Raw genomic sequence first — 225,792 nt, 5'->3', positions numbered from 1 at the left:
CGGCGGCAATGTCGACTTCCGAGAGCTGCTTGCCGAACGCCGCCATGGCGGTGCCGGGCTTGCCGTGGAAGACAATGCTCAGGTGGCCTTCCTTCGGCCCGGTGGCGATCTTCGAGCCCTTGAGCGCCGGGAACATCGGCGGCAGGCCTTGGCCTTCGGCCTGGTGACAGGCCACGCAGGTGGTGTGGTAGACCTTGTCTCCACGTTCCACCAGCTCTTCCAGGGTCCACTCCTTGCTGGTCAGTTCCTTGAGCTTGGCGGCTTCAGCCTTGCGCTCGCCCAGCCAGGTGTCGTAGTCGGCCTTGGACTTGACCTCCACCACCACCGGCATGAAGCCGTGGTCCTTGCCGCACAGCTCGGTGCACTGGCCGCGGTAGATGCCGGGCTTTTCGATACGGGTCCAGGCTTCGTTGACAAAGCCGGGGATGGCGTCGCGCTTGACCGCGAAGGCCGGCACCCACCAGGAGTGGATGACGTCGGCGGCAGTCACCAGGAAGCGCACCTTGGCGCCCACCGGCAGCACCAGCGGCTGGTCGACTTCGAGCAGGTAATGCTCGTCCTTGGGGGCCTTGTTGTGAATCTGATCGGTGGGGGTGGCCAGGTTGCTGAAGAACTCCACATCCTGGCCCAGGTATTTGTAGTGCCACTTCCACTGGTAGCCAGTGACCTGGATGTCGATGTCCGACTCGCTGGCGTCGTAGATGTCGATCAGGGTCTTGGTGGCCGGGATGGCCATCACCACCAGAATCAGGAAGGGCACCACGGTCCACATGATTTCCACCCAGGTATGCTCGTGGAAATGCGCGGCCTGCTGGCCAGTGGAGCGGCGGTGGACGACCATGGACCAGAACATCGCGCCGAATACAACTACGCCGATGATCACGCAGATCCAGAAGATGGTCATGTGCAGGTCGAAGACGGCGTTGGAAACCTCCGTCGCCCCCGGGTGCATGTTCACGGTCCAGGCGGCGTTGGCCTGACCAAAAACCGACCACAACAGGAGGCCCATCCAGACATGTGGATGTCGCATCATTGCGGGTTCCCCTTCTAATTCTTGTTGTCCCGGAGGCGTGGCCTGCGGCAAGAGGGAACGGCGGTCAAGACTGCCTGGCTTCGACGACCGAGCCCCTGCAAAAGCAGTCGGGCCTCATCAACGAATCACGTTCAACGGGAGTATAGACAGCGACCAATGGCACGCAATGAAGCCTGTGAAATGAACTTCACGAAATGACTGAATGGTCTGAAAACCGCGCGCTTGATAGGGTGTGGCGCAATAATGGCACTCCCATATGCCTGAGAGCGCACACGTTTGCGCCGCTTATAACAAATGCGTCTTAGGTATTCTGTATACCGAGCTAATTTAGTGTCTTCCGTTTGAAACGTAATGTCCCTGGAGTTGTCATGAACATCGCTGCTGTACGCGAGCAGGTAAGCCAAGCCCATCAACATGAAGGCCAGACCGGCCAATTGAAACAGCGTCTCGAGCTGCAACTGCCCCATCTGCACCCCTCGATCCAACTGCCTGAGCAGGACGCCCAGGGTACTTTGGCGCGCTTCGTCAGCGCCTACATCGATCAGGTTCCGGAACTGCTGGAGGCCGCCCACGCGGTCGCCCGCGAAGCCGGGATCGAATCGCAGATCAAACCTGTACTGAAAATTGCCGAGGCCTACTTCCTGCAGCCGCCCAGCGTGATGCAAGGGCATGTAGGCCTGGACTGCCTACTGGATGAGGCCTACCTGGCGCACCGCCTGGTGGAAGAGGTGAATGACCTGTACATCCGCCACTTCCAGCAGCCGCTGATCCCGGTCGACACCACGGTCGCCAACCTGATTGCCCACCAGCTGATTGGCGAAAGCTTTGCCAACCAGCTGGATGAAGTGGTGCACCACTCGGTTGACGAAATGCTCAATGACGAAAGCTTTGCGGTGGAATCGGTGGAGGCTTACCGCGAAAAGCTGAGCAGCCCGGCAACCGGCGAGGCATGGAAGCGCTGGCCTTGCCTGTCGCGACAGCTGGGTGTGGAGCTGGGTCAGCCAGCCTGATATTCCTGTACCGGCCTCTTCGCGGGCTCGCCCGCGAAGAGGCCGGATCAGGCAACAGAGACTCCGGCGCTATGCACCAACCCCCGCCGTAGTCCGCAACCGCCCCTCGATCCGCCGCTTCAGGCGCCGCTGCTCGATCAACAACCGCGACCCATTGGCCGCATTACTGCGGTTCCAGTCCTCCAGCAGCTCAAGGCACGAGTGGTCGATGTAGTTCAAGTTGCCCAACGGCACATGCAACGTGGTGCCCGCCGGTACGGTATCCAGCACTTGGGTCAGCGCCGGCACCTTCAGGAACGTCGCCGCACCACTTAACCGCAGCTCCATGTGCCCGGCCTTCTCCAGGCTCACCAGGTTGATCTTCAGCCGCGCTGCCTTGAACGCCAGCTTCAGCAGGGTCAGGGCAAAGCCCAGCAGCACACCGGTCAGCAGCTCGGTGAAGATGATGGCCAGCGCCGTCGCCGCATAGGTGAACATCGGCATGCGACCATAACGGCCCAGGCCACGAAATGCCTTGAAGTCGACCAGCTTGACCCCGGTAAACACCAGCACACCCGCCAGGCTCGCCACCGGAATCTGCTGCAGCACGCTGCTCAACACCACCACGAAGGCCAACAGCCACAAGCCGTGGAAGATTGCCGATGCCCGCGTCTGCGCCCCCGCCTGCACATTGGCCGAGCTGCGCACGATCACGCCCGTCATCGGCAGCGCGCCCAGCACGCCACAGAGCATGTTGCCGATACCTTGGGCCGACAGTTCACGGTCAAAGTCCGAACGCTGGCCGCTGTGCATGCGGTCTACCGCCGCGGCCGAGAGCAAGGTTTCGGCGCTGGCGATGAAGGCCAGGGCAAAGGCGGCGACCAGCAAGGTAGGGTCGGCAAGTTGCATCAGGTCAGCCGGGCGGAGCCAGTCGATGGCCTCGGACAGGTCTGCCGGCACCTGCACGCGGTTTACCGGCAAGGCCAGCCACATACTGATGGCAGTCATGGCGGCAACACCCAGCAGGGCGCCAGGGACGAAGCGCAGCCGCTGCGGCCGCAGGCGTTCCCAGCCCCACATGATGGCGATGGTGCCCAGGCCCAGCGCACCGGCCATCCAGCCTGAACCTGCGTTTTCCTGTGGCAGGGCTGCGGCAACGGTGGACGGGAATTCCAGCAGGTTCTGCAACCCGGAAGGCTGCGGCGCCGTGTCGAACATCACATGCACCTGCGACAACACGATCAGCACGCCAATCCCCGCCAACATGCCGTACACCACCGCTGGCGCAGTGACACGAAACCAGCAACCCAGGCGCAGGCGCCCGGCCAGCAACTGCAGCAGCCCGGCCAGCAACAGGATCGGCCCAAGCATGGCCATGCCATGCTGGCGCACCAGCTCGAACACCAGTACCGCCAGGCCGGCGGCTGGGCCGCTGACCTGCAACGGCGAACCGGCGAGGAAACCCACCACAATGCCGCCGATAATGCCGGTAATCAGGCCCTTGGCCGGCGGCATGCCCGAGGCAATCGCGATACCCATGCACAACGGCAGGGCCACTAGAAAGACCACCACCGACGCCAGCAACTCACGCGGCAGGGCCGCTTTCAACTGTGTAATGTTCACCGTGTTTCTCCTTTCTCTGTCGCACGGCCATTCCTCTGGCCGTGGGCACGTTTGCCCCTGACGAGCGCGCAAGCGCGGGCCGCCAGCGGGCTTGCCGGCAAGGCAGTCAGGGAATTCAAGGCAGCCGAAGGCCGCGCCACACCCCATAGGGTGCAGCCGGCTATCAAGGTTCTAGCGGTGGATGGGTCGCTTAGTAGCGGCCTCTCGGAGTGGCGCAGGGGACCGGCTCGCCAGCAGCCAGGGGCAGGAAGCTGTCGCTGATGGCGTCATAAGCTTCGATCTTGCTGGTTTCGATGTCGTAAACCCAGCCATGAATGAACAGCTCACCGGCTGCAAGGCGCGAGGCAACCGAAGGGTGGGTGCGCAGGTGATGCAACTGGGCGATCACGTTTTCCTTGGTCAGCACCTGCATGGTTTCGTGTTCGGTACCGCACGAGCAGTTGTTCTCGACCACGGTACGCGCCACTTCGGCATGGCGCAGCCAGGCGGAAACAGTCGGCATCTTGGTCAGCGATTGCGGGTTGAGTACCGCACGCATGGCGCCACAGTCGGAGTGGCCACAGACGATGATGTGGTGCACTTTCAGCGCAAGCACGGCGTATTCGATGGCGCTGGAAACGCCGCCGTTCATCTGACCGTAGGGCGGTACCACGTTACCCACGTTACGGGTTACGAACAGGTCGCCAGGCGAGCTCTGTGTGATCAGCTCGGGGACGATGCGCGAGTCGGCGCAGGTGATGAACATGGCACGCGGCGTTTGCGCAGTGGCGAGCTTCTTGAACAGCTCTTGCTGTTCGGGGAAGACGTCATGGTGAAAGCGCAGGAAGCCGTCGACGATGTGCTTCAGGGCGGCATCGGCGCCCTCAGCGGGTACCTCCGGAACGACCTTGGATGGGTCCTTGACGGGCATGATTCATCCTCTTGACGGTGTGTTGGTAAATCCATTTTACCGGTGAAAGATTCTGGCTATGCAGGGTTTTAGATGACACGCACGGGCCATAGATCACAGTCGGTGTGGACTGATTTCCTACGCTAACGGGGAAAACTTAACTGAAACTTAATTCGAAGGCTCTAGAACGGGCGTTCCAGATATAAAAGGCGGGTTCTGGATAATAGCAAAAAAACATCAACTGCCAATATGTATTAGCGCAATTATTAACTCGGATTAGTTGCATTGAGGGCTGGCAATGGGCCCAGTAGGAGCAGCCTTGTGCTGCGAAAGGGCCATTGCAGCCGAAGAGGATCTTTGGCCCTACCGGCCTCTTCGCAGCACAAGGCTGCTCCTACAGGGCCTGTGCTTGTGTTGGAATCGACGCCGGTGATGCTCCCTTGAGCATTAGAATAGGGGCATCTGCCCACCGGGTGGACAGAAGGCAGAGCAATCCAGCGTCTGCGCCTCGCGCCCTTCAAAATCCAGCCGCTTCATGGCTTTGGCAAACCGTTGCGCCAACAACTCGGCAAATACCCCTTCACCGCGCATGCGCGCACCAAACCGGCTGTCATACAGCTCGCCGCCCCGGCTCTGGCGGATCAGGCTCAACACATGGGCCGCCCGTTGCGGGTAATGGTCCTGCAGCCACTGCTCGAACAGCGGCGCCACCTCCAGTGGCAGGCGCAGCATCATGTAGGCCGCGCTCTGTGCGCCCGCTTCCCTGGCAGCCTCCAGCAAGCGCTCCAGCTCACTGTCGTTGATCATCGGAATCATCGGCGAACACAACACACCCACCGGCACACCCGCCTCGCGCAACACGCGGATGGCCCTCAACCGGGCACTGGGTGACGCCGCCCGCGGCTCCAAAACCCGCTTGAGGTCGTCGTCCAGCGTGGTCAGGCTGATCATTACCCGCGCCAGACGCTGCCGGGCCATTTCGGCCAGCAGGTCGAGGTCGCGCAACACCAGCGAGCCTTTGGTCACGATGGTCACCGGGTGACGAAAGCGCAGCAACACTTCCAGCAGACGGCGGGTCAGCAACTGCTCCCGCTCGATCGGCTGGTACGGGTCGGTATTGGAGCCCAGGTTGATCGGCGCGCACACGTAACCCGGCTTGCTCAGCTGTTGCGCGAGCACTTCAGCGGCATTGGTCTTGGCGATCAGCTTGGTTTCAAAATCCAGCCCGGGGGAGAGGTCCCAATAGGCATGGGAAGGGCGGGCATAGCAGTAGATGCAGCCATGCTCGCAGCCGCGATAAGGGTTGATGGAGCGGTCGAAGGGCAGGTCGGGCGAGGTATTGCGGGAGATGACCGATTTCGCCGTCTCGCTGCGCACTTCGGTGCCCTGGGTCTGCGGCACTTCCTGATGCCAGCCGTCGTCCTCGACCACCGAATGGTTGGGGGCAAAACGGTTGTGCGGATTGTGCGCCGTGCCACGGCCCTTTAATGGTGCTGGAGGATTCATGGCTAACCCCTATACTGTATTTACATACAGTATCGCAGCTGCCATGAATCCACCAGCGCCTCTGATCCGACAGCCAGTGCTTACTCTGTCGGTTTCTTCAGCTTCGGATTAGGGAAGAACTGCACCGTCTGCACCTTGGCCGGCGCTGCCTTGGGTGCCAGGTGGTTGACCCGGGTGCCGAGCTCCTTGGGCACCGACAAGCCCTGCTCGTTGAGGGTGTCGGTGAACCCGCAGGCGACGCACTCGCGGTGCGGTACGTCGTCTTCGCTCCACATCATCAGCTTGTCAGGCTCGCTGCACGCGGGGCACACCGCCCCGGCAATGAAGCGCTTCTTGGTCTTGTTCACAGCTACCTCGCTCACGCTGCAGCGCCTTCGGTAAGGCCACTGTGCCGCAGCAGCGCATCAATGGAAGGCTCACGGCCACGGAAATCGACAAACAGCACCATCGGCTCGCGCGAACCGCCACGGGCCAGGATAGCCTCGCGGAAGGCGCGGCCGGTCTCGGCATTCAGCACGCCTTCTTCCTCGAAGCGCGAGAACGCGTCAGCCGACAGCACTTCAGCCCACTTGTAGCTGTAGTAGCCCGCCGCGTAACCGCCAGCAAAGATGTGCACAAAGCTGTTAGGGAAGCGGTTGTACGCCGGTGGGCGCATGACCGACACCTCGTCACGCACGTCTTCGAGCACCTGCAGTACGCTGCGACCGTCGCCATGGCTGGCGTGCAGCTCGAAGTCGAACAGCGAGAACTCCAGCTGGCGCACCATCATCATGCCCGACTGGAAGTTCTTCGCCGCCAGCATCTTGTCCAGCAGGTCCTGGGGCAGGGCCGCGCCGGTTTCGTAGTGGCCGGAGATCAGCGCCAGGCCTTCTGGCTCCCAGCACCAGTTTTCCATGAACTGGCTTGGCAACTCGACCGCGTCCCAGGCCACGCCGTTGATACCGGAAACACCGGCATGCTCGATGCGGGTCAGCAGGTGGTGCAGGCCGTGGCCGAATTCGTGGAACAGGGTGGTGACTTCATCGTGGGTGAGCAGTGCAGGCTTGCCGGGTGCGGCTGGGGTGAAGTTGCACACCAGGTTGGCCACCGGGCTCTGCAGCTCGCCACCGGCAGTGCGACGACGGTCGCGGGCGCCGTCCATCCACGCACCGCCGCGCTTGTTGGCGCGGGCGTAAAGGTCGAAGAAGAAGCGGCCGACATGCTGGCCGTTTTCCTTGATCTCGAACAGGCGCACGTCCGGGTGCCAGCTGTCGAAGCCCTCGAGCTCGGCGATTTCGATGCCGTACAGGCGCTGCACGATGCTGAACAGGCCACCCAGCACCTTGTCGATCGGGAAGTAGGCGCGCAGGGCTTCCTGCGACACGCTGTAGCGCTGCTCGCGCAGCTTCTCGCCAAAGTAGCCGGCGTCCCAGCTGGCCAGCTCAGGGCAGCCTTGCTCAGCGGCGTAGGCCTTCAGCTGCTGCAGGTCCTGGGCGGCAAAAGGCTTGGAACGCTTGGCCAGGTCACGCAAGAAGCTCAACACCTGGTCGCTGGACTCAGCCATCTTGGTGGCCAGGCTCAGCTCGGCGTAGTTCTTGTAGCCCAGCAGTTCGGCCAGCTCCTGGCGCAGGTCAAGGATTTGCTGCATGACCGGGCCGTTGTCGAACTGGCCGGCATTCGGGCCCTGGTCCGAGGCGCGGGTGCAGTAGGCGGCGTACACCTCTTCGCGCAGGCCGCGGTCGCTGGCGTAGGTCATCACGGCGTAGTAGCTGGGGAATTCCAGGGTAATCAGCCAGCCGTCGAGGCCTTTGGCCTGGGCAGCGGCAGCCATCTGCGCCTTGGCCGAATCGGTCAGGCCAGCCAGTGCTGCTTCGTCGGTAACGTGCTTGGTCCAGGCCTGGGTGGCGTCGAGCAGCTGGTTGGAAAAGCGGCTGCCTAGTTCGCTGAGCTTGCTTTGCACTTCGGCATAGCGCTGCTGCTTGTCTGCCGGCAGGTCGATACCCGACAGGCGGAAGTCACGCAGGGCATGCTCGAGGATAGTCTTTTGCGCCACGTCGAAACCGGCGGCTTCAGGGCTGTTGATCAAAGCCTGGTAGGCATCGAACAGCGCACGATTCTGGCCCAGTTCGGTAGAGTAGGCGCTCAGCGCCGGCAGGCACGACTCGTAAGCCTCGCGCAGTTCTGCGCTGTTGCACACCGCGTTCAGGTGGCTGACCGGGCTCCAGGCAGCGCCCAGGCGGTCGTTCAGTTCGTCCATGGCCAGCACCAGGCCAGCCCAGGTAGGGGCCTTGCCCTGCTTTTCGAGGATCTCGGCAATGGCTTTACGGTTGTCGGCCAGGATCGCTTCGATCGCCGGCAACACGTGTTCGGCACGGATTTGCGAGAAGGGCGGCAGATCGTGGGATTGCAGAAGCGGGTTGTTCGCAGTCACGGTTTGGATACCTTGGCAGAAGAAACACTGCCCCATCTTAATTACAATCGACGCCGACCGCAGCAGGCAGCCTGCCTATCGGCACAGATGAGAGACGCTATCATGGCCATCCGAAGCTTCCAGCAACACACTCCGAAAGTTGGACCACGTGCCTTCGTCGACCGCTCGGCAGTGGTGCTGGGCGACGTGGAGATCGGTGAAGACAGCTCGGTCTGGCCGCTGGCCGTGGTACGCGGCGACATGCACCGCATCCGCATCGGTGCACGTACCAGCGTGCAGGATGCCAGCGTGCTGCACATCACCCACGCCGGCCCGTTCAACCCGGACGGCTTCCCGCTGATCATCGGTGACGAAGTGACCATCGGCCACAAGGTGATGCTGCATGGCTGCACCCTGGGCAACCGAATCCTGGTCGGCATGGGCAGCACAATCATGGATGGCGCCATCATCGAGGACGAAGTGATCATCGGTGCCGGCAGCCTGGTACCGCCGGGCAAACGCCTGGTCAGTGGTTACCTGTACATGGGCAGCCCGGTGAAACAGGCCAGGTTGCTGAACGACAAAGAGCGCGCGTTCTTCTCCTACAGCGCCGGCAATTACGTGAAGCTCAAGGACCAGCACCTGGCCGAAGGCTACGACCAACCGGAATAAACCCGACTAACGAGACGAACATGCAACAGCAAAACATCCTCTTCGACCTGGACGGCACCCTGACCGACCCACGCCTGGGCATCACCCGCTCGATCCAGTATGCCCTGGCCAAGCTGGGCATCGACGAGCCGGACCTGGCCCGCCTCGAACACTTCATCGGCCCGCCTTTGCTGCAGGCCTTCATGCAGTTCTACAGCTTCGACGAAGCCAAGGCCTGGGAGGCGGTGAACTTCTACAGGGAGCGTTTCCGCGTCACCGGTCTGTACGAAAACCTGGTATTCCAGGGCGTGCCGGAGTTACTCGAAGCCCTGAACGGGCAGGGCCGCACGCTGTACATCGCCACTTCCAAACCGTGGGAATTCGCCCGCGAAATCGCCCGGCACTTCGCCTTCGACCAACACTTCAAGGTGATCTACGGCAGCGAACTGGACGGCACCCGCACCAACAAGGTCGAGCTGATTCGCCACCTGCTGGATGAAGAAGGGCTGGACCCGGCGCAAACCCTGATGATAGGGGACCGCAAGCATGACCTGATCGGCGCGCGCAGCAATGGCTTGCAGGCAGTGGCGGTGGGGTATGGGTTTGGTAGCCAGGAAGAACTGATGGCAGAAGAGCCGGCCTACCACTTTGCAACCTTGGCCGAGATGCACCAGGCATTCATCAAGGCTTGAGTGCCCTAGGGGGCTGCTTTGCAGCCCATCGCCGGCAAGCCAGCGCCTACAGGTGCTGCATCAAATTCCAACCTTGCGGGGTCCCTGTGGGAGTTGGCTTGCCTACGATGGGTCGCGCAGCGGCCCCAAAATGTCACAGGCTAACCACCAGACGCTGCAGCGCCGCTTTCCTTTCTTCAATCGGCAACCGCCCCAGCTGCTCGACCCGCTGGTAAAACCGAAGCCAATCCCCACCCACCTCACGAAACACCGCCGCAAACGCCGGCACCCACTGGTCATACAGCCCGAACGGCAACAACTTGGCATTACTCATCGGCCCATACATCCACGCGTCATAACGCTTGTCACCGCCCCACTGGCCATCACGCACCTGCCGGTACTCACGCCTCAAACGCTCAAACTCGGCCTGCTTGGCCAGCCGCTTGTGCGCATCGTCCAGCGGCCCGCCATAAATCGTCTGCAACCGCTCACGGCTGGCCAGCACCAGCCTGATGAACTGGTCACGCTGCTGCCCCTGCTCCTCGCCAACAGCGGCAAGCCCACGCGCTACACGCCATTGCCGGGAGCCTTCCTGCTCGACAAAGGAGGCAAACGATTCGTTGAACTCGGTATCGTCCTGCACATAGAAGCGCTGGTGAGCCAGTTCATGGAAGATGAGCGTGGCCAGGCGCTCGTCGCCCCAACCGACCATTGACGACAGGATCGGGTCGTCGAACCAGCCAAGGGTCGAATACGCCTCCACGCCCCCCAGATACACATCCAGGCCGTCCTGGCGCATCAACGCCGCCGCCCCGCGTGCCGCACCTTGCTGGTAGTAGCCGCGATACGCCACGCACCCCGCAATCGGGAAACAGTGCGTCACCGGCTGCAACGACAGTTCGGGCGTGGCAAACACATTCCACACCACATAAGGCCGGCCAATGTCGGCATAAACCCGGTAGCTGCGGTTATCCGGCAGCTTCAACTGCTGGCTGGCGAACACCCGCGCCTGTTCAGCGTGCGCCAGGCGCGAGCGTAACTGCGGTGACGTGGCCGGGTCGGCAAGCACCTGCGCGACTGGCTGTCGCGCACGCAGCAGCTGCAATTGGCCCTCGGCCAGCTGCCCATAGTAGGCCACGCTGCTGCAACCGTTCAGCAGGAGCGCCCCCACCAGGGGAACCAAACGGGTGAAAACGCGGTCGAGTGCCCCAAGGCCTGAGCGCTGCATAAAAAAAAGTCGAAGCATCCGGGCTGTATGACTCGCTCAAGGCCAAATTCGCTCCAAGACTATCTCGCCAAGGGGGAGTTTCGCCATGCGTGCATTGTTGGTCGCCGGTTCACTGTTGCTGATATCCGCCTGTTCCACGTTGCCAGCCCCGGACCCGAACCAGGCCTGGATCGACCTTACCCCCTACGACAACACCTCGCTGGACGCCGTGCAGGTCGATGAACGTGACTGGGCCGACAGCCGCTATTTCGAAGTACAGCCCGGCAGCCACGAGCTGACCGTGCGCTACCAGTTCCCGGTCACACCCAGCAATATCGGCCCGGTCGACGAGCCCTTGTGGCGCGACTGCCAGGTCAAACTGAGCTTCAAGGACTTTGCCGCCGGGCAGCGCTATCAGCTGCACGCTGGCAGTATCGGCTTCCGCCCCTGGATCAAGCTCTACGACGACCAGCAGAAAATGGTCGGCCAAGGCTTGCCTGCAGGCTGCCAACGCACCTGAACCGCACAAACGGCGCTATGCTTGTTACTTGTAAATCGCAAGTGGGAGTTTTGCCATGCGCCAGCCCATGATGCTGATCGCCCTCAGTGCACTGGGGGCTTGCGCCAGCCCCTTGCCCCCCGTCGACCCCAAGCAGGCCTGGGTTGATCTGTACACCATGACCCCCGGCCGCGTGATCATGGCCGACCGCCTCGATGGCAAGCGCCTGGAGGACGGCCGTTACTTTCAGGTAACGCCCGGCAAGCACGAACTGGTGGTGCGCTTCGATTATGAAATCTACTCGGGCGGCATCATGTCCGAACCCAGGGACCGAACCTGCTACCTGACAGTGCGCTTTGACGACTTCAAGGCCGGCGAGCGTTATCGCCTGGAAGCGCGGGCGCCGGTGATGGAGCCGCAGGTGCTGCTGTACGACGCCAGCCGCAAGGTGCTGGTGAACGAGCCTAGTAATGTGTTCTGCATTCCGTGAGCTGGGGCTGCTTTGCAGCCCATTCGCAGCACAAGGCTGCTCCTACAGGGATCGCGTACCTTTGTAGGAGCAGCCTTGTGCTGCGATGGGCCGCAAAGCGGCCCCGAATCTACCGATCATTCTTCTGGTAAATGATCTTCTTCGTCCCGCCATCGCATGTGCCGACGACCATATTCTGGTCCTTGACCTCACTGTTGGGCACGATCTCCAGGGTGTAGGACGGCACACCCTGAGCCTGGATCTTGGCCTCGATCTCGGCTTTCAGTTCCTCGCACGGCTTGACCGCCGCCAACGTGGACGTGGCGACCAGGGAAGCCAACACGGCGATTGCTACGCGAATCATGGAACGGCTCCTGAAAAGGCAGCGTGCTGCCGACGCTGTTTAGACTACAGCAAACCGCCTCCGTTGCGCCGCTTCAGCCCACCAGCGCGGCATCCAGGCTGATTTTTGCGTTCAGCACCTTGGACACCGGGCACCCTTCCTTGGCCTTGTTGGCAATCTCCAGGAACTGCGCCTCGCTCGCGCCCGGTACCTTGGCCCGGAGCACAAGATGCACGGCCGTAATGGCAAAACCATCCGGCAGCTTGTCTAGCGTCACCTCGGCAGCGGTGTCGATCCGGTCCGCAGTCAGCCCTGCTTCACCGAGCATCATCGACAACGCCATCGAGAAACAGCCGGCATGCGCGGCGCCAATCAGCTCCTCCGGGTTGGTTCCAGGCGTGCCCTCAAAACGGGTGTTGAAGCCATACGGGTTCTGCTTGAGCGCGCCGCTTTCGGTAGAAAGCAGGCCCTTGCCATCCTTCAAGCCACCTTGCCAGATCGCCGATGCTGTCTTTTTCATACTGCCTCCTGGTCATTCGGTTACGTGGTTATGGATTCAGAGGCCAGCCGCTTACGGCAAGTTCAGACCAATCGCACAGCAACCATTGAATCCCCCGAATATGCCCATACAGAGTTACAAAGGCCTCTGGCCAACCACCTTTGCGGAGGCTCCCATGACGCAGCTGCGTGACCTGAAAATATCCACCCTCGACCTTGTGCCTGTACGCGCCGATGCAGGCCCGGGGCAATCGTTGCGCAACTCGCTGGACCTGGCGCAACACGTCGAGCGTTTTGGCTACAACCGCTTCTGGGTGGCGGAGCACCACAACATGGACGGCATCGCCAGTTCGGCAACGTCGGTGCTGATCGGCTATCTGGCCGGGGGTACCTCGACCATTCGCGTGGGCTCTGGCGGGGTGATGCTGCCCAACCACGCGCCACTGGTGATCGCCGAGCAGTTCGGCACCCTGGCCAGCCTGTACCCGGGGCGTATCGACCTGGGCCTGGGCCGTGCGCCGGGCTCGGACCAGATGACCGCCTACGCCCTGCGCCGCGACCGTGCCGGCGGCCCGGACGACTTCCCGGACGATGTCGAGGAACTGTCGCGCTACCTCGGCCCGCGTACCGATGATCAAAAAGTGATCGCCGTGCCGGGGCACGACACTGACGTGCCGATGTGGCTGCTCGGTTCCAGCCTGTTCAGCGCCCAGCTGGCAGGCATGCGCGGCATGCCCTATGCCTTTGCCTCACACTTTGCGCCGCGCTACATGCACGAGGCGATCCGCGTTTACCGCAATCATTTCAAGCCCTCGACCACGCTGGACAAGCCGTATGTAATGCTGGGCATCCCCATGGTGGTGGCAGAAACCGACGAAAGGGCCGAATACCTGGCCACCTCGGTGTACCAGCGCATCCTGGCGCTGATTCGCGGCCAGAGCCTGATGCAGAAGCCGCCGGTAGAAAGCATGGATGGGCTGTGGTTGCCCCATGAGCGGGATACGGTAGGCAGTTTCCTCGGCCTGGCGATGATCGGCAGCCCGCAGAAGGTAAGGGCCAAGGTGGAGGTGCTGCTGGAGCAGACCGGGGCGGACGAGCTGATCTTTACCTGTGACCTGTATGAGCATGCGGACCGGATACGGTCCTATGAGCTGTTGGCGCAGGCTCTCAAGACCGCCTGACCTTCTTCGCGGGCTCGCCCGCTCCCACAGGACTGCACGGGTGCTTGACCCTGTGTATTACCTGTGGGAGCGGGCGAGCCCGCGAAAAAGCCAACGCATCAACCGCGGCGGTAGACAATTTCCTTGGTACCCGACTCACAGCTACCAACCACCTTGCCGGCCGGATCGCCCTTGTTGACGACCTCCAGCTTGTAGCCAGTAACCCCTTTGGCATCGAGCTTGGCGGCAATTTCCGCCTTCAGCTCCTCGCACGGCTTGCCCGCCGCCAGCGCACCACCGGCCAGTGTCATCAGGCCCAGCGCCAGAATCAGTTTGTTCATCGATCGCTTTCCTTGTGCAGATGAAATCAGAAAGGGCGCCCGCCAAGGCGCCCCCTCTCCTGAATACTCTATTAAGCCGGGATCATCCAGCCCGGCAGTGGTTCAGCTATTGGCGATACGAAAGCCCACCTTCAGCGTGACCTGAAAATGCGCGGCCTTGTTGCCTTCAATATGCCCGCGGGTATCGACCACTTCAAACCATTCCAGGTGCTTGATGCTCTTGCCGGCTTCGGCCAGGGCATTGTTGATCGCGTCTTCGATACTGGTCGGCGAGGACCCCACCAGCTCGATCTTCTTGTACGTGTGATGGTCAGTCATGTTCACGCTCCTTGGATAACGGTGAAATTCAGCCTAGCAGGGTAGGCCTGGTTTACCTGCGAGCCATCCGCCAAGGTGAAAGTTCGATCGCACTTTCGCGCGGGCCAAGGGTCGCAACCTTACAGCCCATACTGCAAAGGAGAGTCAACATGCACCGCAACTCGCTGCGTAAAACATCCCTGGAAAGCATGGAAGCGGAGATCGAAAGCCTTCTGAAAAGCCTGGAAAACCTCAAGCATGACGCGTCGGAAGAGTCCCAGAAGTCGGTGAAGGCAATCCGCAGCAACGCCGAAAGTGCGCTGAAACACTCGCGTAGCCTGCTCAGCGATGCTTACGAGGAAGTGAAAACCCGCACCCGCCAGACCGGCATCGCCACCCGTGATTATGCACAGGAGCACCCGGTGACAACGGCTGGCGTGGCGCTTGGCGCCCTCGGCCTGCTGGCGGCCTATCTGCTGACCCGTCGCAACTAACCCGCCTGGCGTTCCAATTCGCGGCGCAGCCACTGCGCCAACTGCTCGGCGCGCCCATCTGCGGCGCGCCGCGGCACCCACAAGGCCAGCGCTGCCCGGGTAGGTGAAAAGCCCCACGGCGCGCTGAGGCGCCCGGCCCTCAAGTCATCAGCCACCAGTGGCTGTGGCGCGATGGCCACCCCAAGGCCTGCAACCGCAGCCTCCAGCAAATAGTACAAATGCTCGAACGCCTGGCCGTACTGCAACCCGGCCGGGTCCAATCCCTGTTGCCCAGCCCATGTCGGCCATGCTTGTGGCCGTGAGGTGGTATGCAAGAGGGCCTCGTCCAGCAGGGCATTGGCGGGCGCGTCGCGCAAGCGATCGAAGCCGGCAAAATGCGGGCTAAGTACCGGCCCGATACGCTCCTCAGCCAGCACATACACCTGCATGTCCGCCGGCCATGGGGGTTCAGCGTATACCAGCAATGCATCGAGCCCTGGACGACGTGGGTCGAGGTCACCTTCACCTGCGGACAAGTGCAGGCGCAACTCAGGCAAATCCGCCTTCAGGCGACCAAGCCTGGGGATAAACCAACGCGCTAGCAGGCTCCCCGAGCAGCCCAGCACAAACGGCGCCTCGCTGACATCGCGGCTGAGTTCTGTACACACGCTGCGCAACCGGTCGAAGGCCTCACCGCTGGCATCGCGCAGACGCACACCGGCATCTGTGAGTTTGATGCCACGCCCGTCCTTGACGAAAAGCGCCACCCCCAGGTGCTCCTCAAGCACCTTGATCTGCCGGCTGACAGCGCCATGAGTAACATGCAGCGCTTCAGCCGCCTGGCTAACGCTGTTGAGCCTGGCGGTGGCCTCGAAGGCGCGCAGGGCATTCAGGGGAGGGAGATCGTGGGCCATTTTACCTGTGAGTTTTTCTGACAAGTTTGCGCAATCTTATCGGTTTTCAGCCGGGCTTGCCGTGGTTAGAGTAAAGCCCATCACTCATTCATTACGCCCTGGAGCGCCCCATGACCCAGTCCCAATACCGCCCCGGCCCCGACGCCAATGGCCTGTTCGGCTCGTTCGGCGGCCGCTACGTGGCCGAAACCCTCATGCCACTGGTGCTGGACCTGGCCCGCGAATACGAAGCGGCCAAGGCAGACCCCAAGTTCCTCGAAGAGCTGGCCTACTTCCAGCGCGACTACATCGGCCGCCCCAACCCGCTGTACTTCGCCGAGCGCCTGACCGAGCACTGTGGCGGTGCGAAGATCTTCTTCAAGCGTGAAGAGCTCAACCACACTGGCGCGCACAAGGTGAACAACTGCATCGGCCAGGTGCTGCTGGCCAAGCGCATGGGCAAAAAGCGCCTGATCGCCGAAACCGGCGCCGGCATGCACGGCGTGGCCACCGCCACCGTCGCTGCCCGCTTCGGCCTGCCGTGCGTGATCTACATGGGCGCCACCGACATCGAGCGCCAACAGGCCAACGTGTTCCGCATGAAGCTGCTGGGCGCCGAAATCGTCCCGGTTACCGCCGGTACCGGCACCCTGAAAGACGCCATGAACGAAGCCCTGCGCGACTGGGTCACCAACGTCGAAGACACCTTCTACCTGATCGGCACTGTCGCTGGCCCACACCCGTACCCGGCCATGGTCCGCGACTTCCAGTCGATCATCGGCAAGGAAACCCGCGCTCAGCTGCAAGAGAAGGAAGGCCGCCTGCCAGACAGCCTGGTTGCCTGCGTCGGTGGTGGTTCCAACGCCATGGGCCTGTTCCATGAGTTTCTCGAAGAGCCAAGCGTACAGATCATCGGCGTCGAAGCCGGTGGCCACGGCGTGCACACCGAAAAGCACGCTGCCAGCCTGAACGGCGGCGTACCCGGCGTACTGCACGGCAACCGCACCTACCTGCTGCAAGATGCAGACGGCCAGATCACCGACGCCCACTCGATTTCCGCAGGCCTCGACTACCCGGGCATCGGCCCGGAGCACGCCTACCTGCACGAAGTGAAGCGCGTCGAGTACGTCAGCATTACCGATGACGAAGCGCTGGATGCGTTTCACGCCAGCTGCCGTCTGGAAGGCATCATCCCGGCGCTGGAAAGCTCCCACGCCCTGGCCGAAGCGATCAAGCGCGCACCGAAGCTGCCAAAGGATCACCTGATGGTCGTGTGCCTGTCGGGCCGCGGCGACAAAGACATGCAAACCGTCATGAACCACATGGCCGCCCAGGAGAAACAGGCATGAGCCGTCTTGAAAAACGCTTCGACGAACTGAAGGCCGAAGGCCGATCGGCACTGGTCACCTTCGTCACCGCAGGCGACCCGGGCTACGACGCCTCGCTGCAGATCCTCAAAGGGCTGCCGGCAGCCGGTGCCGACGTGATCGAACTGGGCATGCCGTTCACCGACCCGATGGCCGATGGCGTGGCCATCCAGCTGGCCACCCTGCGCGCCCTGGAAGCTGGCCAGACCTTGGCCAAAACCCTGCAGATGGTTCGCGAGTTCCGTGTGGATAACCACACTACGCCAATCGTGCTGATGGGCTACTACAACCCGATCCACCGCTTTGGCGTCGACGCGTTCGTGGCTGAAGCAAAAGCAGCGGGCGTCGATGGCCTGATCATCGTCGACCTGCCGCCAGAGCACGACGCCGAACTGGCCACCCCGGCCCAGGCTGCAGGCATCGACTTCATCCGCCTGACCACCCCGACCACCGACGATGCGCGCCTGCCGCGCGTGCTGGAGCGCAGCTCCGGCTTTGTGTACTACGTGTCGGTGGCCGGTGTGACCGGTGCCGGCTCGGCGACCACCGAGCACGTGACCGAAGCCATTGCCCGCCTGCGCCGGCATACCAAACTGCCGATCAGCGTCGGTTTCGGCATTCGTACCCCGGAGCAGGCTGCGAACATTGCCCGCTTGGCGGATGGTGTGGTGGTGGGCTCCGCGCTGGTCGACAAGATTGCCCAGGCTAAAAGTGCCGATCAGGCAGTAAATGATGTACTCAGCCTGTGCTCGGCACTGGCAGAAGGGGTGCGCTCAGCTCGCAATTGATTGCGAGGGCTCCGCCCTCGTTCGCGGCACAAGGCCGCTCCTACAGGGTATTGCGATCTCCTTGTAGGAGCGGCCTTGTGCCGCGAAGAGGCCGGCATAGGCAATACAAATCTACCCACCAAAAATCGACAGCTTCAATGGCCGCACGGCCCCCATCCAGATCGCATGATCCCGGTGGTCCGCCAGTTCATCCCCGGTTTCCGGGTGCATGAATACCACCAGGCCCTTGCGGTACAGCGCCAACCAAGGCAAAACCACCCCTACCACTTCAGGCCCGAACGCCAGCTGGCAACTCCAGTCCGGGTGTGGCCCAACCGGCTTCTGATGCATGCGCCCCATGGTCACGGGAAACAGCCGCGCCGCCTCCTCGCACAGCTCCCGGGCCTGCTCCATGGTCGCTGCGTCGTAATAAACGTGGGCGTGGTAACCCTTGATCCTCTGCACGATAACTCCTGATTGCGGTCCAACCATCACCACCTGCAAAGGGAGTGATGCAGTGAAAAACGCCGAAACCCCAGTGTACAAACTGGTCTTGTTCGGGCCTGAAAGCAGCCTGGGCAATGCCCTGATGGCCGAGCTGCTGTCGCGCCAGCACGAAGTCACCGCCGTGGTCGATGACCTGAACCGCCACACCGCACGCCCGGGCCTGCACTTCAAGATAGGCGGGCTGGACGATGCCGACCAGGCAGAGCAAAGCGCGGCAGGGGGCTCGGCGGTGATTGCCCTGTTGTCGGCGCTGGCCCCAGGCGACCTGCCGGGGCAAGCACGGCTGAGCGAGGCGCTGGTGGCGGGGCTTGAGCGTACGACTATACGCCGGCTGTTGCTGGTGGGCGATTTCGCTGTGCTGGATGAGCCGGCCAAGTACAGCGAGGCAGAGCGCGAATGTGTGGACCAAGTGGTTGATGTGTTGCAGCGCAGTGCTTTGCACTGGACCTTGATCAATACGCCGCAGGCTTTGCCCGATGAGGGGTGGGCACGTGTGGCGGCGGGGATGGCGGATATGCTGGAACTGGACCTGCACCGGGGCGAGCATCTGAACTTCGTGGTCTAGATCGCCGGGGCTTGCCGGCGATGGGCCGCAAAGCGGCCCCAAAATCTCAAAGGCTGCGCTCATCCTCTAGCCAACCCACAAACCGCTCGATCAGCGCCCCACGCCGCTTGCGCGGCGGCAGCACCGCGTAGTACCCGCGCTGCGAGCGCAAACTCCCCTCCAGCGGCCGGCACAGCAACCCTTGCTCCACCAACCCATCCACCAGGTGCCCCCAGCCAATCGCCACCCCTTGCCCTGCAATCGCTGCCTGAATCAGCAACGTATAGTTGTCGAACCGCAATTGCCCCGCAGGCGGTGCGCTGGCCACGCCAAACCCGCGGAAAACCCCCGCCCAGTCAAACCAGCGGCTGGCCTGCTCGCCCTTCAAATGCAGCAAGGGCAAACGTTGCAAAGCCACGGCTGACAAGGGTTTGCCATCCGTCAGGCGGGGGCTGCACACCGGGAAAACTTCTTCATCGAACAGCCAGCGGCTTTCACCCTGGTGAAAGCGCCCATCGCCAAACAGCACCGCCACATCGATGTCCGGGCGCAACATCCCCTGGCTGCGTTCACCGGTCACCAGGCTCACATCCACCTGTGGATAAGCCTCGTGAAAGCGTTGCAGCCTTGGCATCAGCCAGAAGGCCGCAAAGGCAAAGTCGGTGGCCACCTGCAGCACTTCTCGCTGGCCACGCCCGCTGGCCTGGGAAATGCCGTCATCCATGGCTTGCAGGCCCTGGTGTACCTGTTCAAACAACAGCTGGCCGGCCTCGGTGAGCTCGATGCCCCGATAAATACGGTCAAACAGGCGCGTGCCCAGCTGGGCTTCCAGGCGTTTCACTTGTTGGCTCACTGCCGGCTGTGTCGTGCCCAGCTCCAGCGCCGCCGCAGTAAACCCCCGCAGGCGTGCCGCAGCTTCGAACACGCGCAAGGTATCCAGCGACAGCTCGGCAAGGTGCTCAAACATAAGCTCAGCTAATCCCAGTCATTGCCCGCCATGGGCTTTACCCATGTTATCCGCAGTCGCATCTTGGAAGGCAAGTGAATCGCATAACCCTCAACGATGGAAGCCACCATGACGCGCCCGAATATCCTGTTCATCATGGCCGACCAGATGGCCGCACCCTTGCTGCCGATCTACGCCCCTTCGCCTATCCAGATGCCGCACCTGAGCCGCCTGGCCGAGCAGGCGGTGGTGTTCGACTCGGCCTACTGCAACAGCCCGCTGTGCGCGCCGTCACGCTTCACCCTGGTCAGCGGCCAACTGCCCAGCCGCATCGGCGCCTACGACAATGCCGCCGATTTCCCCGCCGATGTGCCGACCTATGCCCACTACCTGCGCCGCCTGGGCTACCGCACGGCGCTGTCTGGCAAGATGCACTTCTGCGGCCCGGACCAGCTGCACGGTTACGAAGAGCGCCTGACCAGCGACATCTACCCGGCCGACTACGGCTGGGCGGTGAACTGGGACGAACCGGATGTGCGCCCGAGCTGGTATCACAACATGTCTTCGGTACTGCAGGCCGGCCCGTGCGTGCGTACCAACCAGCTGGATTTCGACGAGGAGGTGGTGTTCAAGGCGCGCCAGTACCTGTACGACCATGTGCGCGAAAACGATGGCCGGCCATTCTGCCTGACCGTTTCGATGACGCACCCGCACGACCCGTACACCATCCCCAAGCGCTATTGGGACCGCTACGAGGGTGTGGATATCCCCATGCCACGCGCCGAGTTCAACCAGGCAGAACTCGACCCCCACTCGCAACGCCTGCTCAAGGTTTACGACCTGTGGAACAAGCCGCTGCCTGTGGACAAGATCCGCGACGCCCGCCGCGCCTACTTCGGCGCCTGCAGCTACATCGACGACAACATCGGCCAGCTGCTGCAAACCCTGGAGGAGTGCAACCTGGCCGACGACACCCTGATCGTGTTCTCCGGCGACCACGGCGACATGCTTGGCGAGCGTGGCCTCTGGTACAAGATGCACTGGTTCGAGATGTCGGCGCGGGTACCGCTGCTGATCCATGCGCCCAAGCACTTTGCGGCGGCTCGGGTCAGTGCCTCGGTATCGACCTGTGACCTGCTGCCAACCTTGGTAGAACTGGCCGGCGGCGCTGTGGATAAAAACCTGCACCTGGACGGCCGCTCGCTGCTTGGCCACCTGCAAGGGCAGGGCGGCCACGATGAAGTGATCGGCGAATACATGGCCGAAGGCACGGTCGGCCCGCTGATGATGATCCGCCGTGGGCCTTACAAGTTCGTGTACAGCGAAGACGACCCATGGCTACTCTATGACCTGAGCCGCGACCCGCACGAGCGGGAGAACCTCGCCGGCAGCCCGGACCACCAGGCGCTGCTGCAGGCATTTGCCGATGAAGCACGACAGCGTTGGGATATCCCCAGCCTGCGCCAGCAGGTACTCGCCAGCCAGCGGCGCCGCCGCCTGGTGGCGCAGGCGCTGGCCATCGGCACGCTGAAAAGCTGGGACCACCAACCGCTGGTGGACGCCAGCCAACAGTACATGCGCAACCACATCGATCTCGACGACCTCGAGCGCAAGGCACGTTATCCACAGCCCGCACCCCTGGATTGAAAAGAGAGGCCGCCATGCACAAGTTCTCCGCCGCCGTGTTCGCCCTGGCCCTGGGCACCGCCACGGCCCACGCCGCCGACAGCGACGCGCAATGCAGTACCGTAAAAATGGCCGACCCCGGCTGGAGCGATATCGCCTCGACCAATGCCGTGGCCCGTCTGTTACTGGAAAGCCTGGGCTATAAGGTGAAGATCGACAGCCTGGCCGTGCCGATCATCTACGGCGGCTTGAAGGACCGCCGTGTCGACGCCTTTCTGGGCAACTGGATGCCGGCGCATCAAGGCTTCCATGACAAGTTCATCGCCAACGGCGATGTGCAGCAACTGTCACGTAACCTGGAAGGAACCGAGTTCACCCTGGCGGTGCCCGACTACGTGTGGAATGCCGGGGTGAAGGACTTTGCCGACCTGCAGAAGCATGCCGACCAGTTCGACAAGAAGCTGTACGGTATCGGCTCTGGTGCACCGGCCAACCTGTCGCTGAAGGCAATCATCGACAAGAATGAATTCAACCTCGGTCAGTGGAAACTGGTGGAGTCCAGCGAGCAGGCGATGCTGGCCCAGGTCGACCGGGCGGTGAAGAAACAGCAGTTCATCACCTTCCTTGGCTGGACCCCGCACCCGATGAACGTGAAGCTGAAAATGCATTACCTGACTGGCGGGGAAAAGTGGTTCGGCAGCAAGGGCGAGGTGTACACGCTGACCCGAAAGGGTTATCCACAAGCCTGCCCGAATGCGGCGAAGCTGTTGGGTAACCTGAAATTTACCTTGGACATGGAAAACGCCATCATGGCCGAGGTTGTGGATAAGAAGATCAGCTTCGATGACGCTGCCAGGGCTTGGGTGAAAACGTATCCCGAGGTGCTGGAAGGGTGGTTGGCTGGGGTGACTACCAAGGCCGATGGCAATGCCCTGGAGGCCGTCAAAGCCAAACTGTAGTTTCAGACACGACGCGCCCCTGTGGGAGCGGGTTCACCCGCGAATGCTGCATTGCATGTACCGACGCATTCGCGGGTAAACCCGCTCCCACAGGGGACAGTGGACCTTTGGAAATGTGAATATCTCATGCATCGCATCATTCACCTGCTGCCCTTCCTCACCTGGCTCCCGCGCCAATCGGGCCGCAGCCTGCGCCAGGACCTGCTGGTCGGCCTGAGCGGTGCCATCCTCGCCCTGCCACAATCCATCGCCTACGCGCTGATCGCCGGCTTGCCCGCCGAATACGGCCTGTACGCCGCCATCGTGCCGGTGCTGATCGCCTGCCTGTGGGGCTCGTCCTGGCACCTGATCTGCGGCCCCACCGCTGCCATTTCCATCGTGCTCTACGCCAGCATCAGCCCGCTGGCCGTGGCCGGCAGCGCCGATTACATCACCCTGGTGCTGCTGCTGACCTTCCTCGGCGGCATCTTCCAGCTGCTGCTCGGGCTCTTGCGCTTTGGCGCGCTGGTCAACTTCGTCTCGCATTCCGTGGTGCTCGGTTTCACGCTGGGGGCTGCGATCGTCATTGCCCTGGGCCAATTGCCCAACCTGCTGGGCATGAACCTGCCCAGCCAGGCTACGGCACTGAAAACCGTACAGGACCTGGCCAGCCATGCAGTGGAGGTCGACCTGCCTTCCTTGCTGTTGGGCCTGGCCACCGTAGTGATCGGCGTGGCCTTCAAGCTGTGGCGCCCACGCTGGCCGAGCCTGTTGATAAGCCTGGTGCTGGTCAGCCTGCTGGCCTGGCTGTTGCCGGGCTACTTTGGCCATGTGCCGCGCGTTGCGGCATTCACCGGGCAACTCCCGCCCTTCAGCCCGCTGCCTTTGCTAGACGTGGAGCTCATGTTGCGTCTGCTGCCCAGCGCCGTTGCGGTAGGCATGCTGGGGTTGGTTACCAGCCTGTCGATTGCCCGCTCGTTATCGGCACGTTCAGAACAACTGATCGACCCAGACCAGGAAATACGCGCACAGGGCCTGTCGAACATTGCCGGTGCATTTTTCTCTGGTTACTTGTCTGCCGGTTCCTTCACCCGTTCCGGGCTGAGTTATGAGGCAGGTGCCCGCTCGCCCATGGCCGGAGTATTTTCGGCGCTGTGGGTGGCGTTGTTTGCCGTTACCGGCGCCGGCCTGATCGCACACCTGCCGATACCGGCCATGGCCGGCAGCATTCTGCTGATCTGCTGGGGGCTGGTGGACCATCGGGGGATTCGCGCGCTGTTTCGGGTCAGTCGCTCGGAGTTTCTGGTGATGGCGCTGACGGCGGCGGCCACCTTGCTGCTGGAGCTGCAGACGGCGATCTATGCCGGTGTGCTGGCTTCGCTGTTCTTTTACCTCAAGCGCACGTCACGGCCACGGGTACAGCAAAGCCGTGAAGGGGACGCGGATGTGTTGCGGGTGGGCGGGTCGATTTTCTTTGGTGCGGCGCATTACCTGCAGGTGCGCTTGCAGCGCTGCCAGGGGCCGCATGTGGTGATCGACGCGCGGCAGGTGAATTTTATCGATTACTCGGGTGTGGATATGTTGCACCGCGAGGCGCGGCGGTTGCGGCGATTGGGCGGGAGTTTGACCCTGCACCGGGCCAGGCCGCAGGTGATCGAGGAATTGCAGAAGCTGGAAGGGGTGGAGTTGTGCCCGATCCGGTTTGAGGAGTGAGGCTGAGATTCTGGGGCTGCCGCGAATGGGCCGCAAAGCGGCCCCAAAATTCTCAGCCCCGAGCCAGTTGCCGGCGCAGCTCCGCCAACACTGGCGCGGTATCAGGCCGCACCCCACGCCAGATAAAGAAGGCTTCAGCCGCCTGCTCAGCCAGCATCCCCAACCCATCGAGCACCTTGGCCGCACCCAGCCGGGTAGCCCACGCGCAAAAAGGCGTCGGCGCCTTGCCATACATCATGTCGTAGCAAACCGTGCGCCCCGCCTCGACCAGGCTGTCGGCAATCGGCGGCATTTCCCCGGCCAGGCTCGCCGAGGTGGCGTTGATGATCACATCCACCGGCTCCTGCAACCAGGCAAACCCGCTGGCCACCACAGGCCCCAGCTCATCGAACTCACGCGCCAGCTGCTCGGCTTTTTCCACAGTGCGGTTGGCAACCACAAGCGACTGCGGCTTGTGCGCCAGAATAGGCTCCAGCACGCCCCGCACGGCGCCACCGGCACCGAGGATGAGAATGCGTTTGCCCGCCAGCTCGACCCCGGCATTCACCGTCAGGTCGCGCACCAGGCCAGCGCCATCGGTGTTGTCGCCCTGCAAGGTGCCATCAGCCAGCTTGCTCAGCGTGTTCACTGCACCAGCGCGCTGGGCACGCGGGGTGAGGCTGTCGCACAGGCGGTAGGCCTCTTCCTTGAACGGCACGGTGACGTTGCCGCCGCTGCCTTGCTTGAAGAAGCCGCGCGCGCAATCGCTGAACTCGTCCAGCGGCGCCAGCAGGGTGGCGTATTCCAGGTCCTGGCCGGTCTGCTCGGCAAACAGGCGGTGGATCAGCGGCGACTTGCTGTGGCCGATGGGGTTACCAAAAACGACGTACTGGTCCATGACGGCTCCTTGTTTATCCACAAGCTTACTGGCCAAGCCAGTCGCGGTCCTGCAGGAAGTACTCGGTCAGGCGCGCTTCTTCGCTACCGGGTGCGGCCTTCCAGTCGTAGCCCCAACGCACCTGAGGCGGCAGCGACATGAGGATGGACTCGGTGCGGCCACCGGACTGCAGGCCGAACAGGGTGCCACGGTCGTAAACCAGGTTGAACTCCACGTAGCGGCCGCGGCGGTATTCCTGGAACTCGCGCTGCTGCGGGGTGTAGGGCGTGTCCTTGCGGCGCTGGACGATCGGCAGGTAGGCGTTGACGAACGCATCGCCGATGGCGCGGATGAAAGCGAAGCAGGTGTCGAAGTCCCACTCGTTGAGGTCGTCGAAGAACAGGCCGCCGATGCCGCGTGGCTCGCCACGGTGCTTGAGGTGGAAGTAGCGGTCGCACCAGGCTTTGTAGCGTGGGTACACGTCGGCGCCGAACGGTGCGCAGGCCTGTTCAGCCACGCGGTGCCAGTGGATGCAGTCTTCTTCGTTGCCATAGTACGGCGTCAGGTCGAAGCCGCCGCCGAACCACCATACGGCCTCTTCACCTTCCTTCTCGGCGATGAAGAACCGCACATTGGCGTGGGAAGTGGGCACATGCGGGTTGTGCGGGTGGATCACCAGCGACACACCCAGGGCCTCGAAGCCACGGCCCGCCAGTTCGGGGCGGTGGGCGCTGGCCGAGGGTGGCAGGCCTGCACCAAACACATGGGAGAAGTTGACCCCGCCTTTCTCGATTACCTTGCCGTCGCCGATCACCCGCGTGCGGCCCCCGCCACCGGCTTCGCGCACCCAGGCATCCTCGACGAAGCGGGCACCGCCGTCTTCTGTTTCGAGGGCATAGCAGATGCGGTCTTGCAGGTCGAGCAGGTAGGCTTTCACGGCCTCGGTGCGGCTAGTCATCGGGTCACCAGGAACGGGCAGGGAAGAATTCGCGCGTAGCATACCACCGCCAGCGCACGCGCCGCAGTTGACGGCGATCAAGCAAAGGCGTCCGATAGAAGGCCTTTTCCCGATCCCGACTACAGGAGTGCGAGATGGCCAAGCGTATCCAGTTCAGCCAGCATGGCGGCCCGGAAGTGCTGCAGTTTGTGGAATTCGAACCCACCCCGCCCGGGCCGCAGCAGGTGCGCGTGCGTAACCACGCCATCGGCCTGAACTTCATCGACACGTACTTTCGCAGCGGGCTGTATGCCCCGCCGTCCCTGCCTTCTGGCCTGGGTACCGAGGCGGCCGGGGTGGTCGAGGCCGTGGGCGAGGGAGTGACCCGCCTGAAGGTGGGTGACCGCGTGGCCCATGCCGGTGGCCCGCTGGGTGCGTACAGCGAGGTGCATACGCTGCCGGAGGCCAACCTGGTCAAGCTGCCCGACAACATCAGCTTCGAGCAGGCCGCAGCGGTGATGCTCAAGGGTTTGACCGTTCAGTACCTGTTGAAGCAGACCTATGAAGTGAAGGCGGGCGATGTGATCCTGTTCCACGCGGCAGCGGGTGGCGTCGGTTCGCTGGCCTGCCAGTGGGCCAAGGCCCTGGGCGCCAAACTGATCGGTACCGTGAGTTCTGCCGAGAAGGCCGAGCGGGCCAAGGCGCTGGGGGCATGGGAAACCATCGACTACAGCCACGAAGATGTGGCCAAGCGGGTACTGGAACTGACCGACGGCAAGAAATGCCCGGTGGTGTATGACGGCGTAGGCGCCGATACCTGGCTCACCTCGCTGGACTGCCTGCAGCCACGCGGGTTGATGGTGAGCTTTGGCAATGCCTCGGGCGCGGTGAGCGGGGTGAACCTGGGGATCCTGGCGCAGAAGGGCTCGTTGTACGTCACCCGGCCGACGTTGGCGACCTATGCCAATAATGCCGAGAACACCCAGGCCATGGCCGATGACCTGTTTGCGATGATTGCGAGTGGCAAGCTGGTTGTGGATATCCAGCAGCGGTATCCATTGAGCGAGGCGGCCAAGGCACAGGCGGAGCTGTCGGCGCGGCGGACTGTGGGGTCGACTGTTTTGTTGCCTTGATTGGTAGGAGACCGCGTTAGGGCGGACAGGTGCTTGCCTTGGTTTTTGTGGTGTTGCGCAGATCGAGCGCCGCCCGCGCGGCGCTTCGCAGCACAAGGCTGCTCCTACATTTGTTTCGGTCCAGTAACGCCTGTGCCTATGCGCGCGAACGCCTTGTTTGTCCGAAATGATTTCGATGTGAACACCAGGGGCCGCGCGCCTTGCCTCAGGAATAATTGGCCCGAAACAGATGTAGGAGCAGCCTTGTGCTGCGAAGCGCCGCGCGGGCGGCGCTCGATTTCACAGGCGCTGAAACCCTCAAGGCAGGCACCTGTCAGCCCTCACACCTTCTTCTGCGGCTGCGGTGTCGACTCGATGCCATCGAGTATCGCCTCAATCACACCCTCCGCCATTTCAATCGCATGCAGGTTCGACCAGAACATGCCACGGCCCTCTTCGCGCATGTAGTCCAGGGCTTTGTAGCCGGTTTCGTAGGCGCTGCGCAGGTACAGGGCTACGTGGACCAGAGCATCCTCGGCAGAAATGTTTGGGTTGACGGTGAAGAGTGGATCGTGGCCGGCATCGCAGCGGCCGAAGGGACGGGTGGAGGTGCATGGGAGGGGTGGATCGGGGACTATTTTCTTCATCATTGGAAAATGCTCCTCAAGGCCGCCAACCCTCACTACCACGTGAATGGGTGGCGACTGTACGCGAGGTGGTAGACCCGGGCATTTTCCAATCCAGGCAGGCTCGAAAGCCTCCCACGCACAGCCGCCATAGACTGTCATGGAAAAAATGCATCCGGGCTACCACACCCGATCGCCAAGTTATTCGGCGACGGATAGAGCCTAAAGACACTGGTTCCTACTGAACAGGTGATGGCAGGGGACGCGGGTCGTAGGATATTTCCCAATCCTCAAACCGGACAACCATTCGAGACAAAATCAGAAAAATCTGCAGGGGTTGGCGGCCAAATCGCCGGCAAGCCATGTCCAGTACTTGTGGGAGCTGGCTTGCCTGCGATCGAGGGCGAAGCCCTCGCCAGCGGTATCAGCCCGGGCGCACAACCTCGCCGGTTGCCAGGTTGCGAATCACACTCGGGTTCTTCCGCCCCCCCAGCGCGCCGCCAAGCACCAGGTCCAGCTGGCCGTGGAAGTACTGCTCCACCCGCAACCGGGTCTTCGCCGCCGGGCGCCCGCCGGGGTTGCACGAGGTGGAAATCAGCGGCCCCACCAGCGCGCACAGTTCACGCACCACCGGGTGGTCACTGACGCGCAGCGCCACAGTGTCATGCTGCCCCGTCACCCACTCGGGCAGCAGGTCCTGGTGCGGCACCAGCCAGGTATTCGGCCCCGGCCACGTGCTGCCCATGCGGTCGATCCAGTCTTCGGGGAAGTCCTCGAACAGAAAGTCGAACTGGCGGATGTTGTCAGCGATCAGAATCAGCCCTTTATCCACAGGCCGCGACTTCAGCGCCAGCAGGCGATACACCGCGTCCTCGTTCCATGGGTCGCAGCCCAGGCCCCAGACCGCTTCCGTCGGGTAGGCGATTACTGCGCCCGCCCGGATCTCACGTGCGGCTTGTTGCACACGAAAACTGCTCACCATTGCTGTTACTCCGCCTGAATACCTTGCTTGTGCGCAGTGTACTTAGCCCGCGCGGGCAAACCAACGCCCGGCTTCATTGCTGACCCGGCCTTCCAGCTCCAGCTCGGTCAGCTGCGCCAACACTTCGGCCAGCGGCAGCTCGCTGCAGTGTGCGAGGCTTTCGCTGGTTTGAGGCGCTGCATGCAGCAGGGCAAGCAGGGGATGGTCGAACCTGTCCACAACTGCAGGCGGCAGGTTCTGCCAACCCTTCAGGCTTTCCAGGATCTGCTCCACACTTTCCACCAGCAGCGCCCCATCACGGATCAGCTGGTGGCAGCCCTTGGCCCCCGGGTGGTGAATGGAACCCGGAATGGCATACACCTCGCGGCCTTGCTCGGCCGCCAGGCGCGCAGTGATGAGCGAGCCACTGGCCAAGCTGGCCTCGACCACCAGCACGCCCAGCGACAAGCCGCTGATGATGCGGTTGCGCCGTGGGAAGTTGCCGGGCAGTGGCCCGGCGTCCAGCGGATACTCGGAAACCAGCGCACTGCCGTTGTCGATCATCGCCTGCGCAAGCTCTTGATGGCGCTGTGGATAAAGTTTTTGCAGCCCCGTACCGAGCACGGCAATCGTGCACCCACCGGCCTGCAACGCGGCCCGATGAGCGGCACCGTCGACACCCACCGCAAGCCCGCTGGTAATGGTGAAACCAGCCTGCGCAAGGTAGCGGGAAAATGCCCGGGCGGTGTCGAGCGCCGGGGGTGTGGCACGTCTGCTGCCCACAATCGCCAGCTGAGGGCGGTCGAGCAAGGCCCGGTCGCCGGCAACGAAAAGCAGCGGCGGGGCATCGTCGATTTCTGCCAGCAAGGCAGGGTAGCCAGGGCCGTCCCACATCAGCAAATGCTGGCCGGGGCGCTCTAACCAGGCCATTGCGGCGAGCGCGCCCTCGCGTACCTCGGCACTGCGCCGGGCATCGATGGTGGCTTGGGGGATGCCCAACGCTCGCCAAGCCGAACCGGGAGCGCTAAGCGCACTAGAGGCGCTGCCGAACGCATCCAGCAAGGTGCGAAAACGTCGCAATCCTGTCTCGGGCAAGCGATGCAGGCGTAATCGAGCCTCCAGTTCGGCAGGCGGGCAGAGCGACGAATGGTAACTGGGCATGGGGATCGTCCTTGATCGAAACAGGGCCATCTACGTGGCACAACCTGTGGATAACTCTGTGAGTAACACTTTGAAAACCTGTCCATTGGCTGGGGGCTATAAAGCCCATAGACACCCTAGACGAGCTTGCCAGGTGCCGAAATCCCCGTTTCCCTTTATTATGTGTGCTCAGTTTTCAACCGAACGCACAGTGACTGCCTGACCTTATGGCCATCTTGAACATTCTCGAATTCCCGGACCCGCGCCTGCGCACTATCGCCAAACCGGTGACGGAGTTCGACGACGCCCTGCGTCAGCTGATCGACGACATGTTTGAAACCATGTACGAAGCCCCTGGTATCGGCTTGGCCGCCACCCAGGTCAACGTGCACCTGCAGGTCGTGGTCATGGACCTCAGCGAAGACCGCAGCGAGCCGCGCGTCTTCATCAACCCTACGGTCGAAGAACTGACCCACGACATGGGCCAGTACCAGGAAGGCTGCCTGTCGGTGCCCGGCTTCTACGAGAACGTCGACCGCCCGCTGCGTGTACGGGTCAAAGCCCAGGACCGCGACGGCAAGCCTTACGAGCTGGAATGCGAAGGCCTGCTGGCGGTGTGCGTGCAGCACGAATTCGATCACCTCAACGGCAAGCTGTTCGTTGACTACCTGTCGCAGCTCAAGCGCGACCGGATCAAGAAGAAGCTGGAAAAGCAGCACCGCCAGCAAGCCTGATCCCCACCTTCCTGAAGGCTTGCTCCGGCAAGCCTTTTTCTATTTTGAAGCGAGAACTCCATGCGCATCGTCTTTGCAGGCACTCCAGAGTTTGCCGCCGAACACCTCAAGGCCCTGCTCGACAGCCCTTACGAGATCGTGGCCGTCTACACCCAGCCCGACCGCCCGGCCGGCCGTGGCCAGAAGCTGATGCCAAGTGCGGTCAAGGCACTGGCCGTCGCCCATGACATCCCGGTGTTCCAGCCGCAGACTCTGCGCAACGCCGATGCACAGGCCGAACTGGCCGCGCTGAAGCCGGACCTGATGGTGGTGGTCGCTTACGGCCTGATCCTGCCGCAGGCAGTGCTGGATATCCCGCGCCTGGGCTGCATCAACAGCCACGCCTCCCTGCTGCCACGCTGGCGCGGTGCGGCGCCGATCCAGCGCGCCGTGGAAGCCGGCGACGCCGAGAGCGGCGTAACCGTGATGCGCATGGAAGCTGGCCTGGACACCGGCCCAATGCTGCTAAAGGTGGTCACCCCGATCAGCGCCGATGACACCGGCGGCACCTTGCACGACCGCCTGGCCGAAATGGGCCCGCCCGCCGTGGTACAGGCCATCGCCGGCCTGGCCGACGGGTCGCTGCACGGTGAAGTGCAGGACGATGCCCTGGCCACCTACGCACACAAGCTGAACAAGGACGAGGCGCGCATCGACTGGAGCCGCCCGGCCGTTGAGCTGGAGCGCCTGATCCGCGCCTTCAACCCGTGGCCGGTGTGCCACAGCACCCTCGATTGCGAAAGCGTGAAGGTGCTGGGCGCCAACTTGTCCACAGGCAAGGGCGCCCCGGGCGAAATCCTGTCCGCCAGCAAGGACGGCCTGGTCGTTGCCTGCGGTGACCAGGCGCTGAGCCTGACCCGCCTGCAATTGCCCGGCGGCAAGGCGCTTAACTTCAGCGACCTGTTCAACAGCCGCCGCGAGAAGTTCGCCGTCGGCAAGGTGCTGGGCCAATGAACCCACGTCTCGCCGCCGCCCGTGCCCTTGCCGCTGTGCTCAGTGGCAAGGCCTCGCTGAACAGCTCTCTGCCGGCACAACTGGACAAGGTTGATGAACGCGACCGTGGCCTGACCCAGGACCTGGCTTTCGGCACCGCACGCTGGCAGCCGCGCCTCGACCTGCTGGCCGCGCAACTGCTGCAAAAGCCTTTCAAGGCCGCCGACGCCGATGTGCAGGCGCTGCTGCTGGTCGGCCTGTACCAGTTGTTCTACACCCGCATTCCGGCCCACGCCGCCATCGGCGAAACCGTGGGCTGTGCCGACAAGCTGAAAAAGCCGTGGGCCAAGGGCCTGCTCAATGCCGTGCTGCGCCGCGCCCAGCGCGAAGGCGAAGAACTGCTCGCCGGCATGGAGCGCGACCCAGTGGTACGCACCGCCCACCCGCGCTGGCTGCAGAAGGCGCTGAAAGCCTTCTGGCCGGAGCAGTGGGAAGCCATTTGCGCCGCCAACAACGCCCACCCGCCGATGATTCTGCGGGTCAACCGCCGTCACCACAGCCGCGATGCCTACCTGGCACTGCTGGCCGAAGCGGGCATTGGCGCCAGCGCCTGCCAGTACAGCCGCGACGGCATCGTGCTGGCCGAGGCCTGCGACGTGCGCGGCCTGCCAGGCTTCGCCGAGGGCTGGGTGAGCGTGCAGGACGAAGCCGCGCAGCTGTCCGCCGACCTGCTCGAACTGGCCCCTGGCCAGCGCGTGCTGGACGCCTGTTGCGCCCCGGGTGGCAAAACCTGCCACCTGCTGGAGGCCGAAGCCGGCCTGGCGCAGATGGTGGCCATCGACCTCGAAGCCAAGCGCCTGACCCGCGTGCGCGAGAACCTCGACCGCCTGCAACTGGACGCCGAGCTGATCGCCTGCGATGCCCGCGACACCGCCAGCTGGTGGGACGGCAAGCCGTTCCAGCGAATCCTGCTCGACGCGCCGTGTTCGGCCACCGGCGTGATCCGCCGCCACCCGGACATCAAGCTGACCCGCCAGGCCGACGACATCCCGGCACTGGCAGCGCTGCAAGGCGAGCTGCTTGACGCACTGTGGCCGACCCTGGAAGTAGGCGGCATGCTGCTGTACGCCACCTGCTCCAGCCTGCCGACCGAGAACACCGAAGTGGTAGACGCCTTCCTTGCCCGCACCCCGGGCGCCCGTGAGCTGGACCTGGCCACCGAGGCCGGCCTGCGCCAGCCCCACGGCCGCCAGTTGCTGGCCCAGGAAGGCGGCCACGACGGCTTCTACTATGCCAAGCTGATCAAGATCGCCGCCTCTCGCGGATAAGTACAAACGGTAGGGAGTAGCGGATGAAGATCATCATCCTCGGCGCAGGGCAGGTAGGCGGTACGCTGGCAGAGCATTTGGCCAGCGAAGCGAACGACATCACCGTGGTCGACACCGATGGCGAGCGCCTGCGCGACCTCGGTGACCGCCTGGACATCCGCACCGTGCAGGGCCGTGGCTCGCTGCCGACGGTGCTGCGTCAGGCCGGTGCCGATGACGCCGACATGCTGGTGGCAGTGACCAACAGCGACGAAACCAACATGGTCGCCTGCCAGGTGGCCTATTCGCTGTTCCACACCCCGACCAAGATCGCCCGGGTGCGCGAGTCGGCTTACCTCACCCGGGAAGAGCTGTTTCACAACGACCATATCCCGGTGGATGTGCTGATCAGCCCAGAGCAGGTGGTGACCAACTACATCAAGCGCCTGATCGAGCACCCAGGCTCGCTGCAGGTGATCGACTTCGCCGAAGGCAAGGCCCAGCTGGTAGCGGTGAAGGCCTACTACGGCGGCCCGCTGGTCGGCCAGCAACTGCGCCAGATCCGCGCGCACATGCCCAACGTCGACACCCGCGTGGCGGCCATTTTCCGCCGCGACCGGCCGATCACCCCGCGTGGCGACACCGTGATCGAGGCTGACGACGAAGTGTTCTTCATCGCTGCCAAGAAGGACATCCGCGCCGTGATGGGCGAGCTGCGCCGCATCGACGAGACCAACAAGCGTATCGTCATCGCCGGCGGTGGGCAGATCGGCGAGCGCCTGGCCGAAGCCATCGAGAGCCGCTACCAGGTGAAGATCATCGAGATGAACCCGGCCCGCTGCCGGCACCTCTCCGATACCCTGGAAAGCACTGTGGTGCTGCAGGGCAGCGCCTCGGACAAGGACCTGATGCTCGAAGAGAACATCGCCGACGCCGACATTTTCCTGGCCCTGACCAACGATGACGAAGCCAACATCATGTCGTCGCTGCTGGCCAAGCGCCTGGGCGCGGGCAAGGTAATGACCATCATCAACAACCCGGCCTATGTCGACCTGGTGCAGGGCGGTGATATCGACATCGCCATCAGCCCGCAGCTGGCCACCATCGGCACCCTGCTTGCGCACGTGCGCCGGGGCGACATTGTCAGCGTGCACTCGCTGCGCCGTGGTGCGGCCGAGGCCATCGAGGCGGTGGCGCACGGGGATTCGAAGTCGAGCAAGGTTGTGGGCAAGGCCATCGAAGACATCGCCCTGCCACCGGGTACCACCATCGGCGCCATCATCCGCGACGAAGAAGTGATGATCGCCCACGACGCCACCGTGATCGAATCGGGGGACCATGTGATCCTGTTCGTTGTGGATAAAAAACAAATCCGGGATGTGGAGAAGCTGTTCCACGTCGGCTTGAGTTTCTTCTAGGAGAAGAAGGCATGCGCGAATCGCTGGAGAAGATGCTGGCCAAGGGTGTGGATAACCCGCTGCTGAGGTTTGGCTTGGGCAAGGCCTGGCTGGATGAAGGCAACGGCGCTGAAGCGGCGGTGCACCTGGCACGGTGTGTGGAGCAGGATCCCAAGTATTCCGCGGCGTGGAAGCTGCTGGGCAAGGCGCATCAATTGCAGGGTGACCTGGCAGCGGCGCGCAAGGCCTGGGAAGACGGGATCGTGGCGGCACAGGCCCATGGGGACAAGCAGGCCGAGAAAGAGATGACTGTGTTCCTGAAGAAACTCAATAAAACAGCAGGTTGACGCGGTCCCTGTGGGAGCGGGTTCACCGCGAATGCGTCGGTGAAGCCAACATTGCATTCGCGGGTAAACCCGCTCCCACAGGGTCCCTGCTACAGCAGGCAGGATTGCATTCAGCCTGCTGTAAGCGCAGTCGATAACTCAGTACCAGCGCGGCTCGCCAGCCGGGCGCTTCTTGAAGCGTTTCATGCTCCACATGTACTGGCTCGGGTACTCGCGCACATAGCGCTCGACCACCTTGCTCATCGCCGCCGCCGACTCGGTCACATCGGTGCTGTACATCGCTTCGGGCGCTGCTTCCAGAATCACCCGGAAGCCCGAACCATCCGGCAGCCGCAGCGCATGCAGGAATACCCCCACCGCCTTGCCACCCGCCAACATGTTCGGCACGAACTTGCTGGTCAGCGCCTGGGTGCCCAGGAACGGCACAAACACCCCTGCCGATTCGGCCGGCTCCGGGTCGGCAGGAATACCCACCTGGCCACCGCGACGCACTTCCTTGATCACGCTGAGAATGCCTTCCTTGGTCGAAGGCGCCACGCGGTTGCCCATCTGCACGCGCTGCTCGCGCAACAGGTCATCCACCGCTTTGAGCTTAGGCGGGCGGTAGAAGATGATCGGTTTGCACTGGTTGCAGTAGAAGTGGTTCAGCACTTCCCAGTTACCCAGGTGGCTGGTGATACCCACCACGCCCTTGCCCGAGGCCAGGGCCTGCTCCAGCACTTCCAGGCCGTGCACTTCCTTGACCAGCTCCAGCGAACGCTGCGGCGGCCAGATCCAGGCACAGGCACTTTCGACAAAGGATTTGCCGATATCCCGCAGCGCCTGGCCAACCAGCTGCTCACGGGCAACCGGGTCCATCTCCGGGAAACACTTGGCCAGGTTGATTCGTACCACATTGCGCGAACCGTTGGGGACCTTCCACATCAGCCAGCCAATACCCGCGCCGACGCGCTGCACAGCGCCCCAGGGCAGCTTGGCAAACAGGCGCAGCACCCCGACCATCAGGGCGCCCTTGAACTTTTCCACAGGCGAATTCCTTATTTCAGCAAGGCGCGCATTGTAACCCCTCAGCGCAACAAGGCGGCGTAGCGATCGCAATCGGTGGTGTGGTCCATGACCATGCCGGTGGCCTGCATGAAGGCGTAGCAGATGGTCGGGCCGACAAAGGTGAACCCGGCTTTCTGCAGGGCCTTGCTCATGGCCTTGGCTTCATCCGTAACCGCCGGCACATCGCTGCGGCTTGTGAAATGGTTGACCTTCGGCGCACCGCCGACGAACGACCACAACCATTCGGCCGGGTTATCCACAGCCAGCCACGCCTGGGCATTGCGCCGGGCAGCCTTGAGCTTGAGGCGGTTGCGGATGATGCCGGCATCCTGCATCAGTTCTTCGATGCGTTCGTCGCTCATGGCCGCCAGTTTCACCGGGTCGAAGCCGTACATCACCTGGCGATAACGCTCGCGTTTGCGCAAAACGGTTATCCACGACAGCCCGGCCTGGAACCCTTCGAGCAAAAGCATCTCGAAGAGCAACGCCGGGTCACGCTGTGGCGTTCCCCATTCCTGGTCGTGGTAGGCCTGGTACAACGGATCGTCGGTACACCAAAAGCAGCGTGGCATAAGGCTCCAATGAGTAGAGGGCGAGGCGAATCAGGTTATACTCCCGCTCTTTACATCCGCATCCCCAGATACAGGTGAATTTCGTGAGCCAGCCTACGCCAGCCGTGCGTACCTTCCAAGACCTGATCCTCGCCCTGCAGAACTACTGGGCAGCTCAAGGTTGTGTGGTGCTTCAGCCCTACGATATGGAAGTAGGCGCCGGCACTTTCCATACCGCCACGTTCCTGCGCGCCGTCGGCCCAGAAACCTGGAACGCCGCCTACGTGCAGCCTAGCCGTCGCCCTGCCGACGGGCGGTATGGCGAAAACCCAAACCGCCTGCAGCACTACTACCAGTTCCAGGTAGTGCTCAAGCCCAACCCGGCCAACTTCCAGGAGCTGTACCTCGGCTCGCTGAAAGCCATCGGCCTGGACCCGCTGGTGCACGACATCCGCTTCGTCGAAGACAACTGGGAATCGCCGACCCTCGGCGCCTGGGGCCTGGGCTGGGAAATCTGGCTGAACGGCATGGAAGTCACCCAGTTCACCTACTTCCAGCAGGTAGGCGGTATCGAGTGCTACCCGGTCACCGGTGAAATCACCTACGGCCTGGAGCGCCTGGCCATGTACATCCAGGGCGTCGATTCGGTGTACGACCTGGTGTGGGCCGACGGCCCGTTCGGCAAGGTCACCTACGGCGACGTGTTCCACCAGAACGAAGTGGAACAGTCGACCTACAACTTCGAACACGCCAACGTCGACAAGCTGTTCGAACTGTTCGACTTCTACGAAAGCGAAGCCAACCGCCTGATCAAGCTCGATCTGCCGTTGCCGACCTACGAAATGGTCCTGAAGGCCTCGCACACCTTCAACCTGCTGGACGCGCGCCGCGCCATCTCGGTAACCGAGCGCCAGCGTTACATCCTGCGTGTACGAACCCTGGCCCGGGACGTGGCGCAAAGCTATCTGCAAGCCCGCGCACGCATGGGCTTCCCGATGGCCACCCCTGAACTGCGTGACGAAGTGTTGGCTAAGCTGGAGGCTGCACAATGAGTGCTCAAGATTTCCTGGTAGAACTGGGCACCGAAGAGCTGCCACCCAAAGCCCTGGCCACCCTCGGCGACGCCTTACTGGCCGGCATCGAGAAAGGCCTGCAGGCCGCTGGCCTGAACTACACCGGCAAGCAGGTGTACGCCGCGCCGCGCCGCCTGGCCGTGCTGATCCGCCAGCTGGACGTGCAGCAGCCTGACCGCAGTATCAATATCGACGGCCCGCCCCTGCAGGCTGCTTTCAAGGACGGCGAGCCGACCCAGGCTGCTCTTGGCTTTGCCAAGAAATGCGGTGTAGATCTGTCGGAAATCGACCAGAGCGGCGCCAAGCTGCGCTTCTCCCAGCATATCCCGGGCAAGTCCACCGTCGGCCTGCTGCCAACCATCGTCGAAGATTCGCTCAACGACCTGCCGATTCCCAAGCGCATGCGCTGGGCGGCCAGCCGTGAAGAGTTCGTGCGCCCGACGCAATGGCTGGTGATGCTGCTGGGCGACCAGGTGGTCGACTGCACCATCCTGTCGCAGAAAGCCGGCCGTGAATCCCGTGGCCACCGCTTCCACCACCCGGAAAACGTCGTCATCACCACCCCGGCCAACTACGTCGAAGACCTGCGCAAAGCCTACGTGCTCGCCGACTTCGCCGAGCGCCGCGAGCTGATCAGCAAGCGTACTGCCGAGCTGGCCATGCAGCAGGAAGGCACCGCCATCGTGCCGCCTGCGCTGCTGGACGAAGTGACTGCCCTGGTCGAGTGGCCAGTGCCGCTGGTGTGCTCGTTCGAGGAGCGTTTCCTTGAAGTGCCACAGGAAGCCCTGATCACCACCATGCAGGACAACCAGAAGTACTTCTGCCTGCTGGACAGCGAAGGCAAGCTGCTGCCGCGCTTCATCACCGTGGCCAACGTCGAAAGCCGCGACCCGAAGCAGATCGTGCAAGGCAACGAGAAGGTCGTGCGCCCACGCCTGACCGACGCCGAGTTCTTCTTCAAGCAGGACAAGAAGCAGCCGCTGGAAACCTTCAACGAGCGCCTGAAAAACGTGGTGTTCCAGGCTCAGCTGGGCACTGTGTACGACAAGGCCGAGCGTGTTTCCAGACTGGCTGCGTTCATTGCCCCGCTGATCGGCGGCGACGCACAGCGCGCCGGCCGTGCCGGCCTGCTGTCCAAGTGCGACCTTGCCACCGAGATGGTCGGCGAGTTCCCTGAAATGCAGGGTGTTGCCGGTTACTACTACGCGCTCAACGACGGTGAGCCGCAGGACGTCGCCCTGGCCCTGAACGAGCAGTACATGCCGCGCGGTGCTGGCGCCGAGCTGCCGCAGACCCTCACCGGTGCTGCTGTGGCCATCGCCGACAAACTCGACACCCTGGTTGGCATCTTCGGCATCGGCATGCTGCCCACCGGTAGCAAGGACCCGTACGCCCTGCGCCGTGCTGCCTTGGGCGTGCTGCGCATTCTGATCGAGAAGCAGCTGGACCTGAACCTGACCGGTGCGGTCGAGTTCGCAGTCAAGCAGTTCGGCGCCAAGGTCAAGGCCGCCGGCCTGGCCGATCAGGTACTGGAATTCATCTTCGACCGCCTGCGTGCGCGTTACGAAGACGAAGGCATCGACGTGGCCACCTACCTGTCGGTGCGTGCCCTGCAGCCAGGCTCCGCCCTTGACTTCGACCAGCGCGTACAGGCCGTGCAGGCTTTCCGCAAGCTGCCAGAAGCCGAAGCGTTGGCCGCGGTGAACAAGCGTGTATCGAACCTGCTGAGCAAGGCCGAAGGCGCCATCGCCGAACAGGTCGAGCCAAAGTACTTCGACAACGCCAACGAGTTCTCGCTGTATTCGGCCATCCAGCAGGCCGACCAGGCCGTGCAACCGATGGCTGCTGCACGCCAGTACAGTGAATCGCTGGCCCGCCTGGCGGCCCTGCGTGACCCGGTCGACGCCTTCTTCGAGGCGGTGATGGTCAACGCTGAAGACGCCAAGGTACGCGCCAACCGTTATGCCCTGCTCAGCCGCCTGCGCGGCCTGTTCCTGGGCGTGGCCGACATTTCGCTGCTGGGGTAAGCCTTGAAACTGCTGATTCTCGACCGTGACGGGGTCATCAACCATGACTCCGACGCCTACATCAAGACGCTGGAAGAATGGGTGCCGATCCCTGGCTCGGTCGAGGCCATCGCGCAGTTGAGCAAAGCGGGCTGGACGGTGGCCGTGGCCACCAACCAGTCCGGCATTGCCCGTGGCTATTACACACTGGCAACCCTGGAAGCCATGCACGCACGCCTGCGCGAGCTGGTGGCGGAGCAGGGGGGCGAGGTGGGCCATATCGTGTATTGCCCGCACGGGCCAGATGAAGGCTGCGATTGCCGCAAGCCAAAGCCTGGCATGCTGGTGGCGATTGCCGAGCATTACCGGGTCGCCCTGCAAGGCGTCTGGTTCGTCGGCGACAGCAAAGGTGACCTGGAGGCCGCCCTGGCCGTCGGTGCACAACCCGTGTTGGTGAAAACCGGCAAGGGCGAGCGGACCCTGGAAAAAGGTGTCCCTGAAACTACACTGATTTTCGACGATCTGGCAGCTATCGCCAGAGAACTAATTTAAACGGTGCGCCTTCGGGCGCATTTTTCTCAGGCGGGCATGCCCCGCAACGGTACAAGCCACTATGTCGATCCTGCAGGCGATCAGAATCTTTCTTTTTTACCTGCTGCTGGGCACCAGTTCGCTGCTGTGGTGCTCGCTGAGCTTCTTCATCGCGCCGTTCCTGTCGTTCCCCAAGCGCTACAGGTTCATCAACGTGTACTGGTGTCGCTGCGCGCTGTTCCTGGTGCGCACCATTCTCGGCATCGACTACAAGGTCACCGGCGCCGAGAACGTGCCGAATGAGCCCTGCGTGATCCTGTCCAACCACCAGAGCACCTGGGAAACGTTCTTCCTTTCCCAGTACTTTTCGCCGCTGAGCCAGGTGCTCAAGCGTGAACTGCTGTACGTGCCGTTCTTCGGTTGGGCCATGGCCATGCTGCGGCCGATCGCGATCAACCGCGACAACCCAAAGGAAGCATTGCGCCAGGTGGCAAGCAAAGGCGACGAGCTGCTCAAGCAGAAGACTTGGGTACTGATCTTTCCGGAAGGCACCCGCGTGCCGTACGGCACCGTGGGCAAGTTCTCCCGCGGCGGTACCGCGTTGGCCGTGAATGCCGGGCTGCCGGTGCTGCCGATAGCCCACAATGCCGGCAAGTTCTGGCCGAAGACCGGGTGGGGCAAGCGTGCCGGTACCATCGAGGTGGTGATTGGCGAGCCGATGTACGCCAATGGCACCGGGCCACGTGCCATCGCCGAGCTCAACGACCGCGCAGCGGCGTGGAACGAAGCCACCCAACGGGCCTTGGGTTCGCTGCCGCCAGCCGATGAAAAAACCCAACAGCAGACCGCTTGATGATCTGTGGATAACTTGTGAGCAGTTTTTCTATCAAATGCTTGAAGTGAACGATAAGTCGTTGAATTAGCTGTTTATTTCTACGTGTGACATTTTTCTTAAAATCGTGCATAAGTTTTTTTGGGGCATAAAAAAACCGGCTTTTACAGCCGGTTTTTTTGTGCCCTGTGAACAGCCTCAGACCTTGTCGAGATCCACGTCTTTGGTCTCTTTAAGGCAGAAAATCCCCACGACCAAACTGATCCCGGTCACCAGCACCGGGTACCACAGCCCGTAGAAGATATCCCCGGTATACACCACCAGCGCGAACGACACGGTTGGCAGGAAGCCGCCAAACCAGCCATTGCCAATATGGTAGGGCAGGGACATTGAGGTGTAGCGGATGCGGGTCGGGAACAGTTCGACCATCACGGCTGCCAGCGGGCCATAGGTCATGGTAGCGATCAGGATCATCGCCACGATCAGCACCACCACCATGACCTGGTTGACCTGCCCTGGGTCGGCCTTGGCCGGGTAGCCAGCCTGCTCCACTGCGCTGCGCATGGCCGCTTCGTCGTAGCCATTGATGGTCTTTTCACCAATATTGACCACCACATCGCTGCCGGCCACGCTTACCGAGCTGTACGGCAGGCCCTGCTTGACCAGGAACGTCTTGACCTTGTCGCACGGGCTGTCGAAACGCGCTTTGCCCACCGGGTCGAACTGGAAGGTACAGCTTTGCGGGTCGGCGGTGACCACGATCGGCGCCTGCCGGCTGGCGGCGTCGATCTGAGGGTTTGCGTAGTGGCTCAGCGCCTTGAATAGCGGGAAGTACAGCACCGTGGCCAGCAGCAGGCCGAGCATCAGGATCGGCTTGCGGCCAATGCGGTCCGACAACCAGCCGAAGAACACGAAGAACGGCGCACCAATCACCACACTGATGATCAGCAGGGTGTTGGCCTGGGCCGGGTCCATCTTCAGCATCTGGGTCATGAAGAACAACACGTAGAACTGCGCTGTGTAGAAGGTTACGGCTTGCCCGGCATTGATGCTGAACAGCGCGGTAAGCACCACTTTCAGGTTCGGCCAGGAGGTGAACGACTCACGGATCGGCGACTTGCTGACCTTTCCCTGGGCCTTCATTTTCACGAAGGCCGGCGACTCGTGCATGCTCATGCGGATCCAGGTGGAAATGCCCAGCAGCACGATCGACAGCAGGAACGGCAAGCGCCAGCCCCAGTTTTCGAACTGGTCGCCACTGATGTAGCGGCTGCCCAGCACCACCAGCAGCGACAGCAACAGGCCAAGGGTGGCGGTGGACTGGATGAAACCGGTGTAGAAGCCCCGTTTGCCCTGAGGCGCATGCTCGGCCACATAGGTGGCAGCACCCCCGTACTCACCACCCAGCGCCAGCCCCTGCAGCATGCGCAGGATCACCAGGATGATCGGTGCGGCAATGCCGATGCTGGCATAGGTGGGCAACAGCCCCACGGCGAATGTGGACAGGCCCATCAGCACGATGGTGACCAGGAAGGTGTACTTGCGCCCGATCATGTCGCCCAGGCGGCCAAACACCAATGCACCGAACGGCCGCACCAGGAAGCCGGCGGCAAAGGCCATGAGGGCGAAGATGAAGGCGGTGGTGTCGTTCACGCCAGCAAAGAACTGCTTGCTGATGACCGCTGCCAGCGCTCCATAGAGAAAAAAGTCATACCACTCGAAAACCGTCCCGAGGGATGACGCGAAAATGATCTTGCGTTCTTCACGGCGGCTGGGGCTGCTGGCCACCGCATCCTGTTCCTGGATGTAATCCGACATCGTTGCTGTCCTCGGCCCGCAGGCCACAGTGATTATTCTTTTTGTTCCACTGTCGGCGGCTTCTGACCGCGAGCCGCCGGTGTTGCACGCACCCGGGTCAGGGGGTCGGTATCGCGTCTTCGTTCAAGTAGGTCTGGGTAGCAGCTCCTTTGAGGATCAATTGCGCCGCCTTCTCGGCGATCATCAGGGTCGGTGAACAGGTATTACCGGAGGTGATCTGCGGCATGATCGAGGCATCGGCCACGCGCAAACCGGGGATGCCGTGTACCCGCAGCTGGTTATCCACAACGTCCAGGGCGCCGCTGCCCATGCGGCAGGTACCCACCGGGTGGAAGATGGTGGTGCCAATCTTGCCGGCTGCCTCAAACAGCTCTGGCTCGGTTTGCAGTGCTGGGCCTGGCAGGTATTCCTTGGGGTCGAACGCTGCAAGGGCAGGGGCCTGCACGATGCGCCGGGTGAGGCGGATGGCATCGGCGGCCACGCGCAGGTCCTGTGGGTCGCTGAGGTAGTTGGGGTCGATCAGCGGCGTGCTGTTCATGTCGGTGCTGCTGATATCGATACGCCCGCGGCTTACCGGGCGCAGGTTGCACACCGATGCGGTAAAGGCCGGGAACGGGTGCAGCGGCTCACCGAAACGCTCCAGTGACAGCGGCTGTACGTGATACTGCAGGTTGGCTGTGGCCTGTTCCGGGCCCGAGCGCACGAACGCGCCCAGCTGGCTCGGCGCCATGGCCAGCGGGCCGCTGCGGTCATAGAGATAGCGCAGGCCCATGCCCATCTTGCCCCAGAGGCTATTGGCCATCTGGTTCAAGGTGCGGGTATTGCGGATCTGGTAGATCAGGCGCAGTTGCAGGTGGTCCTGAAGGTTGCCACCCACGCCCGGCATATCGTGGCGTACACCAATGCCCAGGCTTTCCAGCAGCTGGCGCGGGCCGATGCCGGAGCGTTGCAGAATACCGGGTGAACCAACAGCGCCGGCGCAGAGGATGATTTCGCGACGCGACGCAAACTCGTGCCAGGCGCCTTGCCAAAATGCTTTCACGGCCCGCGCCCGGGTGTTGTTGAGCAGTACCTGGTCAACCTGAACGCCGGTCAGCACAGTGAGGTTGGCGCGGTCCTTTATCGGCCTCAGGAAAGCTTTGGAGGCGTTCCAGCGTACGCCGCTGCGCTGGTTGACCTGAAAGTATCCACAGCCCTGGTTGTCGCCGGTGTTGAAGTCGTCGACCTTGCCGATGCCGCTTTGCTCGGCGGCATCACGGAAAGCATCGAGGATCGGCCAACTGTAGCGCTGGCGCTCGACCCGCCATTCGCCGTCACCGCCGTGGTGCTCACTGGCGCCGGCGAAGTGGTTTTCGCTGGCCTTGAACAGCGGCAGCACGTCCTTCCAGGCCCAGCCGTCATTGCCTTGCTCGGCCCAGCGGTCATAGTCCGCCGCCTGGCCACGCATGTAGATCATGCCGTTGATTGAAGAACAGCCACCGAGCACCTTGCCGCGTGGGTAGCCCAGTGCGCGCCCCCCCAGGCCTGGCTGCGCCTCGGTCTTGAAGCACCAGTCAGTGCGCGGGTTGCCGATGCAATAGAGATAGCCGACGGGGATGTGAATCCAGGGATAGTTGTCGCGGCCACCTGCTTCCAGCAGCAAAACGCGGCAGGATGGGTCGGCGGACAAACGGTTGGCCAGCAGGCAACCGGCGGGACCGGCCCCTACGACCACGTAGTCGAAGACAGAATCGGCTGATGGCATGTGCAACCTCGCGCCCGTTTTTTATTCTTGTCCCGATCCATCTTAGTGCGTAATTTCGTGGGTGAAACACGAGATTTCGCGCAGCCGTTGTGCGTTTTAGCACAGGGGTAAGCCTGGACCGACCTCTTCGCGGGCTCGCCCGCTCCCACAGGGATCTCGTTACCTTCAGGATGTTCTCTGTACCTGTGGGAGCGGGCATGCCCGCGAAGAGGCCGGAACGAACTGCCAAAAAGGATCAGCATGTTCGACTGGAACGATCTGCGGTTTTTCCTCGAGTTGCAGCGCAGCGGCCGCCTGCTTACCGCCGCAAAGCGCCTCAACACTACCCACAGCACCGTGGCCCGGCACATCGAGAGCATCGAGCAAAGCCTGGGCACAGCACTGTTTGTGCAGCATGCCCAGGGCTACGAGCTGACCCCCTCCGGCCAAGCCCTGCTCAAGCATGCAGAAGCCATGGAAAACGTCGCGCTGTTGGCGCAGGAAGAAATCACCCAGGCCATCACCCCGTTGGGCAAGATTCGCCTGGGGGTAACCGAAGGCATCGGCATCATGTTCTTCACCCCACGCATGAATGCGTTGTTCGAGCGCTACCCGGGCCTGGAGGTGGAGCTGGTGGCGGTGCCGCGCTTTGTCAGCATCCTCAATCGCGAAGCGGAGATAAGCATTCACCTGGAACGCCCCAACGCCGACCTGTTGATAACCCGCAAGCTCACCGACTACCGCCTGGCGCTCTACGCCAGCCAGGGCTACCTGGACCAAGCACCGCCGTTGCGCAACCGCGAAGACCTGGCCCGGCACAACTGGATCGGCTACGTCGACGACCTGCTGTTCAGCCAGGAGCTGCTGTTTCTCAACAGTTTCTGCCGGGCACCGACCGTGGTGTTTCGCAGCACCAGCGTCATTGCCCAACAGGCTGCTGCCCGCGCGGGGCTGGGCATCGCCGTACTGCCCAACTACATGGCTCACGACGACCCGACGCTGGTGCGCGTACTGCCTGGCGAGACCATCCAGCGCAGCTACTGGATCTGCACCCGCCGCGAGCTGCACAAGTCAGTGCGCCTGCGGGTGGTGTGGGACTACCTGCTGGCGCTGTGCGCGGCAGAACAGGACGCGCTGCTAGCCCAATAGCGCCTTGCCAGCCAGCAGCAATGCCGCGGTCCAACCGGCCACCGCAAACATCTGCTGCAAACGCGGCCCGACCAGCCTGGCCGCCAATGGCCGCGCCAGCAGCAGGCCGAGCACCGCGCCTGATGCGAACGGGGCTCCGACCTGCCAATGCATGACACCCGCCAAGCTGGCGCTGACCACACTGCCGGTGGACACCAGTGCGATCACCGCCAGCGAGGTGGACACGATGCTGGCCATGCGCAGGTTGGTATAGCGGTTCAGGGCCGGGATGATGACAAAACCACCGCCAACCCCGAGCAAACCCGACAGCAGCCCGGACAAGGCACCGGTGAATGCCAAGGCGCGTGCGCAGGGCAGGGTCCAGCGCAAGCGGCCTTGCAACGGGTTCAGCACACAGGGTTCGATATAGCGATGGGCGTCATTGGCCTCACCGCGCAGTTCCCTGGCCGCCTTACGCCAGATACGCAGGCAGGCGTACACCAGCACTCCGGCAAACACCAACTGTAAAGGTGTATTCGGCAAGCGGTGCGCCAGCATCAGCCCGAACGGCGCCGCTGCTACGCCGATCAGCGCGATAAAAAGCGCCGCCCGATAACGCACCAACCCCTGACGCAGCCCCAGCACTGCGCCAACCGCCGCCGCCATGCCTACGGCCAACAGTCCGACCGGTGCAGCCTCGACCATCGACAGCCCCAGGCCGAACACCAGCAAGGGCACAGCAAGAATGCCACCGCCGGCGCCGGTCAACGCCAGCACCGCACCGATGATCGCGCCCAGGCCCGCCCCCAACAATTGATGTTCGATCACTGCCCACCCTCGGCTACCAGCTGCGGGCGCGCCAGCCACTCGCGGCCCTTGAGCATGCCTTGCCAGTACAGCGGCGGCAGCGCCTGCGCCTTGAGCAACCAGGCCAGGCGCGTCGGCTTGCGGCCATCCAGCAACCAACTGGGAAAGCTCGGTGCCAGTTTGCCGCCATAGGTGAACTCGGCCAGGACGATCTTGCCGCGCTCTACCGTCAGCGGGCACGAACCATAGCCATCGTACTGGGCGAGAGTGGGCAGCCGGCCCAGTGCCACCAGCACATTGTTGGCCACTACCGGCGCCTGCTTGCGGGCCGCTGCGGCGGTCTTGGCATTGCTGGTATTGGCCACGTCACCCAGGGCATGGATGTTGGTGTACTTGCGATGGCGCAGGGTATGCGGGTCGACATCGACCCAGCCGCCATTATCGGCCAACGGGCTTTCGCGAATAAACGCCGGCGCCACTTGTGGCGGTACCACGTGGAGCATGTCAAAAGCCTCGATGCGCGTTTCGCTGCTGCCATCGGGCAGGGTGCGCACGAAGGTGGCGCGCTTGTTCGGGCCATCCACGGCGACCAGTCGGTGGGAGAAATTGAGGTCTACCGCGTATTTTTCGATGTACTTCATCAGCGCGGGCACATAGTCCGCCACACCGAACAAGACTGCACCGGCATTGAAGAAGCTGGCTTTCACCGCACCAAGATGGCCGTTGCGCAACCAGTGGTCGCAAGACAGGTACAGCGCCTTTTGCGGCGCGCCCGCACATTTGATCGGCATGGGCGGCTGGCTGAACACGGCGCGGCCTTGCTTGAGTTTCTGTACCAGCTCCCAGGTGTAGGGCGCGAGGTCATAGCGGTAGTTGGAGGTGACACCGTTGCGGCCCAGGGTTTCGCTGAGCCCATCGATGCCCGCCCAGTCCAGCGTGAGCCCGGGGCAGACCACCAGCTGTTCATAGCTGATGGCGCGGCCGTCCTCAAGGATGACCAGCTGGCCCAGAGGGTCGAAACCCTGCACCCGCGCCTTGACCCAGCGCACACCGCGCGGGATGGTCGAGGCCATGGTGCGGGCGGTACTCGGTGCCGTGAACACACCGGCACCGACCATGGTCCAGCCGGGTTGGTAGTAATGCACGTCGGCAGGGTCGATCAAGGCAACGTCCAGCGACGGGTCACGGCTGACCAGGCTGGAAGCGGTGGCGATACCCGAGGCACCGGCACCGACGATGACGACTTTGTGGTGGTCGGTATTGGCAGGGGACAACAAGGCAGGCATGGCGGTAAATCCTGGAAATCTGATTATGGGGCAGGGCGGTTACAGCTTGTTCAGCGGGATTTTCAGATAGCTCACGCCGTTCTCTTCCGGCGCGGGGAGCTGGCCGCTGCGCATGTTCACCTGCACCGAAGGCAGGATCAGCACCGGCATGTCGAGGGTCTTGTCACGGGCTTCGCGCATGGCGACGAAACTGTCCTCATCGATGCCCTGGTGAATATGAATGTTGCTGGCGCGCTGCTCGGCCACCGTGGTGACGTACTGCATGTCGCGGCCACCTGGCAGGTAGTCGTGGCACATGAACAGCCGGGTCTGGTCGGGGAAAGCCAGCAGACGACGGATAGAGCGATACAGGGTACGGGCATCGGCCCCGGGGAAGTCGCACCGGGCAGTGCCATAGTCGGGCATGAACAGGGTGTCACCCACAAACACCGCGATCTCGCCGGCGTCTTCGATCATGAAGCTCATGCATGCGGGCGTATGCCCGGGCGTGTGCAGTGCCCGGGCGTGCAGGTTGCCGATACGGAACCCTTCCTCGTCTTCGAGCAGCACATCGAACTGGCTGCCATCACGGGCGAAGCCAGGTTCTGCATTGAACAAGGCCCCGAATACTTTCTGCACCTGGGTGATGTGCGCGCCGATAGCGGTATGGCCGCCCAGCTTTTCCTTCAGGTAGGCGGCTGCTGAAAGATGGTCGGCGTGTACATGGGTTTCCAGTACCCACCGCACGCTGGCATTCAGTTCGGTCACGCGTTCGATCAGGCGGTCGGCCGAAGCGCTGCAGGTGCGCCCGGACTTGGGGTCGTAATCCAGCACGCTGTCGATCAACGCGCATTGCCGGGTTTCACGGTCCATGACCAGGTAGCTGATGGTCGAGGTCGCCTCATCGTAAAAGGCGTCCACGTGCAGGTTGTTGCCGATGATCATCACGTTCTCCAATTTATCCGCCCCGCCTTGCAAGGCGTAGGCAGTGACAGGAGGTTTATCAAGATGCATGCCAGCCTTTTCAGCGCGCTTGGGCCAAGGAAACCGGCCCGTTGCAGACAACTGGCAGCAGCAGTGGCAGAGCAGGTGGCAGTCGACTGTCAGCCAATGGCAGTGTTTGGCAGTCCTTGTTACGCTGCTCAGTCATCCAAACGGTGCCGTCATGCCTGAAGCCCATCCCCTCATCCTAGCTCTGGTTTCCTACCTTGAGCACGATGCCCTGCCGGCCATCGTGCTGGACACCGACTACAACATCTTGGCCGCCAACGCCGCCTATCGCCGCCAGTTCGGCCACCATGACCAAGCCCCGCTGGGGGAGAAGTGCCACAAGGTGTCGCACCATTACGCCGTACCGTGCGACCAGGCCGGCGAGCATTGCCCCATGCGCAAGGCCTGGGACAGCAAGGTGCCCGAGCGAGTGCTGCATGTTCATCACACACCACGCGGCCCCGAGCATGTCGATGTCGAGCTGCGCCCGATTCTGGATGAACAGGGCAGGGTGGTGGCCTTTGTCGAACGCCTGACCACCATCACCCTCGCATCAGCGCAACCTCAGGAGCAAGGCCTGGTCGGCCGGGCCCCAGCTTTCAAGGCTGCCTTGGCCAGCCTGCAACGTGCGGCGCCAGCGCAGATCCCGGTGCTGCTGCAAGGCGAGTCGGGTAGTGGTAAAGAACTGTTCGCCCGTGCGGTGCACATGGGCAGCCCCAGAGCAAACGGCCCGCTGGTGGTGGTCGACTGCACTGGCCTGACGGAGTCGTTGTTCGAAAGCGAGTTGTTCGGCTATGAGAAAGGCGCGTTCACCGGTGCCAACCAACGCAAGATCGGCTTGGCTGAGGCGGCCCATGGCGGCACCCTGTTCCTCGACGAAATTGGCGAAGTACCGCTGGCGATGCAGGTGAAGCTGCTGCGTCTGATCGAGTCTGGCAGCTTCCGCCCGGTGGGCAGCCTGCGCACGGTGCATTCGGATTTTCGCCTGGTATCGGCCACCCACAAGCCGCTCAAACAGATGGTTGCGGATGGCACCTTCCGTGAAGACCTGTATTACCGTATCAGCGGTTTCCCGATCCGCTTGCCTGCATTGCGAGAGCGGGTGGAAGATCTGGCGCTGCTTGCGCAGAGCCTGCTCCAGCGCATGCCTGGCAAGCCGACGCCCAGGCTGAGTGACGATGCCTTGCAGCAACTTGGGTTGCATGCGTTTCCGGGCAATATCCGCGAGCTGCGCAACATCCTGGAAAGGGCGCGTCTGTTTGCCGATGACGGGCTGATTCGACCCGAGCACTTACCGGAAGATATCGGGCCGGTGGGGGCGCTGAAAGGAAGCGGCCGTCGTAATGACTTGGGTGAGCTGGCGCAGGCGCTGCAACAGTTCAAGGGCTCGCGTAGCGAACTTGCCAGCCATCTTGGCATGAGTGAACGCACGCTCTATCGCCGCTTGAAGGCCCTAGGGTTGAATTAACGACTATCGGCAAACGCTCCCACGGTGATCGCCCCACCTGCACCTTTACCCGACCTTTACCTCTGCCCTTACATTAAACGGCTAGAACCGTGGTCTGATTGGTTAACCACACCCGGTACCCATACAGTGACAACCGGGCGTTAACAGGCAGAGGACCGCAACAAATGAAGAAAACCCTAACCGTGATCTGCGCCGCGCTCATGTTCAGCGCACCGTTGGCCAGCTTCGCGCAGCCGGGCCCACCAGACCGACATGATGGCGGCCCATCGCACCAAGGCAACTCGCCTCATGGTCAGCCCCAGCAACAGGGCCGACATGACAATGGCCGCGGTCCTGCTTACCGTGATCCGAACTTCCGTCCACAACAAGGCATGCCGGTACCTCATCAGCAATGGCAGCGTGGTCATGCCGTTGACCCGCATTACCGTGGTGACCGTTACTGGGTAACCGACTGGAAAGCGCGCCACCTGTATGCACCACCACGCGATCACCGTTGGTTGTATGTGAACGGCGACTATGTATTGATGTCGATCGCCAGTGGCAGGATCGTGAACATTCTTACCGGCTACTGATTTTTGCAGACACTAAAAAGCCCGCATCAGCGGGCTTTTTAGTGTCTGTCGTTTTACACCTGATCAGAAGTCCAGGTTGGACACCGACAACGCGTTGCTTTCGATGAACTCACGACGCGGCTCGACTGCATCACCCATCAGGGTGTTGAAGATCTGGTCAGCAGCGATCGCATCCTCGATGGTGACCTTGAGCATACGGCGAACGGTCGGGTCCATGGTGGTTTCCCACAGCTGGTCCGGGTTCATCTCACCCAGCCCTTTGTATCGCTGAATGGTGTGGCGCTTGGTGGTCTCGTTCATCAGCCAGTCCAGGCCTTCCTTGAACTCGACAATTGCCTTACGGCGTTCACCACGTTGTACGTAAGCACCTTCACCCAACAGGCTGGAAAGCTTGGCACCGATGTTGACGACGGTCCGGTAGTCATTGCTGCCAAAGAAGTCACGGTTGAACGTGATGTAGCTGGCCAGGCCGTGGGAGGTGATTTCCACTTCCGGCAGCCATACGTTGCGTTCTTTGTCTTCACGCAGGCTGGCGTTGTAAGCCAGGCCAGACTTCTGGCTGGAGTTCAGACGCTCCTGCAGCTTGGCCAGCCAGGCTTGCATCACCGCGTGGTCACCCAACTGCTCCAGGGTCACCTCAGGCAGGTAGACGAAGTGCTCGGTCAGCTCTTCCGGGTACAAACGCGACAGGCGCTTGAGGGTCTTCATGACACTACGGAATTCGTTCACCAGGCTTTCCAGCTGCACGCCAGAAACCGCTGGGGCCGACTCGTCCAGGTGCAGGCTAGCGTCTTCAAGGGCCGACTGGGTCATGTATTCCTCCATGGCCTCGTCGTCCTTGATGTACTGCTCCTGCTTACCTTTTTTCACCTTGTACAGTGGCGGCTGGGCAATGTAGATGTAGCCACGCTCGACCAGTTCCGGCAACTGACGGAAGAAGAAGGTCAGCAGCAGGGTACGGATGTGCGAACCGTCAACGTCAGCATCGGTCATGATGATGATGTTGTGATAACGCAACTTGTCGATGTTGTACTCTTCGCGGCCGATACCACAGCCAAGCGCAGTGATCAGCGTGCCCACTTCCTGGGACGAGATCATCTTGTCGAAGCGTGCTTTCTCGACGTTGAGGATCTTACCCTTCAGCGGCAAGATCGCCTGGGTACGACGGTTACGACCTTGCTTGGCCGAGCCACCTGCGGAGTCACCCTCCACCAGGTACAGTTCGGAAAGGGCAGGGTCCTTCTCCTGGCAGTCCGCCAACTTGCCTGGCAGGCCGGCGATATCCAGCGCACCTTTGCGGCGAGTCATCTCGCGGGCTTTACGTGCCGCTTCACGCGCACGAGCAGCGTCGATCATCTTGCCAACGACGGCCTTGGCCTCGTTCGGGTTTTCCAGCAGGAAGTCAGAGAAGTACTTGTTCATCTCCTGTTCCACGGCGGTTTTCACCTCCGAGGAAACCAGCTTGTCTTTGGTCTGCGAGCTGAACTTGGGGTCCGGTACCTTCACCGAGATGATCGCGGTCAGGCCTTCACGGGCGTCGTCACCCGTGGTCGCCACCTTGTTCTTCTTGGCCAGGCCTTCCTGTTCGATGTAGCTGTTCAGGCTACGGGTCAGCGAAGAACGGAAGCCCACCAAGTGGGTGCCACCGTCGCGCTGTGGAATGTTGTTGGTGAAGCACAGCAGGTTTTCGTTGAAGCTGTCGTTCCACTGCAGAGCAACTTCCACGCCCACGCCGTCTTCACGCTGAACGCTGAAGTGGAACACCTGGGAGTTGACTGGCGTCTTGTTGGTGTTCAGGTACTCGACGAACGCACGCAGGCCGCCTTCGTACTTGAAGAACTCTTCCTTACCGCTGCGCTCGTCCTTCAGCAGAATGCCAACGCCCGAGTTGAGGAACGACAACTCGCGAATACGCTTGGCCAGGATGTCCCAGCTGAAGTGAATATTCTTGAAGGTCTCAGCCGACGGCTTGAAGTGGATGTGCGTACCGGTGGTTTCGCTTTCACCGACAACAGCCATCGGCGCTTGTGGTACGCCGTGAACGTAGGTCTGCTCCCAGATCTTGCCGCTCCGGCGAACGGTCAGCACGAGCTTCTCGGACAGGGCGTTCACAACAGAAACACCTACACCGTGCAAGCCGCCAGATACTTTGTAGGAGTTATCATCGAACTTACCGCCGGCGTGCAGTACGGTCATGATGACCTCGGCTGCGGAAACGCCTTCTTCTTTATGCACGTCGACCGGAATGCCGCGACCGTTGTCGCGCACACTGATGGATTCGTCCGTGTGGATGATGACGGTGATGTCATCGCAGTGACCGGCGAGGGCTTCGTCGATCGAGTTGTCGACCACCTCGAAGACCATGTGGTGCAGGCCGCTACCATCATCGGTGTCGCCAATGTACATGCCGGGACGCTTGCGTACGGCATCCAAACCTTTCAGCACCTTGATGCTAGAGGAGTCGTACGTTTGATTTTCGCTCATGCCTTCACTCCCGATGGTCGTGGGTCTGGGTGATACGGCCTTGTTCCACGTGGAACAAAGCAACTGGCGTTTCCGTCTGCCAGCCTTCCCTCAGTAATTCGTGATCTACACAGGTGATGAAAACCTGGCAGCGTAATTCTTCAAGCAAGCGGCACAGCGCGCGGCGATGCTTGTCGTCCAGTTCGGACGGCAAGTCATCCACGAGATAAATACAGTTACCGCGACGAGCCTGGCTGACGAGGTGGCCTTGGGCAATGCGCAATGCGCACACCACCAGCTTTTGCTGACCACGCGACAGGATGTCGGCCGCGTTATTGGCAGCCAGACGAAGACGCAGATCAGCACGCTGCGGACCGGCTTGGGTATGGCCCATCTGCTGATCGCGAAGGAGAGAGGATGCGAGTACTTCTTGCAGTTCCCGGTCCTTGTCCCAGCCTCGGTAGTAGCTCAGGGTCAACCCGTCCAGCTCGACCAGTTCGCTCAGGGTTCGCTCGAAGACAGGCTTCAAGGCCTTGATGTAGTTGCGACGGTATTCATCTATTTCCGCGCTGGCCAGGCACAATTCCCGGTCCCAGGCGGCTTGCGAAGCTGCGTCAAGTGTACCATGACGCAACCATGAGTTCCGCTGCCGCAGCGCCTTCTGCAGCCGTTGCCAGGCTGGCAAAAAACGAGGTTCCACGTGGAACACACCCCAATCCAGGAACTGGCGGCGTATTTTCGGGGCACCTTCCAACAGCCGGAAACTGTCTGGGTTGATGAGCTGCAGCGGTAACAGTTCCGCCAGCTGGGCGGCGCTACGTGCATTCTGCCCATCGATGCGTATGGTGAATTCTCCCTGCCGCTCTCGAGAGACACCCAGGTTACTGGTGCCACCTTCAGCCAACTGCACTTCACCAAATACGGTACAGGCAGACTGCTCATACTGGATAACCGGGTTCAGGCGGGTGCTGCGAAATGACCGCGCAAGCCCGAGCAAGTGCACAGCTTCAAGCACACTGGTCTTGCCACTGCCATTGGCGCCGAAAAGGATATTGATGCGGGGGGAGGGCGAGAGGGTCACCGGGTGCAAGTTGCGCACCGCGGTGACCATGATCCGTCGAAGGGACATTGCGCCTGCTACAGGTTACAGGCGCATCGGCATGACAACGTAGGAAGAATCGTCATTGCCAGCTTCCTGCAGCAGCGCACTGCTGTTGGAGTCGGACAGGATCAGACGAACTTGCTCGGTAGTCATCACGCCCAGCACGTCCAGCAGGTAGCTGACGTTAAAGCCGATTTCCAGCGAGCTACCTTCGTAGTCCACGCTGATCTCTTCTTCAGCTTCTTCCTGCTCAGGGTTGTTGGCCTGGATCTTCAGTTGGCCAGCAGCCAGTTGCAAGCGAATACCGCGGTACTTTTCGTTGGAAAGAATCGCAGTTCGGCTGAAGGCTTCACGCAGCGCCTGGCGGTCACCAACCACCACCTTGTCGCCGCCCTTGGGCAGTACACGCTCGTAGTCCGGGAACTTGCCATCCACCAGCTTGGAAGTGAAGGTGAATTCACCGGTTGTGGCGCGAATGTGGTGCTGGCCCAGGACGATGCTGACCATGCCTTCCGGGTCGGTCAGCAGGCGGGCCAGTTCCAGGATACCTTTGCGTGGCACGATGACCTGGTGGCGATCTTCCTGCTCGATCGGCGCGGTCATGGAACACAGCGCCAGGCGGTGGCCGTCAGTGGAAACTGCGCGCAGGGTGTTACGGGAAACCTCCAGCAGCATGCCGTTGAGGTAATAGCGCACATCCTGCTGGGCCATGGCGAAGCTGGTGCGCTCGATCAGACGGCGCAACTTGCTCTGTTCCAGGTTGCAGGTCAGCGAACCCGGGCCTTCTTCCACAGTCGGGAAGTCATTGGCTGGCAGGGTAGACAGGGTGAAGCGGCTGCGGCCGGCCTTCACCAACAGTTTCTGCTCGTCGACCTTGATATCGATCAGGGCGTCGTTCGGCAGGCTTTTACAAATGTCCATCAGCTTGCGCGCCGGCACAGTGATTTCGCCAGGCTCGGCCGGCTCTTCCAGTTGTACGCGGCCTACCAGTTCGACTTCCAGGTCGGTACCGGTCAACGACAGTTGCTGGCCTTGTACGACCAGCAATACGTTGGACAGGACCGGCAAGGTCTGACGGCGCTCTACGACACCGGCGACCAGTTGCAGGGGTTTCAACAGGGCTTCGCGTTGAATGGTGAAATGCATGGTCTAGTCCCTTGCCTTCAATTAGCTGCGCAGACGGCCATCAGGTCGTCAGCGTCCGCAGCAGGTTCTTGTAGTCCTCGCGGATGTCCGCGTCGGATTCCTTCAATTCGTTGATCTTGCGGCAGGCGTGCAGCACGGTCGTGTGGTCGCGACCACCGAACATGTCGCCGATTTCCGGCAGACTGTGGTTGGTCAGCTCCTTGGACAGGGCCATGGCCACCTGACGTGGACGCGCGACAGAACGCGAACGACGCTTGGACAACAGATCAGAGATCTTGATCTTGTAGTACTCGGCGACGGTTCGCTGAATGTTATCCACACTCACCAGTTTATCTTGCAGCGCCAGCAAGTCTTTCAGCGACTCACGGATCAGCTCGATGGTGATGTCGCGGCCCATGAAGTGCGAGTGGGCAATCACCCGCTTCAGTGCACCTTCGAGCTCACGTACGTTGGAGCGAATGCGCTGGGCAATGAAGAAGGCCGCATCATGTGGCAGCTCGACCTTGGCCTGATCGGCCTTCTTCATCAGGATCGCTACGCGGGTTTCCAGCTCTGGTGGCTCTACAGCCACCGTCAGCCCCCAACCAAAGCGCGACTTCAGGCGCTCTTCCAGGCCTTCGATCTCCTTGGGGTAACGGTCAGAGGTAAGAATTACCTGCTGGCCGCCCTCAAGCAGGGCGTTGAAGGTGTGGAAAAACTCTTCCTGCGAGCGCTCTTTGCGAGCAAAGAACTGGATATCGTCGATCAGCAACGCATCCACCGAACGGTAGAAGCGCTTGAATTCGTTGATGGCGTTGAGCTGCAGCGCCTTGACCATGTCTGCGACGAAGCGCTCCGAGTGCAGGTACACGACCTTGGCGTTCGGGTTCTTCTTCAGCAGGTGGTTACCCACAGCATGCATAAGGTGGGTTTTACCCAGGCCCACGCCGCCATACAGGAACAGCGGGTTGTAGCCATGCTTGGGGTTATCGGCCACCTGCCAGGCAGCCGCGCGCGCCAACTGGTTCGACTTACCTTCAACAAAGGTGTCGAAAGTGAAGGTGCGGTTCAGGTAGCTGGTGTGCTTGAGCGCACCTTCCACCTGCACAGTGCGCTGTTCGGTCCGGGTATTGCTGGCTGGCGGCGAGACGGGCTCGGCCATGGCATCGAAGCTGTCACGCGACGACGGCTCGGCCATTTCATTGACCAGCACAGGCTCTGCCGCTGTTACAGCCGCAGGCTCGACTGCGGCCGCTACCGGCAAAGGCCTCTGAGGTTGGGTCTGCGCCCGGGTCTGCGCCAGCGAAGCGGCCACGGCAGCGCTGACTGGCGCGTTGGGCGCAGCCCGCGGAGCCGAGCTGCGACGGCTGCCTATTAATAAGGAAAGGGCAGGCGCAATTCCGCTGCCGTTTTCACCCAACAGCTCGAGCAAGCGGCCCAGGTACTTTTCATTGACCCAATCGAGAACGAAACGGTTAGGCGCATAGACGCGCAACTCGTCGCCTTCGGCTTCGACCTGTAGCGGACGGATCCAGGTGTTGAATTGCTGGGCAGGCAGTTCATCGCGCAGAAGCTCCACGCACTGCTGCCAAAGTTCCACTGACACGGATATCCCCTGAGTTTGAAAGCCGGATGAGGCAAAAACAATCCGACATTGTACCGGTCGAGCGTTCAGTTATCCACATGTGGACACGTTAGGAACCATGACAAAACAGCCATTTATCGACCAAAACGACTTCGCCGCACTGTGCATAAGACCTGTGGATAAGCGACCATGAGGGCTATGCACAACCCTAGGTCGTAGTCTGTTGATAACTCTGCTGTGGGTAAGTACCATTTTAATCCACAGCTTTCGACCACGATGAAAACAAGCGCAGCACCGGTTGAGAACAAAGTTTCAAAACTCTGTACATGGCGAATTTTGTGGCCTACAGAAGGTTATCCACAGAAGGTTATCCACCTAATATCTATAAGTTCTTCAGAAAAGCTTTTTATATGTCTCTTCTTTTTTTTCATGTTGTCCCCGATTCGTCTGTCCGATCAAGCATCCCCTCGAGGATGGACGAGCAAGCACCGTCCATCACACGCCCTATAGGGAAAGGCTGGTTGGAAATTGACCTATGGGCTTGCTTTCTCTAGAATCGCCGGTCTCTTAAAAAGGGGGCCATCCCGGCCCGGTCGTCGACAAACCAGGTAACACGCCATGAAACGTACTTTCCAACCAAGCACCATCAAGCGCGCCCGCACCCACGGTTTCCGTGCCCGTATGGCTACCAAAAACGGCCGCGCCGTTCTGTCGCGTCGTCGTGCCAAAGGCCGTAAGCGTCTGGCCATTTGATTTTTCGGCACAGGTGGTGAGTCAGGACTTCAGTCGGGAAAAGCGACTGCTTACACCCCGACACTTCAAAGCGGTCTTCGACTCCCCAACCGGCAAGGTTCCAGGGAAAAACCTGCTGATCCTTGCTCGCGAGAACGGTCTCGATCACCCTCGTCTCGGCCTGGTGATCGGCAAGAAGAGCGTCAAGCTCGCCGTTCAACGCAACCGCCTCAAGCGCTTGATGCGCGATTCCTTTCGCCTGAACCAGCAGTTGCTTGCCGGGTTGGACATCGTGATCGTCGCGCGCAAGGGATTGGGTGAGATAGAAAACCCGGAATTGCACCAACACTTTGGCAAACTCTGGAAACGTCTGGCGCGCAGCCGGCCAACTCCAGCAGTCACCGCCAATTCCGCAGGGGTAGACAGTCAAGATGCGTAAACTGGCCCTCGTTCCGATCCAGTTTTACCGTTACGCCATTAGTCCTCTGATGGCCAACCACTGTCGTTTTTTCCCCAGTTGCTCCTGTTACGCTTATGAAGCCATCGAAAACCATGGCGTCTGGCGTGGTGGGTGGCTGGCCGTTCGTCGCCTGGGGCGTTGTCATCCGTGGAATGACGGCGGTTTCGACCCCGTTCCACCCGCTCCTTCCTCCCGAACTTCTTCGATAGCCGAGTAATCATGGATATTAAACGCACGATCCTGATCGCCGCGCTGGCAGTCGTGTCCTACGTCATGGTCCTGAAGTGGAACGATGACTACGGCCAGGCTGCCCTGCCGACTCAGAATACTGCTGCCAGCACTGTTGCGCCGGGCTTGCCCGATGGCGTGCCGGCCGGTAACAACGGCGCCAGCGCCGATGTGCCGAGCGCCAACGCCGAATCGAGCCCTGCCGAACTGGCACCGGTCGCACTCAGCAAGGACCTGATCCGAGTCAAGACCGACGTTCTGGAACTGGCTATCGATCCGGTCGGTGGTGACATCGTCCAGTTGAACCTGCCGAAGTACCCACGCCGTCAGGACCACCCGAACATTCCGTTCCAGTTGTTCGACAACGGTGGTGAGCGTGTTTACCTGGCACAAAGCGGTCTGACCGGTGCCAACGGCCCGGATGCCCGCGCCAGCGGCCGCCCGCTGTATGCCGCCGAGCAGAAGAGCTACCAGCTGGCCGACGGCCAGGAACAACTGGTGGTCGACCTGAAGTTCAGCGACAACGGAGTCAACTACATCAAGCGCTTCAGCTTCAAGCGCGGTGAGTACGACCTGAATGTCAGCTACCTGATCGACAACCAGAGCGACCAGGCCTGGAGCGGCAACATGTTTGCCCAGCTCAAGCGCGACGCCAGCGGCGATCCGTCCTCGAGCACTGCCACTGGCACCGCCACCTACCTGGGCGCAGCCCTGTGGACAGCTTCCGAGCCTTACAAAAAGGTCTCGATGAAGGACATCGACAAAGGTAGTTTGAAAGAAAATGTGTCCGGCGGCTGGGTTGCATGGCTGCAGCACTACTTCGTAACCGCCTGGATTCCGGCCAAGTCGGATAACAACGTTGTCCAGACTCGCAAGGACAGCCAGGGCAACTACATCATCGGCTACACCGGCCCGGCCCTCAGCGTCCCTGCTGGTGGCAAGGTCGAAACCAGCGCCATGCTGTACGCCGGCCCGAAGATCCAGTCCAAGCTGAAAGAGTTGTCCCCAGGCCTGGAACTGACCGTCGACTACGGCTTCTTGTGGTTCATCGCCCAGCCAATCTTCTGGCTGCTGCAACATATCCACAGCCTGCTGGGTAACTGGGGCTGGTCGATCATCGTGCTGACCATGCTGATCAAAGGCCTGTTCTTCCCGCTGTCGGCTGCCAGCTACCGCTCCATGGCGCGTATGCGTGCTGTTGCGCCCAAGCTCGCCGCGCTGAAAGAACGCTTCGGTGACGATCGCCAGAAGATGTCCCAGGCGATGATGGAGCTGTACAAGAAAGAGAAGATCAACCCGCTGGGCGGCTGCCTGCCGATCCTGGTGCAGATGCCGGTATTCCTGGCCCTGTACTGGGTACTGCTGGAAAGCGTAGAAATGCGCCAGGCCCCATGGATGCTGTGGATTACCGACCTGTCGATCAAGGATCCGTTCTTCATCCTGCCGATCATCATGGGCGCCACCATGTTCATCCAGCAGCGCCTGAACCCGACCCCGCCGGATCCGATGCAGGCCAAGGTGATGAAAATGATGCCGATCATCTTCACCTTCTTCTTCCTGTGGTTCCCGGCTGGTCTGGTGCTGTACTGGGTTGTGAACAACTGCCTGTCGATTTCGCAGCAGTGGTACATCACTCGCCGTATCGAAGCAGCCACCAAAAAAGCTGCTGCTTGACGGGCTAGTACGCTAGCCTGTGAATAAAAAACGCCCCCTAGTGGGGCGTTTTTGCTATCTGTCGTTTTTGTCGTAGAGGCTTTCGAGCATGAACACTGTGCGTGAAACCATCGCCGCCATCGCTACCGCCCAAGGCCGCGGTGGTGTGGGTATTGTCAGGTTGTCCGGCCCTTTGGCCAGCAAGGCCGGGCAGTTGATCACCGGTCGTACGCTGACCCCTCGCCATGCCCATTACGGCCCGTTCCGCGACGATGAAGGGCTGGTGCTTGACGAGGGGATTGCGTTGTTCTTCCCTGGGCCGAACTCGTTCACCGGCGAAGATGTGCTCGAACTCCAAGGCCACGGTGGCCCGGTGGTCCTGGACATGCTGCTGCAGCGCTGTGTACAAGTTGGCTGTCGTCTGGCCCGCCCGGGTGAATTCAGCGAACGCGCGTTCCTCAACGACAAGCTCGACCTGGCCCAGGCCGAAGCCATTGCCGACCTGATCGAGGCCAGCTCCAGCCAGGCGGCACGTAACGCCCTGCGCTCGCTGCAGGGGGAGTTCTCCAAGCGTGTGCACAGCCTGACCGAGGCGCTGATCGCCCTGCGCATCTACGTCGAGGCAGCAATCGACTTCCCCGAAGAGGAGATCGACTTCCTCGCCGATGGCCACGTCCTGTCCATGCTCGATGCAGTGCGCGGCGAGTTATCCACCGTACAACGTGAGGCCGGGCAGGGTGCCCTGCTGCGTGACGGGATGACGGTGGTCATCGCCGGGCGGCCGAATGCCGGCAAGTCGAGCCTGCTTAACCAGCTGGCTGGTCGGGAAGCCGCCATTGTCACCGACATCGCCGGCACCACACGGGACATCCTGCGCGAACATATCCACATCGACGGTATGCCGCTGCACGTGGTCGATACCGCCGGTTTGCGTGATACCGATGACCATGTGGAAAAGATCGGCGTAGAACGGGCCCTGAAGGCCATTGGCGAGGCCGATCGTGTGTTGCTGGTGGTCGACTCCACCGCGCCCGAGGCCAGCGACCCGTTTGCCTTGTGGCCCGAGTTTCTCGATCAGCGGCCCGACCCTGCCAAGGTCACGCTGATTCGCAACAAGGCCGACCTGAGTGGCGAGCGGGTGGCGCTGGAACAGTGCGATGACGGCCATGTGACCATCACCCTCAGTGCCAAGGGCGACGACACTGGGCTGCAACTGCTGCGCGACCATCTGAAGGCATGCATGGGTTACGAACAGACGGCGGAGAGTGGTTTCAGTGCCCGCCGGCGGCACCTGGATGCCTTGCGCCAGGCCAGCGAGCACCTGGAGCACGGCCGTGCACAGTTGACCTTGGCGGGCGCGGGAGAGCTGCTGGCAGAAGACTTGCGCCAGGCACAGCATGCCCTGGGGGAAATTACCGGGGCGTTCAGCTCGGATGACCTGCTGGGGCGCATTTTCTCCAGCTTCTGCATCGGCAAGTAATCCACAGCCACGCTAGGCCAAGGCCGCTCCTTCGGGAGCGGCTTTTTTTTGCCTCAAATTCATTGCAGGAGATGACCACAGTGAGGTCAACAGCGCACCTGTGGGCGCGGGCATGCCCGCGAAGACGCCAGTACAACCGCTAGATCTCTATGGCTGGGCCAACGCTTTTGCGGAAAACCAGCTGTCGCCTTGTCCGCATCTGTCCCGAACTTGAGTATTTTTTCATCCACAACCTGAAAACTGCGCTCAGGAGCCCTGTGGAAAACCCATCTTCAGCTCAGTTGATAAGCAGGCTTTTTTCCTGAGGAGAAATCCGCCTGTGGGTAAATAGCCATTTCATCCACAGGATAAATGACGTTATCCATAGCCCTCATGGCACTCCAGACACAGGGTTTAATTTCTTTCTACACAGCGCCATTCAAGACCTACAGAGCTTTATCCACAGATATGGTTGTGCATAAGAATAAACATAAAAACAAAGCTTTTATAAATTTCTTCTTGTTGATTTCTGTTGTCTGCCACTCATCCACAGACTGGTCAAAATTTGCTCAGACGGTTTCTTTAAAGGGGGTGAAGTCCCTATACTTGTCGGCTTACCTTCTCTATTCGCAAAAACAGGCACGAGGTGCGTGGTGGATTTCCCTTCCCGTTTTGAAGTGATCGTCATCGGCGGCGGCCATGCCGGTACCGAGGCTGCGCTTGCGTCTGCACGCATGGGTGTGAAAACCCTGCTGCTGACCCATAACGTGGAAACCCTCGGTCACATGAGCTGCAACCCCGCCATTGGCGGTATTGGCAAAAGCCATCTGGTCAAAGAGATCGATGCCCTCGGCGGCGCCATGGCGCTGGCCACCGACAAGAGCGGCATCCAGTTCCGCGTTCTGAACAACCGCAAGGGCCCGGCGGTACGCGCCACCCGTGCGCAGGCCGACCGCGCCATCTACAAGGCGGTGGTGCGTGAAATCCTGGAAAACCAGCCGAACCTGTGGATATTCCAGCAGTCCTGCGACGACCTGATCGTCGAGCAGGACCAGGTCAAGGGCGTAGTTACCCAGATGGGTTTGCGTTTCTTCGCCGAATCGGTGGTACTGACCACTGGTACTTTCCTCGGCGGGCTTATCCACATTGGTCTGCAAAACCATTCCGGTGGCCGTGCCGGTGATCCACCCTCGATCGCCCTGGCCCACCGCATGCGTGAACTGCCGCTGCGCGTCGGCCGCCTGAAAACCGGGACTCCGCCACGCATCGATGGGCGCTCTGTGGATTTCTCGGTGATGACCGAGCAGCCAGGTGATACGCCGATCCCGGTCATGTCCTTCATGGGCAATGCCGAAATGCACCCACGGCAGGTGAGCTGCTGGATTACCCATACCAATGCGCGTACCCACGAGATCATCGCCTCGAACCTCGATCGTTCGCCGATGTACTCGGGTGTGATCGAAGGCGTCGGTCCGCGCTACTGCCCATCGATCGAAGACAAGATCCACCGGTTCGCCGACAAGGAAAGCCACCAGGTGTTCATCGAGCCGGAAGGCCTGAACACCCATGAGCTGTACCCCAACGGTATTTCCACTTCGCTGCCGTTCGACGTGCAGCTGGAGCTGGTGCGTTCGATCCGCGGCATGGAAAACGCCCACATCGTCCGCCCGGGCTACGCCATCGAGTACGACTACTTCGACCCGCGTGACCTCAAGTACAGCCTCGAGACCAAAGTCATCGGTGGCCTGTTCTTCGCCGGGCAGATCAACGGCACCACCGGTTACGAAGAAGCCGGTGCCCAGGGCCTGCTGGCCGGGACCAACGCCGCACTGCGCGCACAGGGCCGCGAAAGCTGGTGCCCGCGCCGCGACGAAGCCTACATCGGCGTACTGGTCGACGACCTGATCACCCTGGGTACCCAGGAGCCGTACCGCATGTTCACCTCACGTGCCGAGTACCGCCTGATCCTGCGCGAAGACAACGCCGACCTGCGCCTGACCGAGAAAGGCCGTGAACTGGGCCTTATCGACGATCAGCGCTGGGCCGCCTTCTGCGCCAAGCGTGACGGCATCGAGCGTGAGGAACAGCGCCTGAAGTCGACCTGGGTGCGGCCGAACACCGAACAAGGCCAAGCCATTGTGGATAAGTTCGGCACGCCGCTCAGCCACGAATACAGCCTGCTGAACCTGTTGGCGCGCCCGGAAATCGACTACGCCGGGCTGATCGAGGCGACCGGCGGTGACGCGATCGATCCACAGGTCGCCGAGCAGGTCGAGATCCGCACCAAGTACGCGGGCTACATCGACCGCCAGCAGGATGAAATCGCTCGCCTGCGCGCCAGCGAAGACACCCGCCTGCCTGTGGATATCGACTACACGACGATTTCCGGCCTTTCCAAGGAGATCCAGGGCAAGCTTGGCCAGACCCGCCCGGAAACCCTGGGCCAGGCTTCGCGCATCCCAGGCGTGACCCCGGCGGCGATTTCCCTGTTGCTGATTTACTTGAAAAAACGCGGCGCTGGCCGCGAATTGGAGCAAAGCGCTTGAGTTCCCTGGTCACCCCGCAACACGCTGAAGAGTTGTCCACAGGCGCGCGCCAGCTCGGTGTCGAGCTGAGCGCCGAGCAGCACGAGAAACTGCTTGGCTACCTGGCCCTGTTGATCAAATGGAACAAAGCCTACAACCTCACGGCCGTGCGCGACCCGGACGAGATGGTGTCGCGCCATCTGCTCGACAGCCTGAGCGTCATGGCGTTTATCCACAGCGAGCGTGACAACTGGCTGGATGTCGGCAGTGGCGGTGGCATGCCGGGTATTCCGTTGGCTATCCTGCATCCGCACAAGCGCGTGACGGTGCTGGACTCCAACGGCAAGAAGACCCGCTTCCTGACCCAGGTGAAAATGGAGCTCAAACTGGACAACCTCACGGTTATCCACAGCCGGGTCGAAGCCTTCCAGCCGGCGCAGCCGTTCGACGGAATCATCTCCCGCGCTTTCAGCAGCATGGAGAACTTCACCAACTGGACCCGCCATCTGGGCGACACCGGGACGCAATGGCTTGCAATGAAGGGGCTGCATCCTGCCGATGAACTGGTAGCATTGCCCGCAGACTTCACAGTGGAAAGCGAACAGGCCCTGACCGTTCCAGGTTGCCAGGGCCAGCGCCATCTGCTGATACTGCGCCGCAAGGCATGACTGGGAACACGCGCATCAATGGCTAAGGTATTCGCAATCGCGAACCAGAAAGGTGGTGTAGGCAAGACCACCACCTGTATCAATCTCGCCGCCTCGCTGGCCGCGACCAAGCGTCGTGTGCTGCTGATCGACCTCGATCCGCAGGGCAACGCCACCATGGGCAGCGGTGTGGACAAACACGAGCTCGAGCACTCGGTCTACGACCTGCTGATCGGGGAATGCGACCTGGCCCAGGCCATGCATTACTCCGAGCACGGTGGGTTCCAGTTGCTGCCGGCCAACCGCGACCTGACCGCCGCCGAGGTGGTGCTGCTGGAAATGCAGGTCAAGGAGAGCCGTCTGCGCAACGCACTGGCGCCCATCCGTGAGAACTACGACTACATCCTCATCGACTGCCCGCCGTCGCTGTCCATGCTCACGCTTAACGCCCTGGTCGCTTCCGATGGCGTGATCATCCCCATGCAGTGCGAGTACTACGCACTGGAAGGCCTCAGCGACCTTGTGGATAACATCAAGCGCATCGCCGCCCGGTTGAACCCGGAGCTGAAGATCGAGGGCTTGCTGCGGACCATGTACGATCCTCGCCTGAGCCTGAACAACGATGTTTCGGCGCAGCTGAAGGAACACTTTGGCCCGCAGCTGTACGACACGGTCATTCCGCGCAATATTCGCCTGGCCGAGGCCCCCAGCTTCGGCATGCCGGCCTTGGCCTACGACAAGCAATCGCGCGGCGCGCTGGCTTATCTGGCCCTGGCCGGGGAACTGGTTCGCCGTCAGCGCCGTCCATCACGCACTGCACAAACAACTTAAGGAATCCGTATGGCCGTCAAGAAACGGGGTCTCGGACGTGGGTTGGATGCACTGCTCAGTGGTCCTTCCGTCAGCGCGCTCGAAGAGCAGGCTGTGAAGATCGACCAGAAAGAACTGCAACACCTGCCGGTCGAGCTGATCCAGCGTGGCAAGTACCAGCCGCGTCGGGACATGGACCCGGAGGCGCTGGAAGAGCTCGCGCATTCGATTCGCAGCCATGGCGTCATGCAACCGATCGTGGTCCGCCCGATTGGCGACAACCGCTTCGAGATCATCGCCGGTGAGCGCCGCTGGCGCGCGACCCAGCAGGCCGGCCTGGACACGATCCCGGCCATGGTCCGCGAAGTGCCCGATGAAGCCGCCATTGCCATGGCGCTGATCGAGAACATCCAGCGCGAAGACCTCAACCCGCTGGAAGAGGCCATGGCCCTGCAGCGTCTGCAGCAGGAATTCGAGCTCACCCAGCAACAGGTGGCCGACGCCGTGGGCAAGTCGCGGGTCACCGTGGCCAACCTGCTGCGCCTGATCACCTTGCCGGAGGCGATCAAGACCATGCTCGCCCACGGTGACCTGGAGATGGGCCACGCACGCGCATTGCTCGGCCTGGACGAAAACCGTCAGGAGGAGGGGGCGCGTCATGTTGTCGCACGTGGTCTCACCGTGCGCCAAACCGAGGCACTGGTTCGTCAGTGGCTCAGTGACAAGCCTGATCCGGTCGAACCAAGCAAACCTGATCCGGATATCGCACGCCTTGAACAGCGGCTCGCAGAGCGGCTGGGGTCGGCCGTCCAGATCCGTCATGGGAACAAGGGCAAGGGCCAGTTGGTTATTCGTTACAACTCGCTTGACGAGTTGCAAGGCGTGCTTGCTCACATCCGCTGAAACAATTCCTGTTGTAGCGCGCAGTCGGAAATCACTACGAAGAGTTGAATAGGGGTTAATCCACCCCTATACTCTGCGCGCATTTTGTCGGCACAAATTATGCCAAGTCATAGCTGACTTGTTGGTCGACTTACGAGGAGCAGTTGTGATGGAAATCCGCACGCCAAACCGCCTGCCTTTCCATCGCTGGGCGGTTTTTCCGGTACTGCTGGCTCAATTCGTCGTACTGCTGCTGGCAACCCTGGTGTTGTGGCAGTGGAAAGGGGCGGTCAGTGGATATTCAGGCCTTTGCGGAGGTTTGATTGCGTGGCTGCCCAATGTGTATTTCGCCTGGAAGGCTTTTCGCTTCAGCGGAGCTCGGGCAGCACAAGCCATCGTCAAGTCGTTCTACGCTGGCGAGGCAGGCAAGATGATTTTGACGGCAGTGCTTTTTGCACTGACCTTCGCAGGAGTGAAGCCACTGGCGCCGTTAGCAGTATTCGGCGTCTTCGTGTTGACCCTTTTGGTCAGCTGGTTCGCGCCCCTGCTGATGAATAAAAGACTTTCGAGACCTTAGGGCGTTTGAGGCAACCATGGCAGCAGAAACCGCTTCGGGCTATATCCAGCACCACTTGCAGAACCTGACCTACGGTCAACTACCAGACGGCAGCTGGGGCTTTGCCCATTCGGCTGCAGAAGCCAAGGCAATGGGCTTCTGGGCGTTCCACCTGGACACCCTGGGTTGGTCCGTCGCGCTGGGTCTGATCTTCCTGTTCATTTTCCGCATGGCGGCAAAGAAGGCGACTTCCGGCCAGCCTGGCGGTCTGCAGAACTTCGTGGAAGTGATGGTCGATTTCGTCAACGGCAGCGTGAAGGACTCCTTCCACGGCCGTAGCCCGGTAATCGCACCGCTGGCACTGACCATCTTCGTCTGGGTATTCCTGATGAACGCCGTCGACCTGGTACCGGTCGACTGGATTCCTCAGCTGGCCATCCTGATTTCCGGTGATCCGCACATTCCGTTCCGCGCCGTGTCGACCACCGACCCGAACGCGACCCTGGCCATGGCCTTCAGCGTGTTCGCCCTGATCATCTTCTACAGCATCAAGGTCAAGGGCCTGGGCGGCTTCATCGGTGAACTGACCCTGCACCCGTTCGGCAGCAAGAACATCTTCGTGCAGATCCTGCTGATTCCGGTCAACTTCCTGCTCGAATTCGTCACCCTGATCGCCAAACCGATCTCGCTGGCACTGCGTCTGTTCGGCAACATGTATGCCGGCGAACTGGTGTTCATCCTGATCGCGGTCATGTTCGGCTCCGGCCTGCTGTGGCTCAGCGGCCTGGGTGTGGTGCTGCAATGGGCGTGGGCTGTGTTCCACATCCTGATCATCACCCTGCAAGCTTTCATCTTCATGATGCTGACCATCGTCTACCTGTCGATGGCGCACGAAGATAACCATTAAGACCGCCTGGCGTGTCTGATAGCCTTCCCCGCCTGTTCGGGGGGAGGGCTTAAAAAGTCCGCAAGGGCAGCTGTACTCACGATTTGTTTTACCGCTTCAAACTAAAAACCTAACCAATACGACGTAAAAGTCGGGAGGAAAGATGGAAACTGTAGTTGGTCTGACCGCTATCGCTGTTGCTCTGCTGATCGGCCTGGGTGCTCTGGGTACCGCCATTGGTTTCGGCCTGCTGGGCGGCAAATTCCTGGAAGGCGCTGCTCGTCAACCAGAAATGGTTCCGATGCTGCAGGTCAAAATGTTCATCGTTGCCGGTCTGCTCGACGCCGTAACCATGATCGGTGTTGGTATCGCTCTGTTCTTCACCTTCGCGAATCCGTTCGTTGGTCAGATCGCCGGCTAATCACTCGTCACCACGAGTTGATGGCTGTATGAATTAAGACCGAGCGAGGTGTTGGCGTGAACATTAATGCAACCCTGATTGGCCAATCCGTTGCTTTCCTGATTTTTGTACTCTTCTGCATGAAGTACGTATGGCCTCCGGTCATCACTGCTCTGCAAGAGCGCCAAAAGAAGATTGCCGACGGTTTGGACGCTGCCAACCGCGCAGCTCGCGACCTGGAGCTGGCCCAAGAGAAAGCGGGTCAGCAACTGCGTGAAGCTAAAGCACAGGCAGCCGAAATCATTGAGCAAAGCAAGAAACGCGCTGCTCAGCTTGTCGAGGAAGCCCGTGAACAGGCCCGCGTCGAAGCTGACCGTGTGAAGGCTCAGGCTCTGGCCGAGATCGAACAGGAACTGAACAGCGCTAAAGACGCCCTGCGTGCCCAAGTGGGTGCTCTGGCCGTTGGCGGTGCTGAAAAGATCCTTGGCGCCACAATCGATCAAAACGCGCATGCGGAGCTGGTTAACAAACTGGCCGCTGAAATTTAAGCGAGGGCGATCATGGCAGAACTGACCACGTTGGCCCGACCTTACGCTAAGGCTGCCTTTGAGCATGCCCAGGCCCATCAGCAACTGGCCAATTGGTCAGCCATGCTCGGCCTGGCTGCTGCGGTGTCGCAAGACGACACCATGCAGCGCCTGCTCAAGGCCCCGCGACTGACGAGCGCAGAAAAGGCCGCCACGTTCATTGACGTGTGCGGTGACAAGTTCAATGCACAGGCACAGAATTTCATTCATGTTGCCGCGGAAAACGACCGTCTCCTGCTTCTGCCGGAGATTGCCGCTCTGTTTGACCTGTACAAGGCCGAGCAAGAGAAATCCGTGGACGTGGAAGTCACCAGTGCCTTCGCGTTGAACCAAGAACAGCAAGACAAACTCGCCAAGGTTCTCAGTGCACGGTTAGGCCAGGAAGTGCGCCTGCACGCGTCGGAGGATGCCAGCCTGATTGGCGGCGTCGTCATCCGCGCTGGTGACCTGGTAATCGATGGCTCTGTTCGCGGCAAAATCGCGAAACTGGCCGAAGCATTGAAATCTTGAGTTTGAAGGGGCAGCAGAGCAATGCAGCAACTCAATCCTTCCGAAATTAGTGAAATCATCAAGGGCCGCATCGACAACCTCGATGTGAGCTCCCAAGCCCGTAACGAAGGTACCGTTGTTTCGGTTTCCGACGGTATCGTGCGGATCCACGGTCTGGCCGACGTCATGTACGGCGAAATGATCGAGTTCCCGGGCGGCGTCTACGGCATGGCCCTGAACCTGGAGCAAGACTCCGTAGGTGCAGTGATCCTGGGTGCCTACGACACCCTCGCCGAAGGCATGAGCGCCAAGTGCACCGGCCGCATCCTGGAAGTTCCGGTTGGTAAGGAACTGCTGGGTCGCGTCGTCGACGCACTGGGCAACCCGATCGACGGCAAAGGTCCTCTGGGCAACACCCAGACCGACGCGGTCGAGAAAGTAGCTCCAGGCGTGATCTGGCGTAAGTCGGTAGACCAGCCTGTACAGACTGGCTACAAATCCGTCGACGCCATGATCCCTGTCGGCCGTGGCCAGCGTGAGCTGATCATTGGCGACCGTCAGATCGGCAAGACCGCCATGGCCATCGACGCCATCATCAACCAGAAAGACTCCGGTATTTTCTGTGTTTATGTAGCTGTCGGCCAGAAGCGTTCCACCGTTGCCAACATCGTTCGCAAGCTGGAAGAAAACGGCGCCCTGGCCAACACCATCGTGGTTGTTGCCAGTGCTTCGGAATCCGCCGCACTGCAATTCCTGGCGCCATACGCCGGTTGCACCATGGGCGAGTTCTTCCGTGACCGCGGTGAAGACGCTCTGATCGTTTACGATGACCTGTCCAAGCAGGCCGTTGCCTACCGTCAGATCTCCCTGCTGCTGCGCCGTCCACCAGGACGTGAAGCGTACCCAGGCGACGTGTTCTATCTCCACTCCCGTCTGCTGGAGCGTGCATCGCGCGTTTCGGAAGAGTACGTCGAGAAGTTTACCAACGGTGCTGTCACTGGCAAAACCGGTTCCCTGACTGCTCTGCCGATCATCGAAACCCAGGCTGGCGACGTTTCCGCGTTCGTTCCGACCAACGTGATTTCCATCACCGACGGTCAGATCTTCCTGGAATCGGCCATGTTCAACTCGGGCATCCGCCCTGCAGTGAACGCCGGTGTTTCGGTATCCCGCGTAGGTGGTGCCGCTCAGACCAAGATCATCAAGAAGCTGTCCGGTGGTATTCGTACCGCGCTGGCTCAGTACCGTGAACTGGCTGCATTCGCCCAGTTCGCGTCCGATCTGGACGAAGCGACCCGCAAGCAGCTGGAGCATGGTCAGCGCGTTACCGAGCTGATGAAGCAGAAACAGTACGCGCCAATGTCCATCGCGGACATGGCACTGTCGCTGTACGCCGCTGAGCGTGGCTTCCTGACCGACGTAGAAGTCTCCAAGATCGGCAGCTTCGAGCAAGCACTGATCGCCTTCTTCAACCGTGATCACGCTGAACTGATGGCGAAGATCAACGTGAAGGGTGACTTCAACGACGAAATCGACGCAGGCCTGAAAGCCGGTATCGAGAAGTTCAAGGCCACCCAGACCTGGTAAGCCGCAGCGGGGGCCCTGGCCCCCGCTTGCTAACCTGATAGGTGATACATGGCAGGCGCAAAAGAGATTCGCAGTAAGATTGCGAGCATCAAAAGCACGCAAAAAATTACCAGCGCCATGGAGAAAGTGGCGGTCAGCAAGATGCGCAGGGCACAAATGCGCATGGCTGCTAGCCGTCCTTACGCGGAGCGTATCCGCCAGGTGATCGGTCATCTGGCCAACGCCAACCCGGAATACCGCCACCCGTTCATGATCGAGCGCCCTGTAAAGCGCGCCGGTTATATCGTGGTGAGCAGTGACCGTGGTCTGTGCGGTGGCTTGAATACCAACCTGTTCAAGGCCTTGGTCAAGGACATGAGCGCAAACCGCGAACAGGGCGTGGAAATCGACCTGTGCGTGATCGGCAGCAAGGGTGCGACTTTCTTCCGCATCTTTGGCGGCAACGTCGTAGCAGCGATCAGCCACTTGGGCGAAGAGCCATCGATCAACGATCTGATCGGCTCCGTCAAAGTGATGCTGGACGCCTACCTGGACGGCCGTATCGATCGCCTCTCCGTGGTTTCGAACAAGTTCATCAACACCATGACCCAGAAGCCAACGGTCGAGCAATTGGTACCGTTGGTGGCAACCCCGGATCAGGATCTCAAGCATCACTGGGATTACCTGTACGAACCCGACGCAAAAGAGCTGCTGGACGGCTTGATGGTGCGTTACGTGGAGTCGCAGGTATACCAGGCGGTGGTCGAGAACAACGCTGCTGAACAAGCGGCCCGGATGATCGCCATGAAGAACGCCACAGACAACGCCGGTGATTTGATCAAAGAGCTTCAGTTGATCTACAACAAGGCGCGTCAGGCTGCGATCACCCAGGAGATCTCGGAAATCGTCGGCGGCGCTGCCGCGGTTTAACGGTTCAAAAATTCAGAGGATCCAGCTATGAGTAGCGGACGTATCGTTCAAATCATCGGCGCCGTCATCGACGTGGAATTCCCACGTGATGTCGTGCCGAGTGTATACAACGCGCTGAAAGTACAAGGCGCGGAAACCACCCTGGAAGTTCAGCAGCAGCTGGGCGACGGCGTGGTTCGTACCATTGCGATGGGCTCCACCGAAGGCCTGAAGCGCGGTCTGGAAGTCGTTGACTCCGGCGCTGCCATTTCCGTTCCTGTTGGTAAGGCCACCCTGGGCCGTATCATGGACGTACTGGGCAACCCGATCGACGAAGCCGGCCCGATCGGTGAAGAAGAGCGTCGCGGTATCCACCAGCCAGCGCCTTCGTTCGCTGACCAGGCAGGCGGCAACGACCTGCTGGAAACCGGCATCAAGGTTATCGACCTGGTTTGCCCGTTCGCCAAGGGTGGTAAAGTTGGTCTGTTCGGTGGTGCCGGTGTCGGCAAGACCGTAAACATGATGGAACTGATCCGTAACATCGCCATGGAACACAGCGGTTACTCCGTGTTCGCTGGTGTGGGTGAGCGTACTCGTGAGGGTAACGACTTCTACCACGAGATGAAGGACTCCAACGTTCTCGACAAAGTGGCACTGGTCTACGGTCAGATGAACGAGCCACCAGGAAACCGTCTGCGCGTAGCGCTGACCGGCCTGACCATGGCTGAGAAGTTCCGTGACGAAGGTAACGACGTTCTGCTGTTCGTCGACAACATCTATCGTTACACCCTGGCCGGTACCGAAGTATCCGCACTGCTGGGCCGTATGCCTTCGGCAGTAGGTTACCAGCCGACCCTGGCTGAAGAGATGGGCGTTCTGCAAGAGCGCATCACCTCCACCAAGGAAGGTTCGATCACCTCCGTTCAGGCTGTATACGTACCTGCGGACGACTTGACCGACCCGTCGCCAGCGACCACCTTCGCCCACTTGGACGCCACCGTCGTTCTGTCCCGTGACATCGCCTCCCTGGGTATCTACCCAGCGGTCGATCCACTGGACTCGACTTCGCGCCAGCTGGACCCGAACGTGATCGGCAACGAGCACTACGACACCGCTCGTGGCGTTCAGTATGTTCTGCAGCGCTACAAAGAGCTGAAGGACATCATTGCGATCCTGGGTATGGACGAACTGTCCGAGACCGACAAGCAACTGGTAGCCCGCGCTCGTAAGATCCAGCGCTTCCTGTCGCAGCCGTTCTTCGTGGCCGAAGTCTTCACCGGTTCGCCAGGCAAGTACGTTTCCCTGAAAGACACCATCGCTGGCTTCAGCGGCATCCTCAAAGGTGACTACGACCACCTGCCAGAACAAGCGTTCTACATGGTCGGCAGCATCGACGAAGCGATCGAGAAAGCCAAGAAACTGTAATTCCTGCGCCCCGCAAGGGGCGCTATCAGGTTGAGGCAAGCAGATGGCTATGACAGTCCATTGCGATATCGTCAGCGCGGAAGGAGAAATTTTCTCCGGTCTGGTCGAGATGGTGGTTGCGCACGGTAACCTGGGTGATCTTGGTATCGCTCCAGGCCACGCGCCGCTGATCACCAATCTGAAGCCAGGTCCGATTACGCTGACCAAGCAGGGTGGCGCCCAAGAGGTGTTCTACATCTCTGGTGGTTTCCTCGAGGTTCAGCCGAACATGGTCAAGGTGCTTGCCGATACCGTGCAACGTGCTGCAGACCTGGATGAAGCGCAAGCTCAGGAAGCCCTCAAGGCTGCCGAGAACGCCCTGAATCTGAAAGGCGCGGACTTCGACTACAGTGCCGCCGCCGCACGTCTGGCCGAGGCCGCAGCCCAGCTGCGTACCGTCCAGCAAATGCGCAAAGGCAAGTAATCGGCCTCGGCTGATAACTTCTGTTGCGATTGAGTAAAAGGGTAGCCTCGGCTACCCTTTTTCTTTTTCTGATTTTTCTCCCCCCGGTCTTTCACTGACCGCCCAGGATTGGTAGCCAGTAATGTCACTCGATATCGTTATTCTCGCCGCCGGCCAAGGCACCCGCATGCGCTCGGCTATGCCCAAGGTGCTGCACCCGGTAGCCGGCAACTCCATGCTCGGCCATGTTATCCACAGCGCGCGCCAGCTGCAGCCGCAAGGTATTCACGTGGTAATTGGTCATGGTGCCGAGCTGGTTCGCGAGCGCCTGGCCGCTGACGACCTGAACTTCGTCATGCAGGAGAAACAGTTGGGTACCGGCCATGCGGTAGCCCAGGCATTGCCGGCCGTGACCGCCGACACCGTGCTGGTGCTGTACGGCGATGTCCCGTTGATCGAAGTGGAGACCCTGCAACGCCTGTTGGCCAAGGCCAATGAACAGCAGCTGGGCCTGCTTACGGTATCGCTCGACGACCCGACCGGCTACGGTCGCATCGTGCGTGACGAGCAAGGCCAGGTGGCTGCCATCGTTGAGCACAAGGACGCCAACGACGCGCAGAAAGCGATCAAGGAAGGCAACACCGGTATTCTGGCCCTGCCAGCCGCGCGCCTGGCCGACTGGATGGGCCGCCTGTCGAACAACAACGCCCAAGGCGAGTACTACCTGACCGACGTCATCGCCATGGCAGTGGCCGACGGCCTGGTGGTAGCCACTGAACAGCCACATGACCCGATGGAAGTGCAGGGCGCCAACGATCGTCGTCAGCTGTCCGAGCTGGAGCGTCACTACCAGCTGCGTGAAGGCCGCCGCCTGATGGCCCAGGGTGTGACCCTGCGGGACCCGGCGCGCTTCGATGTACGGGGGGAAGTGACCGTTGGTCGTGATGTGCTGATCGACATCAACGTGATTCTCGAAGGCAAAGTGGTCATCGAGGACAATGTGCAAATCGGCCCTAACTGCGTCATCAAGAACACCACCCTGCGCAAAGGCGCGGTGGTCAAGGCCAACAGCCACCTTGAAGGCGCCGTGATGGGCGAGGGCAGCGATGCCGGCCCGTTCGCCCGCTTGCGCCCTGGCAGCGTGCTGGACGCCAAGGCCCATGTGGGTAACTTCGTCGAACTGAAAAACGCCCACCTGGGTGAAGGCGCCAAGGCCGGTCACCTGACTTACCTGGGCGATGCTGAAATCGGTGCACGCACCAATATTGGCGCTGGCACCATCACCTGCAACTACGATGGCGCCAACAAGTTCAAGACAGTGATGGGCGAGGACGTGTTCATCGGCTCGAACAACTCGCTGGTGGCGCCTGTGGAAATCAAGGCCGGCGCGACCACCGCAGCCGGTTCGACCATCACCCAGACCGTCGAAGCCGCCGACCTGGCTGTGGGTCGTGCGCGCCAGCGCAATATCTCTGGCTGGAAGCGGCCGGAGAAAATCAAGAAGAGCTGAGTTATTCACAGCTGTTCGATCAAAAGCCGACTTATGTGAATAAGTCGGCTTTTTTATTGGCCGATCGGTGATAGGTGTAGGACCGCGCCAAATCTGACGAAACTATCCACAGGGCAGCAACTGCTTGACGAAACGAGCGTCTTAGGTTTTGATTGCAACCATTATCTTTCGAAACGAAACTTAAGCGCGAATGTCGAAACGAAATACACCCCAGCGGCGGCACAATATCCTGGCTTTGCTCAGCGAGCAGGGTGAGGTGAGCGTGGACGCCTTGGCCAAGCGTTTCGAAACTTCGGAAGTGACCATTCGCAAAGACCTCGCTGCCCTCGAAACCAACGGCCTGTTGCTGCGGCGCTATGGCGGTGCGGTACCGGTGCCGCAAGAACTGCTCGGTGAGCCGGCCCAGCCTGTGTCTTCCTACAAGAAGGCCATTGCGCGTGCCGCCGTCGGGCGTATCCGCGAACATGCGCGCATCATCATCGACAGCGGCAGCACCACGGCAGCCATGATCCCCGAACTGGGGCGCCAGCCCGGCCTGGTGGTGATGACCAATTCGCTGAACGTGGCCCGAGCCATCTGCGACCTCGAACACGAGCCGGTGCTGCTGATGACCGGTGGCACCTGGGACCCCCATTCCGAGTCGTTCCAGGGCCAGGTGGCCGAGCAGGTATTACGCTCTTACGATTTTGATCAGCTGTTCATCGGCGCCGACGGCATCGACCTGGGCCGGGGTACCACCACCTTCAACGAGCTGCTCGGGCTTAGCCGCGTCATGGCCGAAGTCGCCCGTGAAGTGATCGTGATGGTCGAGTCGGACAAGGTGGGGCGCAAGATCCCCAACCTTGAGCTGCCCTGGGGCAGCGTGCACACCCTTATTACAGACGAACGCCTGCCCGCAGAGGCACGCGAACAAATTCAAGCTCGCGGCATCAACCTGATCTGCGCCGCGATCAGCCAGGAGCAATAAAACATGTGTGGAATCGTTGGTGCCGTCGCCGAGCGCAATATCACAGCCATCCTGATCGAAGGTCTCAAGCGTCTTGAGTACCGCGGGTACGACAGCGCCGGTCTTGCCGTGCTCACCCAGAGCGGTGAACTGCAGCGCCGCCGCCGCATCGGCAAGGTCAGCGAGCTGGACGCTGCTGTAGCAGCCGACCCACTGGCCGGCCAGCTGGGCATCGCCCACACCCGTTGGGCTACCCACGGTGCGCCAACCGAAGGCAACGCCCACCCGCACTTCTCGGGCGATGAAGTGGCTGTGGTGCACAACGGCATCATCGAAAACCACGAAGAGCTTCGTGAAGAGCTCAAAGGCCTGGGCTACGTCTTCAATTCGCAGACCGACACCGAAGTCATCGTCCACCTGATCCACCACACCCTGAAGAGCATCCCGGACCTGGCCGATGCCCTGAAAGCCGCTGTGAAGCGCCTGCATGGCGCCTACGGCCTGGCACTGATCAGTGCCAAGCAGCCTGACCGCCTGGTGGCTGCACGCAGCGGCAGCCCGCTGGTCATCGGCCTGGGCCTGGGTGAAAACTTCCTGGCGTCCGACCAGTTGGCCCTGCGCCAGGTCACCGACCGCTTCATGTACCTGGAAGAAGGCGACATCGCTGAAATCCGCCGTGACCAGGTCACCATCTGGGACCAGGAAGGCAACAAGGTCCAGCGCGAAACCGTGCAGTACCATGAAGGTGCCGAAGCTGCCGACAAGGGCAACTATCGCCACTTCATGCTCAAGGAAATCCACGAGCAGCCAAGCGTTGTTCAGCGCACCCTGGAAGGCCGCCTTGGCAAGGATAACGTGCTGGTCCAGGCTTTCGGCCCGAAGGCTGCCGACCTGTTCGCTAAAGTGCGCAACGTGCAGATCGTTGCCTGTGGTACCAGCTACCACGCCGGTATGGTCGCCCGTTACTGGCTCGAAAGCCTGGCTGGTATCCCGTGCCAGGTGGAAGTGGCCAGCGAATTCCGTTACCGCAAGGTGGTGGTGCAGCCGGATACCCTGTTCGTCTCCATCTCGCAGTCTGGCGAAACCGCCGACACCCTGGCCGCGCTGCGTAACGCCAAGGAGCTGGGCTTCCTCGGCAGCCTGGCAATCTGCAACGTGGGCATCAGCTCGCTGGTGCGTGAGTCGGACCTGACCCTGCTGACCTTGGCCGGCCCGGAAATCGGTGTGGCCTCGACCAAAGCCTTCACCACTCAGCTGGTGTCGCTGATGCTGCTGACCCTGGCCCTGGGCCAAGTCCGCGGTACCCTGGAAGAGGGCGTCGAAGCCGAGCTGGTTGAAGAGCTGCGTCGCCTGCCGACCCGCCTGGGTGAAGCCCTGGCCATGGACGCTACTGTCGAGAAAATCGCCGAGCTGTTCGCCGACAAGCACCACACCCTGTTCCTCGGCCGTGGTGCACAGTACCCGGTGGCGATGGAAGGTGCGCTCAAGCTCAAGGAAATCTCCTACATCCACGCCGAAGCCTACCCGGCCGGCGAGCTGAAGCACGGCCCGCTGGCACTGGTGGATAACGACATGCCGGTGGTTACCGTTGCCCCGAACAACGAACTGCTGGAAAAGCTGAAATCCAACCTGCAGGAAGTGCGTGCCCGTGGTGGCGAGTTGGTAGTGTTCGCCGACGAGCACGCTGGCATGACCAATGGTGAAGGCACTCACGTGATCAAGGTTCCGCACATCGCCGATGCGCTGGCGCCGATCCTGTACACCATTCCACTGCAGCTGCTGTCGTACTATGTGGCCGTGCTCAAAGGCACCGACGTGGACCAGCCGCGTAACCTGGCCAAGTCGGTTACTGTCGAATAACCGACGCTGATTGTCCGGTTCGAAAGCCCTCCACAAGGAGGGCTTTTTTCTTTCTGATGCCTAGTAAACAGCGCGCCCAGACATACGATTCGGCAGCATCAACCTGGCGGCTCCGCTCAGATCTGCATCGCCATGCCGTCCACATTCATCGCTGCCTGGCGCAAGGCCTCGGAGCGGGTCGGGTGGGGGTGGCAGGTCAGGGCAATGTCTTCTGCCGAGGCCGAGAACTCCATAGCCACGCAGAACTCACCGATCATCTCGCTGACGCTTGGGCCCACCAGGTGCACACCCAGCACTTCATCGGTTTGGGCATCGGCGATGACTTTGGCGAAGCCTTCGGTCTCGTGGTTGATCTTGGCGCGGCTGTTGGCGGTGAAGGGGAACTTGCCTACTTTATAAGCACGCCCTTCGGCTTTGAGCTGCTCTTCGGTCTTGCCCACGGTGGCCAGCTCCGGGCGGGTGTAGATCACGCCAGGGATGAGGTTGTAGTTGACCTCGTGGGGCTTGCCAGCAATGCGCTCGATGCAGGCTACCGCTTCGTCTTCGGCCTTGTGCGCCAGCATTGGGCCGGAAGTGACGTCACCAATCACCCACACACCGGGCACTGAAGTGCGGTGGTGTTCGTTGCCGAGCATGCCGCGCTTGTCGGTTTCCAGGCCCACGCTTTCAAGGTTCAGCCCCTTGGTATAAGGGCGGCGGCCGATAGCCACCAGCACGTAATCGGCCTGCAGCGATTCTGCGGTGCCGCCAGCAGCAGGCTCCAGCGTCAGGCTCACGCCATCGGCACTTGCAGTGGCTTGGGTCACTTTGCTGCCCAGCTTGAACCCCATGCCTTGCTTGGCGAGTGCCTTTTGTAGGGTTTTGGCGGTTTCCGTGTCGGTACCTGGGCAGATGCGATCAAGGTATTCGATAACGGTCACCTGGCTACCCAGGCGACGCCATACCGAACCCAGCTCAAGGCCGATCACCCCGGCACCGATGACCACCAAGTGCTTGGGCACTTGCGGCAAGGACAGCGCACCGGTCGAGTCGATGATGCGCTGGTTATCGATGGTCACCCCTGGCAGAGGGGTAGGCTCGGAGCCGGTGGCGATGACCACATCCTTGGCTTGCAGCGCAGTTTCGCTGCCATCTTCAGCCTTGACCACAACCTTGCCGATGCCGTCCAGGCGGCCCCAACCTTTGATCCAGTCGACCTTGTTCTTGCGGAACAGGTATTCGATGCCTTTGGTCAGGCCGGTCACGCTCTCGTCCTTCTGTTTCATCATCTGGGCGAGGTTGAGGGTGGGCTTTACTTCGATACCGAGGTGGGCGAACTCGTCCCCGCTGGCGGCTTCGTACAGCTCGGAAGCATGCAACAGTGCTTTGGATGGCATGCAGCCGACGTTCAGGCATGTGCCGCCCAAGGTCGAGCGGCCTTCCACGCAGGCAACGCTCAGGCCCAGCTGGCCAGCGCGGATGGCTGCGTTGTAGCCACCAGGGCCACCGCCGATGATCACCACGTCATAGGATTTCATGGGTTCAACTCCAGGATGTAGAAGCGCGAGAGGGGCACAAGGTTAAGCTGAGATGCAAGAATTGTATACAATCTGCTGCGCGTATAAGACCCGTTGGTTCTAGACCTTGGTCTCGTTTAGAGGAAACATCTCACCAATGAACTACTCTGATCCGGCGACGTTCGAAATTTAAGGCGTCGTAGTCAAACACGGATAGGAGGGTTGTTCATGCTCGCGCAACTTCCACCTGCACTGCAGAGCCTGCATCTGCCGCTGCGGCTGAAATTGTGGGACGGTAACCAGTTCGATCTGGGGCCTAGCCCGCAGGTCACCATCCTGGTCAAAGAGCCCCAGTTGATCAGCCAGTTGACGCACCCGAGCCTGGAGCAGTTGGGCACCGCGTTCGTCGAAGGCAAGCTGGAGCTGGAAGGCGACATCGGTGAAGCCATCCGGGTATGCGATGAACTGAGCGAGGCGCTGTTACCTGATTTCGAAGAAGCTCCGCCGGCGCGGCTTGCCCATGACAAAAGCACTGACGCTGAAGCCATCTCCTATCACTATGATGTTTCCAACGCGTTCTACCGGCTGTGGCTGGATCAGGACATGGCGTATTCGTGCGCTTACTTTCGCGAGCCTGATAACACGCTCGATCAGGCACAGCAGGACAAGTTCGACCACCTGTGTCGCAAGTTGCGCCTGAATGCCGGCGACTACCTGCTGGACGTTGGCTGTGGTTGGGGTGGCCTTGCGCGCTTCGCTGCACGTGAATATGACGCCAAGGTATTCGGCATCACCTTGAGCAAGGAGCAGCTCAAGCTCGGTCGGCAGAGGGTCAAGGCCGAAGGCTTGGCCGACAAGGTCGACCTGCAGATTCTCGACTACCGAGACCTGCCTCAGGATGGCCGCTTCGACAAGGTTGTCAGCGTTGGCATGTTCGAGCATGTCGGGCATGCGAACCTGGCGCTGTATTGCCAGAAACTGTTCGGCGCCGTGAGGGAAGGGGGGCTGGTGATGAACCACGGCATCACCGCCAAGCACATCGATGGACGCCCGGTCGGGCGTGGTGCAGGTGAGTTCATCGACCGCTACGTGTTCCCCCATGGCGAGCTACCTCACCTGTCGATGATCAGCGCCAACATCTGTGAAGCGGGGCTGGAGGTGGTAGACGTGGAAAGCCTGCGCCTGCACTACGCCAAGACCCTGCACCACTGGAGCGCCAACCTTGAGAACCAGTTGCATAAGGCGGCGGCGCTGGTGCCGGAAAAGACTCTGCGCATCTGGCGTCTGTACCTTGCAGGTTGTGCATATGCCTTTGAGAAGGGCTGGATCAACCTGCACCAGATCTTGGCAGTGAAGCCTTATGCGGATGGCCACCACGATCTGCCTTGGACGCGCGAAGACCTGTATCGCTAAGCATGTAGATGCGGATTTTGTGGGAGCGGCCTTGTGTCGCGAAAGGGCCGCTCCCATACCCAGACTGCTTAGCTTAAAGAATTGGCGAAATCAGCCGTGCAATCCGCATCCCCAATTGCTGCAGTCGATGAGTGTCGAGGCTGTCCTCCGCAGTAATTTCCCGCGATTGTTCAAAGTCGTTGATCAGCATGTGCTCGACCTGGTCTGCGAAGCTGCGGTCGACGGTCAGCAGGGTGATCTCGAAATTCAGACGGAACGAGCGGTTGTCCAGGTTGGCGCTGCCGATCGCGCTGACATCATCATCCACCAGCACCACCTTCTGATGCAGGAAGCCCGGCTGATAGCGGAACATGCGTACACCTGCGCGCACCGCTTCGAAGGCGAACAGGCTGGAGGCGGCATAGACCACCCGGTGGTCTGGCCGCGACGGGATCAGCACTCGCACATCGACCCCACGCAGGACCGCCAGGCGCAAGGCGGCGAACACTGCCTCGTCAGGGATGAAGTAAGGGCTGGTGATCCACACCCGTCGGGTAGCAGAATGAATTGCTTCGAGGAAGAACAGCGAGCAGGTTTCCTGCGGGTCGGCCGGGCCGCTGGCCAAGGCCTGGCATAGCACCCCGTTATCTGGGTAGGTATCCGGCAGGATCAGCGGCGGCAGCTGGCGCGTGGCCCAGTACCAATCCTCGGCGAACGACTCCTGCAGACAGGCCAGCACCGGCCCGCCGATCTGTACATGGGTGTCGCGCCAGGGGGAAAGTTTCGGGTGCTCACCGAGGTATTCGTCACCTACGTTGTGCCCACCAATGAAACCCAGCAGGCCGTCCACTACCACGATCTTGCGATGGTTGCGGAAGTTCACCTGGAAGCGGTTGAACCATCCGCGGCGAGTGGCGAAGGCATGAATCTGTACGCCGCCGTCGCGCAGCTGCTGGCTGTATCTGGCTGGCAAGGCATGGCTGCCAACGCGGTCATACAGCACGAACACCTGCACTCCTTCGGCAGCCTTGCGTAACAGCAGCTGCTGTAATGCCTTGCCGAGGGTGTCGTCATGGATGATGAAGAACTGCACCAGTACCACGTCGCGGGCTTTGTCGATGGCGGCGAAGATGGCATCGAACGTGGCTTTGCCATCGATCAGCAACTTCACCTGGTTGTTCGCCAGGCAGGGCATGCGCCCCAGTTTTGGCATTGCGCGCAGGGCTGCATAGCTTTCTGATTCACGGGCGGTCAGGGCTTCTTCCACCCAGGGCCGCCAGTTGAGATTGGCCATGGCCACGTGCATTTCCTGGTTGGCCTGGCGCCTGGCCTTGATGTAGGCATAGAACGAGCGGGCGCCGAAGACCAGGTAGGGGATCAAGGTAAGGTAGGGGATGAAGAACAAGGGCATGGCCCAGGCGATTGCACCTTGGGCGGTACGCACGGTGAAGATTGCGTGCAGTGCGGCGACGATACCCAGTAGGTGAATCAGTCCGAGTAGGTAACCAAAAAAGTAGGGGCTGTGGTAGTCCATATGCATCCTGCTTGCCGAGTACACTTGAGCTAACAGAACACGTTCCCGGTCCGCCTTGCAACCTGAAGGTGGATTTGGCGTCCAAGGTTCAGCCCGGCCCGATTGGCCGGTTTTTTCAGGAGCGATCGTCCATGAAGATTCGTCTGCCACTGTTGGCGTTGGCCCTGGCTGCGAGCAGCCCGCTGGTGCATGCGCAGGTGCTGCAACCAGGTTTGTGGGAGCTGACCACCAGCAACATGCAGGTCGATGGCAAGCCGCTACCCGACATGCAGTTCATGCTCGGTCAGTTGAAAAACCTGCCGCCAGAGCAGCGCGCGATGATGGAAGGGGTGTTGGCCAAACAAGGGGTGACGGTCGGTGGCAACGGCGTGCGTTCGTGCCTGACGCCAGAGCAGGTGGCAACCAACGACATCCCACTGCAGGACCCGAAGTCGGGCTGCACGCAGAAGATCACCGACCGTACCGGCAATGTGTGGAAGTTTCAGTTCAGCTGCCCCAAGGCACAGGGCACTGGCCAGGCCACCTTCCTCAGTGACCGGGAATTCACCACGCAGGTCAGTGGTACCTTCAACGCTTCGGGTGTGCAGCAGCAAGGCAGCATGAACACCCGTGCGGTGTGGCTGGGCAATGACTGTGGCACTGTCAAACCGCGCAGCTGACGTCCCATTGCCATTGGCTGATGGCGACCGCGTCGTGGGCATGTAGGCTTTCTGCATGCTCCACGCGCAGCTTGAACGCCGTGCTCCATTCCAACTGCCGTAGCGCCTTGTGCAGGCGTCGTGCGGCGTCCTCACAGAACATCAGGTTCTGCCCGTTGGCCAAGGCGAAGGCTTGCTCGTCCGCACGCTTCACCGCGGTCTGCACAGCGGTCCCCAAGCTTGCCTCAATACAATCGATCATTTCGGTGATGGGTAATACGTGCTCATTGCTGCGCAGCCTTACTTGAATGTGTGCGGTACTTCGTTGGCTGTGCGGCGTCGCCACAATACCTTCGGCGCTGCCAAGCCACTGCATTACTGCGGACTTTTCGACTTGGTCTTCGCTGAAGTCGTCCAGGAACTGCTGTTGGATCAGCTGGCGTGCTAGCGCAGCTGAGCATGGACAGGTAGAGGAGTAGGGTACGGAAACAGATAGTTCCACGTGGAACATTTCATTTTCTAGCCGTGCATCGACCGAAACGGCGTAGTTTTTCCAGCCTGCCAAGGGGCTGATCAAGGCCGGCCTTTTCAGCAGATGCTCAAACCGCAGGCGCAGGTAGGCTGCCGAAGAAAGGCCTTCATGGCTGCTCAGGAAATCAGCCAGTAGCTGTCTGATTGCGAGTGGAGTGAGGGGCTGGCGCTCCAATGTCTCAAGGGCAAGGTAAAGTCGCGACATATGGATACCGCGTGAACTGCAGTCTACCAGGCTTACCCCTGCATCGATTTTGGCGGCTGCGGTGTGCCCTTCGAATTGCACAGGCAAGGCGATCCCGCACATGCCCACCCAGTCCAAAGGCAAGGTGTACTCCAGGGTTTGTGCTGCGATGTCGGGGAGCTTGAGCTGGGTCATCTGGCTTTCCAAACAAAAAGAGGCATCAGTGGCAACCGGCGATCAGGCTGCAATGCAGCTTGAAGCGCTGCCCCCTGGAGCTGGATACGCGGTTCAGGGTCGTCCAGCCAACGCGACGGCTGTAACCCACCCAGGCTTCGCCATCGCTGGCCAGGCCGGTAAAAAAGGTCAACGTGCCATAGCGGCTGTTGGTTTGTGCCCATAGGCGCCGGCTGGTGAAGTCGTAGCCGCGCAGGTAGAACGTATTGCCTTCGCTGCGCATGCTGTAATAGCTGCCTTTGCCGTCCTGGCAGGCAAGCAGTGTCGCGCTGCGTGTACACATCGCCAACGGGCTGTTCTTTGGCATGGCGATCAGCGAAGTAGGCATGGCGAGCAACAGCAACACCATGGCGCGCAGCAGATTCATTTTCATCCCCGGTGAATACTCGTCCGTCGAGAACGGCTTGGCGAAATTGTATTGTTACTTTATAACATTGTGCAATGCATCGTTTCGAATGCGCTCGCCTGAAGAGGTTTCGCCATGTCCAATCGTCTCCCTGTCACCGTGCTGTCTGGCTTCCTTGGTGCCGGCAAGAGCACTCTGCTCAACCATGTGCTGCGTAACCGCGACAACCTGCGGGTCGCGGTCATCGTCAACGACATGAGTGAAATCAACATCGACGCCAGCGAGGTGCAGCGCAACGTCAGCCTCAACCGCGCTGAAGAGAAACTGGTCGAGATGAGCAACGGCTGCATCTGCTGCACACTGCGTGAAGACCTGCTCGAAGAGGTTGCGCGGCTGGCCGAGGAAGGCCGCTTCGATTATTTGCTCATCGAGTCCACGGGTATCTCGGAGCCGCTGCCGGTTGCCGAGACGTTCACGTTTCGCGACGAGCAGGGCCGCAGCCTTTCCGACATGGCGCGGTTGGACACCATGGTCACTGTGGTCGATGGCCTGAATTTTTTACGCGATTACCAGGCAGCAGACAGCCTGGCCAGCCGTGGTGAAACCTTGGGCGAAGAGGACGAGCGGTCGATCAGTGATCTGCTGATTGAGCAGGTGGAGTTCGCCGATGTGCTGTTGTTGAGCAAGATCGACCTGATCAGTCAGCACGAGCGTGAAGAACTTATGGCCATTTTGCGTAGCCTCAACGCCCGGGCGCAGATCGTGCCCATGGTCATGGGCCAGGTGCCGCTGGCGCGCATCCTGGACACTGGCCTTTTCGACTTCGACCAGGCTGCTCAAGCGCCTGGCTGGTTGCAAGAATTGCGCGGCGAGCATATGCCGGAGACCGAAGAGTACGGCATCGCGGCCACAACCTGGCAGGGGCGGCGGCCACTTCATCCACAGCGCTTTTTCGATTTTATCCACAAGCCCTGGAGCAATGGTCGGCTGCTGCGTTCGAAGGGTTTTTTCTGGTTGGCCAGCAAGTACCAGGAAGCCGGTAGCTGGTCCCAGGCAGGTGGCATGATACGTCACGGCCTGGCGGGCCGTTGGTGGCGTTTCGTGCCGCGCGAGCAGTGGCCGCAGGATGTGGATAACACTGCCGATATCTTGAAACACTGGCACGCCGAAACCGGTGACTGCCGGCAGGAATTGGTGTTCATTGGCCAGAATATCGACTTCAAAAAGTTATCCACAGAGCTTGAGGCCTGCTTGTTGACGGATGAAGAAATGGAGTTGGGACCTATGGGCTGGTTGCGTCTGCCTGATCCATTTGGCCCTTGGCACGAGGAGGCAGCATGAACCAGGCGCTCAAACCTGTGGATATCTTCCAGGTGTTTGGCGAAACGCCGCTGGTGTTGACCGACGTGCTGCAGGACGGCGTGAACCTGGCGGTCTGGCGCCGGCGCTTGCCGCCACAGCTGGAGGATTTTGCCGAGCTGGTAGTCAGCCTTAAGCAACCCCTGGCAGATCAGTGGGTAATCGAGGTGGACGAGCAGCAGATGCCGGTTTTGTCGGATTTGCTACGCGAAGCGGCGGACTTCCACGGTTACGAAGCATTCGTGGCCGATGTAGCCTGGCTGGTGGCGGCATATACCTGCCTGGTTGGCGCGCGGCGGGTCGGTTTGCGCCTGCGGGTGCTGACCGGGCCCATGTGCCCACGCTTTCATGTGGATAACGTGCCGTTGCGATTGCTCACCACCTACGCGGGCCCGGGTAGCGAGTGGTTGCGAGAGCAGGAGAGCCCACGCGGGGAGTTACACACAGCTCAAGTGCCTGTGGATAATATTCAGAAATTGCACGTCGGTGAAGTGGCTGTACTCAAGGGCGAGCAGTGGCAGGGCAACGAAGGTGCAGGGCTGGTGCACCGCTCGCCCTCGGGCCAGCAAGGGCGCCTGCTGCTCAGCCTTGACTGGCTAGCCTGACGGCGCATAGTGAGCCATCACCCCGCCTGAAGCCATCCCATGCTGCAGAACATTCCCACCCATGTGATTGCTGGCCCACTGGGGGCCGGCAAGACCACCCTGATCCGCCATCTGCTTGCCCAGCGCCCGGGCAACGAACGCTGGGCGGTATTGATCAACGAATTCGGCCTGGTTGGCCTGGATGCGGCCTTGCTCAGCCGTGACGAAGATGGCATCGCCATCGGCGAGGTTGCAGGCGGCTGCCTGTGTTGTGTCAACGGCATGCCGTTTCAGGTGGGCCTGGGCCGGTTATTGCGCAAATCCCGGCCTGACCGGCTTTTTATCGAGCCGTCTGGCCTGGGCCACCCGCTGCAGCTGCTTGCTCAGCTGAAACAGGCTCCGTGGGCTGGAGTGCTGACAATCCAGCCGTTGTTGATGGTTGTCGATGCGCAATCCATGGCGCGAAACGAGCCGCTTCCGGAGGCCCAACAGCAGGCTTTCAACGCGTCTGAATACGTGGTTTTCAACAAGTCAGAGGCTGTGGATGAAAAATCTAAGTTGTTGATAACTAATAAATTTAACGATAAGAATGTGATGTGGTCGGTACAGGGCCAGGTGCCGCTATCAAGCCTTCCTGGTGCCCTGGTACAGATTGTCGACAGCCAATTTGAGGAAAACCAGATTGTCGACAATCTTGGGGGAGCCCCAACAATATTGTGGACAGACCCCAGCCAGCCGATCTGTCTTGCCCAAGAGGGGGAGGGAGGTTGGAGCATTGGCTGGCGCTGGCATCCCGCACAGCAGTTTTATCCACAGCGCCTACTGGCGTTCTTGAGGACCTTGCCATGGCGGCGTGCGAAAGGGGTTATCCACAGCCTGGAAGGTTGGCAGTCATTCAATGGGCTCAAGGGTGACATGCCGATGTGGCAGCCCAGTGAATGGCGAAGGGATAGCCGTATCGAGCTGATTTTTGATCAGCCGCAATCGCAACCCACGCTGCAAGCGGGGTTGAGCGAATGCCGCGTCAGGTGATCAATTGCGCCAGCGATTGTGCTCCTGGCGCCACTGCTGCATCTCGATGACATTGTCGGTGCGTGGCGGGGTCTTGATTTCGAACGGGTAGGGCGCCAGCTCGATCTGCACGCTGTGCGCGCCAAACTGGGTCACGGTACCGGGGTGGCGTTGCTCGCCGGTAACGGTGAATTCGAAGGCATAGATGCGTGCCAGGCGCTTGCGGCCATTGGCATCACGGACAAAGGCGATGCGCTTGAGTGCGACGGCATCGTCGAGCAGCTCCAGGTCGAGCTTGGCGCAGTGCTGTTTGACCCGTTCAAGGGCTTTTTCGCGCAACCCATGGTTGTGCCACAACCAGCCGCCTGCCGTGGCTAACAGCATCAGGACGAAGACATTCTCCAGGGTCAACATTTGCATATGCTCCAAACAGGTAGATCCAGCTTAACTGCGTCCCTGGCCTGTCGTACAGGTGGCAATCGAGTTCATACTGCGCTGCGCACAATCCTTGAAACAGCTTTGGAAACCCCCGCATGAAACGTACCCCGCACCTGCTCGCCATCCAGTCCCATGTGGTGTTCGGCCACGCCGGCAACAGCGCCGCGGTGTTTCCCATGCAGCGTATCGGGGTCAATGTCTGGCCACTCAATACCGTGCAGTTCTCCAATCACACACAGTATGGCCAGTGGGCGGGTGAAGTGCTTGCCCCGGCGCAAATTCCTGCATTGGTGGAAGGTATTTCCAACATTGGCGAACTGGGTCACTGCGATGCGGTGCTTTCTGGCTACCTGGGCAGTGCCGAGCAGGGGCGGGCTATCCTGGCGGGTGTCGAGCGGATCAGGGCGGTAAACCCGAAGGCTCTGTACCTGTGTGACCCGGTCATGGGGCACCCGGAGAAAGGCTGCATCGTGCCACAGGAAGTCAGCGAGTTCCTGCTCGACGAGGCGGCGGCGCGGGCCGACATCCTGTGCCCCAACCAGCTGGAGCTGGACAGCTTCTGTGGGCGCCGCGCGCAGTCGCTGGAGGATTGCGTGAGCATGGCGCGCAGGCTGTTGCAGCGTGGGCCGAAGGTGGTACTGGTCAAACACCTGGTTTACCCCGGGCGGGCCGAAGACCAGTTCGAAATGCTGCTGGTGACCGCCGAGCACAGCTGGCACCTGCGCCGCCCGCTGCTGGCGTTCCCGCGTCAGCCGGTGGGGGTGGGTGATCTGACCTCAGGCTTGTTCCTGGCCCGCGTGCTGCTCGGCGACAGCTGGGTGCAGGCGTTCGAATTCACCGCTGCAGCCGTGCATGAGGTGCTGCTGGAAACCCAGGCCTGCGCCAGCTACGAACTGCAGCTGGTACGGGCCCAGGACCGCATCGCCCACCCGCGGGTGCGCTTCGAGGCGCAGTTGCTGGCGTTTTAGATCGCGTCGGTTTTCAGGTCCTGGTAGCGCTTCTCCAGCTCTTGGCGGATCTGGCGGCGCTGCTGGCCTTGCAGGAAGCGGCGTTTTTCTTCGCTGCTGTGCGGCTGGCGCGGCGGCACCGGCACCGGGCGGCGATTGTCGTCGACTGCGACCATGGTGAAGAAACAGCTGTTGGAATGGCGCACCGAGCGCTCGCGAATGTTCTCGGTCACCACTTTGATGCCGACTTCCATCGAGGTGTTGCCGGTGTAGTTGACCGACGCCAGGAAGGTCACCAGTTCACCCACGTGCACGGGCTCGCGGAAGATCACCTGGTCGACCGACAAGGTCACCACATAGCTGCCGGCATAGCGGCTGGCGCACGCGTAGGCCACTTCGTCGAGGTACTTGAGCAGGGTGCCGCCATGTACGTTGCCAGAAAAGTTGGCCATGTCCGGGGTCATCAGGACGGTCATGCTCAGCTGGGCGTTTCCAGGTTCCATAGTGTGCTCACGGTGAGGTTGCGCTGAATCGGGCGAATGGAGGGCGTTATCTGCTGACACTTCTGTTCCCCTCTTTTGAATTTGCCGTACGAATACGGGACGTTGCCTGACGCGCCATCGTCACGCTGATCATGCCATCAGCGGCGCTTTTCCAGCCGATCTGTTTCTGCATATTGCACCGGCTATTTGCGGCGAGGTGCGATGTTAACCTGAGTACGCCCATGCACCATGGGCTTTCCTGCACTCAATACAGTATGTACTTGCTGCTCGCTCAGGTTTGCCTTGGCAGAGGAGCGGTCTGCCCAGGCATCCATAAAAAAGACGAGAAAAGGAGTATCACGCCATGCATGCCATCAGCTTCATCCAGGACCTGGCAGTCATCATGATGGTCGCTGGCGTGGTCACCATTGTTTTTCACCGCCTCAAGCAGCCGGTGGTGCTGGGCTACATTGTCGCAGGCTTCATCATCGGCCCGCACACCCCGCCATTCGGCCTGATCCATGACGAAGAGACCATCAAGATCCTTGCCGAACTAGGGGTGATCTTCCTGATGTTCTGCCTGGGGCTCGAATTCAGCCTGCGCAAGCTGTTCAAGGTTGGCGCCACGGCGTTCATCGCGGCGTTCCTGGAAATCGTGCTGATGATCTGGATCGGTTTCGAGATCGGACGCTGGTTCGGCTGGAGCACCATGGACTCACTGTTCCTCGGCGCGATCCTGGCTATTTCCTCGACCACCATCATCGTCAAGGCACTGAACGACCTGAAGATGAAGAACGAGCGCTTCGCCCAGCTGATCTTCGGCGTACTGATCGTGGAGGACATCCTCGGTATCGGCATTATCGCCCTGCTGTCCGGCATCGCTGTCAGCGGCTCGGTCAGCTCGGGGGAAGTGTTCTCCACCGTAGGAAAATTGTCGCTGTTCATGATCGTTGCATTGGTCATCGGCATTCTGCTGGTGCCGCGGCTGCTGGCCTATGTGGCCAAGTTCGAAAGCAACGAAATGCTGCTGATTACCGTGCTTGGCCTGTGCTTCGGCTTCTGCCTGTTGGTGGTGAAGCTGGAATACAGCATGGTGCTGGGCGCCTTCCTGATTGGCGCGATCATGGCCGAATCGCGTCAGTTGCTGAAGATCGAACGCCTGATCGAGCCGGTACGCGACCTGTTCAGCGCCATCTTCTTCGTCGCCATCGGCCTGATGATCGACCCTCAGGTACTCGTCGATTACGCCTGGCCGATCGTGGTCATTACCTTGGCGGTGGTACTGGGCAAGATGCTCTCCTGTGGCATGGGGGCGTTCATTGCCGGTAATGACGGGCGCACGTCGCTGCGGGTGGGCATGGGCCTTTCGCAGATTGGCGAGTTTTCCTTCATCATCGCCGCGCTGGGCATGACGCTGCAGGTAACCAGCGACTTCCTATACCCGGTGGCGGTCGCAGTATCGGCCATCACCACGCTGTTGACGCCTTACCTGATCCGTGCGGCCGACCCGCTGTCGCAAAAGCTTGGTAATGTGGTGCCCAGCCGCCTGGCGCGGGTGCTTTCGTTGTATGGCGAGTGGTTGCGCAACATCCAGCCGCAGGGCGAGAGCGCCATGCTGGCCGCAATGATCCGGCGCATCCTGTTGCAGGTGGGGGTGAACCTGGCGCTGGTGATCGCCATCTTCTTCAGTGGTGGTTACTTTGCAGGGCGTATCGGCAACTGGCTCAGTGAGTGGGTCAGCGATGTCAGCCAGCAGAAGGCGATGATCTGGGGGGCGGCGTTGTTGCTGTCGCTGCCATTCCTGATCGCTGCCTATCGTAAGCTCAAGGCGCTGTCGATGCTGCTGGCAGAAATGGGCGTGAAGCCGGAAATGGCCGGGCGGCATACCCAGCGTGTACGCCGCGTGATCGCCGAAGTTATTCCGCTGTTGTCACTGCTGGTGATTTTCATGCTGCTGTCGGCTTTGTCGGCGAGCATTCTGCCCACCAGCGAGTTGCTGTTGGTCATTGCTGTGGTGGCCGCAGTGGTGGTGGCCTTGTTGTGGCGCTGGTTCATCCGCGTGCACACGCGCATGCAGATTGCCTTGCTGGAGACGCTGGAAAACAGTCGCGAGAATACGCACTGAAGGGAGCAATGCTCCCTGCGCAAGATTTCATCGTCGTCCGAGGGGATGGAGCGGTAGCAATGTCGCCAGGCGCAGAAAGCCTGGCGATTCTAGCTACATTGATGGCACTGGGCCATAAATTTTCCTGTGCTTGTACCCGCCTCTTCGCGGGCTTGGCCGCTCCCACAGGTATCGCACAGGCGCTGCAGAGATTGAGATCAGCTCTCCAGCCACACATCCCGCGCCCAGTGCCACACCGACTCCCAGCTCTCTTCACCGGCGATTTCCTCTTCCGCATCCCAAAGCACCACGGTGCCGTCTTCTTCGACGCAGTAGTAGTTGTCGCCGTCCTGGCACAGCGGAATCAGGTCGCGCGGCACGCCGGCATCCCAGGCGTTGGCGGCGACGTCGGGCAGGTAGGTGTGCGATTGTGGGTCGGTGACAGTCACCGGCTCCAGCGAGCCATACACCACGTCGCTGACGGTCAGTAGAAACTCTTTGAACACGAACGGTATGTTGATGAACAGCTCTTCTTCGATTTCGACCAACTGGTCCTCGTCGGGAAGCTCCAGGGGCACCGGCACTGGCTGATTGGCTTCACGGAGTTGTTCGATCACTTCTTCCACGGTTCACTTCCTCTGACCTAGATGACAACGCTGCGCGTTATACCCTAGTAGGCCACTCTGGCAAAAGCAAAAACCCCGGGACAGGCCCGGGGTTTTTTGTACAGCACGCTGCGGTTAGCCGTTTTGACGGATACCGGCGACCAGCCAAGGCTGGTTCTCGCCTGGGGCGCGAACCATGTGCCAGCTTTCGCTGAACACTTCGCCCTGGTCGAAGCGCGAGTTCTTCGACACGCCACGGAAGGTCAGGGTGGCGTCGGTACGGTCGGCACGGTCGTCGATACCGTCCAGCTGTACTTCGAGGTTGTCGATGTAGGTGGACTGGAAGCCGTCACCCAGTTCAGCACGCTCACGCTTGAGGAACTCGAGCATTTGCGGGGTGACGAACTCGGTGATCTTGTCCATTTCGTTGGCATCCCAATGCTGCTGCAGCGACTGGAAGTGGTTACGGGCAGCAGCCAGGAAGCTTTGCTCGTTGAACCAGGCCGGGGCGTTGATCACCGGGGCAGCGGCGGCAGGTGCAGCCGAACCACCAAACACAGATTGCTGTGCCGGCTGGTTGTGAGCTTCACGCTGCATCGGCGCATGGCCTGGCATGGCCATTTGCGGCTGCTGCTGGCGGCGGCGTGCGGCAATGAAGCGGAACACCAGGAAGGCGATGAGCGCCACGATCAGGAAGTCCATGATCTGGAAGCCCTCGAAACCGTCGCCCATGAACATGGACGCCAGCAGGCCACCGGCGGCCAGGCCGGCCAGTGGGCCCAGCCAGCGCGAAGCACCGCTGGCGGCCGGAGCTGCACGACCAGGTGCGGCAGCCGGTGCGGCGGCAGGCGTGGTTGGCGTAGCCTGGCGGGTCTGGTGGATAGGCGCGGAGCCCGAGCTCTTGCCGCCGCCGAAACGCTTGGCGTTGGCGTCCAGGCTCAGCGTCAGGCCGACGCAGAGCGCCAGTGCGATGCTAAGAAAACGTTGCATAAGTGGGATATCCCCTGTTGTGGATTGCACGCGCGTCATGGTGCACAGGTTCCAGGGCACATGACCAGCGACATAGTGTTTCGAGCTTTTGCCTGAATGTTACAAGGCCCCCCGGCAGGGCGGCCTTGGTCTTCAGATGGCTTCGAGCTTGGCGTACCCCAGCATCAGCCACTTGCTGCCTTCGGCAAAGTTCACCTGCACCCGTGCCTGGGCGCCCGAACCCTCGAAGTTGAGGATCACGCCTTCGCCAAACACCGCATGTTGCACACGCTGACCGAGGTTGAACGCTGTCTGCGGAATGTTGGCATTGGCGAACAGGTTGCTGTTGGTGGCCGTCTTGGCCCCACTGAACGGGCGGCTGACGCTGTTGGACAGGCGCACTTCCTGAATCAGGCCGGCCGGAATTTCACGTACGAAACGCGACACCTTGTTGTAGGTCTCGCTGCCATACAAGCGACGTGTTTCGGCGTACGTCATGACCAGTTGGCGCATGGCGCGGGTAATCCCGACATAGGCCAGACGGCGTTCCTCTTCCAGGCGGCCGGGCTCTTCCAGGCTCATCTTGTGCGGGAACAGGCCTTCTTCCATGCCCACCAGGAACACATACGGGAACTCCAGGCCCTTGGCGCTGTGCAAGGTCATCAGCTGGACGCTGTCCTCATGCTCGTCGGCCTGGGTATCGCCGGCTTCGAGCGAGGCATGGCCGAGGAAGGCCGAGAGCGGCGAGAGATCGGCGTCTTCGTCGGTGGACTCGAAGTTGCGCGCCGCGCTCACCAGTTCCTCAAGGTTTTCTACCCGTGCCTGGCCCTTTTCACCCTTTTCTTCCTGGTGATAGGTGATCAGCCCGGACTGTTCGATGGTGGTCTGGGTCATGGTATGCAGCGGCATGTCCGTGACCTTGGCAGCCAACCCCTCGATCAGCTCGATGAAGGCACCCAGGGCGCTGGCGGCGCGGCCCTTCATGGCCTTGGCCGCCAGCAGCTGGCACATGGCTTCCCACATCGACAGCTGGCTATGGCGGGCATGCTCACGGATGGCTTCGACGGTTTTCTCGCCAATGCCGCGTGGCGGCACGTTGATCACCCGCTCCAGGGCCGCGTCGTTGCCACGCCCTTCGATCAGCCGCAGGTAAGCCATGGCGTTCTTGATTTCGGCGCGTTCGAAGAAGCGCTGGCCACCATAGATGCGGTAGGGGATACGCTCGCGCAGCAGGGCCTCTTCCAGCACCCGCGACTGGGCGTTGGAACGGTACAGGATGGCGATTTCGTTACGCGCATTGCCCTGCTTGACGAGGCTTTCGATGGTTTCCACCACGTAGCGCGCTTCGTCGTGCTCGTTGTAGGCCGCGTACAGGGTCAGCGGCTCGCCTTCGCCCATGTCGGTCCACAGTTCTTTGCCCAGGCGCCCGGTGTTGTTGACGATCAGCGCGTTGGCGGCCTTGAGGATGCCGCCTGTGGAGCGGTAGTTCTGCTCCAGGCGGATCATTTCGGCGTCGGGGAAGTCGGCGGTGTACTGGTGGATGTTCTCGATCTTGGCACCGCGCCAGCCGTAGATCGACTGGTCGTCGTCGCCCACCGCCATCAGGCTGGCACCACCGCGCGCCAGCAGGCGCAGCCAGGCGTACTGCACGGCGTTGGTATCCTGGAATTCGTCTACCAGCACATGCTGGAAGCGCCGCTGGTAGTGCTCAAGCAGGCCCGGGTGGTCGCGCCACAGGTCCAGGGCGCGCAGCAACAGTTCGGAGAAGTCGATGACCCCGGCGCGCTCACAGGCCTGTTCGTAGGCGGTATACACCTCGCGCATGGTCGCCAGGAACAGGTCGCCCCCAGCCTGTATATGCTGCGGGCGCAGGCCTTCGTCCTTCTGCCCGTTGATGAACCACTGGGCCTGGCGTGCCGGCCACTTCTGCTCGTCCAGGCCCAGCTCGCGCATGACCCGCTTGATCAGGCGCTGCTGGTCATCGCTGTCGAGGATCTGGAAGTTCTGCACCAGCCGCGCTTCCTGCCAGTGGGCCCGCAGCAGGCGATGGGCCAGGCCGTGGAAGGTGCCGACCCACATGCCTGCCGGGTTGATCCCCAGCAGTTGCTCGATCCGGTGGCGCATTTCTGCCGCCGCCTTGTTGGTGAAGGTCACCGACAGGATCGAATGCGGCGATGCATGCTCAACCTGGATCAGCCAGGCGATGCGGTGCACCAGCACGCGGGTTTTACCGGAGCCGGCGCCAGCAAGCACCAGTTGACGCCCGAGCTTGGCCGCGACGGCCTGGCGTTGAGCATCGTTGAGGGAGTTCAGCAGGAGGGAGAGGTCATCTGTGTGCATCGGGCCATTCTAGGGCGCAGCAGGGGAAGGGTAAATGGCACTGTATAAATATTCACCCTGGCAAACATACAAAGCGGCCACTACAGGCGATGCGCTTGCAGTGGCCACCGCGTCTACATCAATGGGTTTCCACGATGTCGGTGATGCAGGCGATCAGTTTACCGTCGTGGATAATGTCCACCTTCGGGATCTGGCCGTGCTCGTCTTGCGTTTCGAACATCACTTCCTTGTCGCAGGCAACCTGCATGAAGTTACCGTCCTGTTGGTGCAGCTCAAGCTCCAAGGCAATGGCCATGGATTTGTCCTGCATTCTGCGTTTGACCAGTACCGGGACTATGCCTGCATGACTCACGGTGATTGTGCCCTGCACCCGCAGGCGAGTGCCTGGTGGCATCTTGTCGTGATGGGCTTTCCAGTCTTTGCATTCGATGATCATTTCCATACTCCTGTCTTGGGAAGAGCGGTATGACCTTCCCAGGACAGAGTGCTTGCAGCACCTGCCCGCACAGCAGAGCGAAGCGCTTCAGCTGTACCAATGCCTGCCATGCCTGGCCAGCAGGCTACCGGCCTGTTCCGGGCCATTGCTCCCGGCGGCATAGTGGCGTGGCGCCTGAAAGTGTTCCTGCCAACCCTTTATTAACGGATCAATCCAGTGCCAGGCCGCCTCCACCTCATCGCGGCGCATGAACAGTGTCGAATCACCCTCCACGATGTCCAGCAGCAGGCGTTCGTAAGCTTCCCAGCGGCGGGTCTGGCTGAATACCTGAGCCAGGTTCAGGTCCAGCTCGACCGGTTCCAGCCGCATGCCCTTGCCTGGGCTCTTGGTCATCATGCGCAGGCTGATGCGCTCATCCGGTTGCAGCTGGATCAACAGCTGGTTGACCTGGCCACCGCTGAACAGCTCGTGGGGTACCGGCTTGAACTGGATGACGATCTGCGACGAGCGGCGCGCCATGCGCTTGCCGGTGCGCAAGTAGAAAGGCACACCTGCCCAGCGCCAGTTGTCGATGTGCGCTTCGATGGCCACGAAGGTTTCGGTATCGCTGTCGTTGTCGACGTCCTTTTCGAAGTAATAGGCCGGCACCTCCTGGCCGCCGATGTGCCCGGCACCGTACTGACCGCGCACGGTCTTGTCCTGCACGTCCTGGCCGGTGATGGGCTTGAGGGCCCGCAGGATCTTCACCTTTTCGTCGCGCACCGCTTCAGCCTCGAACTGCGCAGGTGGCTCCATGGCCACCAGGCACAGCAGCTGCAACAGGTGGTTTTGCAGCATGTCGCGGGTTGCTCCGGCGCGGTCGTAGTAGGCGCCGCGGTTCTCTACCCCCAGGGTTTCGCAAACGCTGATCTGTACGTGGTCGACCTGATTGTTGCGCCACACCGGCTCCAACAGGGCGTTGGCGAAGCGCAGGGCCATGAGGTTCTGCACGGTTTCCTTGCCCAGGTAGTGGTCGATGCGAAATACCTGGTTTTCGTCGAACACTGCGCCAATCGCTTCGTTGATGGCGGTGGCCGAGGCCAGCGAGTGACCAATCGGCTTCTCCAGCACGATGCGTGCTTCGGGGTCGGCCAGGCCTGCGTTACGCAGGTGGTTGGCAATCGGCACGAACAGGTTGGGAGCGGTGGCCAGGTAGAAAATGCGCGTCAGCCCGCCAGGTTCGCCCAGGTAGCGCGCCAGGCGACCGAAGTCTGCGCTTTGCGATGCATCCATGGGGAAGTAGTCGAGGCGCGCGGCAAACCGTTGCCATACGTCTTCGTCGAAGTCATTGCGGGCAATCTGCGCTCGGCAATGGCGTTCTGCGAGCTTGAGGTATTCGTTACGGCTTATGTTGCGGCGGGCGAGGGCGATGATGCGTACCGCGTTGTTCAGGCGCGCCTCGCGATACAAGTGATAGAGCGCCGGGAGGAGTTTGTGCAGGGCCAGATCGCCGGTGCCACCGAACACCAGAATGTCGCAAGGAATAGTCAAACCGCCACTCTCCACGTTCGTTTAACTGGGCGGGTTGGCGTCCATGTAGTATAACTACAAGAAAGCTACAACCCGGCCAGTCGATCATAACCGAGTCCAGCCCGTGAATCTGTTGCAACATATCGCCCAATCGCGCCACCTGCTGCGCAAATCGGAACTCAAAGTGGCCGACCACGTGCTGCTCGACCCGGCTGCGGTCATGCACAGCTCGATGGCCGACCTGGCGCACAGCGTGGGTATCAGTGAACCGACGATCGTGCGTTTCTGCCGTGCGATCGGTTGTTCGGGCTTCCAGGACCTGAAATTGAAGCTGGCGCAGAGCCTGGCCGCCGGGGCCAGTTTTGGTCAGTTCGCCATTCATGAAGACGACTCGGTTGCCGACTACAGCCTGAAGATTTTCGACACCACCCTGCACACGTTGATGGAAGTGCGCGAGCACCTCGACCCGCATGCGCTGCAACAGGCCGTGAGCGCCATGGCCCAGGCGCAGCGTGTGGAGTTCTATGGCTTTGGTGCATCCGGCGCGGTTGCGGCGGACGCTCAGCACAAGTTCTTTCGACTGCTGCTCAGTGCGGCCGCGTATTCCGACCCGCACATGCAGGCGATGTCGGCAGTAACCTTGAGGCCTGGCGATGTGGCGGTGTGCATTTCCCAGTCGGGCCGTTCCAAGGACCTGCTGATCACCGCCAACCTGGTGCGTGAGAGCGGTGCCAACCTGATTACCCTTTGCCCAAGCCAGACGCCGCTGGCCGAGCTGTCGACCGTGAACCTGGCGATAGACGTGCATGAAGACACCGAAATCTACACCCCGCTGACCTCGCGTATCGCTCACCTGGTGGTAATCGACGTCCTGGCCATGGGCGTGGCCATGGCGCGCGGCCCGAGCCTGGTCAACCACCTGAAAAGCGTGAAGCGCAGCTTGCGCAGCCTGCGTTTGTCGCCCAAGTCGATCAAGGCTACAGACGACTGAATTCAAACCTGTAGCGGCCTCTTCGCGGGCTTGCCCGCTCCCACAGCAATTGCACCGATTCAAAAAGGTGCACAGTACCTGTGGGAGTGGGCGAGCCCGCGAAGAGGCCGCTACAGGCAGTAAAAATTCACGATTTTGTCACCATCCCACAGCCAAACCGTAAACCTTCGTGGCCAGTCTGAAACTCCCGCATCCTATCTGGGAGACAGGCAATGGCACGTGACCACGACGGTATCTACCAACCCAACGCCAAAGCTCGCAAGCAGCAGGAAAAAGATCAGCGCCGCATGGAATACCGCCGCGCGATCGAGGTGTATTGCGACCAACGTCAACTGCTGCGCGACCTGGTGGATTATCCCGAGTTGCAAGCACTCACAGTGTGGCAGTCTTCAGCGTCAACTTCCCCGAAAAACGCTCAACAAGCGCGCTGATCAGCGCACGTTCGCTGCGGATGAACGCCAGAAACGCCAAGGCCACCGGCGACTGCCGCTTGGCCTTGGACTGCACCACGCACCAGCTGCGGTACAGCGGCAGCTCTTCCACCGGTAGCTCCTTCAGCGCACCGGTGGCCAGTTCCAGGTTGACCGCATGGCGGGTCAGCAGGGCAATCCCCAGGCCGGCGATGACGCACTCGCGCTGGGCATCGGCCGAGGCCACCTCCAGGGTCTGGGTGAAATGCACGCGCTTGTCCTTGAAATACTCCTCGCAGGCCTTGCGCGTACCTGAGCCTTGTTCGCGTACCAGCAGGGTATGAGGCTCCAGGTCCTGAAGGCGCAGCTGGTCCAGCTTGCAAAGCGGGTGCTCGGGCGGTGCCACCGCGATGATCGGGTTGTTGAGGAACGGCAGAAATTCCAGGCCCATGTCCTGCGGCACCATCGACATGATGATGATGTCGTCGCGGTTATCCGAAAGGCGGCGGATGGCCTGGGCGCGATTGACCACCGTAAGGGTCAGGTTGACCTCCGGGTGACGCTGCTTGAAGGCGGCGAACAGGTGTGGCACGAAGTACTTGGCGCTGGACTCGATCGCCAGTTTGAGCTGCCCCTGCAATGAGCCCTGCATGTCCGACAGCTGCATGTCCAGGCTCTCGAGGCGCCCGAAGATGTCGCGGCTGGCGCGTTGCAGGGCTTCGGCCGCTTCGGTCAGGTAGAGCTTCTTGCCCACGTACTCGAACAGCGGCTGGCCGATCAGCTCTTCGAGCTGGCGGATCTGTAGACTAACGGCGGGTTGTGTCAGCGACATCTCTTCCGCCGCACGGCTGTACGAGCGCAAATCGCACACCTCATTGAAGATCTGCAATTGACGCAAAGTCATACGCATCAATGACTTACGCATTTTTACCCGCCCTTCGGCAACACCTTGTAACTGCACTATAAGCTTTTACTAATGTTGCCTCTAACAAATATTGATTTTTGTTTATCGAACCACAGCGCTAGGGTGAATACGCGACTGGCCAGCAACGCCTGGTCACGCGCCGACCGGTAGAACCGGCTCGACTGTTCCTACGGCTTTGGGAAGACTCCAGTGATAAAAAAAATCCTGATCGCCAACCGAGGTGAAATCGCAGTTCGGATCGTGCGTGCCTGCGCCGAGATGGGCATACGCTCGGTAGCGATCTATTCCGACGCCGATCGGCATGCCTTGCACGTCAAGCGCGCCGACGAAGCCCACAGCATTGGTGCCGAGCCGCTGGCCGGTTACCTGAACCCGCGCAAGCTGGTGAACCTGGCTGTGGAAACCGGCTGTGATGCCCTGCACCCGGGCTATGGCTTCCTGTCGGAAAACGCTGAACTGGCAGAGATCTGCGCCGAGCGCGGGATCAAGTTCATCGGCCCCGCCGCAAACGTAATTCGCGGCATGGGCGACAAGACCGAAGCGCGCCGCACCATGATTGCCGCCGGTGTGCCGGTAACTCCGGGCACCGAAGGCAACGTTGCCGATATTCATGAAGCCCTGAGCGAAGGTGAGCGCATCGGTTACCCGGTGATGCTCAAGGCCACCTCCGGTGGCGGTGGCCGCGGTATTCGCCGTTGCAACAGCCGCGAAGAGCTGGAACAGAACTTCCCACGTGTGATTTCCGAGGCTACCAAGGCCTTTGGTTCGGCAGAAGTGTTCCTGGAAAAGTGCATCGTCAACCCCAAGCATATCGAGGCACAGATCCTCGGTGACAGCTTCGGCAACGTGGTGCACCTGTTCGAGCGCGACTGCTCGATCCAGCGCCGTAACCAGAAGCTCATCGAAATTGCTCCAAGCCCCCAGCTCACGCCCGAGCAGCGCGCCTACATCGGCGACCTGGCGGTACGTGCGGCCAAGGCGGTGAACTACGAGAACGCCGGCACCGTGGAGTTCCTGCTCGCCGATGGCGAGGTGTACTTCATGGAAATGAACACCCGGGTGCAGGTGGAGCACACCATCACCGAAGAAATCACCGGTATCGACATTGTCCGTGAGCAGATTCGCATCGCCTCGGGCCTGCCGCTGTCGGTGAAGCAGGAAGACATCCAGCACCGCGGTTACGCGTTGCAGTTCCGCATCAACGCGGAAGACCCGAAGAACAACTTCCTGCCCAGCTTCGGCAAGATCACCCGTTACTACGCCCCCGGCGGCCCGGGTGTGCGTACCGATACAGCGATCTACACCGGCTACACCATTCCGCCATTCTACGACTCCATGTGCCTGAAACTGGTGGTGTGGGCGTTGACCTGGGAAGAGGCCATGGACCGCGGCCTGCGAGCCTTGGACGACATGCGCGTGCAAGGGGTGAAGACCACCGCCGCGTACTACCAGGAAATCCTGCGCAACCCGGAATTCCGTAGCGGGCAGTTCAATACCAGCTTCGTCGAAAGCCACCCTGAGCTGACCAACTACTCGATCAAGCGCAAACCCGAAGAGCTGGCCCTGGCCATCGCCGCCGCCATCGCCGCCCACGCAGGCCTGTGAGGAAACCTATAATGTCCAAGAAAATTCACGTAACCGACACGATCCTGCGCGACGCCCACCAGTCCCTGCTGGCCACCCGCATGCGTACCGAAGACATGCTGCCGATCTGCGACAAGCTCGACAAAGTCGGCTACTGGTCGCTGGAAGTCTGGGGCGGCGCCACCTTCGACGCCTGCGTGCGCTTCCTCAAGGAAGACCCATGGGAGCGCCTGCGCAAGCTGCGCGCAGCCTTGCCCAACACCCGCCTGCAAATGCTGCTGCGCGGCCAGAACCTGCTGGGCTACCGCCACTACAGCGACGACGTGGTCAAGGCCTTTGTCGCCAAGGCTGCGGTAAACGGCATCGATGTGTTCCGCATCTTCGACGCCATGAACGACGTGCGTAACCTGCGCGTGGCCATCGAAGCGGTCAAGGCCGCCGGCAAGCACGCCCAAGGCACCATCGCCTACACGGTCAGCCCTGTGCACACCATCGACGCCTTTGTTGCCCAGGCCAAGCAGATGGAATCCATGGGTTGCGACTCGGTGGCAATCAAGGACATGGCCGGCCTGCTGACCCCATTCGCCGCTGGTGAACTGGTCAAGGCGCTGAAGGCCGAGCAGTCGCTGCCGGTGTTCATCCACTCCCACGACACTGCCGGCCTGGCCGCCATGTGCCAGCTGAAAGCGGTGGAAAACGGCGCCGACCACATCGACACCGCGATCTCCAGCTTCGCCTGGGGCACCAGCCACCCGGGTACCGAGTCGATGGTTGCTGCGCTCAAGGGCAGCGAGTTCGACACCGGCCTGGACTTGGAGCTGCTGCAGGAAATCGGCTTGTACTTCTACGCCGTGCGCAAGAAGTACCACCAGTTCGAAAGCGAGTTCACCGCCGTGGACACCCGCGTGCAGGTCAACCAGGTGCCGGGCGGCATGATTTCCAACCTGGCCAACCAGCTGAAAGAGCAGGGCGCGCTCAACCGCATGAACGAAGTGCTGGCAGAGATCCCGCGTGTGCGTGAAGACCTCGGCTTCCCGCCGCTGGTGACGCCGACCTCGCAGATCGTCGGCACCCAGGCGTTCTTCAACGTGCTGGCCGGCGAGCGCTACAAGACCATCACCAACGAAGTGAAGCTGTACCTGCAAGGCGGTTACGGCAAGGCCCCGGGTGTGGTCAACGAGCAGCTGCGCCGCCAGGCCATCGGCAGCGAAGAAGTGATCGACGTGCGCCCGGCCGACCTGCTGAAGCCAGAGATGACCAAGCTGCGTGCCGACATCGGCGCCCTGGCCCGCAGTGAAGAAGACGTGCTGACTTTTGCCATGTTCCCGGACATTGGCCGCAAGTTCCTCGAAGAGCGCGAAGCCGGCACCCTTACCCCGGAAGCGTTGTTGCCAATTCCAGAGGCTGGCGCCGTTTCTGCGCCAGGCGGTGAAGGCGTCCCGACCGAGTTTGTCATCGACGTGCACGGCGAAACCTACCGTGTCGACATCACTGGCGTTGGCGTGAAGGCCGAAGGCAAGCGCCACTTCTACCTGTCGATCGACGGCATGCCGGAAGAAGTGGTGTTCGAGCCGCTCAACGAGTTTGTCGGCGGCGGCAGCAAGCGCAAGCAAGCCACCGACCCGGGCCACGTCAGTACCAACATGCCAGGCAACATCGTCGATGTACTGGTCAAGGAAGGTGACGTGGTCAAGGCTGGCCAGGCCGTGCTGATCACCGAAGCCATGAAGATGGAAACCGAAGTGCAGGCAGCCATCGCCGGCAAGGTCGTGGCCATCCATGTGGCCAAGGGCGATCGCGTGACGCCGGGTGAGATCCTGATCGAGATCGAAGGCTGAGATAAGCCCTCATCTACAAGCGGTTAACCTCTGGGGGGCGGATGCTCCCCTTTTTTTGTGCTGTATTTGCCGGCCTCTTCGCGGGACAAGCCCGCTCCTACAGGTACGACACTGCCCTCAAAAGCAGTGGTAAACCTGAGGGAGCGGGCTTGTCCCGAGAAGAGGCCAGTGAGACCCGTACAGCTATCAGCCGTTGCGGCATGCTTCAAGTGTATTCACCTGCCCCTCGGGCCGCTGATTCTCCTCGCCCAACCACCGCTCGAACCCCGCAGCCACTGCTGGCCATTCATCATCGGTAATCGAATACCACGCCGTATCGCGGTTGTGGTCCTTAACCACCAGGTGCTTGCGGAACACCCCTTCGTAGACGAAGCCGAACCGTTCAGCCGCGCGCTTGGAGCGGGCATTGGCATTGTTGCACTTCCACTCCAGCCGGCGGTTGCCCAGTTCGAAGCCCAGCTTGCCCAGCAGGTACACCGCCTCGGTGCCCTTGGGTGTGCGCTGCATGGCGGCGCCGAAAGCGATGTGGCCGATTTCGATGCGGCCGTGGTCGGGCACGATCGACATCAGGCTGAGAATGCCCTGGGCCTGGCCGCTGGGGCGGTCGATGACGGTGTAGAACAGCGGGTCGCGTCCTGCGGCGTTACCCTCCAGCCAACGGTCGAATGCAGCACGTTCGGCGAACGGGCCATAGGGCAGGTAGTCCCACAGCACCGGGTCGGCGGTTGGGCCTTGCAGCACTTCCCAGAGGTCGTCGCCATGGCGCGCCGGGTCGAGCTTTTCCAGGCGGATGAAGCGGCCGTCAATGGGCTCGGCCTCGGGCGTTGCGGCGGGTTTCCAGTTCAATGCGTCTGTCATGTTCGGCCTACAAGCCTTTGCGGAATTGGATGAAGCCCGAGCGCTCGGCAACCTGCTGATACAGGCTGATGGCGGTGGCATTGGTTTCGTGGGTCAGCCAGTGCACCTTGATGCAGTTGTCGGCCTTGGCTGTGGTGTAGACGTGCTCGATCAGCTGGCGACCAATGCCCAGGCCACGTTGCGAGCTGTCCACGTACAGGTCCTGCAGGTAGCAGGAGTTTTCGATGCTCCAGTTGGAACGATGGTAGATGAAGTTGACCATCCCCACCGCCTTGCCATCGACCCAGGCCAGTGCCGAATGGGTCGGCTCACTTGGGTCGAGCAGGCGCTGCCAGGTGCTGAGGCTGACTTCATCGGCCAACTCGGTTTCATAGAAGTGCAGGTAGGCCTGCCACAGGGCGAGCCAGGCGGCATGGTCTTGGGCGTTGACGGGGCGCAGGGTAACGCTGGGCATGGGGCTATTCCTTCACAGTTGGCGCATGTGCGCCGCGAGTTGGTTGTCCAGTTGATCAGGGCTGGCGCTCAGGCCTTCACGCACGCCGGAGATGTCTTGCTCGGAGCGGTTCTGGCTGAGCTTGCGCGCGCCTTGCAGGCGGGCGATGGGCAGGCGGATACCGACGATGGCGCGGAGCATGCCCTCGATGTAGTCAGCCGGGGCGTCGGTGACGCTCCACGGTTCGTTGCGGCCTTGTTCGTGGCGCTCGGTCAGGCGGCTGACGATAGCGAGCAGAGGCTCGGCTTCATGGATGACTTCGGCCGGGCCATAGGCGTGTACGGCCAGGTAGTTCCAGGTCGGCACGACCTTGGGGTTATCGGCTTTGCTTGGGTAGTAGCCGGGGCTTACATAGGCATCGGCGCCGGGGAAGACCAGCAGGGCTTCGCCACCTTGTGCCAGGTCCTGCCATTGGCGGTTGGCCCGTGCCAAGTGTGCATAGACGGTGCCGAACTCGCCTTCGCCCGTGTCGACCAGTACCGGCAGGTGTGTGGCCAACAGGCCTTGTTCGCCTTGGCTGACCAGCACGGCCAGGCGGGTGTCGAGCATGTGCTGGTGCAGGCGGCCGAGGTCGTGTTCCTGGTGGGGTTTGCTGTTGTACATGCTCGGTTTCCTTGTGCAATGGTGCCATCCTAGGCAGGCTATTGGTTCTGGGTAAGAGCCATTACTGCCTGTTTTCATAGGTCCAATGCCATGAGTGATAGCCCCCTTGTTTTGCCTTTCGACCCTTCCGGGATCGCCCTGGATCGCCGCCGCGGGCTCAGCCAGCAGCTGTACCAGGCCCTGCGCGCGCGAGTGCTGGACGGCCGCTTGAGCAGCGGTACCCGGCTGCCGGCCACCCGCGAGTTGGCCACCATGCTGGTGCTGTCACGCAACAGCGTGGTGCGGGCCTATGATCAGTTGTACGCCGAGGGCTACATCGAAAGCCGGGTGGGCGATGGCACCTATGTAAGCCGGCTACCAAAACTATCCACACAAGTATCCACAGGGTTATCCCATGGGTTATCAACAGGCTTATCCACAATTTCATTAAAAGACACTGAGGATTTATCCAGCAACCGACGTTCCAGTGCAGCTTTGCAGCGGCTGAAAACCAACCACTTGCCGCCGCCAAGAAGCGGCCAGCCGCGTGCTTTTCGCGTCGGTATTCCCGCATTCGACCTGTTCCCGTTTGACGTCTGGGCCAAGCTGCAGGCGGGTTTCTGGCGTAATCCGAGCCCCGCACAACTGGGTTATGGCGACCCGGCGGGCGAGCCGATGCTGCGCGAACTGATCGCTGCCTACTTGCGTCGCTCGCGTGGGCTGAGTTGCATGGCTGAACAAATTGTGATCACCAGTGGTGCACAGCAGGCCATCAGCCTTTGTGCACAGTTGCTGTTGCAGCCGGGCGACGGTGTGGCTGTGGAAAACCCGGGGTATCGGGCGGCCGGTCACACCTTCGCAGTGGCGGGTGGCCAGTTGTACGGCGTACCGGTGGATGAAGAGGGGATGGACTGCGCCCGGCTCGGGCAGTTGGAAGACTGCCGGCTGGCTTATGTAACGCCTGCTCACCAGTACCCGACCGGGGTAACCATGAGCCTGGCGCGTCGCCTGGAGCTGCTGGCTTGGGCTGACCGCAACGATGGCTGGATCATCGAGGACGACTACGACGGCGAGTACCGGTACAGCGGCGCGCCTTTGGCTCCGTTGGCGGCGCTCGACCGGCACGGGCGGGTACTGTACGTCGGCACCTTCGGCAAGATTGCCTTCCCGGCGCTGCGCCTGGGCTATCTGGTACTCCCACCGCAGTTGGCGCAGGCGTTCAGCCAGGGCAAGGCGCTTGCGGTGCGCCATTCTGAGGTCAGCAGCCAATGCGTGATGGCCGAGTTCATCGCCCGCGGGCACTTTCAGCGGCACATCCGGCGCATGCGCAAGGCAGCGTTGAGCCGACGCAATGTGCTCAAGGCAGGCTGGCCTGTGGATATTCCAGGTTTGGGCGCCATGCCGGCAGTGGCGGCCGGGCTGCATGTGAAGGTCGATGTGGATAACTTTGCGCGGGAGCAGGCACTGGTGGCCAAGGCTGAAGCGGTGGGTGTGGAGGTTACGCCGCTGAGTAATTTCTGGTTGGCGGACAGCGAGGTGCCTGTGGATAAGCGAGCGGGGCTGGTGCTGGGCTTTGCGGCGGTGCCGGAGGGAGAGATTGCCGAGGCACTGATGAAACTGCGAAAGGCCTGGAGAAGGTGAATGGGGCCGCTATGCGGCCCAATCGCCGGCAAGCCAGCTCCCACAGAGCCCGCGTGGCATGCGATCAATGTGGGAGCGGGCATGCCCGCGAAGCAGGCGACTCAGGTGCCGGATTTGATCCGCGTCCAGGCCCGGGTCCTGGCCCGCTCTGCATCCCTCGCCAATGGCTTGAGGGTATACAGCTTGGCCATCGCCTCCGCCGTCGGGTACAGGTTGGGGTTGTTGCGAATCGCCGGGTTCACCTTGTCGGTCGCATCCTTGTTCGGGTTGGGGTACCCGACAAAGTCGCTGATCGGCGCAATCACCTCCGGCCGCAGCAGGTAATTGATGAACGTGTGGGCATCTTCCGGGTTGGCCGCATTCTTTGGAATCGCCAGCATGTCGAACCAGATCGGCGCGCCTTCCTTGGGCAGGCGCATGTCCACCACCACGTCGTTCTTGGCTTCGCGGGCGCGGTTGGCGGCCTGCGAGAAGCTGCCGCTGTAGCCCACCGCCACGCAGATATCGCCATTGGCGATGTCTGCCATGTACTTCGAGGAGTGGAAGTAGGTGATGTACGGGCGAATCTTCAGCATCAGTGCCTCAGCCTTCTTGTAGTCGGCCGGTTTGTCACTGTTCGGTGGCAAGCCCAGGTACTGCAGGGCCAGGGGCAGAATTTCCGAAGGGGAGTCCAGCAGGGCCACCCCGCACTGCTTGAGCTTGGCGATGTTCTCTTCCTTGAAGATCAGGTCCCAGCTGTCTACCGGCGCATTGTCGCCGAGTGCCGCCTTGACCTTGGCCGGGTTGAAGCCGATCAGCACGGTGCCGTACATGTACGGCACGGCAAACTTGTTGCCCGGGTCGTTGGCCTCGATCAGCTTCATCAGCGCCGGGTCCAGGTGTTGCCAGTTCGGCAGCTTGCTGCGGTCCAGCGGCTGGAATACCCCGGCCTCGATCTGCTTGGCGAGGAACACGTTGGACGGCACCACCACGTCATAGCCGGAGTTGCCGGTGAGCAGCTTGGCCTCCAGCGCTTCGTTGGTGTCGAAGATGTCGTAGATCAGTTTGACGCCGCTGTCCTTCTGGAAGTCGGTCAAGGTCTGCGGGGTGATGTAATCGAACCAGTTATACACACGCAAGGTGCGCTGCTCGGCCTGGGCTTGCAGGGCACCGGTGAACAGGGTGGCAGCGATGAACGGGGCGAGCAGACGCTTGAGTCGGACCATTACCGGGCTCCTGGCTGGGCGCGCTGGAAGCCTTCCAGCACATTGACCGCGTTGATACCGATTTCTTCCACAGCGTAGCCGCCTTCCATCACGAACAGGGTCGGCTTGCCGAGCTGGCCGATGCGCTTGCCCATTTCCAGGTAGTCCGGGCTGTCCAGCTTGAACTGCGAAATGGGGTCGTCCTTGAAGGTGTCCACACCCAACGAGACGACCAGCACGTCGGCGTCATAGCTGGCGATGCGCTGGCAGGCGTCTTCCAGGGCGGCGTTCCAGGCGGCCCAATCGCTACCGGCCGGCAATGGGTAATTGATGTTGCAGCCCTCGCCGGCACCTTCGCCGGTTTCGTCGGCATAGCCGAGGAAGAACGGGAACTCGTCCTGCGGGTCGCCGTGGATCGAAGCGAAGAACACGTCGTCGCGGCTGTAGAAGATGTCCTGGGTGCCATTACCGTGGTGGTAGTCGACGTCGAGGATGGCGACTTTGCGCTTGCCCTGGTCGAGGAACGCCTGGGCGGCGATGGCAGCGTTGTTCAGGTAGCAGTAGCCGCCCATCACTTCACCTGCGGCGTGATGCCCTGGCGGGCGGCACAGCGCGAAGGCCGAATGGGCGCCTTGCTGGATCGCTGCCTGGGCGGTAAGGGCAACTTGGGCTGCGCTGTACGCCGCTTGCCAGGTGCCCGCGGTAATCGGCGCACCGGCATCGAAGCTGTAATAGCCCAGCTCACCGTGCAGGCCAGTGGGTTTTACCTGGCGCAGGGTGCGAGCAGGCCAGGTGAACGGCAGCAGGTCGCCTTCCTGGCCCAGTGCAGCCCAGCGGGCCCAGGCGCCTTCGAAGAAATTCAGGTAATCGGCGCTGTGGATACGCAGCAATGGCGCCCGGCCGAAGTCGGTAGGGGCCTGGATATCACCGAGGTTGCGCTTTTTCACCTGGTCGAGCACATGGTCGGCACGCGAAGGCATTTCGAAACAGGGCATCAGCTTGCCGTCGATCAGCTCACAGCGGCCGTGGTGCAGGCGGTGGTCATCGGAATAGATCGTCAGCATTGTTGTTCTCCGGGTGGGTACTGGCGTGGGTCCATTGTCATGGGCAGGTCAGTAGCGGAGAACGACGCAAGTGGCCAAAAGGGGATCGATGTGGCCAAGGTTGATTGGCCTGTGCTGGCCCTATCGCCGGCAAGCCAGCTCCCACCAGTACTGCACAGGCCTTGAATGCAGCGGATGACCTGTGGGAGCCGGCTTGCCGGCGATAGGGCCGGAACAGGTCAACCGCGGAAGTGGCTGGGTGCCACACCACTCCAGCGCTGGAAGGCATGGCGGAAACTGGCCGTCTCGCTGAACCCCAACGTTTCGGCAATGCGGTAGATGGGCATCTGCTCATCGGCCAGCAACTGCTTGGCTCGCTCGAACCTGAGCTCGTCCAGCAGCTGTTGATAACTGCTGCCCAGCGCCTGTAGATGCCGACGCAAGGTGCGGGATGAGCAGTTCATCTGCCGTGCCAGGCCTTCCAGCCCCGGCGCGGCATCCAGTTGCTGCGTCAGCAACTGACGAATCCGCCCCAGCCAGGCCTGACGGCCGGTGAACTCAAGGTTCAGGCGCCGGCAGCGCTCGCTCATGGCCTTGTGGGTAATCGGGTCGGCCAGCGGCAGCGGCGTATCCAGCCAGCGCCGTTCGAAGGCGAAGGCATTGTCCTCGGCGGCAAAACCGACCGGGCACTGGAATGCATTGGCATAGTGCGTGTGGTAACCGGGCCGTGGGTGCTCGAAGCGGGCGCCCAGCAATGGTAGCGGGCGGCCAAGCAGGTCATCGCAGATGACTTTCAGCGACACCAGGCAGAACTCTGCGTTGAAAGCGCTCAGCGCCGGGCTGTCGTGGTAATCGCTGGCGCTGAACCAGACCCGCTGGCCATCGTCGAGCAAGCGCAGCTTGAAGACTGTTCCCAGCAGTGCCGGATATTGCAGCGCCAGGCGCAAGGCGTCACCCAAAGTGGCACTGGAGAGCAGGGCGTAACCGAGCATGCCGTAGCACGACACGTGCATGCGGCGGCCCAGTTCCAGGCCGATGTCCTCGCGCCGGGCCACGGCGTTGGCGCACACCTGCAGTTCCTGCTGGGTGGTGATGCGCGCATCGGCGTGCCCCAGGTCGGCCGGGCCAATGCCGCTGCCGGCCAGCAGCGCCGAAGCCTCGCAACCGTCCGCCTGGAACACGTTGAGGATCAGCGAAACTGCGTTGAGGGTGGTCAGGTGACTGTGCAGCATGCTGGGTAATCCCGTGGGGCTGGGACGCATTATGGAGCAAGTTGTGTGCCGATATCCGGGCGTTCAGGCAAAATCCATCAGGCAAAAAAAGGCCCGAAGCAATCGCTCGGGCCTTGAAAGGTTGAGAGGTGTCTAGTCCCTTAACCTGGTGAGACTGTTTGCAGCAGCCGGGTTACGCCTTCAGCGGAACCAGACGTGGAGCGATCATGTTTTCCGGACGCAGGATGTCGTTGAGCATCTCTTCGTCCAGCAGCTTCTCTTCGCGCACCAGTTCCAGTACGCCGCGGCCGGTTTCCAGCGCAACGCGGGCGATACGGGTGGCGTTTTCGTAGCCGATGTACGGGTTCAGGGCAGTGACCAGGCCGATCGAGTGCTCGACCAGTTCACGGCAGCGCTGTTCGTTGGCAGTGATGCCGACGATGCAGTGCTCGCGCAGCATGTCCATGGCGCGTTGCAGCAGGCGGATCGAGTCGAAGATCTTGTAGGCGATCAGCGGTTCCATCACGTTCAGCTGCAGCTGGCCACCTTCGGCGGCGACGGTCAGGGCCAGGTCGTTGCCCATGATGGCGAAGGCGACTTGGTTGACGGCTTCCGGGATAACCGGGTTGACCTTGCCTGGCATGATCGAGCTGCCTGGCTGACGCGCTGGCAGGTTGATCTCGTTGATGCCGGTGCGTGGGCCGCTGGACAGCAGGCGCAGGTCGTTGCAGATCTTCGACAGCTTGACCGCGGTACGCTTGAGCATGCCGGAGAACAGCACGAAGGCGCCCATGTCGGAGGTGGCTTCGATCAGGTCGGCAGCCGGTACCAGCGGCTGGCCGCTGATGGTTGCCAGGCGCTGTACGGCGAGCATCTGGTAGCCCGGGTCGGCGTTGATGCCGGTACCGATGGCAGTACCACCCAGGTTGATTTCTGTCAGCAGCTCAGGCGCCAGCGAACGCAGACGGTTGAGGTCTTCGGTCATGGTGGTGGCGAAGGCGCGGAATTCCTGGCCCAGGGTCATCGGCACGGCGTCCTGCAGCTGGGTACGGCCCATCTTCAGTACGTGGTCGAACTCTTTACCTTTGGCAGCGAAGGCCTGGATCAGGCTGTCGAGGCTGGCCAGCAGCGCATCGTGACCCAGCAGCAGGCCCAGGCGGATAGCGGTCGGGTAGGCGTCGTTGGTCGACTGCGCCATGTTCACATCGTTGTTCGGGTGCAGGTACTGGTACTCACCCTTCTGATGGCCCATGGCCTCCAGCGCGATGTTGGCGATGACTTCGTTGGCGTTCATGTTGGTAGAAGTACCAGCACCGCCTTGAATCATGTCCACCACGAACTGCTCGTGGTAGTCGCCCTTGATCAGTCGTGCGCAGGCTGCGCTGATCGCGGCGTGCTTGGCATCGCTCAAGTGCCCCAGCTCACGGTTGGCGTCAGCAGCTGCCTGCTTGACCATCGCCAGGCCCACTACCAGTTTCGGGTAGTGCGACAGCGGAACGCCGGAGAGGTGGAAGTTGTTGGCAGCGCGCAGGGTCTGGATGCCGTAGTAGGCATCAGCAGGAACTTCAAGGGTACCCAACAGATCTTTTTCGACGCGGAACGATGCAGCGGAGGACATGATGTATATCATCTCGATATTGACCCGGCACATGCCGGAATGGCGCCAATCCTAGGCCTGAAGGTGATTTTGCGGCCAATGCTGTTGCACGCTAACCTATGCACAAACGGCATAGTGTTTCATGTGACGCCAATTGACATTCGAGCGTGTTCCATTTTGGTGCACGCCGGGAGATGTGCTTCGTGAACCTTGAAAGCAAATGGCTGGAAGATTTCAGTGCGCTGGCTTCTACCCGCAGTTTTTCTCAGGCCGCAGAGCGGCGTTTCGTCACCCAACCGGCCTTCAGCCGGCGTATTCGCAGCCTTGAAGCGGCGTTGGGGTTGCAGCTGGTGAATCGTTCCCGCACGCCCATTGAACTGACAGAGGCCGGCCAGCTTTTTCTCGTCACGGCGCGCACTGTTGTCGACCAGTTAAGCGAAATTCTCCGCCATTTGCATCATCTTGAGGGCGGGCAGGGCGAGGTTGTGCAGGTGGCTGCGGCGCACTCCCTGGCGTCGGGCTTTTTCCCCCGGTGGGTGGCCCAGTTGCGCACCGACGGTTTGAACATCGCCACCCGCCTGGTTGCGACTAACGTCGGAGATGCCGTGCATGCATTACGCGAAGGTGGCTGCGACCTGATGCTGGCCTTCTATGACCCGGACGCGGCCCTGCAGATGGATGCCGAGATCTTCCCGTCGTTGCACATGGGCAACACCGAAATGTTGCCGGTGTGCGCCGTGGATGCCGAGGGCAAGCCGTTGTTCGACCTGGAAGGTGAGGGCAGCGTGCCGTTGTTGGCCTATACCGCTGGCGCCTTCCTGGGCCGCTCGGTCAATTTGCTGCTGCGCCAGCGCAACCTGCGCTATACCACCGTGTATGAGACCGCCATGGCCGACAGCCTCAAGAGTATGGCGCTGGAGGGCATGGGTATTGCCTGGGTACCGCGCCTGTCGATGCGTGGCGAGCTGGAACGAGGCGAGCTGGCCGTGTGTGGCGGCAGCCAGTGGCATGTGCCACTGGAAATTCGCCTGTACCGCTGCGCCCTGGTGCGCAAGGCCAACGTCAGGCTGTTGTGGCGCAAGCTGGAGGGTGCGGCGGCGGTTGACCCGAAAGTCAGCCAAAGCCCCGAAAAATAAGGCCCGACAGTTGGTCGCCGGGGTGCCTTAAACGCACCACCTTACGGTATACTGCGCGGCCTTTCGACCGGATGCGTCCGGTCCAGATCAGCAAACAAGCCACGCCGGTCGTCCCGCGTGGCTTGTTGTTTTTTGACGCGCCCACGGGCGCACAAGCGAAGAGGCTCGACGATGAGTGCACTGGTTGGCGTGATCATGGGCTCCAAGTCCGATTGGTCCACCCTTAGCCACACCGCCGATATGCTGGAAAAACTCGGCATTCCCTACGAAGTGAAGGTGGTTTCTGCCCACCGCACCCCGGATCTGCTGTTCCAGTATGCCGAGGAGGCCGAAGGCCGCGGCATCGAGGTGATCATCGCCGGTGCCGGTGGCGCAGCCCACCTGCCAGGCATGTGCGCCGCCAAGACCCACCTGCCGGTGCTGGGTGTGCCGGTGCAGTCGTCGATGCTGTCGGGCGTCGATTCGCTGCTGTCGATCGTGCAGATGCCAGCCGGCGTGCCGGTTGCCACGCTGGCCATCGGCCGTGCCGGTGCGATCAACGCTGCGCTGCTGTCGGCCAGCATCCTGGGCGCCAAATACCCGCAGTACCACGCGGCGCTCAAGCAGTTCCGCACCGAACAGACCGACACTGTGCTGGACAACCCAGACCCCCGCCAGGCTTGAGGCTCAACCCATGAAGATCGGTGTAATCGGTGGCGGCCAGCTGGGCCGCATGCTGGCCCTGGCGGGCACCCCGCTGGGCATGAACTTCGCTTTCCTCGACCCGGCACCGGACGCTTGTGCCGCGCCGTTGGGCGAGCACCTGCGTGCCGACTACGGCGACCAGGACCACCTGCGCCAGATGGCCGACGAAGTCGACCTGGTCACCTTCGAGTTCGAAAGCGTTCCGGCCGAGACCGTGGCGTTCCTCTCGCAGTTCGTGCCGGTCTACCCCAGCGCCGAAGCGCTGCGCATCGCCCGTGACCGCCTGTTCGAAAAGAGCATGTTCCGCGACCTGGGTATCCCGACCCCGGCCTTCGCCGACATCCTTTCCCAGGCAGACCTGGACGCTGCGGTGGCCAGCATCGGCCTGCCGGCCGTGCTGAAAACCCGCACCCTGGGCTACGACGGCAAGGGTCAGAAGGTGCTGCGCACGCCAGAAGACGTGGTAGGCACCTTCGCCGAGCTGGGCAGCGTGCCGTGCCTGCTGGAAGGCTTCGTGCCGTTCACTGGCGAAGTGTCGCTGGTGGCGGTGCGTGCCCGTGATGGCGAAACCCGCTTCTACCCGCTGGTGCACAACACCCACGAAAGCGGCATCCTGCGCCTGTCGGTAGCCAGCCAGGCGCACCCGCTGCAGGCCCTGGCCGAAGACTACGTGGGCCGTGTGCTGCAGAAGCTGGACTACGTCGGCGTCATGGCCTTCGAGTTCTTCGAGGTTGACGGTGGCCTGAAGGCCAACGAAATCGCCCCGCGTGTGCACAACTCCGGGCACTGGACCATCGAAGGCGCCGAGTGCAGCCAGTTCGAGAACCACCTGCGCGCCGTTGCCGGCCTGCCGCTGGGCTCGACCGCCAAGGTGGGCGAGAGCGCGATGCTCAACTTCATCGGTGAAGTGCCGGCCGTGGACAAGGTTGTCGCCATCGGCGACTGCCATCTGCACCACTACGGCAAGGCCTTCAAGGTCGGCCGCAAGGTTGGCCACGCCACCCTGCGCTGCCATGACATGGCCACCCTCGAGCGCAAGATTGCCGAAGTAGAGGCTCTGATCAGCAACTGATCGGGCTACAGATCGAACTTCTGCAAGCGGCTTGCCCTCTGAACATGGCAACAAGCCAAAGCCCGTCTAGGCTTTGGCTTGCTCCATATTCACTGCAGAGGGATTGCCATGGGCATCATTGGAACCATCTTCATCGGCCTCATCGTCGGCCTGCTGGCCCGCTTCATCAAGCCGGGCGACGACAGCATGGGCTGGATCATGACCATCCTGCTGGGTATTGCTGGCTCCTTGCTGGCTACCTACGGCGGCCAGGCACTGGGCATCTACCAAGCCGGGCAGGCGGCGGGCTTCCTTGGCGCGCTGATCGGTGCCGTGGTCCTTCTGGTGATCTACGGATTTATCAAGAAACGCTGAATACTGGTTAGAATGCCCGGCAATTCATTCGAGTTGCCGAGCATTGCCATGCGAGCCTTTTTCCTCGTCCCCCTCCTGTTGGCCAGTACCCTGGCCCATGCCGAACTGCCTGAAACCGACTGGCTGGAGCTGATGCCCAAGTCGGACCAGAAAGCGCTCGAGCAAATGCCCGAAATCGACCATAACTCGCCGGAAGCCATGGGCACCTTTACCGACAAGGGCGGGCTGAAGCAGAGCAAGGGCCTGCCAGCGGTGATGTATTCGACCAAAACCGTGGCGACCATGAACGGCAAGGACATTCGCCTGGGCGGCTACCCGGTGCCACTGGAAAGCGACGCCAAGGGCAACAGCACGCTGTTCTTCCTGGTGCCTTACCCAGGCGCCTGCATCCATGTGCCGCCTCCGCCGCCGAACCAGCTGGTGCTCGTGCGCTACCCGAAAGGGTTGAAGATCGATGACATCTACACACCGCTGTGGGTCAGCGGCAAGCTGAAGGTAGAGAAGGTCAGTAATGACCTGGCCGATGCGGCCTATGCGCTGGATGCGGGGAAGGTGAGGGTGGTGGAAGACGCAGACCTCTGATTGCCTGCACCGGCGTATTCGCGGGTAAACCCGCTCCCACAGGGTGACCACGAGCCTCAGGCGTTGCGCGGTCCCTTGTAGGAGCGACCTTGTGTCGCGAAAGGACCGCGCAGCGGTCCCGGGGGCTTCAGATCAAAGCGCTTCGCTGGCAACTACCACGCTCAGTGAGTGACTCGCGCCAGGCTTCAATTCCACAAGGTCATCCCACACATTCGCCGTCTCGATGCACAGCATGCGCTGCCAGCCGTCGTCAGCCATGTCCGCCAGCTCCCGCGCCCGATCAGTCCATGGGTTCCAGATCACCGCCGACCGCGAGCCGCTGCTGGTCAGGTTTATCCGCCGGTTCCAGTGCGGGTCGACAATGCTCAGGGTCTGAGGGGTGTCGAGGTAGATCCGGTCAGTCTCCCCGGCAAACGCCAGTGCCCCCTGCTGCTCACGCTGTTCCCAGTCCGCCAGCGTTTCGATATAGCCCAGGCCCTCGACGCCTTCGACCCGCGCCCGGCGCACATCACTAACCGCGAAGTAGCTGTGCAGTGCCTGGCTGATGGTAACGGGGGTATTGCCCATGTTGCGGCTGGTCAGGTTCAGCTTCAGCGCTTCATCCAGCTCTATCACCAGTTTCAGTTCGACATCATGAGGCCAGTCGGGTAGATCGCCCTGCGCTTCAGGCAACTGGAATTCGATGCGCAGGCCGGTGCCCGCTGCCTCGATACCCAGCAGCTGCCAGTCACGCGAGCGCGCCAGCCCGTGAGCAGGCGCCTGCTCGCCGTGGTACATGGCCTGAACGGCTTGGGGGTTGCGCTGCAGGTTGCCGAACCACGGCCAGCACACCGGCACACCGGCGCGGACCGACTTGCCCTGGCGGAAGATGGCTTGGTCGCTCAGCCACAGCAGCGGCGGCTCGCCGACCCGCTGGTAGCTGAGGATCTGTGCCCCCTGCTGGGCGATCAGGAGTTCGGCGCGGTCGCTGCTGATACGCCAGCAGTTGAGTTCGCCATGTTGCTCGGTTACGACCTGGTAGGTAGCCATTGCGTTCGTCTCATTGATTGCCAGTGGGCCTTGGACCCGGGCACATGCAATGAGTTTACCGCCCGCGTGGCTCAGCGACGAGGCACGGAACGGGTGCGGCCACTGCCGTCGATGGCAACGAAGACGAATGCTGCTTCGGTAACCTTGCGCCATTCACTGGACAACGGGTCGTCGCTCCACACTTCGACCATCATCTGGATCGAGCTGCGGCCGATTTCCAGGGTCTGGGTATAGAACGACAGCTGTGCGCCCACCGCGACGGGTACCAGGAACGCCATGCGTTCGATGGCCACGGTCGCCACGCGGCCACCGGCGACGCGGCTGGCCATGGCGGTGCCGGCCAGGTCCATCTGGGCAACCAGCCAGCCGCCGAAGATGTCGCCAAATCCGTTGGTCTCGCGCGGGAGTGCGGTGATCTGCAAGGCCAGGTCGCCTTGCGGGATTGGATCTTCTTGTTCGAGCTCAATCATGCGATGGGGCCTCTGACCCGTGACGCTTTCCGTTGATGTGGCGCAAAGGCCGGGTAAACGATTCAGCTTGAAACATACTACGCCGATTTCGTTTCACTGGACGGCCGTAGGGAAACTCTGCGAAACCGTCTGACATAAAGACCGGCGTTTTCGCACAACATCCCACGCTGGCAGCAACCTTTTCCTACGAATCGCCAGTATATAGAGCATAACCGCCAGCGACGACCGCGCATTCATGAATATCTGTATGGATTTTGTATCGCTTTCGGCGCGCCTCGGCAATTTGCTATCTTCGCCTGTCTCCCAATCCAGAAGCCGCGTGCCAAGCGGCCTGCATGCCCTACAAGAGAACAACGAGCGATGACTTCCGTGCCGAGCAGTATCGAGCAGCCCCCGCGGCCGCTGACCCGCAGTGATTACAAGACACTCTCACTGTCCGCCCTGGGTGGCGCACTGGAGTTCTACGACTTCATCATCTTCGTGTTCTTCGCCACGGTGGTTGGCAAGCTGTTCTTCCCGGCCGACATGCCCGAGTGGCTGCGCCTGATGCAAACGTTCGGCATCTTCGCCGCCGGCTACCTGGCGCGGCCGCTGGGCGGCATCATCATGGCCCACTTCGGTGACCTGCTCGGGCGCAAGAAGATGTTCACCCTGAGCATCTTCATGATGGCCCTGCCGACCCTGATCATGGGCCTGCTGCCAACCTATGCACAAATCGGCATGTGGGCGCCGATCCTGCTGCTGCTGATGCGGGTGATCCAGGGCGCTGCGATTGGGGGCGAGGTGCCGGGCGCCTGGGTGTTCGTCTCCGAGCACGTACCGGCGCGCAACACCGGCTATGCCTGCGGCACCCTCACCGCAGGCCTGACGGCGGGCATTCTGCTGGGCTCGCTGGTGGCAACCCTGATCAACAGCGTGTACAGCGCTGAAGAAGTGGCCGATTACGCCTGGCGTATTCCGTTCCTGCTCGGCGGTGTGTTCGGCCTGTTCTCGGTGTACCTGCGCCGCTGGCTGCACGAAACCCCGGTGTTCGCCGAGATGCAGCAACGCAAGGCGCTGGCCGAGGAGCTGCCGCTACGCGCCGTGCTGCGCGACCACCGCGGCCCGATCATCCTGTCGATGCTGCTGACCTGGATGCTGTCGGCCGGTATCGTGGTGGTTATCCTGATGACTCCTGCGCTGCTGCAGAGCTTCTACCACATCAGCCCGATCGACTCGCTCAAGGCCAACAGCATGGCCATCGTGCTGCTCAGCTTCGGCTGCATCGGCGCCGGCAGCCTGGCCGACCGCTTCGGCGCGGGGCGGGTGTTCGTGATCGGCAGCCTGTTGCTGCTGGCCAGCTCCTGGACCTTCTACCACAGCCTGCCGACCCGGCCCGAGCTGCTGTTCCCGCTGTACGCGCTGACCGGCCTGTGCGTGGGTGTGATCGGCGCGGTGCCTTATGTAATGGTCAAGGCATTCCCGGCGGCGGTGCGCTTCAGCGGGCTGTCGTTCTCGTACAACGTGGCCTACGCGATCTTTGGTGGTTTGACGCCGATGGTGGTGACCGCGCTGCTGAAAGTAAGCCCGATGGCGCCTGCCTACTATGTGGCAGGGCTGTGCGCCGTTGGTCTGGCCGTGGGCCTGTACCTGCTCGCCAACAAGCGCTGATCTGTTTCGGGGCTGCTGGCCTCTTCGCGGGCACGCCCGCTCCCACAGGGCTCAGCACAACCCCTTTGGGAGCGGTCGTACACCGCGAAGAGGCCAGACCTGTTATCAGTGATGGCCTTTCATCCAATTGTCACAATGAAGTCATATCGTGTTCATGCGGCCTGCCGATACTTGGGCCCGTTCCATCCAACACCCCAATATTCCTGCTAGGAGCAAGGCATGAAACTGAAGCGTTTGATGGCGGCCCTCACCTTTGCCGCCGCTGGCGTTGCAACCGCCAACGCGGTAGCCGCTGTCGATCCTGCAATCCCGACCTACACCAAAACCACCGGTGTTTCGGGCAACCTCTCCAGCGTCGGTTCCGATACCCTCGCGAACCTGATGACTCTGTGGGCCGAGGCCTACAAGAAGGAATATCCGAACGTAAACATCCAGATCCAGGCGGCCGGCTCTTCCACTGCGCCACCCGCGCTGACCGAAGGCACCGCCAACCTCGGCCCGATGAGCCGCAAGATGAAGGACGTCGAGCTGCAGGCCTTCGAGCAGAAGTACGGCTACAAGCCGACCGCCATCCCGGTCGCCGTCGACGCCTTGGCCGTGTTCGTGCACAAGGACAACCCGATCAAAGGCCTGACCATGGAGCAGGTCGACGCAGTCTTCTCCTCCACCCGCCTGTGCGGTGGCAAAGCAGACGTGAAAACCTGGGGCGACCTGGGTGTGACCGGCGACCTGGCCAACAAGCCAGTGCAGCTGTTCGGCCGTAACTCGGTGTCGGGCACCTACGGCTACTTCAAGGAAGAAGCCCTGTGCAAAGGCGACTTCAAGCCTAACGTGAACGAACAGCCTGGCTCGGCTTCGGTCGTGCAGTCGATCAGCAGCTCGCTGAACGGCATCGGCTACTCGGGTATCGGCTACAAGACCGCCAGCGTGAAGACTGTTCCGCTGGCCAAGAAGGGCAGCACCGAGTACATCGAGGACAACGAAGAAAACGCCCTGAACGGCAAGTACCCGCTGTCGCGCTTCCTGTACGTCTACGTCAACAAGGCCCCGAACAAGCCTCTGGCCCCGCTGGAAGCCGAGTTCGTCAAGCTGGTGCTGTCGCAAGCGGGCCAGCAGGTCGTGGTGAAGGATGGCTACATCCCGCTGCCGTCCAAAGTCGTCGACAAGACCCTGGCTGACCTGGGCCTGTCGCACGCTGGTAACGTCGCAAAGAAGTAAGTAATTGAAGAAGGGGCCGGTGCTGATGCCCGGCCTCTTCCACGTATTTCCAGTCCGAAGCCAGGTCTTCTGTGCGGCGGGCTTTCGTGCGTCACCACTTTGTAATGTTTTTGTCACACGGGACCGCTAGGGTGTGCGCATGAATGATCTGGCCAATTCCAACATGACCCAAAACTCCCAGCCCGTGCGCATTGATTTCAATACGCCCGAGTTGCAACGCAAGCGCCGCATCCGCGCGCTGAAGGACCGCCTGACCCGCTGGTACGTGCTGGTGGGCGGGCTTGCCGTATTGGCGGCAATCACCTTGATCTTCTTCTACCTGGCCTATGTGGTGTTGCCACTGTTCCAGGGTGCCGAGCTGACCAGCAAGAAGGCCCTTGAGCCGACCTGGCTGCAGCAGGATGCCGGCAAGCCGCTGATGATCGCGCTTGAAGAACAGAACCTGGTGGGGATGCGAGTTTCGGACAAGGGCCAGGCACTGTTCTTCGATACCAAGACCGGTAACGAGCTCAAGCGGGTCGACCTGCCAGTGCCGGCAGACGCCCAGGTAACCTCGATCAGTAGCGACCAGCCGGGCAGCCCGCTGGTGGTGCTGGGCTTGTCCAATGGTCAGGCGCTGGTGTTCCACCACACATACAAGATCACCTACCCGGACAACAAGAAAACCATCACTCCCGGCATCGACTACCCCTACGGTGAGCAGCCGTTCGTGCTCGACGAACAGGGCCGTGCGCTGGAGCACGTCAACGTCAACGTCAATGGCGACACCCTGGTACTGGCCGGGTCCACTGGCGCGCACCTGCAGGTGGTGCAGCTGACCCGCACCGAAAACATGATGACCGAAGAGGTCACCACCGAGCAGAACCGTATCGTGCTGCCGCAGATGACCGAAGCAGTGAAGAACATCTTCATCGACCCACGTCAGCAGTGGCTCTACGTGATCAACGGCCGCGCCACCGCCGACGTGTTCAGCCTGCGTGACAAGAGCCTCAACGGCCGCTACAAGCTGGCCGAAAGCGCTGACACCGAAATTACCGCCAGCGCCCAGTTGGTCGGCGGCATATCGCTGATCATCGGTGACTCCAAAGGTGGCCTGGCCCAATGGTTCATGGCACGGGACCCGGACGGCGAATCGCGCTTCAAGCAGATCCGTACCTTCCAGATGGGCAAGGCCCCGGTTGTGCAGATTGACGCCGAAGAGCGCCGCAAGGGCTTCATCGCCCTGGACGCCGACGGCAAGCTGGGCGTGTTCCACAGCACGGCGCACCGCACCCTGCTGGTCGAGCCGGCCGCCGACGGCCCAGGCACCCTGGCCCTGTCGCCGCGTGCCAACCGCATCATCATCGAAGAGGGCGGCAAGCTGCTGCCGCTGAGCCTGCGCAACCCGCACCCTGAAGTTTCCTTCAGCGCGCTGTGGGGCAAGGTGTGGTACGAGAACTACGATGAGCCGAAATACGTCTGGCAATCGACTGCTTCCAACACCGACTTCGAGCCCAAGCTGAGCCTCTCGCCGCTGACCTTCGGTACGCTGAAAGCCGCGTTCTACGCGATGATCCTGGCCGCCCCGCTGGCCATTGCCGCCGCCATCTACACCGCCTACTTCATGGCCCCGGGCATGCGCCGCAAGGTCAAGCCGGTGATCGAGTTGATGGAAGCGATGCCGACGGTGATCCTCGGCTTCTTCGCCGGCCTGTTCCTGGCCCCTTACCTCGAAGGCCACCTGCCAGGCGTGTTCAGCCTGTTCCTGCTGATGCCGCTCGGCATCCTGCTGGCCGGCTTCACCTGGAGCCGCCTGCCGGAGTCGATCCGCCTGCGTGTGCCAGATGGCTGGGAAGCCGCGATCCTGATACCGGTCATCCTGTTCACCGGCTGGTTCGCCCTGACCATGAGCCCGCACCTGGAAAACTGGTTCTTCGGCGGTGACATGCGCCTGTGGATCACCAACGACCTGGGCATCACCTACGACCAGCGCAACGCCCTGGTCGTGGGTATCGCCATGGGCTTTGCGGTCATCCCGAACATCTATTCCATTGCCGAAGACGCCGTGTTCAGCGTGCCGCGCAGCCTGACCCTGGGCTCGCTGGCCCTGGGCGCCACGCCCTGGCAGACCCTGACCCGCGTGGTCATCCTCACCGCCAGCCCGGGTATCTTCTCGGCGCTGATGATCGGCATGGGCCGTGCGGTGGGCGAGACCATGATCGTGCTGATGGCCACCGGCAACACCCCGGTGATGGAGATGAACCTGTTCGAGGGCATGCGCACCCTGGCCGCCAACGTGGCCGTGGAAATGCCGGAATCGGAAGTCGGTGGCAGCCACTACCGCGTGCTGTTCCTGGCCGCGCTGGTGCTGTTGATGTTCACATTCGTCATGAACACCTTGGCCGAGCTGATTCGCCAGCGTCTGCGCAAGAAATACTCGTCGCTTTGATAGAAAGGTAGCGATCCGTGAAAAAGGATTCCCTCAAAGGCTGGTTCAAGAGCGGCGCCCCAGGCGTCTGGATGAGCGGCGGCGCCGTGGCCATGGCGGTGATCATGACCATTGGCCTGCTGGCGGTGATTGCCGTGCGCGGCCTGGGCCACTTCTGGCCGGCCGATCTTGTCCAGGCCACCTACAAGGTACCGGGCCAGGCTGACCACATCGTCATCGGCGAAGTGGTGCAAAAGGAAGAGGTACCCCGTGCCCGCCTGAAGGGGGCCGGCCTGCCGGTACCGGAGCAGGGCCCGGAGTTCATGACTCGCGAGCTGATCAAGGTGGGTAACCGCGACCTCAACGGCAGCGATTTCACCTGGGTGGTCGGCGACTGGCTGGTCGATGAACAGCGCCCGGCCGACCTCATCGCCCTGGAGCGCCGCGAGTGGGGCAACTTCTATGGCTACCTGGTCAGCGTCAAGGAAGAAGGCCGCGTGGTTGCCGAAGGCCCTGCTGCCTGGAACGAACTGCAGGCCCGCCTCAAGCGCGCCAGCCAGCTCAACGGTGAGCTGCAGCAGCTGGAGAAGAAGGACATCGGTGCCATCAACCATGGCCTTGAGCGCCTGCGCCTGCACGCCCGCAAGCTGGAGCTGGACGGCAAGCTGGACGCCGCCGCCCAGGCCGACATGGACGCCGACCGGGCCGAGCTGAACAGCCGCTACAAGGCCATCGAAGACCGCTTGAGCGGCCTGCACCAGGCCTTCGCCCGCGACAGCCTGGTGGCACGCGATGGCAACGGCCGCGAAGTGGAAATCAACCTGAGCAAGGTGGTGCACGCCATCCAGCCGAACGGCATGTCCGGCCTCACCAAGCTGGGTACCTACTTTGCCAAGGTCTGGGAGTTCCTCAGCGATGACCCGCGTGAGGCCAACACTGAAGGCGGTATCTTCCCGGCCATTTTCGGTACCGTGATGATGACCCTGATCATGGCCGTGATCGTCACCCCGTTCGGTGTGCTGGCTGCCGTCTACCTGCGCGAATACGCACGGCAAGGCCCGGTGACCCGACTGATCCGCATTGCGGTGAACAACCTGGCTGGCGTGCCGGCGATCGTCTACGGCGTGTTCGGCCTGGGCTTCTTCGTCTACGTGCTGGGTGGTTCTATCGACCGCCTGTTCTTCCCTGAAGCACTGCCGGCGCCAACCCTGGGTACCCCGGGCCTGCTGTGGGCATCATTGACCCTGGCACTGCTGGCCGTACCGGTGGTGATCGTGGCCACCGAAGAAGGCCTGGCGCGTATTCCGCGTACCGTACGCGAGGGCTCGCTGGCCCTGGGCGCGACCAAGGCCGAGACGCTGTGGAAGATTGTCTTGCCCATGGCCAGCCCGGCCATGATGACCGGCATGATCCTCGCCGTGGCCCGCGCCGCCGGTGAAGTGGCCCCGCTGATGCTGGTGGGTGTGGTGAAGCTGGCGCCTTCGCTGCCAGTGGACGGCAACTACCCGTACCTGCACCTGGACCAGAAGATCATGCACCTGGGCTTCCACATCTATGACGTCGGCTTCCAGAGCCCGAACGTCGAGGCCGCGCGGCCGCTGGTGTACGCCACGGCACTGCTGCTGGTACTGGTGATCGCCTCCCTCAACCTCTCGGCCGTGTGGATCCGCAACCACCTGCGTGAGAAGTACAAGGCGCTGGACAGCTGATCAAAGCTTTAAGTCACAAGCGGCAAGCTCCAAGCAGATTGCCGCTTTGCCCTAACTTGCAGCTTGCAGCTTCAAGCTCGCAGCTACAAACGGAGTGAGACCATGCAGCAAGATTCTCATACCCACGGCATCGACATGTCTGCCCTGGGCCGCAACAAGCAGGGCCTGCAACTGGCCGAAGAAACCGTGGCCATCGAAGTGCCGGGCCTGAGCCTGTTCTATGGCGACAAGCAGGCGCTGTTCGATATCAGCATGAACATTCCCAAGCAGCGCGTGACCGCCTTCATCGGCCCGTCCGGCTGCGGCAAGTCGACCCTGCTGCGCACCTTCAACCGCATGAACGACCTGGTTGACGGCTGCCGTGTGGAAGGCGCCATCAACCTCTACGGCAACAACATCTACCGCAAGGGCGAAGACGTGGCCGAGCTGCGCCGTCGTGTGGGCATGGTGTTCCAGAAGCCCAACCCGTTCCCCAAGACCATCTACGAGAACGTGGTCTACGGCCTGCGTATCCAGGGCATCAACAAGAAGCGTGTGCTCGACGAAGCCGTCGAGTGGGCGCTGAAAGGCGCGGCCCTGTGGGACGAGGTCAAGGACCGCTTGCACGAGTCGGCGCTGGGCCTGTCCGGCGGCCAGCAGCAACGTCTGGTCATCGCCCGCACCATTGCCGTGGAACCGGAAGTGCTGTTGCTCGACGAACCTTGCTCGGCACTGGACCCGATCTCAACCCTGAAGGTTGAAGAACTGATCTACGAATTGAAATCCAAGTACACCATCGTCATCGTGACCCACAACATGCAGCAGGCGGCCCGGGTTTCGGACTACACCGCGTTCATGTACATGGGCAAACTGATCGAATTCGGGGACACCGATACCCTGTTCACCAACCCGGCGAAGAAACAGACCGAAGACTACATCACCGGTCGCTACGGCTAGCAGCCACGCGGCCCGCTCCCACAGGGAATGACACGAACTACATGAAGCTTGCAGCCTCTTCGCGGAGCGAACGATGATCAACAAAGAAAGCCTTACCCACCATATTTCCCAGCAGTTCAACGCCGAGCTCGAAGAAGTGCGCAGCCACCTGCTGGCCATGGGTGGCCTGGTGGAAAAACAAGTCAACGACGCCGTTACGGCGCTGATCGAGGCCGACTCGGGCCTGGCCCAGCAAGTGCGCGAAGTCGACGAGCAGATCAACCAGATGGAGCGCAACATCGACGAGGAATGCGTGCGCATCCTCGCCCGTCGCCAGCCGGCGGCGTCGGACCTACGCCTGATCATCAGCATTTCAAAGTCGGTGATCGACCTTGAGCGCATCGGCGACGAGGCGACCAAGATCGCCCGCCGCGCCATCCAGCTGTGCGAAGAAGGCGAGTCACCGCGCGGCTACGTCGAGGTGCGCCACATTGGCGACCAGGTGCGCAACATGGTCCGCGATGCGCTGGACGCCTTTGCCCGCTTCGATGCCGACCTGGCGTTGTCGGTGGCCCAGTACGACAAGACCATCGACCGCGAGTACAAGACCGCCCTGCGCGAGCTGGTGACCTACATGATGGAAGACCCGCGCTCCATCTCGCGGGTTCTGAGCGTGATCTGGGCGCTGCGTTCGCTGGAACGTATCGGTGACCACGCGCGCAACATTTCCGAGCTGGTGATCTACCTGGTGCGCGGCACCGACGTTCGCCACATGGGCCTCAAGCGCATGACGGCAGAAGTGCAGGGTACCGCTGTCGCCGATGGCGAAAAGGCTAATGTTCCGGGCGAATCTGACGATAAGTAAGGTTGCTCCCGAGCTTCGACGCCCGGCCTCGGCCGGGCGTTTTCGTTTGCGGTCGAGGAGCCGGCAGGCACCCGCGAACGATGTGAAGAAGTCCCGGCGTGACCAGGTTGTAGCAAATAGCCATTATTTGGCAGTAGGCTAGTCGGGATTCAGAAGGAGTATTGATGAGTAAAGTGAATGTGCTGGTCGTGGATGACGCCCCGTTTATCCGTGACCTGGTCCGCAAGTGCCTGCGCAATGCCTTCCCGGGCATGGCCATCGACGACGCCGTCAATGGTCGCAAGGCCATGGCCATGCTCGGCAAGGAAGCCTTCGACCTGGTCCTGTGCGACTGGGAAATGCCGGAAATGTCCGGCCTGGAATTGCTCACCTGGTGCCGTCAGCAGCCTGCGCTGAAGAACCTGCAGTTCATCATGGTGACCAGCCGTGGCGACAAGGAAAACGTCATTCAGGCGATCCAGGCGGGCGTGTCCGACTTTGTCGGCAAGCCGTTCACCAACGAGCAACTGCTGACCAAGGTGAAAAAGGCGCTGACCAAGATCGGCAAGCTCGACAGCCTGATGGCCATCGGCCCGGCGCGGGCCAACTCGGCATTCGCCAACGATTCGCTGAGTGCCCTGACAGGTGGCAAGCCAGAGGCGGCCAAGGTGACGGCCCCCGCGCCAGCGCCGGGCGCTGCCAAGCCGTTGGTCAATGCACCCACGCCGTCGGCCCCTGCCCCGACGGGGCGTGGCCAAGGCCAGTTGCGCCTGGCTAGCGGCATGCAACCGTGCGTGATCAAGGCGCTGAGCCTGAAAGAGGCACTGCTGGTGGTACGCCGCAGCGAAGCGCTGCCGCAGGTGCTGGAGGGCGCCGTGCTGGACCTGGAGCAGGGCGAGAACGCTGAAGTTGCGCGTTTGAACGGCTACCTGCATGCCGTCGCAGCCTTGGAGCCCAAGCCCGACAGCGACTGGCTACAGTTGACCTTCAAGTTTGTCGACCAGGACGCCCAGAAGCTCGATTACCTGTCGCGCCTGATTGCCCGCGGGACGGCGCAGAAGCACTTCACCCCCGGCGCCTGACAACCAGGCAGCAGGTCAACCCTTGTGGGAGCGCCCCGGCAAGGCCGCTCCCACAGAGAAAGCGCCATCCGACCAACTGCAATACCTGCCTCAAAACCCGCTGCTAGGCTTCGATAGATCATAACTGTCAAAAAGCCACTATCATGCCCGCCCGCCTGCTGCTGTTCTGTGCATTGCTCATGGCCTCGGCGTCGAGCCTGGGTGTGACGCTCTACAAGATCACCGACGACTTCGGTGTCATCTCATATTCCGACCGGCCAGGCCCGGGCGCCAAGCCCTTGGTGCTGCGCGAGCCCATGGTCGAAACGCTCGAAGGCCAGGTGCTGCTGAACGCGAAAACCTTCGACGGCGGCGTGAGCTTTTCGGCACGCAACGAGCTGCATGTGCCGGTAGAGGTCGAATTGCGCCTGGACAACCTGGTAAACGCGCAAGGCGGCGATGCCCCGCGTATCGTGCGCCGGCTGCTGCCGCCGCGCACCACGCAAATGCTCAGCGTGCTCAGGGGGCGGCCCGGGCTGCTGCTGAACTACCGTTCGACCCTGCTGCAGGCCATGGGTGACCCGGGCAAGCGGCCCCAGGGCTTCCGGTATGCGTTCCCCTGGGTCGGCGGGCCATTCCGCGTCACCCAGGGCCCTAACGGCCGTGTCAGCCATTTTGGGCCCAAGGGGCGCTACGCCATGGATATCGCCATGCCCGAAGGCACTACCATCATCGCGGCGCGCGAGGGCGTGGTGGTGAAGACGGAAAACAGCCAGAGCGGTCGCGCGCCCAACCCCTCGGGTAACTTTGTCAGGATCCTGCACCCGGACGGCACCATGGGCGTGTACCTGCACCTGATGCGTGGTTCGGTGGTGGTGGCGGAGGGGCAACGGGTACGCCAGGGGCAGATGCTGGCCAGGTCGGGCAATACCGGCAACAGCACAGGGCCGCACCTGCATTTCGTGGTGCAGCGCAATGTGGGGTTGGCGCTGGAGTCGATACCTTACCGGTTCGACCGGCCGATCAGCGGGTTACCCGACTTTACTGCGGGTAACCCTTGAGATTGCCGGGCCTGCAAAGCAGCCCCATACCCCTCAATCCAGCTTGAGCACCTTGGCCAGCACGATCTTGGGCCCTTTCATCTTCTTGATGATGATGCGCAGCCCTTCGACCTCCAGCACTTCCTCTTCTTCAGGCACACGCTTGAGCGTCTCGTAGATCAGCCCCGCCAGGGTTTCCGCCTCGATGTGATCAAGGTCGATGCCCAGCAGGCGCTCTACCTTGAACAGCGGCGTATCACCCCGTACCAGCAGCTTGCCTGGCTGGTAGGCGAGAATGCCGCGCTCGGTCTTGCGGTGTTCGTCCTGGATATCGCCCACCAGTACTTCCAGCACGTCTTCCATGGTCAGGTAGCCGATGACCTTGCCGTCGGCTTCCTCCACCAGCACGAAATGCGCGCCGCCCTTGCGGAACTGCTCCAGCAGTTGCGACAGCGGCATGTGCCGCGATACGCGCTCCAGTGGCCGGGCGAGGTCGTCCAGGTCGATGGTTTCGGGCAAGTGCTCCAGCTCGGCAAGCTCCAGCAGCAGGTCCTTGATGTGCAGCAGGCCGGTGAATTCTTCACGCTCGGCGTCATACACCGGGTAGCGGCTGAATTTGTGGCGACGTATCAAAGCCAGGATCTGCTTCAGCGGCGCATGGGCATCGATGCTGACCATATCTTCACGCGAGTTGGCCCAGTCGACCACTTCCAGCTCGCCCATTTCCACGGCCGAGGCGAGCACACGCATGCCTTGGTCGCTTGGGTCCTGGCCACGGCTGGAGTGCAGGATCAGCTTCAGCTCTTCACGGCTGTAGTGGTGCTCGTGGTGCGGGCCCGGTTCGCCCTGGCCGGCAATGCGCAGGATGGTGTTGGCGCTGGCATTGAGCAGGTAGATCGCCGGGTACATCGCCCAGTAGAACAGGTACAGCGGCACTGCCGTCCACAGCGACAGCAGCTCGGGCTTGCGGATGGCCCAGGACTTGGGCGCCAGCTCACCGACCACGATGTGCAGGTAGGAAATGACAAAGAACGCGACGAAGAACGAAACGCCCTTGATCAGTTCGGGCGAGTCGACACCGAAGTATGCGAGCAGCGGCTCGAGCAAGTGGGCAAAGGCCGGTTCGCCGACCCAGCCCAGGCCCAGGGAGGCGAGGGTGATGCCCAGCTGGCAGGCCGACAGGTAGGCGTCGAGCTGGTTGTGTACCTTGCGCAGGATGTTGCCGCGCCAGCCATGCTGCTCGGCAATGGATTCCACGCGGGTGGCGCGGAGCTTGACCATGGCGAACTCGGCGGCAACGAAAAAGCCGTTGAGCAGCACCAGCAGCAAGGCAAAGATGATCATGCCGAAATCGGCGAATAACGAGGTGACGCTGATACCAGGGGAAGGGTCCATGATGGAGTTTTAACGGGGTCCGTCTTTGAGATTGAGAGAAAAAAAGTGCCAGCTCTTGCTGGCACAGGGGATCCAATGTAGCGGCTAGGGCCGTAAAAGCAAAGGGCGGCGGGCTTATTGTGGTCCCTGTGGGCGCGGGCGTGCCCGCGAAGGGCTGCGCAGCAGCCCCGATCTCAAGCCTTTTCGGTGACCAATTGTGCTGGCGCAAAGTGACAGGTAAAGGTGCTGCCATGCCCCGGCACGCTGCTGATGTCCAGCTTGCCGCGATGGCGCATCAGCACATGCTTGACGATCGCCAGCCCCAGCCCTGTGCCACCGGTATTCGACGCACGGCTGGAGTCCACCCGGTAGAAGCGTTCGGTCAGGCGCGGCAAGTGCTTGGCGTCGATGCCCACCCCCGAGTCCTGCACAGACAAGTGCGCACCTTGTGCATCGGCCCACCAGCGGATGCGGATGTTGCCCTCGTCCTGGGTGTACTTCACCGCGTTGAACACCAGGTTGGAAAAGGCGCTGCGCAGTTCCGACTCGCTGCCCTTCAGCTTGACGCCGGGCGCGGCTTCGAGGGTGATGCGCTGGTTGCGTGGCCCAGACAGGGCCTGGGCGTCGTTCTTGATCGCGGCGAGCAGGGCTTCGACCGCCACCGGCTGGTTGTCCGACGGGTAATCGGTGGCTTCCAGCTTGGCCAGCAGCAGAAGGTCGTTGAGCAGCGTCTGCATGCGCGAACCTTGCTGGCTCATCTGCTGCAGGGCGCGGGTCCAGCGCGGGTTCACATCCTCGACGTTGTCCAGCAGGGTTTCGAGGTAACCCGTGATCACCGTCAGCGGTGTGCGCAATTCGTGGGACACGTTGGCGACGAAGTCCTTGCGCATCTGTTCCAGCTGGTGGATGCGAGTGACATCGCGCACCAGCATCAGGTGTTCGTTGTTGCCGTAGCGGGTGATGTGCAACTGCACGCGCATGCGGTCGTTGATGGGCGAGGGGATTTCCAGCGGTTCGAGGTAGTTCTCCGCCTCGAAGTATTCCTTGAAGCGTGGGTGGCGCACCAGGTTGGTGACCTGCTGGCCACCGTCCTGTGGGGTCTTGAAGCCCAGCAGGGTTTCGGCGGCACGGTTCCACCATTCCAGGTTGCCGTCGCTGTCGAGCATGATCACCGCGTCGCGCAGCGCGGCGGTGGACTCCTGCACCCGGTCGATCACTGCCTGCAGGCGGCCACGTACGCGCTGGTCGCGGCGTTGCAGATGGTAAATGCTGTCGAACACCTCGCCCCACAGGCCGTAACCATCGGGCGGTGCTTCATCGGGCTGGTGGTTGCGCAGCCAGTCGTGCAGGCGCAGCAGTTGCTTGAGGGTCCAGCCCAAGTAGAGCGCCAGGCCAATGGCCAGGCTCCAGCCATAGTAGCCGCTGACCAGCCCGCCGATCAGGCAGACGGTAATCAGCAACAACAGATGGCGAATCAGGGTTGCGTGCCAGTTCTGGTTCAATTGACGGTCCTTGTACAACGACGTGCAGCTTGGCGCTCTGGAGCTCGATCAGCTCTTGGTCGAGAAGCGGTAGCCAGTGCCCCGGACGGTTTGTACCAGATTTTCGTAGGCTTCACCCAGCGCCTTGCGCAGACGACGGATGTGCACGTCGACCGTGCGTTCCTCGACATAGACGTTGCCGCCCCACACCTGGTCCAGCAACTGGCCACGGGTGTAGGCGCGCTCCTGGTGGGTCATGAAGAACTGCAACAGGCGGTATTCGGTGGGGCCCATCTCGGCGGGCTTGCCGTCGATGGTGACACGGTGGCTGATCGGGTCGAGCAGCAGGCCGCCCACTTCGATCGGCGCTTCGCTGTCGCTCGGGCCGGTACGACGCAGCACGGCTTTCAGGCGCGCTACCAGCTCACGCGGCGAGAACGGCTTGGTGATGTAGTCGTCAGCGCCCACTTCCAGGCCCTGGATCTTGTTGTCCTCTTCACCCTTGGCGGTGAGCATGATGATCGGGATGTCGCCGGTCAGCTCATCACGCTTCAGGCGGCGGGCCAGCTCAATGCCGGAGGTGCCGGGCAACATCCAGTCGAGCAGGATCAGGTCCGGTTTGCGGTCGACGATGATCGCGTGGGCCTGTTGGGAGTTTTCCGCTTCCAGGCAGTCATAGCCGGCCATTTCCAGGGCAACGGCGATCATCTCGCGAATGGGCGCTTCGTCGTCGACGATCAGAATGTTCCTGCCAACCATGCTCAAAACCTCTCCTGGATTCGGTGTCTTGGCCCGCATTAGATAACGGAATTATTGCAGCTGTGTGACAGGGCGTTGGCCGTTCTGGCGACATTGCGTGACTGAACTAGGCTTGAAAGAGCCGCAATTGTGGCACCCGAACCCAATTTTCCCGGAAACAATGGTGAATCCAATGACACGACAAACGCTGAGCTGGATGGCCCTTTTCACTGCGCTGGCGCTTCCGGCGGTGGCGTCGGCCCATCATCAGGCCAAAGAAATGAATGGCGTGCTGGTCACACCTGATCCGGCAAACATGACGCTTTATACCTTTGACAAGGATGCTGGCGGCAAGTCGATGTGCAATGACGCATGTGCGCAGAACTGGCCTCCACTGATGGCCAAAGAAGGGGATAAGAACGAGGGCAAGTGGACGCAGATCAAGCGTGACGACGGCTCGATGCAGTGGGCCTACGACGGCAAGCCGCTGTATACCTTCATCAAGGACAAGAAGGCCGGGGACAAGACAGGTGACGGCGTGAAAGACGTCTGGCATATCGCCAAGCCTTGATATTGCCGGGGCCGCTTCGCGGCCCTTTCGCGACACAAGGCCGCTCCCACAGGGTCCTGCATACACCGATCAATGTGGGAGCGGCCTTGTGTCGCGAAAGGGCTGCAAAGCAGCCCCAAGATATTCAGCTAAACGCGTAATCCAGCACCACACCAATGAACACCAGCAACCCCGCCCAGTGGTTGTGCAAAAACGCCTTGAAGCACGACTCGCGGTCCAGCTTGCGCGTCGACCAGTACTCCCAGGCAAAGCACGCCGCAGCGCCCAGCAACCCCAGGTGGAACCAGCCCCCCAGCTCGAAGCGGCTGCCCGCCAGCAACAGGCAGCCCAGCGACAGCAGCTGCAAGGTGAGGATGATGGTGCGGTCGGCCTCGCCGAACAGAATGGCGGTCGACTTCACGCCAATCTTCAGGTCGTCATCGCGGTCGACCATGGCGTAATAGGTGTCGTAACCCACCGTCCACAGCAGGTTGGCGATGTACAGCAGCCAGGCGCTGGCCGGCAGCTCGCCGCCCGCGGCAGTGAAGGCCATGGGGATGCCCCAGGAATACGCCGCCCCCAGCACCACCTGTGGGTAATAGGTGTAGCGCTTCATGAACGGGTAGCATGACGCCAGCGCCACCGCGCCGAACGACAGCCACACCGTGCGGCTGTTGGTGCACAGCACCAGCAGGAAGCTTACCGCGACCAGAATCGCAAACAATGCCAGCGCCTCGCGCGGCTTGACCCGGCCGCTGGCCAGCGGCCGGTCGGCGGTGCGTTTGACGTGGCCGTCCACCTTACGGTCGGCAAAGTCGTTGATGCAGCAGCCCGCGGCCCGCATCAGCACCACGCCAAGGCCGAAGATCAGCACGTTGGCCACGGTGGGAGAACCGTTGCCGGCAATCCACACCGCCGAGAGGGTTGGCCACAGCAGCAGGTAGATACCGATCGGGCGGTCCATGCGGCTGAGCTGGACGAAGTCCCAGGCCCGCGGGTGCAGGCGGTTCAGCGACTTGAGCAGTTGCAGGTACATCAGCGGTTTTCCTCCCTGGCCGCTTGCCACAATGCCGGCAGAAACACTTCTGCCACCAGCAGCTCCAGGCCGCCTCGTTCAAAGCGCGAGCGACGGCCCCACAGGGCTGCATGGGCTGCGTCGGTCGGTAGCCAGGCCTGTGGATAACTGCACACTTCGATCGGGTGGCGGATGAACGCCTGGTCGCAGAACAGCAACTCGCCCAGCGAGCGGCTGCCGAGGGTTTCCAGGTCCAGCCCGCCGCGCTCCAGGGCGCTGCGGCTGGCCACACTGCGGGCGAACACCCACGGCTGGCCATGGCCGCGCAGGTACACCTCGCGCACCCAGCCTTCGCTGCCGGCAGCAATGCCCAACGCCTGGCATTCATCCTCGCGCAGCGCTTGCCATCCCTCGAACAGCGGGGTTACGGAGAAGTGATCTGAAGACAGGCGGGTCAGGCGGCGGGTCAGCGAGCCTTCGTCGAATAGCCAGTCAAGGGTAGGCTGGTCGAAGTCGGTCGCCAGCTGTGAATACGGCAGCCACGCGACAGCGGCTGCTTGCGGGGATTCGTACGACACGTCGGTCTGCTTGTTACAACCAATGAGGCGGCGAGCTTAGCATGATTGCCCCGACTGCTTGCATAATGCCTGAAGCAGGGCGAAGACCCGCCAGATAAAGCCCCCAGCCTGAACCGAGGAAAAAGACCTGATGAAAAAGTGGCAATGTATTGTCTGTGGCCTGATCTACGACGAAGCCGAAGGCTGGCCCGACGACGGCATCGCCCCCGGCACTCGTTGGGAGGATGTGCCTGACGACTGGCTGTGCCCGGACTGTGGCGTGGGTAAAAGCGACTTTGAAATGATCTCCATCGGCTAATCGAGGAAAGCACGACATGACGTCCCCTGTGGTAATCATCGGTACCGGCCTGGCGGGCTACAACCTGGCCCGTGAATTTCGCAAGCACGATGCGCAGACGCCGCTGCTGCTGATCACCGCCGACGATGGTCGCTCCTACTCCAAGCCCATGCTCTCCATGGGCTTTGCCAAGCAGAAGGACGCCGACGGCCTGTGCATGGCCGAACCGGGCGTCATGGCCGAGCAACTGAACGCCGAGATCCGTACCCATACCCGGATCAGCGGCATCGACCCTGGCCACAAGCGCCTGTGGATAGGCGAAGAGGCCGTGCAGTACCGCGACCTGGTGCTGGCCTGGGGGGCGCAGACCGTGCAGGTGCCGATCGAAGGCGATGGCAGCCATCTGGTGTTCCCGATCAACGACCTGGAAGATTACGCACGCTTCCGTGCCGCCGCCGTAGGCAAACAACGTGTGCTGATCCTCGGTGCCGGCCTGATCGGCTGCGAATTCGCCAACGACATGAGCCTGGGTGGCTTCCAGGTCGACGTGGTGGCGCCGTGCGAACAGATCATGCCGACCCTGCTGCATCCCGCCGCTGCGGCAGCGGTGCAGGGCGGGCTGGAGGGCCTGGGTGTGCGCTTCCACCTGGGGCCGGTGCTGACCCGCCTGCAGCAGGTGGCCCAGGGCCTGGAGGCGCACCTGTCGGATGGCAGCGTGATCGCCTGCGACATGGTGGTTTCGGCCATCGGCCTGCGCCCACGTATTGACCTGGCTGCAGCAGCCGGCTTGCAGACCAATCGTGGCGTCAGCGTAGACCGCGAACTGCGTACCTCTCACGCCAACATCTTTGCCCTCGGCGACTGTGCCGAGGTCGATGGCATCAACCTGCTCTACGTGATGCCGCTGATGAGCTGTGCCCGGGCGCTGGCGCAAACCCTGGCCGGCAAACCGACCGCGGTTGCCTACGGGCCGATGCCGATCACCGTGAAAACCCCGGCCTGCCCGCTGGTGGTTTCGCCGCCGCCCCTGGCCCACGAGGGCACTTGGCAGGTGCAGGGGCAGGGCAGTGACCTCAAGGTGCTCTGCCACGGCGCTGACGGCGCATTGCTGGGGTATGCCCTGACCGGGGCTGCCGTGATGGACAAGCTGGCACTGAATCGCCAGTTACCGCCGGTAATGGCGTAAATAGAGGGCGTTCTGTCGGATTTATCCTGTTGTTGCCTGCACAATGGCCGGCCTGATACTGGCGCGGCCCCTGAGCACGTGCCATTCTCACTTCCGTCTGCCGCAGATTAGAGCCTGCGGTGCCTTGAGCGCTGCTCCCAAAGGCAGCACGGCATAACAACAAGAATTCCGTCAAAGAGGCTTCACTATGCGCAAACCAGAACTCGCCGCCGTCATCGCCGATAAGGCTGATCTGACCAAGGAAAAGGCCAATCAGGTGTTGAACGCGATTCTCGACAGCATTACCGGTGCCCTGGACAAGGACACGGTGACCCTGGTCGGTTTCGGCACCTTCGAAAAACGTCATCGCGGCGCGCGTACCGGCAAAAACCCGCAAACGGGTGAGCCGGTAAAGATCAAAGCCAGCAATACCGTGGCCTTCAAGCCAGGCAAGAACCTCAAGGACAGCGTCAATCCACCGGCCGCGCCAGCCAAGGCCGCCAAGAAAAAGTAAGCTTCCGCTGACGATTCGTTGATCCCGAACGGGCGCCTTCATGGCGCCCGTTGTGCTTTACACGCGGTAACTGCTGCGAACTTGCATAAAAAGGTCGTTAAGAGGATAAACTGCGAAACTTAGTCACTTTTCAATCGAGGCGTGTCGATGAAGTTCCGCTTTCTTCTCTGGGCCATGGGGCTTTTGATGGCCAGGGCCAGCCGTAACAACCCGGCATTCCAGCAGCAGCTCAAGGGCAAGGACCTGGTGTTCCAGATGCAGACCCTGGACGGCAAGGTTGCCCGGCACTTCGTCGTCAACAACGAGCGCATCAGCAGCAAGGGCGGCGCACATCCGCAGCCGGCCTTCGCCATCGCCTTCAAGGACGCTGCCTACGGCTACGCCACGATGCAGGCGGGCAACAAGCAATTGGCGTTCATGCAGGGGATTCAGGACAAGAACATCCAGATCAAGGGCAACCCGGCGCTGGTGATGTGGTTCCAGGGGCTGATGAAGTACCTGATACCGAAGAAGAAAGGCTGAAATTGCCGGGGCTGCGCAGCAGCCCCAATGGCCTTAATGCGGTGCTTGAAACTGCGAAGCCAGTTCGCGCAGCAGGTTCTCGGCTTCGAGCACCTTGTTCACTGCATCCTCGGCCTTTTCCCTGGTAATCCCAAGGCGCTCCAGCAACTCGTCAGGAATCTCTTCCTGCGGCCCGGAGCCAATCCCCCGCGAGCGCAACAGGCGGGTGGCCAGGCACACCAGGTTGGGGAACGCCGAGTACTCACCGTCGTAGGCCGGGTCGTGCTGGAAGCGCAGCGCGGTCGACAGCTCTTCGGGCATGTCCCACAGCTTCATCAGCCAGGCACCGATCTGTTCGCGGTTGATGCCCAGCAGGTGCTGTTCCACATAGGCGTGGTTCAGGTGCGGGTTGACCTCCAGGTGGCGGCAAATCAGCGAGAAGTGTGGCGGGAACACGTGCGCCAGCAGCAGGTAGCCGAAGTTGTGCAGCAGCCCGGCCAGGTAGGTCAGACCGGCTTCGGGGCGTTCTGCCCGAGGCATGGCGCGGGTCAGGCCTTCGATGATCGCGGCAGTGTAGATCGACTGCTGCCAGTAGGGTGTGGCCTGCTGCGGCTGGTCTTTCGGCAGGCTCAAGGTCTTGCCCAGCGCCAGGCCCAGGGCCAGGTTGATCACCAGGTCGAAGCCCAGCACGCGCACGATGGCGTCTTCTACCGAGCGGATCTTGCCCGGCGAAGCGTAGTAGGGCGACGCGGCCCAGCTCACCACCTGTGCCGCCAGCGCCGGGTCGGTTTCGACCACGCCGGTGATGTCATCGATGCTCGCGTTGGGGTCTACCCGCAGCTTGATGATCTTCTGCGCGGTATCGGCCAGTGGCGGGATCTCGATGGTTTCTTCCAGGCGTTTCTGGATGCGCCGGGCGGTGAAGGCCTGAACGGCATTGGTGATTTCCAGGGTGTCGTCATGGGGGCGGTCGAGGTTGGGGCTGATGGCCTCGACTTCCTGGCCGAAGCTGCTGGCGCTGGCCTTGGCCAGCATGCGCTTGAAGTGCGCGCGCTCAATCGCCAGCAGCAGCCCGCTTTCGCCAGACTGGATGTACACGGTCTCGGCGTCGAGCAGGCTCTTTTCGTACTGGCACGGTGAGCTGGTCAGCGCGGGAATGCCGGGCAGGGCCTTGAGCTGATGTTTGTCGAGCATTTGCTTGAGGCGCGGCACCGACACGGCAGTCAGCTTGCGCCCGGTCAGCTCGGTCAGGCGGTTGAGGTCCAGCAGTTGGCTCTGCGGGAACAGCACCATGAGGGCGCCGACCTCGTCGTCTAGAAGCACCGCCTGCACCCGCGAAGCCGCAGGCAAGTGCGGGTGTTGGACCACCTCGCGGTAGACGACGCCGATCTTGTCGAGCAGCAGCCTGATTACCGTGGGGGCGTGTGGGGTTGCGGTGTCCAGGGCAACTTCAGTCATGGTCCGTATCCACTGATTCTTTTAAACGCGAAGTATAACCAGCCTGCGAGCAAATCTGGATCCATTCTGGGACTAGCGTCACACTTGGCCATATTGCTGGCCATGGCGCAGCCAGCGGTCGAGCAGCGGGCTGACATGGTCCGGCCAGCGGGCCACCAGGGCTTGGGCGGCATCGCGCACAGCCGGTAACAGGTCGGCATCGCGCATCAGGTCGGCGACCTTGAATTGCAGCAGGCCGGTCTGGCGTGTCCCCAGCATTTCGCCTGGGCCGCGTAGTTCGAGGTCTTTCTCGGCAATGATGAAGCCGTCGTTGGTCTCGCGCATGATCCCTAAGCGTTCGCGGCCGATCTGCGACAGCGGCGGGTGGTACAACAGCACGCAATGGCTGACGGCACTGCCCCGGCCAACCCGGCCGCGCAGCTGGTGCAACTGGGCCAGGCCCAGGCGTTCGGGGTTTTCGATGATCATCAGGCTGGCGTTGGGTACGTCCACGCCTACTTCGATGACAGTGGTCGCGACCAGCAGCTGCAATTCACCGGCCTTGAACTGCGCCATGATTTCGGCTTTTTCAGCCGGCTTCATACGGCCGTGGATCAGGCCCACACGCAGTTCGCCCAGGGCGCTGCCAAGTTCTTCATACGTGCTTTCGGCGGCCTGGCAGGTCAGCTCTTCGGATTCTTCGATCAGGGTGCACACCCAGTAGGCCTGGCGCCCCTCGGCGCAGGCTGCGCGAACCCTTTCGACCACCTCGAAGCGTCGGCTGTCGGCTACCAGCACGGTGTTTACCGGGGTGCGCCCAGGCGGCAATTCGTCGAGCACCGAGGTGTCCAGGTCGGCGTAAGCACTCATGGCCAGGGTGCGCGGAATAGGCGTGGCGGTCATGATCAGCTGGTGCGGGCATAACTGGCCGGCTACGCCTTTCTTGCGCAGGGCCAGACGTTGCTGCACGCCAAAACGGTGCTGTTCGTCAATGATCGCCAGGGCCAGGTGCTTGAACTTCACTTCTTCCTGGAACAGCGCGTGGGTGCCGACCACCATCGGCGCACCGTTGGCAATCTGCTCCAGGGCGCTGGCCCGGGCCTTGCCCTTGAGCTTGCCGGCCAGCCAGGCCACTTCGATGCCCAGCGGCTCGAGCCAGCGCTTGAACGTGATGAAGTGCTGTTCGGCGAGGATCTCGGTGGGCGCCATCAGCGCCACCTGATAGCCGGCCTCCAGCCCTTGCAGTGCTGCCAGGGCGGCGACCACGGTCTTGCCGGCACCGACATCGCCCTGCACCAGGCGCATCATCGGCTCGTGCTGGCTGAGGTCGTAGGCAATTTCGTTGGCCACCCGCTGTTGTGCGCCGGTCGGCTGAAAGCCCAGGTTGGCCAGGTACTGCGCCTGCAGGCGCGTGGCCTTGGGCAGCACCGGCGCCCGCAGGCTGCGCAGGCTCTCGCGCAGGCGTTGCTGCGACAGCTGGTGGGTCAGCAGTTCTTCGAAGGCCAGGCGGTGCTGGGCCCAGTGCTGGCCTTCGGCAAGTTCGTCGAGGTCGGCGTCGGCTGGCGGGTTGTGCAGGTAACGGATGGCATCGTCAAGCGGCGCCAATTGGTAGTCCCGGGCCAGCTCGTCAGGCAGCCAGTCGGGCAGGCTGCGCGGGCCAAGCAGGCCCAGGCTCTGCTGGCACAACAGGCGCAGGCGTTGCTGGGTTAGGCCTTCAGTGGACGGGTAGATCGGCGTCAGGGTCTGTTCGACCGGGGGCGGCGGCTCGTCGCCGTTCAGCGCGCGGTACTCCGGGTGGTAGATTTCCAGGCCCGAGGCGCCGGGGCGGGCTTCGCCGTAGCAGCGCAGGTGGGTGCCACGTTTCAGGCCTTCCTTCTGCGCGTTGCTGAAGTGGTAGAAGCGCAACGTCAGCACGCCGCTGCCGTCGCCCAGGCGTACCACCAGGCTGCGGCGCTTGCCCATGGTCACGTCGGTACCACTGACCACACCTTCGATAACCGCATCCTGGCCGGGGCGCAGTTGGCCGATCGGCACCACGCGGGTGCGGTCCTGGTAGCGCAGGGGCAGGTGGAACAGCACATCCTGCAGGTTCTCCAGGCCGACCTTGGCGAGTTTTTCCGCCATGGCCTCGCCAACACCCTTGAGTACCGTGACCGGGACCTTCGACAGCTCACTCATGACTCAGGCCGGTTGTTCCGCAGGGGCTTTGGCGACCGAGCACAGGCGGATCGAGTCGGCGAGGATCTCGATGGCCTTCGGCCGCGGGAAGCTGGCGCGCCAGGCGATGGCCACGGTACGGAACGGTGCCGGTGCAGTCAGTGGGCGCACTTCGATGATGCCAGGGGCGTAATGATGGCTGTGCACCGCCGACAGCGGCAGGATCGACACGCCAAGGCCCGAGGCCACCATGTGGCGAATGGTTTCCAGCGAGCTGGATTCGACCGTGGTGTGCCTGGCGCCTTCGCCGCCCTTGTTCAGGGTCGGGCAGGCTTCCAGTACCTGGTCGCGGAAACAGTGGCCCTCACCGAGCAGCAACAGGCTCTTGTCGTTGAGCATGGCGGTGTCGATGGTCTTTTTTGCCGTCCATGGGTGGTCGGCGGGCATCAGGGCGCAGAACGGCTCATCGTACAGCGGCAGGGTCAGCACATCGGCTTCGTTGAACGGCAGGGCGATGATTACTGCATCCAGCTCGCCGTTACGCAGCTTTTCACGTAGCACGTGGGTGAAGTTTTCTTCGATGTACAGCGGCATCTGCGGCGCTACGCGGTGCAGTTGCGGGATGAGGTGCGGGAACAGGTAGGGGCCGACGGTGTAGATGGCACCGACCTTGAGCGGGGCGGTCAGCTGGTTCTTGCCAGCCTGGGCCAGTTCGCGAATGCCTTGGGCCTGCTCCAGTACCTTCTGCGCCTGGGCGACGATGCTTTCGCCGACCGGGGTCAGGCGTACCGCGCTTTTGCTGCGCTCGAAGATCAGAACGCCAAGCTCGTCCTCGAGCTTCTTCACACCGACCGACAGGGTCGGCTGGCTCACGTGGCAGCGTTCGGCGGCATGGCCGAAATGCTGTTCCTGGGCGAGTGTGACGATGTAGCGTAATTCGGTGAGGGTCATAACGTGCGTCCATGAAGTTGCGGGCCCAGCATAGCGGCTGCAATCGATAGACGCACGTTATCAGAGTTGCCGATTTGTGACAGAAGCAAAAGTCTTAGCGGCGGTCCAGCGAGTAGACGAACGGTGCCACGACTTCGATCGTGCCATTGTTCAGCAACTCGGGTGGCGGCTTGGGTACCGTGCCGGCCCGACGGATCATTTCCAGGGTCGCCCGGTCCAGTGCAGCACTGCCCGATCCACCTGCCATGGAGTACGACACCACCTTGCCTTCGGCGTCGACCACGAAGCGCAGGCGGTTGATGCCTTGCAGGCCGCGACGGCGCGCGTCTTCCGGGTAACGCTTGTACTTCGCCAGGTGGCGCAGCAGGTCGCTCTGCCAGGTTGGCAGGGCGTTGCTGTTGGACGCAATGCTCGGCGCCGGTGCCGCAGACTTCTGCGGTGGCGTATTGCTTGGCGGTGCGTCTACCGTTTGCTCGGTGGGTGGCGCTTCCTTCGGCGGCTCAGGCTTTTTCTCGGGTTTCGGCGGCTGGGGCTTGGCCTTCGGCTTGGGCGGCTTGGGGATGGCGATCTTGGGCTTGGGGGCTTCGGCCAGCTTGGGCAGTGGCGGTTCTTCGACCGGTGCCGGTGGCTGTGGCGCCGCTTTCGGTGGCGGTGGTGGCGCTGGCTCCGGTAACGGTGCCAGCTCGACCATCATCGCTGCCGGGGGCAGTTCGATGGCCTGGGGCACCGACCAGTTGAGCGTCAGCAGCACGGCGACCACGTGCACGCCCAGCACGATCGCCAGGCTGCCACCGTAGCGCGCCATGTTTGAGCGCGTTTTCGTCATTTCTTGGCTGCCGTCTCGAGACCTACCAGACCGACCTTGAGGTAGCCGGCCGCGCGCATGTTGTTCATCACTTCCATCAGGTCGCCGTAATCCACGCCTTTGTCAGCCTGGAAGAAGATGGTGGTTTCCTTGTCACCCTTGGTCTTGGCGTCGAGCATCGGGCCAAGCTGGTCGGGCGCAGCAACCTGATCGTCGCCGACGTACAGTTTCTGGTCGGCCTTGACGCTGACGAACACCGGTTTCTCGGGCCTCGGCGCCGGTTTGGCGGTTGAAGCGGGCAGGTCGACCTTGATGTCGACCGTGGCCAAGGGGGCCGCGACCATGAAGATGATCAGCAGCACCAACATCACGTCGATGAACGGCGTAACGTTGATTTCGTGGTTTTCGGCGAGGTCGTCGCCACCTTCGTTGAGATGCAGGCCCATGGCTTACCCCACTTTCACCATGTGCGGGGCAGCGCGCTCGCTGCCCTGGTGGTCCAGGTCACGGCTGACCAGCAGCAGTACCTGGGCGGAGGCGTCGGACACCTGGGCCTTGTAGCCTGCGATAGAGCGGGCGAAGACGTTGTAGATGACTACAGCCGGGATTGCAGCGACCAGGCCCAGGGCGGTGGCCAGCAGGGCTTCGGCGATACCTGGGGCAACTACGGCCAGGTTGGTGGTCTGGGTCTTGGCGATGCCGATGAAGCTGTTCATGATGCCCCATACGGTACCGAACAGACCGACGAACGGCGCGGTGGAACCGATGGTGGCAAGTACGCCGGTGCCGCTGCTCATGGTGCGACCGCTGGCATGAACCAAGCGCTCCAGGCGGAAGCTGACGCGCTCCTTGATGCCTTCTTTTTCGCGGGCATTGGCCGACAGCCGCATCTCTTCAAGGGCATCGTGGACCAGGGTGTGGGCCAAGGTACCTTCCTTGTTTGAGACTTCGCTCGCGTCTTTCAGGGTGGTGGATTTCTTCAGCTGGGCGATTTCACCACGCAGACGACGCTTGGCGCCCATCAGCTCGAAGCCTTTGGCGATCCAGATGGTCCAGGTGATGATGGAGGCGATGGCCAGGCCGATCATGACGATCTTCACCACGATGTCGGCGTTCTTGTACATGCCCCATGGGGACAGGTCGTGGGCCATGCCCAGCGAGGTGTCTTCTACCAAGGCTTGAACGTTCGAGTCTGCCGGGGGCGTTGCATCGGCCGGGGTGGCAGCAGTGGCGTTGGCAGCAGGCGCCTGCGCGTCGGCAGCCGGGGCTGCAGCAGGTGCGGCCGGGGCAGTGGCAGCAGCAGGCGCAGCGGCGCTGGCGGTTGGCTCATCGGCCATGGCCACCGGGGCCAGCACCAGGCTGAGTGTCAGCGCGGCGATGGCGCGCCAGGCGCGCGACGGGGTTGGCGAAGCGGAAGGTTGAATACGTGTCATGCTGGCCGGACCTGATGAAGAAATAAAGTGAGCGTTCTCCAAGGCCTCGAGGTAGGCCGAGAACAAATTGGCGGCCATTATTGCAAGTAATTCTTGTTAACAAAAGTAATCTTGTTGCTTTTTTCGCCTATGGTCTAGCCGCCCATCGTGTAGCGTGGCCGGGCTGATCAATTGGTCTAGGGAGTTCAGAGATGTCAGACCTTTCCGTGATGGTGGTGGGTTGTGGTGATGTAGGTGGGCGTCTGGCCCTGCAAATGCTGGGCAAAGGCTGGCAGGTAAGCGGCCTGCGCCGCGCTGTCGGGCAGCTGCCTGCGGGCGTTCAACCGGTTGCCGCGGACCTGGCCGAACCGTCGATCCCGCAAGCCTGGCCACAGGGTCCACTGGATTACCTGGTGTACTGCGTGGCGGCCAGCCAGCACGACGAGGCCGGTTACCAGGCGGCCTATGTGGATGGCTTGCGCCATGTGCTGGCCTGGCTGGCCGAGCGAGGCCAGCGCCCCCGTCGCCTGTTGTTCGTCTCCAGCAGCAGCGTGTATGCGCAGAAGGACGGCGAGTGGGTCGAGGAAGGCGCGGCCACCGAGCCCGAAGGTTATTCCGGGCGGGTGATGCTGGAGGCTGAGCGGCTGGCGCTGGCCAGTGGTATCCCGGCGAGCGTTGTGCGCCTGACGGGCATCTACGGCCCAGGCCGCGAGTGGCTGCTGAGCCAGGTGCGCCAGGGTTACCGCGTCGCCGAGGAGCCGCCGCTGTATGGCAACCGTATTCATGCCGAGGATGCTGCCAGCCTGTTGGCGCACCTGCTGCAGGCCGATGCCGATGGCAAGGTGCTGGACGACTACTACATTGGCGTTGATGACGACCCGGCGCCGCTGGCTGACGTGGTCGCCTGGCTGCGGGCATACATGGGGGTTACCGAGTGGTCCGATGAACAACGGGTGCGGCGTACCGGCAGCAAGCGCTGCAGCAACGCCCGGGCCCGGGCGCTGGGCTGGGCGCCGGTGTACCCAAGCTACAAGGAAGGGTACGCAGCCATCCTGAAAGGAGGGCGTTGAATTTACCGGCCTCGTCGCGGGTAAACCCGCTCCCACAGGGATATCACAAGGCCTGAAGACAGTGATTACCCTGTGGGAGCGGTTTACCCGCGAAGAGGCCAGTACATTCAGTGCAAATGCAGCAGGATTCAGTTCTGCTCCAGCACCCACTGGCGCTTGCCCGCCGCCAGCTCCGGCATTTCATCCGGTTGCGCACGGTTCACTGCCTGGAAAATCTCCAGTGTGTCGCCATCACGCTTGATGATGAACGGTGCACCACGCTGGTTACGCTCCAGCCACAGGCTGTCATTGCTGCCGCCCATGGTCGCGCAGTCGCCTGCCAGGCACAGTGCGAAACGGTCTGGCCCCGGCAGGCCGGTGACGTTGCCGGTGTCGCTGAAGCGCACGCTGGCACCTTTGCCCTCGCCTTCGACCACCTTCCAGTTGCCGCCCAGGTAGGCCTGGTACAGCGCTTTCTCGAAGCTGCTGCCCAGCGGCGCATTGGCAGTCGCCGGCGCCTTGGCACGGACGAAGGTCTGCTTGGCGCCACGCTGGTCGACGGCTTGCAGCTCGTCACCGTCGAGCGACAGCTGCTCGGTCTGGCCGCCCTCGAAGCTGGCCTGCCATTGCTTTTCGTTGCTGCTCAGCTGGCCGTCAGCGGCCTCGAAGCCATTGCTGTAGCTGGCCTGCTGGCTGGCAACGTCGAGCTTCCATTCGAACACGGGGCCGTGTTCATTCAGCGCTTGGCGCAGGCTGCCGCCTTTTACCGCAGCAGTGATGGCCTCCTGGTTGATCCAGGTGCCGTTGAAATCTTCGGGTTTGTGGCTGGCGCAGCCGCCCAGTAGCAGGGCTGCCAGCGCGAGGGGCAGTGCTTGACGCATGACGGGATAACCTTGCAAAGGAGGGGGTGACGGGCAGGGCGCCCGTCACCGGGGCATCATTCGATGACCAGGATGGCGTCCATTTCGACCTGGGCGCCTTTCGGCAGCGCGGCAACGCCAATGGCGGCGCGGGCCGGGTAGGGCTGTTCGAAGTAGCGGCCCATTACCTCGTTGACCTTGGCGAAGTGGCTCAGGTCGGTGAGGAAGATGTTCAGCTTGACGATGTCCTTGAACGAACCGCCAGCGGCTTCAGCCACGGACTTGAGGTTCTCGAACACCTGCACGGTCTGGGCTTCGAAGCCTTCGACCAGTTCCATGGTCTTAGGGTCCAGCGGGATCTGGCCCGACATGTACACCGTGTTGCCGGCCTTGATCGCCTGCGAGTAGGTGCCGATGGCGGCTGGGGCCTTGTCGCTAGTGATGACGGTCTTGCTCATGATGACTCCTTGCGGTTGGCGGACTACGTACGCATGCGGGTGATGCGGACCACACCGGTCAGGGTACGCAGCTTCTTGATCACACGCGCCAGGTGCACACGGTCGTGCACGCTGACCACCAGTTGGACCACGCTGATACGGCCGTCGCGTTCGTCCATGCTGATCTTCTCGATGTTGCCGTCGGCGGCGTTGACGCTGCTGGCCAGCAGGGCGATAAGGCCGCGCTGGTGCTCCAGTTCGACACGCAGTTCGACATTGAACTCACCGGTGATGTCCTTGGCCCAGGAAAGCTGTACGCACTTCTCCGGGTTATGGCGGATTTCACTGATGTTGCGGCAATTCTCCAGGTGCACGACCATGCCCTTGCCGGCTGACAAGTGGCCAACGATCGGGTCGCCAGGGATTGGCGTGCAGCACTTGGCGTAGCTCAGCACCAGGCCTTCGGTACCACGGATCGCCAGCGGGCCTTCCGGTGCAGGCAGTTGCTCGCCGTCGGCCGACAGCAGGCGGCGTGCGACCACGTAGGCCATGCGGTTGCCTAGGCCGATGTCTTCGAGCAGGTCTTCGATCAGTTCCAGGCGGTACTCGGCGAGAATCGCCTGGATGCGCTCCTGGGGGATTTTCTCCAGGCTGCTGTCGAAGCCGGTGAGCACCTTGTTCAGCAGGCGTTCGCCCAGGCTGATGGACTCGGAGCGGCGCTGTTGCTTGAGCGCGTGGCGGATGTGCGTGCGCGCCTTGCCGGTCACCACGAAGTTGAGCCAGGCCGGGTTCGGCCGTGCGCCTGGGGCGCTGACGATTTCCACCGTCGAGCCGCTTTGCAGCGGTTCGGACAGCGGCGCCAGGCGGCGGTTGATGCGGCAGGCGATGCAACTGTTGCCGACGTCGGTATGCACCGCGTAGGCGAAGTCCACCGCCGTGGAGCCTTTGGGCAGCTCCATGATGCGGCCTTTGGGCGTGAACACGTAGACTTCGTCCGGGAACAGGTCGATCTTCACGCTCTCGATGAATTCCAGCGAGTTGCCGGCACGCTGCTGCAGTTCGAGGATGCCCTTGACCCACTGGCGCGCGCGGGCGTGGCTGCCCTTGGGCTGCTCATCGTCGTTGGACTTGTACAGCCAGTGCGCGGCAATGCCGTTGTTGGCCATCTCTTCCATCTCACGGGTGCGGATCTGGATTTCGATGGGCACGCCGTGCATGCCGAACAGCGTGGTGTGCAACGACTGGTAGCCGTTGGCCTTGGGAATCGCGATGTAATCCTTGAAGCGACCGGGCAGCGGCTTGTACAGGTTGTGCACGGCGCCAAGCACGCGGTAGCAGGTATCGACCTTGTCGACGATGATGCGGAAGGCATACACGTCCATGATCTCGTTGAAGGCACGGCGCTTGCCGCGCATCTTCTTGTAGATGCCATAGAGGTGTTTCTGCCGGCCGCTGACCTCGCCCTCGATGCCGTCGGCAGCCAGGCAGTTGGCCAGCGAATGCTCGATCTTGGCGACGATCTCTTTGCGGTTGCCGCGTGCGCTTTTCACCGCCCGGTGAATCAGCGACGAGCGCATCGGGTGCATGGCCTTGAAGCCGAGGTCCTCGAACTCCACGCGCACGGTGTGCATGCCCAGGCGGTTGGCGATGGGGGCGTAGATTTCCAGGGTTTCCTTGGCGATGCGTCGGCGTTTTTCGCCGGACAGCACTTCCAGGGTGCGCATGTTGTGCAGGCGGTCGGCCAGCTTGACCAGGATCACGCGAATGTCGCGGGCCATGGCCATGGCCATCTTCTGGAAGTTTTCGGCCTGCGCCTCGGCCTTGGTCTCGAAGTTCATCTGGGTCAGCTTGCTGACCCCATCGACCAGTTCGGCCACCGTCTCGCCAAACTGCTGGCTGAGGGCTTCCTTGGCGATACCGGTGTCTTCGATCACATCGTGCAGCATGGCCGCCATCAGGCTTTGATGGTCCATGTGCATGTCGGCGAGGATGCTGGCCACGGCCAGCGGGTGGGTCACGTAGGGCTCGCCACTGCGGCGGCGCTGCCCATCGTGGGCCTGTTCGGCGTAGAAATAGGCGCGCCGGACCAGGTTGACCTGTTCGGGGCCAAGGTAGGTCGACAGCCGTTCGGCCAAGGCTTCTATACCCGGCATGGGTTCACCTCCTGCGGAGGACGAGGGCCTTGCGCCGTGCGACGTCGACCTGGCATCAATCAGACAGCCTCGTTGTTCTCGTCCTCGAAGGCGGCGAAGACCGGATCCTCGGTGACGATCTCTTCAGCGGCGATGAACTCGTTGGTGACGATGCCTTCGGCGATTTCACGCAGGGCAACAACGGTCGGTTTGTCGTTTTCCCACGCAACGCGTGGCTCTTTGCCGCCGGTCGCCAGCTGGCGAGCGCGCTTGGTCGAGAGCATGACCAGCTCGAAGCGGTTATCCACGTGTTCCAGGCAGTCTTCAACAGTTACGCGGGCCATGGTCTTCCTCAGTAGCAAATGCGGTGGTCGTGCAGCCCAGTAATGGGCAGGCGGACTCGATAGTATAAAAATTCACCAGCCAATAGGGAAGCGCTGTTTTGCCGGGCGGTCACCTTGAAGCACTGTGTTTGCTTCTTCGCGGGTTAACCTGCCCCCACAGGCACCGCCTACCCTGTGGGAGCGGGTTTTCCCGCGAAAGGGCCGGAACAGACAGCCGCAATACTTGAGCCGACGATAACCTCAGAGCATCGCGCCACGCAACCGCGGCGTCAGCTCTTCGAAAAGGGTCTGCACCGAGCGCAGCGCCCGGCAATCCGGCCGGGTCAGCAGCCACAGCTGGGTGTCGCAACCCGGCAGCGGTCCGCTCAGCGCATCCACGCCGGGCAGGGCGTGCACCATGTAGTCCGGCAGCGCCGCCACGCCCAGGCCGGCAGTTACCAGCTGGGCGATGGTCGACATGCCGCTGCACTGATAGCGCGGGCTCAACCCAGGGTGCTGCTGGTTGCGCCAGACCACCGTGGGGTGGTCCTGCATCGAGTCGTCGGGGGCGATCCATGGCACACCGGCGGGCGACTCGGCCAGGCGCTCGCGCCACTGCGGCTGGCCGCAGACCACATAGGAAGTGGACCCCAGGTTGCGACCCACCAGGTGCTCCGGTGGTGTGTTGGTCAGGCGCAGGGCAATGTCGGCATCACGCCGGCTGAGGTTGGCGAAGGTGTTCGAGGTGCCCATCTCCAGCGACAAGGCCGGGTAGTTGGGCATGAACTCGGCCAGCGCCGGCAGCAGCAGGCTATGCATCACCGCCTCGGTGCAGGTCACCCGCACCGTGCCGCTTACAACCTGCTCGCCACTGGTCATGGCAATGCGCGCCGCCTCCAGCGCCTGTTCCGCGCGCTCGGCCTGCTCCGCCAGGGCCTGGGCAGTGTCGGTCGGCAGGTAGCCCTTGCGGCTCTTTACGAACAAGGCGGTGCCCAGCGCCGACTCCAGCCGTCGGATCGAGCGGAATACCGTCGAAACGTCGACTTTGAGGAGCTCGGCGGCTTTGGCCAGCGAGCGGCCGCGCTCCAGTGCCAGGACCAGGGAGAGGTCAGCGTGGGTGATCTGATATTGCATTGGTGCACGCTCTGCTTGCCGAAATGCCAATGTCTGTTGCGTCGGGGCCATTTTATAGTGAAACGGCCCCCCGGAATCAATGCGTCCGGTCGGGTAACCAATCCCCACGATGGGAAAGTGAAAAAAACAACAGCTGCAACCATCGTCGCCCGTGAGGCGCCAGCCGTATCCCCACATCGCCGCAGCACATCAAAGGATGTACACCATGACGTCGGTAGCCCCGTGCGCCAGTTCTTCCAGCGAGATGAATGACTTCCTCCAGGCCCATCCGGAAACGCAGTACGTCGACCTGCTGATCTCCGACATGAATGGCGTGGTACGTGGCAAGCGCATCGAGCGGGCCAGCCTGCACAAGGTGTACGAGAAAGGCATCAACCTGCCGGCTTCGCTGTTCGCCCTGGATATCAACGGTTCCACGGTAGAGAGCACCGGCCTTGGCCTGGACATTGGCGATGCCGACCGCATCTGCTTCCCTATCCCCGGCACGCTGTCGGATGAGCCGTGGCAGAAACGCCCCACCGCCCAGCTGCTGATGACCATGCACGAGATCGAAGGCGCGCCGTTTTTCGCCGACCCGCGTGAAGTGCTGCGTCAGGTGGTGAGCAAGTTCGACGATCTGGGCCTCACCATTTGCGCGGCGTTCGAGCTGGAGTTCTACCTGATCGATCAGGACAACCTCAACGGCCGCCCGCAGCCGCCGCGCTCGCCCATTTCCGGCAAACGTCCGCAGTCGACCCAGGTGTACCTGATCGACGACCTCGACGAATATGCCGACTGCCTGCAGGACATGCTCGAAGCGGCCAAGGAGCAGGGCCTGCCTGCCGATGCCATCGTCAAGGAAAGCGCCCCGGCGCAGTTCGAGGTCAACCTGCACCACGTGGCCGACCCGCTGAGGGCCTGCGACTACGCGATCCTGCTCAAGCGGCTGATCAAGAACGTTGCCTACGACCATGAAATGGACACCACCTTCATGGCCAAGCCCTACCCGGGCCAGGCCGGCAACGGCCTGCACGTGCATATCTCGCTGCTGGACAAGAAAACCGGCAAGAACATCTTCTCGAGCGATGACCCGCTGCAAAGCGACACGCTGCGCCACGCCATTGGTGGTGTGCTGGAGACCATGCCGGCGTCGATGGCCTTCCTCTGCCCGAACATCAACTCTTACCGCCGCTTCGGCGCGCAGTTCTACGTGCCCAATGCGCCGAGCTGGGGCCTGGACAACCGCACCGTGGCCGTGCGCGTGCCTACCGACAGCAGCGAAAACGTGCGCCTGGAGCACCGCGTGGCCGGCGCCGATGCCAACCCGTACCTGATGCTCGCGGCAATCCTTGCCGGCGTGCATCACGGCCTGACCAACAAGGTCGAGCCGGATGCCCCGATCGAGGGCAACTCATACGAGCAGCTGGAACAGAGCCTGCCGAACAACCTGCGTGATGCGCTGCGCGCGCTGGACGACAGCGAAGTGCTCAACCAATACATCAGCCCGGACTACATCGATATCTTCGTGGCCTGCAAGGAAAGCGAGCTGGCCGAGTTCGAAGTGTCGATTTCCGACCTTGAGTACAACTGGTACCTGCACACGGTGTAAGCCCATGAGCGCAAATGCGGTCCCCTTGATCGGTGTCAGCGCCTGCCGCCAGCAGGTGGGGAAGAACTCGTCGCACACGGTAGGCGACAAGTATATCGAGGCGGCCGGCTTTGCCGGTTTGCCGCTGATCCTGCCGGCCCGAGACGGGGGCAGCGACACGCAGGCGCTGTTGGCCCGGCTGCACGGCATTGTTTTTACCGGCTCGCCTTCAAATATCGAACCGCATCATTACAATGGCGCCCCTAGCGTAGCCGGTACCCGGCACGATCTGGCGCGCGATCGCCTGACCCTGCCGCTGCTGCAGGCAGCGATTGCCGCCGGCGTGCCAGTGTTCTGCATCTGCCGTGGCTACCAGGAACTGAATGTGGCGCTTGGCGGCAGCCTGCACCAGCGCGTGCAGGAAATGCCCGGGTACCTTGACCACCGCGAACCTGAGGACGCACCCCTGGAGGTGCAATACGGCCCTCGTCACCCTGTCGGCATCGAGCCAGGCGGGTTGTTCGAGCGCCTGGGCCTGGCGGCGCAGTTCGAGGTCAACTCGCTGCACAGCCAGGGCATCGACCGCCTCGCCCCGGGCTTGCGTGTCGAGGCACGGGCCCCGGATGGCCTGATCGAAGCGGTATCCATGCCTGCGGCGCCGGGCTTTGTGCTTGGCGTGCAGTGGCACCCGGAGTGGCGCTTCACCGAAAACCCGGTCTCGCTGCGCCTGTTCCAGGCGTTTCGCGAGGCCTGCGTTGCCTACGCGGCACGGGAGGGCGCACGGCAGGAGACATTCTGACGTCAGCCGAAGGTCTTGGATGACTGGTTCCCGGCAGCAAGCTTTCAATGAGTGAAAGCAGGCCTTGTGCGCAAGGCCTGCGAAAACAATTCCAAAATTTACGGCAAATACTCATGAGCAATTATACAGAAGCCGGCCGCCCACCCGATGTGGCGGCCGACGCGGGCAACACCCAACGCGGCAAGGGCTTGGCCAAAGGCCGCCTGGGCCTGCTGGCCAGCGTGGTGCTGGGCATTTCCACCATCGCCCCGGTCTACACCCTGACGGGCGCCCTTGGCCCGACCGTGCGCGAGGTGGGTGCCCACCTGCCCGCCGTGTTCATCGTCGGCTTCCTGCCGATGCTGCTGGTGGCCCTGGGCTACCGTGAACTGAACTCGGCAGAACCGGACAGCGGTACTTCGTTTACCTGGTCGGCGCGTGCCTTCGGCCCGATGATCGGCTGGATCGGCGGCTGGGGGCTGGTGGTCGCCACTACCATCGTGCTGTCGAACCTGGCGGGGGTGGCGGTCGATTTCTTCTACCTGTTCCTTGGCCAGATCACCGGCAAGCATGAACTGGCAGCGTTGGCCGACAATCTGCTGATCAACATCAGCACCTGTTGCGTGTTCATCGGCCTGGCCGTGTGGATCTGCTGTCGCGGCATCGCCACCACCATGACCGTGCAGTACGGCCTGGTGGCCCTGCAATTGCTGGTGCTGATCGGCTTTGCCTTTGCCGCCTTCGGCGGCACCACTGCGCCGCCACCGCTGGCGTTCGATTTCGCCTGGTTCAACCCGTTCGGTGTCGAGTCGTTCTCGGCCTTTGCCGCCGGGCTGTCGCTGTCTATCTTCATCTTCTGGGGCTGGGACACGTGCCTGACCGTCAGCGAAGAGTCTGTGGGCAGCGAAGAAGTGCCAGGCAAGGCCGCCACCTGGACGGTGATGTTGATCCTCGGGCTGTACCTGTTCACCGCCATCGCCACTCTACAGTTTGCCGGTATCAGCGAAACCGGGCTGGGCCTGAACAACCCACGCATCCAGGAGAACGTCTTCGCCCACCTGGCCGGCCCGGTCATGGGGCCGCTGGCAATCCTGATGTCCATCGCCGTGCTGGCCAGCACCGCGGCGTCGCTGCAGTCCACCTTCGTGGCGCCGGCGCGCACCCTGTTGGCCATGGGTTACTACGGTGCGGTACCGCAGAAGTTCGCCAGCGTCTGCCCGCGCTCGCAGACCCCGCGCTACGCCACCATTTGCGCTGGCCTGGCAGCAGGCCTGTTCTACGTGACCATGCGTACCCTGAGCGAGAACGTGCTGGCGGACACCATCACCGCGTTGGGCATGATGATCTGCTTCTACTATTCGCTGACTGCGTTCGCCTGCGTCTGGTATTTCCGCGCCAGCCTGTTCGACAGCCTGCGTCACTTCATCATGCGCGGCCTGTGCCCGCTGGTCGGTGGGGTTATCCTGTCGGTGATCTTCGCGCGGACCGCCATCGACAGCGCCTCGCCGGACTTCGGCAGTGGCTCGCATGTGGGCGGGTTGGGGCTGGTATTCGTGATTGCCGCGATCATCTCGGTGCTCGGCATCGGGCTGATGATGCTGTCGCGCATGCGGGCGCCGGCTTACTTCCTGGGGGCTACCCTGCGTCAGCAGGCTACCCTGCCTTTGCAGGAATGAAGCGGCGGGGCGCTTTGCGCCCCTTTCGCGGCACAAGGCCGCTCCTACAAAGGCACGGCGTACGCTGTCAAATGTAGGAGCGGCCTTGTGCCGCGAAAGGGCTGCAAAGCAGCCCCGTGTGGTCTCTCAGGAGAGCAGTTCTTTCAGCAGCCCGCTGTTTCGCTGTTGCTGCTTCTTCAGCAGCAGGCGATTCGAACGGAACACCGCCTTCAAGTCTTCCAGCGCCGCGTCGAAATCATCATTGATGATCACGTAGTCATACTCGTCGTAGTGCACCATCTCGCTGACCGCTTCCTTCATGCGCCCGGCGATGATCGCTTCGCTGTCCTGCCCGCGGCCGTCCAGGCGCTGACGAAGCGCTTCCTGGCTTGGCGGCAGGATGAACACCGACAACGCCTGCGGCATCAGCTTGCGCACCTGCTGGGCGCCTTGCCAGTCGATCTCCAGGATCAGGTCATAGCCCTGGTCCAGGGTCTGCTGCAGCGCACTGCGCGAGGTGCCGTAGAAGTTGCCGAACACTTCGGCATGCTCCAGGAAGTCGCCTTGCTGGATCAGCGCCTTGAACTCCTCGTGGACAACGAAGTGGTAGTTCACCCCGTGTTCCTCGCCCGGGCGCATGGCGCGGGTGGTGTGCGAGACCGAGACGCGAATTTGCTGGTCGTCCTTGGTCAGGGCTGTTACCAGACTGGTCTTCCCGGCGCCCGAAGGGGCCGAAATGATGTAGAGGGTGCCGCTGCTGTGGTTCATGGTCGGGTTGGCCTTACTCGATGTTCTGTACTTGTTCACGCATCTGTTCGATCAATACCTTCAGGTTGACCGCCGCTTGCGTGCTGCGTGGGTCGAAGGCCTTGGAGCCGAGGGTGTTGGCTTCGCGGTTGAGTTCCTGCATCAGGAAGTCCAGGCGTCGGCCGGCGGCGCCGCCCCCCTTGAGCACGCGGCGCACTTCGGTGACGTGAGTGCTGAGGCGGTCGAGTTCCTCCGCCACGTCGCTCTTCTGGGCCAGCATCACCATTTCCTGCTCCAGGCGCTGCGGGTCGAGTTCGGCCTGCATGTCGCCGAAACGGTCGAGAATCTTCTGCCGCTGCGCCGCCAGCATCTGCGGCACCAGGGCGCGCAGGGTGGTGACTTCGCTGGTCATGTTGTCCAGGCGCTCGTTGATCAGCCGGGCCAGTTCCTGGCCTTCGCGCTGGCGGCCGGCCTTGAGTTCGGCCAGTGCTTCGTCGAACAGGGCCATGGCTTCGGCGTTCAGCGCCTGTGGGTCACTGGTGTCGGCCACCAGCACACCCGGCCACGACAGCACTTCCAGCGGGTTCAGCGGTGCCGGCTGCTTGATCAGGCCGGCCACTTCCTCGGCGGCTGCGACCAGCTGTGCCGCGCGCTCGCGGTCTACCTTCAGCGGCTTGCCGTTGCTGTCTTCATTGAGGCGCAGCGTACATTCCACCTTGCCCCGCGAAAGGCCCTGGCGCAGGCCTTCACGCACGGCACCTTCGAGGTCGCGCAGGGCCTCGGGCAGGCGCAGGTGGGGTTCCAGGTAACGGTGGTTGACCGAACGCAGCTCCCAGATCAGGGTGCCTTGGCTGCCGGCGCGCTCGACACGAGCAAAAGCGGTCATGCTGTGCACCATGGGGAGTACCTCGCGTAGATGAATGAACGGTGGGAGCCTCTCGGCTGCAAGGCGCAGGATTGTAGCGCAGTGGGGCCTCGGCGCCCAATCCACCTATGTTACAGAGGGGTGGCCATGGCAGTCGGAAAAGGCGACGGGCTGTGTCGGGCGCGACAATAGGCATGTTTTCCCCGCGCTGCGGGCTCTATAATGCTCGGCAGATTCAAAGTCCCAGTACAGGTATCCCAGATGAAACGTCCAAGTGGTCGCGCCGCCGATCAGCTCCGCTCGATCCGCATCACCCGCAACTACACCAAGCACGCCGAAGGGTCGGTACTGGTCGAGTTCGGTGACACCAAGGTCATTTGCACGGTCAGCGTGGAAAACGGTGTGCCGCGCTTCCTCAAAGGCCAGGGCCAAGGTTGGCTGACGGCCGAGTACGGCATGCTGCCGCGCTCCACCGGTGAGCGTAACCAGCGCGAAGCCAGCCGTGGCAAGCAGGGTGGCCGCACCCTCGAAATCCAGCGCCTGATCGGCCGTTCGCTGCGCGCCGCGCTGGACATGAGCAAGCTGGGTGACATCACCCTGTATGTCGACTGCGACGTGATCCAGGCCGATGGCGGCACCCGTACTGCGTCCATCACCGGTGCCATGGTCGCCCTGTGCGACGCCTTGGCGGTGATCAAGAAGCGCGGCGGCCTGAAGGGCGGCAACCCGCTCAAGCACATGATTGCTGCCGTGTCGGTAGGCATGTACCAGGGCGAAGCCGTGCTCGACCTGGACTACCCGGAAGACTCCGCTGCCGAAACCGACCTGAACGTGGTGATGACCAGCGCCGGTGGCTTCATCGAAGTGCAGGGCACCGCCGAAGGCGCGCCGTTCCAGCCGGAAGACTTCAACGCCATGCTCGCCCTGGCGCAGAAGGGCATGAACGATATCTTCGAGCTGCAGCAGGCCGCTCTGGCTGACTGACTGTTCCTGTAGATACGAAAAAGCCGACATCAATGTCGGCTTTTTCGTGTCTGAACAGCAATCAGATGGTCAACGTCCAGTCATAGTCCACGATCAGCGGCGCATGCTGGGAGAAGCGCGGCTGACGCGGCAGGCGGGCGTTGCGCACGAAGCGGCGCAGGCCCGGAGTGAGGATCTGGTAGTCGAACCGGTAGCCCAGGTTGAGCATCTCGGCCTGCTCGTTGTCCGGCCACCAGCTGTACTGGTCGCCTTCACGGCTGACTTCGCGCAGGGCATCGACGTAACCCATCTCGCCGGTGATCGCATCCATCCAGGCGCGTTCCGGCGCCAGGAAGCCCGGCGACTGCTGGCTGTCACGCCAGTTCTTGATGTCGAGCTTCTGCTGCGCCACGTAGAACGAGCCGCAATAGATGTATTCGCGACGTTTGCGACGCTGTTTGTCCAGGTACTTGGCGAAGTCGTCCATCAACTTGAACTTCTGGTTCAAGTCTTCGTCGCCGTTCATGCCCGAAGGCAGCAGCAGGCTGGCAATACTGACTTTGTCGAAATCTGCTTGCAGGTAACGCCCGTAGCGGTCGGCTGTCTCGAAGCCCAGGCCGGTGATGACTGCCTTGGGCTGCATGCGCGAGTAAAGGGCCACACCACCTTGGGCAGGCACCTCCGCGTCGCAGGCATAAAGGAAATAGCCATCGAGCTGGAAAGCTGGGTCATCGAGTTCAAAGGCCGAGGCGCGGGTATCCTGAAGGCAGATGACGTCGGCATTCTGGGCTTGTAGCCAGCTGAGCAAACCACGCTCGGCCGCAGCCTGAATGCCATTTACGTTCACACTGATGATCCGCATAAATGGCCCCAAAAATCTCGTGCGTGTATGATACCCGAGCTCAACCCATTTAGCTAAATCCGTGGTGTCCGGGACTATTCATGCAGCCGTATCAGCGCGACTTTATCCGTTTTGCCATCGATCGCGGGGTACTGCGTTTCGGTGAATTCACCCTGAAATCGGGGCGTACCAGCCCGTATTTCTTCAATGCCGGCCTGTTCAACACCGGTTCTGCATTGGCCGAGCTGGGGCGGTGCTATGCCGCAGCCATCGTCGACAGCAAGATCCCGTTCGACGTGCTGTTCGGCCCGGCCTACAAGGGTATCCCTCTGGCGGCGACCACTGCCGTGGCCCTTGCCGATCAACATCAGCTCGACGTGCCATGGTGCTTCAACCGCAAGGAAGCCAAGGACCACGGCGAAGGCGGCAGCCTGGTCGGCGCGCCGCTGGCCGGTGATGTGCTGATCATCGACGACGTGATCACCGCCGGTACCGCTATCCGCGAGGTCATGCAGATCATCAACGCCCAGCAGGCCAAGGCCGCTGGCGTGCTGATCGCGCTCAACCGTGAAGAGCGCGGCAATGGCGAACTGTCGGCGATCCAGGAAGTGGAACGCGACTTCGGTATCCCGGTGGTCAGCATCGTTTCGCTGACCCAGGTGCTGGAGTTCCTGGCCGATGACCCGCAGCTCAAGCAGCATCTGCCGGCTGTCGAGGCTTACCGGGCGCAGTACGGGATCTGATCCTGGCTTGGAAATGAAAAAGGCGACCCTTCATGAGGGTCGCCTTTTTTGTGCTGCCTGTCCCGGCGATGAGGCCGGGACAGATCAACGATCAGCGTGGCTTGCGATTGGTAATCAGGGTACCCACGCCGCTGTCGGTGAAGATCTCCAGCAGCACCGCGTTCGGTACGCGGCCGTCGATGATGTGCGAGCTGTTCACGCCACCCTGCACCGCATCCAGTGCGCACTTGATCTTCGGCAGCATGCCGCCGTAGATGGTGCCGTCGGCGATCAGTTCGTTGACCTGCTCGGTGGTCAGGCCGGTCAGTACCTGGCCTTGCTTGTCCATCAGGCCGGCGATGTTGGTCAGCAGCATCAGCTTCTCGGCCTTCAGCGCCTCGGCTACCTTGCCTGCCACCAGGTCGGCGTTGATGTTGTACGACTCACCGTTGGCGCCCACGCCGATCGGCGCGATCACCGGGATGAAGTCACCCTTCACCAGCATGTTCAGCAGGTCGGTGTTCACGCTCACCACTTCGCCCACGTGGCCGATGTCGATGATTTCCGGGGTGGTCATCTCAGGCGTCTGGCGGCTGACGGTCAGCTTGCGGGCGCGGATCAGCTCCGCGTCCTTGCCGGTCAGGCCGATGGCGCTGCCGCCGTGGCGGTTGATCAGGTTGACGATGTCCTTGTTGACCTGGCCACCCAGCACCATCTCCACCACGTCCATGGTCGCCGAGTCGGTGACACGCATGCCGTCGATGAAGTGGCTTTCGATCGACAGGCGCTTGAGCAGGTCGCCGATCTGCGGGCCACCACCGTGGACCACCACTGGGTTGATGCCCACAGCCTTCATCAGCACGATGTCACGGGCGAAGCCTGTTTTCAGCTCCTCGCTTTCCATCGCGTTGCCGCCGTACTTGATCACCAGGGTCTTGCCGACAAAGCGGCGGATGTAAGGCAGTGCTTCGGACAAAACCTCGGCTACATGGGAAGCGGCATCGCGATCGAGGGTCATGCAGGGCTCCTGTAAGGAACAGATAGTCGGTCAGAACGGCAGTTGCAGCTCAGGCTCAACCCGCAGCAACTGGGTACGGAATACATCCTTGATACGTTGCAATTCGGCGTCGCTGTCGGCCTCGAAGCGCAGCACCAGCACCGGCGTGGTGTTGGAGGCGCGAACCAGGCCCCAGCCGTGGGGATAGTCGACCCGCACACCATCGATGGTGGTCAGGCTGGCTTCGCCCCAGTCGGCGTCGCGTTGCAGTGCATCAATGATGCTGAATTTACCCTCGTCGGTCACATCAATATTGATTTCCGGCGTGGAAATATCGTTCGGGAAGGCGGCAAACAGGTCTTCGGCGCTCTGCTCGGCCTTGCTGAGGATCTCCAGCAGGCGCGCGGCGCTGTAGATGCCGTCGTCAAAACCGTACCAACGTTCCTTGATGAAGATGTGACCGCTCATTTCGCCCGCCAGCAGCGAACCGGTCTGTTTCATCTTCTTCTTGATCAACGAATGGCCGGTCTTCCACATCAGTGCGCGGCCGCCATGCTGTTCGATCAGCGGGGTGAGGCGACGGGTGCATTTGACGTCGAAGATGATTTCGGCGCCCGGGTTGCGCGCCAGCACGTCCTGGGCAAACAGCATCAGCAGGCGGTCTGGGTAGACGATGCTGCCGGTGTTGGTCACCACGCCGACGCGGTCGCCGTCACCGTCGAAGGCCAGGCCGATGTCGGCGCCGGTTTCCTTGACCTTGGCGATCAGGTCTTCGAGGTTTTCCGGCTTGCCCGGGTCCGGGTGGTGATTGGGGAAGTTGCCGTCGACTTCGCAGAACAGCGGGATCACTTCGCAGCCCAGGGCTTGGATCAGCTGCGGTGCGACCACGCCGGCGGCGCCGTTGCCGCAGTCCACCACCACTTTGAGTTTTTTGGCCAGTTTCACGTCGCTGACGATCTGCTGGAAATAACGCTCCAGGATTTCGACTTTTTCCACGCGGCCTTCGGCCAAGGTCAGGTCGTTGGTTTTCAGGCGGGTCAGCAGGGCCTGGATCTGTTCGTTGGCCAGGGTGTCGCCGGCGATGACGATCTTGAAACCGTTGTAGTCCGACGGGTTGTGGCTGCCGGTCAGCATCACGCCCGACTTGCCGGCCAGCACGTTGGCCGCGTAGTACAGCGCCGGGGTGGGCACCAGGCCGACGTCGCTGACCTGGCAACCGGCGTCAACCAGGCCCTTGATCAGCTGTTCGACCAGCATTGGGCCCGACAGGCGGCCATCGCGGCCTACAGAAACCTGCGGTTCACCCTGGGCCAGGCTCTGCGCGCCGATGGCGCGGCCGATCCAGTAGGCGGTTTCGGCGTGGAGGGTTTTGCCGACCACGCCGCGGATGTCATACGCGCGGAAAATGCTGTCGGGTAGTGCGGCGGGGACCAGGTGGGCCATATCGTTCATCTCTGGAAGCTCCATTAGTCAAAGGCTTTCTGGGCAGGCGCAAACTGAACGCTTGGACGGTGCTTTCGCCAGAGAGTTCGCCATCCTTGGCCTGAACGGTCATTTGCCGGCTCAGTGGCTGCCGGAGTGACCGAAGCCGCCAGCGCCACGCTGGCTTTCATCGAACGCTTCGACGATGTCGAAGTGGGCCTGTACCACCGGGACCAGCACCAGCTGGGCGATACGTTCGCCAACCGCGATGGTGAACGGCGTATTGCCACGGTTCCAGCACGACACCATCAGCTCGCCTTGGTAGTCCGAGTCGATCAGGCCGACCAGGTTGCCCAGCACGATGCCGTGCTTATGGCCCAGGCCCGAGCGCGGCAGGATCATCGCTGCCAGGCCCGGGTCGCCAATGTAGATCGACAGGCCGGTAGGAATCAGCAGGGTCTGGCCGGGCTCGAGGACGGTGTCCTCCTTGAGCAGGGCGCGCAGGTCCAGGCCGGCGGAGCCGGGGGTGGCGTAGGTCGGCAGCGGGAATTCGCTGCCCAGGCGTGGGTCGAGGATCTTGGCTTGAAGAGCGTGCATGTAACTTATTGAACCTGGTTGAGCCGATCGGCGATGAAGGCGACCAGTTGCCGGGCGATCTTGCCCTTGCTGGTCTGCGCGAAGAGGGTCTGGTGCTGCTGGCGGTCGATCACGGTCAAGGCGTTTTCTTCGCTGTTGAAGCCGATGCTGGGGTTGGCCACATCATTGGCGACGATCAGGTCGAGGTTCTTGTCCTTGAGCTTGCGCGTGGCGTAATCGAGCAGGTGTTCGGTTTCGGCGGCGAAGCCGACGCTGAACGGGCGGTCGCTGCGGCCAGCAATGGTGGCAAGGATATCGGGATTGCGCACCATCTGCAGCAGCATGCCGTCGCCGGTCGTAGGATCTTTCTTCAACTTTTGCGTGGCAACGACCTCCGGGCGGTAGTCCGCAACCGCCGCCGAGGCGATGAACAGGTCGCACGGCATGGCCGCTTCACAGGCCGCGAGCATGTCCCGCGCGCTGACCACGTCGATGCGGCTGACCCGGTCGGGGGTTGGCAGGTGCACAGGGCCGGTAACGAGGGTGACCCGAGCCCCGGCCTCGGCAGCCGCTTCGGCCAGGGCGAAGCCCATCTTGCCGGAGCTATGATTGGTGATGTAGCGCACCGGGTCGATGTTTTCCTGGGTCGGGCCGGCGGTGATCAGCACGTGCTTGCCGGTCAGCGCCTGGCGCTTGAAGCTTTCTGCGGCGCACCAGGCCAGGTCGGTGGCTTCGAGCATGCGGCCCAGGCCCACGTCGCCACAGGCCTGGCTGCCGGACGCCGGGCCGAACACCTGGATGCCACGGCTCTTGAGCAGTTCGAGGTTGGCCTGGGTAGCCGGGTCGCGCCACATGGCCTGGTTCATGGCCGGGGCCACGGCGACGGTGGCGTCAGTGGCCAGCACCAGGGTGGTCAGCAGGTCGTCGGCCATGCCTTGGGCCATGCGCGCCATGAGGTCGGCCGTGGCCGGGGCGATCAGCACCAGGTCGGCCCACTTGGCCAGTTCGATATGGCCCATGGCCGCTTCGGCGGCAGGGTCAAGCAGGTCCATGTGCACCGGGTGGCCCGACAGCGCCTGCAGGGTCAGCGGGGTGATGAACTCGGCACCACCACGGGTCATGACGACGCGCACCTGCGCGCCGTGCTCCAGGAGACGGCGAATCAGCTCGGCGCTTTTGTAGGCGGCAATGCCGCCACCTACGCCGAGAACGATGCGCTTGCGATACAGCCGCTGCATAGGCTTGCCTTTTTCCAGTGAGAGCGGGCGGCGACGTTTGATATTGCCTGCGGCAGTACGTCGCATGTACGAGGCGAAATAGATTAACACAGGGTCGAAATGGGCCGCAGCAAGGGCAGGGGGCGGGGATGAATATCAGGGAATGGCCGGCGCAAGAACGGCCGCGGGAGAAGTTGCTGCTGCGCGGGGCTGCTGCGCTCTCGGATGCAGAGTTGCTCGCCGTATTGCTGGGCTCGGGGGTTGCCGGGCGCAATGTGCTGGACCTTGCGCGAGGGCTGCTGGTGCGTTTTGGCGGGCTTAGGCAGTTTCTTGAGGCCGAACGCGAAGCGGTGCTGCGCGAGCCGGGCATTGGCACCGTGAAGTACGCACAGTTACAGGCGCTGTTGGAGATTGGCCGGCGTTATCTGGATGAGAACCTCGAGCGCGCACCGGCGCTAGAGGGCCCAGCGGCGGTGCGGCGCTATCTCAAGGCCATGTTGCGCCATGAGATCAGTGAGGTGTTCGGTTGCCTGTTTCTGGATACCAAGCACCGCCCATTGGCGTTTGAGATCCTGTTCAGGGGCACGATAGACCGGGCCAGTGTCTACCCACGGGAGGTAGTGCGCCGGGCACTGCTGCACAACGCGGCGGCGCTGATCCTGTGCCACAACCATCCTTCAGGCCACAACGAGCCGAGCCAGGACGATGTGCATCTGACCTTGTCGCTGAAGCGGGGGTTGGCGTTGATCGACGTGCGGGTGCTGGACCACATCATCATCGGCGACGGGGAGCCGTTGTCGATGGTCGAGCATGGGTGGATTGTGGCTTAGGCCTTGGTACTGCCTGTGCTGGCCTTTTCGCGGGCAAGCCCGCAAAGGGGCCAGCACAGGGTTACTTGGTCACCGACACCTTGCTGAAATCCAGCCGCCCGAAGGGGCTCACTTGGTACCCCTCCACACCTTGGCGCAGCAGCGTCGCCGCCTTCGGGTGCGCCAGCGGTACCCACAGCGCCTGTTGCTGGATCAACGTCTGCGCCTGCTGGTACAGCCGGCTACGCACACTCTGGTCGTTGGTGGTGCGCCCGGCGCTGATCAGTTGGTCCAGGCGGTTGTCGCAGAAGCGCGCAAAGTTGGTCCCCGACTCGACCGCAGCGCATGAAAACTGCGGGCTGAGGAAGTTGTCCGGGTCGCCGTTGTCGCCCGCCCAGCCCATGAACAGCAGGTCGTGCTCGCCGGCCTTGGCGCGGCGGATCAACTCGCCCCATTCGATTACGCGGATCTCGGCCTTGACGCCGATCTTGGCCAGGTCGGCCTGCAGCATCTGCGCGCCAAGGCTGGGGTTGGGGTTGAGCAGGCTGCCCGACGGGCGGGTCCAGATGGTGGTGCTGAAGCCATCGCCCAGGCCGGCCTTGGTCAGCAGGGCCTTGGCTTTCTTCAGGTCCAGCGGGTAGCCGGGCAGGTCCTTGGCATAGCTCCAGGTGCTGGGCGGGTAGGGGCCGTTGGCGGCCACTGCGGAGCCTTCGAACACGGCCTTGAGGTAGGCCTGCTTGTCGAACGCCAGGTTGATGGCCTGGCGCACTTCCGGTTTGTCCAGCGGCGGGTGCTGGCTGTTGATGGCGACGAAGGCAGTCATGAATGCCGGGGTCGTGGCCACCTTGAGGTTGCCGTCCTTGCCTGCTTCGGCAATGTCCAGCGGCTTGGGCGACAGGGCCACCTGGCACTCGCCACGCTTGAGCTTCTGCAGGCGCACGTTGGCATCGGTGGTAATGGCGAAGATCAGCGGGTCGACCGCCGGCTTGCCGGCAAAGTAGTCAGGGTTGGCGCGATAGCGCACCACGGCGTCTTTCTGGAAGCGCTGGAAGACGAACGGCCCGGTGCCGATCGGCTGGTTGTTGAGCTTCTCGGGCGTGCCGGCCTTCAGCAGCTTGTCGGCATATTCGGCGGAGTAGATCGAGGCGAAGCCCATGCTCAGCGTGGCCAGGAATGTGGCGTCCGGGTGGCTGAGGGTAAAGCGCACGGTGTTTGGCGCCGGCGCCTCGATTGCCTTGATCAGGCTGCCCAGTTGCAGCGACTGGGCATGCGGGTAGCCACCCGGTGCGGTCTTGTGCCAGGCATGGGCGGGGTAGAGCATGCGCTGGAAGCTGAACAGCACGTCGTCGGCGTTCAGCTCACGGCCTGGCTTGAAGTAGGGGGTGGTGTGGAATTTCACGCCATCGCGCAGGGTGAAATCATACACCAGGCCGTCGGCCGACACTGTCCAGCTGGCTGCCAGGCTCGGCACCACCTTGCCTTGCGCCGCGTCGAACTCCACCAGGCGGTTCATCAGCACGTCAGCTGTGGCGTTGGTGGTGGTCAGCGAGTTGTACTGCACCACGTCGAAGCCTTCGGGGCTGGCTTCGCTGCAAACGCTCAGCGGCGCGGCCTGGGCTACGCCGGCAGCGAACAGGGCGCCGGCGGCGAACAGTGAGTTGAACAATAAGGAAAGGGCGGCAGCACGCATGGTGGCTCCTTGGCTGTCGGTGGCCCATCTGCCAGTGCAGTCTGGAAAAGGCCTACCCTAGTGTGCCTGCCGGTAAATGACCACACCCTTTTTTACAAATCTGGCGACGAGCGGTCGACGGCTGACGGGGCCTGCCGCTATGCTGGCCCGGCGCGTTCTGGCTTGCGGCAATGTGTATCTACTGTTGTTGCAGGCAAGTCTTTCTGGTATAAAGCAGCGCTCTTTTCTAGGGGCTCGGCCTGTCGCATAAGCGGATCCGGTCGATAAGACCTCCAGAATCACGGCGCCCAGGCGCCAAAGACTGAGAGATTAAGCGGCCAACCCATGCCGGGTTGGGCATGTGGTTTTAGAGGGCTGAGTCATGTCGAGAGTCTGTCAAGTTACTGGTAAGGGTCCAGTAACCGGGAACAACATTTCCCACGCAAACAACAAAACCCGTCGTCGTTTCCTGCCGAACCTGCAGCACCACCGTTTCTGGGTTGAATCCGAGAAGCGTTTCGTGCGTCTGCGCGTTTCCGCCAAGGGCATGCGTATCATCGACAAGCGCGGCATCGACGCCGTTCTGGTTGACATCCGTAAAGCTGGCGCCAAGGTTTAAGGGAGAACATCATGCGTGAATTGATCCGTCTGGTTTCGAGTGCCGGTACCGGCCACTTCTACACCACCGACAAGAACAAGCGCACCACCCCGGACAAAATCGAGATCAAGAAATATGATCCGGTTGTTCGCAAGCACGTGGTGTACAAGGAAGCCAAGATCAAGTAATTGATCGGCGACCTGAAAAAAACCCGCTTCCGAAAGGACGCGGGTTTTTTTATGTCTGTCAGGGTGTCTTCGCGGGCCTTACTTCTGCTCGAACATCACATAGATCTTGCGGCAAGGCTCCAGCACTTCCCAGGTGCCCGTGAACCCGGCAGGGATGACAAACCGATCACCGGCACGCAGGGTCTTGGCCCCGCCATCCTGGTCGCGCAGCACCGAAACGCCCTGGACGATTTCGCAGTACTCGTGCTCGGTGTAGTTCACCGTCCACTGCCCCACCTCACCTTCCCACACGCCTGCGGCAAACTGCCCGCAAGGGCTGGAGTAGTGGTTGTAGACCGCCTGGTCTGGCTCGCCCTTGAGGATTTTCTCCGCCGCCGGGCGGTAGCGTTCGGCCTCGGTGATGACCTGCGCGAAGTCGATGATGCTGTCGATTCTCATGGTGCGGCTCCTGTTTTTGTTTAATAAAATGAACATCAGTAGGCTTTTGAGCCTTTCGTGTCAAATATATTGATAGTTTACACCGGCTGGTTTAGGGTATCGCTTGCCAGTGTGCGCTCGTCGCCCGGCCAGAATTCTGACAACGCCTGTGAGTCCTCAGTGCGGCGTTGCACCTAAACAAGAGGAGGAGTTTCGTATGACTACCCTGACCCGTGCGGACTGGGAACAACGTGCCCAGCAACTGAAGATCGAAGGCCGCGCCTTCATCAACGGCGAATACACCGATGCCGCATCCGGTGAAACCTTCGAGTGCCTGAGCCCGGTCGACGGACGCTTCCTGGCCAAGGTTGCCAGCTGCGACCTGGCCGATGCCAACCGCGCTGTGGAAAACGCCCGCGCCACCTTCAACGCCGGTGTGTGGTCGCAACTGGCCCCGGCCAAGCGCAAGGCCAAGCTGATCCGCTTCGCCGACCTGCTGCGCAAGAACGTTGAAGAGCTGGCGCTGCTTGAAACCCTGGACATGGGCAAGCCGATTGGCGACTCCTCCAGCATCGACATCCCGGGTGCGGCTCAAGCCATTCACTGGACTGCCGAAGCCATCGACAAGGTCTACGACGAAGTCGCCCCGACCCCGCATGACCAGCTTGGCCTGGTTACCCGCGAGCCGGTAGGTGTGGTCGGTGCCATCGTACCGTGGAACTTCCCGCTGCTGATGGCCTGCTGGAAGCTCGGCCCTGCATTGGCCACCGGTAACTCGGTCGTGCTCAAACCGTCCGAAAAATCGCCGCTGACCGCCATTCGCATTGCCCAGCTGGCGATCGAAGCCGGTATCCCGGCTGGCGTGCTGAACGTGCTGCCAGGCTATGGCCACACCGTAGGCAAGGCCCTGGCCCTGCACATGGACGTCGACACCCTGGTGTTCACAGGTTCGACCAAGATCGCCAAGCAGCTGATGGTGTACGCAGGCGAATCGAACATGAAGCGCATCTGGCTGGAAGCCGGTGGCAAGAGCCCGAACATCGTCTTCGCCGACGCGCCGGACCTGCAAGCTGCTGCCGAAGCCGCTGCCAGCGCCATCGCCTTCAACCAGGGCGAAGTGTGCACCGCAGGCTCGCGCCTGCTGGTCGAGCGTTCGATCAAGGACAAGTTCCTGCCGATGGTGGTCGAGGCCCTGAAAGGCTGGAAACCAGGCAACCCGCTGGACCCACAGACCACGGTCGGTGCCCTGGTTGACACCCAGCAGATGAACACCGTGCTGTCGTACATCGAGGCTGGCCACAAGGACGGCGCCACGCTCCTGGCCGGCGGCAAGCGCACCCTGGAAGAGACTGGCGGCACCTACGTCGAGCCGACCATCTTCGACGGCGTGACCAACGCCATGCGCATTGCCCAGGAAGAAATCTTCGGCCCGGTGCTGTCGGTGATTGCCTTCGACACCGCCGAAGAAGCCATCGCCATTGCCAACGACACGCCCTATGGCCTGGCGGCTGGCATCTGGACCTCGGACATTTCCAAGGCCCACAAGACCGCCCGTGCCGTGCGCGCTGGCAGCGTCTGGGTCAACCAGTACGACGGCGGCGACATGACCGCACCGTTCGGTGGCTTCAAGCAGTCGGGCAACGGCCGTGACAAGTCGCTGCATGCGCTGGAGAAATACACCGAGCTGAAGGCGACCTGGATCAAGCTGTAACTCCAGGGGGCCGCGTTGCGGCCCAATCGCCGGCAAGTCAGCTCCCACAGGTTCTTCGCAGCCCGCAAGGCCTCCGTTGTACTTGTGAGAGCCTGGCTTGCCGGCGATGGGCTGCACAGCAGCCCCAACAATAGCCGGGTCGGCTCACGCTGACCCGGCTTCGTCGTTTTTGCTGTTCACGAATTCTGCCTGGGAGGCTGCAATGCGTTGGGGTACCTACTTCGCCGTACTGGCATCGGTGCTCAGTGTCGGGCTGGCGCTTGGCGTGAGCATGCCGCTGGTGTCCCTGCGCCTGGAGGCCTGGGGCTACGGCAGCTTTGCCATCGGTGTGATGGCGGCGATGCCGGCGCTGGGCGTACTGGCCGGTGCCAGCCTGGCCAGCCGCCTGGCAGGCTGGGTTGGCGTGCCCTCGGCGATGCGCCTGTGCCTGTGGGGTGGGGCGCTGTCGATCGGCCTGCTGGCCCTGTTGCCAAGCTACCCGCTGTGGCTGCTGCTGCGGCTGATGATCGGCATGTCCCTGACCGTGGTGTTCATCCTCGGCGAAAGCTGGATCAACCAGCTGGTGGTCGAGCAATGGCGTGGCCGCCTGGTGGCGTTGTACGGCAGCAGCTACGCCTTGAGCCAGCTTGCCGGGCCGTTGGTGCTGGGCTTTCTCGGCTCCGATGACGACTTCGGTTTCTGGGCCGCGACGGGCCTGCTGCTGGTCGCGCCGCTGATCCTGTTGGGGCGTGGCGGTGCACCCAGCACGGAAGCCTGCAACGTTACCTTCGGCGACCTGTTCCGTTTCTGCCGGCGTTTGCCGGTGATCGCCTGGGCCATTGCCCTGTTCGCTTCGTTCGAGGCGATGATCCTTACCTTGCTGCCGGTGTATTGCCTGCAGCAGGGCTTCACCACCGAGATCGCCCTGTTCATGGTCAGTACCGTGGTGGTGGGGGATGCGGTGCTGCAGTTGCCCATCGGCGCGTTGGCCGATCATATGTCGCGCCGCACCCTGTTCACCGGCTGCGCGGTGACGTTGCTGGTGTCCAGCCTGGCGATTCCGCTCTTGCTGCATACCCCGGCGATCTGGCCGTTGTGGGTGTTGTTCGGGGCCAGTGCAGGGGGCTTGTTCACCTTGTCGCTGGTGCTGATTGGCGAGCGCTACCGTGATGATGCGCTGGTGCGGGCCAACGCCCATGTTGCGCAGCTGTGGGGTATTGGTTGCCTGCTCGGGCCGTTGCTGGCGGGGGCGGGGAGCCAGTGGGTCAGCGGGCATGCGCTGCTGTGGCTGATGGCGGCCGGGGCTGCGGGGCTTGTGGTGTTGACCCAGCGGCGTGGGGCGTTTGAACCGGTTTCTGCCTGATGGATTTTGGGGCCGCAAGCAGCCCCAAAGATGGCAACTACAACATCTTCTCCAAGCCAACCGCCTTGCTGATCCAGGCATTGAACCGCCGCCACATTCCACCCGGTTCAGACGTCAGTACGTGCCGCTGGCCATTGTCCTCGGTGGCCCACACCAGCTTGTCACCCATCAATTTCACCTGATAGCTCAGCGCGGGCGCCATGCCCTGCTGGGCCAGTTCGCGGGTGTATTCGGCCAGCTCCGGGCTGTCTACCAGCACCCCGACCTCGGTGTTCCACAGCACTGAACGTGGGTCGAAGTTGAACGAGCCTATGAAAGTCTTGCGCCGGTCGAAAACGATCGCCTTGGTGTGCAGGCTCGAATCGGAGCTGCCACGGAAGCTCAACCGCCCTGCGCTGGGATCGCCTGGCTGGCGGCGAAGCTCGTAAAGCTCCACCCCGTGCTCAAGCAAGGCCCGGCGATAGGGTGCATAGCCGCCATGCACCGCCGGCACGTCGGTGGCTTCCAGCGAGTTGGTCAGCAGTTTCACCGAAACGCCGGCGTCGGCGCGGCCGGTCAGGTACAGCAGCCCCGGTTCACCCGGCACAAAGTAGGCCGAAGCCAGGATCAGCTCGCTGTGCACGTTGGCCAGGTCTGGTGCCAGTTGCTGGCTCAGCAGCAGTTGCGGGTCTGGCTCGTCGTCGGCCAACACCTTGCTTGGGGCATCCCATAGCGCTTGGGCGTGTGCCCAGATCAGCTCGTTGCGCCACACATCGAGGCGCGGTTGCGACTGGTAGGCCATCAAGCGGTCGTACAGGGCTTTGCGCTGGGTGCGCGCCTCGGCCAGGGACACTTCCAGGCGATGGCGGCTGGCACGCAGGTCGTTGGCATCCGGCTCATGCCAGAGGAAGTCGGTGATCGGCCGGCTGAGGGCGCTGTTCCAGTATTGGTCGAAACTGTGCCCCAGCTGCTCGGCCACCGGGCCTATACCCAGCAGGTCGATGTCGGTGAAGTTGAGGTTGGGCTCGGCATCGAAATACTCGTCGCCCAGGTTACGCCCGCCGACAATCGCCATGCTGTTGTCCACCAGGAACAGCTTGTTGTGCATGCGCCGGTGCTGGCGCGACAGGTTGAACAGCCGGCCCATGGCGCGCGTTACGCCTGTGCTGCGGCCCAGGTGCAGCGGGTTGAACACGCGGATCTGGATGTTGGGGTGGGCATCGAGGGTGCCCATGATGGTGTCCAGGCCGTCGCTGGTGGTGTCGTCCAGCAGGATGCGCACACGCACGCCACGGTCGGCGGCACGCAGCAGTTCATGCACCAGGGCGCGGGTGCTGAGGCCGTCGTGGACGATGTAGTACTGCAGGTCGATGCTCGCTTGGGCGTTGCGGATCAGTTCGGCACGGGCGCGGAACGCTTCATTGCTGTTGGGCAGCAGGCGAAAGCCCGAACGGCCGCCGTAGGGTGCTGCCTGGCGCAGTACCGAGCGGCCGAAGGCGGAGTCATTGGCGGGCAGCGCCTGGCTGGTTTCGCGGGGCGAGCTGACGCTGGCGCAGCCGGCAAGGCCGAGCAGCACCAGCAGCAGAGGCAAGGCGTGCTGGAGTCTCAAGGGTGGATCGTCCTGTGCAGCAAGGGCTTTGGGGTTGGACCGTCGCGGGCGGCGCAAAGTTACGCGTCGGCGCTTTCTTCATCCAGTAGACGAAGGGCGGTTTCCCCTACCTTGCGCACGGCAGCCTCGATCTGCGGCGTCGGCCGCGCGGCGAAGTTCATGCGCAGGCAGTGGCGAAACTTGCCCGAAGCCGAGAAGATGCTGCCCACCGCAACTTGCACACCTTGCTCCAGTAAAGCCCGGTTCAGGCGCAGCGTATCGAAATGTTCGGGTAGTTCCACCCACAGCATGAAGCCACCCTGGGGGCGGCTGACGCGGGTGCCCGGCGGGAAGTAGCGGGTTACCCATTCGCTCATCAGGTCTCGGCCACGCTGGTACTGGCTGCGCATGCGCCGCACGTGGGGCTGGTAGTGGCCGCCGGCGATGAAGTCGGCGATGGCCAGCTGCGGCTGGCTGGCGCTGCTGCCGGTGCTGATGTACTTCATGTGCAGCACCCGCTCCAGGTAGCGCCCGGGCGCCACCCAGCCCACCCGCAGGCCGGGGGCGAGGGTCTTGGAAAACGAGCTGCAGAACAGCACGCGGCCATCGTCGTCGAACGACTTGAGCGTACGCGGGCGCGGGTAGGTGTACGCCAGGTCGCCGTACACATCGTCCTCCAGAATCGCCACGTCGTAGCGCTGGGCCAGGCTCAGCAGGGCCTTCTTACGGGCCTCGGGCATGATGTAGCCGAGCGGGTTGTTGCAGCTGGGGGTGATCTGGATGAGCTTGATCGGCCACTGTTCCAGCGCCAGTTCCAACGCCTCCAGGCTGATGCCGGTCACCGGGTCTGTGGGGATTTCCAGCGCCTTCATGCCTAGGCCCTTCAGGGTTTGCATGGCACCGTGGAAGCTGGGCGAGTCGACCGCGACGATGTCGCCTGGCTCGCAGACCGCACGAATGCTGCACGACAGCGCCTCGTGGCAACCGGTGGTCACGACCAGGTCGGCCGGGCTCAGGCGGCAACCGGAGTCGAGCATCAGCCGCGCCACCTGCTCACGCAGGGCCAGGTTGCCGTGGATGTTGTCGTAATACAGGCCAGGCATGTCCTGGCGCCGGCTCAACTGAGCCAGGCTACGCAACAGCGGCTTGAGGGTAGGGCTGTTGATGTCGGGCATGCCACGGCCGAGCTGGACCACATCCTGGCGCGGCGTGCTGCGTATCAGCTCCAGCACTTGTTCCCACTGCGAGATATCCACCGGGCGCTGGGCCGGGCGGCTTACGGCGGGCAGGGCTGGCAGGTGGCGGTGGTCGCTGACGAAGTAGCCGGATTTGGGCTTGGGCGAGACCATGCCGCCGTCTTCCAACATGCGATAGGCCTGCTGCACGGTGCTCAGGCTTACTCCGTGTTCCACACTCAGGGCGCGCACCGATGGCAGGCGCTGGCCGGGGCGATAAAGGCCTTGCTCGATACGGGCGCCGAGCAGTTCGGCCAGGTTCAGGTAGAGGGTCACGGCATACTCCTGCGCTGCATTGGCATAGCGACCGGTACAGTTGGGCTGAAAATACAGCATTCAGTCGGCCGACGGCTAATTCTGTATGGGAATAATAAGGCTGTATTGGATCTGTATTGTCGATGGTGCCGACGCGCATCCTGTCTCCACGGTATCAACTGAACGAGAGGGTGCGGTGATGGGCGGCATGAGCGATGTGCGCTTGCAACTGATGGCCAGGGAACTGGAAGCCGGGCAGCAGGCCAAGGTATTCAAAGCGCCGGAAGGGCTTGGGCGTTGGGGGCTGATGCTGCATCGCTGGCACACCCGTAGGGCGCTGCTGCAGCTGACGGATGACGAGTTGCGCGATGTCGGGCTGAGCTGGGAGCAGGCCCGTACCGAAGGGCGTAAACCCTTCTGGAAAGACTAACAACGAGACGCAAGGCCGCTCCGACGCCGACCTCGTCAGTTTTCAGATCAGCTCTTTAAGCCTGTGCCACAGCATGCCCAGCGCCAGCAGCGGCGAGCGCAGGTGCTTGCCGCCGGGGAAGGTGATATGCGGCACTTTGGCGAACAGATCGAAACGCCCGCTTTCCTGGCCACTGATGGCCTCGCCCAGCAGCCGCGCGGCCAAGTGGGTGGCGTTGAGCCCATGGCCTGAGTAGGCCTGGGCGTAATACACGTTCGGCTGGCTGGCCAGGCGGCCAACCTGCGGTAGGCGGTTGGCGCCAATGCCGATCATGCCGCCCCATTGGTAGTCGATGCGCACGTCGGCCAGCTGCGGGAACACCTTGAGCATCTTGGGCTGCATGTAGGCGGCGATGTTTTTCGGGTCGCGGCCTGAATAGTGGCAGGCACCGCCGAACAGCAGGCGGTGGTCGGCGGACAGCCGGTAGTAATCCAGCGCCACGCGCTGGTCACACACCGCCATGTTCTGCGGCAACAACGCGCGGGCGCGCTCTTCGCCCAGCGGCTCGGTGGCGATGATGTAGCTGCCGGCGGGTAGCACCTTGCCGCCCAGCTCGCGGTTGAGGCCATTGAGGTAGGCGTTGCAGCACAGCACCAAGGTCTTGGCGCGTACCCGGCCCTGGGCGGTATGCACCTGCACTTCGGGGCCATAGTCGATGCGGGTAACCTCGGACTGTTCGAACAGCTTCACACCCAGGCGGCTGGCCACGGCCGCTTCCCCCAAGGCCAGGTTGAGCGGGTGCAGGTGGCCAGAGCCCATGTCGATCAGCCCGCCCACATAGCAGTCGGCGCCGACCACGCTGTGGATATCGTCCTTGCCGACCAGCCGCAGCTCGTGCGCATAGCCCAGGCTGCGCAGTTCTTCGGCGTCTTCGGCAAAGCCCAGCAGCTCGGCCGGCTTGTTGGCCAGGTCGCAGTAGCCCCAGGTCAGGTCGCAGGCGATGGCATGCTTCTCGACCCGCTCGCGGACGATCTGCACGGCCTCCAGGCCCATCAGCTTCATGCTGCGCACGCCTTCCTCGCCTATTACCGGCAGAAACTGTTCCAGGCCGTGGCCGACGCCGCGGATCAACTGCCCGCCATTGCGCCCGCTGGCGCCCCAGCCCAGTTTGCGCGCTTCCAGCAGGATGACCGACAGGCCGCGTTCGGCCAGTTCGATGGCAGTGTTCAGGCCCGAGTAGCCGCCGCCGACGATGCATACATCGGCGCTGTGCTCGCCCTGCAGGAAGGAGTAGTCAGGGTGTGGCGCGCTGCTGGCGGCGTAGTAGGAGGCGGCATGCTGCGCGCTGTGGATCATGGGGTTGGTCCTGTGTTTATCGGCCAAAAATGGAGGATAAGCTCGGGATCAAGAGGGGGCAACCAAGCGACCATTCAAGCGCGTCTGGTTCTCCTGAGCGGTAAGGATAGTGATTGCGTTGGGTCGGGCGCATCTATAGTGCCGACGCCACGGATGTCGTACAACTGGTGAGCAGTTCCTATCGCAGCAAGAATCCCGTTGTCGGTTTGCGTGGGCAGGTTGTTTCTACTCATGCGGACCAAAGTGTTCGATGCCTTTAGTGCGGTAGCCGCCGGGAGTGCAGGGTTCCTGGCTTGAGCGTTTGCCTGCGTAATCTCAACAAGTGAGTTGACCACCCTTGTATTGCCATTGTGCATCTCCAGAACCAGCTCCCCATTCTTTGGGATTACGCTGTACGGCCTTGTCTGATTGCCGTTGATCATCTGTGGCGCAAGCTGATCGTACTGCGGTGGTGGCTCGCCCCAACCAAAATACGTTGGTGGGGATGGTCTGTTTTCTGTGGCAATTGCTTCGGAGGAGGCCGGGGAGTAGGGAGGAAGGGTAGGCTGTGCTGGAGTCTGGCTGCGATCGTTCTGGAAAATCCGGCGAATACTCTTGAGGTCACGCCATCTGACTTGCCCCGATGGATCTGAGTAGTTGAGTGGGTCGCTTGAGCAGTAGCCATATGCATTGATCCCACCCCTGAGGAACGGACTCTGAGTGTCGGCGCTTTGGAAACGCATCAATGCAGGGCTATAGCTGCGATGACCAGCGCCAAGCAGATAGCATCCACTGGCTCGATCCAGCAGTTCCCCGGTGAACCCGATGTTCACTGTACTTGTAGTGCACATATGACCAAAAGGCGTGAACGCGAAAGATTGTCGGGCTTTGTTTGCCGCGAGCAGTACAGGCGTTTGTCTGTGATCCAGGGCGGCCAAGGCAACGTCCATGGTTTTCATTTCGGCGAGGGTCAGGTCCCGTGACCGGAAGATCCGTTGCATCTCCTGGGTGCTTTTCAGCACAGCAAGCTTACTGCCGCTGTAAAAGAGTAGAATGTGGTTCATGAGCCAAGCTCTTTTAGCTGGAATGGGTAGCCGTTTTTGTCAGTTTGAAGTGAAGGTTTGTTTACCCACAACTGGCAGAATTATCAGGCTCAACGCCTCCAGCTCCTCACAAGCTTTACCCGGATGAAAGCAACCTCAGCCATGTCCTGCAACCGTCACAAGATCCACTTCCTGCGCGAACTCATTCCCTCGTTCGAGTGCGAGCCCGGCTGCCACGACTGCTGCGGCCCGGTCACCACGTCGACAGAAGAAATGGCCCGCCTGCCGCGCAAGTCCCAGGCCGAGCAGGCAGCTGCCCTGGAGCGCCTGGACTGTGTGCACCTAGGCTCCAACGGTTGCACGGTGTATGAAGAGCGCCCGATGATCTGCCGCCTTTTTGGCACCACGCCACGCATGGCCTGCCCGCGTGGCCGTGGCCCTGAGCCGATGATCGAGCCCGCAGCCGAGCAGCTCGTGCACCAGTTCATTGCCACCACCCGCCAGGTGCTGGTCTAGCCTCAGTCCGGGATCGGCAGGCAGAGGCTTTCTTTAACCTCTTCCATCACGATGTAGCTCTTCGATTCGCGCACGTGCGGCAGCTTCAGCAGGATGTCGCCAAGCAGCTTGCGGTACGACGCCATCTCCGAAATGCGCGCCTTCACCAGGTAGTCGAAGTCACCTGACACCAGGTGGCATTCCAGCACGTGGGGCAGCTTCAACACCGCGCGGCGGAACTCCTCGAAGGTGTCGCCCGACTTGTAGTCCAGGCTGATTTCCACGAACACCAGCAGGCTGCCCTTGAGGTGCTGCGGGTTCAGGCGGGCGTTGTAGCCCATGATGATGCCCTCGCGCTCCAGACGGCGAACCCGCTCGGTGCAAGGGGTGGTGGACAGCCCAACTTTCTCGCCCAGTTCGGTGAAGGAAATACGCCCGTCATTCTGCAGGATCCGCAGGATGTTACGGTCGATCTTGTCCAGTTCACGCTTGCTCTGGTGCTGGGTTCTCATAGGGGATGCCCCTCCGTGAAAGGCGATTTTGCCGAGAATTCTCGCCAATAATAGGCTTTTATATAGTGAATTGCACTGGTCTCAAATTCCTATACTGCGCCCATTCATGCCATATCAATAAAAGTCTGCGGCGTGCCGCGTGTGAGGGATATAACGATGCGAGTTCTGGTACTTGGTAGCGGTGTAATCGGAACCGCCAGTGCCTACTACCTGGCCCGGCAAGGTTTCGAAGTGACGGTGGTTGACCGCCAGCCGGCGGTGGCCATGGAAACCAGTTTTGCCAACGCCGGCCAGATCTCGCCCGGCTATGCCTCGCCCTGGGCCGCCCCAGGCGTGCCGCTGAAGGCCATCAAGTGGCTGCTGGAGCGCCACGCTCCCCTGGCCATCAAGCTCACCGGCGACGTCGACCAGTACCTGTGGATGGCGCAGATGCTGCGCAACTGCACCGCCAGCCGTTACGCGGTGAACAAGGAGCGCATGGTGCGCCTGTCCGAGTACAGCCGCGACTGCCTGGACGAACTGCGCGCCGAAACCGGCATTGCCTATGAAAGCCGCTCTTTGGGTACCACCCAGCTGTTCCGCACCCAGGCCCAGGTGGATGCCGCGGCCAAGGACATTGCCGTGCTCGAGCAGTCTGGCGTGCCTTACGAACTGCTGGACCGCGAGGGTATTGCCCGCGTCGAACCCGCCCTGGCTGGCGTGAAGGACATTCTGGCCGGCGCCCTGCGCCTGCCTAACGACCAGACCGGCGACTGCCAGATGTTCACCACCAAGCTCGCCGACATGGCCATCAAGCTGGGTGTGGAGTTCCGTTTTGGCCAGGACATCCAACGCCTGGACTTCGCGGGCGACCGCATCAATGGCGTGTGGATCGACGGCAAGCTGGAAACCGCCGACCGCTACGTGCTGGCGCTGGGCAGCTACTCGCCGCAGATGCTCAAGCCGCTGGGCATCAAGGCGCCGGTGTACCCGCTGAAGGGCTACTCGCTGACCGTACCGATCACCAACGGCGACATGGCCCCGACTTCGACCATTCTCGACGAGACCTACAAGGTCGCGATCACCCGTTTCGACAACCGTATCCGGGTTGGCGGCATGGCTGAAATTGCCGGTTTTGACCTGTCGCTGAACCCGCGTCGGCGCGAAACGCTGGAGATGATCGTCAACGACCTTTATCCTCGCGGCGGTGACCTGAGCCAGGCCAGCTTCTGGACCGGGCTGCGTCCGGCGACCCCGGACGGCACACCGATCGTTGGTGCCACGGCGTTCCGCAACCTGTTCCTGAACACCGGTCACGGTACCCTGGGCTGGACCATGGCGTGCGGCTCCGGTCGCCTGCTGGCCGACCTGATTGCGCGCAAGAAACCGCAGATCAGTGCCGAAGGCCTGGACATTTCCCGTTATGGCAACAGCCGGGAAGCGACCAAGCACGGGCAGGGCGCGCCGGTTCACCAGCAGTAATAGCCTGTACCGGCCTTTTCGCGGGCTCGCCCGCTCCCACAGGTACTGCACAGTCTTCAATACCTGTGATGCTCCTGTGGGAGCGGACGAGCCCGCGAAGAATCCAATACCGATTTCAACCCGAACCACCATAAGGCAGCCGCCATGCGTCCCGCCCGCGCCCTGATCGACCTCCAGGCCCTGCGCCACAACTACCGTCTGGCCCGTGAACTGACCGGTGCCAAAGCCCTCGCCGTGATCAAGGCCGACGCCTATGGCCACGGTGCCGTACGCTGCGCCCTGGCCCTGGAGGCCGAAGCCAACGGCTTTGCCGTGGCTTGCATCGAAGAGGCGCTGGAGTTGCGCGCCGCCGGTATCAAGGCCCCGGTGCTGTTGCTGGAAGGCTTCTTCGAAGCCAGCGAGCTGGCGCTGATTGCCGAGCACGACCTGTGGTGCGTGGTGCACTCGCTGTGGCAGCTGGAAGCCATCGAGAAAACCCAGCTGCATAAGCCGCTCACCGTCTGGCTGAAGCTGGACAGCGGCATGCACCGCGTCGGCCTGCACCCCAAGGACTACCACGACGCCTACCAGCGCCTGCTGGCCAGCGGCAAGGTTTCGCGCATCGTGCTGATGAGCCACTTCGCCCGCGCCGACGAACTGGATGCCGACGCTACCGCCCAGCAGATCGCCGTGTTCGAAGCCGCCCGCCAGGGCCTGGCTGCCGAGTGCAGCCTGCGCAACTCGCCCGGCGTGCTGGGCTGGCCGCAAGCGCCCGGCGATTGGGTACGCCCAGGCCTGATGCTGTACGGCGCCACGCCGTTCGAAGTGCCCCAGGCCCAGGCCGCACGCCTGCAACCGGTGATGACCCTGCAATCGCGGGTCATCAGCGTGCGCGAGCTGCCTGCCGGCGAGCCGGTGGGCTACGGCGCCAAGTTCGTCAGCCCACGGCCAACCCGTGTTGGCGTGGTCGCCATGGGCTATGCCGATGGCTACCCGCGCCAGGCACCCAACGGCACCCCTGTGCTGGTCGCCGGCCAGCGCACTCAGCTGATCGGCCGGGTGTCGATGGACATGCTCAACATCGACCTGACCGACGTGCCGCAAGCCACCGTCGGCAGCCCGGTCGAATTGTGGGGCAAGCAGGTGCTGGCCAGCGAAGTGGCCGCACACGCGGGCACTATTCCTTACCAGATCTTCTGCAACCTGAAGCGGGTATCGCGGGACTACATCGGCGAATGACACGCTGAAGCGGACAGGTTGAGGGGCGGTGTGTTGTAAATACTGAACGGCATTGCCATGATATCGTTCACATCCACCCCCCTTTCCACCGTTTCAGGAGGCTCCAGCTTTGGACGTCGGCGAACGACTGCAAGCCATCCGCAAGCTCAAGGGCCTGTCCCAGCGCGAACTCGCCAAGCGTGCCGGTGTGACCAACAGCACCATCTCGATGATCGAGAAGAACAGCGTGAGCCCCTCCATCAGCTCGCTGCGCAAGGTGCTGAGCGGCATTCCCATGTCGATGGTCGAGTTCTTTTCGGTCGAGCTGGAACCTGAAAGCCCCACTCAGATCGTCTACAAGGCCCACGAGCTGATCGATATCTCGGACGGCGCGGTGACCATGAAGCTGGTGGGCAAGTCGCACCCCAACCGTGCCATCGCGTTTCTCACCGAGGTGTATCCGCCAGGTGCCGACACCGGTGCCGAGATGCTCACCCATGACGGCGAGGAAACCGGCATCCTGCTCGAAGGGCGGCTGGAGCTGGTGGTCGGCAACGAGATCTTCATCCTGGAAGAAGGCGACAGCTACTACTTCGAAAGCACGCGTCCGCACCGCTTTCGCAACCCTTTCAACCAGCCTGCGCGCCTGATCAGTGCGGCGACGCCTTCAAACTTTTGATCCAGCGCAGTGCATTGATTCGGCAATACCCCTTTCCCGTGTAGGGTCGTTTCACGGCCTCTGGGTTCCCGCTATACTTTTCAACGCTCGCCGTTCCGTGGCCGCGAGCGTGATTAGCCACCATGAGGGTGTTCGCGTGAACCAAATCAAGAAGATGCTGGCCGTACCAGCAGCCGTATTCGCCCTCTGGGCAATGAGCGCAACCGCTGCGACCAATGACGACATTGCCAAACGCCTGGAGCCGGTTGGCCAGGTGTGCGTCCAGGGCCAGGAATGCAAAGGCATGGAAGTGGCTGTTGCAGCGGGGGGCGGGGGTGCCAAGACCCCAGATGAGATCATCGCCAAGCACTGCAATGCCTGCCATGGCACCGGGCTGCTTGGTGCGCCTAAAGTGGGCGATACCGCCGCGTGGAAAGAACGCGCCGACCACCAGGGCGGCCTGGATGGCATCCTGGCCAAGGCCATTACCGGCATCAACGCCATGCCGCCCAAAGGCACCTGCGCGGACTGCTCGGATGACGACCTGAAAGGGGCGATCAAGAAGATGTCCGGGCTGTAAGACACAGCTGAATTGCATCAGGCCCGCCGTTGATGGCGGGCTTTGTTTTTGTGGTGCCTGTGCTGGCCCTTTCGCGGGCACAGGCAACCAACCCGCCAGTGCCATGTCCAACCCCTGAACCCATGGATGTCTCAGGAGGTCCCGATGCACCTCTGCTCCATCGACCAGGCTGTCGAGCAGGTCTTGTCCCGGCTGCCGGCCCATATCCACATGGGCCTGCCTTTGGGCCTGGGCAAGCCTAATGCTTTCGTGAACGCCCTGTACGCCCGGGTGCGCGAGCTGCCCGAGCGGCGGCTGACTATCTACACGGCGCTGTCCCTCGGCCGCCCACCATTGGGCGACGGCCTGCAGCGGCGCTTTCTCGAACCCTTCGTCGAGCGCGTCTTCGCCGACTACGAAGAGCTCGACTACCTTGCCGACCTGCGCAATGACAGCCTGCCGCCGAACATCCGCGTCGAGCAGTTTTTCATGCAGCCCGGCAGCCTGCTGCACAGCGAGGCTGCCCAGCAGGATTACATCAGCAGCAACTACAGCCACGCCGCACGCGACATCAACGCCAAGGGCCTGAACCTGGTCGCGCAACTGGTGGCCGCCACACCTGAAAGGCCTGTTCACCTGAGCCTTGCCTGCAACCCCGACATCACCCTCGACCTGCTGCCGATGATCGCCAAGCGCCGCGCGGCCGGCGAGACCATCCTCATGCTCGGCCAGGTGCACGCCGAACTGCCCTACATGCCCGGCGATGCGGAACTGCCCATCGATGCGTTCGACCTGTTGATCGACGAGGCCGAGCAACGTCGCCTGTTCTCCACACCGAACATGCCGGTGGGCACCCAGGACCACTGCATCGGCTTGCACGCCAGCACACTGGTACGCGATGGCGGCACCCTGCAGATCGGCATCGGTGCAATGGGCGATGCAGTTGCCGCCGCGTTGCTGGCCCGCCAGGGTGACAACGCAGGCTACCGCGCCTTGCTCGACGAGCTGGATACGGGCCCGTGGCATGCGCTGATCGAGCGCGAAGGGGGGCTGGGGACGTTTGCCCAAGGCCTGTACGGCTGCAGCGAGATGTTCGTCAATGGCCTGCTGGTACTGGCCGAAGCAGGCCTGCTGCGGCGCCCGGCCGATGACGAAGGGCCAGTGGTGCATGGCGGTTTTTTCCTTGGCCCGCAGGCGTTCTACCAGCGGTTGAGGGAGATGCCACTCGAACAGCGCGCGCGGTTTGCCATGACCCGTATCAGCTTCATCAACGAGCTGTACGGGCAGGAAGAACTCAAGCGACGTCAGCGCCGCGATGCGCGCTTCATCAACACGGCATTCGCCATGACCTTGCTCGGCGCCGGGGTGGCCGATCAGCTGGAAGACGGCCGCGTGCTCAGTGGCGTGGGCGGGCAGTACAACTTCGTCGCCCAAGGCCATGCGCTAGAGGGAGGGCGCTCGATTCTGCTGCTGCGCAGCTGGCGCGAGGCAGGCGGGGAGGTGACTTCAAACCTGTTCTGGACGTATGGCCACTGCACCATACCCCGGCACCTGCGCGATATCGTGGTGACCGAATACGGCATTGCCGACTTGCGTGGGCAGACCGACAGCGAGGTAATTGCGCGGTTGCTGGCGGTGAGCGATTCGCGTTTCCAGCAGGGGCTCATCGAGCAGGCAAAAGAGGCCGGCAAGCTGCCCAAGGATTTTGAGCTGGACGCTCGCTTTACTGACAATACGCCGCAGCGGTTGGAGGCGATCAGGGCGCGGCATGCGCGGCTGTTCCCGGAGTATCCGATGGGGACGGACTTCACGGCTGAAGAGCGCGACCTGTTGCGGGCGCTGAACTGGTTGAAGAGCAAGTTCAAGCTGAGCGAGGTGCTGGAGCTGGGCAAGGCAGCGTTGGATGCGCCGGGGCCGGAGGGGTATCAAGGGCACCTGGGGCGGATGGGGCTGGCCGCTCCGCAGGGATTGAAGGAAGAGCTGTATCAGCGGCTTTTGCTGGCAGGGTTGGCGGCGACCTGAAAATTGCCGGGGCTGCTTTGCAGCCCATCGCGACACAAGGCCGCTCCTACAAGGGTTATGCGTTTTCCTGTAGGAGCGGCCTTGTGTCGCGATGGGCCGCAGAGCAGCCCCAGTGGGCATCACTCGATGAAGCTGACCACACCGCCTTCCAGCGACTTCACCCGGGCCAGCGATTCAACGCGGTAGCCCTGGCTGTCCAGCTCGGCACGGCCGCCCTGGAACGACTTCTCGATCACGATACCCAGGCCAGCCACGGTGGCACCGGCTTGCTTGATGATCGAGATCAGCGCTTGCGACGCCTTGCCGTTGGCCAGGAAGTCGTCGATCACCAGCACGCGGTCGCTGCTGTTGAGGTGGCGTGGCGAAATGGCCACGGTGTTCTCGGTCTGCTTGGTGAAGGAGTACACCGAGGCAGTCAGCAGGTTCTCGGTCAGGGTCAGCGACTGGTGCTTGCGCGCAAAGATCACCGGTACGCCCAGTTTCAGGCCAGTCATCACGGCCGGGGCAATGCCCGAGGCTTCGATGGTGACAATCTTGGTCACGCCGGCATCGGCGAACAGGCGGGCGAACTCGTCACCGATCAGCTGCATCAGCGCCGGGTCGATCTGGTGGTTGAGAAACGCGTCGACTTTGAGAACCTGGTCGGAAAGCACGATGCCTTCTTCGCGAATCTTCTGATGCAGTGCTTCCACTTTGTTTTCCTCGATGTAGCAAAGGTGGCCGCAAATAGCGGCAAAGTTTAAGAGTAATGGTTGATCAGCGTTTGAGCATTGCCCGGATATCGGCCAGGGCGTTGTTGCCGCGTGCGGCCTTTACCTCGACCGGCGCATCGTCCAGGCCCTCCCAGGCCAGGTCGTCCGGAGGCAGTTCGTCAAGGAACCGGCTGGGCGTGCAGTCGATGATTTCACCGTACTGCTTGCGCTTGGCAGCGAAGGTGAAGGCCAGGGTCTGGCGCGCGCGGGTGATGCCCACGTAGGCCAGGCGGCGCTCCTCTTCGATGGTGTCGGCCTCGATGCTGGAGCGATGCGGGAGGATTTCCTCTTCCATGCCCATGATGAACACGTAGGGGAACTCCAGGCCCTTGGAGGCGTGCAGGGTCATCATCTGCACACCTTCGGCGTTCTCTTCTTCTTCCTGCTGGCGCTCGAGCATGTCACGCAACACCAGCTTGCCGATGGCGTCCTCGATAGTCATGTCACCCTCTTCGTCCTTCTCGAGGGTGTTTTTCAGCGCTTCGACCAGGAACCAGACGTTGCTGATCCGGAAGTCCGCCGCCTTGTCGCTGGCGGTCTGCTGGCGGATCCAGTTCTCGTAGTCGATATCGCGGATCATCTCGTGCAGCGCGGCAATCGGGTCTTCCAGTGCTACCTTGTGGCGTACCCCGTCGAGCCAGTGCTTGAAGCGCTGCAAACGCTCGGTGTAGCGGGCGTCCAGGTGCTCACCCAGGCCCAGCTCCTCGCTGGCGGCGTACATAGAAATGCCGCGCTCGGTGGAATAGTTGCCGAGCTTTTCCAGGGTGGTGGAGCCGATTTCGCGGCGCGGTACGTTGATTACCCGCAGGTAGGCGTTGTCATCGTCCGGGTTCACCAACAGGCGCAGGTAGGCCATCAGGTCCTTGACCTCCTGGCGGCCGAAGAAGCTGTTGCCGCCCGACAGGCGATACGGCACCTGGTGGTGCTGCAGCTTCAGTTCGATCAGCTTGGCCTGGTAGTTACCGCGGTAGAGGATTGCGAAATCGCTGTACGGGCGATTGGTGCGCAGGTGCAAGGTGAGGATTTCCATGGCCACGCGTTCGGCCTCGGCTTCCTCGTTCTTGCAGCGGATGACGCGGATCTCGTCGCCCACGCCCATCTCGCTCCACAGCTGTTTCTCGAACGCGTGCGGGTTGTTGGCGATCAACACGTTGGCACAGCGCAGGATGCGGCTGGTGGAGCGGTAGTTCTGCTCGAGCATGACGATCTTCAGGGAAGGGTAGTCCTCCTTGAGCAGCATCAGGTTCTCGGGGCGGGCACCGCGCCAGGCATAGATCGACTGGTCGTCGTCGCCCACCACGGTGAACTGGTTGCGCATGCCGATCAGCATTTTCACCAGCAGGTACTGGCTGGCGTTGGTGTCCTGGTATTCGTCCACCAGCAGGTAGCGCACGCGGTTCTGCCAGCGCTCCAGTACCTCGGGGTGCTCCTGGAACAGTTTGACCGGCTGCAGGATCAGGTCGTCGAAGTCCACCGCGTTAAACGCCTTGAGCGTGCGCTGGTAGTGGGTGTAGACGATGGCGGCGGTCTGCTCGCGCGGGTTGCGCGCCTTTTCCAGGGCCTCGGGTGGCAGGACCAGGTCGTTCTTCCAGGCACCGATCATGTTCTTGATCTCGTCGATGCCGTCGTCGCCGGAGTATTCCTTCTGCATGATGTCCGACAGCAACGCCTTGATGTCGGACTCGTCGAAGATCGAGAAGCCTGGCTTGTAGCCCAGCTTGTCGTGCTCCTTGCGGATGATGTTCAGGCCCAGGTTGTGGAAGGTACACACCGTCAGGCCACGGCCTTCCCCCGGGCGCAGCAGGGTGGCGACCCGCTCCTTCATCTCGCGTGCGGCCTTGTTGGTGAAGGTCATCGCCACGATGTACTGGGCACGGATGCCGCAGTTCTGAATGAGGTGGGCAATCTTGCGCGTGATCACGCTGGTCTTGCCCGAACCTGCACCGGCGAGCACCAAAAGAGGGCCGCCGACGTAGTCACGGGCTTCTTGCTGCCTGGGATTGAGTCGGGACATGCTAGAAACCGGGGGTCGCCAGAAAATAGCCGCGCATTCTAACAGGCATGGGGCGGTTGTGGCGCGACCGTCTGACGTCTGAGTCAGACTTTTGTCCGCCTCATTATTAGCGCCACTAATGCTAGCAACTGAAAAAATCATATTTGCCGGCTCGTCTGGTTTCGAGCACGATGCACGACAAAATACGTCGGGATGCTACGCCCGCAAATGCATGTATAAAAGTGAAAATCATTTTCATTAATGCAGTAGCATACTGGCAGTTATCGTTGCACCGTGAAGTCCTAAGGAGCCCGCTTGTCCACGCCTGTCGAACCTTTGCGTTTGCTGCTGTTGGCTGATGAGCCGCAATGGGCCGCCTTGTTGCACGCCTGCATACCTGCCCTTAACGGCAGTGCCGTGCTGCTGACCGCGCCTGACTGGGACTCGGTCGATAGCCTGTTCAGCCATGATCGCCAGGCCGTGGTGCTGGCAACCCCGGCCCTGCAGCCGGTGCCTGGGCGCTGCGAGCTGCCGACCATCCTGCTGCTCGAGCACGAGCCCGAGGTGGCGCCCAGCGCCGTCAGCGACTGGCTGGTACGCGACCAGCTCAATGCCGACACCCTGCGCCGCTCGCTGCGCCATGTGCGCGAACGCGGGGTGCTGGTGGCCACCTTGCAGCGCCTGGCCGAACAGGACCCACTGACCGGCATCGCCAACCGCCAGGGCTTCCAGGCCTTGCTGACCGCGCGCCTGGCCGAGAACGAGGGCCGTGGCATTGCCTTGGGCCATCTGGACCTGGACAACTTTCGCCACGTCAACGATGCGCTGGGCCACCAGAGCGGCGACCGCCTGATCCTGCAGGTGGTGGCACGGCTGCAAAACCAGCTCGAAGCAGGCGACCAGCTGGCTCGCCTGGGCAGCGACGAGTTCGCCTTGCTGATCGACACCCGCCGCGACGCCAACCGCGCTGAATGGATTGGCGAGCGCATCGTCGAGGCCCTGGCCGAACCCTACTGGATCGACGGCGAAAGCCTGCTGCTGGGTTGCAGCCTGGGCCTGGCCCATGCCCGCGCGCAGAGCGGTGCCGACCCGCTGATGTGGCATGCGCACATCGCCATGCGCCAGGCCAAGGGCAGCCAGGGCTGCACCTTCCATGTGTTCAATGAACGCATCAATCGCAACGCCCGCAGCCTTGCTGACCTGGAAAGCGAGCTGCGCCGCGCGCTGCGCCGTGACGAGCTGGAGCTGCACTACCAGCCGCGGCTCGACCTGGCCGACGGGCGCATTGTCGGCCTGGAGGCGCTGGTGCGCTGGCGCCATGCCGAACGCGGGCTGTTACCGCCCAGCGAATTCGTGCCCCTGGCCGAGCAGAGCGGCCTGATCGTGCCGTTGGGCTACTGGGTCATCTCCCGTGCCTTGCGCGACATGCAGGCGCTGTGTGAGCGCGGGCTGGAGCCGCTGCACATGGCCGTAAACCTGAGTTTTCGGCAGTTCCAGGACAGCCAGCTGCTGGCCACCCTGAGCCGCCTGATCCTTGAGCATGGCGTGGACGCCCGCTGGTTGGAGTTCGAACTGACCGAGACGGCGGTGATGCGCCGCAACGAGGTGGTGCGCCAGACCATGGACGCCCTCGGCCGCTTGGGCGTGCGCTTCTCGCTCGACGATTTTGGCACAGGGTTCTCTTCGTTCGTGCACCTCAACAGCCTGCCGATCACCTTGCTAAAGGTGGACCGCAGCTTTGTAGCAGAAATGGAAATGCGCGAGGAGAACCGCAAGCTGGTGCACGCCATGATCAACCTGGCGCACAACCTCAACCTCGAAGTGGTGGCCGAGGGAGTGGAGAGCGAAGAGCAGTTGGCGTTGTTGCGTGGGTTTGGCTGTGACCAGGTGCAGGGCTTTTTGGTCAGCAAGCCGCTGCCGGTGGGGGAGTTGATCGATTTTTTGCTGAAGGTGCCTGGCTGTCAGTTGGATGCTGTCCTTTAGGGCCCTTTCGCGGGCACGCCCGCTCCCACAGGGACCGCGCAATCCTGTGGGAGCGGGCGTGCCCGCGAAGAGGCCCTGAAGTCAGGCGGAAGCAGCAGCCCCTGCGCGCGCCACCGCCTTTCTCAAAAGCCGCTTCATCCGCCACTCAAAGCCAAAGGTCAGCGCCACCGCCGCACACGCCAGCCCCAGCGCCAGCCCCCACCAGATCCCCACTGCACCACCGCCCAGGGTAAAGGTGAACAACCAGGCGCTCGGCGCCCCCACCAGCCAGTAGCACACCAGCCCGATCAGGAAGGTGGTCTTGGCATCCTTCAGCCCACGGATCGAGCCCATGGCAATGGTCTGCATGCCATCGAACAGCTCGAACCACGCCGCCACCATCAACAACTGCACGGCCACCTGGAAGATCGCGGCAAAGGCCGGGTCATTGCGGTCGATGAACAGCCCCACCAGCGCTTCGGGCAGCAGCAGGAACAGCGCGGCGAAGGCGAACATGATCATCGCCCCGAAGCCGATGCCCACGCGCCCGGCACTGCGCGCCGCCAGCAGGTTGCCAGCGCCGTAGTACAAGCCCACGCGCATGGTCACCGCATAGGACAAGCCCGTCGGCACCATGAACGCCGTGGACACGATCTGCAGGGCGATCTGGTGTGCCGCCAGTTCGGTGCTGCCCAGTACCCCCATGCACAGCGCAGCGAAGGCGAACAGGCCCACTTCCACCATGTAGGTACCACCAATTGGCAGGCCCAGCCGCCACAGCTCGCGCAGGGCTGGCAGCGACGGGCGTGACAGGCCCTTGCGCAGCGGGTAGGCGGCGTAGGCCGAATGCCAGCGGATGTACAAAGCAAGGGCGATGGCCATGCCCAGCGATACCACTGCGGTGACCAGGCCGATGCCCATCAGGCCTAGCTTTGGCAGGCCGAACATGCCTTCGATCAACGCCACGTTGAACAGGTAGTTGAGCACCGTGCCGACCACGCTGATCACCATCACCGGGGTCGAGCGGCCCAGCGCGCTGGTAAAGCCACGCAAGGCCATGAAGGTCAGGTAGCTGGGCAGCGCCAGCGGCAGCAGGGTGAGGAATTCGGCGGCTGAGGCAACGTTTTCGGGCTGTTGCCCGAACAGCAGCAGTACCGGCTCAAGATTCCACAGGGCCAGCGCGGCGATCAGCGCCAGGCCCCAGGCCAGCCACACGCCGTTCTGTGCCAGGCGGGTGGCACCTTCGATGTCGTTGGCGCCCTTGCGGATCGCCACCAAGGTGCCGACCGCAGCGATCACGCCCAGGCAAAAGATCGACACGAACGAGTAGCTCGCCGCGCCCAGGCCGCCACCGGCCAGCGCTTGCGGGCTGATACGGGCCATCATCAGCGTGTCGGTCAGCACCATCAGCATGTGCGCCAACTGCGAGGCGATCAGCGGCCCGGCCAGGCGCAGCAAAGCCTTGAGTTCTGTGGTGGGCGCGACATGCATGGGGTGGTCCTTTTTCCTGGGGAAAACAACGAAGGGCGATTCTGAGGCTTCGGTCAACTTTGCACAAAAGGATAAAAGCGATCCTTGGCATGAGTCTGACTCATGTATATATGCTCATTGATGATTCGCTCCACAGTCCCGTATGGCAGGTGCCTCATGTCCCGACAGCTCCCTCCGTTGTATGCCCTGCGCGCATTCGAAGCTGCTGCACGGCTTTGCTCGTTCACCCGTGCGGGCGAAGAGCTGTCGATTACCCAAAGTGCTGTCAGCCGGCATATCCGTACGTTGGAAGAGCACTTTGCCTGCCGCCTGTTCGTGCGCAGTGGCCGCAGCCTGCAGTTGACCGAAGCGGCGCGGGTGCTGTTGCCCGGGGTGCGCGAAGGCTTCGCGGCGCTGGAGCGGGCCTGCGATAACTTGCGCGGCGAAGATGACATCTTGCGCATGAAAGCCCCATCGACCCTGACCATGCGCTGGTTGCTGGCGTGCCTTAGCCGGTTCCGCCACCTGCAACCGGGCAACGAAGTGCAGCTGACCAGCGCATGGATGGACGTCGACCATGTGGACTTCAACCAGGAACCGTTCGATTGCGCAGTGTTGCTCAGCGACGGCGTGTTCCCGGCGGAGTGGGAGGTGCGCAAGCTGTTTCCGGAGTTGCTGATCCCGGTCGGTGCGCCGGACCTGCTCGACGAAGAGCCTTGGGACGTGGGCCGGCTAGCCTCTATCGAACTGCTGCACCCCACGGTGGACAAGCGTGACTGGCGGGAATGGCTGGTGCGCATGGGGCTTGGCGACAAGGTTTCGCTCAAGGGCGGTCAGGTGTTCGACACCCTGGAGCTGGGCATGATTGCCGCTGCACGGGGCTACGGGATTTCCATGGGTGATTTGCTGATGGTGGCCGAAGATGTGGCGCAGGGGCGGTTGAGCCTGCCTTGGCCGACAGCAGTGCCCAGTGGGATGGACTACTACCTGGTATGGCCGCGCACCCGGCCGGGTGGCGAACGGTTGCGGCGCTTGAGTGATTTTCTGGCAGACGAGGTGGCGGCGATGGATTTGCCGGATGTGGAAATCCTGCCGCCTCTGGTTTGAACCTCTGGGGCTGCGTCGCGAAAGGGCCGCAAAGCGGCCCCCGGCAATCCAAAGCCTTACATCGATCCCAGGTTCAACGCCTGTGCACAGGCCTGCAGCGAGCGGCGCTCGCTTTGCGCATACAGTGCCAGCTCATCCTGCACTTGCAGCCCCAACGCCGCTTCGAACGCATCGCGGTTGGCATTACTGCCGTATTCGGCCTGTGCATCGTCGCCCAGGTTGGACTGGAAGATCCCCGCCGCACTTACCGGCAGGAAGTCCTCGTACACCAGCGCCTCGAAATGCACATGGCCAGCGTCGATCAGCCCTTGCAGGGTGGTCGGGCGGCCCTCCTGGTCACGCGCAGCCAGGCCTTTCTCAGTGGCAAAGTAGCGGAAGTACGCCAGGCCCTGTTGACGCATCTGCGCCAGGTCATCCGGGAATTCGGCAAAGGTATCTTTGAGCAAGGTCATGTAGCGCTCGGCATTGGCTTCGGCCGGTGCGCCGCCCAGGGCGGCGCGGGTGGCGTCGAGCAGCTTGTCGTACAGCTGGCGGCCTTTCGGCGTCAGGGCCGCGCCACGTTGCTCGATCTCGCCAAAGCGCGCGGTGTGGCTGCCTTCGCTACCCTGCTGGTCGCTGAACGCGACCTTTTCCTGCAAGGCCTTGAAGCTGGTCTGGCGCAGCAGGATCGGATGGCGGCGGGTGGGCGGGCCTTCGACCACGGCCTTCGGCGGGATGCCCTTGGCCGGCATGCCGAGCTGGATCGCATCGATGTCCAGGGTGCGTGGGGTCAGGTGGTTGATGTGTGGGCCCTTGAAGGCCACCACATCGGCAATCAGGCGGTGCTGGTCGTGCAGTTGCTGGTACTGCTCGGCGGTCACGGTGGCGTCATGGTGCCAGCGGAAGGTGTGCAGCGCTTCCTGCACGAACGCTTCGGCATCGGCTGCGTTCAGGCCGCCATCGCGCTCGCACTGGGCGATCAGTTCGAGGGCGCGGCTGGTGAAGATCTGGCGCTTGGCCAGGATGCCCTGTGCCAGCTCACGCAGCTGCGGGTTGTCGATCAGCTCCAGGCGCAGCAGCGAGGTGAACACACGGAACGGGCTGACGTGCAGTGACTGCTCGTGTACCGCGCGAAAAGCGGTGGAGTGCACCGGCACGCCAGCGGAGCTGAGGTCGTAGTAGCCGACCGGCTGCATGCCCATGACGGCAAACAGGCGGGCGATGGTGGCCAGTTCTTCGGCGGTGCCGACGCGGATGGCGCCGTGACGTTCCTGGTCCAGGCGCTCGATTTCGCCGGTCCAGCGCAGGGCTTCGGCAACCTTGGGCTGCTGGACCATGACCTGCTGGTTGATTTCGCTCACCAGCTCCAGCAGCGTGCCGTACAGCGGCACTTCCTGTTTGTACATGAGCGACATGGCGGCAGAGAACTGCGCGCGAATGCTGTCTGGGCTGACGAAATCGTGGGCGGGCATCGCTAGCTTCCTGGTTGGGTTCGGACGCTTACATGAAAGCTGGGAATGCACTTGGCTCACAAGCGAAAAAAAGTGAGTGTGTCATTCCTTTTTTGATCGACCTTCAGGGCCATTGGGGCTGCTTTGCAGCCCATTCGCGGCACAAGGCCGCTCCTACAGGGGACCGCGTTGCTGTTGAGCGGCCTTGTGCCCTGGCAATCTCAAGGCTGAAGCTGCTCGTGAATCCACTCCACCAAAGCCCGCACCTTGGGCACCTCCGCCGCATGCTCGGCATACGCCAGGTAATGCGCCCCGGCACTGCGCATCGCATGGTTCCACGGCACCACAAGGCTCCCTTCCGCCAGTTCCTTCGCCGCCAGGTAACGCGGCACCAGCGCCACCCCGCAACCGGCCTGTGCAGCGCTCAGCGCCATATAGAACGTATCGAAACGAGGCCCGTGGTAGGCGCTGACGCTCTGCAACCCCAACTCCAGGAACCACTCATGCCAGGCCTCCGGCCGCGAAGTGCTTTGCAGCAGCACCAGGTCGGCCAGTTCTGCAGCATCGCCCAGCGTGCGCCCGGCCAGCAGCTCTGGCGCACACACCGGCACCACTTCCTCACGGAACAGCTCCACGCAAGTGGCCCCCGGCCACGTGCCCTGGCCATAGAAGAACACCACGTCCGCCGAGCCCTGCAGCAGGGCGAACGGCTCCATCTCGTTGCGTATGTCCAGGTGGATGTTGGTGTGGCGTTTGCCAAAACCCTTGAGGTGCGGGATCAACCAGCGCACGCCAAAACTTGGTTGAGTGGCTACCTTCAAGATCTCGGTCTGCTCGCCGTAGGTGAGCACGTAGCGGCTGGACATATCCACTTGGTTGAGGATCTTGTTGACCTCGGCCAGGTACAGGCTGCCGGCGGGGGTCAGTTGCAAGCGCCGCCGGATGCGCAGGAAAAGGTGGTGGCGCAGCATGTCTTCAAGCTGCGCCACCTGCTTGCTGACGGCGCTCTGGGTCAGGTGCAGTTCTTCGGCGGCACGGGTAAAGCTCAAATGGCGGGCTGCAGCCTCAAAGCACTGCAGGGCGGTCATGGAAGGCACCAGGCGTTTGGACATAGCGGTCTCTGCGGCTCAAATCATTACCTGACGGAATGATATGCGGAATAAAGGTCGTTTGTTGTACCTATGTGATCGGATTAATACTGATCCACATCATTTTTCCACCCCATCACCGATGTAGGAGATGCACAAATGGTTGCTGGATTGCTCGAGCGCCTTGGCGTTGCCGCCGAGGCTTACACCCAGGGCGACTACCCTGTTCACACGCCGATCGACGGCAGCCAGATCGCCTCGGTGAAACTGCTCGGCAAGGCCGAGACCATCGCCCGCATCGATCAGGCCCAGAGCGCATTCGACGCCTGGCGCACTGTGCCGGCCCCGCGCCGTGGCGAACTGGTGCGCCTGTTCGGCGAAGTGTTGCGTGAGCACAAGGCCGACCTGGGCGAGCTGGTCTCGATCGAAGCCGGCAAGATCACCCAGGAAGGCCTGGGCGAAGTGCAGGAAATGATCGACATCTGCGACTTCGCCGTGGGCCTGTCGCGCCAGCTGTACGGCCTGACCATCGCTTCCGAGCGCCCGGGCCACCACATGCGTGAAACCTGGCACCCGCTGGGCGTGGTTGGCGTGATCAGCGCCTTCAACTTCCCGGTCGCCGTCTGGGCCTGGAACACCGCCCTCGCCCTGGTGGCCGGTAACTCGGTGGTGTGGAAGCCGTCTGAAAAGACCCCGCTGACCGCCCTGGCCTGCCAGGCGCTGTTCGAAAAAGCCCTGAAAGCCTTCGGCGATGCCCCGGCTGGCCTGGCCCAACTGGTGATTGGCGGCCGTGAAGCCGGCGAAGCCATGGTCGATGACCCGCGCGTACCACTGGTCAGCGCCACCGGCAGCACCCGCATGGGTCGCGAAGTCGGCCCACGTGTGGCCGCCCGCTTTGGCCGCAGCATCCTCGAACTGGGCGGCAACAACGCCATGATCCTGGCGCCGAGCGCCGACCTGGACCTGGCCGTGCGCGGCATCCTGTTCTCGGCTGTCGGCACCGCCGGCCAGCGTTGCACCACCCTGCGCCGCCTGATCGTGCACCGCTCGATCAAGGACGAAGTGGTTGCCCGCGTCAAAGCCGCCTACGGCAAAGTGCGTATCGGCGACCCGCGCAAGGACAACCTGGTGGGCCCGCTGATCGACAAGCTGTCGTTCGACGCCATGCAGGGCGCGCTGGCCAAGGCCCGCGACGAAGGTGGCCAGGTGTTTGGTGGCGAGCGTCAGCTGGCCGACCAGTACCCGAACGCCTACTACGTGTCGCCTGCCATTGCCGAAATGCCGGCGCAGAGCGACGTGGTGCGCCACGAAACCTTCGCCCCGATCCTGTATGTGCTGGCCTACGACGACTTCGAAGAGGCCCTGCGCCTGAACAACGAAGTGCCACAAGGCCTGTCGTCGTGCATCTTCACCACCGACATCCGTGAAGCCGAGCGCTTCCAGAGTGCTTCGGGCAGCGACTGCGGTATCGCCAACGTCAACATCGGTACCAGCGGCGCCGAGATCGGCGGTGCGTTTGGCGGCGAGAAGGAAACCGGCGGTGGTCGTGAGTCGGGTTCGGATGCCTGGAAAGGCTACATGCGTCGCCAGACCAACACCGTGAACTACTCGCGTGAGCTGCCGCTGGCGCAGGGTATCGTGTTCGACTGATGTATTGATGCTGCATGGCCGGGGGCAAAGCCCCCGGTTCGCGGCACAAGGCCGCTCCTACACAGGCATCGCGATCTCCTGTAGGAGCGGCCTTGTGCCGCGAATGGGCTGCGAAGCAGCCCCAACAAGAACAAATTGCTGGAGCCGGCCATGTCCGAACTGCGTCAAGAATGCTTGTGGGAATTCGTCAGCAAACCGACCGTTGCCGCCCAGGCCCTGGCCGGTGAGCACAAGGCTGATGTCTGCGTGATCGGCGGTGGCATCACTGGCCTGTCGGCGGCCATCCACCTGCTCGAACAGGGCAAGTCGGTGATCCTGCTTGAGGCCTGGAAGATCGGCCACGGTGGCTCCGGGCGCAACGTCGGCCTGGTCAACGCCGGCACCTGGATCCGCCCCGACGACGTCGAGGCCACCCTCGGCCAGAAGCAGGGCAGCCGCCTGAACAAGGTGCTCGGCGAAGCCCCGGGTGAAGTGTTCGCCATGATCGAGCGCCTGGGCATCGACTGCCAGGCCCAGCACAAAGGCACGCTGCACATGGCGCACAACGCCACCGGCATCGCTGACCTCGAGGCCCGCCACGAACAATGGCGACGCCGTGGTGCCGACGTGGAGCTGCTGACCGGCGCCCAGTGCCAGGAATATTGCGGTACCAACAAGATTTCCGCCGCGTTGCTCGACCGCCGCGCTGGCACCATTAACCCCATGGGCTACACCCAGGGCCTGGCGGCCGCCGTGGCGCGCCTGGGCGGCAAGCTGTTCCAGCAGTCTTCGGTCGAAGGCCTGGAACGTGATGGCGATGGCTGGAGGGTGAAGACTGCGCGTGGCTCGGTGCGCGCCGACAAGGTGGTTGTTTCCACTGGCGCGTACACCGAAGGCGACTGGAGCAACCTGCAGAAGCAGTTCTTCCGTGGCTACTACTACCAGGTGGCGTCCAAGCCGCTGCAGGGTGCCGCGGCCGACAAGGTACTGCCACATGGCCAAGGCTCGTGGGACACCCGCACCGTGCTTAGCAGCATCCGCCGCGACGATCAGGGCCGCCTGCTGCTCGGCAGCCTGGGCCGGGTCGACAACAAGCCGGCGTGGTTTGTGCGCAGCTGGGCGGACCGCATCCAGAGCCACTATTACCCGGAACTGGGCAAGGTCGAGTGGGAAATGCACTGGACCGGCTGTATCGACTTTACCCCTGACCACCTGATGCGCCTGTTCGAGCCGGCGCCAGGGTTGGTCGCGGTTACGGGTTACAACGGGCGTGGCAACACCACAGGTACCGTGATCGGCCGTGCCTTTGCCGAGTTTCTGCTCAAGGGTGACGCGGACAGCCTGCCGATTCCGTTCTCGCCGATGAGCGGCGTGAGTGCGCCTTCGCTGCGGACCGCGTTCTACGAATCTGGCTTCTCGCTTTACCACGCGGGGCAGTGCCTGAGGGTTGTGTTGTAAGTACTGGCCTCTTCGTGGGCACGCCCGCTCCCACAGGAATCGCGCAGATGCTGAAACCTGTGGGGTTGTCGTGGGAGCGGGCGTGCCCGCGAAGAGACCGGCCAGGTTTACTTGTGCAACCAGCTGAGGAAGCCGCCTTTCTTGATCAGGGCCGGCTTTTGCAGCAACAACGACTCCCGGCTTTGCCTGCGGAACCGCTGCAATTTGCTCAACGCCGTCTGCACTTCGCCACGCTGCTGCAAACAGCTCTTCACCTGTTCCTTTTCGATGCGGTACAGCACGCAACCGGTCAGTGTGCGAAACTCGGCAAACGAGTCGTCCTCATCGATGATCCCCTCGATCCCTAGCACTTCACCCGGCCCCATGCGCCCGGCTTCGATCCGCTTGTCGCCATCACGCACCGACGCAGACACCACCCCGCTGCCAATCACCAGCAGGTGCTCGGAATGCTCACCCACGCCCAGGATCACCTGGTCCGCCAGGTACTCCACCGCCGTCATGCGCTGGCTCAGCGCGTCACGCTCCTCATCGCTTAGCGAGCGGAACACCCGCACTTCGTCCAGCACCTCGCGCTGGCGGCTGCGCGGCGGCATGGCCAGGTCCACGTTCCACATCACCCCGCTGGCCTCCAGGTGCCGGTGGGCAAGGTCGAACAGCTGATTGCGTGCGTCGCCCTTGGTGCCCGCGTCGGCCACGAAGCCGCTGGCCTCGTACTCCACGGACTCCAGCGTCGAGGCCTTCACCGTCACCTTCGGCTTTGGGGTCGCAAGAATGGCACTGACGCCCTGCAAGGCCTTTTCCAGCGCATCGAACACCCGCTTGGGCCGCACTTTGGCCGGCACCACCACGCTGATCGACACCCCATGCACATCGGCCGGGCGGCTGTGGTTGAGCAGCCGCGCCTTGGCCGCGACCGAGTTGGGGATCACCGCCAGGCTGCCGGTGCCGGTCAGCAGCCGCGTGGCGCGCCAGTCGATGTCCAGCACCTTGCCTTCGGTGCCGTCGATGGAGATTGAATCGCCAATCTGATAGGGCCGCGTGGTGTTCAGCACGATGCCGCTGAACACGTCCGCCAAGGTGCTCTGCAACGCCAAGCCGATGACGATGGCCATCACCCCGGACGTAGCCAGCAAGCCCTTCACCGGCAGTTGCATCACATAGCCCGCGGCAGCCACTACAGCGACCAAAAAGATCAACGCCCCCAGCACATCCTGCAGCAGCCGCCCGCCATGGCTGCCCCGGGCCACCAGCAGCAGGCCGAACACCACCGTGACCGTGCGCGCGCCAAACAGCCACCAGCCGATGGCTAGTACCGTGGCCATGAGGTTGCGCGAGACATCGTCGGGCCAGGGTGGCGGTTGCAGCGGGCTCATGCCGGCGGCCACCAGCACCGAGCTGAACAGCAGGAATATCACCAGCCGCGTGCCGATGCGCCAGGCACGGCGCTGCGTGGGGATGACTTGCCAGAGCACGAGGTCGAGCAGGATGAGGGTAGTGCCGAGCAACAACGGGGACGACTGGATGAACGCCAGCATGGTGGTCTCGGGGGTGAGGGGAGGGCTGTGGGTAGTAATAGAGCAGGTTTGCCGGGCAGGCAATGCAAGCCTGTGCTGGCTCCTTCGCGGGCTTGCCCGCTCCCACAGGTAAAGCGCTGCTTTTGAATCTTGTGCGATCCCTGTGGGAGCGGGCGAGCCCGCGAAGAGACCAGCAAAACCAACGCCAATCTATCGTTCCTAAAACAGAACGTTAAAGCCAAAAAACGCTATCTACCGCTGCAAAGGTGATGGTTTTAATCTTCTCCCATCAGCGCGAAACACCCAACTTACTGAAGACAGAAACCCTTAGGAGCAACGACCATGACCAACTTCAAATACAACCGCCTGAACAAAGACGACGCCGCCGTACTGCTGGTCGACCACCAGGCTGGCCTGCTGTCCCTGGTCCGCGACATCGAACCAGACGCTTTCAAGAACAACGTGCTGGCCCTGGCTGACCTGGCCAAGTTCTTCAACCTGCCGACCATCCTCACCACCAGTTTCGAGCAAGGCCCCAACGGCCCGCTGGTCCCCGAGCTGAAAGCCCTGTTCCCGGATGCCCCGTACATCGCTCGCCCCGGCCAGATCAACGCCTGGGACAACGAAGACTTCGTCAAGGCAGTAAAGGCCACCGGCAAGAAGCAGCTGATCATCGCCGGCGTCGTGACTGAGGTGTGTGTTGCTTTCCCGGCCCTGGCGGCTCTGGAAGAAGAGTTTGATGTGTTCGTGGTGACTGATGCCTCCGGCACCTTCAACGCCATGACCCGCGACGCCGCCCATGACCGCATGAGCCAGGCCGGTGCGCAACTGATGACCTGGTTCGGCGTAGCGTGCGAGCTGCACCGCGACTGGCGTAACGACGTTGAAGGCCTGGCCGCGCTGTGCTCCAACCACATCCCGGACTACCGCAACCTGATGACCAGCTACAACGCCTTCAACGCCGGCAAGTAAGCCGACCGCCCCGGGCACCGCCAGTCGGTGCCCGCCAAGGGCAGCACACCCATCCAATCCTCCGCCCGTTCACCGTTGCACAGTGGATGCGGGCAAGCTCATCCCAAGGAACGCCGATGAACACCGCACTCCAAGACAACCGTGAAGTGGTGACCGTATGCCTGCAACACCACGTTCTCGCTAGCCCGACGGGCGCGACGCCGGCCCAGCCACCGCGCTGGAAACAGGCGCTGCTGACCTACCTGGTGATCTGCCCGATGACCATAGTCATTCCGCAACTGCTGGCGCCGTTGTTTGCACGCTTCCCGCAGCTGGGCGGCCCGATTACCGGCAACCTGATCGTCAACCTGTTCGTCATCCTGCCGGTGGTGTTCTACATCATGCCTTGGGTAACCCGCCGCTGTGCCAACTGGCTGCGCGGTTGAGTCGCGCCCTTACTTCGATACTTTCAAGGAGATACCGACATGAGCACGTTCGTTACCCGCGATGGCACTTCGATCTATTTCAAGGACTGGGGCAGCGGCAAGCCCGTGCTGTTCAGCCACGGCTGGCCACTGGATGCCGACATGTGGGATTCGCAGATGGAGTTCCTGGCCAGCCGCGGCTACCGCGCCATCGCCTTCGACCGCCGTGGGTTCGGCCGTTCGAGCCAGCCGTGGAGCGGTTACGACTACGACACCTTCGCCGATGACATCGCCCAGCTTATCGAAAACCTCGACCTGCGCGACGTGACCCTGGTGGGCTTCTCGATGGGTGGCGGGGATGTCAGCCGCTACATCGCACGCCACGGCAGCGAGCGGGTGGCCGGGTTGGTGCTGCTGGGTGCGGTGACGCCGGTGTTCGGCAAGCGTGAAGACAACCCTGAAGGTGTCGACCTGTCGGTTTTCGAGGGTATTCGTGCCGGCCTGCGGGCCGACCGTGCGCAGTTCATTGCCGATTTTGCGACGCCGTTCTATGGCCTGAACCATGGGCAGCAGGTGTCCCAGGGCGTGCAGACGCAGACCCTGAACATCGCGCTGATGGCATCGATCAAAGGCACGCTGGAGTGCGTGACGGCGTTCTCCGAGACCGACTTCCGGCCGGACATGGCCAAGGTCGATGTGCCGACTTTGGTGATTCATGGTGACGACGACCAGATCGTGCCATTCGAGACCACCGGCAAGCAGGCGGCGGAGCTGATTCGTGGGGCTGAGCTGAAGGTGTATGCCGGGGCGCCGCACGGGTTTGCGGTGACCCATGCGCAGCAGTTGAACGAGGACTTGCTGGCGTTTCTCCAGCGGTAATTGTGGGAGGCATTCGCGGGCTCGCCCGCGAATAGGCCGGCCCTGGCAGCACTAATGTTGATCAGGGCTAACCTTCTACAGCCTACCGCACATCCATCCAAGCCCTGACCCAGCATTAACCGGCATGCTCCGCAGTTGCGCCTGCCGCCGCCGCACCCAGACGGAGAACACCATGGCCCAAGACCGCAACGACAAGACCCGTCGCCAGTTCCTCGCCACCAGCACCGTGCTCGGTGCCGCGGGCGCGCTCTGGTCCGCATTGCCCTTCACCGGCCAAGCCGGTTCCGCTCACGCATCCACCCAAGGAGGTTCCATGACCGCCGACCTGATTCTGTTCAACGGCAAGCTGCACACCGTTGACCGCGAAAAGCCCACCGCGACCGCCGTCGCCATCAAGGACGGCCGCTTCGTCGCCGTGGGCAACGACGCCGAGGCCATGGCCCACAAGGGCGCCGCGACGCAAATCATCGACCTCAAGCAGCGCACGGTGATACCGGGCCTGAATGACTCGCACCTGCACCTGATCCGCGGTGGCCTGAACTACAACCTCGAACTGCGCTGGGAAGGCGTGCCGTCGGTGGCTGATGCCCTGCGCATGCTCAAGGACCAGGCCGCGCGCACGCCAACCCCGCAGTGGGTGCGGGTAGTCGGTGGCTGGAACGAATTCCAGTTCGCCGAGAAACGCATGCCCACCCTGGAAGAAATCAACCAGGCTGCGCCCGACACCCCGGTATTCCTGCTGCACCTATACGACCGCGCGCTACTCAACCGCGCTGCGCTCAAGGCCGTCGGCTACGACAAGAGCACCCCGAACCCGCCGGGAGGCGAGATCCAGCGCGACAAGTTTGGCAACCCGACCGGCATGCTGATCGCCCGCCCGAACGCGATGATCCTCTACGCCACCCTGGCCAACGGGCCGAAGCTGCCGCTGGAGTACCAGGTCAACTCCACCCGCCAGTTCATGCGCGAACTCAACCGCCTGGGCCTCACCAGTGCCATCGACGCCGGCGGCGGCTACCAGAACTTCCCCGACGACTATTCGGTGATCCAGGAGCTGGCCGACAACAACCAGCTGACCGTGCGCATCGCCTACAACCTGTTCACCCAGAAGCCCAAGGAAGAGCTGGACGACTTCAAGAAGTGGACCTCCAGCGTCAAGCTGCACAGCGGCACCGACTTCCTGCGCCACAACGGCGCCGGCGAAATGCTGGTGTTCTCCGCCGCCGACTTCGAGGACTTCCTCGAGCCGCGCCCAGACCTGCCACAGACCATGGAAGAAGAGCTGGAGCCCGTAGTACGCCACCTGGTGGAACAGCGCTGGCCGTTCCGCCTGCACGCCACCTACAACGAATCGATCACGCGCATGCTCGACGTGTTCGAGAAGGTCAACCGCGACATCCCGTTCAACGGCCTGCCGTGGTTCTTCGACCACGCCGAAACCATCACCCCGCAGAATATCGAGCGCGTGCGCGCCTTGGGCGGTGGTATCGCCGTCCAGGACCGCATGGCCTTCCAGGGTGAGTACTTCGTCGATCGCTACGGCGCCAAGGCTGCCGAGCAGACCCCGCCCATCAAGCGCATGCTGGACATGGGCGTGCCAGTGGGTGCCGGTACCGACGCTACCCGTGTGTCCAGCTACAACCCGTGGACCTCGCTGTACTGGCTGGTCAGCGGCAAGACCGTCGGCGGCATGGAGCTGTATCCGGAAGGCCTGGATCGCGACACCGCACTGCAGCTGTTCACCCAGGGTAGCGCCTGGTTCTCCAGCGAGCAGGGCAAGAAAGGCCAGATCAAGGTGGGCCAGCTGGCCGACCTGGCGGCGCTGTCGCTGGACTTCTTCAGTGTCGATGAAGAGGCGATCAAGGGCATCGAGTCGGTGCTGACCATCGTCGATGGCAAGGTGGTGTACGGGGCGGGAGAATTCGATCGCCTTGGCCCACCGCAGGTGCCAGTGCTGCCAGAGTGGTCGCCAGTAGCCAAGGTGCCAGGGCACTGGCGCGTGGGTACGCCATCGTTGGCGGCAGCCGTGCATCAGTGCTCGGGGCCGTGCGGGGTACATGCGCACAGTCATGACAAAGCGCGCAAATCGAGTGTGCCGGTGAATGACTTCCAAGGCTTCTGGGGGGCGCTGGGTTGTTCTTGCTTTGCTTTCTAAGCTGAGCTGACATGAAGGAAGGGGACCAGTGTCTGGCCCCTTTCTTGTGTTTTCAGTACCGGCCTCTTCGCGGGTAAACCCGCTCCCACAGGGATCGCGCGGGTGCCGAGTGCTGTACAGCACCTGTTCGAAGAGGCAGTGTTCATGTCAGAAGCTGCCTTTGAGTGGGTATTCGATGATCAGGTAGATGCGGTCGATGTCATCGCCGGCCTGGGCCTGGTTGGCGCGGTGGCTCACGTGGGAGAACGACAGGCTCAGGTCTTTGGCCGCACCTGACTGCACCACGTATTTCAGGTCGATGTCGCGTTCCCAGTGCTTGCCGCCCGGTCCGTACTGGCCGGTGTAGGCGCCACCCGCTGGTGCATGGCTGCCATCGATACCACGGCCGCTGACGTAGCGGCCCATCAGGCTCAGGCCGGGCACGCCGAGGGTGGCAAAGTTGAGGTCGTAGCGCAGTTGCCACGAGCGCTCGCCGGGGCCGTTGAAGTCGGCGTACTTGATCGAGTTGGCCAAGTAGATGGAATCGCCACCGACGAAGTCGAACGGGGTGTCGCCCTCGACCTTCTGGTAGGCCAGGCTCAGCGCCTGGGCGCCGAAACTGTATTTGGCCAGAAGGCTGTAGGCGAGGGTGTCGATTGCGCCCGCGCTGGCGTTGCCGGTATCGCGGGTTTTGTACAGGTTCCCGTCCAGGCGCCAGTTGCGCTCAGCCAGGTTCAGGTTCAGGTAGGCCTGGCGCCAGGTGTCCTGCAACTGCCCGGCATACAGCGCGCCGCCGAACGGGCCTGCGGGCGCGAAGGTGGCGCCGGCCAGGCTGATTGCGCGGTTGTGAGTACTGGCGCCGTAGCCGCTGAAGTCGTCATGGGTAGAGCTGTTGTCCTGGTTGCTGAAGGCGGTGAAACGCCCGGCCTGCAGGCGCCAGTCGGGCAGGTCGGCGTTTTCCACGAACCAGCCGGTGGCGTATTCCGGGTGCAGGCGTTTGTCGCCGGTATCGAATACCGGTGTTTCCACCATCATCTCGCCATAGCGCAGCCGGGTATTGCCCAGGCGAAATTTGAGTGCGGCACCAGCGCTGGAATAGTCGGACTCGGCGCGGCCATCGCTGTCGCGTGGCAGCACGCCAGTGCCGGCATGGCCGCGGCCGCCGTCGAGCTTGAGGCCGATAAAACCGTGGGCATCGAGGCCCACCCCGACAGCGCCCTGGGTGAACCCGGAGCGTACCTCGCCGATGAAACCCTGGGCCCATTCCTGGCGGTAGTTCTGGCCGCTGGCGGAAGGTGAGCGGAAGTCGCTGTGCAGGAAATAGTTACGGCTGAGCAGCGACCAGCCGGGTTCGTCGGCTTGGCTGAATGTGGGGCACAAGGCGAGCGTGGCGAGCAGGGCGCGGCCCGGTCCGTGAGTGGCGCGGATCATGAGGGCTCCGGGTGGGATGATCCGGGACTGTGGAGCAAGTGTAGGCCAGCGGTCTTGTAAGGGTGTGCTGGGGGAGGTGCCCGCACCATCATTGCAGGAGCGGCTATCACCGCGAAGAGGCCGGCACAGGCTGCCTAGACGCTGAACGCCTCGACAATAGCCTCTATCACCACCCGCACCCGCGCGGTGTGCCGCACATCCTGATGGGTCACCAGCCAGATGTCGTAAGGCTTGCCCGGCGGCCATACCTGCTGAAGGCCATCGCGCTCCCCCAGTGGCACCGGCAGCTCACCCAGGCCGATACCACTTGCCAGCGCCCGCCGCACCATAAGACCCGAGGTGCAGGTTATTGCAATCCGCCCTTGAGCTATCGACTCGCCCGCCAGGGTCACCTCCTTGCCGCTGTCCAGGTACGGTTGGTAGATCACCAGTTCGTGCCCGGCAAATGCGCTGCCCGGTGGGGGTTCACCGCGTCGCTGCAGGTATTCGCGAGAAGCGAAAAGCCCGCTGTTCCAGCGCGCCAGCCGGCGCACAACCAGCTCGGGGTTATCCGGCTTATGTGTACGCACAGCGATATCGGCCTCGCGCTGGCTGAGGTTGAGCATCTGCGTCGAAGCGTGCAGTTGCACTTCGATACCCGGGTGGTCGAGGCGCAGGCGGGCAATCGCCGGGATGATGAAGTCGAGGGCGAAGGAATCGGTGGTGGTGACCCGCACTGCGCCGCTCAGGCGCTCATCCATGCCGAGGATCTGCCGCTGCAGGCCGGCGGCGGCCGTCTCCATCTCGAGTGCCGCACGCATCGCCACTTCGCCGGCGCTGGTCAACGAATAGCCGCTGGAGGTGCGCAAGAATAGGGTCGCGTCCAGCGCACTTTCCAACGACGACAGCCGGCGGCCGACGGTTGCCTGGTCCACACCCAGGCGACGGGCTGCGCCTCGCAAGGTCTGCTCGCGGCACAGCGCGAGAAAGACGCGGGTATCGTCCCAGTTCATCAACGTGATCCTCGATGATGCAATGATGCAGTGCAGTAGTGAAAAATCGCTGCATTTTTTCTGCGATCGGCCACTTTATGCTGTTCCCATCGTTATCAACAAGCGCCGACGCTGGCGCAAGGGAATATCATGAGCGAATCAACATCACGTTCCCCCTGGCTGCCGATCTGGGCCGGGCTGTGTGCGAGCCTGGTAGGTATCGGCCTGGCGCGTTTTGCCTATACACCGCTGGTTCCGGCGCTGATCGACGCGCATTGGTTCGACAGTTCGGCGGTGGTCTACCTCGGTGCTGCCAACCTCGCCGGGTATCTGATCGGCGCCCTCGTCGGCAGGCCATTGGCTGCACGCTGGTCGAGTGCATCAGTGCTGCGCTGCATGATGCTCTGTGTCAGCCTGGCGTTCCTGGCGTGTGCCTGGCCGCTGTCGGTGAGCTGGTACTTCGGCTGGCGGTTACTGTCCGGGGTGGCTGGCGGGGTGATCATGGTACTGGCGGCCAGCGCAATCCTGCCCCATGTCGCGGCCTCGCGGCGTGGGCTGGCCAGTGGTGCGATCTTTCTCGGCATCGGCCTGGGTATCGCCGGTGCCGCGAGCCTGGTGCCTTGGCTGCTGGGCAAAGGCTTGCAGCAGACTTGGCTTGGGCTGGCCCTGCTGTCGCTGCTGCTGACCCTCACCAGCTGGGCTGGTTGGCCGGCCGAGCACGAGTATGCGCAGGTTACGCAGACGAAGCAGCAAGGGGTTGCCTCGCCCGCCATCCTTGTTCTCTTCAGTCAGTACGCGCTGATGGCAACAGCACTGGTGGCACCGATGATGTTCCTGGTGGACTACATCAGCCGTGGTCTTGGCGCTGGTACACATGCCGGGGCCGTGATCTGGGGGCTGTATGGCCTGGGGGCAATTGCCGGGCCGGTGGCTTACGGGCTAATGGCCGACCACCTGGGGGCACGTGCCGGCATTCGCCTGGTGTTGCTGGCGCAACTGGCAGCCTTGGCGGTGCTGCTGGTTAGCCATGACCTGCGCCTGCTCGGCGCCGCCGCACTGTTGATTGGTTCGTTCCCGCCGGGCATCGTGCCGCTGGCGCTGGCCAGGGTGCACCAACTGGTCGATGGCCATGCCCGGCAGAATGCGACGTGGAGCAGGGCGACGGTATCGTTCGCCAGTTTTCAGGCCATTGCAGGTTACGCTTTTTCAGCACTGTTTGCTGCCAATGGCGGCCGTTACATCGTGCTGTTCGCCGTAGCCGCTGGCGCGGTGCTGCTGGCGCTGCTGATTGATCTGCTGCCCAAAGAGCATCAGGCCATGTCGCTGATTGCGAACTCTTCTGCCAAGTGATCGATCAGCGCCCGCACCGATGGCAGCAGCCCGCGGCGCGACGGGAAGATCGCATGCACGATGCCACACCGCGGGTGCCAGTCCGGAATCAGCTCAACCAGCCGCCCTGCCGCCAGGTCTTCGCGCACCGCCACCCGCGGCAAGTGCGCAATCCCCACCCCGGCCACTACGAAGTGGCGCAGGGCAAACAAGTCGTCAGTCACCATGCGCGGTGTATGCGGGATGACGATGCTGCGGCTGTTGTCCTCACCCTGGAACAGTTCCCACTGGTACTCGCGCTGGGCGCTGCCCCAATGCACGCTCGGTAGCGTGCCCAGCAGCTGTGGGTCAAACCCTTTGGGCAGCTGCGCCAGGTAGTGCGGCTGGCCGACCAGGCACTGGGTGCTGTTGCTCAGCACCTTCATCACCATGTCGGTGTTCTCCAGCGGCGGAAAGCGCACGCGCAGGGCGATGTCGAAGCCCTCGTGCAGCAGGTCGACACGGCGGTTGGTGCTCTCGATGAACAGTTCCACCTGCGGGTACTTGAGCATGTAGCGGGTCAGCATCGGCCCGACCCAGGAGTTGAGCAGGGTGGTGGGGCAACTGATGCGCACCAGCCCGCGTGGCTCGCTGCGGTTGCGCTCGATGATTTCCGCCGCGCCCTCGGCCTCCACGCGCATGGCCAGGCAACGGTTGTAGTAGGCCTGGCCGATTTCGGTCAGCGAGCAGTGGCGGCTGGTGCGGTGCAGCAGGCGCACGCCCAGGCGGTCTTCAAGGTCGGCGATGCGCCGGCTGAGCTTTGACTTTGGCATGTCCAGCGCCCGCCCGGCCGGGGCGAAGCCGCCGTGCTCCACGACTTGGGTGAAGTAGTAGAGGGAGTTGAGGTCTTCCAATGATCGTTCTCCAAACGGAACGCTAAGGACGGTTTTCGCAGTCTAGTGCAGCAAAGGTGATGATTTTAATCTGTGCCCATCAACGCGAAACACCCCGGATTGCTGAAAAATTCATAACCCTTAGGAGCACAGACCATGAGCAAATTCACCTACAACCGCCTGAACAAAGACGACGCTGCCGTACTGCTGGTCGACCATCAGGCTGGCCTGCTGTCCCTGGTGCGTGACATCGAGCCGGACAAGTTCAAGAACAACGTACTGGCCCTGGCTGACCTGGCCAAGTTCTTCAACCTGCCAACCATCCTCACCACCAGCTTCGAGCAAGGCCCTAACGGCCCGCTGGTGCCAGAGCTGAAAGCGCTGTTCCCGGATGCGCCGTATATCGCCCGCCCAGGCCAGATCAACGCCTGGGACAACGAAGACTTCGTCAAGGCGGTGAAAGCCACTGGCAAGAAGCAGCTGATCATTGCCGGTGTGGTGACTGAGGTCTGTGTAGCCTTCCCGGCGCTGTCGGCGCTGGAAGAAGAGTTCGATGTGTTCGTGGTGACCGATGCCTCCGGCACTTTCAACGAAATGACCCGCGATGCTGCCCATGACCGCATGAGCCAGGCGGGTGCGCAGCTTATGACCTGGTTCGGCGTGGCCTGCGAGCTGCACCGCGACTGGCGCAACGATGTCGAAGGGCTGGCTGCGCTGTGCTCCAACCACATTCCGGATTATCGCAACCTGATGACCAGCTATAACGCGGTGACTGCGGGTAAGTAACACTAAGTAACCTGATGATTGGCCTCCCCTGAGGCGCTATCGTTGACTTGATCGTAGAGTGTTGTTAGCGTTTGACTTGAGCGCGAAACCAGCTGCCATTCAGCGGCACTAGCTGGCGTAGGAACCCCGTCGATGGCTGAATCATCAGCGTCGGGTGAGACCTCCACACCCCCGCTTGAGGGTGTGTATATGAATATCAAGCGCAAATACAGGGCCACTGGTGACAGTGGCCCTTTTTTTTCGTCGGCAAAAAAGTGTACCGCTTGTAGAGCAGCTTTCCGTGGCGATGTTTATTCAATGCTTTTGCATCGCACTGCATGAAATTCCACAGCATTTTGCCGTTGTCGAGTGTCACGATTACCAGCATCTGCCGCCTGGTTTCGTAGGCGCCGATGAACGCCAGTCTGCAGGTATCATTGGTGTAAGCGACCTTCCATACCTCAAATGGTCCGATTAACGTATCCAGCGCTACTTTCACATAGCGTTCCCGGGCGTCCTGTCTCTTCTCGACGATGTGGTGGATACAGCTGCGCAGAATCCGGATGTCGCCCATTGGGCTGCTGATGCTTACTTCCTCAGTTTTTTCGCTGTCGAAGCCCAGCTGCTGCGCAGCAACCTCGATTGCAGCGTCATGCGAATCAGCAGGCGCTAGTTCTTCGATAGCCTGTGTGCGTAGATCGCGCGCAAGTGTTCTGAGGGCGGGTAGTTGTTCGTCCAGCCAGGACATCTGGCCTTTGTTCTCGGCAATTGTTGCGGCTGGGTTTTTGGGGCTCAATGAGATACCTGACGGGGAACAGTCGCTGATGCGGCGGCGGGCCAGGTGAGCCTATGGCGAAGTGTTCCCCGAACAATCAGACGGAGGGTGACGCGTTTTGTAGGTCGTTTCCTGAATGTCGGTAGAGCAGGCTGATCATTGCAGCCTGCTCAAAGCTTATCCAATGCGCTTCAACTTATTGGCTGTGACTCAATCCCATCCAGCAGTGCCTCAACCAATCCTTCTGCCATTTCGATTGCATTCAGGTTGCTCCAGAATAGGCTTTTGCCGGTGTCATCCAGATGCTCCAAGGCTTTGTAGCCGCAGTCGTAGGCGCCGCGCAGGTACTGGGCGACATGCACCAGGGCGTCGTGGGCGGAGACACCCGGGTTTACTGTGAACAATGGGGGATGGCCGGCATCGCAGCGGCTGAAAGGGCGTTGTGTGGTTTCGGGAAGGGGGGGATCGGGGACGATTCTTTTCATTGGAGTGACCTCACAGGGTTGACCTGCAACCATCCGTTTCCACACGAAGGGTGGCAGCTGTACGCGGGGTGGAAAACCGGTCGGAGGCAACCCGGTAGGCCATACGGCCTCCCGCGCACAGCTGCCATTGAAGACAGCACCTCAGATCAGACGGGTTTCCACACCCGATCGCTGAACCGACAGCGACCCGGTCAGCCTAGAGAGCAGGCCTTCCCCGGACAATCAGACGGGCGTCGACACGGTGTGTAGGATAAATCCTCGGGGGCGGCGTTAACGTAGGAAATGGTTGGCTGGAAAGTAGGACCTTGCTGAGAATCGGACGATTCTGTGATGGTTTTTTTGGGTGCGCGTAATGGCGGCGAGTGATCGTCAGGAGGTTGCAGGATGGCCTCCAGGTGCCAGGCGATAGGTTTTTGGCGCCTGTGAGATCGAGCGCCGCCCGCGCGGCGCTTCGCAGCACAAGGCTGCTCCTACATCTGTTTCGGGCCAGTGACGCCTGCACCAGCGCGCGCGAACGCCTTGTTTGTTCGACACGTTATTGAGGTGAGAACCAAGAGGGCCGCGCGCCTAGGGCTCAGGAATAATTGGCCCGAAATAGATGTAGGAGCAGCCTTGTGCTGCGAAGCGCCGCGCGGGCGGCGCTCGATCTCACAGGCACCACAACCCTCAAGGCGTACGACAAAAACCCTCAATCCGCATCCGAATCAAACAACCGCTCCAGCTCCACCCGCGCCTCCTTGGCCGTCTGCATCACCTTGGCCCGGTCATCGCGTACCTGCCCCTGGGCCACCAGCACTTCTTCGTCATGCTGGGTAAACCGCGCAATCCGGTCCGCGGCCTGTTCATCGCTCAAGCCCAACCCCACCAGTGCGCGGCGGGTCATCTCCAGGCTGGAGTAGAACGTCTCGCGAATCGGCTCGGCGCCAACATCCACCAACTTGTGCACATGCTGGCGGTTACGTGCCCGGGCCAGCACCTTCAGGTGTGGGTACAGGCGCTTTACTCGTTCGGCGGTATGAATAGCGGCTTCAGGGTCATCAATGGTGATGATGAAATACTCCGCTTCACCCACCTTGGCGGCATGCAGCACCTCCGGGCGCAACGGGTCGCCGTAGAACACCGGCACCTGTTCGAACATACGGGTCATCTCGATGGCATCCACCGAGGTTTCCAGCGCTATGAACGGGATCTTCTGCGCCCGCAGGATACGCGCGACGATCTGGCCCATGCGGCCCATGCCGACGATCACCACCCGCGGTGTATCCGTCTGGATCTGCTTGTACTGCTCGGGCACTTCACGCGCCGGTTGCGGGCGTTTGAGGGCGCGGGCGCAACCCAGCATCAGCAGCGGGGTGATGGCCATCGACAGGGTAATGGTCATCAGCAGCAGGTCGTAGGTCTGAGTGTCGAACAGGCCTTGGTCCTTGCCCAGCTTGAACACCACGAAGGCGAACTCGCCACCGGCCGCCAGCACCATGCCCAGGCGCAGGGCGCTGGCGCTGTTCAGGCCACCGACCACGCGCCCGACGCCTATCAGCAGCACCAGCTTTACCGCGACCAGCAGCAGGGTCAGGCCCAGCACCACCAGCGGCATTTCCAGCAGCAGGCGCAGGTTGGCGCCCATGCCCACGCTGATGAAGAACAGCCCCAGCAACAGGCCCTTGAACGGCTCGATCTGTGATTCCAGCTCGTGGCGGTATTCCGAGTCGGCCAGCAGCAGGCCGGCGAGGAAGGCGCCCAAGGCCATGGAAATGCCGGCCTCTTCCATCAGCCAGGCCGTGCCGATTACCACCAGCAGTGCGGTGGCAGTAGACACTTCCGGCAGGCCGGTGCGGGCCACGGTACGGAACACTGGGCGCAAAAGGTAACGGCCACCGATGATCACCACGGCGATGCTGGCGAATACCTTCAGGCCGTGTTGCAGGCTGTCGCCGTGGCTGGTGTCCGGGCCACTGGCGGCCAGTAGCGGTACCAAGGCAATCAGCGGGATCGCAGCGATGTCCTGGAACAGCAGGATGGCGAACGCCAGGCGGCCGTGCGGGGCGTTGAGCTGCTTGCTCTCGGCCAGGCTTTGCAGGCCAAGGGCGGTGGACGACAGCGCCAGGCCCAAGCCGAGCACGATGGCTGCCGGCAGTGTCTGGCTGAAGCCGAACAGGGCGATGGCACCGATCAGCGCGCCGGTCAGTAGCACCTGGGCGGTACCGACACCGAACACCGACTTGCGCATCAGCCACAGGCGCTTGGGCGACAGTTCCAGGCCAATGATGAACAGCAGCAGGACCACGCCCAGCTCGGAAATGTGCGCCACGCTTTCGGTGTCGCGGATCAGGCCAAGCGCCTGCGGGCCGATGGCCACACCGGCCAGCAGATAGCCGAGCACAGCCCCCAGTTGCAGGCGCTTGGCCAAGGGGACGGCGACGACCGCGGCGAGCAGAAAGATCACCGCGGTTTGCAGAAGGCTGCCTTCGTGTGGCATTGGCGCTTACTCCATGAGCTGCCGGGGCAGCGTTTGAACAGTTTGGCCGAAGATTCTGGGGAATGTGGGCGTGGTAGACAATCTGCTTTAGGGGAGAAAGATTGTCCCATTACAGGTGACAGTCTGTGGCGGCCTCTTCGCGGGCACGCCCGCGAAGAAGGCGGTGCAGATCTAACTATTCATCGCCACCAAACTGCGCCCGATACTGCGCCGGCGTCATGCCAATACGCTCACAGAACACCTTGCGCAAATGCCGGTCGCTGCCAAACCCACACTGCGCCGCCACCACCTTCAACGGCAGGTCACTGCCTTCCAACAGCTTGCGCGCCCGGTCGATCCGGGCATTCTGCAGGTACTGAAGCGGCGTTATTCCCACCTCGCGCTGGAACGTGCGGGCGAAATTTCGGCTGCTCATGGCCACCAGTTCGGCCATGTTCTGCACGGTGAGCGCCTGCTCGATATGGTCGACGATGTGCGCCTGTACCCGGGCAATGGGCGAATCATCACGCGGTACCGCTGCCAGCAACGGCCCGTATGGCGTTTGCCCGCCCTGGCGATGGCGGGCGACCAACAGCACCTTGGCCACTTCCAGGGCCAATGCCTTACCGTGGTCCTCGGCCACCACCGCCAGCGCCAGGTCGATCCCTGCGGTGATTCCGCCCGAGGTGATCAGGCAGCGGTCGATCACGTAGATCTGCTCGGTCTCGACCTTGGCCTCGGGGAACGCCCGTGCCAGGCGCTCCACGTAGTTCCAGTGGGTGGTGCAGCGGTAGCCGTCCAGCAGCCCGGCCCGGCCCAGCAGGAATACCCCAGTGCAAATGGCACCAAAGCGCCTGGCACTGCGCACCGCCTGTGGCAACCAGCGCTCCAGCGCTGGTACGGCGGTGTCATACGCCCCCGGGCCGCCGGGTACCAGCAACAGGTCGACGGCTTCTGGCAGGTCTTCCAGGCGCAGGTCTGCCACCACTTTCAGCCCGCATGAGCCGCGCACCGCTGCCTGCCCTTCGGCCAGGGTGAGCAGCCGGTATTGCCGCTCTGCCGGCAAAAACCGGTTGGCGATGGCGAATGCATCCATCGGGCCGATGACGTCCAGCAACAGCACGTCGTTGAACAGCACCATGGCCACGGTGCGGTGAGCGTTTACCTGCATGCTTCTTCGTTCGGTAGCTGAGTACAGCCTGCATCTTACGGTATACCGCTGCGCACAATTAAGAACAATTCAGCTTTGGCTCAGGACTTTGTCATGTGCCGGGGGCGAGACTTTCTGCATTCAAGAGGAGAGTCGCCATGCACCACGGCACGCCCCAAGAGCCGCTGCAAACCACCGGCGCACTGACGCCCGCACGCTTGCGCCAGGCCAAGGAACTGATGCTGCGCAGCTCGCTGTCGATCATCGAGATCGCTGGCGTGTGCAACCTCACCCGCAGCCATTTCTCCCGTGCCTTCAAGGTCAACACTGGCCTCTCGCCCCAGGCCTGGCGCCTGTTGGCGCGCATGGAAAAGGCCAAGCGCCTGCTTGCCACAGAGGTCCCGATCACCCATGTGAGCCTGGAGTGCGGCTTTTGCGACCAGGCCCATTTCACCCGCGCGTTCAGCCGCCTGGTTGGCCAGCCGCCCAAGGCCTGGCGCCAGGCGCAGGCCATTCCTTAAGCCGAAGCTATCCACCGGTATAAGCCCTTGCGGACAGTGCCGGCCCGTATTCCCAACCCAAGGAGTCACCCCATGAGCCAACCCGATTACAAGCGCTTGAACAAAGACGACGCCGTGGTCCTGCTAGTGGATCACCAGACCGGCCTGATCTCTCTGGTGCAGGACTTCTCGCCCAACGAGTTCAAGAACAACGTGCTGGCCCTGGGGGACCTGGCCAAGTTCTTCGGCCTGCCGACCATTCTCACCACCAGCTTCGAGCAAGGCCCGAACGGCCCGCTGGTACCCGAGCTGAAAGAGATGTTCCCGGACGCGCCGTACATTGCCCGCCCAGGCCAGATCAACGCTTGGGACAACGAAGACTTCGTCAAGGCGATCAAGGCCACCGGCCGCAAGCAGCTGATCATCGCCGGCGTGGTGACCGATGTGTGCGTGGCTTTCCCGACCTTGTCGGCACTGGCTGAAGGCTTTGAAGTGTTTGTGGTGACCGATGCCTCGGGTACCTTCAACGAAACCGTGCAACAGGCGGCATGGGTGCGCATGACCCAGGCGGGCGCGCAGATGATGAACTGGTTCTCGGTGGCCTGTGAGCTGCACCGCGACTGGCGTAATGACATCGAAGGGTTGGGTAACCTGCTGTCGCAGCGCATTCCTAACTACCGCAACCTGATGAACAGCTATTCGGCATTGACCTCGCGCTGATTTAGAGCGGGGCCGCTGTGCGGCCCAATCGCCGGCAAGCCAGCTCCCTCAGGTACAGCGCCAGGGTTGAATACTGTGGAGTCCCCTGTGGGAGCTGGCTTGCCGGCGATTGGCCGGTACAGGCTAAGCAGGATTCACAGGCAGAGTGAAGCGAATCCGACATCCACCCAACTCAGACAACAGCGCCTGCAACTGCCCGCCATGGGCCTGCACCACCGAACTGCAGATCGCCAGCCCCATCCCCATGCCACCACTCTTGGTGGTGTAGAACGCCCCGAATACCTGCTCCCGTTCCTCGGGTGCAATCCCTGGCCCGTTGTCGTCCACACAGAGCTCCACCTCATCCCCGGCCACCGTCGACGCAATCCGCAGCACGCCATCGCTGCGATACCCCGCCAGCGCTTCCAGGCCATTGGTGATCAGGTTGAACACCAACTGCTGCAACTGCACCGGGTCGGCCGTCACGGTCACCCCCGCGTGCAGGCATGTCTGCACGTCAACCGTGGCCTTGGCGGCATCGGCCGAAGTCAAGCGCACCACCTCGCGGATCAGCTCGTCCAGCTTCACCGCCTGGAGTTGCATCGGCGACTGCTTGGCCAGCGAGCGCAATGCACGCACGATGTTGGCGGCACGTTCGCTGTCGTTGCGGATGTCTTCCAGGCCGGCGATTGCCTCTTCCAGGTCGGGCTTGGCGCGCTTGAGCCAGCGCAGGCTGGCGGCGGCGTTGGAGGTGATGCCCAGCAGCGGCTGGCTGATCTCGTGGGCGATGGACGCCGACAGCTCGTTCATCGCCTGCAGGTGCGCACTGCGCGCCAGTTCCGCCCGTGAGCGGCGCAGTTCGGCTTCCATCTGCGCTCGGCTCTGGTTGTCTTCGGCCAGGCGCGTATAGAACTTGGCGGTCTGCAGCGAGACCGCTGCCTGCGAGGCGAGGATTTCCAGCATGGCCAGGCGCTGGCTGCCGAACAAGTTGGGTACCATGCGGTTCTCCAGGTACACCAAGCCGATCAGCACGCCCTGGATCACCAGCGGCAGGCACAATACCGAACGTGCGTTGCGCGCCTGCAGCTCCTGGCGGAAAGCCTCGGGGCAATCGCTCTGGGCATCATTGAGGACCAGCGGCTTGCGCGTGCGCATGGTGGTGTTGATGATCGACAGCGGTGCCTGGGTCATGAACTTCTGGCAGTTGTCCATGCTGACGTGCAGGCCGGCATCGTCGATATAGGCGAGGGCGGCCATCTGGAATTCGGCGCCGCTGACGATCAACAGCGCGCCGTGGTCGGCACCGGAATGCTGGGTCAGGTGGCCCATCAGGGTCTCGATCAGGCCTTCGAGCAGCACTTCCTCGGACAACGCGCGCGCGGCTTCGATACCGGCTTCCAGGTCGAGCTTGGCCTGGTGGGTGGCGCGGTAGGTCTCCTGGATGGGCTGGGTGCGCAGAAACGGGTGCAAGGCCTCCAGCTGATGGACCTTGCCCGTCGCACCCCAGATATGGAAGCAGTCGCGGGCGATGCGCAGGTGCAGGTTGGCGCCGGAAATCAAACCGCTGGGGATGCACACCTCGGCCAGCTGTTCATGGGCCAGGGCCTGCTCGTGGATGAAGCCCGCTGCGGTGGCGGCGATCTGCGCCTGGTCGAAGCAACGGATGGCGGCCAGGCCGTCACCTTCAAGCTTGGCGATGACGCCTTCGATCAGCAGCAGCTTGTTGCGGAAGGTCGCCGGGTTGAAGCCGGCCCAGCGACTGAAACGCTCACGCAAGCCTCGCAGCTCGCTCAGCTTGTCGGCCAGGCTGGCGGGGGCCTCCGGGCTGCCCAGGGCCAGGCCGTGGAACAGGTGGTAGTCGGCGAGGTTGATATGCGCAGGCGCCGCCCAGGCATTGTCACCGGCCTTGGCCAGGTGGCGCATGGCGTGTGGGATGTTGCCCAGGTAGAAGGCCGACATGCCTGTGAACAGGTGCCGGAAAAACAGCGTGGTCGCTGAGTTGACCGGCGTGGTCGAGGCCACGCAGGCTGCGCCGCTCAGGTTGGCGACGAACGCTTGCTGGGCCCGCAGGATCTGTTCTATATCGCTGTAGCCGCAACGGCGAACGGTGGCCAGGCCCTGTTTCACTTCCTCAGCGACGTCCGGCAGATAGCGGCCCATGAACAGCGAGTCGGAGACCAGATGGTTGCGGGCATAGCAGCCCATCGCCAGGTCGCCGCTCAGGCGTGCCGAGTCGACCGCTTCCAGTGCGGTGCGGCGGGCGAACTCCATCGGCGAAGTCCAGGCGCTGACCTGGTCCAGGGCCAGCAACGCGCTGGTCAGGTCGCCCTCGAAGCCGTGCCGCTCGATCAGCTTCAGCGCGGCCAGGCAATAGGCATGGCCGTCGTGGTAGGCACCGAAACGCTCGGCGATCATCACCCCGAACCAGGCCAGGCCGTAAGTGCTGCCTGGGGCAACGCCATGCAGCAGCGACAACTCCATGAGCTTGGCCAGGTGCAGGAAGCCGAGGTCGTCCTGGACAAAGAACGATGACGACAGCGTGGCCAGCAGGCCGATCGCCACTGCCACTTGCTCCGAGTCGGCACGCGGCAGCGACTCCAGGCAGTGGCGGCCCTTTTGTTCGATCATGGCCAGCACACGGGCATGGCTGGCTTCTACCTGTTGCCTGTCGACGCCGCGTGCCAGGCGGATACCCAGCAGTTCCAGGCCTGATAAGGCGCTGTCGATGGCTGCCTGATAGTCGCTCTGCAAGGTGAACAGGCGGGCCTGCAACTGGCACAGCCGGGCCCGATCCAGCGCCGAACGTGCGCGCTGTCGGCACTCGCTGAGCTGGGCCTCGGCCGCAGCCATGCGCGACAGTTGCATGTCGCACTCCGCCGCCATGCAGGCGATGGCAAAGCCGTGCGTGGCGCGGCTTTCCAGGGTGCTGCCGTGGTGCAGCAGCTGCTCGGCCGTGTGCAGGTAACCCGCAGCCTGTGCAAAGGCGCCGCTGTCGCGCGCGCGCAATGCCGCTTCACGTAAAAGCTGCAGGAACACTTCGCAGTCATCCGCTGAAAACCCGCGTGGGCTGGCGCGTTGCAGTTGGTGGGCGGCCTCGAAAAGCACCTCGTGCAAGTGCTCTGGCCAGGTTTGCAGCATGGCTTGGGCAATGCATGCATGCAGCGATTCGCGCTCGCGCAAGGGCGTGAGTTGATAAGCCGCTTCCATCACCCGGTCGTGGGCAAAGCCCAGGCCGTTCTGGCTCGGCAGCAGGAAGCCTGCGCCAATCAAGGCCTGCAACGGTTCGCCCGTCGCTTGTGCAAGGACCCGGCGGAGCAAGCGTTCATCGCATCGGTTGCCTGCTGCGCTGACGATGCGCAGTACGTCGCGCTGGGGCGCGGGCAGGCGCACCAGGCGGTGGACCATCAGGTCGGCGACATTGTCGGAATAGCGGTGCCGGGCCACGGCCTGCAGGCACCACGACCAGCGCATGGCCTGGGTATCGAAGGTGAACAACTGGTCCTCGACCATCGCCCTGAGGATCTGGTTGATGAAAAACGGGTTGCCGGCGGTCTTGTCGTGCACCAGTTCGGCCAGTTGCAAGGTCTGGTCGGGGGCGACGTGGTAGCGTTCGCCGATCAGCTGGGCCACCGCGCCAACGGCCAGCGGGCGCAGGTTGAGGGTGGTGCTGCGCACGCCTGCGGGCATGGCGGGTTGTGCACTGCTAGCTTGTGCGTCAGTGCGCCGGGCAAAGATCAGCAACAGGTTAGCGGGCGCCTGTGCCAGCAGCTGTGCCAGCAGCTGCTGCGTGGCGTCGTCGGCCCACTGCATGTCATCGAGAAACAGCACCAGTGGCTGACCAGGGCGGCTGAACACCTGCAGGAACTCTACGATCGCCTGTAATTCCTTCTGCAGCGCGAGGCGCGTGGGTTTTGCTGGCAGCGCGGGCAGTGGGCCGAGTATCAATTGCAGGTCTGGCGCCAGCTTGCCCAGCAGCCGACCGTGGCCTTTGATGCGGCGCAAGATCTCGCCGCGCAGGGTGTCGAGGTCCTGGCTGTTCTTCGCCAGCAGCTGGTTGGTCAGCGCGCCGAGGATCTCCACCCAAGGCGCATAGGGCACGGCCTGGGCCAGGCTATTGCACTTGCCGATGGCCCAGTAGCCGTGGGCGTTGCTCTTCAGCGCGGCCTCGACCAGGCTCGACTTGCCCATGCCGGCGGCACCGTTGACGAACAGCGCTTGTGGCGTGCTGTGGCGGCGCAGGCCCTTGAGCATCAGGGCAATGGCTTGTTGTTCCGCACTGCGGCCATACAGGCGTGTGCGGTTGGGCGCGACCGGGTCGGCGCAGCCTGGGGTGAACGCTGCCATGGTCTTGCTGCTGGCCCATTGCCGCTGGCAGTAGGCAAGGTCTACTGCCAAGGCGCGAGCGCTCTGGTATCGCGCGTCCGGTTCTTTGGCCAGGGCCTTGGCCAGGATCCGGCTCAGAGGCTGCGGCACGTTGCTGTCCACTTCGCAGGCTGCCCTTGGCTGCACGCCTGCATGCAGTTGGCGCCAGTGTTGGGTGTCGCGCCCCGCCAGCGGCAGTTCGCCCAGCAACAGCTGGTAAAGGATAGCGCCCAGGGCATAGATGTCGCTACGCCGGTCGCTGCTGCTGCCATGGGGGCAAACCTGCTCCGGCGCCAGGTAGGACCAGTTGCCGAGCGGGGTGCCCTGTTCGCTGATCAGTTGCGCCGGGCCTGCGCGAAAGCAGCCCAGGCGCACCCGCTGAGGGCCTTGCAGGCACACATGTTCGGGTTGCAATGCGCCATGCAGCACATTGCGTTCGTGGGCCCGGGCCAGGGACCTTGCGGCGTTCACCGCGATGTCGAGAAACGGCTCCAGGGCCGCCGGGCCTTCGCTCAGCAGGTCGGCAATGGAGTGGCCGGCCGGGTACACCAGCAGCGGGCCCTCGGCCGAGCGCACGAACGCCGAGGGGATTACCGCCCACTGAGGGTCCAGCTGTAGTTGGTAGTCACGCTCCAGGCGCTGGCAGGCTGCGGGTGCGTCGAGCGGAGCGCGCGCAGCGATCCACGACTGGCCGGTGACGGCGTCGCTCAGCCGGAAGTAGCTGAGCTCGCCCTCCTGGCCCAGCGGTGTGACAGCGCACCGGTTCAGCCAGCCCTCGTCAATCGACTGGTCAAAATCGATGGGCCTGTGAGCGAGGCGTTCATCGAGCATCTGGAACCCCCTGGCAGCGACATCCTGACGCGCGAGTATACGCAGCGAGCCCAGTACGGATGAGGGTTGCAGCCCGCTTGGCAGGAACGGGCACGCTATTGTCCGTTATCGTACCCTGAGGGCCGACCGGCACTTGTATAGTGCTTGGGCCAACCTATCCCTCGGGATAATTGTCTCAATGTGTGCGTCGGCCTAGGCTGCCCGGGGCGGCGCAAACGCCCGTGCCCGTGCGAGGAAGCCATGATCCGAATAGGCAATGCCCAGGTGTCGCTGGAGCGGCGCGAAGCGTTTCTCGACGGTAAGCCGATCGTGTTGGGCGGGCGCGCATTCGAGGTGCTGGCCACGCTGATCAAGGCCAAGGGCCGGGTGGTCGGCAAGGACGAGCTGTTCAGCCAGGTGTGGGCCGGCACCGTGGTCGAGGACAACAACCTGCAGGTGCAGGTGTCTCTGCTGCGTAAAGCCTTTGGCGACCGTGGGCTGATCCAGACTGTGCCGCGGCGGGGTTACCGCCTGGCCGCCGAGATCAGCTTCGATGTCCCTTGCCAGGCGCAGGTCCAGTCGCCGCTGTGTGCTGCGGCCGACAGCCTTGAGGCGTTGGATCACAGCGCTCATGTGCCGGTGCTGGTTGTGGACGACGACCCGTCGGTGCGAACGGCACTGGGCCGCCTGCTGCGCTCGCAGGATATCCCGCATCATCTGTTTGCCAGTGCCGAGGCGCTGTTCGACGCCCGCCTGGAAACCCCCTATGCCTGCCTCCTGTTGGACATGCACCTGTCCGATACCAACGGGCTTGAGGTGCAAGATGCACTGCGCCGGCTGGCACTGCCCTGGCCAATCGTGTTCATGACGGGCTTCGGCACAATCCCGATGACGGTGCAGGCCATGCGAGCCGGTGCTGTGGAATTCCTGACCAAGCCTTTTGACGAAGACCAGCTGCTGACGCTGCTACAGGCCGTGCGGCACAGGGCCGTGGCTGATGGGCGTAAATGGCGCCACGCGCGGCAGGTCGAGGAAAAGTACCAGCGCCTGACCCCGCGTGAGCGCGAGGTTTTCTCGCTGGTGGTCGATGGCTTGTCGCACAAGCAGATCGCCAGGCAGATCGGCACCAGCGAAGTGACAACCAAGGTGCACAAGAAAAACATCATGAACAAGATGCAGTCCCGCTCGCTGGTCGAACTGGTGGCCATGCACACCATTATCGGGGCGCGGCCTGAGGGCCTGGGCGGCGCATGAACAGATGGGTGTGCATCGTCGACGACGATGCTTCGGTGCGCAAAAGCCTGGCTAACCTGTTGCGTTCGGCCGGGTTCGAGACCTTTTCGTTTGCTGCGGGCGCTGTGTTCCTGGGCTCGGAGCTGGCGCGGCAGGCGGGTTGTGTGTTGCTCGACCTGAAGATGCCTGGCATGGGTGGGCTGGACGTGCAGCGTGAACTGGCGCGGCGGGAGTGGCGTTTGCCGGTGATCTGCATGTCGGCGCATTGGGATGATGGCGCGGTGCATTCGGCGATGAGCCTCGGGGCGCTGGCCTGCCTGGGCAAGCCTTTCTCTGAAGAGGCGTTGCTGAAGGTGGTTGAAGAGGCATTGGCGGGTAGTCAGTGATGTGCCACCAGTCCCTTTTACGAGCGGCCTTGCGAGGGCGCCGGACCGGTCGGATGGGCCGCAGAGCGGCCCCGGCAATCTAGTTATTTCCCGGCCGGTACTGCAGGGCCTCGGCCAGATGTGGCCGGCCGATCGCCTCACAGCCCTCCAGGTCCGCCAGTGTCCGCGCCACTTTCAATAACCGGTGCGCTGCCCGCAACGACAAGGTCAACCGTTCGCATGCCCCTTCCAGCCACGCCTGGTCCGCCGCCGTCAATCCGCAATGGAGGCGCAACCCTTCGAGGTCGAGAAAGGCATTCACGCACCCTTGGCGGCGCTGCTGGACCTCCCGCGCCTGTGCCACCCTGGCTGCCACATCGGCACTGGCTTCACCACAGGGCTGGTTGTTGAGCGTGGTGCTTTCGCGGGCGACGGTCAGGTGCAGGTCGATGCGGTCCAGCAGCGGCCCGGACAGCTTGTTGCGGTAACGCGCGATCTGCTCGGTGCTGCAACGGCAGCGGCCAGTAGGGTCGCCCAGGTAGCCGCAAGGGCATGGGTTCATCGCCGCCACCAGCTGAAAGCGTGCCGGAAAGCGCACCTTGTCGCGGGCGCGGGCAATCACGATCTCGCCCGATTCCAGCGGCTCGCGCAGTACCTCCAGTACACGCCGCTCGAACTCTGGCAGCTCATCGAGAAACAGCACGCCATGGTGGGCGAGGGTGATTTCGCCCGGTTGCGGACGGCTGCTGCCACCGACCAGTGCCGGGCCGGATGCGGAGTGGTGGGGGTGGCGAAAGGGTCGCTGCGGCCAGCTGCTCAGCGGTGTATGCCCGCTGACCGACTGGATGGCCGCCACCTCAAGCGCCTCGTGCTCGTCCAACGGTGGCAGCAACCCTGGCAGGCGGCTGGCGAGCAAGGTCTTGCCGGTGCCGGGTGGCCCGGTGAATAGCAGGTTGTGCGCCCCAGCCGCCGCCAGCATCAATGCGCGTTTGGCCGCCAGCTGGCCTTGCACCTCGCTCAGGTCAGGGTAGGGACGTGGATGCAGGACCAAACCGTTGGCCGCGTAAGGCGCCAGCGGCACTTGGCCGTTCAGGTGGGCGACCAGCTCCAGCAGGTGCCCCACCGCATACACCACCAGCCCGCCGGCCAGGCTGGCTTCCTCGGCATTCTCCCGTGGAACCACCAGCGAGCGGCCCGCCTCGCGTGCCGCCAAGGCCGCCGGCAGCACGCCTTGCACTGCCCGCAATTTGCCCGACAACGCCAGTTCGCCCAGGCACTCGACCTCTGCAAGGCTGGCCGCTGGCACTTGGCCGTCGGCGGCCAGGATGCCCAGGGCAATGGCCAGGTCGTAGCGCCCGCCGTCCTTGGGCAAGTCGGCGGGGGCCAGGTTCTGGGTTATGCGCCGCTGTGGATAGTTCAGCCCGGAGTTGACGATGGCACTGCGTACCCGGTCCTTGCTTTCCTTGACCGTGGTTTCTGGCAGGCCAACCAGGGTGAGATGAGGCAGGCCGTTGGCCAGGTGGGTTTCGACGCTGACCGAGGGTGCCTGCACACCCACCTGGGCGCGGCTGTGGACGATGGCTAGGGACATGGTCGCTCCGTTGTCGCTGAAAAGGGCCGCTTCCTGCGGCTGGGTCAAGGATAGCGATGGTGGCCACGACAGGCGCAACAAGTGTGCGTCGTGGTTTTGCAGAGCAGGTTTTTTCCCTGTGTTTTCTTAAAAATCGGCAAAAAATGGATCCAATAATCTTTGCGCAGGTGCGGGGTATGGCTTAGTGTTGTTGGGCAAATGCCGTTGCCATGGGATGGCACAGCGTCTTCTTTCAAATGGACTTGAGGTATTGCGCCGTGCAAACGCTCACCCACACGCGCCAGGTCATCCGCGAACTGGTGCAGGCCAATTCATTCATTGAACTCACCTGCTTTTTCGACAGCCTTGAGGCGCAATGGCGCCAAGCCCCGCCGGGCGAGTTTCCGGCCTACCTTGTGGCCATCGAAGGGCACATGCTGGTCGACCCGGAAAACCAGGGTGACAGGGCCCTGAGCCAAGTCATCAAAGCCTGGATTCACGCCTGCCCGAAGGCTTATCACCCACAGGTGGTAATGGGCATGCACTGCTTCCACCGGGCTTGCCAGGTGCAGGACGCTGGCCAGCGCAACGCTGCGCGCTTGCTGGCCGTCGAGCAAATATGTGAAACCGCGACCGCGCACCTGTTGTGTGCAATGGACCGCTGCGCACAACCCGTGGCAGCTGCCATTGGTATGCTGCGTATCAGTGCGCAGCTGCGCGAGCCTGGCTGGTTGATCGAACTGTTTCAGGGGCAGCCTGCGCGGTACAGGCCCAGCGCCCATGCCGATGTGGAAGTGCAGGAAGCCGCGGCGCCCTTACTGGTGAAGCATGGGTTGTTGCCCTTGGCCGAGCTGCCCCAAGCGTTGCCGGCGTGCCTGAGCAGGCGGGTCGATCACGAAAACGAAGCACCACGCTATTACTGGTTGCGCCATGCGCTGGTGGCACGCCCTGGTTGTTTTGAAGCGATCCAGGCCTACGCCGATTACCTGCTGCCCCGATGGGGCGCCAGCTTCGATGCGTTAGACCTGTTGGCCAATGGGCCATTGTGCGAGGCGTGGGATGAAGCGTTGCGCAATGCGTTGCGCTGGATGGCCGTCGAAGACCGGCTGAAACTGCCACATACCGAACAGTTGCAGGCTGTCGCCGACTGGCAGCAACTGTTCGATGCCTGGTTGCAGCGCCCGCTAAGGCCAAGGGAAAGCGCCGTTGTGCTGGCTTGGCGAGGCGCGCTGCGTAGCAGTGCCTTGCAAGACCATGCCGGCGGTATGCGCGATTTCGCCGCGAGCTTGGCGTGTAACGCCGATCACGGTGCCATCGCTGCCATGGGCGAGCCATTTCGCTGCTTGGTCGGGCTGATACTTCGCGATGGCATGGCAGATGAACACCAACTGTTGCGCACCGCCATCGAGCGCCTGTGTGAAGGCCGCTCGCATGCTGGCGCCTGTGCAATGCGTGCTGCCGGGCATCGCTTCGGCCTGTGGGGGCTGCCACGTTCGGCCGAGCAGGCAAGGCTATGGTCGCAGGTGGCGGTAACGCGCCAGCGCGCGGGCCAGGCGCCAGGCTTCGAGGTGCTTGCTGTGGCGCGGCTGCTGTGGGCGGCCAACCGGCATGAGGTGGCGTGTTACCTGTACGAGCGGTGTGCCGAGCTGAGCTTGCCGGGGGCTGCCCTTGGCCTGTACGAGCTGCACAGCGGCGGCCTGGGCAACACCCCGGCGCACTATCTGGATGACGAGGCGGCTGAGTATTGGCTGCAGCGTGCGGTAGAGGCGGGCAGCAGGCAGGCCAAGTACAACCTCGCCTGCCTGCGCATGGATGGCGATGAGGACTTGAATGATCGAAGTGCCATGCTGGCCGTCAGGCGCTTGCTGGTCGATGCGTTGGGTAATCCGCAGACCAATGCTCGCGCGCGCTTGCATCTGGGAATGCTGTTGCGCCAGTTTGGCGAAGCGCAGGAGCGATCCGAGGCGGTTGCCTACCTGTCGAGCCTGGTCGAGCACCCGGACGCGTGGATTGCCGGGCGCGCCAGTGCCGAACTGGGGTTGGCCTGGATGCAGGGGCGCGGCACCCGCAAGCAGAGCCGTTTTGCCGCTATCGAATGGGCCAACCGTGCGGCTGCCTTGCAGCCTGGGGATCCAGCCATCGAAGACATCCAGGCCGAGATCCTCAACTCGCACAACCGGGTGAAGAACCTGGTTACCCAGTGTGGTGCGACCTTGTTTCGCGGCACCTTGCATGCCAGCGAGTTGCCGCCGAAACAGGCAATCCTCGAGGCGGCCCGCATGGGGGCCTCGGCCTGACACCGTGGCACTGACCGCGACGGGCTGAACGTCGGTGACTTTGCCTTCAAAGCATTGCGTGCGCTGACATTAGTGACAAAAGCGCCTTGTATCGCGAGTTATTCTTGCGCGCCGGGCGTCATGCGTGCTTCCAGCTCGGCAACTTGTTTTTCCAAGGCCTCCAGCCGAGCGCGGGTGCGCGCCAGCACGACCATCTGGCTGTCGAATTCGTCACGGCTGACCAGGTCCAGCTTGCTGAAGGCGCCTTGCATCAGCACCTTGAACTGGCTTTCCAGTTCTGCACGGGGCTGGGCGGTATCGCTGCTGAACAGGCGCGAGGCCTGGTCGCTCAGGGCATCGAGAAGGGCTTTGGGCGCAAGCATGGGGCTGTCCACTGAAACTGAGAAATGGCCGGCAGTGTAGCACGCACAAACCTGACGTTTGAGTGCACGTTTTTCGCGCAATGCGCCCTGCCGCTGCGCACCGAAACTGTGCATGTTTACCATGCTGGCGACTGGCCAATCCCGACCCTTTCGCATAACTCGCTGTTTTCCGGTGATTTGCCGGAACTGGCAAGGTTTCTGCAAAGACCTGTACGAGCCATGCACTGATGCAGTTCCTTGTGACCAAGCAGTGCGCACGCGGAGCCGGATGCCGACGACGCGTTACAAAGCCAACCGCTGCGCTTAGACTTGAGACGGGTTTGTTTTCCTGGGGCAAGTCCACCAAATCGGGAGAGAGTTTCATGAAGCTAGTCACAGCCATCATCAAGCCGTTCAAGCTGGACGACGTGCGCGAGTCGCTGTCGGAAATCGGCGTGCAGGGCATCACCGTCACCGAAGTCAAAGGCTTCGGTCGGCAAAAGGGCCACACCGAGCTGTACCGAGGTGCTGAATATGTGGTCGATTTCCTGCCCAAGGTGAAGATCGATGTCGCCATCGATGACAAGGACCTTGATCGGGTAATCGAAGCCATCACCAAGGCAGCCAACACCGGCAAGATCGGTGACGGCAAGATTTTCGTGGTGAATCTGGAGCAGGCAATCCGCATCCGTACCGGCGAAACCGATACCGACGCGATCTAAGCAGCAATAAAGCCTCACCAAACCCAACGCCCCAGGAGAAAACAACATGACTCTGCGTAAGATCGCAGGGCTAGGAGCCCTATTGTCCCTCGTAATGCCCGGGCTTGCCCTGGCAGAGGAAGCTGCCCCAGCGCTGAACTCCGGCGACACCGCCTGGATGCTGACCGCAACGGCGCTGGTGCTGTTCATGACCATTCCGGGCCTGGCCCTGTTCTATGGCGGTATGGTGCGTTCCAAGAACGTGCTGTCGGTGATGATGCAGTGCTTTGCAATCACCGGCCTGATGAGCATTCTCTGGGTCGTCTACGGCTACAGCATGGCCTTCGATACCACCGGTATGGAAAAGGGCGTGCTCAACTTCAATTCCTTCGTCGGCGGCTTCTCCAAGGCCTTCCTCAGCGGCGTCACGCCCGAGAACCTGACGTCGGCCACCGCACTGTTCCCTGAAGCGGTCTTCATCACCTTCCAGATGACCTTCGCCATCATCACCCCGGCACTGATCGTGGGAGCTTTCGCGGAGCGCATGAAGTTCTCCGCGATGCTGGTGTTCATGGGCATCTGGTTCACCCTGGTGTATGCGCCGATCGCGCACATGGTGTGGAGCGGTGACGGTGCACTGATGTGGGACTGGGGCGTACTGGACTTCGCTGGCGGCACCGTGGTGCACATCAACGCGGGTATCGCAGGCCTGGTCTGCTGCCTGGTGCTGGGCAAGCGCAAGGGCTACCCGACCACCCCGATGGCCCCGCACAACCTGGGCTATACCCTGATGGGCGCCGCCATGCTGTGGATCGGCTGGTTCGGCTTCAACGCAGGCTCCGCCGCTGCCGCCAACGGCACCGCTGGCATGGCCATGCTGGTCACCCAGATCGCCACCGCTGCTGCTGCACTGGGCTGGATGTTCGCCGAGTGGATCGGTCACGGCAAACCCAGCGCCCTGGGCATCGCTTCGGGCGTGGTTGCCGGCCTGGTTGCCATTACCCCGGCTGCAGGTACCGTGGGCCCGATGGGCGCCCTGGTGATCGGCTTGGCTTCGGGTGTGATCTGCTACTTCTGCGCCACCACCCTCAAGCGCAGGCTCGGCTATGACGACTCGCTGGATGCCTTCGGCGTGCACGGCATCGGCGGCATCATCGGTGCCATCCTTACCGGTGTGTTCGCAGCCCCGGCGCTGGGCGGCTTCGGTACCGTCACCGATATCGGCATGCAGGTCTGGATCCAGGCCAAGGGCGTGATCTTTACCGTGGTCTACACCGCCATCGTCACCTACGTGATCCTCAAGGTGCTGGATGTGGTGATGGGCCTGCGGGTCAACGAAGAAGAAGAGTCGGTCGGCCTCGACCTGGCTCAGCACAACGAACGCGGCTACAACCTGTAACTGCGACGCGGTAAAAACTTGCCCGGCTTGCCGGGCATTTTTTTGCCAGATTTTCAGCATTTCGCGCTTGGCAAACGGTTTATCCGTCACGTTCGCGACGTAGGTAAAAAACTTACAAGTCGTAGGGCGTTTATGGTGCTTTGCTTTTTCCACGGGCGCGCTAGAATGCGCGCCGAAGGGTGTTTGACGTGTAGTCCACACACTTCGCCAGCCTTTGCTAGGCTTGCCAATAGCGTGTGGCCAGCAGGGGCTAGATGGATTTGTCAGGTCCTGCCAGGAGCAGGGCCTGCTGGGTGCCGCCTCCCATCAGGAGCGCCGACCCAAGGGCAGTGGCCTAACCCACGGCCAGTTGAATTTTCACTGGTGGCTGCCGGTCTACGGCTGCACTGGTCTATAACTAACCTGCTTTTCGCAAGTCATGAGGTAGAACATGAGCGACGACGATCTGGAAAACGACGACCTCGAAGTAGGCGATGAAGACGAGGCTGATGAAGGCCTCGAAGCGGCGGCTGACGACGGCGTTGAAGACGCTGGCGATGACGACAGCAGCCCGGCACCTGCTGCCAAGGGCAAATCCAAGGCGGCTGTCTCGGTAGACGAGATGCCGAGCATGGAAGCCAAGCAGAAGGAGCGTGATGCACTGGCCAAGGCGATGGAAGAATTCCTTTCGCGCGGTGGCAAGGTGCAGGAAGTCGAGGCCAACGTGGTCGCCGACCCGCCCAAGAAGCCGGACAACAAATACGGCAGCCGCCCTATCTGAGTGGCTGAACGCAAAAAAGCCCGCCGTCGCTGCGGGCTTTTTTGTGGGCTCTGAGAAAATAGAGAATTTTCCCACAAGAAAAGAGGAGGCATCTGCTAGATCAGATTTGCGCCACCAGGCAAGCATCAGCCTTCAAGCCTGGGGGATTTATGGACAAACTGGTTCGTCGTCGTGACCTTCGCAAGGAAGACTTCCCTAAGGTGGAAGATCCTTTTTTTGCTGAGTGGAAAGTAAAGCGTGCTCTCACAAACTGGGGATGCTTGCACGGTAGGACAGAGTTTTTGAGAGATTGCGGCATCACTCTCGGGCGACAGCTCTCTGAGCGAGATCTCGAAGTGGCGCTAAAAGAGATCAGAGACGGCAGATGGCTGTTTTTGACCAGCCAACCATTCAAGCCCATGAGGCTGGATGGCCACTTAGGTGGGGCGCAATGCTTCCCTATGTCTGGGCAGATCAACAGGCACGCTGAAAACGAAAGTGGCCCTGGTAAGTGGCGCACTATCGACATCGATTACGACGGTTTGAAAAATACATTCGCCATTCTGCAGAACCGCCTTGGCTCGCTGGGTGACGAGGGTCGTCTCTTCGGTTCGGAAGGCAAGGATTATGACAACACCTTTCGAATCGTGACCCAGTAATGGGTTCCACTTGATAGCCACGATGATCATTTGGCGTCGCGATCCGTCATTCATCGCTATGGCGAAATACGGGGTATCACTCAACGGTACTTCGAGGGAGAAGATAAATGGCAAATCAGTGGGAAATCCTGGCATTGGCAACCCGCTCTTCCTTTTGAAACCTACGAACACCGAGAAAAGAAATGATGCCCGGAGGACGAAAAGCAGAGGGCTGGGCATTGCGGTTGTGGGGAGGGCTGGATGCCCTTTATCTATTGCTCTACCTCGAAGGTAGTATTCGGCGTGGGCATTTTCCCGTGGTTACAGACCTACAGAACATGTGGGACATTTGGAGCGAGCAAGGCTGGCTCACCATAGCGCTGATGGCGATGAACGTGGTTCTGCAGGCCTCGATCATCTTCAGTGCTGCCCTTTTGCTGGGCGCTCGGAAGGCGGGAATCTATGTTGGTCTAGCACAAATGCCTTGGCGGTTGCTGTTCGCTGTGCCGTCTTTGTCGGTGCTGTTGGTCTGGGCCAGCTTGGCACCTGGCTACAACCCTTGGTTGATGCTCGGTTTGATTGTGATTTCAGAGTTAATCAAAGGTGGCACGTTGATGTGGTTGCTGCGTCGCCAAAGCCTGCATCGCAGGGTTGCTGGCGGTTAAGCACGGCATCCCGCCATCTCTGCGGAGTTTTGTGCAGCCTGTGCGGGCCGCATCGCGGGTGAACCCGCTCCCACAGGTTGGCTATTCACCTCAGATTCTGCGCGGCTCCAGGCCCCTGTCAGCGCCAGCGCGAAAGGACGTCGGGCAGCTGCGAAAGGCGCTGGATCTCGGCATCCGGTGCCTGCTCACCCGTCCACGCCTTGCCCTGGGGGTTGAACCAGACGGCCCGTAGCCCCGCGCGCTGGGCGCCTGCGATGTCATCGCCGGGGTGGT

General features: G+C 62.2%; 212 protein-coding genes and 1 pseudogene (2 of these 213 running past the window's edge). 115 read left to right on the top strand and 98 right to left on the bottom strand.

Going from position 1 to position 225,792, the window contains the following annotated elements; genetic code table 11:
- Positions 1-1,033, bottom strand: partial view of a cytochrome c oxidase subunit II gene (coxB, locus tag SB765_RS08150; protein ID WP_016497402.1) — the 5' portion only. It extends 95 nt beyond the left edge of the window; 1,033 of the gene's 1,128 nt are visible here — the first part of the coding sequence; the start codon lies at positions 1,031-1,033; its stop codon lies off the left edge, out of view.
- Between the two features lie 368 nt (positions 1,034-1,401).
- Here coxB and SB765_RS08145 point away from each other — a divergent pair, with 368 nt between their 5' ends.
- Positions 1,402-2,043 (top strand): hypothetical protein, encoded by a 642-nt coding sequence (locus SB765_RS08145; RefSeq protein ID WP_016497401.1) that lies wholly within the window; start codon positions 1,402-1,404, stop codon positions 2,041-2,043.
- Between the two features lie 69 nt (positions 2,044-2,112).
- Here the strand turns inward: SB765_RS08145 and SB765_RS08140 are convergent, their stop codons facing one another.
- From SB765_RS08140 to prlC, 5 genes are all read right to left on the bottom strand, one after another.
- On the bottom strand, positions 2,113-3,645 hold the full coding sequence (locus SB765_RS08140) for a SulP family inorganic anion transporter (protein WP_410931167.1): 1,533 nt from the start codon (positions 3,643-3,645) through the stop codon (positions 2,113-2,115).
- Between the two features lie 190 nt (positions 3,646-3,835).
- Positions 3,836-4,555 (bottom strand): carbonic anhydrase, encoded by a 720-nt coding sequence (locus SB765_RS08135; RefSeq protein WP_016497399.1) that lies wholly within the window; start codon positions 4,553-4,555, stop codon positions 3,836-3,838.
- A gap of 426 nt (positions 4,556-4,981) precedes the next feature.
- The gene (locus SB765_RS08130) at positions 4,982-6,040 is read right to left on the bottom strand and encodes a PA0069 family radical SAM protein (RefSeq protein ID WP_410911880.1); all 1,059 of its coding nucleotides are present in this window, start codon (positions 6,038-6,040) and stop codon (positions 4,982-4,984) included.
- Between the two features lie 80 nt (positions 6,041-6,120).
- Entirely contained in the window at positions 6,121-6,402 is a 282-nt protein-coding gene (locus SB765_RS08125) for a YheV family putative zinc ribbon protein (RefSeq protein WP_016484250.1), read from the bottom strand.
- Positions 6,399-8,486, bottom strand: coding sequence for an oligopeptidase A (gene prlC / locus SB765_RS08120; RefSeq protein ID WP_410931166.1), 2,088 nt, complete (start codon positions 8,484-8,486; stop codon positions 6,399-6,401). Before prlC ends, SB765_RS08125 begins: the two co-directional genes overlap by 4 nt.
- Positions 8,487-8,552: 66 nt before the next feature.
- Between prlC and SB765_RS08115 the strand changes: the two genes are divergently transcribed.
- Both SB765_RS08115 and SB765_RS08110 read left to right on the top strand, forming a co-directional pair.
- The gene (locus tag SB765_RS08115; RefSeq protein WP_410931165.1) at positions 8,553-9,101 is read left to right on the top strand and encodes a gamma carbonic anhydrase family protein; all 549 of its coding nucleotides are present in this window, start codon (positions 8,553-8,555) and stop codon (positions 9,099-9,101) included.
- Positions 9,102-9,121: 20 nt separating this feature from the next.
- Positions 9,122-9,772: an HAD family hydrolase gene (locus SB765_RS08110; RefSeq protein WP_016497394.1), complete on the top strand. Its 651-nt coding sequence runs from the start codon at positions 9,122-9,124 to the stop codon at positions 9,770-9,772.
- 133 nt (positions 9,773-9,905) lie between these two features.
- Here the strand turns inward: SB765_RS08110 and SB765_RS08105 are convergent, their stop codons facing one another.
- On the bottom strand, positions 9,906-10,979 hold the full coding sequence (locus tag SB765_RS08105) for an aminopeptidase (RefSeq protein WP_341797203.1): 1,074 nt from the start codon (positions 10,977-10,979) through the stop codon (positions 9,906-9,908).
- Positions 10,980-11,064: 85 nt separating this feature from the next.
- On the opposite strand from SB765_RS08105, the gene SB765_RS08100 reads away from it, so the two are divergent.
- Together SB765_RS08100 and SB765_RS08095 are read left to right on the top strand one after the other, a co-directional pair.
- A complete protein-coding gene (locus tag SB765_RS08100; protein ID WP_016497392.1) occupies positions 11,065-11,478 on the top strand; it encodes a hypothetical protein in 414 nt (137 codons plus the stop codon).
- Between the two features lie 55 nt (positions 11,479-11,533).
- On the top strand, positions 11,534-11,947 hold the full coding sequence (locus SB765_RS08095; protein WP_016484244.1) for a hypothetical protein: 414 nt from the start codon (positions 11,534-11,536) through the stop codon (positions 11,945-11,947).
- Positions 11,948-12,056: 109 nt separating this feature from the next.
- Here the strand turns inward: SB765_RS08095 and SB765_RS08090 are convergent, their stop codons facing one another.
- Together SB765_RS08090 and SB765_RS08085 are read right to left on the bottom strand one after the other, a co-directional pair.
- Complete coding sequence (locus SB765_RS08090; protein WP_016497391.1) at positions 12,057-12,290, bottom strand: DUF1161 domain-containing protein; 234 nt, start codon at positions 12,288-12,290, stop codon at positions 12,057-12,059.
- 73 nt (positions 12,291-12,363) lie between these two features.
- A complete protein-coding gene (locus tag SB765_RS08085) occupies positions 12,364-12,789 on the bottom strand; it encodes an OsmC family protein (RefSeq protein WP_019470354.1) in 426 nt (141 codons plus the stop codon).
- A 154-nt stretch (positions 12,790-12,943) separates the two neighbouring features.
- Here SB765_RS08085 and SB765_RS08080 point away from each other — a divergent pair, with 154 nt between their 5' ends.
- Positions 12,944-13,948 carry an LLM class flavin-dependent oxidoreductase gene (locus SB765_RS08080; RefSeq protein WP_341797200.1) on the top strand — a complete coding sequence of 335 codons (1,005 nt, stop codon included), beginning with the start codon at positions 12,944-12,946 and terminating at the stop codon, positions 13,946-13,948.
- A 98-nt stretch (positions 13,949-14,046) separates the two neighbouring features.
- On the opposite strand, the gene SB765_RS08075 is transcribed toward SB765_RS08080, so the two are convergent.
- Entirely contained in the window at positions 14,047-14,268 is a 222-nt protein-coding gene (locus tag SB765_RS08075; protein ID WP_341797199.1) for a DUF1161 domain-containing protein, read from the bottom strand.
- A 102-nt stretch (positions 14,269-14,370) separates the two neighbouring features.
- Entirely contained in the window at positions 14,371-14,586 is a 216-nt protein-coding gene (locus SB765_RS08070) for a dodecin (protein WP_016497387.1), read from the bottom strand.
- Positions 14,587-14,735: 149 nt separating this feature from the next.
- Between SB765_RS08070 and SB765_RS08065 the strand changes: the two genes are divergently transcribed.
- Positions 14,736-15,059, top strand: coding sequence for a YqjD family protein (locus tag SB765_RS08065; protein ID WP_016497386.1), 324 nt, complete (start codon positions 14,736-14,738; stop codon positions 15,057-15,059).
- Here SB765_RS08065 and SB765_RS08060 read toward each other — a convergent pair.
- Positions 15,056-15,952, bottom strand: a complete 897-nt coding sequence (locus tag SB765_RS08060) for a LysR family transcriptional regulator (protein ID WP_341797197.1) — start codon at positions 15,950-15,952, stop codon at positions 15,056-15,058. The two genes, SB765_RS08065 and SB765_RS08060, sit on opposite strands and share 4 nt — an antisense overlap.
- A 110-nt stretch (positions 15,953-16,062) precedes the next feature.
- Here SB765_RS08060 and trpB point away from each other — a divergent pair, with 110 nt between their 5' ends.
- Together trpB and trpA are read left to right on the top strand one after the other, a co-directional pair.
- Positions 16,063-17,280, top strand: a complete 1,218-nt coding sequence (gene trpB, locus SB765_RS08055) for a tryptophan synthase subunit beta (RefSeq protein ID WP_410931164.1) — start codon at positions 16,063-16,065, stop codon at positions 17,278-17,280.
- The gene (trpA, locus tag SB765_RS08050; RefSeq protein ID WP_410911870.1) at positions 17,277-18,086 is read left to right on the top strand and encodes a tryptophan synthase subunit alpha; all 810 of its coding nucleotides are present in this window, start codon (positions 17,277-17,279) and stop codon (positions 18,084-18,086) included. The genes trpB and trpA overlap by 4 nt, the downstream gene beginning before the upstream one ends.
- 111 nt (positions 18,087-18,197) lie before the next feature.
- Here the strand turns inward: trpA and SB765_RS08045 are convergent, their stop codons facing one another.
- Positions 18,198-18,530 (bottom strand): DOPA 4,5-dioxygenase family protein, encoded by a 333-nt coding sequence (locus tag SB765_RS08045; RefSeq protein WP_016497382.1) that lies wholly within the window; start codon positions 18,528-18,530, stop codon positions 18,198-18,200.
- Between the two features lie 52 nt (positions 18,531-18,582).
- On the opposite strand from SB765_RS08045, the gene SB765_RS08040 reads away from it, so the two are divergent.
- Entirely contained in the window at positions 18,583-19,137 is a 555-nt protein-coding gene (locus SB765_RS08040) for an NAD(P)-dependent oxidoreductase (protein ID WP_341797194.1), read from the top strand.
- Positions 19,138-19,183: 46 nt separating this feature from the next.
- Here the strand turns inward: SB765_RS08040 and SB765_RS08035 are convergent, their stop codons facing one another.
- Positions 19,184-20,083, bottom strand: a complete 900-nt coding sequence (locus SB765_RS08035) for a choline sulfate utilization transcriptional regulator (protein ID WP_341797193.1) — start codon at positions 20,081-20,083, stop codon at positions 19,184-19,186.
- Positions 20,084-20,191: 108 nt separating this feature from the next.
- On the opposite strand from SB765_RS08035, the gene betC reads away from it, so the two are divergent.
- From betC to SB765_RS08020, 3 genes are all read left to right on the top strand, one after another.
- A complete protein-coding gene (gene betC / locus SB765_RS08030) occupies positions 20,192-21,709 on the top strand; it encodes a choline-sulfatase (RefSeq protein WP_410911865.1) in 1,518 nt (505 codons plus the stop codon).
- A gap of 14 nt (positions 21,710-21,723) precedes the next feature.
- Positions 21,724-22,647 carry a choline ABC transporter substrate-binding protein gene (gene choX, locus SB765_RS08025; RefSeq protein ID WP_410931163.1) on the top strand — a complete coding sequence of 308 codons (924 nt, stop codon included), beginning with the start codon at positions 21,724-21,726 and terminating at the stop codon, positions 22,645-22,647.
- Between the two features lie 126 nt (positions 22,648-22,773).
- On the top strand, positions 22,774-24,339 hold the full coding sequence (locus tag SB765_RS08020) for a SulP family inorganic anion transporter (protein WP_410931162.1): 1,566 nt from the start codon (positions 22,774-22,776) through the stop codon (positions 24,337-24,339).
- 52 nt (positions 24,340-24,391) lie between these two features.
- Here SB765_RS08020 and aroE read toward each other — a convergent pair whose 3' ends face one another.
- Complete coding sequence (gene aroE / locus SB765_RS08015; RefSeq protein ID WP_410931161.1) at positions 24,392-25,216, bottom strand: shikimate dehydrogenase; 825 nt, start codon at positions 25,214-25,216, stop codon at positions 24,392-24,394.
- A gap of 25 nt (positions 25,217-25,241) precedes the next feature.
- Complete coding sequence (gene hemF, locus SB765_RS08010; RefSeq protein WP_341797188.1) at positions 25,242-26,153, bottom strand: oxygen-dependent coproporphyrinogen oxidase; 912 nt, start codon at positions 26,151-26,153, stop codon at positions 25,242-25,244.
- Between the two features lie 134 nt (positions 26,154-26,287).
- Between hemF and SB765_RS08005 the strand changes: the two genes are divergently transcribed.
- Positions 26,288-27,265, top strand: coding sequence for an NADPH:quinone reductase (locus tag SB765_RS08005; protein WP_023047734.1), 978 nt, complete (start codon positions 26,288-26,290; stop codon positions 27,263-27,265).
- Positions 27,266-27,585: 320 nt separating this feature from the next.
- Here SB765_RS08005 and SB765_RS08000 read toward each other — a convergent pair whose 3' ends face one another.
- From SB765_RS08000 to dprA, 3 genes are all read right to left on the bottom strand, one after another.
- Entirely contained in the window at positions 27,586-27,894 is a 309-nt protein-coding gene (locus SB765_RS08000) for a hypothetical protein (RefSeq protein ID WP_341797187.1), read from the bottom strand.
- 400 nt (positions 27,895-28,294) lie between these two features.
- Positions 28,295-28,852, bottom strand: coding sequence for an L-threonylcarbamoyladenylate synthase (locus SB765_RS07995; protein ID WP_011953122.1), 558 nt, complete (start codon positions 28,850-28,852; stop codon positions 28,295-28,297).
- Between the two features lie 42 nt (positions 28,853-28,894).
- Positions 28,895-29,992 carry a DNA-processing protein DprA gene (gene dprA, locus SB765_RS07990; RefSeq protein ID WP_016497370.1) on the bottom strand — a complete coding sequence of 366 codons (1,098 nt, stop codon included), beginning with the start codon at positions 29,990-29,992 and terminating at the stop codon, positions 28,895-28,897.
- A 206-nt stretch (positions 29,993-30,198) separates the two neighbouring features.
- On the opposite strand from dprA, the gene def reads away from it, so the two are divergent.
- The 5 genes from def to SB765_RS07965 are packed head-to-tail and all read left to right on the top strand — an operon-like array spanning position 30,199 to position 34,728.
- Positions 30,199-30,705, top strand: a complete 507-nt coding sequence (def, locus tag SB765_RS07985) for a peptide deformylase (RefSeq protein ID WP_016497369.1) — start codon at positions 30,199-30,201, stop codon at positions 30,703-30,705.
- Positions 30,706-30,765: 60 nt separating this feature from the next.
- Complete coding sequence (fmt, locus tag SB765_RS07980; RefSeq protein ID WP_410931160.1) at positions 30,766-31,698, top strand: methionyl-tRNA formyltransferase; 933 nt, start codon at positions 30,766-30,768, stop codon at positions 31,696-31,698.
- A complete protein-coding gene (gene rsmB, locus SB765_RS07975) occupies positions 31,695-33,005 on the top strand; it encodes a 16S rRNA (cytosine(967)-C(5))-methyltransferase RsmB (RefSeq protein WP_410931159.1) in 1,311 nt (436 codons plus the stop codon). The genes fmt and rsmB overlap by 4 nt, the downstream gene beginning before the upstream one ends.
- 23 nt (positions 33,006-33,028) lie before the next feature.
- Positions 33,029-34,402: a Trk system potassium transporter TrkA gene (gene trkA / locus SB765_RS07970; protein WP_063422582.1), complete on the top strand. Its 1,374-nt coding sequence runs from the start codon at positions 33,029-33,031 to the stop codon at positions 34,400-34,402.
- 11 nt (positions 34,403-34,413) lie between these two features.
- Positions 34,414-34,728, top strand: a complete 315-nt coding sequence (locus SB765_RS07965; RefSeq protein ID WP_341797184.1) for a tetratricopeptide repeat protein — start codon at positions 34,414-34,416, stop codon at positions 34,726-34,728.
- Between the two features lie 138 nt (positions 34,729-34,866).
- On the opposite strand, the gene SB765_RS07960 is transcribed toward SB765_RS07965, so the two are convergent.
- Both SB765_RS07960 and SB765_RS07955 read right to left on the bottom strand, forming a co-directional pair.
- Complete coding sequence (locus tag SB765_RS07960; protein ID WP_016489937.1) at positions 34,867-35,754, bottom strand: lysophospholipid acyltransferase; 888 nt, start codon at positions 35,752-35,754, stop codon at positions 34,867-34,869.
- A gap of 41 nt (positions 35,755-35,795) precedes the next feature.
- Positions 35,796-36,347, bottom strand: a complete 552-nt coding sequence (locus tag SB765_RS07955; RefSeq protein WP_410911856.1) for a DNA-3-methyladenine glycosylase I — start codon at positions 36,345-36,347, stop codon at positions 35,796-35,798.
- 83 nt (positions 36,348-36,430) lie between these two features.
- Between SB765_RS07955 and glyQ the strand changes: the two genes are divergently transcribed.
- From glyQ to SB765_RS07935, 4 genes are all read left to right on the top strand, one after another.
- Complete coding sequence (gene glyQ, locus SB765_RS07950; RefSeq protein WP_019471032.1) at positions 36,431-37,378, top strand: glycine--tRNA ligase subunit alpha; 948 nt, start codon at positions 36,431-36,433, stop codon at positions 37,376-37,378.
- The gene (glyS, locus tag SB765_RS07945; RefSeq protein ID WP_410931158.1) at positions 37,375-39,426 is read left to right on the top strand and encodes a glycine--tRNA ligase subunit beta; all 2,052 of its coding nucleotides are present in this window, start codon (positions 37,375-37,377) and stop codon (positions 39,424-39,426) included. The genes glyQ and glyS overlap by 4 nt, the downstream gene beginning before the upstream one ends.
- 3 nt (positions 39,427-39,429) lie before the next feature.
- On the top strand, positions 39,430-39,957 hold the full coding sequence (gmhB, locus tag SB765_RS07940; protein WP_016497362.1) for a D-glycero-beta-D-manno-heptose 1,7-bisphosphate 7-phosphatase: 528 nt from the start codon (positions 39,430-39,432) through the stop codon (positions 39,955-39,957).
- A gap of 61 nt (positions 39,958-40,018) precedes the next feature.
- The gene (locus SB765_RS07935; RefSeq protein ID WP_016497361.1) at positions 40,019-40,789 is read left to right on the top strand and encodes a lysophospholipid acyltransferase family protein; all 771 of its coding nucleotides are present in this window, start codon (positions 40,019-40,021) and stop codon (positions 40,787-40,789) included.
- Between the two features lie 177 nt (positions 40,790-40,966).
- On the opposite strand, the gene SB765_RS07930 is transcribed toward SB765_RS07935, so the two are convergent.
- Together SB765_RS07930 and SB765_RS07925 are read right to left on the bottom strand one after the other, a co-directional pair.
- On the bottom strand, positions 40,967-42,586 hold the full coding sequence (locus SB765_RS07930) for an MFS transporter (RefSeq protein ID WP_410931157.1): 1,620 nt from the start codon (positions 42,584-42,586) through the stop codon (positions 40,967-40,969).
- Between the two features lie 97 nt (positions 42,587-42,683).
- Positions 42,684-44,330 (bottom strand): GMC family oxidoreductase, encoded by a 1,647-nt coding sequence (locus SB765_RS07925; RefSeq protein ID WP_410931156.1) that lies wholly within the window; start codon positions 44,328-44,330, stop codon positions 42,684-42,686.
- A 240-nt stretch (positions 44,331-44,570) separates the two neighbouring features.
- Here SB765_RS07925 and SB765_RS07920 point away from each other — a divergent pair, with 240 nt between their 5' ends.
- Complete coding sequence (locus tag SB765_RS07920; protein WP_016497358.1) at positions 44,571-45,458, top strand: LysR family transcriptional regulator; 888 nt, start codon at positions 44,571-44,573, stop codon at positions 45,456-45,458.
- Here SB765_RS07920 and SB765_RS07915 read toward each other — a convergent pair.
- Genes SB765_RS07915 through SB765_RS07905 form a run of 3 tightly spaced genes read right to left on the bottom strand, consistent with a single transcriptional unit; the run spans position 45,447 to position 48,454 of the window.
- A complete protein-coding gene (locus SB765_RS07915; RefSeq protein WP_410931155.1) occupies positions 45,447-46,265 on the bottom strand; it encodes a sulfite exporter TauE/SafE family protein in 819 nt (272 codons plus the stop codon). The genes SB765_RS07920 and SB765_RS07915 overlap by 12 nt on opposite strands.
- Positions 46,262-47,530, bottom strand: coding sequence for an FAD/NAD(P)-binding oxidoreductase (locus SB765_RS07910; protein ID WP_341797177.1), 1,269 nt, complete (start codon positions 47,528-47,530; stop codon positions 46,262-46,264). The genes SB765_RS07915 and SB765_RS07910 overlap by 4 nt, the downstream gene beginning before the upstream one ends.
- A gap of 39 nt (positions 47,531-47,569) precedes the next feature.
- Positions 47,570-48,454: an MBL fold metallo-hydrolase gene (locus SB765_RS07905; protein ID WP_353457299.1), complete on the bottom strand. Its 885-nt coding sequence runs from the start codon at positions 48,452-48,454 to the stop codon at positions 47,570-47,572.
- Between the two features lie 220 nt (positions 48,455-48,674).
- Here SB765_RS07905 and SB765_RS07900 point away from each other — a divergent pair, with 220 nt between their 5' ends.
- Together SB765_RS07900 and SB765_RS07895 are read left to right on the top strand one after the other, a co-directional pair.
- A complete protein-coding gene (locus tag SB765_RS07900; protein WP_410931154.1) occupies positions 48,675-49,967 on the top strand; it encodes a sigma-54 interaction domain-containing protein in 1,293 nt (430 codons plus the stop codon).
- 164 nt (positions 49,968-50,131) lie between these two features.
- Entirely contained in the window at positions 50,132-50,539 is a 408-nt protein-coding gene (locus SB765_RS07895; protein WP_019470311.1) for an RcnB family protein, read from the top strand.
- Positions 50,540-50,602: 63 nt separating this feature from the next.
- Here SB765_RS07895 and gyrB read toward each other — a convergent pair whose 3' ends face one another.
- Genes gyrB through dnaA form a run of 4 tightly spaced genes read right to left on the bottom strand, consistent with a single transcriptional unit; the run spans position 50,603 to position 56,835 of the window.
- On the bottom strand, positions 50,603-53,023 hold the full coding sequence (gene gyrB / locus SB765_RS07890) for a DNA topoisomerase (ATP-hydrolyzing) subunit B (protein WP_016497346.1): 2,421 nt from the start codon (positions 53,021-53,023) through the stop codon (positions 50,603-50,605).
- A gap of 4 nt (positions 53,024-53,027) precedes the next feature.
- Positions 53,028-54,131 carry a DNA replication/repair protein RecF gene (gene recF / locus SB765_RS07885; protein ID WP_341797175.1) on the bottom strand — a complete coding sequence of 368 codons (1,104 nt, stop codon included), beginning with the start codon at positions 54,129-54,131 and terminating at the stop codon, positions 53,028-53,030.
- A 15-nt stretch (positions 54,132-54,146) separates the two neighbouring features.
- Entirely contained in the window at positions 54,147-55,250 is a 1,104-nt protein-coding gene (gene dnaN, locus SB765_RS07880; RefSeq protein ID WP_016489921.1) for a DNA polymerase III subunit beta, read from the bottom strand.
- Between the two features lie 40 nt (positions 55,251-55,290).
- On the bottom strand, positions 55,291-56,835 hold the full coding sequence (dnaA, locus tag SB765_RS07875; protein ID WP_341797174.1) for a chromosomal replication initiator protein DnaA: 1,545 nt from the start codon (positions 56,833-56,835) through the stop codon (positions 55,291-55,293).
- Positions 56,836-57,432: 597 nt separating this feature from the next.
- Here dnaA and rpmH point away from each other — a divergent pair.
- From rpmH to glmS, 21 genes are all read left to right on the top strand, one after another.
- Positions 57,433-57,567: a 50S ribosomal protein L34 gene (gene rpmH / locus SB765_RS07870; RefSeq protein ID WP_003253163.1), complete on the top strand. Its 135-nt coding sequence runs from the start codon at positions 57,433-57,435 to the stop codon at positions 57,565-57,567.
- Between the two features lie 13 nt (positions 57,568-57,580).
- Entirely contained in the window at positions 57,581-57,985 is a 405-nt protein-coding gene (gene rnpA / locus SB765_RS07865; protein WP_003253166.1) for a ribonuclease P protein component, read from the top strand.
- The gene (gene yidD / locus SB765_RS07860) at positions 57,978-58,223 is read left to right on the top strand and encodes a membrane protein insertion efficiency factor YidD (RefSeq protein ID WP_080642832.1); all 246 of its coding nucleotides are present in this window, start codon (positions 57,978-57,980) and stop codon (positions 58,221-58,223) included. The genes rnpA and yidD overlap by 8 nt, the downstream gene beginning before the upstream one ends.
- 2 nt (positions 58,224-58,225) lie before the next feature.
- Positions 58,226-59,908 (top strand): membrane protein insertase YidC, encoded by a 1,683-nt coding sequence (gene yidC / locus SB765_RS07855; RefSeq protein ID WP_016502301.1) that lies wholly within the window; start codon positions 58,226-58,228, stop codon positions 59,906-59,908.
- An 88-nt stretch (positions 59,909-59,996) separates the two neighbouring features.
- Entirely contained in the window at positions 59,997-61,367 is a 1,371-nt protein-coding gene (mnmE, locus tag SB765_RS07850) for a tRNA uridine-5-carboxymethylaminomethyl(34) synthesis GTPase MnmE (RefSeq protein ID WP_049275249.1), read from the top strand.
- A 632-nt stretch (positions 61,368-61,999) separates the two neighbouring features.
- Positions 62,000-63,892 carry a tRNA uridine-5-carboxymethylaminomethyl(34) synthesis enzyme MnmG gene (mnmG, locus tag SB765_RS07845; protein WP_041168155.1) on the top strand — a complete coding sequence of 631 codons (1,893 nt, stop codon included), beginning with the start codon at positions 62,000-62,002 and terminating at the stop codon, positions 63,890-63,892.
- A complete protein-coding gene (gene rsmG, locus SB765_RS07840) occupies positions 63,889-64,539 on the top strand; it encodes a 16S rRNA (guanine(527)-N(7))-methyltransferase RsmG (protein WP_016502298.1) in 651 nt (216 codons plus the stop codon). The genes mnmG and rsmG overlap by 4 nt, the downstream gene beginning before the upstream one ends.
- An 18-nt stretch (positions 64,540-64,557) precedes the next feature.
- Positions 64,558-65,349, top strand: a complete 792-nt coding sequence (locus SB765_RS07835) for a ParA family protein (RefSeq protein WP_016502297.1) — start codon at positions 64,558-64,560, stop codon at positions 65,347-65,349.
- 9 nt (positions 65,350-65,358) lie between these two features.
- Positions 65,359-66,231, top strand: a complete 873-nt coding sequence (locus SB765_RS07830) for a ParB/RepB/Spo0J family partition protein (protein ID WP_016502296.1) — start codon at positions 65,359-65,361, stop codon at positions 66,229-66,231.
- A 148-nt stretch (positions 66,232-66,379) separates the two neighbouring features.
- Complete coding sequence (locus tag SB765_RS07825; RefSeq protein WP_008092225.1) at positions 66,380-66,787, top strand: F0F1 ATP synthase subunit I; 408 nt, start codon at positions 66,380-66,382, stop codon at positions 66,785-66,787.
- Between the two features lie 16 nt (positions 66,788-66,803).
- Positions 66,804-67,673: a F0F1 ATP synthase subunit A gene (gene atpB / locus SB765_RS07820; protein ID WP_016489912.1), complete on the top strand. Its 870-nt coding sequence runs from the start codon at positions 66,804-66,806 to the stop codon at positions 67,671-67,673.
- Between the two features lie 142 nt (positions 67,674-67,815).
- Complete coding sequence (gene atpE / locus SB765_RS07815; RefSeq protein WP_003097235.1) at positions 67,816-68,073, top strand: F0F1 ATP synthase subunit C; 258 nt, start codon at positions 67,816-67,818, stop codon at positions 68,071-68,073.
- Between the two features lie 56 nt (positions 68,074-68,129).
- Positions 68,130-68,600, top strand: coding sequence for a F0F1 ATP synthase subunit B (locus SB765_RS07810; RefSeq protein WP_003253189.1), 471 nt, complete (start codon positions 68,130-68,132; stop codon positions 68,598-68,600).
- A 12-nt stretch (positions 68,601-68,612) separates the two neighbouring features.
- Positions 68,613-69,149 (top strand): F0F1 ATP synthase subunit delta, encoded by a 537-nt coding sequence (locus tag SB765_RS07805; protein ID WP_003253191.1) that lies wholly within the window; start codon positions 68,613-68,615, stop codon positions 69,147-69,149.
- A gap of 21 nt (positions 69,150-69,170) precedes the next feature.
- Entirely contained in the window at positions 69,171-70,715 is a 1,545-nt protein-coding gene (atpA, locus tag SB765_RS07800; RefSeq protein ID WP_012274911.1) for a F0F1 ATP synthase subunit alpha, read from the top strand.
- A gap of 48 nt (positions 70,716-70,763) precedes the next feature.
- Positions 70,764-71,624, top strand: a complete 861-nt coding sequence (gene atpG / locus SB765_RS07795) for a F0F1 ATP synthase subunit gamma (protein WP_016502295.1) — start codon at positions 70,764-70,766, stop codon at positions 71,622-71,624.
- Between the two features lie 27 nt (positions 71,625-71,651).
- On the top strand, positions 71,652-73,028 hold the full coding sequence (gene atpD, locus SB765_RS07790) for a F0F1 ATP synthase subunit beta (RefSeq protein WP_016502294.1): 1,377 nt from the start codon (positions 71,652-71,654) through the stop codon (positions 73,026-73,028).
- 43 nt (positions 73,029-73,071) lie between these two features.
- Positions 73,072-73,491, top strand: coding sequence for a F0F1 ATP synthase subunit epsilon (locus SB765_RS07785; protein WP_041167946.1), 420 nt, complete (start codon positions 73,072-73,074; stop codon positions 73,489-73,491).
- A gap of 121 nt (positions 73,492-73,612) precedes the next feature.
- Complete coding sequence (glmU, locus tag SB765_RS07780) at positions 73,613-74,980, top strand: bifunctional UDP-N-acetylglucosamine diphosphorylase/glucosamine-1-phosphate N-acetyltransferase GlmU (RefSeq protein ID WP_410931153.1); 1,368 nt, start codon at positions 73,613-73,615, stop codon at positions 74,978-74,980.
- Positions 74,981-75,170: 190 nt separating this feature from the next.
- Positions 75,171-75,947: a DeoR/GlpR family DNA-binding transcription regulator gene (locus SB765_RS07775; RefSeq protein ID WP_410911844.1), complete on the top strand. Its 777-nt coding sequence runs from the start codon at positions 75,171-75,173 to the stop codon at positions 75,945-75,947.
- A 3-nt stretch (positions 75,948-75,950) separates the two neighbouring features.
- On the top strand, positions 75,951-77,786 hold the full coding sequence (glmS, locus tag SB765_RS07770; protein WP_341797172.1) for a glutamine--fructose-6-phosphate transaminase (isomerizing): 1,836 nt from the start codon (positions 75,951-75,953) through the stop codon (positions 77,784-77,786).
- 116 nt (positions 77,787-77,902) lie between these two features.
- On the opposite strand, the gene lpdA is transcribed toward glmS, so the two are convergent.
- Positions 77,903-79,303 (bottom strand): dihydrolipoyl dehydrogenase, encoded by a 1,401-nt coding sequence (gene lpdA / locus SB765_RS07765; RefSeq protein WP_410931152.1) that lies wholly within the window; start codon positions 79,301-79,303, stop codon positions 77,903-77,905.
- A gap of 207 nt (positions 79,304-79,510) precedes the next feature.
- Here lpdA and cfaB point away from each other — a divergent pair, with 207 nt between their 5' ends.
- The gene (cfaB, locus tag SB765_RS07760; protein WP_341797170.1) at positions 79,511-80,695 is read left to right on the top strand and encodes a C17 cyclopropane fatty acid synthase CfaB; all 1,185 of its coding nucleotides are present in this window, start codon (positions 79,511-79,513) and stop codon (positions 80,693-80,695) included.
- A gap of 73 nt (positions 80,696-80,768) precedes the next feature.
- Here the strand turns inward: cfaB and cls are convergent, their stop codons facing one another.
- Positions 80,769-82,208: a cardiolipin synthase gene (cls, locus tag SB765_RS07755; protein ID WP_016502288.1), complete on the bottom strand. Its 1,440-nt coding sequence runs from the start codon at positions 82,206-82,208 to the stop codon at positions 80,769-80,771.
- A 131-nt stretch (positions 82,209-82,339) separates the two neighbouring features.
- On the opposite strand from cls, the gene SB765_RS07750 reads away from it, so the two are divergent.
- A complete protein-coding gene (locus SB765_RS07750; protein ID WP_016502287.1) occupies positions 82,340-82,867 on the top strand; it encodes a DUF3617 domain-containing protein in 528 nt (175 codons plus the stop codon).
- Here SB765_RS07750 and folE2 read toward each other — a convergent pair.
- Both folE2 and SB765_RS07740 read right to left on the bottom strand, forming a co-directional pair.
- Positions 82,851-83,756: a GTP cyclohydrolase FolE2 gene (gene folE2 / locus SB765_RS07745; RefSeq protein ID WP_410931151.1), complete on the bottom strand. Its 906-nt coding sequence runs from the start codon at positions 83,754-83,756 to the stop codon at positions 82,851-82,853. The two genes, SB765_RS07750 and folE2, sit on opposite strands and share 17 nt — an antisense overlap.
- Positions 83,757-83,781: 25 nt before the next feature.
- Positions 83,782-84,162 (bottom strand): glutamine synthetase, encoded by a 381-nt coding sequence (locus tag SB765_RS07740; protein ID WP_410931190.1) that lies wholly within the window; start codon positions 84,160-84,162, stop codon positions 83,782-83,784.
- 114 nt (positions 84,163-84,276) lie between these two features.
- On the opposite strand from SB765_RS07740, the gene zigA reads away from it, so the two are divergent.
- From zigA to SB765_RS07725, 3 genes are read left to right on the top strand one after another with little or no spacing between them, the layout of a single operon-like run.
- Positions 84,277-85,482 carry a zinc metallochaperone GTPase ZigA gene (gene zigA / locus SB765_RS07735; protein WP_410931150.1) on the top strand — a complete coding sequence of 402 codons (1,206 nt, stop codon included), beginning with the start codon at positions 84,277-84,279 and terminating at the stop codon, positions 85,480-85,482.
- Positions 85,479-86,105, top strand: coding sequence for a DUF1826 domain-containing protein (locus tag SB765_RS07730; RefSeq protein WP_410931149.1), 627 nt, complete (start codon positions 85,479-85,481; stop codon positions 86,103-86,105). Before zigA ends, SB765_RS07730 begins: the two co-directional genes overlap by 4 nt.
- A gap of 39 nt (positions 86,106-86,144) precedes the next feature.
- Entirely contained in the window at positions 86,145-87,116 is a 972-nt protein-coding gene (locus SB765_RS07725) for a CobW family GTP-binding protein (protein ID WP_341797166.1), read from the top strand.
- Here SB765_RS07725 and SB765_RS07720 read toward each other — a convergent pair whose 3' ends face one another.
- Entirely contained in the window at positions 87,117-87,509 is a 393-nt protein-coding gene (locus SB765_RS07720; RefSeq protein WP_016489878.1) for a DUF3301 domain-containing protein, read from the bottom strand.
- A gap of 119 nt (positions 87,510-87,628) precedes the next feature.
- Here SB765_RS07720 and pdxY point away from each other — a divergent pair, with 119 nt between their 5' ends.
- Complete coding sequence (pdxY, locus tag SB765_RS07715; RefSeq protein WP_341797165.1) at positions 87,629-88,501, top strand: pyridoxal kinase PdxY; 873 nt, start codon at positions 87,629-87,631, stop codon at positions 88,499-88,501.
- Here pdxY and SB765_RS07710 read toward each other — a convergent pair.
- Positions 88,498-88,983 carry an acyl-CoA thioesterase gene (locus SB765_RS07710; RefSeq protein WP_003253263.1) on the bottom strand — a complete coding sequence of 162 codons (486 nt, stop codon included), beginning with the start codon at positions 88,981-88,983 and terminating at the stop codon, positions 88,498-88,500. The two genes, pdxY and SB765_RS07710, sit on opposite strands and share 4 nt — an antisense overlap.
- 343 nt (positions 88,984-89,326) lie before the next feature.
- Between SB765_RS07710 and SB765_RS07705 the strand changes: the two genes are divergently transcribed.
- Positions 89,327-91,087 carry a cation:proton antiporter gene (locus SB765_RS07705; RefSeq protein WP_410931148.1) on the top strand — a complete coding sequence of 587 codons (1,761 nt, stop codon included), beginning with the start codon at positions 89,327-89,329 and terminating at the stop codon, positions 91,085-91,087.
- 197 nt (positions 91,088-91,284) lie between these two features.
- Here SB765_RS07705 and SB765_RS07700 read toward each other — a convergent pair whose 3' ends face one another.
- The 5 genes from SB765_RS07700 to zwf form a co-directional block, all read right to left on the bottom strand.
- Positions 91,285-91,692 (bottom strand): SMI1/KNR4 family protein, encoded by a 408-nt coding sequence (locus tag SB765_RS07700; RefSeq protein ID WP_016502277.1) that lies wholly within the window; start codon positions 91,690-91,692, stop codon positions 91,285-91,287.
- Positions 91,693-91,806: 114 nt separating this feature from the next.
- Positions 91,807-92,661: a Tim44 domain-containing protein gene (locus tag SB765_RS07695; RefSeq protein ID WP_016502276.1), complete on the bottom strand. Its 855-nt coding sequence runs from the start codon at positions 92,659-92,661 to the stop codon at positions 91,807-91,809.
- Positions 92,662-92,793: 132 nt separating this feature from the next.
- Positions 92,794-94,980 carry a DNA helicase II gene (uvrD, locus tag SB765_RS07690; RefSeq protein WP_410911833.1) on the bottom strand — a complete coding sequence of 729 codons (2,187 nt, stop codon included), beginning with the start codon at positions 94,978-94,980 and terminating at the stop codon, positions 92,794-92,796.
- Positions 94,981-95,098: 118 nt separating this feature from the next.
- On the bottom strand, positions 95,099-95,416 hold the full coding sequence (locus SB765_RS07685) for a hypothetical protein (RefSeq protein ID WP_341797162.1): 318 nt from the start codon (positions 95,414-95,416) through the stop codon (positions 95,099-95,101).
- A gap of 87 nt (positions 95,417-95,503) precedes the next feature.
- Positions 95,504-96,946: a glucose-6-phosphate dehydrogenase gene (zwf, locus tag SB765_RS07680; protein WP_234226221.1), complete on the bottom strand. Its 1,443-nt coding sequence runs from the start codon at positions 96,944-96,946 to the stop codon at positions 95,504-95,506.
- 103 nt (positions 96,947-97,049) lie between these two features.
- Between zwf and hexR the strand changes: the two genes are divergently transcribed.
- Positions 97,050-97,916 (top strand): transcriptional regulator HexR, encoded by an 867-nt coding sequence (gene hexR, locus SB765_RS07675; protein WP_016489869.1) that lies wholly within the window; start codon positions 97,050-97,052, stop codon positions 97,914-97,916.
- A gap of 212 nt (positions 97,917-98,128) precedes the next feature.
- Positions 98,129-98,347 carry a PA3496 family putative envelope integrity protein gene (locus tag SB765_RS07670; protein ID WP_410931147.1) on the top strand — a complete coding sequence of 73 codons (219 nt, stop codon included), beginning with the start codon at positions 98,129-98,131 and terminating at the stop codon, positions 98,345-98,347.
- Here SB765_RS07670 and SB765_RS07665 read toward each other — a convergent pair.
- Entirely contained in the window at positions 98,289-99,251 is a 963-nt protein-coding gene (locus SB765_RS07665) for a LysR family transcriptional regulator (protein WP_410931146.1), read from the bottom strand. The genes SB765_RS07670 and SB765_RS07665 overlap by 59 nt on opposite strands.
- 189 nt (positions 99,252-99,440) lie before the next feature.
- Between SB765_RS07665 and SB765_RS07660 the strand changes: the two genes are divergently transcribed.
- Together SB765_RS07660 and oadA are read left to right on the top strand one after the other, a co-directional pair.
- Positions 99,441-100,856 carry an acetyl-CoA carboxylase biotin carboxylase subunit gene (locus tag SB765_RS07660; protein WP_016502270.1) on the top strand — a complete coding sequence of 472 codons (1,416 nt, stop codon included), beginning with the start codon at positions 99,441-99,443 and terminating at the stop codon, positions 100,854-100,856.
- A gap of 11 nt (positions 100,857-100,867) precedes the next feature.
- A complete protein-coding gene (oadA, locus tag SB765_RS07655) occupies positions 100,868-102,673 on the top strand; it encodes a sodium-extruding oxaloacetate decarboxylase subunit alpha (protein ID WP_341797161.1) in 1,806 nt (601 codons plus the stop codon).
- A 186-nt stretch (positions 102,674-102,859) separates the two neighbouring features.
- On the opposite strand, the gene SB765_RS07650 is transcribed toward oadA, so the two are convergent.
- The 3 genes from SB765_RS07650 to SB765_RS07640 are packed head-to-tail and all read right to left on the bottom strand — an operon-like array spanning position 102,860 to position 104,627.
- Positions 102,860-103,531, bottom strand: a complete 672-nt coding sequence (locus SB765_RS07650; RefSeq protein WP_410931145.1) for a GNAT family N-acetyltransferase — start codon at positions 103,529-103,531, stop codon at positions 102,860-102,862.
- 7 nt (positions 103,532-103,538) lie between these two features.
- Positions 103,539-103,985 (bottom strand): GNAT family N-acetyltransferase, encoded by a 447-nt coding sequence (locus tag SB765_RS07645; protein WP_341797159.1) that lies wholly within the window; start codon positions 103,983-103,985, stop codon positions 103,539-103,541.
- Positions 103,986-103,997: 12 nt separating this feature from the next.
- A complete protein-coding gene (locus SB765_RS07640) occupies positions 103,998-104,627 on the bottom strand; it encodes an FMN-binding negative transcriptional regulator (protein ID WP_341797158.1) in 630 nt (209 codons plus the stop codon).
- 90 nt (positions 104,628-104,717) lie between these two features.
- Between SB765_RS07640 and SB765_RS07635 the strand changes: the two genes are divergently transcribed.
- The gene (locus SB765_RS07635) at positions 104,718-106,247 is read left to right on the top strand and encodes a PLP-dependent aminotransferase family protein (protein WP_410931144.1); all 1,530 of its coding nucleotides are present in this window, start codon (positions 104,718-104,720) and stop codon (positions 106,245-106,247) included.
- Between the two features lie 101 nt (positions 106,248-106,348).
- Here the strand turns inward: SB765_RS07635 and SB765_RS07630 are convergent, their stop codons facing one another.
- The 4 genes from SB765_RS07630 to aspA form a co-directional block, all read right to left on the bottom strand.
- The gene (locus tag SB765_RS07630) at positions 106,349-107,452 is read right to left on the bottom strand and encodes a polyamine ABC transporter substrate-binding protein (protein WP_016502264.1); all 1,104 of its coding nucleotides are present in this window, start codon (positions 107,450-107,452) and stop codon (positions 106,349-106,351) included.
- The gene (locus SB765_RS07625) at positions 107,452-108,495 is read right to left on the bottom strand and encodes a histone deacetylase family protein (RefSeq protein WP_341797156.1); all 1,044 of its coding nucleotides are present in this window, start codon (positions 108,493-108,495) and stop codon (positions 107,452-107,454) included. Before SB765_RS07625 ends, SB765_RS07630 begins: the two co-directional genes overlap by 1 nt.
- Positions 108,496-108,713: 218 nt before the next feature.
- Positions 108,714-109,706, bottom strand: coding sequence for an AraC family transcriptional regulator (locus tag SB765_RS07620; RefSeq protein ID WP_341797155.1), 993 nt, complete (start codon positions 109,704-109,706; stop codon positions 108,714-108,716).
- 172 nt (positions 109,707-109,878) lie between these two features.
- On the bottom strand, positions 109,879-111,303 hold the full coding sequence (aspA, locus tag SB765_RS07615) for an aspartate ammonia-lyase (protein ID WP_041168153.1): 1,425 nt from the start codon (positions 111,301-111,303) through the stop codon (positions 109,879-109,881).
- Positions 111,304-111,485: 182 nt separating this feature from the next.
- On the opposite strand from aspA, the gene SB765_RS07610 reads away from it, so the two are divergent.
- The 5 genes from SB765_RS07610 to SB765_RS07590 all read left to right on the top strand — a co-directional run bounded on the left by SB765_RS07610 (position 111,486) and on the right by SB765_RS07590 (position 115,110).
- On the top strand, positions 111,486-112,418 hold the full coding sequence (locus tag SB765_RS07610) for a LysR substrate-binding domain-containing protein (protein WP_410931143.1): 933 nt from the start codon (positions 111,486-111,488) through the stop codon (positions 112,416-112,418).
- A gap of 171 nt (positions 112,419-112,589) precedes the next feature.
- Complete coding sequence (gene purE, locus SB765_RS07605) at positions 112,590-113,081, top strand: 5-(carboxyamino)imidazole ribonucleotide mutase (protein ID WP_016489856.1); 492 nt, start codon at positions 112,590-112,592, stop codon at positions 113,079-113,081.
- Between the two features lie 10 nt (positions 113,082-113,091).
- A complete protein-coding gene (locus SB765_RS07600) occupies positions 113,092-114,174 on the top strand; it encodes a 5-(carboxyamino)imidazole ribonucleotide synthase (RefSeq protein ID WP_410931142.1) in 1,083 nt (360 codons plus the stop codon).
- A gap of 108 nt (positions 114,175-114,282) precedes the next feature.
- Positions 114,283-114,528: a GlsB/YeaQ/YmgE family stress response membrane protein gene (locus tag SB765_RS07595; RefSeq protein ID WP_012054121.1), complete on the top strand. Its 246-nt coding sequence runs from the start codon at positions 114,283-114,285 to the stop codon at positions 114,526-114,528.
- A 48-nt stretch (positions 114,529-114,576) separates the two neighbouring features.
- On the top strand, positions 114,577-115,110 hold the full coding sequence (locus SB765_RS07590) for a DUF3299 domain-containing protein (protein ID WP_177313737.1): 534 nt from the start codon (positions 114,577-114,579) through the stop codon (positions 115,108-115,110).
- Between the two features lie 132 nt (positions 115,111-115,242).
- On the opposite strand, the gene SB765_RS07585 is transcribed toward SB765_RS07590, so the two are convergent.
- Positions 115,243-116,139, bottom strand: coding sequence for a D-hexose-6-phosphate mutarotase (locus tag SB765_RS07585; protein ID WP_341797152.1), 897 nt, complete (start codon positions 116,137-116,139; stop codon positions 115,243-115,245).
- A 71-nt stretch (positions 116,140-116,210) separates the two neighbouring features.
- On the bottom strand, positions 116,211-116,609 hold the full coding sequence (locus SB765_RS07580; protein WP_016489852.1) for an acyl-CoA thioesterase: 399 nt from the start codon (positions 116,607-116,609) through the stop codon (positions 116,211-116,213).
- Between the two features lie 360 nt (positions 116,610-116,969).
- On the opposite strand from SB765_RS07580, the gene SB765_RS07575 reads away from it, so the two are divergent.
- From SB765_RS07575 to SB765_RS07540, 8 genes are all read left to right on the top strand, one after another.
- A complete protein-coding gene (locus SB765_RS07575) occupies positions 116,970-118,259 on the top strand; it encodes an MFS transporter (protein WP_049277693.1) in 1,290 nt (429 codons plus the stop codon).
- Between the two features lie 219 nt (positions 118,260-118,478).
- Entirely contained in the window at positions 118,479-119,477 is a 999-nt protein-coding gene (locus tag SB765_RS07570) for a phosphate ABC transporter substrate-binding protein PstS (RefSeq protein ID WP_016502256.1), read from the top strand.
- Positions 119,478-119,616: 139 nt separating this feature from the next.
- A complete protein-coding gene (locus tag SB765_RS07565) occupies positions 119,617-121,905 on the top strand; it encodes an ABC transporter permease subunit (protein WP_341797150.1) in 2,289 nt (762 codons plus the stop codon).
- 71 nt (positions 121,906-121,976) lie between these two features.
- Positions 121,977-123,593 (top strand): phosphate ABC transporter permease PstA, encoded by a 1,617-nt coding sequence (gene pstA, locus SB765_RS07560; protein ID WP_410931189.1) that lies wholly within the window; start codon positions 121,977-121,979, stop codon positions 123,591-123,593.
- Between the two features lie 102 nt (positions 123,594-123,695).
- The gene (gene pstB, locus SB765_RS07555) at positions 123,696-124,529 is read left to right on the top strand and encodes a phosphate ABC transporter ATP-binding protein PstB (RefSeq protein WP_410931141.1); all 834 of its coding nucleotides are present in this window, start codon (positions 123,696-123,698) and stop codon (positions 124,527-124,529) included.
- A 73-nt stretch (positions 124,530-124,602) separates the two neighbouring features.
- Positions 124,603-125,373: a phosphate signaling complex protein PhoU gene (gene phoU / locus SB765_RS07550; RefSeq protein WP_016489846.1), complete on the top strand. Its 771-nt coding sequence runs from the start codon at positions 124,603-124,605 to the stop codon at positions 125,371-125,373.
- Between the two features lie 164 nt (positions 125,374-125,537).
- Complete coding sequence (locus SB765_RS07545; RefSeq protein WP_059394544.1) at positions 125,538-126,434, top strand: response regulator; 897 nt, start codon at positions 125,538-125,540, stop codon at positions 126,432-126,434.
- Between the two features lie 143 nt (positions 126,435-126,577).
- Complete coding sequence (locus SB765_RS07540; protein ID WP_341797148.1) at positions 126,578-127,474, top strand: peptidoglycan DD-metalloendopeptidase family protein; 897 nt, start codon at positions 126,578-126,580, stop codon at positions 127,472-127,474.
- A 33-nt stretch (positions 127,475-127,507) separates the two neighbouring features.
- Here SB765_RS07540 and SB765_RS07535 read toward each other — a convergent pair whose 3' ends face one another.
- The 3 genes from SB765_RS07535 to phoB form a co-directional block, all read right to left on the bottom strand.
- On the bottom strand, positions 127,508-128,848 hold the full coding sequence (locus SB765_RS07535; protein WP_059394542.1) for a hemolysin family protein: 1,341 nt from the start codon (positions 128,846-128,848) through the stop codon (positions 127,508-127,510).
- Between the two features lie 173 nt (positions 128,849-129,021).
- Positions 129,022-130,329 carry a phosphate regulon sensor histidine kinase PhoR gene (gene phoR, locus SB765_RS07530; protein ID WP_341797147.1) on the bottom strand — a complete coding sequence of 436 codons (1,308 nt, stop codon included), beginning with the start codon at positions 130,327-130,329 and terminating at the stop codon, positions 129,022-129,024.
- Between the two features lie 48 nt (positions 130,330-130,377).
- Entirely contained in the window at positions 130,378-131,067 is a 690-nt protein-coding gene (gene phoB, locus SB765_RS07525) for a phosphate regulon transcriptional regulator PhoB (RefSeq protein WP_003253341.1), read from the bottom strand.
- 172 nt (positions 131,068-131,239) lie between these two features.
- Here phoB and SB765_RS07520 point away from each other — a divergent pair, with 172 nt between their 5' ends.
- Positions 131,240-131,617, top strand: a complete 378-nt coding sequence (locus SB765_RS07520) for a hypothetical protein (protein ID WP_341798938.1) — start codon at positions 131,240-131,242, stop codon at positions 131,615-131,617.
- Between the two features lie 124 nt (positions 131,618-131,741).
- On the opposite strand, the gene ubiA is transcribed toward SB765_RS07520, so the two are convergent.
- Both ubiA and SB765_RS07510 read right to left on the bottom strand, forming a co-directional pair.
- A complete protein-coding gene (gene ubiA / locus SB765_RS07515) occupies positions 131,742-132,632 on the bottom strand; it encodes a 4-hydroxybenzoate octaprenyltransferase (RefSeq protein ID WP_341797146.1) in 891 nt (296 codons plus the stop codon).
- A complete protein-coding gene (locus SB765_RS07510; protein WP_016502245.1) occupies positions 132,632-133,189 on the bottom strand; it encodes a chorismate--pyruvate lyase family protein in 558 nt (185 codons plus the stop codon). Before SB765_RS07510 ends, ubiA begins: the two co-directional genes overlap by 1 nt.
- 130 nt (positions 133,190-133,319) lie before the next feature.
- Between SB765_RS07510 and rubA the strand changes: the two genes are divergently transcribed.
- From rubA to SB765_RS07490, 4 genes are all read left to right on the top strand, one after another.
- On the top strand, positions 133,320-133,487 hold the full coding sequence (gene rubA, locus SB765_RS07505; protein WP_016502244.1) for a rubredoxin RubA: 168 nt from the start codon (positions 133,320-133,322) through the stop codon (positions 133,485-133,487).
- Positions 133,488-133,503: 16 nt separating this feature from the next.
- On the top strand, positions 133,504-134,652 hold the full coding sequence (locus SB765_RS07500) for an NAD(P)/FAD-dependent oxidoreductase (RefSeq protein ID WP_410931140.1): 1,149 nt from the start codon (positions 133,504-133,506) through the stop codon (positions 134,650-134,652).
- Between the two features lie 187 nt (positions 134,653-134,839).
- Complete coding sequence (locus SB765_RS07495) at positions 134,840-135,145, top strand: HU family DNA-binding protein (RefSeq protein WP_016502242.1); 306 nt, start codon at positions 134,840-134,842, stop codon at positions 135,143-135,145.
- 147 nt (positions 135,146-135,292) lie between these two features.
- Complete coding sequence (locus SB765_RS07490; protein ID WP_341797144.1) at positions 135,293-135,667, top strand: SCP2 sterol-binding domain-containing protein; 375 nt, start codon at positions 135,293-135,295, stop codon at positions 135,665-135,667.
- A gap of 33 nt (positions 135,668-135,700) precedes the next feature.
- Here the strand turns inward: SB765_RS07490 and SB765_RS07485 are convergent, their stop codons facing one another.
- The 6 genes from SB765_RS07485 to exbB form a co-directional block, all read right to left on the bottom strand.
- On the bottom strand, positions 135,701-137,104 hold the full coding sequence (locus SB765_RS07485; RefSeq protein WP_410931139.1) for an HDOD domain-containing protein: 1,404 nt from the start codon (positions 137,102-137,104) through the stop codon (positions 135,701-135,703).
- A 78-nt stretch (positions 137,105-137,182) separates the two neighbouring features.
- A complete protein-coding gene (gene recG / locus SB765_RS07480; protein ID WP_016502239.1) occupies positions 137,183-139,261 on the bottom strand; it encodes an ATP-dependent DNA helicase RecG in 2,079 nt (692 codons plus the stop codon).
- A 3-nt stretch (positions 139,262-139,264) separates the two neighbouring features.
- A complete protein-coding gene (locus tag SB765_RS07475; RefSeq protein WP_016502238.1) occupies positions 139,265-140,191 on the bottom strand; it encodes a hydrogen peroxide-inducible genes activator in 927 nt (308 codons plus the stop codon).
- Positions 140,192-140,285: 94 nt separating this feature from the next.
- On the bottom strand, positions 140,286-141,017 hold the full coding sequence (locus SB765_RS07470; protein WP_016489831.1) for an energy transducer TonB: 732 nt from the start codon (positions 141,015-141,017) through the stop codon (positions 140,286-140,288).
- On the bottom strand, positions 141,014-141,442 hold the full coding sequence (gene exbD, locus SB765_RS07465) for a TonB system transport protein ExbD (protein WP_003253367.1): 429 nt from the start codon (positions 141,440-141,442) through the stop codon (positions 141,014-141,016). Before exbD ends, SB765_RS07470 begins: the two co-directional genes overlap by 4 nt.
- Before the next feature lie 3 nt (positions 141,443-141,445).
- Positions 141,446-142,429 (bottom strand): tonB-system energizer ExbB, encoded by a 984-nt coding sequence (gene exbB / locus SB765_RS07460; RefSeq protein WP_341797142.1) that lies wholly within the window; start codon positions 142,427-142,429, stop codon positions 141,446-141,448.
- Between the two features lie 191 nt (positions 142,430-142,620).
- On the opposite strand from exbB, the gene SB765_RS07455 reads away from it, so the two are divergent.
- Positions 142,621-143,478 (top strand): SDR family oxidoreductase, encoded by an 858-nt coding sequence (locus SB765_RS07455; protein WP_410911813.1) that lies wholly within the window; start codon positions 142,621-142,623, stop codon positions 143,476-143,478.
- Positions 143,479-143,606: 128 nt separating this feature from the next.
- Here SB765_RS07455 and SB765_RS07450 read toward each other — a convergent pair whose 3' ends face one another.
- The 5 genes from SB765_RS07450 to SB765_RS07430 all read right to left on the bottom strand — a co-directional run bounded on the left by SB765_RS07450 (position 143,607) and on the right by SB765_RS07430 (position 148,343).
- Positions 143,607-144,338 carry a hypothetical protein gene (locus SB765_RS07450; RefSeq protein ID WP_341797140.1) on the bottom strand — a complete coding sequence of 244 codons (732 nt, stop codon included), beginning with the start codon at positions 144,336-144,338 and terminating at the stop codon, positions 143,607-143,609.
- 56 nt (positions 144,339-144,394) lie between these two features.
- The gene (locus tag SB765_RS07445; RefSeq protein ID WP_016489827.1) at positions 144,395-144,775 is read right to left on the bottom strand and encodes a RidA family protein; all 381 of its coding nucleotides are present in this window, start codon (positions 144,773-144,775) and stop codon (positions 144,395-144,397) included.
- Between the two features lie 23 nt (positions 144,776-144,798).
- Positions 144,799-146,907 (bottom strand): bifunctional GTP diphosphokinase/guanosine-3',5'-bis pyrophosphate 3'-pyrophosphohydrolase, encoded by a 2,109-nt coding sequence (spoT, locus tag SB765_RS07440; RefSeq protein ID WP_016502233.1) that lies wholly within the window; start codon positions 146,905-146,907, stop codon positions 144,799-144,801.
- Between the two features lie 59 nt (positions 146,908-146,966).
- The gene (rpoZ, locus tag SB765_RS07435) at positions 146,967-147,230 is read right to left on the bottom strand and encodes a DNA-directed RNA polymerase subunit omega (protein ID WP_003253383.1); all 264 of its coding nucleotides are present in this window, start codon (positions 147,228-147,230) and stop codon (positions 146,967-146,969) included.
- 240 nt (positions 147,231-147,470) lie between these two features.
- The gene (locus SB765_RS07430) at positions 147,471-148,343 is read right to left on the bottom strand and encodes a LysR family transcriptional regulator (protein ID WP_341797139.1); all 873 of its coding nucleotides are present in this window, start codon (positions 148,341-148,343) and stop codon (positions 147,471-147,473) included.
- Positions 148,344-148,548: 205 nt separating this feature from the next.
- Between SB765_RS07430 and SB765_RS07425 the strand changes: the two genes are divergently transcribed.
- The 3 genes from SB765_RS07425 to SB765_RS07415 all read left to right on the top strand — a co-directional run bounded on the left by SB765_RS07425 (position 148,549) and on the right by SB765_RS07415 (position 152,364).
- Entirely contained in the window at positions 148,549-149,931 is a 1,383-nt protein-coding gene (locus SB765_RS07425; RefSeq protein ID WP_410931138.1) for a glutamine synthetase family protein, read from the top strand.
- 4 nt (positions 149,932-149,935) lie between these two features.
- Complete coding sequence (locus tag SB765_RS07420) at positions 149,936-150,709, top strand: gamma-glutamyl-gamma-aminobutyrate hydrolase family protein (protein WP_341797137.1); 774 nt, start codon at positions 149,936-149,938, stop codon at positions 150,707-150,709.
- 113 nt (positions 150,710-150,822) lie between these two features.
- Complete coding sequence (locus tag SB765_RS07415) at positions 150,823-152,364, top strand: APC family permease (protein WP_019471048.1); 1,542 nt, start codon at positions 150,823-150,825, stop codon at positions 152,362-152,364.
- A gap of 126 nt (positions 152,365-152,490) precedes the next feature.
- Here the strand turns inward: SB765_RS07415 and gmk are convergent, their stop codons facing one another.
- Both gmk and SB765_RS07405 read right to left on the bottom strand, forming a co-directional pair.
- The gene (gene gmk, locus SB765_RS07410; protein ID WP_410931137.1) at positions 152,491-153,111 is read right to left on the bottom strand and encodes a guanylate kinase; all 621 of its coding nucleotides are present in this window, start codon (positions 153,109-153,111) and stop codon (positions 152,491-152,493) included.
- Between the two features lie 13 nt (positions 153,112-153,124).
- The gene (locus tag SB765_RS07405; RefSeq protein ID WP_016502227.1) at positions 153,125-153,988 is read right to left on the bottom strand and encodes a YicC/YloC family endoribonuclease; all 864 of its coding nucleotides are present in this window, start codon (positions 153,986-153,988) and stop codon (positions 153,125-153,127) included.
- 228 nt (positions 153,989-154,216) lie between these two features.
- On the opposite strand from SB765_RS07405, the gene rph reads away from it, so the two are divergent.
- Entirely contained in the window at positions 154,217-154,939 is a 723-nt protein-coding gene (gene rph / locus SB765_RS07400; protein WP_016489819.1) for a ribonuclease PH, read from the top strand.
- Between the two features lie 61 nt (positions 154,940-155,000).
- Here the strand turns inward: rph and SB765_RS07395 are convergent, their stop codons facing one another.
- Positions 155,001-155,780, bottom strand: a complete 780-nt coding sequence (locus SB765_RS07395) for an exodeoxyribonuclease III (protein WP_003253401.1) — start codon at positions 155,778-155,780, stop codon at positions 155,001-155,003.
- Between the two features lie 80 nt (positions 155,781-155,860).
- Here SB765_RS07395 and pyrE point away from each other — a divergent pair, with 80 nt between their 5' ends.
- Entirely contained in the window at positions 155,861-156,502 is a 642-nt protein-coding gene (gene pyrE, locus SB765_RS07390) for an orotate phosphoribosyltransferase (RefSeq protein WP_003253405.1), read from the top strand.
- A gap of 91 nt (positions 156,503-156,593) precedes the next feature.
- On the opposite strand, the gene argB is transcribed toward pyrE, so the two are convergent.
- From argB to coaBC, 4 genes and pseudogenes are all read right to left on the bottom strand, one after another.
- Positions 156,594-157,499: an acetylglutamate kinase gene (gene argB, locus SB765_RS07385; protein WP_004575216.1), complete on the bottom strand. Its 906-nt coding sequence runs from the start codon at positions 157,497-157,499 to the stop codon at positions 156,594-156,596.
- A 30-nt stretch (positions 157,500-157,529) separates the two neighbouring features.
- Positions 157,530-158,897, bottom strand: a pseudogene (locus tag SB765_RS07380) (phosphomannomutase/phosphoglucomutase); the annotation flags it as partial.
- A 144-nt stretch (positions 158,898-159,041) separates the two neighbouring features.
- On the bottom strand, positions 159,042-159,497 hold the full coding sequence (gene dut / locus SB765_RS07375) for a dUTP diphosphatase (protein ID WP_341797135.1): 456 nt from the start codon (positions 159,495-159,497) through the stop codon (positions 159,042-159,044).
- A 5-nt stretch (positions 159,498-159,502) separates the two neighbouring features.
- Positions 159,503-160,714 (bottom strand): bifunctional phosphopantothenoylcysteine decarboxylase/phosphopantothenate--cysteine ligase CoaBC, encoded by a 1,212-nt coding sequence (gene coaBC / locus SB765_RS07370; protein ID WP_016489816.1) that lies wholly within the window; start codon positions 160,712-160,714, stop codon positions 159,503-159,505.
- A gap of 128 nt (positions 160,715-160,842) precedes the next feature.
- Between coaBC and radC the strand changes: the two genes are divergently transcribed.
- Positions 160,843-161,523, top strand: a complete 681-nt coding sequence (radC, locus tag SB765_RS07365) for a RadC family protein (RefSeq protein WP_410911808.1) — start codon at positions 160,843-160,845, stop codon at positions 161,521-161,523.
- 61 nt (positions 161,524-161,584) lie between these two features.
- Here radC and SB765_RS07360 read toward each other — a convergent pair whose 3' ends face one another.
- The gene (locus SB765_RS07360; RefSeq protein WP_084967367.1) at positions 161,585-163,192 is read right to left on the bottom strand and encodes an ABC transporter substrate-binding protein; all 1,608 of its coding nucleotides are present in this window, start codon (positions 163,190-163,192) and stop codon (positions 161,585-161,587) included.
- Between the two features lie 361 nt (positions 163,193-163,553).
- Between SB765_RS07360 and rpmB the strand changes: the two genes are divergently transcribed.
- Together rpmB and rpmG are read left to right on the top strand one after the other, a co-directional pair.
- Entirely contained in the window at positions 163,554-163,790 is a 237-nt protein-coding gene (rpmB, locus tag SB765_RS07355) for a 50S ribosomal protein L28 (protein WP_003253504.1), read from the top strand.
- Positions 163,791-163,801: 11 nt separating this feature from the next.
- On the top strand, positions 163,802-163,957 hold the full coding sequence (gene rpmG, locus SB765_RS07350) for a 50S ribosomal protein L33 (RefSeq protein ID WP_003253507.1): 156 nt from the start codon (positions 163,802-163,804) through the stop codon (positions 163,955-163,957).
- A gap of 78 nt (positions 163,958-164,035) precedes the next feature.
- Here rpmG and SB765_RS07345 read toward each other — a convergent pair whose 3' ends face one another.
- Complete coding sequence (locus SB765_RS07345) at positions 164,036-164,395, bottom strand: cupin domain-containing protein (protein ID WP_019472525.1); 360 nt, start codon at positions 164,393-164,395, stop codon at positions 164,036-164,038.
- Between the two features lie 196 nt (positions 164,396-164,591).
- Between SB765_RS07345 and SB765_RS07340 the strand changes: the two genes are divergently transcribed.
- The gene (locus SB765_RS07340; protein ID WP_049275895.1) at positions 164,592-166,085 is read left to right on the top strand and encodes an aldehyde dehydrogenase; all 1,494 of its coding nucleotides are present in this window, start codon (positions 164,592-164,594) and stop codon (positions 166,083-166,085) included.
- 202 nt (positions 166,086-166,287) lie between these two features.
- Entirely contained in the window at positions 166,288-167,427 is a 1,140-nt protein-coding gene (locus SB765_RS07335; RefSeq protein WP_016502221.1) for an MFS transporter, read from the top strand.
- Between the two features lie 37 nt (positions 167,428-167,464).
- Here SB765_RS07335 and SB765_RS07330 read toward each other — a convergent pair whose 3' ends face one another.
- Together SB765_RS07330 and SB765_RS07325 are read right to left on the bottom strand one after the other, a co-directional pair.
- Entirely contained in the window at positions 167,465-169,015 is a 1,551-nt protein-coding gene (locus SB765_RS07330) for a phospholipase D family protein (RefSeq protein ID WP_410931136.1), read from the bottom strand.
- A 59-nt stretch (positions 169,016-169,074) separates the two neighbouring features.
- Complete coding sequence (locus SB765_RS07325) at positions 169,075-170,505, bottom strand: aminotransferase class I/II-fold pyridoxal phosphate-dependent enzyme (RefSeq protein ID WP_174370591.1); 1,431 nt, start codon at positions 170,503-170,505, stop codon at positions 169,075-169,077.
- A 178-nt stretch (positions 170,506-170,683) separates the two neighbouring features.
- On the opposite strand from SB765_RS07325, the gene SB765_RS07320 reads away from it, so the two are divergent.
- On the top strand, positions 170,684-170,914 hold the full coding sequence (locus tag SB765_RS07320) for a DUF1127 domain-containing protein (protein WP_410911804.1): 231 nt from the start codon (positions 170,684-170,686) through the stop codon (positions 170,912-170,914).
- 42 nt (positions 170,915-170,956) lie between these two features.
- Here SB765_RS07320 and SB765_RS07315 read toward each other — a convergent pair whose 3' ends face one another.
- Together SB765_RS07315 and SB765_RS07310 are read right to left on the bottom strand one after the other, a co-directional pair.
- A complete protein-coding gene (locus SB765_RS07315) occupies positions 170,957-172,249 on the bottom strand; it encodes an NAD(P)/FAD-dependent oxidoreductase (protein ID WP_410931135.1) in 1,293 nt (430 codons plus the stop codon).
- Positions 172,250-172,323: 74 nt separating this feature from the next.
- Entirely contained in the window at positions 172,324-173,292 is a 969-nt protein-coding gene (locus tag SB765_RS07310) for an RHS repeat-associated core domain-containing protein (RefSeq protein ID WP_410931134.1), read from the bottom strand.
- A 141-nt stretch (positions 173,293-173,433) separates the two neighbouring features.
- On the opposite strand from SB765_RS07310, the gene SB765_RS07305 reads away from it, so the two are divergent.
- Positions 173,434-173,787 carry a YkgJ family cysteine cluster protein gene (locus tag SB765_RS07305; RefSeq protein WP_341797118.1) on the top strand — a complete coding sequence of 118 codons (354 nt, stop codon included), beginning with the start codon at positions 173,434-173,436 and terminating at the stop codon, positions 173,785-173,787.
- A gap of 2 nt (positions 173,788-173,789) precedes the next feature.
- Here the strand turns inward: SB765_RS07305 and dadR are convergent, their stop codons facing one another.
- Positions 173,790-174,278, bottom strand: coding sequence for a transcriptional regulator DadR (gene dadR, locus SB765_RS07300; RefSeq protein WP_003258963.1), 489 nt, complete (start codon positions 174,276-174,278; stop codon positions 173,790-173,792).
- Positions 174,279-174,434: 156 nt separating this feature from the next.
- Between dadR and dadA the strand changes: the two genes are divergently transcribed.
- The 5 genes from dadA (at position 174,435) to SB765_RS07275 (ending at position 180,175) form a co-directional block, all read left to right on the top strand.
- Positions 174,435-175,739 carry a D-amino acid dehydrogenase gene (gene dadA, locus SB765_RS07295; protein ID WP_019472517.1) on the top strand — a complete coding sequence of 435 codons (1,305 nt, stop codon included), beginning with the start codon at positions 174,435-174,437 and terminating at the stop codon, positions 175,737-175,739.
- A 144-nt stretch (positions 175,740-175,883) separates the two neighbouring features.
- On the top strand, positions 175,884-176,957 hold the full coding sequence (gene alr, locus SB765_RS07290) for an alanine racemase (RefSeq protein ID WP_410931133.1): 1,074 nt from the start codon (positions 175,884-175,886) through the stop codon (positions 176,955-176,957).
- A 109-nt stretch (positions 176,958-177,066) separates the two neighbouring features.
- Positions 177,067-177,615, top strand: a complete 549-nt coding sequence (locus SB765_RS07285) for a cupin domain-containing protein (RefSeq protein ID WP_016489803.1) — start codon at positions 177,067-177,069, stop codon at positions 177,613-177,615.
- A gap of 154 nt (positions 177,616-177,769) precedes the next feature.
- Positions 177,770-178,174, top strand: coding sequence for a c-type cytochrome (locus tag SB765_RS07280; RefSeq protein WP_033692624.1), 405 nt, complete (start codon positions 177,770-177,772; stop codon positions 178,172-178,174).
- Positions 178,175-178,318: 144 nt separating this feature from the next.
- Entirely contained in the window at positions 178,319-180,175 is a 1,857-nt protein-coding gene (locus tag SB765_RS07275; RefSeq protein WP_410931132.1) for an acetyl-CoA hydrolase/transferase C-terminal domain-containing protein, read from the top strand.
- A 119-nt stretch (positions 180,176-180,294) separates the two neighbouring features.
- Here the strand turns inward: SB765_RS07275 and SB765_RS07270 are convergent, their stop codons facing one another.
- Together SB765_RS07270 and rep are read right to left on the bottom strand one after the other, a co-directional pair.
- Positions 180,295-180,867 carry a xanthine phosphoribosyltransferase gene (locus tag SB765_RS07270; protein WP_003253535.1) on the bottom strand — a complete coding sequence of 191 codons (573 nt, stop codon included), beginning with the start codon at positions 180,865-180,867 and terminating at the stop codon, positions 180,295-180,297.
- A 64-nt stretch (positions 180,868-180,931) separates the two neighbouring features.
- The gene (rep, locus tag SB765_RS07265) at positions 180,932-182,941 is read right to left on the bottom strand and encodes a DNA helicase Rep (protein WP_341797115.1); all 2,010 of its coding nucleotides are present in this window, start codon (positions 182,939-182,941) and stop codon (positions 180,932-180,934) included.
- Positions 182,942-183,343: 402 nt separating this feature from the next.
- Here rep and SB765_RS07260 point away from each other — a divergent pair, with 402 nt between their 5' ends.
- Entirely contained in the window at positions 183,344-184,903 is a 1,560-nt protein-coding gene (locus tag SB765_RS07260) for a putative bifunctional diguanylate cyclase/phosphodiesterase (RefSeq protein WP_410931188.1), read from the top strand.
- A gap of 81 nt (positions 184,904-184,984) precedes the next feature.
- Here SB765_RS07260 and SB765_RS07255 read toward each other — a convergent pair whose 3' ends face one another.
- Positions 184,985-186,373 (bottom strand): NorM family multidrug efflux MATE transporter, encoded by a 1,389-nt coding sequence (locus SB765_RS07255; protein ID WP_016502208.1) that lies wholly within the window; start codon positions 186,371-186,373, stop codon positions 184,985-184,987.
- A gap of 156 nt (positions 186,374-186,529) precedes the next feature.
- Between SB765_RS07255 and SB765_RS07250 the strand changes: the two genes are divergently transcribed.
- Positions 186,530-187,459: a LysR substrate-binding domain-containing protein gene (locus SB765_RS07250; RefSeq protein ID WP_410931131.1), complete on the top strand. Its 930-nt coding sequence runs from the start codon at positions 186,530-186,532 to the stop codon at positions 187,457-187,459.
- A gap of 56 nt (positions 187,460-187,515) precedes the next feature.
- Here SB765_RS07250 and SB765_RS07245 read toward each other — a convergent pair whose 3' ends face one another.
- The gene (locus SB765_RS07245) at positions 187,516-188,910 is read right to left on the bottom strand and encodes a VOC family protein (protein ID WP_410931130.1); all 1,395 of its coding nucleotides are present in this window, start codon (positions 188,908-188,910) and stop codon (positions 187,516-187,518) included.
- Positions 188,911-189,110: 200 nt separating this feature from the next.
- Entirely contained in the window at positions 189,111-190,001 is an 891-nt protein-coding gene (locus tag SB765_RS07240) for a LysR family transcriptional regulator (protein ID WP_410931129.1), read from the bottom strand.
- A 135-nt stretch (positions 190,002-190,136) separates the two neighbouring features.
- Between SB765_RS07240 and SB765_RS07235 the strand changes: the two genes are divergently transcribed.
- Positions 190,137-191,627, top strand: a complete 1,491-nt coding sequence (locus SB765_RS07235) for an aldehyde dehydrogenase family protein (RefSeq protein ID WP_012274799.1) — start codon at positions 190,137-190,139, stop codon at positions 191,625-191,627.
- 150 nt (positions 191,628-191,777) lie between these two features.
- Positions 191,778-193,064, top strand: a complete 1,287-nt coding sequence (locus SB765_RS07230; RefSeq protein ID WP_341797110.1) for an NAD(P)/FAD-dependent oxidoreductase — start codon at positions 191,778-191,780, stop codon at positions 193,062-193,064.
- A gap of 107 nt (positions 193,065-193,171) precedes the next feature.
- Here SB765_RS07230 and SB765_RS07225 read toward each other — a convergent pair whose 3' ends face one another.
- Positions 193,172-194,599 carry a mechanosensitive ion channel domain-containing protein gene (locus SB765_RS07225; RefSeq protein ID WP_410931128.1) on the bottom strand — a complete coding sequence of 476 codons (1,428 nt, stop codon included), beginning with the start codon at positions 194,597-194,599 and terminating at the stop codon, positions 193,172-193,174.
- Between the two features lie 321 nt (positions 194,600-194,920).
- On the opposite strand from SB765_RS07225, the gene ycaC (SB765_RS07220) reads away from it, so the two are divergent.
- The 4 genes from ycaC (SB765_RS07220) to SB765_RS07205 all read left to right on the top strand — a co-directional run bounded on the left by ycaC (SB765_RS07220) (position 194,921) and on the right by SB765_RS07205 (position 198,988).
- Positions 194,921-195,550 carry an isochorismate family cysteine hydrolase YcaC gene (gene ycaC / locus SB765_RS07220; RefSeq protein WP_019472736.1) on the top strand — a complete coding sequence of 210 codons (630 nt, stop codon included), beginning with the start codon at positions 194,921-194,923 and terminating at the stop codon, positions 195,548-195,550.
- A gap of 116 nt (positions 195,551-195,666) precedes the next feature.
- A complete protein-coding gene (locus SB765_RS07215; protein WP_410931127.1) occupies positions 195,667-195,975 on the top strand; it encodes a hypothetical protein in 309 nt (102 codons plus the stop codon).
- A 39-nt stretch (positions 195,976-196,014) separates the two neighbouring features.
- On the top strand, positions 196,015-196,833 hold the full coding sequence (locus tag SB765_RS07210; protein WP_410931126.1) for an alpha/beta fold hydrolase: 819 nt from the start codon (positions 196,015-196,017) through the stop codon (positions 196,831-196,833).
- Positions 196,834-197,146: 313 nt separating this feature from the next.
- Positions 197,147-198,988, top strand: a complete 1,842-nt coding sequence (locus SB765_RS07205) for an amidohydrolase (protein ID WP_410931187.1) — start codon at positions 197,147-197,149, stop codon at positions 198,986-198,988.
- Positions 198,989-199,135: 147 nt separating this feature from the next.
- On the opposite strand, the gene SB765_RS07200 is transcribed toward SB765_RS07205, so the two are convergent.
- Entirely contained in the window at positions 199,136-200,398 is a 1,263-nt protein-coding gene (locus SB765_RS07200) for an OprD family porin (protein WP_410931125.1), read from the bottom strand.
- A gap of 134 nt (positions 200,399-200,532) precedes the next feature.
- Positions 200,533-201,390 (bottom strand): LysR family transcriptional regulator, encoded by an 858-nt coding sequence (locus SB765_RS07195; protein WP_410931124.1) that lies wholly within the window; start codon positions 201,388-201,390, stop codon positions 200,533-200,535.
- Between the two features lie 129 nt (positions 201,391-201,519).
- Between SB765_RS07195 and SB765_RS07190 the strand changes: the two genes are divergently transcribed.
- Complete coding sequence (locus tag SB765_RS07190; protein ID WP_410931123.1) at positions 201,520-202,719, top strand: YbfB/YjiJ family MFS transporter; 1,200 nt, start codon at positions 201,520-201,522, stop codon at positions 202,717-202,719.
- On the opposite strand, the gene SB765_RS07185 is transcribed toward SB765_RS07190, so the two are convergent.
- Positions 202,680-203,591 carry a LysR substrate-binding domain-containing protein gene (locus tag SB765_RS07185; RefSeq protein ID WP_019473573.1) on the bottom strand — a complete coding sequence of 304 codons (912 nt, stop codon included), beginning with the start codon at positions 203,589-203,591 and terminating at the stop codon, positions 202,680-202,682. The genes SB765_RS07190 and SB765_RS07185 overlap by 40 nt on opposite strands.
- Before the next feature lie 135 nt (positions 203,592-203,726).
- Here SB765_RS07185 and ycaC (SB765_RS07180) point away from each other — a divergent pair, with 135 nt between their 5' ends.
- Complete coding sequence (ycaC, locus tag SB765_RS07180) at positions 203,727-204,356, top strand: isochorismate family cysteine hydrolase YcaC (RefSeq protein ID WP_284359198.1); 630 nt, start codon at positions 203,727-203,729, stop codon at positions 204,354-204,356.
- Positions 204,357-204,552: 196 nt separating this feature from the next.
- Here ycaC (SB765_RS07180) and SB765_RS07175 read toward each other — a convergent pair whose 3' ends face one another.
- The 4 genes from SB765_RS07175 to SB765_RS07160 all read right to left on the bottom strand — a co-directional run bounded on the left by SB765_RS07175 (position 204,553) and on the right by SB765_RS07160 (position 209,221).
- The gene (locus tag SB765_RS07175) at positions 204,553-205,131 is read right to left on the bottom strand and encodes a PBECR2 nuclease fold domain-containing protein (RefSeq protein WP_410931122.1); all 579 of its coding nucleotides are present in this window, start codon (positions 205,129-205,131) and stop codon (positions 204,553-204,555) included.
- Positions 205,132-205,301: 170 nt separating this feature from the next.
- Complete coding sequence (locus SB765_RS07170) at positions 205,302-205,595, bottom strand: hypothetical protein (protein ID WP_341797101.1); 294 nt, start codon at positions 205,593-205,595, stop codon at positions 205,302-205,304.
- A gap of 688 nt (positions 205,596-206,283) precedes the next feature.
- Positions 206,284-208,071, bottom strand: a complete 1,788-nt coding sequence (locus SB765_RS07165; RefSeq protein ID WP_410931121.1) for a monovalent cation:proton antiporter-2 (CPA2) family protein — start codon at positions 208,069-208,071, stop codon at positions 206,284-206,286.
- Positions 208,072-208,246: 175 nt separating this feature from the next.
- Positions 208,247-209,221 (bottom strand): GlxA family transcriptional regulator, encoded by a 975-nt coding sequence (locus tag SB765_RS07160; protein ID WP_341797099.1) that lies wholly within the window; start codon positions 209,219-209,221, stop codon positions 208,247-208,249.
- 137 nt (positions 209,222-209,358) lie between these two features.
- On the opposite strand from SB765_RS07160, the gene SB765_RS07155 reads away from it, so the two are divergent.
- Both SB765_RS07155 and ycaC (SB765_RS07150) read left to right on the top strand, forming a co-directional pair.
- A complete protein-coding gene (locus tag SB765_RS07155; RefSeq protein ID WP_086978482.1) occupies positions 209,359-209,721 on the top strand; it encodes a helix-turn-helix domain-containing protein in 363 nt (120 codons plus the stop codon).
- Positions 209,722-209,793: 72 nt separating this feature from the next.
- Entirely contained in the window at positions 209,794-210,420 is a 627-nt protein-coding gene (gene ycaC, locus SB765_RS07150) for an isochorismate family cysteine hydrolase YcaC (RefSeq protein ID WP_043198991.1), read from the top strand.
- A gap of 123 nt (positions 210,421-210,543) precedes the next feature.
- Here the strand turns inward: ycaC (SB765_RS07150) and SB765_RS07145 are convergent, their stop codons facing one another.
- Positions 210,544-215,592 carry an AAA family ATPase gene (locus SB765_RS07145; RefSeq protein WP_410931120.1) on the bottom strand — a complete coding sequence of 1,683 codons (5,049 nt, stop codon included), beginning with the start codon at positions 215,590-215,592 and terminating at the stop codon, positions 210,544-210,546.
- A 240-nt stretch (positions 215,593-215,832) separates the two neighbouring features.
- Between SB765_RS07145 and SB765_RS07140 the strand changes: the two genes are divergently transcribed.
- Both SB765_RS07140 and SB765_RS07135 read left to right on the top strand, forming a co-directional pair.
- Positions 215,833-216,825: a response regulator gene (locus tag SB765_RS07140; protein ID WP_341797096.1), complete on the top strand. Its 993-nt coding sequence runs from the start codon at positions 215,833-215,835 to the stop codon at positions 216,823-216,825.
- Positions 216,822-217,190, top strand: coding sequence for a response regulator transcription factor (locus SB765_RS07135; RefSeq protein WP_341797095.1), 369 nt, complete (start codon positions 216,822-216,824; stop codon positions 217,188-217,190). Before SB765_RS07140 ends, SB765_RS07135 begins: the two co-directional genes overlap by 4 nt.
- A gap of 79 nt (positions 217,191-217,269) precedes the next feature.
- Here SB765_RS07135 and SB765_RS07130 read toward each other — a convergent pair whose 3' ends face one another.
- On the bottom strand, positions 217,270-218,760 hold the full coding sequence (locus tag SB765_RS07130; RefSeq protein ID WP_341797094.1) for a YifB family Mg chelatase-like AAA ATPase: 1,491 nt from the start codon (positions 218,758-218,760) through the stop codon (positions 217,270-217,272).
- Positions 218,761-219,017: 257 nt separating this feature from the next.
- On the opposite strand from SB765_RS07130, the gene SB765_RS07125 reads away from it, so the two are divergent.
- A complete protein-coding gene (locus SB765_RS07125; RefSeq protein WP_410931119.1) occupies positions 219,018-221,036 on the top strand; it encodes a DUF4034 domain-containing protein in 2,019 nt (672 codons plus the stop codon).
- A gap of 98 nt (positions 221,037-221,134) precedes the next feature.
- Here the strand turns inward: SB765_RS07125 and SB765_RS07120 are convergent, their stop codons facing one another.
- Positions 221,135-221,398, bottom strand: a complete 264-nt coding sequence (locus tag SB765_RS07120) for an accessory factor UbiK family protein (RefSeq protein WP_049273661.1) — start codon at positions 221,396-221,398, stop codon at positions 221,135-221,137.
- A gap of 362 nt (positions 221,399-221,760) precedes the next feature.
- Here SB765_RS07120 and glnK point away from each other — a divergent pair, with 362 nt between their 5' ends.
- The 5 genes from glnK (at position 221,761) to SB765_RS07095 (ending at position 225,519) form a co-directional block, all read left to right on the top strand.
- Positions 221,761-222,099: a P-II family nitrogen regulator gene (gene glnK / locus SB765_RS07115; protein WP_002555808.1), complete on the top strand. Its 339-nt coding sequence runs from the start codon at positions 221,761-221,763 to the stop codon at positions 222,097-222,099.
- Positions 222,100-222,145: 46 nt separating this feature from the next.
- Positions 222,146-223,477 (top strand): ammonium transporter, encoded by a 1,332-nt coding sequence (locus SB765_RS07110; RefSeq protein WP_016502193.1) that lies wholly within the window; start codon positions 222,146-222,148, stop codon positions 223,475-223,477.
- 430 nt (positions 223,478-223,907) lie between these two features.
- The gene (gene sutA, locus SB765_RS07105; protein WP_019473552.1) at positions 223,908-224,237 is read left to right on the top strand and encodes a transcriptional regulator SutA; all 330 of its coding nucleotides are present in this window, start codon (positions 223,908-223,910) and stop codon (positions 224,235-224,237) included.
- 149 nt (positions 224,238-224,386) lie between these two features.
- Entirely contained in the window at positions 224,387-224,875 is a 489-nt protein-coding gene (locus SB765_RS07100) for a hypothetical protein (protein WP_410931118.1), read from the top strand.
- A gap of 182 nt (positions 224,876-225,057) precedes the next feature.
- Positions 225,058-225,519, top strand: a complete 462-nt coding sequence (locus tag SB765_RS07095) for a hypothetical protein (RefSeq protein WP_341797091.1) — start codon at positions 225,058-225,060, stop codon at positions 225,517-225,519.
- A gap of 118 nt (positions 225,520-225,637) precedes the next feature.
- Here SB765_RS07095 and SB765_RS07090 read toward each other — a convergent pair whose 3' ends face one another.
- Positions 225,638-225,792, bottom strand: partial view of an HAD family hydrolase gene (locus SB765_RS07090; RefSeq protein WP_197864492.1) — the final stretch only. The gene runs 541 nt beyond the window's last position; the window shows 155 of its 696 coding nt (coding positions 542-696); its start codon lies beyond the right edge, outside the window; the stop codon is at positions 225,638-225,640.

It is taken from the genome of Pseudomonas sp. SIMBA_067, from assembly GCF_046534675.1.
Taxonomy (GTDB): Bacteria; Pseudomonadota; Gammaproteobacteria; order Pseudomonadales; family Pseudomonadaceae; genus Aquipseudomonas; species Aquipseudomonas putida.
This window is presented reverse-complemented; position numbering and strand designations above follow the sequence as displayed.

Bases quoted from the DNA above. Each gene is read 5' to 3' on its own strand.
- SB765_RS08145 (WP_016497401.1), top strand. From the start codon at position 1,402: ATGAACATCGCTGCTGTACGCGAGCAGGTAAGCCAAGCCCATCAACAT.
- SB765_RS08135 (WP_016497399.1), bottom strand. From the start codon at position 4,555: ATGCCCGTCAAGGACCCATCCAAGGTCGTTCCGGAGGTACCCGCTGAG.
- SB765_RS08130 (WP_410911880.1), bottom strand. From the start codon at position 6,040: ATGAATCCTCCAGCACCATTAAAGGGCCGTGGCACGGCGCACAATCCG.
- prlC (WP_410931166.1), bottom strand. From the start codon at position 8,486: ATGGGGCAGTGTTTCTTCTGCCAAGGTATCCAAACCGTGACTGCGAAC.
- SB765_RS08115 (WP_410931165.1), top strand. From the start codon at position 8,553: ATGGCCATCCGAAGCTTCCAGCAACACACTCCGAAAGTTGGACCACGT.
- SB765_RS08110 (WP_016497394.1), top strand. From the start codon at position 9,122: ATGCAACAGCAAAACATCCTCTTCGACCTGGACGGCACCCTGACCGAC.
- SB765_RS08105 (WP_341797203.1), bottom strand. From the start codon at position 10,979: ATGCAGCGCTCAGGCCTTGGGGCACTCGACCGCGTTTTCACCCGTTTG.
- SB765_RS08100 (WP_016497392.1), top strand. From the start codon at position 11,065: ATGCGTGCATTGTTGGTCGCCGGTTCACTGTTGCTGATATCCGCCTGT.
- SB765_RS08095 (WP_016484244.1), top strand. From the start codon at position 11,534: ATGCGCCAGCCCATGATGCTGATCGCCCTCAGTGCACTGGGGGCTTGC.
- SB765_RS08090 (WP_016497391.1), bottom strand. From the start codon at position 12,290: ATGATTCGCGTAGCAATCGCCGTGTTGGCTTCCCTGGTCGCCACGTCC.
- SB765_RS08085 (WP_019470354.1), bottom strand. From the start codon at position 12,789: ATGAAAAAGACAGCATCGGCGATCTGGCAAGGTGGCTTGAAGGATGGC.
- SB765_RS08080 (WP_341797200.1), top strand. From the start codon at position 12,944: ATGACGCAGCTGCGTGACCTGAAAATATCCACCCTCGACCTTGTGCCT.
- SB765_RS08075 (WP_341797199.1), bottom strand. From the start codon at position 14,268: ATGAACAAACTGATTCTGGCGCTGGGCCTGATGACACTGGCCGGTGGT.
- SB765_RS08070 (WP_016497387.1), bottom strand. From the start codon at position 14,586: ATGACTGACCATCACACGTACAAGAAGATCGAGCTGGTGGGGTCCTCG.
- SB765_RS08065 (WP_016497386.1), top strand. From the start codon at position 14,736: ATGCACCGCAACTCGCTGCGTAAAACATCCCTGGAAAGCATGGAAGCG.
- SB765_RS08060 (WP_341797197.1), bottom strand. From the start codon at position 15,952: ATGGCCCACGATCTCCCTCCCCTGAATGCCCTGCGCGCCTTCGAGGCC.
- trpB (WP_410931164.1), top strand. From the start codon at position 16,063: ATGACCCAGTCCCAATACCGCCCCGGCCCCGACGCCAATGGCCTGTTC.
- trpA (WP_410911870.1), top strand. From the start codon at position 17,277: ATGAGCCGTCTTGAAAAACGCTTCGACGAACTGAAGGCCGAAGGCCGA.
- SB765_RS08035 (WP_341797193.1), bottom strand. From the start codon at position 20,083: ATGTTTGAGCACCTTGCCGAGCTGTCGCTGGATACCTTGCGCGTGTTC.
- betC (WP_410911865.1), top strand. From the start codon at position 20,192: ATGACGCGCCCGAATATCCTGTTCATCATGGCCGACCAGATGGCCGCA.
- choX (WP_410931163.1), top strand. From the start codon at position 21,724: ATGCACAAGTTCTCCGCCGCCGTGTTCGCCCTGGCCCTGGGCACCGCC.
- SB765_RS08020 (WP_410931162.1), top strand. From the start codon at position 22,774: ATGCATCGCATCATTCACCTGCTGCCCTTCCTCACCTGGCTCCCGCGC.
- aroE (WP_410931161.1), bottom strand. From the start codon at position 25,216: ATGGACCAGTACGTCGTTTTTGGTAACCCCATCGGCCACAGCAAGTCG.
- hemF (WP_341797188.1), bottom strand. From the start codon at position 26,153: ATGACTAGCCGCACCGAGGCCGTGAAAGCCTACCTGCTCGACCTGCAA.
- SB765_RS08005 (WP_023047734.1), top strand. From the start codon at position 26,288: ATGGCCAAGCGTATCCAGTTCAGCCAGCATGGCGGCCCGGAAGTGCTG.
- SB765_RS08000 (WP_341797187.1), bottom strand. From the start codon at position 27,894: ATGATGAAGAAAATAGTCCCCGATCCACCCCTCCCATGCACCTCCACC.
- SB765_RS07995 (WP_011953122.1), bottom strand. From the start codon at position 28,852: ATGGTGAGCAGTTTTCGTGTGCAACAAGCCGCACGTGAGATCCGGGCG.
- dprA (WP_016497370.1), bottom strand. From the start codon at position 29,992: ATGCCCAGTTACCATTCGTCGCTCTGCCCGCCTGCCGAACTGGAGGCT.
- def (WP_016497369.1), top strand. From the start codon at position 30,199: ATGGCCATCTTGAACATTCTCGAATTCCCGGACCCGCGCCTGCGCACT.
- fmt (WP_410931160.1), top strand. From the start codon at position 30,766: ATGCGCATCGTCTTTGCAGGCACTCCAGAGTTTGCCGCCGAACACCTC.
- rsmB (WP_410931159.1), top strand. From the start codon at position 31,695: ATGAACCCACGTCTCGCCGCCGCCCGTGCCCTTGCCGCTGTGCTCAGT.
- trkA (WP_063422582.1), top strand. From the start codon at position 33,029: ATGAAGATCATCATCCTCGGCGCAGGGCAGGTAGGCGGTACGCTGGCA.
- SB765_RS07965 (WP_341797184.1), top strand. From the start codon at position 34,414: ATGCGCGAATCGCTGGAGAAGATGCTGGCCAAGGGTGTGGATAACCCG.
- SB765_RS07955 (WP_410911856.1), bottom strand. From the start codon at position 36,347: ATGCCACGCTGCTTTTGGTGTACCGACGATCCGTTGTACCAGGCCTAC.
- glyS (WP_410931158.1), top strand. From the start codon at position 37,375: ATGAGTGCTCAAGATTTCCTGGTAGAACTGGGCACCGAAGAGCTGCCA.
- SB765_RS07935 (WP_016497361.1), top strand. From the start codon at position 40,019: ATGTCGATCCTGCAGGCGATCAGAATCTTTCTTTTTTACCTGCTGCTG.
- SB765_RS07930 (WP_410931157.1), bottom strand. From the start codon at position 42,586: ATGTCGGATTACATCCAGGAACAGGATGCGGTGGCCAGCAGCCCCAGC.
- SB765_RS07925 (WP_410931156.1), bottom strand. From the start codon at position 44,330: ATGCCATCAGCCGATTCTGTCTTCGACTACGTGGTCGTAGGGGCCGGT.
- SB765_RS07920 (WP_016497358.1), top strand. From the start codon at position 44,571: ATGTTCGACTGGAACGATCTGCGGTTTTTCCTCGAGTTGCAGCGCAGC.
- SB765_RS07910 (WP_341797177.1), bottom strand. From the start codon at position 47,530: ATGCCTGCCTTGTTGTCCCCTGCCAATACCGACCACCACAAAGTCGTC.
- SB765_RS07905 (WP_353457299.1), bottom strand. From the start codon at position 48,454: ATGATCATCGGCAACAACCTGCACGTGGACGCCTTTTACGATGAGGCG.
- SB765_RS07900 (WP_410931154.1), top strand. From the start codon at position 48,675: ATGCCTGAAGCCCATCCCCTCATCCTAGCTCTGGTTTCCTACCTTGAG.
- SB765_RS07895 (WP_019470311.1), top strand. From the start codon at position 50,132: ATGAAGAAAACCCTAACCGTGATCTGCGCCGCGCTCATGTTCAGCGCA.
- gyrB (WP_016497346.1), bottom strand. From the start codon at position 53,023: ATGAGCGAAAATCAAACGTACGACTCCTCTAGCATCAAGGTGCTGAAA.
- recF (WP_341797175.1), bottom strand. From the start codon at position 54,131: ATGTCCCTTCGACGGATCATGGTCACCGCGGTGCGCAACTTGCACCCG.
- dnaN (WP_016489921.1), bottom strand. From the start codon at position 55,250: ATGCATTTCACCATTCAACGCGAAGCCCTGTTGAAACCCCTGCAACTG.
- rpmH (WP_003253163.1), top strand. From the start codon at position 57,433: ATGAAACGTACTTTCCAACCAAGCACCATCAAGCGCGCCCGCACCCAC.
- yidD (WP_080642832.1), top strand. From the start codon at position 57,978: ATGCGTAAACTGGCCCTCGTTCCGATCCAGTTTTACCGTTACGCCATT.
- yidC (WP_016502301.1), top strand. From the start codon at position 58,226: ATGGATATTAAACGCACGATCCTGATCGCCGCGCTGGCAGTCGTGTCC.
- mnmE (WP_049275249.1), top strand. From the start codon at position 59,997: ATGAACACTGTGCGTGAAACCATCGCCGCCATCGCTACCGCCCAAGGC.
- SB765_RS07835 (WP_016502297.1), top strand. From the start codon at position 64,558: ATGGCTAAGGTATTCGCAATCGCGAACCAGAAAGGTGGTGTAGGCAAG.
- SB765_RS07830 (WP_016502296.1), top strand. From the start codon at position 65,359: ATGGCCGTCAAGAAACGGGGTCTCGGACGTGGGTTGGATGCACTGCTC.
- SB765_RS07825 (WP_008092225.1), top strand. From the start codon at position 66,380: ATGGAAATCCGCACGCCAAACCGCCTGCCTTTCCATCGCTGGGCGGTT.
- atpB (WP_016489912.1), top strand. From the start codon at position 66,804: ATGGCAGCAGAAACCGCTTCGGGCTATATCCAGCACCACTTGCAGAAC.
- atpE (WP_003097235.1), top strand. From the start codon at position 67,816: ATGGAAACTGTAGTTGGTCTGACCGCTATCGCTGTTGCTCTGCTGATC.
- SB765_RS07805 (WP_003253191.1), top strand. From the start codon at position 68,613: ATGGCAGAACTGACCACGTTGGCCCGACCTTACGCTAAGGCTGCCTTT.
- atpA (WP_012274911.1), top strand. From the start codon at position 69,171: ATGCAGCAACTCAATCCTTCCGAAATTAGTGAAATCATCAAGGGCCGC.
- atpG (WP_016502295.1), top strand. From the start codon at position 70,764: ATGGCAGGCGCAAAAGAGATTCGCAGTAAGATTGCGAGCATCAAAAGC.
- atpD (WP_016502294.1), top strand. From the start codon at position 71,652: ATGAGTAGCGGACGTATCGTTCAAATCATCGGCGCCGTCATCGACGTG.
- SB765_RS07785 (WP_041167946.1), top strand. From the start codon at position 73,072: ATGGCTATGACAGTCCATTGCGATATCGTCAGCGCGGAAGGAGAAATT.
- glmU (WP_410931153.1), top strand. From the start codon at position 73,613: ATGTCACTCGATATCGTTATTCTCGCCGCCGGCCAAGGCACCCGCATG.
- SB765_RS07775 (WP_410911844.1), top strand. From the start codon at position 75,171: ATGTCGAAACGAAATACACCCCAGCGGCGGCACAATATCCTGGCTTTG.
- glmS (WP_341797172.1), top strand. From the start codon at position 75,951: ATGTGTGGAATCGTTGGTGCCGTCGCCGAGCGCAATATCACAGCCATC.
- lpdA (WP_410931152.1), bottom strand. From the start codon at position 79,303: ATGAAATCCTATGACGTGGTGATCATCGGCGGTGGCCCTGGTGGCTAC.
- cfaB (WP_341797170.1), top strand. From the start codon at position 79,511: ATGCTCGCGCAACTTCCACCTGCACTGCAGAGCCTGCATCTGCCGCTG.
- cls (WP_016502288.1), bottom strand. From the start codon at position 82,208: ATGGACTACCACAGCCCCTACTTTTTTGGTTACCTACTCGGACTGATT.
- SB765_RS07750 (WP_016502287.1), top strand. From the start codon at position 82,340: ATGAAGATTCGTCTGCCACTGTTGGCGTTGGCCCTGGCTGCGAGCAGC.
- folE2 (WP_410931151.1), bottom strand. From the start codon at position 83,756: ATGACCCAGCTCAAGCTCCCCGACATCGCAGCACAAACCCTGGAGTAC.
- SB765_RS07740 (WP_410931190.1), bottom strand. From the start codon at position 84,162: ATGAATCTGCTGCGCGCCATGGTGTTGCTGTTGCTCGCCATGCCTACT.
- zigA (WP_410931150.1), top strand. From the start codon at position 84,277: ATGTCCAATCGTCTCCCTGTCACCGTGCTGTCTGGCTTCCTTGGTGCC.
- SB765_RS07730 (WP_410931149.1), top strand. From the start codon at position 85,479: ATGAACCAGGCGCTCAAACCTGTGGATATCTTCCAGGTGTTTGGCGAA.
- SB765_RS07725 (WP_341797166.1), top strand. From the start codon at position 86,145: ATGCTGCAGAACATTCCCACCCATGTGATTGCTGGCCCACTGGGGGCC.
- SB765_RS07720 (WP_016489878.1), bottom strand. From the start codon at position 87,509: ATGTTGACCCTGGAGAATGTCTTCGTCCTGATGCTGTTAGCCACGGCA.
- pdxY (WP_341797165.1), top strand. From the start codon at position 87,629: ATGAAACGTACCCCGCACCTGCTCGCCATCCAGTCCCATGTGGTGTTC.
- SB765_RS07710 (WP_003253263.1), bottom strand. From the start codon at position 88,983: ATGGAACCTGGAAACGCCCAGCTGAGCATGACCGTCCTGATGACCCCG.
- SB765_RS07705 (WP_410931148.1), top strand. From the start codon at position 89,327: ATGCATGCCATCAGCTTCATCCAGGACCTGGCAGTCATCATGATGGTC.
- SB765_RS07695 (WP_016502276.1), bottom strand. From the start codon at position 92,661: ATGCAACGTTTTCTTAGCATCGCACTGGCGCTCTGCGTCGGCCTGACG.
- uvrD (WP_410911833.1), bottom strand. From the start codon at position 94,980: ATGCACACAGATGACCTCTCCCTCCTGCTGAACTCCCTCAACGATGCT.
- SB765_RS07685 (WP_341797162.1), bottom strand. From the start codon at position 95,416: ATGATCATCGAATGCAAAGACTGGAAAGCCCATCACGACAAGATGCCA.
- SB765_RS07670 (WP_410931147.1), top strand. From the start codon at position 98,129: ATGGCACGTGACCACGACGGTATCTACCAACCCAACGCCAAAGCTCGC.
- SB765_RS07665 (WP_410931146.1), bottom strand. From the start codon at position 99,251: ATGCGTAAGTCATTGATGCGTATGACTTTGCGTCAATTGCAGATCTTC.
- oadA (WP_341797161.1), top strand. From the start codon at position 100,868: ATGTCCAAGAAAATTCACGTAACCGACACGATCCTGCGCGACGCCCAC.
- SB765_RS07650 (WP_410931145.1), bottom strand. From the start codon at position 103,531: ATGACAGACGCATTGAACTGGAAACCCGCCGCAACGCCCGAGGCCGAG.
- SB765_RS07645 (WP_341797159.1), bottom strand. From the start codon at position 103,985: ATGCCCAGCGTTACCCTGCGCCCCGTCAACGCCCAAGACCATGCCGCC.
- SB765_RS07640 (WP_341797158.1), bottom strand. From the start codon at position 104,627: ATGTACAACAGCAAACCCCACCAGGAACACGACCTCGGCCGCCTGCAC.
- SB765_RS07635 (WP_410931144.1), top strand. From the start codon at position 104,718: ATGAGTGATAGCCCCCTTGTTTTGCCTTTCGACCCTTCCGGGATCGCC.
- SB765_RS07630 (WP_016502264.1), bottom strand. From the start codon at position 107,452: ATGGTCCGACTCAAGCGTCTGCTCGCCCCGTTCATCGCTGCCACCCTG.
- SB765_RS07625 (WP_341797156.1), bottom strand. From the start codon at position 108,495: ATGCTGACGATCTATTCCGATGACCACCGCCTGCACCACGGCCGCTGT.
- SB765_RS07620 (WP_341797155.1), bottom strand. From the start codon at position 109,706: ATGCTGCACAGTCACCTGACCACCCTCAACGCAGTTTCGCTGATCCTC.
- aspA (WP_041168153.1), bottom strand. From the start codon at position 111,303: ATGTCCTCCGCTGCATCGTTCCGCGTCGAAAAAGATCTGTTGGGTACC.
- purE (WP_016489856.1), top strand. From the start codon at position 112,590: ATGAGTGCACTGGTTGGCGTGATCATGGGCTCCAAGTCCGATTGGTCC.
- SB765_RS07600 (WP_410931142.1), top strand. From the start codon at position 113,092: ATGAAGATCGGTGTAATCGGTGGCGGCCAGCTGGGCCGCATGCTGGCC.
- SB765_RS07595 (WP_012054121.1), top strand. From the start codon at position 114,283: ATGGGCATCATTGGAACCATCTTCATCGGCCTCATCGTCGGCCTGCTG.
- SB765_RS07590 (WP_177313737.1), top strand. From the start codon at position 114,577: ATGCGAGCCTTTTTCCTCGTCCCCCTCCTGTTGGCCAGTACCCTGGCC.
- SB765_RS07585 (WP_341797152.1), bottom strand. From the start codon at position 116,139: ATGGCTACCTACCAGGTCGTAACCGAGCAACATGGCGAACTCAACTGC.
- SB765_RS07580 (WP_016489852.1), bottom strand. From the start codon at position 116,609: ATGATTGAGCTCGAACAAGAAGATCCAATCCCGCAAGGCGACCTGGCC.
- SB765_RS07575 (WP_049277693.1), top strand. From the start codon at position 116,970: ATGACTTCCGTGCCGAGCAGTATCGAGCAGCCCCCGCGGCCGCTGACC.
- SB765_RS07570 (WP_016502256.1), top strand. From the start codon at position 118,479: ATGAAACTGAAGCGTTTGATGGCGGCCCTCACCTTTGCCGCCGCTGGC.
- SB765_RS07565 (WP_341797150.1), top strand. From the start codon at position 119,617: ATGAATGATCTGGCCAATTCCAACATGACCCAAAACTCCCAGCCCGTG.
- pstA (WP_410931189.1), top strand. From the start codon at position 121,977: ATGAGCGGCGGCGCCGTGGCCATGGCGGTGATCATGACCATTGGCCTG.
- pstB (WP_410931141.1), top strand. From the start codon at position 123,696: ATGCAGCAAGATTCTCATACCCACGGCATCGACATGTCTGCCCTGGGC.
- phoU (WP_016489846.1), top strand. From the start codon at position 124,603: ATGATCAACAAAGAAAGCCTTACCCACCATATTTCCCAGCAGTTCAAC.
- SB765_RS07545 (WP_059394544.1), top strand. From the start codon at position 125,538: ATGAGTAAAGTGAATGTGCTGGTCGTGGATGACGCCCCGTTTATCCGT.
- SB765_RS07540 (WP_341797148.1), top strand. From the start codon at position 126,578: ATGCCCGCCCGCCTGCTGCTGTTCTGTGCATTGCTCATGGCCTCGGCG.
- SB765_RS07535 (WP_059394542.1), bottom strand. From the start codon at position 128,848: ATGGACCCTTCCCCTGGTATCAGCGTCACCTCGTTATTCGCCGATTTC.
- phoB (WP_003253341.1), bottom strand. From the start codon at position 131,067: ATGGTTGGCAGGAACATTCTGATCGTCGACGACGAAGCGCCCATTCGC.
- SB765_RS07520 (WP_341798938.1), top strand. From the start codon at position 131,240: ATGACACGACAAACGCTGAGCTGGATGGCCCTTTTCACTGCGCTGGCG.
- ubiA (WP_341797146.1), bottom strand. From the start codon at position 132,632: ATGTACCTGCAACTGCTCAAGTCGCTGAACCGCCTGCACCCGCGGGCC.
- rubA (WP_016502244.1), top strand. From the start codon at position 133,320: ATGAAAAAGTGGCAATGTATTGTCTGTGGCCTGATCTACGACGAAGCC.
- SB765_RS07500 (WP_410931140.1), top strand. From the start codon at position 133,504: ATGACGTCCCCTGTGGTAATCATCGGTACCGGCCTGGCGGGCTACAAC.
- SB765_RS07495 (WP_016502242.1), top strand. From the start codon at position 134,840: ATGCGCAAACCAGAACTCGCCGCCGTCATCGCCGATAAGGCTGATCTG.
- SB765_RS07490 (WP_341797144.1), top strand. From the start codon at position 135,293: ATGAAGTTCCGCTTTCTTCTCTGGGCCATGGGGCTTTTGATGGCCAGG.
- SB765_RS07485 (WP_410931139.1), bottom strand. From the start codon at position 137,104: ATGACTGAAGTTGCCCTGGACACCGCAACCCCACACGCCCCCACGGTA.
- recG (WP_016502239.1), bottom strand. From the start codon at position 139,261: ATGAGTGAGCTGTCGAAGGTCCCGGTCACGGTACTCAAGGGTGTTGGC.
- SB765_RS07475 (WP_016502238.1), bottom strand. From the start codon at position 140,191: ATGACCCTCACCGAATTACGCTACATCGTCACACTCGCCCAGGAACAG.
- SB765_RS07470 (WP_016489831.1), bottom strand. From the start codon at position 141,017: ATGACGAAAACGCGCTCAAACATGGCGCGCTACGGTGGCAGCCTGGCG.
- exbD (WP_003253367.1), bottom strand. From the start codon at position 141,442: ATGGGCCTGCATCTCAACGAAGGTGGCGACGACCTCGCCGAAAACCAC.
- exbB (WP_341797142.1), bottom strand. From the start codon at position 142,429: ATGACACGTATTCAACCTTCCGCTTCGCCAACCCCGTCGCGCGCCTGG.
- SB765_RS07455 (WP_410911813.1), top strand. From the start codon at position 142,621: ATGTCAGACCTTTCCGTGATGGTGGTGGGTTGTGGTGATGTAGGTGGG.
- SB765_RS07450 (WP_341797140.1), bottom strand. From the start codon at position 144,338: ATGCGTCAAGCACTGCCCCTCGCGCTGGCAGCCCTGCTACTGGGCGGC.
- SB765_RS07445 (WP_016489827.1), bottom strand. From the start codon at position 144,775: ATGAGCAAGACCGTCATCACTAGCGACAAGGCCCCAGCCGCCATCGGC.
- spoT (WP_016502233.1), bottom strand. From the start codon at position 146,907: ATGCCGGGTATAGAAGCCTTGGCCGAACGGCTGTCGACCTACCTTGGC.
- rpoZ (WP_003253383.1), bottom strand. From the start codon at position 147,230: ATGGCCCGCGTAACTGTTGAAGACTGCCTGGAACACGTGGATAACCGC.
- SB765_RS07430 (WP_341797139.1), bottom strand. From the start codon at position 148,343: ATGCAATATCAGATCACCCACGCTGACCTCTCCCTGGTCCTGGCACTG.
- SB765_RS07425 (WP_410931138.1), top strand. From the start codon at position 148,549: ATGACGTCGGTAGCCCCGTGCGCCAGTTCTTCCAGCGAGATGAATGAC.
- SB765_RS07420 (WP_341797137.1), top strand. From the start codon at position 149,936: ATGAGCGCAAATGCGGTCCCCTTGATCGGTGTCAGCGCCTGCCGCCAG.
- SB765_RS07415 (WP_019471048.1), top strand. From the start codon at position 150,823: ATGAGCAATTATACAGAAGCCGGCCGCCCACCCGATGTGGCGGCCGAC.
- gmk (WP_410931137.1), bottom strand. From the start codon at position 153,111: ATGAACCACAGCAGCGGCACCCTCTACATCATTTCGGCCCCTTCGGGC.
- SB765_RS07405 (WP_016502227.1), bottom strand. From the start codon at position 153,988: ATGGTGCACAGCATGACCGCTTTTGCTCGTGTCGAGCGCGCCGGCAGC.
- rph (WP_016489819.1), top strand. From the start codon at position 154,217: ATGAAACGTCCAAGTGGTCGCGCCGCCGATCAGCTCCGCTCGATCCGC.
- SB765_RS07395 (WP_003253401.1), bottom strand. From the start codon at position 155,780: ATGCGGATCATCAGTGTGAACGTAAATGGCATTCAGGCTGCGGCCGAG.
- pyrE (WP_003253405.1), top strand. From the start codon at position 155,861: ATGCAGCCGTATCAGCGCGACTTTATCCGTTTTGCCATCGATCGCGGG.
- argB (WP_004575216.1), bottom strand. From the start codon at position 157,499: ATGACCCTCGATCGCGATGCCGCTTCCCATGTAGCCGAGGTTTTGTCC.
- dut (WP_341797135.1), bottom strand. From the start codon at position 159,497: ATGCACGCTCTTCAAGCCAAGATCCTCGACCCACGCCTGGGCAGCGAA.
- coaBC (WP_016489816.1), bottom strand. From the start codon at position 160,714: ATGCAGCGGCTGTATCGCAAGCGCATCGTTCTCGGCGTAGGTGGCGGC.
- radC (WP_410911808.1), top strand. From the start codon at position 160,843: ATGAATATCAGGGAATGGCCGGCGCAAGAACGGCCGCGGGAGAAGTTG.
- SB765_RS07360 (WP_084967367.1), bottom strand. From the start codon at position 163,192: ATGCGTGCTGCCGCCCTTTCCTTATTGTTCAACTCACTGTTCGCCGCC.
- rpmB (WP_003253504.1), top strand. From the start codon at position 163,554: ATGTCGAGAGTCTGTCAAGTTACTGGTAAGGGTCCAGTAACCGGGAAC.
- rpmG (WP_003253507.1), top strand. From the start codon at position 163,802: ATGCGTGAATTGATCCGTCTGGTTTCGAGTGCCGGTACCGGCCACTTC.
- SB765_RS07345 (WP_019472525.1), bottom strand. From the start codon at position 164,395: ATGAGAATCGACAGCATCATCGACTTCGCGCAGGTCATCACCGAGGCC.
- SB765_RS07340 (WP_049275895.1), top strand. From the start codon at position 164,592: ATGACTACCCTGACCCGTGCGGACTGGGAACAACGTGCCCAGCAACTG.
- SB765_RS07335 (WP_016502221.1), top strand. From the start codon at position 166,288: ATGCGTTGGGGTACCTACTTCGCCGTACTGGCATCGGTGCTCAGTGTC.
- SB765_RS07320 (WP_410911804.1), top strand. From the start codon at position 170,684: ATGGGCGGCATGAGCGATGTGCGCTTGCAACTGATGGCCAGGGAACTG.
- SB765_RS07315 (WP_410931135.1), bottom strand. From the start codon at position 172,249: ATGATCCACAGCGCGCAGCATGCCGCCTCCTACTACGCCGCCAGCAGC.
- SB765_RS07310 (WP_410931134.1), bottom strand. From the start codon at position 173,292: ATGAACCACATTCTACTCTTTTACAGCGGCAGTAAGCTTGCTGTGCTG.
- SB765_RS07305 (WP_341797118.1), top strand. From the start codon at position 173,434: ATGTCCTGCAACCGTCACAAGATCCACTTCCTGCGCGAACTCATTCCC.
- dadR (WP_003258963.1), bottom strand. From the start codon at position 174,278: ATGAGAACCCAGCACCAGAGCAAGCGTGAACTGGACAAGATCGACCGT.
- dadA (WP_019472517.1), top strand. From the start codon at position 174,435: ATGCGAGTTCTGGTACTTGGTAGCGGTGTAATCGGAACCGCCAGTGCC.
- alr (WP_410931133.1), top strand. From the start codon at position 175,884: ATGCGTCCCGCCCGCGCCCTGATCGACCTCCAGGCCCTGCGCCACAAC.
- SB765_RS07280 (WP_033692624.1), top strand. From the start codon at position 177,770: ATGCTGGCCGTACCAGCAGCCGTATTCGCCCTCTGGGCAATGAGCGCA.
- SB765_RS07275 (WP_410931132.1), top strand. From the start codon at position 178,319: ATGCACCTCTGCTCCATCGACCAGGCTGTCGAGCAGGTCTTGTCCCGG.
- rep (WP_341797115.1), bottom strand. From the start codon at position 182,941: ATGTCCCGACTCAATCCCAGGCAGCAAGAAGCCCGTGACTACGTCGGC.
- SB765_RS07255 (WP_016502208.1), bottom strand. From the start codon at position 186,373: ATGCATGTCGCGCCCACCACAGAACTCAAGGCTTTGCTGCGCCTGGCC.
- SB765_RS07250 (WP_410931131.1), top strand. From the start codon at position 186,530: ATGTCCCGACAGCTCCCTCCGTTGTATGCCCTGCGCGCATTCGAAGCT.
- SB765_RS07245 (WP_410931130.1), bottom strand. From the start codon at position 188,910: ATGCCCGCCCACGATTTCGTCAGCCCAGACAGCATTCGCGCGCAGTTC.
- SB765_RS07240 (WP_410931129.1), bottom strand. From the start codon at position 190,001: ATGTCCAAACGCCTGGTGCCTTCCATGACCGCCCTGCAGTGCTTTGAG.
- SB765_RS07235 (WP_012274799.1), top strand. From the start codon at position 190,137: ATGGTTGCTGGATTGCTCGAGCGCCTTGGCGTTGCCGCCGAGGCTTAC.
- SB765_RS07230 (WP_341797110.1), top strand. From the start codon at position 191,778: ATGTCCGAACTGCGTCAAGAATGCTTGTGGGAATTCGTCAGCAAACCG.
- SB765_RS07225 (WP_410931128.1), bottom strand. From the start codon at position 194,599: ATGCTGGCGTTCATCCAGTCGTCCCCGTTGTTGCTCGGCACTACCCTC.
- ycaC (WP_019472736.1), top strand. From the start codon at position 194,921: ATGACCAACTTCAAATACAACCGCCTGAACAAAGACGACGCCGCCGTA.
- SB765_RS07215 (WP_410931127.1), top strand. From the start codon at position 195,667: ATGAACACCGCACTCCAAGACAACCGTGAAGTGGTGACCGTATGCCTG.
- SB765_RS07210 (WP_410931126.1), top strand. From the start codon at position 196,015: ATGAGCACGTTCGTTACCCGCGATGGCACTTCGATCTATTTCAAGGAC.
- SB765_RS07205 (WP_410931187.1), top strand. From the start codon at position 197,147: ATGACCGCCGACCTGATTCTGTTCAACGGCAAGCTGCACACCGTTGAC.
- SB765_RS07200 (WP_410931125.1), bottom strand. From the start codon at position 200,398: ATGATCCGCGCCACTCACGGACCGGGCCGCGCCCTGCTCGCCACGCTC.
- SB765_RS07195 (WP_410931124.1), bottom strand. From the start codon at position 201,390: ATGAACTGGGACGATACCCGCGTCTTTCTCGCGCTGTGCCGCGAGCAG.
- SB765_RS07190 (WP_410931123.1), top strand. From the start codon at position 201,520: ATGAGCGAATCAACATCACGTTCCCCCTGGCTGCCGATCTGGGCCGGG.
- ycaC (WP_284359198.1), top strand. From the start codon at position 203,727: ATGAGCAAATTCACCTACAACCGCCTGAACAAAGACGACGCTGCCGTA.
- SB765_RS07170 (WP_341797101.1), bottom strand. From the start codon at position 205,595: ATGAAAAGAATCGTCCCCGATCCCCCCCTTCCCGAAACCACACAACGC.
- SB765_RS07165 (WP_410931121.1), bottom strand. From the start codon at position 208,071: ATGCCACACGAAGGCAGCCTTCTGCAAACCGCGGTGATCTTTCTGCTC.
- SB765_RS07160 (WP_341797099.1), bottom strand. From the start codon at position 209,221: ATGCAGGTAAACGCTCACCGCACCGTGGCCATGGTGCTGTTCAACGAC.
- SB765_RS07155 (WP_086978482.1), top strand. From the start codon at position 209,359: ATGCACCACGGCACGCCCCAAGAGCCGCTGCAAACCACCGGCGCACTG.
- ycaC (WP_043198991.1), top strand. From the start codon at position 209,794: ATGAGCCAACCCGATTACAAGCGCTTGAACAAAGACGACGCCGTGGTC.
- SB765_RS07145 (WP_410931120.1), bottom strand. From the start codon at position 215,592: ATGCTCGATGAACGCCTCGCTCACAGGCCCATCGATTTTGACCAGTCG.
- SB765_RS07140 (WP_341797096.1), top strand. From the start codon at position 215,833: ATGATCCGAATAGGCAATGCCCAGGTGTCGCTGGAGCGGCGCGAAGCG.
- SB765_RS07135 (WP_341797095.1), top strand. From the start codon at position 216,822: ATGAACAGATGGGTGTGCATCGTCGACGACGATGCTTCGGTGCGCAAA.
- SB765_RS07130 (WP_341797094.1), bottom strand. From the start codon at position 218,760: ATGTCCCTAGCCATCGTCCACAGCCGCGCCCAGGTGGGTGTGCAGGCA.
- SB765_RS07120 (WP_049273661.1), bottom strand. From the start codon at position 221,398: ATGCTTGCGCCCAAAGCCCTTCTCGATGCCCTGAGCGACCAGGCCTCG.
- glnK (WP_002555808.1), top strand. From the start codon at position 221,761: ATGAAGCTAGTCACAGCCATCATCAAGCCGTTCAAGCTGGACGACGTG.
- SB765_RS07110 (WP_016502193.1), top strand. From the start codon at position 222,146: ATGACTCTGCGTAAGATCGCAGGGCTAGGAGCCCTATTGTCCCTCGTA.
- sutA (WP_019473552.1), top strand. From the start codon at position 223,908: ATGAGCGACGACGATCTGGAAAACGACGACCTCGAAGTAGGCGATGAA.
- SB765_RS07100 (WP_410931118.1), top strand. From the start codon at position 224,387: ATGGACAAACTGGTTCGTCGTCGTGACCTTCGCAAGGAAGACTTCCCT.
- SB765_RS07095 (WP_341797091.1), top strand. From the start codon at position 225,058: ATGATGCCCGGAGGACGAAAAGCAGAGGGCTGGGCATTGCGGTTGTGG.